Genomic DNA, 230,686 nt, shown 5'->3' on the forward strand with positions numbered 1-230,686 from the left:
CTACGTGGCGGTTGCTTCTACTGGAGTGATTGGTGAATTTTTAGAGATTGATAAGATATGCACTGGAATTGAAAATATTCATTTGACAGATCAGGAGGCGGGAGCTGAACATTTTGAAGAGGCTATTCTGACAACGGATACAAAGACCAAGAGCTGTGCTTTTCAAACTATAATCGATGGGGTTGTCGTTTCAATGGGAGGAGCGGCAAAGGGATCTGGCATGATTCATCCTAATATGGCAACGATGCTTGGGTTTATTACAACGGATGCAAATGTGGAACAGAGTTCCTTGCAAAGAGCATTAAGAACTGTGACAAATGTTTCGTTTAATCAAATTACAGTCGATGGAGATACTTCAACCAATGATATGGTTGTTGTTATGGCAAATGGAATGGCAGAAAATCAAATGCTCTCTGAAAAGCATCCGGAGTGGAATCGCTTTGTATATTTATTAAAAGAGGTTTCCGAATCGTTGGCAAAACAAATCGCGCGTGATGGTGAAGGTGCCACCAAGCTGGTTGAAGTGGTTGTAAAAGGAGCAGAAACAGACCAAGAGGCTCAAGCACTTGCAAAAACAGTCATAGGATCAAATTTAGTGAAAACAGCTGTTTATGGGGCCGATGCCAATTGGGGCAGGATTGTCGGAGCGATGGGGAGAAGCAATATCCCTTTTAATCAGGACCGGGTAAGCATTTTTTTCGGACCGGTGGAGGTTCTCCATTTTGGTGCACCCATTATTTTTGATGAGGAAAAAGCTCGTGATTATTTACTAGGCAATGAAGTCCAAATCAGAATCGAATTGACAGATGGACTCGGCACCGGAACTGCATGGGGATGCGACCTTACGTATGATTATGTAAAAATTAATGCAAGCTATCGAACTTAAGGGGAGATGTTTGGATGAAGATAATTGTTGTCAAATGCGGGGGAAGCATTATTGATCAATTAACCGATCATTTTTTCAATAGTTTAAGGGAACTGGAGGATAAAGGATATTCCTTTGTATTCGTCCATGGGGGCGGACCAGATATAAATGATATGCTCGCTAAATTTGAGATCCCTGTTCAGTTTGAAAAGGGTTTAAGAAAAACATCTGTCAAGGTCCTTGAGATAGCAGAGCTTGTCCTTGCTGGGAAGACGAATAGGCAGCTTGTGCATAAATTACAATCAAAAGGGTTTCAAACAATCGGAATAAATGGGTCGGACGGATTCATATTAGAGGCGGAGTATATTAATAAAGCAGAGCTTGGTGAGGTAGGAATGATTAAAAAGGTAAACAGCCATCTTTTAGAGAGTCTGTTATCGAATGGGGTCTATCCCGTACTCACCCCGATTTCCATGTCAAAAGAAGGACGAAAGCTTAATGTAAATGCAGATTCCGCTGCTGGTGCTGTTGCGGCAGCCCTAAGAGCTGAAATGTGCATTTTTATAACGGATGTCAATGGAATAAGGAATGGTACAAAAACCATTGAGCATATAACAGAATCAGAAATCACCCAAATGATTGATCAGGGAACGATATATGGTGGGATGATTCCAAAAGTGCAGGCTGCTTTATCTGCTAAAAAGCAAGGTGCGTCAACAATATTAATTACAAGCGGTGTATCCAGATTCTTTGCTGATGAAAAATGGCAGGGTACATTCCTTGGAGCTGAGGAGAGGGTGATGTGATGTCTGCGCTATTACCGGTCTACAAAAAATGGGATATCACACCAATAAAAGCGGATGGCTCATGGATTGAAGCAGAGGGCGGAAAGAAATATCTTGATTTTACATCCGGTATTGGTGTGGTTAATCTCGGGCATAAAAATGATGAAGTCAAAAAATCTGTCGAGGCACAAATGGAACTGTTCTGGCATACGTCCAATTTGTTTCAGCTTCCCATCCAGGAAGAAGTGGCATTAAAGCTGAACGAGCTTACCGGATTGGATGGTGTTTTCTTTTGCAATAGCGGTGCAGAAGCAAATGAAGCGGCACTAAAGCTGGCCAGAAGAGCAACTGGAAAAACGAAAATTATTACATTCCAACAATCTTTTCACGGTCGTACATTTGGAGCAATGGCTGCTACTGGACAAAGTAGTATCCATGATGGATTTGGCCCATTACTGGAAGGCTTTGTTTATGTTCCATTTAATGATATTGATGCAGTCCATAAGGCTATAGATGAAGATGTGGCGGCTATTATGGTAGAGATCATTCAAGGTGAAGGCGGGATTATTCTTATTGATGAGGGCTTTTTAAAGAGTATTAACCAACTATGCAATGAGAACAATATATTGCTGATTATTGATGAAGTTCAAACGGGAAATGGGAGAACAGGCTATCCTTATGCTTATTTAAAGTATAAGGGAATCAAACCGGATATTGTGACCACAGCTAAGGGTCTTGCTAATGGTCTGCCCATAGGTGCGATGGTAGCCAAAAAAGAGCTGAAAGAATCATTCGGCAAAGGTGTTCATGGTTCTACCTTTGGCGGAAATCCAGTATCATTGGCGGCAAGCAAAGTGGTGTTGAATCAAATAAGCAATCCTCAATTTTTAGCAGAAATCAGAGATAAAGCTGAGTGGTTTATTAGTGAACTGAAGATAGCAGCCGAGGATATCCCGGTTATAAAAGAGATCAGGGGAGAGGGCCTGATGATCGGGATTGAATTAAAGGAAGAAGTAGCTCCCTATATTAAACAAATAATTGAACATCAATTATTTGTCTTACCAGCCGGCTCGCATGTGATTCGTTTGCTTCCTCCGTTGACTGTTTCACGAGATGAGCTTTTATTAGCTTTAGCCATTTTAAAGGAAGTATGCAAAACCAATCTAACAATGACGAAGGCCTAAGTTATCTGATGCCTCGTTCGTATAGTCTATAAATTTCAAGTGAGAGGAAAGGCAGATATGAAACTACTGTATGGAACTAAACGAATAATCAGTCAAAAAGATTTTTTATCCATGGAAGCCATTACGGCGCAGCAATTGAATGAATTATTGGAGCTCGCAATGGATTTAAAAGAAAGGCTAAATAAAGGATATTTGGATACCCCATTAAAGGGGAAAATATTGGGGATGATCTTTGAAAAAAATTCAACAAGGACACGGGTTTCTTTCGAAGCAGGCATGCTTCAGCTAGGGGGTCATGCCATTTTCTTAAGTAGAAATGACACGCAGCTTGGCAGAGGTGAACCGATTTCAGACACAGCACAAGTGTTATCAGAATATGTGGATGCAATCATGATACGTACTACTGGCCATGATAGAGCGGAAACATTGGCAACAAGCTCCAGTGTGCCGGTTATTAACGGATTGACTGACCTTGAGCATCCATGCCAGGCATTGGCTGACTTGTTAACTATTAAGGAAGAGAAAGGAACTCTCCAGGGAATCAAGCTCGCTTATATCGGTGATGGGAATAATGTTGCCAATTCTTTGATGATGGCTGCTGTTAAATCGGGTATGCAAATTGCGATTGCAACGCCTCCTGGTTATGAACCAGATCCTCTTTTGGTCGAGAAAGCTATGACTGAAGCAATAATCAATGGAGGGAAAATAGAACTGTTTCACGATCCAGAGGCTGCTGTTAAGGAAGCTGATGTTATTTATTGTGATGTTTGGACCAGCATGGGCCAAGAAAAAGAAAATGAAAAAAGGCTGGAAGATTTTAAAAAATTTCAGGTAAATGAGCAATTGGCTGCTGGCGCCAAACTCGATTATTTATTTATGCACTGCTTACCAGCACATCGCGGTGAAGAGGTGACATCTTCCATTATTGACTCATCTAATTCCATTGTCATTAAACAGGCGGGAAATCGTTTACATGCTCAAAAAGCACTTTTGGTTGATTTAATGGTCAAACCTAACTAATAGTTGAACAATAATTGGGGATTCTAGAACAAAAGGAGGGATTTTTTTGGGACAGAATCGTCATTTTAAACATGGACAAAAGGCACCAAATAATGGTGAATATATCGAAATAGGGGAGACTGGCAGCAATGTCGTTAACCCAAAGAAGATTAAGCTGAAAGCAGGAGAGTATTTTCCTGAGACAACCAATGATGATCGTCATTGGACATATGTATCAAAAAAGGGCCGCTAATTAGCGGCCCTTTTTTGAAAATGAATTAATGTCCGGATTCCTGTACCGGATCATTTGGTATTACAGCTGAAACCACTAAAATTAATAGGGTAATGACCACACTAAGAATGGAAGCTGTATTGAAATCGTATTTACCGCCTTCAACCATTGAGCTTGTTACATAAATCACCATATGTGTTAATGCAAATGTCCATATAAATGTCAAAATATATTTCAATTTTCTCACCCCGTTCATCTACAATCCGTTATTATTTTATCATACCATACGTAACACTGGAAACAATTTAAATTATTTAGGTAAATATGGTTTGTACTTTATTACTTTGGGTTTTATCATAACATAGCCCAAAATGCAATTGATTATGAATACAAGTTAAAAAATAAATGGTTATTCTAAGCAATCAGAGAGATAAATAGCCCGGACAAATTGATTTATAGTGACATACATTAACATGGACTAAGGTTATTTGAGGGGAAAGCTATGATAAATCACAAAACGTTTCAACTGAATAAAGAATGGACAACCATTTTTTACCCGGAACAACCGAGTGGCTTTGCCATTATGTTACTCGGTGGAGATAAGCATTATATAAATGAAAAAGCTAATTTTTGGCTGGATCATCCAGGCAAAAAACAAATGCTTGAGTATCTGTTGAAGAGAGGGTATACGGTTTTTAGCTCTTATTTATCCGGTGCGCATTGGGGTAATGCTGAAGCTGCAGATTTAGCTATGGAAATGTATGCATTTTTTATCCGCAAGGAAATCGTAAACGAAAGAATTCATATCATAGCGGAAGGAACTGGCGCGTTGGTGTTAGATACAATTTGTCATAAATTAAAAGAAAAAGTACGATCTGTTGTATTACTAAATCCCATATTATCCGTAAAACAGAGCTATGAAAAAGAAGAAATAAATAAATTTTTCTTTAAGAAAATGAAAAAAGAATTGTACCAAGCCTACCATTTGGATGATCATACATTTAAAGAATGGATGGAGAAGAAGCCGGATACGACATTAGGAAAAGATATGCCGGTCTTAATCGTGCACGTCCTCGATAGGCTGGAAAGCAACCTGCCGGTTAAATATAGCTCATTCATTAACAATCATCCTTCATCAGAAATTAAGTATATTACACCGGAAAAAAGATATATTATTCCTTATCAAATCAATTCCTTTTTTAAAAACCATGAAAAAGATTTATAAATCTGAATAACCCTCGGGTTGGTTTAATACATTTATATAAACCGACAGGGGGTTTTTATATGCCTGAACATATTGTTCTGTCTCCGTATTCCTTTGTTGGATTTGAGATATGCAATAGGTTAATGGAAGAGGGTGTAGAGGTTATTGGGGTGGATCTACCTGTTTTGGTCGATCCAAAAGAAAAGGAAGAAAAAGAATTATTTTTAGGTAGAAATTCAAATTTCAAAGTAAAGAAACATGATCAGGTTATTAATGAAATAAAGGATGGCTATTTTTTTTATATTACTGATATGGATAATGAGTGTGAAAAATGGCTTGAATATGTAGAAAAAATCCCTAAAAAAATTGAGGATACGTTTATTTATGTAGGTATGGATAAAGAGGGATTGGTTAACAAGGATATTCCTAATCGAGTGGATACCACTATCATATTGCCAACCGTATACGGTCCATGGCAGCCGGAAAATACCGTCTTTTACAATTGTCTTAGTCAATCTCAATTTCCTTTTGAGCTATATGATTTAGAAAACAAAAGAGATGCTATCTATATAAGCGATGCCATTACAGCTATTTTTGAAATATCAAAATTTGAGCATGGAATCTACCAGGTTCAATCTGATATAAAAGAACATTGGCACCTTTTATTAAAAGAGCTTGGTTATCGGATTATCGCAGAAACTGGTGAAAAGCGAAATCCTGACCTTCAAAAGCTGAACATTAGGGAATATTTAGCGGTAACAAAAATATCCCCGCATGTGGGGATCAATTTAGTTAAGCAGCATATAAGGATTAGGAACCTCATGAGCTATTAGAATACTTTTTATATAATCGCCCCTTTCTATCATTATTAAGGGGTTTTTACAATTATTTGGAAAGGCGGTGGTTAACATGAAGAGGAAGCTTGAATATATGGCAATGGGCATGAAACACTATTCAGAAATCAAAAAGAAATTAAGTGAAGCGGGCTTAGATATAGATCGTCAACAATTACAGCCATTTATGGACATTTTCTTTACGGTTATGGATGAGGCTTATGAAAAAGGATATAAAGATGGTCGTTTAAAAAAAGGTGAGTGAAAGTCCTTCACTTGATTAAATTTGTAAATTTACTTATAAGGGATGGAATCTTTTTGAAATAAGGACTCAATTCGCTGATAGTGGACATTAGAACATCAGATTGTTCCATCAGTCTAGTGAAATCAATATTGGATGCTTGCTGTTCTTCAGGGGGAGGATCTTCCTTCGCCTGATTTTTCGTATGACGATCACCAAACATAAATCGATTAAAAGCCTCCTGATTGTCTGACCTGTTTCTATGATCATTGTTCAAGACATTCACCTCGTTTTTCACATATTCTTACTAATTAATGTATGTTGATATTGCTGGCTTGTATGGACATTCATTCATCTTTTTCGGAAAATTTGTTGCAATAAGGATTGATTTCTTTTAGAATTAGTACCAAGTCATAATATCAAATAATATAATCAGATGAATATAGCAAGAGGGGTGTAAGGATGAATGCTGGCATAATCGGAATTGGCAAATATCTTCCTGAAAACGTGGTAACAAACTTTGATTTGGAAAAAAAGATTGATACGTCAGATGAATGGATCCGAACACGCACTGGAATAGAAGAAAGAAGAATTGCCGATGATACCGTTGATTCTTCACATATGGCCTACGAGGCAGCAGTCAGGGCGATGGAGAATGCTGGAGTGACTGCTGAGGAAATTGAATTAATTCTAGTGGCAACTGTCACACCGGACCAATCCTTTCCTACAGTTTCCTGTATGATTCAAGAAAGATTGGGCGCAGTTAATGCAGCAGCTATGGATATTAGTGCAGCCTGTGCAGGATTTACCTATGGAATTGTAACTGCAAGTCAATTTATTAGGACAGGCAGCTATCGCACAATCTTGGTAGTAGGTGTGGAAAAGCTTTCAAAAATTACGGATTGGAATGACCGTAATACGGCTGTACTATTCGGAGACGGAGCAGGAGCAGCAGTATTGGGTCCTGTCAGTGATGGAAAGGGCATTCTATCTTTCGAGCTTGGAGCGGACGGTTCTGGTGGCATTCATTTAGAGAAAAAGCAAGATTATCTCACGATGAATGGCCGGGAAGTGTATAAGTTTGCAGTTAGACAAATGGGTGAATCATCCATCAATGTTTTAAATAAAGCAGGTTTGACAAAAGAGGATGTAGACTTTTTAATTCCGCATCAAGCAAATATACGAATTATGGAAGCTGCGAGACAAAGATTGGAGCTTCCAATTGAAAAGATGTCCAAAACGATTCATAAATATGGCAACACATCGTCATCTACTATTCCGATTGCGCTTGCTGAAGAAGTGGAAGCAGGAAAAATAAAAGACGGTGATTTGCTAGTATTAGTTGGTTTTGGAGCCGGTTTAACATGGGGAGCAGTTGCGATGCGATGGGGCAAATAAGAAAAGCCGAGATTAACTCAAGGAGAGATTGTAATGGAGAGTAAACGTGTAGTTGTGACAGGTATGGGGACCATATCACCTTTAGGCAATACTATCCGGGAGAACTGGGAAAACTTAGTGGCCGGAGTTTCAGGAATCGGGCCATTAACCAGAGTTAATGCGGATGAGTACCCTGCTAAGACAGCGGGGGAAGTAAAAAACTTTGAGATAACAGATATTATTGATCGGAAAGAAGCTAGAAAAATGGACCGGTTCACCCATTATGCGATTGCAGCATCAAAAATGGCAGTTGAGGATGCTAAATTGGAGATTACTCCTGAGAACGCAAATCGTGTTGGTGTATGGATTGGTTCCGGAATTGGCGGCATGGAGACATTCGAACAGCAATATGAAACATTTCAAAAAAGAGGCTATCGTAGGGTCAGTCCATTTTTTGTGCCGATGCTTATTCCGGACATGGCTGCAGGACAAGTATCCATACTTCTCGGAGCTAAAGGGGTAAATTCCTGTACGGTGACAGCATGTGCTACAGGAACGAATTCAATCGGAGATGCGTTTAAAGTTATCCAGCGCGGTGATGCGGATGTGATGATTACAGGAGGTGCGGAAGCCCCTATCACGAAAATGTCTGTAGCTGGTTTCTGTGCGAATACTGCTTTATCCTCTAACCCAGATCCTAAAACATCAAGCCGTCCATTTGATAAAAATCGAGATGGATTTGTTATTGGAGAAGGTTCAGGCATTCTCGTACTTGAGGAATTATCACATGCAATTGCGAGAAATGCGCCGATATATGCTGAAATTGTCGGATATGGATCAACAGGGGATGCCCATCATATAACCGCTCCAGCCCCTGAAGGAGAAGGTGGCGCAAGAGCGATGAAAATGGCTATTGATGATGCAGGTCTTGATCCGGAACAGATTGATTATATTAATGCTCATGGAACAAGCACAGAATACAATGATTCCTATGAAACGATGGCCATTAAAACAGTCTTTGGTGATCACGCTTATAAACTGGCAGTAAGTTCAACAAAATCGATGACCGGTCATTTATTGGGAGCAGCAGGTGGCGTTGAAGCAGTCTATACGGTTTTGGCAATCAAGAATGGTATCATTCCACCGACTATTAATCTTGAAACACCGGATCCCGTGTGTGATCTTGATTATGTCCCGGGTGAAGCAAGAAAACGCCAAGTTGACTGTGCGATGAGTAATTCACTTGGATTTGGCGGCCACAATGCCACAATCGTTTTTAAAAAATATAACGGATAGAAAACTTCAAGCGGCCTCTCTTTTTGGTTCATCTACCAAAAAGGGAGGCTATTTTGATTCCCATAAAATATATCCTTTCATATAATGCTCTATTCAAATATAAACAGGATAGGTGAATGGGATGGGAGTTATCAGAACGGATAAATGGTTGGAGGAGTCCTTTAATGATCGGTTAAAAATAGAAGAGAATATTTTAGACACAGTAAATATGCGAGAACATGTTCTAATTGAAGTTTTAAATAGAATTGGCCTATACCAGCCCAACCTAAAAACAAACAAGACATATCAAAATATGAAGGAACGGAAGGTGTGGCATAGAATCGCACTTTATCATAAAAAATATAAAAAAGCATGGGATGGTCCGGATATTCCTATTTTCCTATTTCCGATGGCAAGTGAAGTGTTCAGCTTATTTCGCTCTCCCAATAAACATAAATCAGGGATTGCTTTCATTGATAAATTGTTTTTATTTATATCGGAGAAGGTGAAGGATAAAGAACTGGAAGCTCTATTTGTCCATGAATATCATCATACAACGAGATTGGAATCCCTGGGGGGGCAGGTTAAGCATAGATTGGCAGACTCTATTATTATGGAGGGTCTTGCAGAATTTGCGGTATCAGAATATTGCGGTGAATCGTATTTGGCGCCTTGGATAACCAATTATCAAACGAAGGAAATCGAAGAACTGATTACAGAAAAATTCAAACCGAACTTTGATATGAAGCGATCTGATCCCCTTCATGATAAGTTGTTATTTGGGCATGGTACAATGCCAAAAATGGCCGGATATGCGGCAGGTTACAAACTTGTAAAGGATTATGCAGATCTTCATTCCATGAAGACTAGGGATATGATTGGTCTTTCTACTGATAAAATAATCAATGGATAATTCACTATGCAAAGAAAATCAATTTGCCACTCATACAAGGAATATTTTACAGGAAACTTGCCTATAATGATTGACAAATAGGATAGAAGTGAGGGATATTCGGGAATGTTGTATCTCCATGATGTTTGGGTAAATTGGTTTGAAGGTGAAGAAAACAGTTATAACATTTGCAGCTTTCACGAGTGGAGGAAAGAGGATACGGTTGAGTTACTTGACCAGGTTCCGCTTTTGAAGTTGGAGCCGGTTCTTTTTCACTACATTGAAAATGATTTATTGGAATTGCCTTCAAGTCTTCTACAGGATGTTTATAAGAAGGCGTATATTCGGAAGAATCATGAAAGACTTCCGATGGATTATTGTTTTGTTGCTACAGATGGGACAGGCATCATTGCTATTGATACGATAGGATACACCATACCAATCCGAAAGAGTAGATTAATTCCAAGGCAGGAGCAATTGGCTTATGATATGGTACGTAATGTGGATGCGCATCAGTATGACTATCAGTCAATGATTACAGATTATCAGAAGAAAGAGTATCATATCCTTTCCCCATCTCCTGATTTTATGCTGGGGTTAACACGCAAGGAACGTCAATTAAAGCAATTATTGTTCATGGTACTTGATCAATTAAAAAGTTCAAGCAATACAGCTGAAATTCGTTATTGGTATACAGAATGGGCGCCTGAACAATATTCAACAGTTTTAAAAATGGATTTTGATGAAATATGGCACAAGCTATACTCGGAAATGAAGATAGGCTGGTCAGAAAAACACGCCATGTTATGTGAACGTTTAATAAAAGGCCAACCATTTTTCGAAAAGCTCTGGGAAATAGAAGTAGGAGATCGACCATCCATGCTGTAATGGATGGTTTTTTTATATAAAAAGCTTATGACTCAAGCTCCTAGGAGCCGAAGCTAGATTAAGTAAAAAGCTGAGGCGACTGTTCAGCTCCGACAAGCATAAGAGGAGGCACGTAGGGAGGCGCTCTTTCCTCCCGTAGTGGCTACACTTATGACCTCGAGGAGCTAGGAGCCGAAGCTAGATTGAATAAAAACCTGAAACTAACTTAAGGAACGAAAACTAAAAGCGCCACATCGTGTGGCAACGTCTTTGTGACCAACATGCTGTTGGCCTCCGTAGTGGCTACACTTATGACCTCGAGGAGCTAGGAGCCGAAGCTAGATTGAATAAAAGCTGAAACTAACTTAAGGAACGAAGACTAAAAGCGCCACATCGTGTGGCAACGTCTTTGTGACCAACATCCTGTTGGCCTCCGCAGAGTATTTGCTTATGACTCGAGTTCCTAGGCCCTGAAGTCGAATATAATAAAAAAGTGCTGAAGCTAGATTCAATACAAATCTAGCTTCAGCACTTTAATTTAGAACAATCTTTATCTTCTTTTACGACCTAAACCAATTGCGTTTTTCATTTTTCGTAATGTTTTATTAGCAGCTTTATTTGCCTCGAGAGCTCCTTTGTCGAGGATTTCATCCAATTCAGGGGAATTCAGTAATTCCTGATGACGTTCCTGAATAGGTCGTAGTGTTTCAACCACTACATTGGCAACCTCTGCTTTAAAATCTCCATATCCCTTACCTACAAAGCGTTTTTCAATGGATTCTATGCTTTCACCGCTTAGTGCAGAGTGAATGGATAGAAGGTTTGAAATACCTGGTTTATTTTCCTTGTCGAATTTCACGATTCCTTCTGAATCCGTAACCGCACTCTTGATTTTCTTCTCAACCTGCTTTAGATCATCTAATAAAGAAATAGTTGATTTTTTATTTGGATCGGATTTGCTCATTTTTTTGATTGGCTCCTGTAAAGCCATGATTCGCGCCCCTGAAGCAGGTAGTTGGATATCAGGGATTGTAAAGACATCTCCATATTTTTTATTGAAGCGTTCAGCAATATCACGTGTCAATTCAACATGCTGTTTTTGATCATCGCCTACTGGAACAATGTTGGTTTGATATAAAAGGATATCAGCAGCCATCAATGGAGGATAAGTCAGAAGACCGGCTGAAACAGATACCTGTGATTTAGATTTATCTTTATATTGAGTCATTCGCTCAAGTTCACCAATAGAAGTATTACATTGCATAATCCATCCGGCTTCTGTATGAGCGGGAACCTCAGATTGGATAAAAATTGTCGCTTTCTCAGGATCAATCCCAACAGCCAGATAAAGGGCTGCAAGATTTCGAATGTTCTTTCTTAGTTCGAGGCGATCCTGCGGAACCGTAATCGCATGGTGATCAACTATGCAAAAGTAACAATGGGAATCATTTTGCAATTCTACGAACTGCCGTAATGCTCCTATATAATTACCAAGGGTCACCAGACCGGTTGGCTGAATGCCAGAAAAAATAATACTCATTTTCATTCTCCTTTCAATATAAAAAATCCCATTCGTCTCCACTATTAAAAGGGACGAATGGGATTCGCGGTACCACCCTAATTGTTTACGTTCTATACATAAACCACTCAGGAATATCCAAAAAGATATTCTTGCCCAGTAACGCGGGCAAACGTCCTGTCATACTGTCATTTTTCCTACAGGAGGCTTAAAAGTCCATTCAGGTATACGGGCTGTTTGTTCGCAGCAACCACAAACTCTCTGAAAACCTTGTACTACCTTACTACTCTTTGTCATAGCCTATAATAAATATTAAGTAATGATATTCTACTTAAACCTGATTAGAAAAGCAACTATCCAAAGAAAATAATTGAGCAAATAAAGGTAATGACACATGAAAAGATACCTGCATAAAGTAAAGGGCTAGTCCAGGAAAAGGTAAGTACCTCCATATTCGGGCCTTTATCTTTAGAATCGCCTTCTAGTTCAGATATATATTCTTCTTTTTTTGAATTGATTTTCCAGAATTTTTTAAACGAGTAGGAAAAGAAAGAAAAGAAACCTCCTCCTATTACATATAGGAGAGCGCCGGCACAAACATAAAAGAGGCCTATCATAAAATAGCTATCAATCAATGAAAGCAGAAAGGGACTTTTTATATTAATTGAATAGATAATTGAAATTAGAAGGCTGATACCGTTTAATAAAAGAAATTTTTTTGGTGAAGACTTCATGGGTTTCCTCCGAATATAAGTTGTTTTATAAAGTGTATTTAAATTTTATACCAATAATTTAAAAATTAAAAGTTGCAAGTTTATTTATAAAATTTTATTATATTCATAACGTTTCATTTTAATTAAATATGCTTTTCTGGTTGGAATTATCTGAAAAATATAATTTTTTTGTTTTTATAGGATATTTTACCCAGACATTGGTGTATCAAGGTTTGTTGTTAATTTTTGTATTCGAAATGACATATGTTCGTAAACAAAATGTAAAAAAATGATTGCAAAAAATTCTGAAACGTTTTATGATTGGTTACGAAATCTTCTGAAAATTAGAAGAGTAAAAAATAGGGAGGTCATTTACTAGTATGAAAGCAAAAAAAATCTCATTATTTCTTGTAATGATTCTTGCTTTGAGCACTTTCCTTGCAGCTTGTTCCGGCGGAGACGAAGAGACAGGTAGCAATGATAAAGGTGAAGGCAAGAAAGACGTTGAACAAGTACTTAACTTAGTGGAAACTTCTGAAATTCCGTCTATGGACACTGTAATGGCTACTGACTCTGTTTCTTTCAACGTTATGAACAATACGATGGAAGGTCTTTACCGTTTAGGTGAGGGAGATAAAGTTGTTGCAGGTGTTGCTGAGGGAGATCCAACAGTAAGTGAAGATGGAAAAACTTTCACTATCAAACTGCGCCAAGATGCTAAATGGTCAAATGGTGATCCTGTAACAGCTCACGATTTCATTTATGCTTGGCAAAAAGCTGTAAATCCTGATACTGCTGCTGAATATGCATACATGATGTATGTAATTGAAAATGCTGAAGAAATCAACACTGGTAAAAAGAAAGTGGAAGAGTTAGGTGCTAAAGCGCTTGATGATTACACTCTTGAAATTAAACTAACAAATGCTATCCCTTATTTCCAATCTCTACTTTCTTTCGGAACATTCATGCCACAAAATCAAAAATTTGTTGAAGAACAAGGCGAAAAATTTGGTCTTGAAGCAGATACAACACTTTATAATGGACCATTCACGATGTCTGAGTGGAAACATGAAGAAAGTTTCACACTTTCTAAAAATGATCAATACTGGGATAAAGATACTGTAAAGCTCGAAACAATCAATTTTAAAATCGTAAAAGATACTAACACAGCCGTAAACTTATATGAAACAGGTAAAATTGATCGTGTAGGATTGACTGCTGAAAACGTTGATAACTACAAAGATAGCGAAGAATTCGGTACGGAAAAAGATACTTCTGTATACTTCCTTCGTTATAACCAAAAGAACAAAGCATTAGCAAATGTTAATATCCGTAAAGCAATTGATATGGCTTATGACAAAGATGCTTTTGTAAAAACAATCTTAAATAATGGATCTGTACCTGCATACTACTTGGTACCAAGTGATTTTGTTAAAGGTCCGGACGGAAAAGATTTCCGTGAAGCTAACGGAGATATGAACGTTACAAATAAAGATGAAGCTAAAAAGCTTTGGGAACAAGGCTTGAAAGAAATCGGCGAATCCAAAGTTGAGCTCGAATTGCTGAATTATGATGGTGACTCTGCTAAGAAAACTGGTGAGTATATCAAAGAACAGCTTGAAACTACTCTTCCAGGACTTACAGTTGGCCTTAAGCAACAACCATTCAAGCAAAAACTTGAATTAGAATCTAAAGGTGATTATGACTTCTCTTATGCTGGTTGGGGTCCAGATTATCAAGATCCTATGACTTTCATCGATATGTTCGTAACTGATGGAGCTCATAACCAAATGGGATACTCAAATCCTGAGTATGACAAATTGGTCGAAGAAGCTGGATCTACATTATTAAGTGATTTGCCAGCACGTTGGGAAGCTCTTCAAAAAGCAGAAAAAATCCTAATTGAAGAAGATGCGGCCATCAGCCCACTTTATCAACGCGGACTTTCATTCCTATCGAAGGATAAAGTTAAAAATCTATACAACCACGCCTTTGGCGGAGATTACAGTTACAAGTGGGTATCAATCGAGGAATAATAGCTCGTGTGCCTGAATGGGAGAGTGCATGCCTGAAATGGCCATGTGCTCTCCTTTTCCCTAGTTATGGGAGAAAATTCAGAATAGAAAAACAATTGCCAAAAACTGAAAAAGGGGGGCTAATAATGCTGCGATATACATTACAACGGATATTCTATATGATTATTACTTTATTTGTTATTACAACTGCTACCTTTTTCTTGATGAAAATGCTGCCGGGATCTCCGCTGAAAAATCAGGAAAAGCTTACTGCTGAACAAAAAGAGATTATTTATGAAAAATATGGACTGAATGACCCAGTGCCGAAGCAGTATGTCACTTATATGACAAATTTAGTTAAAGGGGACTTAGGTACTTCTTTCCAATATGACAACAGACCGGTTACAGAATTAATTGCTACACGGATTCCAAATTCTGCCCATCTGGGTTTTCAAGCTTTGCTGTTTGGAACGATTGTTGGCCTAATGTTAGGAATAGCTGCTGCACTGCGTCATAATACATGGATAGATTATGGTGCCACTGTTATTGCTGTCCTGGGTGTTTCGATCCCATCCTTCGTTTTTGCAGGATTTTTACAGTATTTCTTAGCCGTTGAAAATCAAATCTTCCCGGTTGCTTTCTGGGATGGATTCGAATATACGATTTTGCCAACACTGGCGCTTTCCGCTGGGGTTATAGCAAGCATCGCTCGTTTTATGAGGTCTGAAATGCTAGAAGTTATGGGATCGGATTATATTACTCTTGCAAAAGCAAAGGGTTTATCTGGTGTAGCTGTAGTATTTAAGCATGGTATAAGAAATGCATTGATTCCAATTATTACGATTCTTGGACCAATGGCTGTCAATATTATGACTGGAACACTAATAATTGAACGAATCTTTGCTATTCCTGGATTAGGGGAACAATTTGTTAACTCTATTAATATGAATGATTATCCAACCATTATGGGTACTACGATTTTTTATAGTGCACTATTTATTCTTGTAATCTTCTTGGTGGACATCATGTATGGAATTGTTGATCCTCGTATCCGCCTTGCTGGGGGGAAAAAATAATGGAAAATAATCTAAAGACAGAAAACCTTTCTCCAGAATTATTTAAGGTTGTAGGGCAAGAATCTCATGAAGCAGAGAAAATCGTTCGCCCCAGCCTAACATTTTGGCAGGATGCATGGAGACATTTACTTAAAAATAAAGGTGCAATTTTTGGACTTGTCATGGTTGTGATCTTCGGTCTTTTAGCAATCTTTGCACCAATGACGTCTGGTTACACATATAAGCAACAGGACATAGCAAATTCTAAATTGCCGCCTCGTGTTCAGGGGTTGGAAAATATCAGCTGGCTTCCATTTGATGGTACAGATAAAAATGGTGTGAATGTCTATGAAAAAAATGGTATTGAAGACAGATATCACTGGTTTGGTACAGATGATTTAGGGCGTGACCAATGGACAAGGGTTTGGTACGGCGCAAGGATTTCCTTGTATATCGCTATATTGGCAGCCGTAATTGAGTTTTTCATTGGTGTAACCTATGGAGGGATATCCGGTTTCTTTGGAGGCAGAATTGACGCTGTCATGCAGCGTATTATTGAAGTGCTCGTCGGTATTCCATATCTAATTGTTGTTATTTTAATGATCCTAATTTTCGAAAAACCTGGGGTAATTTCGATTACACTCGCCATGGTTATAACCGGTTGGATAGGAATGGCTCGGATGGTTAGGGGGCAATTCCTGAAATTAAGAGATCAGGAGTATGTTTTGGCTTCGAAAACGCTAGGTGCTTCAAATAGAAGCTTAATATTCAAGCATTTACTACCAAATGTATTAGGACCCATTATTGTTACATCGATGTTTACAATTCCGGGAGCCATATTCACCGAGGCATTCCTAAGCTTTATTGGTCTGGGAATTGCTGCACCTGAAGCTTCTTTGGGTTCTTTAGTAAATGACGGTTTTAGATATATAAAATCATATCCATATTTATTGATCATTCCATCCTTAGCTATCAGTATACTAATCTTAAGCTTTAACTTATTGGCTGATGGTCTCCGTGATGCGCTTGATCCAAAAATGCGAAAATAATAGGGAAGGAGAATTATAATGGAGAAATTACTTGAAGTAAAAAATTTGCATGTCTCCTTCGATACCTATGGTGGTGAGGTTAAAGCTGTACGTGGAGTTAGTTTTGACTTGTTCAAAGGAGAAACATTGGCAATTGTTGGAGAATCCGGTTCCGGAAAATCCGTTACAACAAAGGCATTAATGAGATTAATTCCGAATCCTCCAGGACGTATAAAAGAGGGACAAATACTTTTTGGAGAAAATCGTGACCTTGTTAAAATGACTGAAAGAGAAATGCAACGAATTCGCGGTAAAGAAATGTCAATGATATTCCAGGATCCGATGACTTCTTTAAACCCAACCATGAAAGTCGGTAAGCAAATTATGGAAGGGTTAATCAAGCATCAAAATTTAAGCAAAGCAGCTGCCCGTGAGCGAGCTATCGAGCTTTTAAGATTAGTAGGGATTGCCCAGCCTGAAATTCGTATGAACCAATATCCTCACCAATTCTCAGGCGGAATGAGACAGCGTGTAGTTGTAGCGATTGCTCTTTCATGCAATCCAAAAGTGCTGATTGCAGACGAACCAACAACAGCCTTGGATGTTACCATTCAGGCCCAAATACTAGAATTAATGAAGGATTTACAAAATAAAATTGATACATCCATTATCTTTATTACACATGATTTAGGAGTTGTTGCGAACGTAGCTGATCGTGTAGCGGTTATGTACGGAGGACAAATTGTTGAGACTGGAACGGTAGATGAAATTTTCTATGATCCGCGCCATCCGTATACATGGGGGCTATTATCCTCAATGCCTAGCCTAGATAATAGTGGGGATGTTGAGCTTACAGCGATTCCTGGTACTCCTCCGGATTTGATTCATCCACCGAAGGGGTGTCCATTTGCACCAAGGAATCCCTATGCTTTAGCAATTGATTATGAAAAGGAACCGCCTATGTTCCAGATTTCAGATACTCATTTTGCAAAAACTTGGCTCCTACATCCTGATGCACCAAAAGTAAATCCACCGGAGCTAGTCCAACAGCGTATTCGCCATATGGCCTCCAATTTTGAAAAACCTGTACAAGTAGGAGGGGTTAACTAATATGGCTACAAAAGAAAAAATTATCGAAGTCAAAGGACTTAAACAATATTTTAATGTTGGTAAACCGAATATGGTTAAAGCGGTGGACGATGTATCTTTTGAAATCTATAAAGGTGAAACATTCGGTCTGGTGGGAGAATCTGGATGTGGCAAATCTACAACAGGGCGATCCATTATCCGTTTATATGATTTGAGTGGCGGAGAAGTCATTTTTAAAGGGAAAGAAGTCCATGGCAGAAAATCAGGTAAGGATCTAAAGCAATTTAACCGAGGTATGCAAATGATCTTTCAGGATCCTTATGCTTCATTAAATCCTCGTATGACTGTGGGCGATATTATTGCTGAAGGCATTGATATACACGGATTAGCGAAAAATAAGGAAGAACGTATGAAACGCGTATACGATCTTCTTGAAACGGTTGGACTTAACCGTGAGCATGCGAGTCGTTATCCGCATGAATTCTCTGGTGGTCAGCGTCAAAGGATTGGGATTGCCCGTGCACTCGCAGTGGATCCTGAATTTATTATTGCCGATGAGCCAATCTCAGCGCTTGATGTTTCCATTCAGGCACAGGTTGTTAACCTTCTGAAAAAGCTTCAAAAAGAAAAAGGGTTAACATATTTGTTCATCGCGCATGACTTGTCAATGGTGAAATACATCAGTGACCGTATTGGTGTTATGTATTATGGTAAATTGGTAGAAGTTGCAGACAGTGAAGATCTATATAAAAACCCAATGCATCCATATACACAATCTCTACTTTCTGCGATTCCTCTGCCGGATCCGGAAAGTGAACGCACGCGTAGAAGAAAACCGTATAATCCGGACGTTCATGGTTATGATGAAAATGAACAACTAGAAATGCGTGAGATTGCACCAGGACATCATGTATTGTGTTCATTAAATGAATTTGAGCAATATAAAAAAACATATATCAAAAAAAATTAGTATGAACCGTTTGTGGTTCACGAGTCTTATTTGGAATATGTAGCAAAAAGGTTATCCTTCTGTGGATAGCCTTTTTGATGTATTTTTGGAAAAAGAGGGAAGTGAGATGTTTTTTCATATTTATAGGAGGTATAATAATAGTGACATGAAGGAGTGATGTGGGGGATGAAATTGGTTAAAAATATGGCAGTGTTAATGTCAATCCTAATGATAGGGACACTGTTTACAGAGGTATCATATGCTGCTACGGAGGCTGAAAAAGAGTTTTTACTACATAGTGGACAGAGTATTGTTCTAGAAAACAAGGAACTTCCTGAGGGGATGCAACGATTTATAAAAGAATCGAAATATTCATTTACATATCCTGATGCAGTAAGAGGCATTTATGTGACAGGAAATTCTGCAGGGGGCAGTAAATATAAAGAACTGGCAAAATTAGTGGATACAACAGATTTGAATGCGATGGTGATTGATATAAAAGATGACTTCGGTAAATTAACCTATAAACCAGATGCATCTAAGCCATATGCTGAAGCTGGAACAAATCTAATTAAAGATCCAGATAAATTATTAAAGGATATGGAAAAAAGAGAAATCTATCCGATTGCCAGAGTGACGGTTTTTAAGGATAGTTATTTGGCAAATAAAAAACCTGAATGGTCATTTTTAGATGGAAAAGAAGTATGGAAAAATGGCAGAGGAGAATCATTTGTTAACCCATTTGTAAAAGATGTATGGGAATATAACGTTGAGATTGCAAAAGAAGCAGCTGAAATGGGTTTTCAGGAAATTCAATTTGATTATGTTCGCTTTCCCGAAGGATTTGAGAATCGCGATAAAGAATTGAAATACTCAGTGGGTAATTACGGAGATAAAGCTGTAGATAATGTTCAGCATCGAGTAAATGCTGTTACAGACTTTGTAGAGTATGCTAAGAGTGAATTAGAGCCATATGGAGTAAAGGTATCAGTTGATATTTTTGGCTACTCTGCTACTCTTCCAGAAGCGCCTGGGATAGGACAAAACTTCTCTAAGATATCTGAGCATGTTGATGTCATTTCTTCTATGATCTATCCGAGTCATTGGACATCCTATTTTGGAATTGCCAAGCCAGATTTAGAACCATATAAACTTGTAAAAGAATACGCAAAACTAGAGAATAAAAAATTGAGCAGTTTAGAGAGTCCGCCAATCTCCAGGCCTTGGATTCAGGATTTTACGGCACCATGGCTAGGTAAAGGAAATTATAAGCAATACGGAAAAAAAGAAGTAGAAGATCAAATTAGAGCGTTAAAAGAAGAAGGAATCAATGAGTATTTATTATGGAACTCAGGAAACCGTTATACCTCCGGAGTAGACTATAAACAATAATAAAATCATATAAGCTGAAACAAAGGATTGGCTAAAAAAAGCCAATCCTTTTCTTTAGCTTATTTCATACTCCAATCGGGTGAGAATTTTTATTAGTAATGTATAATTTGGGGAATTTTATCAACAGGTTCTTAAGAAGTAGAATACTGGCTGCATCCGCCATTTATAATAATGTTTAAAGCCAGTGATGATTATGCAGTTTATTTCGCTACGCGAATACAGCTCTGTTAGGAAGGTTAAGAAATTGAAATGGTTATTTGTTTTTCTTGCCGCCAACCTTATTAAATCCGGTTGTTGATCTGTTCGTTTGTATCACAAACTCAGAACGCTTGTGCCTGCCGAAAATCAGATTTCCAATACCATTTGTTAATGGACCCATAAAAGCAGTTAGACCAATAATTAAAAAGGATACCAATATAAAATCAAGGATATATTCGCTCATTCGTTCCTCCTTTTATATTTCGACTGTGTAAATTTCTTTACATTTTTATTGTAATAGATTAAGAAGTGGGAGAAAAGGGAAAAGGTAACTTGGTTGCTAAATTTTATACATTTAATAAAATATATCACCTTAGAAGATAGAAAAAATCATGCGAATAGGCAGGATGCTTGTTCTAAACTATTAATCCATGAGATAGGTAACACCTATCATTTAACAACCTATAAGAATATGTATGAATGTAAAATCAAAATTACTAGATACGAACTAGATAAACAAAGGAGCAGATACATCAGATGAGTTGGTATAAAAGATTGCGTGAATATTTTCCGGAAGAGGAAATGAAATCAGAAGAACATATAAACATGCTGTTAAATCATGGCCAAAAGGACTACTTCCTTGATAATGGGAAAAATCATATTTTATTATATGCAGAGAAAGAGAACTTTATCTTTGTTGATTACTTATATGTGATGGGTAATGCAAGAGGAAATGGTACAGGAAAAAAGGTTTTGGACAAACTGAAATTGAAGGGAAAACCAATCTTTTTAGAAGTAGAGCCGATAAATGAGTCGGAAGAGGATTCAGAGAAAAGATTACGATTTTATAAACGAGAGGGTTTTAAGCATGCGAATACCGTCTCCTATGTTAAAAATTCACTCGCTACAAATAAAGATGTAGAATTGGAGATTCTTTATTGGAGTCCGGAAGCAGATAAGCATATGGATCAAGAGGTATTAGATGGAATGAAAGAAATCTATCGTGATTTGCATACTTATAAGGATGAAGAATTATATGGAGGGAAATACCGGCCAACTGAGAAAGCCTTGAAAATAAAAGAAAATAAATCTGATATTTTAGATGAAATAACAAGCTGAAGATTTAACTTCAGCTTGTTTTCTTTTTACCTCAAATGTTTAACGGCTTCGCTCTAGGGTATATAAATAATAGAAATTATTTAAAAAAAGAGACACAGGCCAAATGAAATAGGGCAAAGGAATGGAGTAATATAACAATTATTTCAATAATATGATAGTAAGGTTAATGTTTAGTAAACCCGGAAACATTTTCTAAAAAATCTCTACACATTCCATTATTAATCATGTATAATAATTTTATATGTTCCTTAATTATAATTATTTTAATTTAGATAGTATCATAAGCATTGTGAAATGTTAAATATATAGCTCTAACGGGATAAGGGAACTTAAAGAATAGGGAGAGTGACAGGGAATGGTTACACTTTACACATCACCTAGCTGTACGTCATGTAGAAAAGCAAAAGCTTGGTTAGAAGAACATGATATTCCATATAAAGAACGTAATATTTTTTCTGAATCATTAAGTCTTGATGAAATAAAAGAGATTTTACGTATGACTGAAGATGGTACCGATGAAATCATTTCAACACGCTCGAAAACTTTTCAAAAGTTAAATGTAAATCTTGATAATTTACCTTTACAGGAATTGTTTAATATCATCCAACAGAATCCCGGATTATTAAGAAGACCAATTATCATTGATGAAAAACGTCTGCAAGTTGGTTACAACGAAGATGAAATCAGACGATTTTTACCTCGTAAAGTAAGAACATTTCAACTTCGAGAAGCACAGCGCTTAGTTAATTAATTTTTATATTGTTCATAAACCCCCTTCCTGGACAGCGAAGGGGGTTTTGGTGTATCTTAAATTATTAGACATAATTATTTTATGAAATATAGGCTTTTTGTTTCCCACTATTTACTATTTATCATAAAATATAACTACCACCTGCTTTATAAAAAGAACATCCATGATTAACATTTTTAAAAACAGGGAAAAGATATAACAACCTAGTTTGGGGGTATATCCCTTCAATTACCTCAAACCAGAAGGGAGAGAGTGAATCATGGAAATCGAACGTATTAATGAGAATACTGTAAAATTCTACATTTCATATGGGGATATTGAAAAGCGAGGCTTCGATCGAGAAGAGATCTGGTATAATCGTGATCGAAGTGAGGAACTTTTCTGGGAAATGATGGATGAAGTGCATGAAGAAGAGGATTTTACTGTTGAAGGCCCACTTTGGATTCAAATCCAAGCACTTGAAAAAGGGTTGGAGATTTTAGTTACTCGAGCGCATCTATCCAAGGATGGCCATAAATTCGATTTGCCAATTGATGATCCCGCCAATTCCGTTGATGTGAAGATAGAGTCTATGCTTGAAGAGCATTTTCAAACTAACCAAGCAATAGATGAGCAAATAACAGAGGATGATACATTGGAATTTGTCCTTTCATTTAAAGACTTTGAAGATGTCATTGCATTAAGTAAAACGAACGGAATTCAAGGAGTTGTGACCAAGTTATACTCCTTTGAAAATATATATTATTTGTATGTAGAATTTCCAGATGGAGAGTTTGTGGAAGAAGAGATTGATAATAAGCTATCAATTATACTTGAATATGCTGATGAATCTCCTGTTACAATCCATCGTCTTGAAGAATATGGAAAAGTCATTATACCTAAAGATGTATTCTCGACTGTAAGCCAATACTTTTCTTAATACTCATTAATTGAAAGCTGATTTCCACTTGGAAGTCGGCTTTTTAGTTCTTAAATTGGTCTGGAATCACCACATTGAGGACCCCCTATTTAGAAAGTGTGATTGAAAAACTAATCGAGGGTTTGCGTCATTCAGACCATATTGGGGTATAGATAATGAAAGTTTTCAATGAAAAATGGATAAGGTGAGGATTATGAAGAATTTTATTAATGTTCTTTTATTTATCTCAATTTTAGGGATTGTGGGATTTATATATCAGAAAAATTTCGATGGGGATTATATTCAATATGGAAGTATATTATTTACAATAACTGTTGTTTTTATTGGATTTATTATATTCCTGGAAAATCGTCATCCTGCACAGACACTAGCATGGTTAATCGTTTTGGGTGCTTTTCCGGTAGTTGGATTCTTGTTTTATTTGTTATTTGGAAGGAATTTTAGAAAAGAAAAGATATTTAAGAAAAAATATTTTTTAGATAAGCAAAAGTATATGGATATTACAGGGGAAAGTGAGAAAAGATTATTAAGATTAGATAATGAGAATCATGATTATAGCCAATTGTTTAATCTAGCTGATCAGATTGCCAACACCCCTATCTCTTTATCTACGGAGACTAAAGTTCTTACAAATGGAAAAGAAACATTTAATTCTATTAAAGAAGCTTTATTGCAAGCAAAACATCACATACATATGGAATATTATATTGTTCGCCATGATACCTTGGGGAATGAAATTAAAGACATACTTATTAATAAAGCGAAAAACGGGGTGAAAGTTAGATTTCTTTATGATGCAGTCGGATCATGGACTCTTTCAGGGGAATATATTAAGGAAATGAGAAAATGGGGGATTGAGGTAGTGGCGTTTGGCCCTGTTAAGCTCCCCTTTTTAAATAATAAATTTAACTTTAGAAACCATCGAAAAATTGTTGTAGTGGACGGAGATATTGGCTTTGTTGGTGGTTTAAATATCGGTAATGAATATTTGGGTAAAGATGAGAACTTTGGATTTTGGCGTGATACCCATTTGAGGTTAAATGGAGAAGGAGTCCGCAGTTTACAATTAATCTTTTTGCAGGATTGGTATTACATGACCAATCACAGTTTCTTAACAGATGAGTATCTTGCTCCTGTAACAACAGATCATGAAAAAGGGCATCATGGGGGAGTACAAATAATTGCAGGTGGGCCTGATAATGAATACAGTACCATTAAAAATATATTCTTTTCTATGATTGTTTCTGCAAAAAAATCAGTTTGGATTGCCTCCCCTTATTTTATCCCAGATGAAGACATATTTTCTGCCTTGAAAATTGCTGCTCTAAGTGGTATTGATGTTCGCTTATTAGTACCTAGTAATCCGGATAAGAGAATTGTCTTCCATGCTTCGAGGTCCTATTATCCTGATTTATTGGAGACAGGAGTTAAAGTCTATGAATATCGTGAGGGTTTCTTGCATTCAAAAATCATCATTGTAGATGGAGAACTTGCATCTATAGGTACCTCAAATATGGATATGAGAAGCTTTCACTTGAACTTTGAAGTCAATGCGTTTCTCTATAAGACCGATAGTGTACAGACATTAGTAAATGATTATCTACATGACTTATTAGTTTCGAATGAGCTGCATATTGAGGTATTTAAAGGTAGACATTTCGGTATGAGAATGATGGAATCATTATTTAGACTACTATCACCGATGCTATGATGAAAAAGCTCCGCCTAGTTGAAAAGTTCAACAGATGGACATATAGAGTTCATTTAGAATGAAGGTTTATTAAATAGATAACGAGAATTTGATAGGTATCCTATAGGAAAAGGAGCCTGTACATGCTGGTTGCAATTAATAAAGAAGATAAACAAATTCATGCCAACCAAATTATAAAGAGACACGAGGAAGAGTATCGCTGTCCTGCTTGCCGGAAACGTGTGATATACCGTTCCGGCCCGCGGACGATTCCCCATTTTGCTCATCAAACAAAGGGGAATTGCCAAGCAGCAACTGAATCTGAAACAGCAGATCATCTATCAGGGAAAAATAATTTATACCGTTGGTTAAGAAGCTGTCAGTTGGATGTTGAACTGGAGAAATATATAGCTATCATAAAGCAAAGACCTGACATTTATGTAAAGAGGAAAAATCAATATTATGCAATCGAATATCAATGTTCATCTATTCATGAAGAGTTATTTTTGAAAAGAACAAAAGGATACTTGGATGCAGATGTTGTGCCTATCTGGATTTTTCACAGCCACTTCATTAAAAGAAACGGAGTTTATCTGTGGAGGCTAAATTCACTCCTTAAATCTGCTCTTAGAAAATCTTCATCACCTTTTCTCCTCTTTCACAACCCCAAGCAAGCAAATTCCATACTGGCATTTGTGAATATTATACCTGTCTCAATAGAACAATGCTTCGGTCAGATGGTATTGTTATCTGAGGGAATGGATCTGGAAAGTATCTTATCTCCACCCAAGCAAGAAATCCCTTATTTAAACGATTGGTTTAAAAAACGTACTCTGCAACTTATGAATGAAATCCGTTTTAAAGGCTTGCAAAGTAAGCTGATTAAAGAATTATATCAGGTTGGGATATCTCCGTTTAAAATCCCTGAATTTGTTGGTGTTCCATTGTTAAGCGGCTGTATGTATGGAATGCCGGCGACTGTCTGGCAAGGATTAATCTATATCGATTTACTGAATTGCTTTAACCTGCATGGAAGAATCAGTGAAGCATGGATTCGGTCAAGATTTTTGGAAAGAATAAAGAAGAAGGATATAATTTTAAATCAATGCCCTTTAATGAGCCAGGATATATTTACCGCATTGAAAGAATATCTGAGATTCCTTGAAAAAATTGATTATTTGGAAAAAATAGATGTAAATCATTATATAATAAGAGAAGACTTCATTTTAGACGATCATTTTGAAGAGATAATCAAATTGAGGTTATTCGATTTTTATGAAGGGAATTAAAGGTATTATGAAGAACTTTATGAAAGAAGCAAATGATTGGAGGGAACTGCATGGCTGCAGATATTAAACAATTACCTGAAAGAAAAGATATACCTGTAGAAGATACTTGGAGACTGGAGGATATCTTCCCAAGCGATGAAGCATGGGAGAAGGAGTTCAAGGGCATTTTGGCTGAATTGCCAAAAGGCGATCAATATAGAGGGAAATTAGATGAGAGTGCTGATACCTTATGGCAGGCTTTGCAATTTCAGGATATGATTACTGAAAGACTTGGACGTTTATATACATATTCTCACATGAGATATGACCAGGATACCGGTAATACATTTTATCAGGGAATGGACGACCGCGCCCGGAATTTATATTCTCAGGCTGCCAGTGCTTTTTCGTATATTTTACCTGAAATCCTTGCAATTAAAGAAGAAACAATTAATCGGTTCATGCAAGAGAAAAAGGAGCTTTCCTTATATGAACAAACTTTAAAAGAGATCAATCTGCAAAGACCCCACGTTCTATCAGCAGAGGCAGAGGCTTTATTGGCTCAGGCATCAGAAGTGATGGGAACTGCATCCAATACTTTTGGCATGTTAAATAATGCCGACCTTCGTTTTCCTACAATTAAAGATGAGAACGGGGAAGAGGTTGAACTGACTCATGGAAGGTACAGCAGATTTTTGGAGAGCAGTGATCGTAGAGTTCGTGAGGAAGCCTTTAAAGCGATGTATAAGACATATGGACAGTACCGAAATACGTTCGCAAGTACATTATCCGGGACAGTGAAGAAAGATAATTTCTATGCAAAGGTACGTCATTATGATTCTGCAAGACATGCAGCTTTAAGCAATAATAATATTCCGGAAACCGTATACGAAAATCTAATCAATTCCATTCACAACAATCTGCATTTACTACACCGTTATGTGAAGCTTCGTAAAAAACTTTTAGGTGTGGATGAATTGCATATGTATGATTTATATACACCTTTAGTGAAAGACGTGAAGATGGATATTTCCTATGATGAGGCTAAAGAATATATTCTAAAAGGGCTTGAGCCTTTAGGTGAGGAATACATCAATGTATTAAAAGAAGGGTTCGAAAACCGTTGGGTAGATGTTCACGAAAATCGCGGTAAACGAAGCGGCGCATACTCCTCAGGTTCATATGGAACTAATCCATATATTCTAATGAACTGGCAGGATAATGTGAATAATCTTTTCACATTAGCTCATGAATTCGGCCATTCTGTACACAGTTTTTACACACGCAAAAATCAGCCATATCCATATGGTAATTATTCGATTTTCGTAGCTGAAGTAGCATCTACTACAAACGAAGCCCTGTTGAATGATTATTTGCTTAAAACAATAGATGATGAGAGCAAGAAAATTTATTTATTAAATCATTATCTTGAAGGTTTTAGAGGAACAGTATTCCGTCAGACGATGTTTGCGGAGTATGAACACATTATTCATAAGATGGCACAGGATGGAGAAGCTCTGACTGCTGAAAGCCTAACACAAAAATATTATGAGCTTAATAAAAAATACTTTGGTGATGATATTGTTATTGATGAGGAGATTGGTTTGGAATGGTCAAGAATCCCTCATTTCTACTACAATTATTATGTATACCAATATGCAACTGGATTCAGTGCAGCAGCAGCGTTAAGTAAACAGATTTTAGAGGAAGGGCAGCCGGCTGTTACGCGCTATATTGAATTCCTAAAAGCAGGCTCAAGTGATTTCCCAATTGAGGTTCTTAAAAAAGCAGGTGTAGACATGACTTCACCGAATCCGGTTGAAGAAGCTTGTAAAGTTTTTGAGGATAAATTAAATGAGCTGGAAGCTCTTTTAGATAAATAAAAATAATTCGAGGATTTTTTAAACCACCCCTTAGAAGTTAGACACCAATTTAACTTTTAAGGGGCGGTTTTTTTAAAATGGAATTAAATGCTGAAATTAAACTTAATGATTCCAGTACTAGTAACTCTAGAGGAGGGAAATAACCCTTGGAGGAAAAAGTTTTACACAATTCAAAAATTGAGGATCTTAGTGAAACTAAATTAGTAGGTTTTCGAGTTTTATGCGATAGCGAACAATATCTAAATGAAATTCCAAAAGCAGCACAACTTCTTAATGAACGTATGAATGAAATTCAACAGGTTACCAATTCATCTGTACAATATGGGGCATTTGTTGTTGATAACTATTCAGAAACTGAAGATGGTTATTGGATATGTGTTCAAGTTAACGAGTACGAGGATATACCGGATGATATGGTTTACTTAACGATTCCGCCTCAAAGATATGCTGTAGGCAAACATAATGGAGCTAATTATAGTATTAGAGATACATATGCAAGATTACACGCTTGGATTGAAAAAAACGGATATGAAAGACAATTAGATAAATGGCATTTAGAGAGGTATCATAGTTGGAATAATAAAGATAATCTAATTATTGAGTTATTGGATACTATTACAGAATCTTAAACTCTAAAAGTAAGTGCAGGCCAATCAAGAGAACTCGCCAATTTTCTGCGAGCTCTCACTTTAATTTATAACTATAACCGGTAGTTTTAGGCCAACTTAAGGCTTTTAGAATCCCTTGAATTTTTTTTGATAACCAAGACTATAGATAAAGATGAAAAAAGAGAGAAACAAAATAGGTGACGATACATAGAGAGGAATGATCCGCATAATCCCAAACAGCTGCAGGGGAATAGAAAATAAAACTAATAGGATTAAACTGCAAATATAAATTTTTTTCATAGAAATCATCCTTTATTACATAAGATAATTTGTACTGATTTCTAAAGAATATGGCAGAGGATAACCAAGTATGCAGTAAAAATGTCAGAAATGTGAATTAATGAACAAAGTGCTTGCATATGTGAAGAGAATTTGTTATATTACTATTGTGAAGTTGATCACTAGCAAACATTTACCCCTTTGTTTGACCGTGAAAAATTTCTCCCATCCCCTTTGTTCGTATGAAGAATAAGACTCTGTCCGATTACAGAGTCTTATTCTTATTTATACGGAAAAATATTCTAGGATAATAATTATAATGACGGTTTTTAATCGTTTTCTGCATATCTCCAATACGTTATGTTGGATGATGGTATCCTCTCAACCGTACGCTTCAAGAGTAATTTTTTCATTTCCCTTTCAACTTCTTGCTTATCCATTCGGTAAATAAATGTAATCTCATGAGTATTAATAATTTGAAAATCCTTAATACAGTCCTCTAAAGAGGGGAGTGATTGTGCTTTAGGCGGAAATCCTAACATCTCCTCAAGTATTTGAACATAAACTTCATAAGGGTAAGCCCCTGTTACCTTTATACCTTCATCTTCCATCTTTTGATTAAAGAAGACCAGGCTAGGCAGGTCAGTGACATCCATTTCTGATGAGATTTTTAAATCACATTGAAAAGCTTTTATGGCACTTTCTGAATTGATATCACGTGAAAACTCATCACAATCTATCTTGGCTTTATGAGCGCAGGCTAACAATGTATGCCAATTCGATACACTTTTTTGATCAAGAAATAAAGCCTCCTGAATTTTCTTAAAAAAACGATATCCAGCCTTCTTTCCTTGCATTTCTGCAGCTTTAATCGCGATAGGGGTGATATATAACGAGCTTTCAGGATTGTTGATCCAGATATTATCATCACAGGAAATACCCGACCTGTTTGCAGCTGAAAGGAATGATGGAAATGGGTGCTTAGCATTTGTATGCTTTCTTTCCACTTTTTTGCTAAACACATACTTTAAAGCAAAGTAATGTCCATATTCTAATTTCAGTCGTTTTATAATTCGTTCCAGCTCAAAGCAAATTGAACAAGTAGGATCTATAAATAAATAGATTTCTAATGGTTTTTCCAACGGTTTAAAATATTGATGGACAGACAGCCAATCCTGCCATTTTGGAATTGAAGAGTCATGCTTATTCATAACTATCACCTTTTTGCTGGATATCGTTTGTATTTATCATATGCTCAGCTGTTAAGGTAAGTCTGCCCAGCAGATACTCTCTTAAAGGAGAATCTAACTGAATACTATCCATAGCCTTCTCCATACAGCTCAGCCAGGCTTTTGCACGCATAGGTGTAATTTCAAAAGCAAGATGTCTTGCTCTCAGCATGGGATGACCATGTTCCTTAGTATACAAAGAAGGTCCACCAAGAAACTGAGTAAGAAATTGTTTCTGTTTACGAGCTGTCTCTGTAAGATCATCTGGAAAAATAGGAGCTAGCAGCGGATGCGAACCCACATGATCATAAAATGCATCTATTAATTCAGATAACCGCTCTTTCCCTAATGCATCATATGGAGTTGGATTTTCTGCCATACATTATTCTCCCTCCATGAGTTGATAAGAATAATTTTAACAAGCAAGACTTGAATTATCCAATATACTGCTTTTTTTCCTGATTTTATAAGATTTTGAAGGGTAGATGCTAGCAGAGAAGCTTAGTAGAAGGTTATTGATAGTTCTTCAATTTGCATATATAAGGGGAAATAAAAAACTGTTCATTTTATGAACAGTTTTGCAGGTTTGGTTATTTTATGCGTAATAGGAAGTCATGACTTTATTTACATAGTTTTGCGTTTCTTTAAAAGGCGGTACACCACCGTATTTATCAACATTTCCTGGACCTGCATTATAAGAAGCTAAGGTCAATTCGATATTTCCATTATATTTAGTCATCATGGATTTAAGATACTTGGTTCCACCCATAATATTATCATAGGGGTCCATGATATTGTTTACGCCAAGAGATGAAGCCGTTTTGGGCATTAGCTGCATTAAGCCTGATGCCCCGGCTGAGCTAATGGCATTTGAATTATAGCCGCTTTCCTGCTGTATGACGGATCTGATTAATTTTTCAGGGACGTGATATTTATTGGAAGCTTCTTTTATAATGTCATCGTATTCTGTATTCTGATTCATAATTGCTGTACCAGTAGTTGATTGATTAGTAATTGGGACTGGATTGTACGCAATGGACGGAGAAGACGGAATGCTGCTGTTGATTATAGTAGCCAATGTACCTAATCCCGGATTGGCAGCAAGTGCATTATTCGTAGGATGGCTGACGGATGAAAGAACTTCATTCAGCAGAGCCTGAAATAAATTGGCAGAAGAAGGTGCCTGAGTTACAGAATTACTATCTGTTGGCCTCAGGGATCCGAGAGCTTGAAGCTGAATAATCGTATTGATGTCTCCTACGTTCATTATGTTCACTCCTTAGTAAGGTATAGTATCATTTGATTATAAAAACGTTGAACTTTATTTTCAGTTGGACGAAACGGAATGCCAGATTCTGATAAAAGCAGGTCAAATTCTTTCTTTCCTTGATCAAAGTTGTCCACTTCAAATTCTACCTCATAATCCTCTATTTGGAAATAGGAGCTATTATCTAAAACGAGCAGGCCGCTCTTATAAGGAAGCTCAACCCGTTTCGTTGTCAAGGTACCAAAATAACGAATTTCTTGTGGGTTGATTTTTAGATTTTTAATTCTTTCAGAGATTTTGCTATCAGGGATACCACCATCTTTTATGATTTTATTAGCTGTATCAGAGTCTATATCCCAGTTAGTTTCCAATAAGCCTTTTTGATTTTCAAGAGGCTGTTTAAGGGTCATCTCATAGGATGAATTTTTTTCACGTATACGTAAAGCTGAGGTATATTTTTTTAAGTCAAATGTAACTGTGTCAAAGTAATGATTTTTTTGTACTGTAAAATGTTCTGGCTTTATTTTAAAACGTTGCATGAGGTGGTTAAATTCCTCAAATGTCAGCAAATTTTTGAATTCAATTTCGATTTGTTCGCTCATATGTACATTCCTCCATGATAAACTTATGTATAACTATTATGACTTTTTGAATAGATAACATCAATCTTAGATATCCGTATAATCTTTGTGTTAAAATGGGTTTGAGCAATTTAGGGTAATAATTAGTACTAAATGTATTCATTAGCATGGTTGAATAAAGACGATTAATTCATAAAATACATACTAATACATGATAATGTCTTCGATTCTGAGTTTTCCCTTGCTCTCAATAACAAGAATATTGAAAAGTATTTCAGGTGGTGGAATCCATGAGTAGAAAATGGGATGAATTTTTAGCCCCCTATAAACAGGCGGTTGATGAGTTAAAGATCAAATTAAGGGGTATAAGAACCCAATGTGACTTAGAAAAAGAACATTCACCAATAGAGTTTGTTACAGGTCGCGTTAAACCGATCGCGAGTATCCTGGATAAGGCTTACCAAAAGCAAATTCCTGAGGAAAGACTTGAAATGGAATTACAGGATATAGCCGGTCTTCGAATTATGTGCCAATTTGTGGATGATATAAAACAGGTAGTTATGCTGTTACGACAAAGAACTGACTTTGTAATTATTGAAGAAAGAGACTATATTACAAATAAAAAAGCAAGTGGATACCGTTCGTATCATGTAGTTATTGAATATCCGGTTCAAACGATTCACGGAGAGAAAAAAATATTAGCGGAAATACAAATTCGTACCCTTGCCATGAATTTCTGGGCTACGATAGAGCATTCACTTAATTATAAGTATAACGGACAGTTCCCGGAAACATTACGCAATCGCTTAGAGAGATTAGCTGAAGCAGCTTTCCATATGGATGAAGAAATGACACAGATCAAAATGGAAATCCAGGAAGCGCAGCAATATGTCTTTAAGAAGAGGGGGAAATAACACTTTACAGGTGGGGATTATGATGAAATATGCAGTTACGTCTAAAGGAGATACCAAATCCAATCATTTTATGGAGCAAGTGAAGGATCAATTGGATAGTCTGGGTGTTATTTATGATGAGGATCAACCTGATGTTGTTATATCTGTCGGCGGTGATGGAACATTGTTATATGCCTTTCATCGTTATAGCTCACGTCTTGATAAAACAGCATTTATAGGTGTACATACGGGTCATTTAGGTTTTTACGCTGACTGGAGACCTGAAGAGATTACAAAGCTAGCTAATGCTATAGCTAAGACGCCTTACCAAACTGTTGAGTACCCACTGCTGGAGGTTACTGTTCGATACAGTCACGGTGGCAGAGAGTCAAAATATTTAGCCTTGAATGAATCAACTGTTAAAAGTGTGGGGAGCACATTGGTGATGGACGTAGAAATTAGAGGGCAATCCTTTGAGAGGTTTAGAGGAGATGGTTTGTGCGTATCTACTCCTTCAGGCAGTACTGCTTATAATAAAGCCCTTGGTGGTGCTATTATTCATCCTTCCATCCCTGCTGTGCAATTGACGGAAATGGCTTCAATCAATAATAGAGTGTTCCGTACAATTGGATCTCCTCTAATACTGCCAGGTCATCATACCTGTATGATGAAACCAGTAACAAATGATGATTTTCAAATTACAATTGACCATTTAAGTCTTTTGCATAAAGAGGTAAAATCGATTCAATTCAGAGTGGCAGATGAACGAATTCGTTTTGCTCGTTTTAGACCTTTCCCATTTTGGAAAAGAGTTCGTGATTCTTTTGTTACAGAATAAAAAGAAAGTTATAGTAGGTGACCTAAAAGAATGCAATTGTCTTTTGGTCACCTTTTTTACTGAATAAATAATCCTTTAGCTTAAAAAGCTATAAATATGAATAATGAAAAGGAAGGTCTCCATGGTGAAGCCATTTACATTAGAGTGGACAGTAGAAAATCAGGAAAGCAATAAAGTTTTGAGAGAATATTTGGCGGATAAAAAAATATCAAAATCAGCGTTGGCAGATATTAAATTTAAGGGTGGTTATATTTTTGTTAATCAGCAAGAAGTGACGGTGCGATACATATTAAAAACTGGTGATCAGGTTACCGTAATCTTCCCGAAAGAGGTGGGAAGTGAGCAGCTGATAGGTGAGAAGATACCTCTTTCTATTATCTATGAGGATAACTATGTAATGGTCGTCGAAAAACCGGCCGGCATGTCTACAATTCCATCTAGAGAGCATCCAGCCGGTAGCTTAGCCAATGCAATCATTGGCCATTATGAACAAATTGGCCATTCAGCGACCGTTCATATTGTCACAAGATTGGACCGGGATACGTCTGGCTTGGTCTTAATAGCCAAGCATCGCCATATACACCATTTATTAAGTTTGTCTAAATCTATAAAAACGGTGGAGAGAAAATATAAAGCAATCGTCACCGGTGTGATTACACCCTTGGCTGGAACAGTGGAAGAACCTATTGGCCGTATGGATACCAGCATTATTAAACGTGAGGTACGGGAAGATGGCCAATATGCATGCACGGAATATAAAACGCTGCAATTATTTGAACGGTATTCACTTGTGGAATTAAAGCTGCAAACCGGAAGAACGCATCAAATACGAGTACATATGGCACATTTGGGGCATCCGCTAATAGGTGATGATTTATATGGGGAAAGCAGACAACTGATTAAGCGGCAGGCATTACATTGTTATTCGTTGAAATTTCTTCATCCAATAACGGGGAAAGAACTTTCGTTTGAGAGTGAATTACCAGAAGATATGATGCAATTAATATAGGGCTTATGAGTATTTGAGCAGATATATCTATTTTTAAAATAAATAAACTGAGGATAAATAAAGTTTTGCAAATAAGTATTTTAAAAGGAGTGAAAATAATGGTAAATAACATCAAAACAATAGATGAATGGATTGCTGATAATCATTTGAATCCAACCGAAGTTGGTTTTATTGAAACAATCCTTACCTTTGCTTCTACAGTAAGGCATCTCCAACATAAAAAGACAGCTATGAATGAGGCGATCAGGACCATGTTTCCTGATAAAAGAGCTGAAATAACTCCAAAAATAACATACCAAAAACTTGAGAAAATCCTGATAGACAATGACATATCAATTGATTTGGAGACCATGCTCAATCAATACCTTTCACAAGGAGTATGTGTTGACCTATGTAATGAGTTACTTCTGGATCGAGGATAATTCGATTTTTTTAACCAAAAGTTTTCTTGGAAAATAAAAAGGTGCTGAATGTCGCATAATAGGACAATCAGACACCTTTAATTACTAGAATTAATTGTCATAAGTATGAAATTTTTCTGGAACAAGCTGTTGAGAGGAGGTTACTGAGAAAAGGGCCATATCTGGGTAACGCAAAGCAGTTAATTTTCCTCCAAATACAGCTCCTGTATCGATATTGTACGTATTATTTTTAATTCTTGGTTCGCGGACAGGCGTATGCCCATAGACAATAATCGGATCACCTGGATGTCGAAGTGCCCAGTCCCTTCGTTCTGGTCTTCCATCCGGCAGTGTTTTTCCGGTTATATCCCCATATAAAACAAATGTTTTAACACCCTTATGTGTTGCTCCTATAAATTCTTTTTTGATACCGGCATGTGCAAGGACAAGCTTACCTTGATCTAAGACAAGATAAAGAGGAGCTGACTCGTATAATTGCATAAAATGGTCGCGCACCTTCTTTCTTACTGGTTTAGATAAAGCCTCAAGTTCAGCAATCGTTGTCTCTAAGCCATGTACAGCCTTTACTTTATTGCCTAGGAAATAACGATATAGTTTATTGCAATGATTACCCGGTATATATAAGGCAGTTTTCCGTTGTATGGTTAATGACCATACAAGGTTAATCATCTCTATAGAATTAGGTCCTCGATCAGTAATATCGCCTATAAAGACAGGGGTATTTCCGTTTGGATGGACAGGAATATTATCCTCATTAAATTGATAACCCAGTTTGTGGAATAATTCGATACATTCCCCATAACAACCATGTACATCGCCTATACAATCATAGATCATTTGCATCACTTCCTTCTATTACCTCTATATTACCCTTTTTTAAAGGGTTTCAATTATATCTATTTAGGAAATTGTAAAGGGTATGATAGATACGCCTTAAACGACATAAAAAAAGGTATGGTGACCTCTAAAATGGAAATTCAGGAAAGCAAGCAAAGAGATTTACTGCGTTTATTAAAAGAAGAGAACCTCCAACAGTTTCGGATTATATTTTTAGATATTCACCCCTATGATCAGGCAAAGTTTTATGCGAATTTAGAAGAAAAAGAACGGGCAACTGTTCATCACTTTCTCTCACCGGATGAAATGGCAGAGCTAATAGGGAATCTTGCTTATGAATATGAAGAAGAGATTGTAGAGAGAATTTTAGCAGAAATGGATCCTCGATATGCCGCCTCTATTTTAGCTGAAATGCATCCGGATGATGCTGTTGATTTGCTCAGTAATTTGGATAAGGAACAAATAATCAGTTATTTGTCTTTAATGGATGAAGAACAATCGCAAAATATCATGCATTTGCTTCACTATGAGGAATCAACTGCAGGAAGTATCATGACGACTGAATTTATAAGCATTGCAGAGAATCAAACAGTAGGATCTGCCATGAAACTAGTGAGGAAGGAAGCACAGGATGCTGAATTAATTTATTATATTTATGTTATGGATGAAAAGCAAAAATTAACAGGGGTACTATCCCTGCGTGATTTGATTGTGGCAGATGATGATACAATGGTCTTTGAATTAATGAACAAACAGGTCTATTCGGTGAAAGTAAGCGATGATCAGGAAGAAATAGCTCGAAAAATGAGAGACTATGATTTCGTTGCGATGCCGGTTGTTGATTTTCAGCATCATCTGGTCGGCATTATAACATTTGACGATATGATTGATGTTATGTATGAAATAGCTTCCGATGATTATTCCAAATTAGCAGGGGTATCCGATATGGAATACATAGATAAAAGTCCTTTTTCATCTGCCCGTAAAAGACTCCCGTGGTTGATTATATTATTATTTCTAGGCATGATTACCGCTAATTTAATCGGTCAATTTGAAGAAACTTTATCGAAAAAGGCAATTCTGGCGGTGTTCATCCCCTTAATTGCAGGGATGGCTGGGAATACAGGTACACAAAGCTTGGCTGTTATAGTGAGAGGAATTGCTACAGGGCAAATTGAGGATGAAAACAAGCTAAAGCTCCTTTGGCGTGAAGCGGGAACAGGACTTATAACCGGAATATCATGTGGAATCGTGGTTACCATTATCGTTTATGTTTGGAAAGGTGAACTAATTCTTGCTGCCCTCGTTGGTATTTCCATACTGGTAACATTAATTGTCGCCACATTAGCGGGTAGCCTTGTGCCTTTATTGATGCATAAGATGAATATTGATCCTGCTGTAGCCTCAGGACCATTTATTACGACCATTAATGACTTAATAAGTATTCTTATTTACTTTGGAATGGCTACTCTCTTTATGGGTTATCTCACATGATATATTTAGCTGAAAAAACAGAAAATGGTTGCGATTCTTCTTTACTTAGTTTAAATTAGTAGTAGGTACTAATAACTTGTGTTAATTATTTAAGGAGGAATCCTTCCTATGAACTTAAGTATGGATGGGAAAACCATTGTTGTAATGGGTGTGGCAAATAAAAGAAGTATAGCTTGGGGTATAGCTAATTCACTTTACCAGGCTGGTGCTAGATTAATTTTTACATATGCAGGGGAACGAATGGAAAAGAGTGTTTATGACCTTGTAAACAGCTTAGAGGGTGGAGAAGAGACCTTCGTCCTGCCATGTGATGTTACAAAAGATGATGAAATCGAAGGATGTTTTGCTACGATTAGAGAAAAATATGGAAAGATAGACGGGATTGCGCACTGTATTGCTTTTGCCAATAAGGAAGAGCTTAAAGGTGAGTATATGAACACGACGAGGGACGGGTTCCTATTGGCCCAAAATATTAGCTCTTATTCATTAACAGCTGTTGCAAAAGCAGCAAAAGAAATCCTGAATGAAGGGGCTAGTATCGTTACTCTTACTTATCTTGGCGGTGAACGAGTAGTCCAAAACTATAATGTCATGGGTGTGGCCAAGGCCTCACTTGAAGCAAGTGTGAAATATTTGGCTAATGATCTTGGGCCTAACGGCGTAAGAGTAAATTCTATTTCAGCAGGAGCAATCAGAACCTTGTCGGCCAAAGGAGTCGGCGATTTTAATGAAATTCGAAAAGTATTTGAAGAGCGTGCACCTTTGCGCAGACAAGTAACCCAGGAGGAAGTGGGAGATACAGCCCTATTCCTGTTCAGTCCATTGTCCCGGGGAATTACGGGGGAAAATATCCATGTGGATTCAGGGTATCACATCTTAAGCTTATAAATAAAATGACTCTCTATTGCAAGGTGGCTTTGATAACCGCTTTTGAAATAGAGAGTTTTTTTTATGAAAAGTGTTACTGTGTAAATCAGTCAATCAATCACCTAAATAAAGTGGAACTGTTCCCCCTTCATTATTGTGTTAAGATCCAATATTATTCTCCTATACAATAAAAATGTTATAAATTTCTAATAAAATGATAGTCAATTGGGAAAAGCTGTGACATAATAAATCATAATATTTTAAATATTTTAATAAATTACATAATAATATTACGCAGGAGGGAATGGCTTGGATGACACTGTGGTTTTAGATGTAAACCATTTAACCGTTTCTTTTATGGATGATGGAAAATTGGTTCCTGCAGTTGAGAATATCGATTTCCAACTTCATAAAGGAGAAATTCTTGGTATTGTTGGTGAATCAGGAAGTGGGAAGAGTTTGACCTCTTTATCCATTATGGGACTGCTTCCACAACCGCCGGCTATTGTTGATCCCCAGGCAGTCATTAATTTTGAGGGAGACAATTTATTAAAAAAATCCGAATCAAAAATGAGGAAAATTCGCGGGGATCGGATATCTATGATCTTTCAGGAACCGATGACTTCTCTTAATCCTTTGTTTACAATCGGCCAACAAATGATTGAAGCATACAGGCTGCATAGAAACAGTAATAAAGTTAAGGCGCGTACTGAATGTATGGAAATGTTAAAGCAGGTAGGGCTGCCTCGGGCTGCTGATTTAATGAAAAATTATCCACATGAGTTATCAGGCGGTATGAGACAGAGGGTTATGATAGCGATGGCCATGGTTTGCAAACCAAACATATTGATTGCAGATGAACCGACTACGGCACTTGATGTTACCATTCAAGCCCAAATTCTTAAGCTGATGAAAGATTTAAATAATCAAACTGAAACATCAATCATTCTCATTACTCATGATCTTGGAGTGGTGGCTGAAATATGCGATCGCGTTCTTGTTATGTACGCAGGAAAAATTGTTGAGAAAGGAACGGTCAGGGATATATTTAAAAATCCTAAACATCCATACACAAAAGGATTACTGAAATCTGTACCCGACATCCGGCAGAAAGATAGTAAATTATATTCCATTCCAGGTAATGTTCCGAAACCAGGAATGATTCAAAATGGCTGTGTATTTGCTCCGCGTTGTGAATATGCCATGCCTGCCTGTGCCACAATGACTCCGGAATTACAAAAGGTGTCTCCCCAATATCAATGGGTAAGGTGCCTATTATATCAGGGACAGGAAGGAGGCATCCATCATGACGGAGCTATTAAAAGTTGAAGGCCTGAAGAAATTTTTCCCTATTAATGGAGGAGTTTTGAGCAGGAAGATTGGTGAAGTAAAAGCCGTCAATGATATATCCTTTCATGTGAAAAAAGGGGAAACTCTTGGGATTGTTGGGGAAAGTGGCTGTGGAAAGTCAACAACCGGCAGATTATTAATGAGATTGATTGACCCAACAGAAGGAAGTATTGTCTTCGAAGATAACGAAATCATGTCTATGTCAAAAAAGCAGCTTAGACAAGTGCGACGTGATATTCAAATGGTTTTTCAGGATCCTTATGCGTCATTAAATCCGAGGCATTCCGTCCAGCAAATATTAGAAGAACCTTTAATTGTTCATGGCATTGGCAATAAGAAGGAGCGGGCAAATAGGGTAGCAGAAATGATAGATGTTGTGGGACTCAGTTCCTATCATTTAAAACGTTATCCCCATCAATTCAGTGGCGGTCAGCGTCAGCGGATCGGTATTGCCCGAGCCCTAATGACAAAACCTAAATTAATTATTGCAGATGAGCCTGTTTCTGCGCTTGATGTATCCATACAGGCCCAGGTACTAAACCTGTTAAAGGATATCCAAAAAGAATTTGGACTTACTTATATTTTTATAGCACATGATCTGGGGGTTGTCAGGCATATTAGTGATCGCGTTGGAGTCATGTATTTGGGGAGAATGGTAGAATTGTCGGGCAGCGAAGAGTTATACGAATACCCTCTTCACCCGTACACACAAGCTTTATTATCTTCAGTACCAATACCAGACCCTGATATTAAACGTGAATCCATCATCTTAACTGGAGACATCCCAAGCGCATCCAATCCACCGAGTGGTTGTGCATTCCATACTAGATGTCAGCATGCAATGGAAGTTTGTAAGACTATTAATCCAGTATACCAAGAAATAAAAGGGGATCATTATGCTGCATGTCATCTCCATGGTGAACATGACAGCAATGATAATAAACAAATATAAGAGGGGGTTTCATATGAAAAAGCTTTTATTGGCTATGGTCAGTATTCTAATGCTAAGCGTTGTACTGGCAGCATGTAATTCTGGCGACAAGGAGACTGAAGGTGGAGGCAGTGAAGAGAAAGGAAATACAAAGGATACACTTGTTTTTGGGCGTGGCGGTGATTCCACTTCGTTAGATCCAATCACGACAACCGAAGGAGAGTCATTTAAAGTCACGATTAATATTTTTGATACACTGCTAACTTACGGTAAACAGGATACGACGCTGCAACCTGGATTGGCTGAAAAATGGGAGGCTTCTGATGATGGTCTTTCATATACATTTACATTGAAAAAAGGCGTTAAGTTTCATGATGGTACTGATTTTAACGCAGAAGCAGTAGTATTCAACTTTAACAGATGGATGAATGGCGATGCTGATCAGTTTCCATATTACAGCATGTTTGGCGGCTATAAAAAAGATGAAGGGCATGTCATTAAGGAAGTAAAAGCGGTTGATGAATCGACTGTTCAATTTACCTTGAAAAGACCTCAGGCGACCTTCCTTAAAAATATTGCAATGAGCTGTTTTGGAATAGCCAGCCCTACTGCAGTTGAAAAAGATGGTGATAAGTTCCGGGAAAATCCAGTTGGTACCGGTCCGTATAAATTTAAAGAAAAAGCAAATGACAAAATCGTTATTGAAAAGAATGAAGATTATTATGTAGACGGAGAGCCAAAATTAAAAACAATTATTTTCCGTACGATTCCTGATAACTCGGCACGTTTGAATTCATTAAAGATCGGTGAGATTGATGTGATGGACGGTGTAAACCCATCAGACCTTGAAACAATTAAAGGAGATGCAAATTTACAGGCTATTGAACGTCCTTCCATGAACGTTGGGTATCTTGGCTTTAATGTAACGAAAAAACCATTTGATAATCCAAAAGTCCGTCAGGCTTTAAGCCATGCCGTTGATAAGCAAGCTATCATTGATGCTTTCTATTTAGGAATGGCAAAACCAGCGAAAAATCCTCTGCCGGATTCAGTGGAAGGCTATAACGATGAAATTCAGGATTATGAATTTGATTTAGATAAAGCAAAAGAATTATTAAAAGAAGCTGGTTATCCGGATGGATTTAAAATGGATCTTTGGGCTATGCCAGTTCCGCGTCCATATATACCAGAAGGAAAGAAAATTGCAGAAGCGATTCAGGCAAATTTTGAAAAAATTGGAGTTAAGGCAGAAATTCAAACTGTAGAATGGGCTACATACCTTGAAAAGGCAGCAGCTGGCGAGTTCCCGGCCTATATGCTGGGCTGGACAGGTGATAATGGAGACCCTGATAACTTTATCTATACATTGCTTGATAAAGATTCAATCGGATCTAACAACTATTCCTATTACGCGAATGATAAGCTCCACGACATTTTAATTGAAGCGCAAACAATTGTTGATCAAGACAAACGGAATGAGCTATATAAACAGGCTCAAGAAATTATCCATGAAGATGCACCGTGGATTCCGCTCGTTCACTCAACGCCTTTGTTGGCAGCATCAGCTGATTTAACAGGACTTGTACCGCATCCGACCGGATCAGATATTTTAAAGAATGTAGAATTCAAGTAAAACTGTGTTAAGTAAGGGCGCCTTTACATGGATGATTCATATAGGGGCGCCTGTTTATTATGGAGGTGCATACAGATGTTTTCTTATACAATGAAAAGGATTCTGTCTGTTATACCGGTTCTGTTTGGAATGACGCTGATTGTATTTGCCATTGTCAGAGCCATTCCTGGAGATCCGGCACAGGTTATTTTAGGGCAAAGGGCAACAAAAGAGTCCATTGCAGTTTTAACTCAAGAGCTTGGATTGGACAAAGCCTGGTATGTTCAATACATAGATTATATTAAGAATTTGTTTACCGGTGATTTGGGTACATCCATTAGAACGAATGCAGAGATTACTAGTGAGATATGGCCATATATTGCTGCTACGCTAGAATTAACGCTAGTTGCGATGATTATTGCCATCGTTATTGGTGTAAATGCCGGCATCATCAGTGCGTGGTTTTCAAATTCCTGGTTTGATTATTTAGCTATGATCTTAGCCTTAATTGGAGTATCCATGCCTATTTTTTGGCTGGGGTTAATGGAGCAATGGGCTTTTTCCCTTCAGCTGGGTTGGTTACCGACAACGGGACGTGAAGATATCAGAGATCCAATCAATGCGATAACTAATTTGTATTTGGTGGATACGTTGCTGCAAGGTGATTTCGATCAATTTTTTGTGGCGGTTAAGCATTTGATTATGCCAAGTATCGCTTTAGCAACTATTCCAATGGCCATTATTGCTAGGATGACAAGATCGACTATGCTTGAAGTTATGAAATCAGATTTTATTCGTACAGCACGTGCAAAAGGTGTCAGTATGTTTTGGGTGGTGTACAAGCACTCTTTGAAAAATGCATTTATTCCGGTTTTAACTGTCATAGGGCTGCAAACAGGATTACTTCTTGGAGGGGCTATTCTGACAGAAACTATTTTTGCTTGGCCGGGCATAGGGCGTTATTTATATGAAGCAATCGGCTATCGTGACTATCCGGTTATTCAATCTGGTATTTTACTGATTGCGGCTGCTTTTGTATTCATTAACTTAGTTGTCGACCTCCTTTATGCATTGGTCGATCCACGAATTAAATACTCCAAATAAAGGGTGGTGTAGACATTGGGGGAATTAGTACGAAATACAGAAGAGACACCATTGGTAATGGATGAAAAAGTGGTTTCTCCATGGGGGGAATCATGGGCTGCCTTTAAACGTAATCGTTTGGCAATGGTGGGCCTTGGTATCGTCTTATTCTTTATATTATTGGCATTATTAGCTCCGATTATTGCTCCTTATGGATATAAGGAGGTTAGTTTGACAGACCGTTTAAAACCGCCATCTGCTGAACATTGGTTTGGAACAGATGACTTTGGGAGGGATATTCTTTCACGAATATTATATGGTGCGCGTATATCCTTATCCGTTGGATTTTTCTCTGTACTGGGTTCTGTTATAGTAGGTTCAATAATGGGGCTTGTAGCTGGATATTATGGCGGATGGATTGATACAATTATTTCACGTTTTTTTGACATCCTTCTTGCCTTTCCAAGTATCTTATTGGCAATCGCGATTATTTCTATTTTAGGGCCATCTCTGCAAAATGCCCTGATTGCAATCGCCATTATAAATATTCCGAATTTTGGCCGCCTCATAAGGTCTAGAGTACTGAGTGTTAAACAAGAGGAATATATTATGGCAGCCAACGCAATTGGTATGAAGGATTCAAGAATTCTCTTTCGTCATATCCTTCCAAACAGTATGACACCAATTATTGTTCAGGCAACATTGGCAATTGCAACAGCAATTATAGAAGCAGCGGCGCTTGGATTCCTCGGTTTGGGAGCACAGGCACCGACACCTGAATGGGGAAAAATGCTGGCGGATTCGAAGGGTTTTTTAGTACAGGCTCCCGGAACGCTCTTTTTCCCAGGATTGGCTATCATGTTAACTGTCCTAGGATTTAATTTATTGGGTGATGGACTGAGAGATGCCCTTGATCCAAAAATGAAACAGCGTTAAATAAGAAAATAAAAATAGTATGAACCGCTCCTCTGCGATTGTTAGAGAGTGGTTTTTTTGTGAAAAATTGGCTATGGGCAGGCAATGTCATGATAAACCATAATTAACGCTTTCAGCAAAGAGGGGAGCTCAGATATATCTACAGTCTTTTGCACATATATATAGCAGATAGAAGCTAAGGAGGTAACTATATGAGCCATAATGAGATTAATAGTGCACTGCCAGCAAATGCTTGGCTTGATAAGGAGCAAATAATGAGACGATTGCGTGAAGAAGAAATAGTGGAAATAGATGACTTTTTTACAAATGCTGCGACTAAAGAATTGATGCATAAAATTAATCAGCAACAGGAATGGGAACAACATATTGCTGATAAAGATAATTCGCGTGAAGGACTTGAAGAGGGAAATAGTGATGATAGTTTGCAGCAGCAGCCCCCATTATTAAGCTTTGAGATAGAAAAGAAACAATATACTGATTTGCTGAAAGAACGGGAGCCTGATTTATTGGATGTAAGTGAAGCGAATGGAAAAACAAAGCGTAAACGTATAGAGGATATGACGAAGGAGGAATTAGTCACCTATCTCTCCAAAATGCCGTCGCTCATGTCGAGCCCGGTCTGCGATTTTATAGTGGAAGATGGGAAGCGGCTGAGGGGAACGATTGAAAAAGTAAAGGGGGATTATGTCTATATTAAAGTTGCGTTTGGGAAGAAATGGATTAAATATACATTGCAGCAAATAAAAGAAATAAAAATAGTTCGTTTTTAAAATACTTCTGTATCGGATCTGGTTATCTGTATTAGACAAACCAAACCTTCCTACATACTTATACTGTATGAGTCCTAATCAGGGAAGGAGGACCCCTTTTATGAAGATACCAAAACAAAAAGCAAGCCAAATCAAGAGAACGCCTTCCAAGCAAAAGAAAAAAAACTGTGGATGTACAAAAAATAATAAAAAAGGTCGTTTACAACCATAACCTGCTGTTTAGTCAGCAGTTTTTTTTATTTTAGGTTGTTATGCAGCAATTAAGCTACATCTAATGTTATTCCAAATAAATTGGATAAAATGCCGTGTTTAACAAACAATACAGGATAATAATTTCAATTTGTAATGAGGGGGTGATGGTGCTATGAATAAAAGGATTTCTGTATTTTTAATTATAGCTATGTTTTTCACAATAGTAAGCGGATGTTCCGGTGACTCAAGCAGTAAAGAAGCCAAGATGTCACTTATTCAATCCGTGGATCAAGATCCCGTTTATCTTGGTGATCATTCAAAGGCACCATTAGAGAAAATAAAAGAGAAAGTAGCTTCCCATAAAGAAATCTACGATGTGGCTGTTGTCCAAAAGGATAAAGATATTTTGGTTGCGTACAAGGTTAAGCATATGCAACGCTTTCGAATGAAAAGTATCGAAAGTAAATTAGATAAGGAGTTAAAGAAAAACTTTAAATCCTTTGATTTTACTGTATCAAGTGATATGAAAATATTTCTTGAAACAGTCGAGTTAATCGTGAATGTGAAGGATAAAGGTTACTCCAAGAAAAAAGCTGGAAAATGGTTTGATAAAATAATGAAACTACAGAAGGATATGGCATAGGCAGGTGTACATATGGCAAATAAAAAGAATGAAAAACTAACCCCTGAACAACAAAAATATAAAGAGCTGGAACAAAAATATGAAGCAAAACGACCTGTTGTAAAGAATTGTATTAAGGCATTTTTTGTAGGTGGGCTATTTTGTCTACTAGGACAAGTTATTACGTATATGTATATATTTTATTTTAATTTTACTGAGCAAACAGCCAGTAACCCAACTGTAGCAACGATGATATTTTTAGCTATGTTATTAACAGGCTTTGGGGTTTACGATCGAATTGGCCAATTTGCTGGAGCGGGAAGTGCTGTTCCAGTTACGGGATTTGGTAATTCCGTCATTTCAGCAGCGATTGAGCATAGAACAGAAGGATTTGTGCTTGGGGTAGGAGGAAATATATTTAAATTGGCTGGAACTGTAATCCTATATGGTGTTTTTTCAGCATTTGTCGTTGCATTAGTAAAGCAAATCTATCTAATGGTTATAGGAGGTTAATATGCTAACTGGTAAACAAACCTGGGTGCTGCATAATCATCCTGTCATTTCCTCTACAGGCGTAGCTGTCGGTCCTTTTGAAGGCAATGGCCGTTTGGCTGATGATTTTGATATTATTCATGATGATCTTTGGCTAAATCAGAAAACATATGAGAAAGCGAACCGTGTATTAATTGAGGAAGCGGTTCAAAAAGCTTTGGATAAAAAGAAATTGCAAACTCGTGATATTCAATTTTTCTTTGCGGGAGATTTAATTAACCAAATCACACCTACTAGCTTTGCAGCCCGGACATTGGCCATCCCATATTTTGGGCTGTTTGGTGCATGCTCAACATCTATGGAAGGCCTTGCACTGGCATCCTTTATTATTAATTATGACGGTGCCAACAAGATATTGACTGGTGCCTCAAGCCATAATACAACCGTAGAAAAGCAATTCAGGTATCCAACAGAATATGGCGGTCAAAAACCGCCAACTGCCCAATGGACCGTAACGGGGGCGGGAGTTGCCTTGGTGGAGAAGAATGATAACTCATCTGAAAGTAAGCTCGTTGTAACCAGTGCAACCATCGGTAAAGTTGTTGATATGGGATTGAAGGATCCATTTAATATGGGAGGTGCGATGGCACCTGCTGCAGCAGATACGATTTATCATCACTTCAGGGATTTAAACCTTGACGAGGACTATTATGACCTTGTTGTTACAGGTGACCTTGGGAAAATTGGTCATGACACTGCGATTGACTTACTGGAGCAGAAGGGCTTAAAGCTAAATAAAGAAAAATTTAGGGATTGCGGTTTAATGATTTATAAAGACGATCAACCAGTAAGATCAGGTGGAAGCGGTGCAGGATGCTCCGCGACTGTTCTATATGGCCATTTACTTAATGAAATGAGAAAGGGTACATATAAACGCATCTTACTGGCAGCAACCGGAGCGCTTCTTTCTCCGCTGACCTTCCAGCAAGGGGAGTCCATTCCATGTATAGCACACGCAGTTGCTATTGAAAGACTATAGCGTTGAAAGGTGAGGAGCATATATGCTGGCAATGTTTTTTTGGGCCTTTGTTGTAGGAGGCATTATTTGTGTGATTGGACAGCTTCTATTTGATGTAGCAAAATTAACGCCTGCCCATACTCTTTCGACATTTGTTGTCATTGGCGCTATATTGGGTGGTTTTGGATGGTATGAACCATTATTGGATTTTGCAGGTGCTGGGGCATCTATTCCGATAGTAAGCTTTGGGAATTCGCTTGTAAACGGTGCTTTAGAGGAAGCAGAGAAGCATGGCATCGTTGGCGTGTTAACCGGAATGTTTAAAATTACATCATCAGGCATAACGGCAGCGATAGTCTTTGGATTTATCGCAGCCTTGATTTTTAAACCAAAAGGTTAATGAAAGAGAACCCATTAATTGTATTCTAAAATTTAAATGGATGGATGCAAAAGCGGTTGTAAGAGGGCTGGAGAGGGCTAGTAACAGCATGTGGAATGTATGATTGGTAATTTGTGTAACTTGGAAGAAAAATTCCATTTTCATGGTATTATAAAATTGAAAAAGCCGATAATTGATACCTGTTTAGAAGATCTAACACTCCAATTCCGTTGAATATATTCTGTATTAAAACAATAAGTTATGGGGAGGGCGCATGCTCTTCCTTTTTGAGGTGTAGAATTTTTTATCTGGAAAGAAGGTAAAACGGTGAAAGAAAAACTAATTCATATGAGAGATAAATTGAATGATATTAGTCGTCGTAATCGCTCTATTCGATTATTGAAAATCTACAATAAATGGAGTTTTGATTTAACTGAACTAGATAAGTTATCAAACAGTAATGAAAAAATCAGTGAAGCTATTGTAAAGAAAATCGTCATGCAGTCTAAAGGTGAAATTACGTTACTTAAGCCGACAATAGAGAATGAAGATTCGATGGTCATTTCGAAAAAACTCACAGATTTATTGCGAAATATAAAAGGAATTGAAGAAGAAACAGGTATTCACGACTTTTATTTAGGCTACCCCTTTATATCAGGAAGCCTCTCTGATGGGACTTTTTTTCAGGCTCCCCTATTCTTATATCCAATCCGTTTAGAAAAAAGTAAGGTAAATACACAGAGATGGATCATTCGTGTGGAAGAAGGTGGTCCGCAAATCAATCGCACTTTATTTTTGGCGTTTAAGAAATTAAATAGTGTCCAGTTTACCGAAGAATTTTTCGAAGAGGCTGCAGAAATCGCTAAGTCTTATGAGAGGGAAAAATGGGATACTTTCTTCCAAGCACATGATATTAATCTTTCATTTTCTAATGAAGGACTCACAAAGTTAAAAGAATATAAAAGGGATGAAATTCCTGAATCCACTGGAATCGTACTATTGGAAAATGCGATTATCGGAAACTTTCCACAAGGCGGTTCTTCACTAGTTAAAGACTTTGATGCCTTGATAGACCTTTCAGAGGACGCTAATCTATCATCGTTAGTCAGTGAATTGATAGAACCACAAGAGTTTGAGTCAGCAGTAGATTTAAACAATGACAATGAAGATAATCAGACTAAAGAACCGGATATAATGAATTTGCTTGTTACGGATGGGTCACAGGAGGAAATATTAAAAGAAGCGAGATATAAGAAAGGGATTGTTGTTCACGGACCGCCTGGAACAGGGAAATCTCAGGTTATAGTTAATTTAATTACAGACGCACTTAGTCAGGGAAAGAAAATATTAGTAGTTTGTCAGAAAAGGGCTGCTCTAGATGTAGTATACCAACGCTTAGACGGGCTGAGATTATCCAATCATATAGCTTTGGTGCATGATGAAAAAACAGATCGAAAGCCGCTTTATAATAAAATTAGTGCGGTTCTTGAGACTAATAAAGTATTATTTGATCGGTCACTTGAAGATTTGAAATCCACATCAAATAGCTTGTTTACTCATGAAAAGCTGTTAAATGATATTGCTAAAGGGCTTTATGAGTACCAGGATTTTGGGTATCGTTTATATGATTTATACGGAAAAGCAACACCATTAGATCATATGGACAAAATGCTAAATTTAAAACCTGTGTTAAGTGAGTTAAATAAAGATGTACTAGATGAGATTGGCGGAAAAATCTACAGTTATGCTGAATGGTACGAGCGATTCGGCAGCGAGTCTTACGAATTGAAAAAGCGTAAATCATTCGCTCAATTTTCCATTAAAGATAAGCTTAACCTAGTAGAACTTCTAAATGATTTAATTGTGAAAGCGAAGAACGCCTCTGATTATTTGGATTCCTTGGATTACAAAAAAATTACACCTGCGTATACATGGCTAGTAGGTGGCAAGTTAGATAGTATCTATCCTGATTTAGAGGGTACTGGTAAAAAGACACTACAAGGCTTGAGAATATGGTGGTGGACCTCTTTTTCAGGTAAAGCAATTATCGAGGAGTTATTAGAGGGCGGAAAATTTAAAGGAACAAGTTCTGCGGACTGGGTCAAAATTAAGCAAGCCCTTATAATCATGAATCAATTAGGTAAAGAAACAAAGAAAATGTCTAATGAAATCAACCAGCTAAAAAAATATTTCGATGAGAAAATGATCGAAAATTATCAAAGCAGAATTGCGGATGGAGATATTCCATTACAGGAATTAGATCAATTATTAGAGTATATTCATCAAGATTTTGAGGACTTACAGCAAATGGATTCATATTGGGAAGAGTGTTCAGAGGTCACGAAGAAAATCATTCAAGAACTCAGCGTGAAAAGTCCTGCTTCTGAACAAGCTCTACCGGAGTACTGGGTCCATTTATTTAAAAACTCGGCATATATTCATTGGATTGATGAAACGGAAAATAAATATCCCGAGGTTAAGAAGATTTCAACAAACGAATTTTCAAGGATACGGGAAAAGTTTAGTCAACTGGTTGACCGAAAAAGAGAGGTTGCTAACCAATATTTAATTCATCAATTGACACAATCAGTCGAGGAGCTTAAGAAAGCTTACCCGAGGGAAATAAGAGATCTTAAACACCAGGCAGGGAAAAAGAGAATGATTTGGCCACTGCGCAAATTGGTGAATGAATTTGCTGAGAAGGGTCTTGTGGATTTAATGCCGGTTTGGTTGGCATCACCCGAAATAGTTTCTTCGATTTTCCCGTTAAATGATGATTTATTTGATTTGGTGATTTTCGATGAAGCTTCTCAATGTACAGTGGAGAGCGGTCTACCAGCAGTTTTTAGAGCAAAACAATTAATTGTCGCTGGAGACGAAAAGCAATTGCCGCCATTTAATATGTTCCAGTCATCTTTTGTAAATGAAGATGATGAAGAAGAATATGATGTTGATGAATCGCAAAGTTTATTAAATCTAGCGAAAAGAAGGTTCCCAGAAAAAATTCTTCAGTGGCACTATCGTTCGAAATTTGAGGAACTCATTAACTTTTCTAATCATGCTTTTTATAATGGACATGTTCAGATTGCTCCCAATGTCGAGCCTTTAAAAGATCCTCCAGCTATCCAATGGAAAAAAGTGAATGGCAGATGGATCAATCAATCAAACGAAGTAGAAGCACTTGAGGTCTATAGACTATTAAAAGAAACATTGATTAAGCAGCCCGATAAAACTGTTGGTATTATAACTTTTAATGCCAAACAGCAAACAAAAATACTGGATATCATTGAAAAATCAGCTGCAAGCGATCAAGAATTCAATGTTGCTTATAATCAAGTGATGGCAAAAGAACTGGATGAAAGAGTATTTGTAAAAAATATTGAAAATGTTCAGGGTGATGAACGAGATATCATTATTTTCTCCATAGGATATGCTAAAAATGAAGAAGGAAAGGTCTATAATCGCTTCGGAATGCTTAACCAATATGGTGGAGAAAATAGATTGAATGTAGCCGTATCAAGAGCCAAGGAACGTATTATTGTAGTATCTAGTATCGAGCCGGAAGAACTGAATGTTGCGGGCACAGCACAAATTGGACCAAAGCTTCTTAAATCATATTTAAAATATGTAAGAGCTGTTTCACGTACTAACAGGGAGGAAATACAGTCGGTTGTCCAGGAAATTAATGATAATGTAAATACACATGTACAAGAACTGGCACTGCATTTTGATTCCCCCTTTGAAGAACAGGTCTATACTCAATTAAGAAATTTAGGGTATGAAGTCCACACACAAGTAGGAATGTCCGGGTACAGAATCGATATGGCCATCGTCCATCCTAATGATTCTTCCAAATATATTTTAGGGATTGAATGTGATGGAGCGATGTACCATAGCTCGGCCAATGCAAAAGAACGGGATATCTATCGTCAAAGATTCCTTGAAAGCCGAGGATGGACAATCGAAAGAATCTGGAGTAGAAACTGGTGGAAAACCCCTGCTCAAGAAATCGAAAGAATGGATCAAAAGGTGAAAGAACTATTAAGAAACGAAGAATTAAAAAAGAAAGTTAATGCAATCTGATTAATCCAGGTTGCTTATTTTGCTGCGAATCATTGATAACAGATGAAAAGGCTGGCATTAATGAGTTAAATATTGAATAGCAATACCCCGGCGATAGCCGGGGTATTTGTGTATGCGCCAAAGGTGCTCCAAAGGTGTGCGATAGGTGTGTGAAGTCCAGGAGAAAGCAGCTATGCCCCACCACCTATGAGGCACCTATGCCCGGGCTATACCGGGGGATAGGTGGGTGAAAGGTAGGTGAAGTCCTGGGAAAAGCAGCTATACCCCACCTATGAGGCACCTATGCCCGGGCTATACCGGGGGATAGGCGGGTGAAAGGTAGGTGAAGTCCTGGGAAAAGCAGCTATACCCCACCTATGAGGCACCTATGCCCGGGACATACCGGGGTAAAGGTGGGTGAAGTCCAGTGGAAAGTTCTACTATCAAACACCTACCGACCACCTTTCAGGGACCTGTGCCCCCAAAGAAACTTTTTTTTGGTTTCCGCTATTGGATGGTTTCCGAAATATTCCTCTGAGACGTTATGCATTCATCAAGTACAGCTAAGGAAATTTTATTCATTTTATGATATTTTTCATGATAGATTGCTGTAACAACTTGATCATAATTAATATCTTCTCCGCGAGTGAACTTTTTAAATGCGAGATATAAAGGCACCGGAGTTTGTCCAGTATATAGTGGTGGTTGGACATACTGGTATCCTTTTATAGGTGAAAAGCCAAGATGGTTAAAGAATTGAAGGCGATTTATGGTTTCTTTGTATTCTTCTTCGTTTTGCGCATCAATTTCTCTTTCAGTTTCGAGGAAGATTCCCTTTAAGGATGGGTACCCAGCATGTACGGCATCTTCTTTAAGTAGTTTCTCCATTTTTAAAAGTGTTTGTTTCCCTAAGCCTTTCCCGCGTTCTTTCGGATCGGCTGCTATATAAACAATATAACCGCTATTTACTTGAGCTAAATAATGGGCAGTTGAGAAACAGATTACTTTATCGTCTACGATTCCAACTAAAAAATGGAAATTATTTGGTGTGTTTTTCTCACGTTGTCTGATGGACTCGTAAAATACGCATTCATCTTCACGCACGTATTCAGGAAAACAATCATGATATAAAGATAATGCTTTCCTTAATAGTTCATCCTCTAATTCTGTTACTTCTTTCCACTCTATAGCCATGTGTATGACTCCTTACTGTTTTCTTTTAGTGTAAAAGATATATTTACAGTAATTCAAGGTATTATTGCCGATTTTAATATTTGGGTATTCTTATATGGAGATTAGCCCAAACCGAGGAAACACTTTTAACATATGTTATGAGTGTACTAAGCGAAAGCGAGGTGACTTACATGTTTGGTTGTTATGGATACGGCGGCGGCGGAAGCAGCTGCGGTGGCGGCTATGGATACGGCGGTGGTGGTAGCTACGGCGGTGGCTACGGTTCTACTTTCGTACTAATCGTTGTACTATTTATCTTGTTAATTATTGTTGGCGCTAGCTTCTGCTAATAATAATTGAAATGCATAGAAGAGACCTAAAACCTCTTCTATGCCCTACTGTTAATTAAGTATTTACAATTAGTAAATGAAAGAAAGGGATTTCAGTCTATACTGAATCCCTTTTTTGCATGGAGAAATGAGTCTCACCTTTCCTATTTTCTTTCATATGATAGCAGTAACGATAAGGAGGCTGAATTATGGATAATGGATTCTTTAAAAATATGGAAAAGAAAACAGGCGTAAATATGAAAGATGTAATGGAGCTGGCTAATTCCTTACAAAATGCAAATTTTAAAGATGAAAAAACAGTCCGGAACGTCATTAAGAGGGTTTCGCAAATTGCAAACAAGCCTGTACCGAAGGATGTAGAGGACCAGTTGGTACAATCAATCATTAAGGATGGGAAATCATTAGATTTTAATACAATTGCCAATATGATGAATAATAAAAAATGAGTAAAGGAGCCACCTTTACATATGAAGAACATTTGATTTGACTCAAACTGCCGATCTGTATTACTCGGTTATTTGGTAATCAGTTCTTCTTTGTAAGAGGGCTCCCCTTTTAAAATCGTTAAGAAACGGGAAGATCTTGCCCGTTTTGAACGTCTATTTTCCGGTATGGAAATATATAATCCCGAGCATGCGCGTGTTACCGCTACATATAATAACCGTCTTTCTTCCTCCATAGGTTTCCTGTCACCGTCACGCCAAGATTCCAGAGCATAATCATGAGGCATGTTTCCGTCTACGCAGCCAAGAATATAAACATATTTATATTCAAGTCCTTTTGAACGATGGATGGTGCTCAGCTGAATAGCATTTATTGTTTTTTTAGACATTGATTTAATCTCTTTTGACATGGCTGTCATATGATCCGCATGAAGAATAAATTCCAGCACTGTATCAAAGCGTCTTGCAGCAATTTTCACATCCTTGATATCGTCCGACCCTTTGTCCATTTTATTGCCTTCATTCCCCCGCTTTTTGAGGTAGGCCCCAAAACCGAGTTCTTTTTCTATCATCTCGATAGCAGTTGATGGAGACAAATCCTTAAGTGAATGGATGACGGAGACAGCTTTATCTATTGCTCGCATTTGGAACGGTTTTAAATTATTGAGGAATCGAAGTGCCTCGAGCAAAGTGCAATCATTCAGGATGGATAGAGCTTTAGCATCCTGGACTGCCGACTTTTTCAAATATAGCGGCGGTAATAAATCCTGTAGCATTCCCGGATCATCTGGATTTATACTTGCTTTCATAAAGGCCAAAATACTGCGCACAGTCTTTCTTGTATAAAAGGAATCATAGTCAGAATCCACCCGAAATGGAAGACTTGAAGATGCAAGCTTTTCAAAAATAGCACGGCTCATTGTATTGGTACGATAAAGAATCGCAAAATCCTCTGGGTTTGCTCCATGCCTTATTTTTTCGGTTATGTCGGTCATAATCATGATTGCCTCAGATTCTTCATCAAATGGATAAAATAAAACCGGAGAAGGTGATTGATCATGTGTAGCCACCATTTTTTTTGGTGTTCTTGTTTTATTTTGAGAAACAATCTTGTTGGCTGTTTGAATGATTTTATGCCCAGAACGGTAATTAGCTGACAAGATTATGGTTTCGAGATAATCGTAGTCAAGCTTCAGGTTTTGTAAAAAGGCAGAATCACTGCCACGGAATGAATAAATGGCCTGATCATCGTCGCCTACAAAACATGCAGATTCTGCATTTGAAGCAAGCAGTCTAACAATCTCATATTGTACCTTATTAATATCTTGAAACTCATCGATTAGAAAGTGTTTGAACCGGTTTCGATAAAAATTAAGAATCTGTTCATTCTCTTTTAAAAGTTGATAACAGCCTGTTTGCATATCATCAAAATCGAATTTATTATTTATTTCTTTATATGATTCGTATTTTTTATAAAGCTCCTGGCAATTGACTTCCCAATCGTCAGCAGGATGAATATCCTGAGGAGATAATAAATCGTTTTTCCATCTGCTGATTTGCTGTAAGGCTTGATCAAATGCAAATTCCCGTTCATCGATTCCTAATTCTGAAGCTGCTATTTTTAGGACATATTCTTTCTCCCCATCAAATTTTATCAATTTACTTGAATGCCATTTTTGAGGTTCATGTTGTAAAAGAATTCGATAAAAAATGGAATGGAAGGTACCGGTAAATACATGCTGCAGCATAAAGGGAGTTACACCGGGCATTTGCTGTAGCCTGCTTTTCATCTCAGCAGCTGCTTTAGATGTAAACGTAACGAGCATCACCGATTTAGGATCCGTTTGTTTTTCTAATAGTAAAAAGGCTGTCCGAGCAGTCAAAACACGGGTTTTTCCACTGCCTGCTCCTGCAAGAACGAGTAAATGTCTTGCATCAGTTACGACAGCATTTGCTTGTTGATCGTCCAATAACCAGCCGTGGGCACTCAGAATGTCGATGAATGGATGATTGCTATTCACCCCAGGCAGATGTTTTTCATTATAGGATGGCAGACTTGTAATGGACTTTGGTCCTTGCCAGATAGTTTCATCAGAGCAATTGGTAATGGACCTGGATTGCGGTAAGCGAAATCCTCCGTATTCCACTGAAGCTTCATTCACTGCCGGATTCGTTTTCTCAGTTTTGTCCACACAAGGAGGACGTGAAGAATCACGATGAATAAAATATGGTTCTTCATGGATTCCAAGATACATATAAACAGGTTGACCACAATGATTACATTGAAGTTCACCATTTTTTCCAGCTTCATGAATACGAGCAAATGCCTCCTTGGGCCATGTGAGTAAAGAGATAGATTCGTTTTTCCAATTAGCTGTTTTCATCATATTCCTCATTTATATAAAAAATTTTAAAAACGACAGACAAATATCATCTTATCAAATCGAATCATATATTACAAAAGAGGATAGTAGTTTTATTCCCTTAAAAAGCGGGTAATAAAAGTAAAAAAAGGATAAAAAAGTGAGGTGGAAAAGGAATGGGGTACATAAGTCCAATCACGCAATACGAATACATACAGTACACGAACAGAACGATTGCAGCGGAGAAGCTGACTAAAAATATGATCTCGTGCTTTCAGCCTGTACAGCCAATCAGATTCCATCGCAAGAATGAAGAACGGGATTCATTTGACAGGGAAATCAATTCAGACGATTTTAGAGGTTCATCTAATCGCATTTACAAAAATTATGTGCCGACAGAAATAGTCAAAAAAACCGCTACTGAAATGACTGGGGTCGGTCAATTTATTAATGAAAGTATTTAAACCATACATTTAAAATCACTCTATACATATGGAAAGCAGCGTATTTTAATACGCTGCTTTCCTTTAATGTTTATGAGTATAAACACTTAAGACTGCAGTCGGCTGCAGTCTTAAATATGTTTCTTCATAGTGTGATGAGGGATGCCGGCATCTAAAAATTCATCGGATATAACTGAGTAACCGAGTTTTTCATAAAAAGGGATCGCCTGGTTTTGAGCGTTTAATTTAAGGATCTCAATTTGTTTAGATAGGGCATATTGTTCTATGGCATTCATTAAATCTTTGCCCACCCCTTTTGAGCGGAAATCTGGTAAGATACAAATCCTTTCGACTTTTCCATAGCTATCAACCACCCTGAAGCGTCCGGCACCTATTGGATTACTTTCCTCATCTATTACGAGAAAATGTGTAGATTCCTCTTCTAAATGATCAATTTCTTCTTCTTCAGGTACATTTTGTTCATCTACAAAAACTTTAGTACGTACCGAAAATACCTGATCCAATTCTTCTTTTTCTGATACAATCTTGATGTTCATCGTGATCAGTTGTCCTTTCTTAATTGGTATGTTTCATATACTTTCCATGCCCCATTTTCAGTTTGATAGAGTAAATGGAAGTGATCAACTACTTCTTCGTGTTCGAATTTCATGAGACGCAGTTGTCCGAGAATATCGTTATGTTCCTTGTCAGATAAATCTTGACCAATAGTAATATGCGGAACAAATTTGTATTTTTTATCTTTGCCCAGAATATCATTATGGAAATCTTCGTGAAGTGCACTTAATTCGGCAGTAGGGTCAATTTTTAAATAAATCACATTATTGACTGGTTGGAAGGTGCTAACTTTTAAGACCTTTAATGTAAAAGGCTGGTGTTGGTTTGCAATCTCCTCGAGTTTAGCTGAAATTTCCTTGATTTGCTCATCTGTGGCTGTGAATTCAGATTTTAATGTGACATGAGGAGATATACGAGAGTAATGTGAGTCATAACGCTTTCTATATGAGTTTACAATGTCTTGCAAATTTTTTGAAGGGAAAATAGCAATTCCAAAATTCATGTAAGAACCCCCTGACTTATTTTGTAAAATTAGATATTACTTCATTATAGCAAATATTCAAAAAAATTTCCTTGCTAATTATGTCCTGTGAAAGAGCCAGGTAAGTGTCCTCTTCATATCTGACTGCCATGCCCTCCAGGTATGGTCTCCATCAATCTCTTCGTAAAAGACCGGAAAGCCTTTGCTTTCAATAATCGAGTTAAGTTCCTGATTAGGTTGTACAAAATCTATGATCCCATCTTTAGATGTTTGTACTGTTGTTTCATTCTTTCCAATCGTATGGTAGATTTGCGTTAAATGCGGGAACTGAAAAGACTCCACTGCTGATAGTACGGACTCGTTTACAAGTGGGGAATGCAATGCAATCTTGCCGAATGTATTGGGATAATCCATAGCTGCCATTAATGAAACAGTAGCTGCCAGGGAGTCTCCGATTAGGGCGCGGCTCAGCCCCATTTGGTAGGTCGGATATTCGGCATCAATATATGGAACAAGTTCATGTGCAAGAAACCTTTTATAGGCAGTATGCTTCAGGCCGTCAGGATGATATTTATTCCAGCGATCTTCAACATTTTTATAAGGGACACCTATAATGATTATATTTTCTATTTCTTGTCTTTCTAAAAGCTCATCTGCAGCTCGTCCAATTTTGCCTAATTGGAAATAATCTTTACCATCCTGTGCAATCAGGACGGAATACTTATACAGATGGGAAAAGGCTGAAGGTAAATATACAAGGAGTTCGATTTCCTCATTTAATTCCTTGCTGTTAAAAGATATACCCTTAATTGTTCCGGCTTTTAATGCCAATGAGCTCACCCCCTGTTATTCTTTTCAGGTATATTTTAGCATACTCTAACTTGTATATAATAATCAGGAGATTTGTGATATTATGAAGATTCTGATGGTATAATGGATGAAAGTGTAAAAAGGAGTAATAGAGATATGATTAAAAAACGTGTACATAGTAAAACAGTGACAAATGCTGCTAAACTTGCCTTGCAAAGTCGAGGTGTTACACTTGAAGCAATCGCTGAAATTGTTTATGAAATGCAATTTCCTTATAATGATAATTTAACTCTGGATGAATGCATATATAGTATAGAACGTGTCCTGATGAAACGTGAAATTCAGCATGCCCTTCTTGTAGGTATTGAATTAGATCGATTAGCTGAAAAGGGCATGCTGTCAGAGCCATTGCAGTCTATTGTTGAGTCTGATGAGTCCTTATTTGGTGTGGATGAAACCATTGCCTTAGGAGCTGTGCTCGGTTATGGAAGTATTGGTGTGACAACATTTGGTCACCTGGATAAGAATAAAGTGGGGATTATCCGATATTTAGATACGAAGAAAGAGGGAAGAGGCGTAAATACATTCCTTGATGATTTGGTCGCTGCAATTGCAGCAAGTGCTGCTTCCAGATTAGCTCATCGTCTGCGTGATAAAGAGGAATCCCTGTCCGAGGATGAAATTGAAGATATAGATCATGAAGAAATGATTGGCTAAGGGAAGGGGGGGAACCTCTTCTTTTTCTTTTTATGATGACCGCTGGGATTGATAAACGAGTTGGGTAGATAAGATTTGTTCCTTCTTAAATGTTCGATAGAGTTTGCGGTTAAAACAATAGGCACGAATCAGTTGCTCACCCATTGATTTAACCAGAATACGGCGTTTTGTAAAAATATTTTTATTCGAGACATAGATGATATCGATGGGAATTTGTTCTCTCATGCTCCTAAGTAAATCATTCATTTATCTTCACCTCCTATTTTCATTATATACGAACATACGTTTCTTATTCAACAAAAAAGAAACGTATGTTCGATGTTTGTTTTTGTTGAAGTTGTTAATCATCATTAAATAATCATCCGTTTAATGAACCTTGATAGTAGAAGATATTTACCAAGATAAAAAGAAGGAAAGAGACAAGCCTAGCAATCATATACTCTTTGTGAAGGAATGAAGGAGGGGAAGTTGTTTGGCTAATACACTTGCATATCATGAAACACTGGAATTGCATGAATTAGTAGCATTTGCATCAAATGCATTAGTAGGCTTGAAAATGAAGGTCAGAGATGTACCAAATCAGGAGTTGAAAAATCTATATTTGACTACAATTAAAGTTTTGGAAAGATATATTAAAGAGTTGCTGCAATACTTTCCAAGAGCACCGCAAAGGGAAGAGGATGAAAGAGAACAACCGGACGCCAGCTTTTTTGCAGGGAATTTATTGGGATTAACAAAAACATTAATCCGGAATTATTCGATAGCCATCACTGAAACGGCTACTCCTGTTTTGAAAAAGACATTAACAAACCAACTAAACGGAATGATTGATTTGCATAGCCAGGTATTTAACTATATGTATAAGAATAATATGTATCCCGCATATGATTTAAGTGCTTTGATTAAAAACGATGTAAACAACGCTAATAGAGCAATTGCAAAAAAATATTGAAGGCTCTGGCACCTAGATGGGTGCCTTTTTGGTTCCTGAAATAAAACTGTTATAATGGCCATGAGGTGATACATATGTGTGGTAGATTTACGTTATTTTCAACGTTTGAAACGATTATTGAACGATTTCATATAGAGGCAGCCTTTGATGAGGCAGATTATCAAGTTAGTTATAATATTGCACCGTCTCAGAGAATTGTTGCCGTTATTAATGATGGATCCAAAAATCGCTTAGGTTATTTGAGGTGGGGATTGATTCCATCGTGGGCAAAGGATGAAAAAATCGGATATAAGCTGATCAATGCTCGATCAGAAACGCTTGCGGAAAAACCAAGTTTTCGGAAGGCATACCAAAATAAACGCTGTTTAATTGTGGCTGATTCCTATTATGAATGGAAGCAAACGCCTGAAAGAAAAATACCGATGCGGATTAAATTGAAAAGCGGAGAACCATTTGGATTGGCAGGTTTATGGGAATCATGGAATTCACCAGAAGGACAGGCCGTATGCACGTGTACCATTATTACAACGTCCTCCAATGAATTGATGTCTTCCATACATGACCGGATGCCAGTTATTCTTAACCCGGAAGATGAACAAAAGTGGCTGAATCCAAAGATTCATGATTCGCATTTACTAAAACAATATTTACGTCCGTTTAATCCTGAATTAATGGAAGCTTTTGAAGTAAGTGCTGATGTGAATTCACCCAAAAATAATTCGGAACACGTAATTCAAAGAATATGTTGATTATTATTTTTCTCGGCATTTATTAACGGAAATTTTCGTTTTCTGTGGAAATCCTTCAGATTATCTAAAACTCTGACGATTAGGTATTCGCCGTATAATCCCGTATTAAACCTTACTTTTAAAAAGGAGTTATTCGTTTCTTGTTAATAGGTGCTATTTTCATACTTCGATTTTTCAATTAACAACATTAGTAAAAATAAAAAAAGAATAATGACTACTATCATGTTTCCCTGACCTCCTTCAAATAGGTTGATTAACTTTTTCATTCAATATAGTAAACTACAGTACAATCATACTACTGTATGGTAAAAATTAGAATATGAGAAGTAGGAAAGGCAACATATTGATTACAAAATGGTAGTAAGAGAGATACTATGAAATGCTAGTATGATTTCAACGACTGAAACTATTATTTCGAATTTAAACATTAAGTTCGAATAACAAGAGAATAACAAAAAGGTTAAATGCGTGTAATTATGTTTTTATCTTTTAAAAGAGGATAAATATAGTAGTGTAAGCAACAAAATAATTTCTTAAAAAGGAGCGATTATTTATGGCAGACAAAATGTCTAGAGAAGAAGCAGGACGCAAAGGCGGAGAAGCTACAGCTAAAAATCATGATAAGGACTTCTACCAAGAAATTGGCGAAAAGGGTGGAGAAGCCACCAAGAAAAATCATGATAAAGACTTCTATAAAGAGATTGGTGAAAAAGGCGGTAAAGCCCGCGCAAACAACGATTAAACCTTCTTCAGAAATTAAAAAAAATACTATAAGCAATCAAGGAAAAACCATGCTGACTTAGCATGGTTTTTCCTTTTTCTGATTACCTTTACCAGATGATAATAGAGTATTCCTCATTGGACAAGTTCCTTTAATTGGATTGCAATCATCCGTAATTAAATACTGTTTCCATTCTCTCTTGGATAAATCCTCATAGCCGCCTAAATCTGGATGATACGGCATGTTTTCAATCTTCTCAACTTTTTTTCTAATAACCTCAATTGCTTTTCTGCCATGTGGAGTAGTATAAGACGTATCAGCAAAAATTCTTCTTGGCTGAAAAATCATGATTAGGCAATCACCTAGATTTCGGGTAATACGATTTTGGTAAAAAGGAGCATTGCCAGATACAAAGATAGGTTCCCCGTTGAAAACAAATTCCCAATGGGGATCATCTGGATCAAGGGGAATATCATTGGACCATTCTTTATCATCCTGTTCGTGCAAATAGGATAAAATACTCCAAAAATTGGCATTATAATAATCATAATCAAGGTGCTGATAATTAAGTTCAGGCTCTACGAAAAGAACCAATGCATACCGAATAGATGGATTCTTCCTTGAAAGTTTGAGAAATTCGCTAAGTGTATGTGGAAGCGCAGAAAAATTATGATTCTCACAATACGTATAGCGGAGGAGGCCATCTCGCTCTGCTTTCATGCCAAAGTGACATGGGAATTGATTGTCACTGACAGTAGAACTCCAATAGTTATAGGCCTCATTCAGCCACCTCGGAAGAAGATTCCCCTTTTTAAAGTCAGATTTAATCAGTAAATGGTTCATAAATTAAACTCCTTGACGTATTTTTACGTACGGGACAATTAGGGATAATTTCATCATATGAAAATGATTGGAATGGTTGCTTTGTTCGATTAGATTAATGATGAAATTCTTCAGCTCTCACTGGTTTGATATAATAAAACAAACGAATAAATAGTAAGGAGCATCCTCAATATGGAAAGAAAGTATGGATGGTTAATCTATAATGGGAGTTTGCTGTCTCCAAAATTTATGGAAATCCATGATTGGTATAAAGAGTCAGCTTCAAAAAAAGGAATCATTCTCGACTTAGTTAAAAATACAGAATTATTCTCTGTTATTGAAGGAAATCAAACCATTATTAAAAGTGAAAGACAGCATGCACGGCCGGATTTTATTTTGTTCTTGGATAAGGATATTCGTCTGGCAAATCAGTTGGAACAGATGGGTTATCGACTGTTTAACAAGGCTTCCGTGATTGAAGTGTGTGATAGCAAAATCATGACATTCCAGGCACTGGCTGATCATTCAATTAAATTACCGAAAACTATATTTTCCCCGTTGACTTTTACAAATACATTGGAAAAGGATCATTCATTTATTGAGTTTATTGAAAGGGAATTATCCTATCCGATTGTTATTAAAGAGGCCTACGGATCTTTTGGTGAGCAGGTGTATCTGGTACAAACCCGTGAAGAATTGGAGAAAAAGAGAAAAGAACTACTTCAAATCCCACATCTTTATCAGGAATTCATTAAAAACAGTAAAGGCAGAGACGTAAGAGTTCATGTGGTAGGTGACAAAGTGGTGGCGTCTATGCTGCGAACTTCCGAAACAGATTTTAGAGCAAACGTGACAAATGGTGGGGTCATGCATGAATATGTTCTTCCGAAAGAATTTGAAGAACTGGCAATTAAGGCAAGTAAGATTATCGGAGCTGATTTTAGTGGAGTGGATCTTTTGTTTGGCGAAGAGGAAGAACCGATTCTTTGTGAAGTAAATTCAAATGCTCATATAAAAAATATCTATGATTGTACAGGTATTGATGTAACTGAGCATATCTTCGATTATATTTTGCGGATGGTGTGACATGTTTAAAGGCTTACTGATCTATAAGCGCGAGGATTATGACAAAAATAAATGGTTTGCCAATCAGTTTATTAATAAAATAGTAATCAGCACAATCTAAATATCCAGCTTGTATTTGCCGAGGAATTGAGTTTAATAATTGATAATGGAAAATTGTCCGTTTATATGGAGGAGGGGAATTCACTTCAACCGGATTTCGTCATTAACCGCACCCGAGACAGTCAAATAAGTCTTCATTTTGAATTAATGGGGTGCAGAGTTTTTAACAATTCTCAAGTGACGGATATTTGTAATCATAAAGCTAAAACACATCAAATGATTAACAGCCATGGAATAAAATCTGTGAAGACGGCAATCTCATTCACTGAGGGACAGTCGCTATTAAATTATCCACTTATCTTGAAGACCAACAGCGGCCATGGTGGGACGGATGTTTTTAAAGTAGATTGCAAAACAGAATTAACTAAGCAGATGGGGGAGCTTAATAAGGGGGATGTTATCCTACAGGAAATGTGTGATAATCCCGGTGTTGATGTGCGAGTCTTCGTACTGGGCAGAGAGATTATTGGAGCGGTTAAACGTTATTCCAGCAACAGCTTTAAGTCCAATTTTTCACTTGGCGGAAAGGCAGAGCGTTATACTTTATCTGAGAACCAAGAGAATTTAGTAAATAAAATAAGTATGATATTTGATTTTGACTTTGTAGGTATCGATTTTCTCATCGGCCAGGACGGAGAATTCCTGTTCAACGAAATAGAAGATGCAGTAGGTACCCGTACACTTTACCAACAATATGACTTTGATGTTGTACATATGTATCTGAAATATATTAATAAACAAATGGTTGATATGTGCGCAAAATAATCCTTTCATTTAAAAAAAATGTAAAATATTTGATAAAATAATAGTGATATACTTCACAAATATGAGAGGTAAAGGGATGAGTGGATGAGAAAGAAGGTCGTGATTACTGGGGGGACAGGTTTTATTGGTCAGTATTTTGAGAAGCAGTTTCATTCAATGGGATATGATGTGCTTATCATTTCCAGAAGTAACGAACATATTAACTGGGATAATAATGGTGAAATAAGGAAAGCGCTTGAAGGGGCCGAGTTATTGGTTAATTTGGCTGGAAAATCGGTAAATTGCCGCTATAATACCAGTAATAAGCAGGAAATTGTCATGTCTAGAACTGAAACAACAGCTATATTGGGTAGTGCTCTCCTTGAGTGCACGACTCCACCGCCTCTGTGGATTAATTCAAGTACTGCCACAATATACAGACATGCGGAAGATCGACCTATGACAGAGAAAAAGGGTGAGATCGGAAGCGGCTTTTCAGTTGATGTTGCTAAAGCGTGGGAAGAAACATTTTTTAACTTTGAATTACCGCATACAAGAAAAGTTGCCTTAAGAATTGCAATTGTATTAGGGGAAAGCGGCGGAGTAATGACTCCGTATAAAAATCTCGTTACGTTTGGCCTTGGAGGTTATCAGGGATCTGGACGACAAATGTTTAGCTGGATACATATTGAAGATTTATTTCAAATTGTTCTCTTTCTTAAGAACAGAGAAGACTTGGAGGGGGTATTTAATTGCTCCTCACCCCATCCACTCACCAATCGTGAATTAATGACTCACCTTCGTAACAGTATGAACAGAAAAATTGGCCTCCCCACACCAGCGTGGATGCTTAAGGCAGGTGCAATTCTAATCAGAACTGAGCCGGAGCTTGTTTTAAAAAGTCGCTGGGTACTCCCTGAAAGGCTTGAACAAGCGGGATATACGTTTAAATATAAAAATTTGAAAGATGCTTTAAAAGATATATTTAAATGAGATAGTTTGATTAACCCTCTGTATTTTGTGTTGGTCCTCTTGATAAACTTCCGTTTTAATGGAAATTATATATTTATTATGGAAGTCATCTCCATTGCATTTAAATGATTAGAGGAGTATTATATTTAATACGAGCTACATTGTACGTGATGCATAATTTAAGTTTTAACCTTTAAGCTGTAATAGGGAGTTTTATTATAAAGGCTGGAATGACAAGCCTCTGTCTATATGACCTGGAGGACAAGCAGGAAAGCTTTTGCGAACACCCACTTGGAGAAGTGGTGGTTTAAAACTTTCTTATATGTAACGGCAAAAGTGGCTTATAAACCAATTCCATTTCGGAATTGGTTTTTTATATTTACCCATAAAAAATGACAGACAGTAATAAATACAAAGGCTAAAATGAAATCAGTTGTTGATTGTTTATTTTGTATTTATTAAAATATTAATATAACTTATCTTAATATTTGAAATTGAAATTACTATTAGTTTTTTTATTTTATAAAAATAAAACAGATGGAACGGGAAATATTATTTAGAGTATTTGGGTGATTTTAATGAATTCCAGGTTATTTATATTAGCAATCATATTTTCTTTAGTTATTTCTTTGATACCAGAATTAAAAAAACAGACAATCGCTGTTGCTTCTGCTAATTTAGGGATGACTAGTGAAATGGATAAGGTGCAGTTTGCACATAATTCACTTTCTAAAACCTCAAATAATATTGATTCAACAATACAAGTATTCGACCCTATTACTTCCGAAGATATTATTGGTCGTATAGTACCAAGTAAGTGTTTAACAGGGAAGGGTATGGTTGTTGAAGAAATTTCTCAGACTAGCGAACATGTTATTAGTAGCTTATATCCTTTTGGGATTTTTATTATATTTACAGGATTTATATATATGGCTTTACGTTTAAAGAGATAACCGTGATAGAATGCAGTTCTGTTGTAATTTAAATTACCTAGGCTGAACTTGTTTAACACCAATGACTATAAAAGAGAAAAATAAAGACTTCTATCTGTTTAAGAGATAGAAGTCTTTATTTTGTATACATCCTTTTAAAATCCTTAATATACGGATAGATGGGAGTGTGCAGCATGGTGAAAATAAACTCCTAATTTTTCAATTAGGAGTTTATCTTATAATTGTATATTCTATTTACTTTGTAATAAAGAGAGCACTGCCAATTTTTCTGGGGCTTTCGCCTAATTTATTAATTAAATTACCATTGATATATAGGGTGCTGGATCCTCCGCCATCTAAATTTACAGCTTCAACTGCCCCTAATTTCATCATAACATCAGCGCTTTGGCTTGCTGTTAAACCACTACTCCCATTAATTCGGCCATCTGTAACTGCCATGATAAACCGTCCATCTTTAGTCTGACCAAACAATGTTCGAGGGTTCCTGCTTTTACTGTGTGAGAAATACTCACTATGCGCTAAATTTATTTTGCCGTTCTGTACTAAAGAATATGAAGTACCAACAGCAAAATAATTATTTTCCTTCATATCTTCTAATTCTTGAAGATTTATTAATGGTGTTGCGATACTACGAATATCTATTTTCCCTGTCTTTTTATATTCCATAATTACGTATTTAGGATTATGGTTACTGGTTACTTGTCCATTTACCATAAATAAACCACCATGTTCCATTTTTGAGTTAAAAAAGCCTAAGTTTATCTTTGCTAGTTCATTTGGTAGCTTAATAGATGACAATGGTTCAAGAACATTAGGTTTTCCTTTGGAAACTGTTAAATTAGCATTAGGATTACTTGTATAGATATGAATATTCGTATTATAATATCTTACATTTTTATAATTAGGTACTGTCTCTTTGATGACAGACTTCTTCATGTATGTCGAGTTGACAAAGCCTGTCTTATTAGCATATTTAACTTTAAACCAACTTCCGGATTTGGAGAGATAGGTCACATTTTTCCCTTTCGGAATGGTTAGGATTACTTTATGTTTATTAGAAGCACCAGTCCTTAAATTGACATTAGCCGTTGTTTGATATGTAACGGTAGCCTGTGAATTAGTCTGGGAATTAGCTGTTGGTTTCTTTAAATAAGAAGAGCTCACAAAGCCTGTCTTATTAGCATATTTAACCTTAAACCAACTTCCAGATTTGGAGAGATAAGTCACATTTTTTCCTTTCGGAATGGTTAGGATTACTTTATGCTTATTAGAAGCACCAGTCCTTAAATTGACATTAGCCGTTGTTTGATATGTAACGGTAGCCTGGGTACTAGCCTGTGAATTAGCAGTTGGTTTCTTTAAATAAGAAGAGCTCACAAAGCCTGTCTTATTAGCATATTTAACCTTAAACCAACTTCCGGATTTGGAGAGATAGGTCACATTTTTCCCTTTCGGAATGGTTAGGATTACTTTATGCTTATTAGAAGCACCAGTCCTTAAATTGATATTAGCCGTTGTTTGATATGTAACGGTAGCTTGGGTACTAGTCTGAGAATTAGCTGTTAGCTTCTTTAAATAAGAAGAGCTCACAAAGCCTGTCTTATTAGCGTATTTAACCTTAAACCAACTTCCGGATTTGGAGAGATAGGTCACATTTTTCCCTTTCGGAATGGTTAGGATTACTTTATGCTTATTGGACGAACCGGCTCTTAAATTGACATTAGCTGTCGTTTGATAGAGTGTGGAAGAAGAAACGGTTGCTGCGTCTACTTTTGTGTATAAATCAGTTGTTCCAAATAAAACCAAACCAAATGTAATAAAAATTAATACGATTTTTTGTGTCAATGAGTTTCTCATGCAAGACTTTCTCCTAATATTTGTGATAAATAATTTGTTGTGGTAGTTATAATAATATAAAAATATTAATATATTTACTTATAGAAATAAACAAAAAATTAGCTATTTTATTATTTTTATATAATTAATAAGGAATAAATAAAGGATTCTTAATAAGGACAGAAGTAAATTATAAATGAGGATGTATTTGTGTTTTTTTAGATAAGGTGAGTTGTTTATTAAAATCATTGAACTAAAGTGAAAAAAGTATGAGGTTTGCAGATATTTTTCTGTGAAAATAACAAGATATGGACTGACACATAGGTCCTTGTTGAACTGGTTATATTTAATCAAAAAAGGGAGACATGTTGAGTTAACAACATGTCTCCCTTTTTGATTTATTGTTTTTTGACTGAAATCTCTATACGGACACCATTTTTGTATATCTATCTTATTTTTGTATTTAAATTAAATTTTCTATTTGTTTATTTTGAATTATTTCTTTGCTGGTTTTAGGAACAAATCGCTCCGTAAGTGCTGAGATAGCGCCATCGCCTGTTACATTGCATGCTGTTCCGAAGCTATCCTGAGCTAGGTATAATGCGATCATGAGGGAAAGCATGTTATCAGAGAAACCGAGCATGGATTCTAATAAACCAAGTGCAGCCATAACAGCTCCTCCTGGAACTCCTGGCGCGGCGATCATTGTGACACCAAGCATTAAAATAAATGGTAGCATTTGTGTGATGCTAGCATCCGTACCCTGTAACAGCATAACTGCCATCGTACAGCTGACGAGGGTAATTGTACTTCCAGATAAATGGATAGTTGCTAATAGTGGAACAGTGAAGTTTGCTATCTTTTCTTTCACACCCATTTTTTTAGTCCGATCCACAGTAACAGGAATCGTTGATGCGGAAGACTGAGTGCCTAAAGCTGTAAAATACGCTGGTAACATAGTCTTAAGCATTTTAAATGGATTTTTCTTAGAAGCTGCACCCGCAACTGTATACTGTATGACTAACATAAACAAATGTAAAGCAATGATCATCACAAATACTTTAGCAAATACGCTTAAGATAGACGCAATTTGACCGCCCTGAGTCATGTTTGCGAATATACCAAAGATGTGAAATGGTAAAAGAGGGATAATAATCGTATTAATTACCTTCACGACAATCTCTTTGAATTCTTCCATTACATTAAGAAGTGCTTCTCCTTTGATAGACGCCATCCCTACACCAATTGTGAAGGCTACAAGCAAAGCCGTCATAACACCCATTACAGCAGGCATCTCAATTGTAAAATATGGAGAGAGTAAAGCTTCCTCAGGATTTGCAAAGCTTTGAGCAGTCTGGTTTTTTAATATAATTGGATACAATGCTTTGGCAACGAAAAAAGCAATTAAGCCAGCCATTATTGTAGAAGCATACGCTAAGCCAGTTGTGATACCGAGCATTTTACCGGCACCTTTGCCCATCATTCCAATTCCTGAAGCAATAAAACCAATGATAATAAAGGGAATGATAAATTCTAAAAAGCTGCTAAAAAGCCCGTTGAAAGTAGTGAAAATACGAAGCATCCAGGCTGGAGCAATCATTCCTATACCAATACCGAGAATAATAGCGAATATAATTTTGGGTAATATACCGAATTGTTTCATGGTGTCCTCCTTATAAATACAGTTGTACTCTATATGTGGATTATACAGAAAAATGAATTAAAAAGTAACCTTTCTGCTTAAAAAGAATAAAATAATATTTTTGGTTGGTGGTTGAAGTTAAATCTCTTAAATTTGGGATATACATATTGGTTAAATCATATAAATGAAAAAGCTATAGGGGAGCAGAGAAAACGTTTTAAATTCAATATATTTCCATATAATGATATAATTGATTGGAGATATATAATCATTCTCTATTTATTCTTCTGTTTACTGACTTTAAATAATGAGTGATTGTGTGTATGAATGGAGGAGATATATGCTAGGAATTCTGGAGTTTCAGTTAAGCAAGATTATAGTTAATATCTTCATTATTATTGGGATTTTTTGTTTTGTGGTCCTTTTTACAAAGCAAGCCGAGTATGTTGAAAGCCTAAAAGGAAATGCGATTACCTCTGAAGATATGAAAATTTCTCTTATTAAGAGAATGGCTTATGGCGCAGTTTTAGCTATCATTACTATTTTAATTGAGTATATCTTGGTTTATTATCTGTCGGGTTATTTTAAAGTAGAGATTAACGAATTTAGTTTTATATTCAGTATCTTTGTTTTGTGTTTTTTCTTAATGATAGGAGTGGGCCCAAAGGAATATACTGAACCAACCACTAATAATTATTGGGTTAGACAAGAGTTATACTGGACACTCGACAATAAAGAATTTGATATATTGGGAAAACCATATTTAATAGGGGCTGTAACTTTTTTTCTCATCAATTTAGTTTACTTCATCGTCTAGATCCTCAACAGTTTGATCTAATCATGATATTCCATCCCTCACGATCTCCTCTTATTAAATGATAAATGGTCGTTTTTTGTGTAAAATCATTCCAATGACCCATAGAGAATCATGAATATTTTTGATAAAAATAAATAATTATACATAGATAGAATGGTTTATTTAGGTTTTAAAGGTATAAAAAGTAAATGTATCTATTGCTAATTTTTCCATAAACTGATAATATTAGGACGTTGTTATTTTGGAAAGCAAATATTCAAATAGTTAGAGTCTTTCCAAGCAGATAAAAATTGACCACTTGCCCACGGGAAGTTAAGGCCATACGGACAGCCGGGTCAAATGCCGACAGGCAACATTAGTTGCCCTATTGATTGAGTTAGAAGCTCAAATTTTATAAGTTGGTTACTTTATAACCAGTACGACATAAATCGTGCAAAACTTGTGAAACGGTCAATAAGAGTGGTAAAAGTATTTATTTGCTATATAGACTCTGATCTCCTTTTTAGGTATGTTGAATATTAAGAAGCTTTTCAGACATAAAATTCATTTGATTTTATGCGTGGCAATATGTCTGTATTTGTATATGCTTTTTAATAGGATAATAATATCTACAAGCAAGTGATGTGCAATGAAATGCGCGTACACTTGCTTTTTTGTTGTCTTTTAACTTTATCAATTAATAAAAATCACCCCATAAATTCTTACGATTTAAACCAGATGGAAAGGGAAGTGGGAGAATTTTCAGCGAGAGGAAGTTTTGTGATGATTGAACAAGAAAGATTATTTCGTCTTTCGCAGGGGCGGGCTCCTATTTATGAAGCTTTGGAAGAGTTCAAGAAAAAACGAATTGTTCCTTTTGATGTACCCGGCCATAAACGCGGGAGAGGTAATCCTGAATTGACAGCTTTTTTGGGTGAGCAAGCGGTTAGTGTGGATGTTAACTCGATGAAGCCGCTAGATAATCTCTGTCATCCGGTATCCGTCATTAAAGAAGCAGAAGAATTAGCAGCTGAGGCATTTGGTGCTGCACATGCATTTTTTATGGTGAATGGAACGACATCTGCCGTACAGGGGATGGTCCTGACAGCTTGTAAAGCGGGAGATAAAATTATTCTTCCCCGAAATGTTCATCGCAGTGTCATTAACGCACTTGTTCTATGTGGTGCCGTGCCGGTATATGTAAATCCGGAAATGGATAAAAATCTAGGAATTGCGCTTGGTATGTCTCTCAACCAGGTGGAAAAAGCGATTAAAGAAAACCCAGAGGCTAAAGCCATTTTGGTCAATAATCCAACCTATTACGGAATCTGCTCAGATTTACGAGGGATTGTGAAACTTGCCCATCAGCATAATATGCTTGTTCTTGCAGATGAAGCACACGGAGCACATTTATACTTTGGAAAAAACCTTCCCGTGACTGCCATGGCTGCTGGTGCAGATATGGCTTCAGTCAGCATGCATAAATCCGGGGGGAGTTTAACGCAAAGCTCATTTATGTTAATGGGACCTTCTGTGAATGTCGGTTATGCAAGGCAAATTGTTAATCTGACACAAACGACAAGCGGATCGTATTTGCTGCTTTCAAGCTTAGATCTTTCTCGAAGAAATCTAGCGTTAAATGGAGAGCGGATTTTCGATGATGTTATTAATCTTGCAGAATATGTTCGGAACGAAATCAATCAAATTGGTAACTATTATGCCTTTTCAAGAGAATTGGTGAATGGAGATAGCATATTTGATTTTGATGTAACTAAGCTCTCGGTACATACATTAGATATTGGACTAGCGGGAATTGAGGTATATGACTTATTGCGAGATGAGTATGATATCCAAATTGAATTTGGAGATATAGGCAATATTTTGGCCTATGTATCTGTTGGTGATCGGAAAAGAGATGTCGAACGTCTGATCAGTGCCCTATCAGAAATACGTCGTCGTTATTCGACTGATAAATCAGGTCTGATTACACAAGAATATATTGACCCGGAGGTTGTGATTACACCGCAGGAGGCATTCTATGCAGATAAAGAATCATTGAGTCTGCGAGATACAGAGGGTCGAGTGTGCAGTGAGTTTGTGATGTGCTATCCTCCTGGAATTCCAATCCTCGCACCAGGTGAAAGAATCACGAAAGAAATCATTGAGTATATTGACTATGCAAAAGCAAAAGGCTGTTCCATGACAGGACCGGAAGACCTTGCTATTGAACGTCTGAATGTACTAAAGGGAGTGTGACAGCATGGAGTTGTGGTTTCATGAACGTAGCACGGCAGAAGTAAAGCTTTCCATCAAGGTGGACAAGCATTTATACAGTGAACAGAGCGAATTTCAGAGGATTGATATCTTTGAATCGAACGAGTTTGGGAGATTTTTGACCCTGGATGGCTATATGATGATGACTGAAAAAGATGAGTTTATTTATCATGAGATGATTACCCATGTACCTATGGCTGTTCATCCAAATCCACGGAAGGTTTTGGTTATTGGTGCAGGGGATGGCGGTGTTGTACGTGAGCTAACCCGTTATCAACAGATTGAACATATTGACATGGTGGAAATTGACGAAAAGGTAGTTGAAGCCTGTAAGAATTATTTGCCGTTAACAGCTTCCAAGCTTGATGACGAACGGGTTCATATTCATTATGAGGATGGGCTGAAATTTGTTCGCTCCTGTGAAAATCAATATGATTTGATCATCGTGGATTCAACCGACCCATTCGGACCGGGTGAAGGCTTGTTTACGAAAGAATTTTACGGTAATTGCTACAAGGCCTTACATGAAGATGGAATTATGGTAAATCAGCATGAGAGTCCGTTTTATGCAGAAGACAGGGCAGCGATGCAGAGGGCGCACCAACGGATTATCGACTGTTTCCCAATTAGCAGGGTATATCAGGCACATATTCCATCCTACCCGTCCGGCCACTGGTTGTTTGGATTTGCATCCAAAAAATATCAACCTCTTGCAGATTTAAATCAAGAGGCTTGGAAACAGTTAGGTATTAAAACACGCTATTACAATCCTAATTTACACCGTGGTTCCTTTGCTTTGCCAACGTATGTGGAGGAGCTGCTGAGGGACGTGGAAGATATTCCATGAAAATCTTCTAGTGTTTAAAACAAGCAGAAAGAAGTTTGTTAGATAAATAAATAATGGATTGGAGATATGAAAAATGGGAAAAGCACTGATTATTGGTTGTGGCGGAGTAGCCTCTGTGGCAATAAACAAATGTGTACAAAACAGTGAGGTATTTGAAGAGATTTGTATTGCAAGTCGTACTAAGTCCAAATGTGATGATTTAAAAGCTAAGCTTGACGGCGGTAAGACAAAAATTACAACGGCTCAGGTGGATGCAAACAATGTGGATGAGCTAATTGCTTTAATAGAAGAAGTGAAACCAGATATAGTCATGAACCTTGCCTTACCATATCAGGATTTAACGATTATGGATGCCTGTCTTGCAACTAAAATTCATTATATGGATACAGCTAATTATGAGCCTGAAGATACAGCGAAGTTTGAATATAAATGGCAATGGGATTACCGTGAGCGCTTTGAAGAAGTGGGTATTACTGCATTATTAGGAAGCGGATTTGATCCTGGCGTTACAGGAGTATTCTCAGCCCATGCCTTAAAACATCATTTTGATGAAATTGAATACATTGATATTTTAGACTGTAATGCAGGTGACCATGGTTATCCTTTTGCAACAAACTTTAATCCTGAAATAAATATCCGTGAAGTAACAGCAAATGGCTCCTATTGGGAAAATGGCCAATGGGTAGAAACAGAGCCAATGGAAATTAAACGTACGTACAATTTCCCTGAGATCGGTGACAAAGATATGTATCTATTACATCATGAAGAAATTGAATCACTTGCTTTGAATATTCCTGGCATTAAGCGGATTCGTTTCTTTATGACATTTGGGCAAAGTTATCTCACTCATTTAAAATGTCTAGAAAATGTTGGGATGACATCTATTGAGCCAATCGAATTTGAAGGGAAAGAAATCATACCTCTTCAATTTTTAAAAGCAGTACTTCCAGACCCTTCTTCACTTGGTCCGCGTACAAAAGGAAAAACGAATATTGGCTGTATTTTCCGCGGTAAAAAAGATGGAAAAGATAAAACTTATTATGTATACAATGTTTGTGATCATGAAGCGTGTTACAAAGAAGTGGGATCACAGGCGGTTGCTTATACAACAGGGGTTCCTGCAATGATTGGTGCGATGATGGTTATGAACGGAAATTGGAACAAGCCTGGTGTTTACAATATTGAGGAATTTGATCCAGATCCGTTCATGGAAGCATTGAATAAATGGGGACTTCCTTGGAAAGAAAGCTTTGATCCGGAGTTAGTAGACTAAGATGCGCTTTGATCAATTACCAACACCATCTTATGTGGTAGATGAAGGTCTACTCGAGAAAAACCTAAAAATTTTAAAGGGTGTAATGGGTCGAACCGGATGTAAAATTATCCTGGCACAAAAAGCATTTTCTATGCATGCAATGTATCCGTTAATCGGTCAGTATTTGAGTGGGACTGCTGCGAGCGGATTGTATGAAGCTAAGCTTGGCTATGAGGAGATGGGAAAGGAAAATCATGTGTTTTCCCCAGCCTACCGCGAAGATGAGATAGATGAAATTATCTCTATTTGTGATCATATTATCTTCAATTCTTTTTCACAGCTTGAGAGATTTGGGGATAAAGTACTCCAGGCAGGTAAAAGCATAGGCCTCCGTATTAATCCAGAATGTTCGACTCAAGAGGGCCATGAAATCTATGATCCATGCACTAGAGGATCCAGATTTGGTATAACGGCTGATGAATTTCGTCCAGATTTGCTGGAAGGTGTATCGGGATTACATTTCCATACGCTTTGTGAACAGGATTCGGATGCCTTGGCACAAACCCTCAATGCTGTCGAAGAGAAATTTGGAAAATGGCTGCCGCAAATGAAATGGATTAATTTTGGCGGTGGCCACCATATTACAAGAGATGGGTATAATATAGGCCTGCTGGAGGACTGTATTACCCGTATTCAGAAGACATATGATTTGGAGGTTTATCTTGAGCCGGGTGAAGCAATTGCTCTTAATGCCGGATTTCTTGTGACAACGGTTCTTGATACATTAAAGAATGATTTGGAAATTGCTATCCTCGATACTTCGGCTTCCTGTCATATGCCGGATGTGTTGGAAATGCCATATCGCCCTCCGCTTCTTGGTAGTGGTGAACCCGGTGAAAAGGCCCATACGTACAGATTAGGCGGTCCAACCTGCTTAACAGGGGATATTATTGGAGATTATTCATTCGATCAGCCGTTAAAAAGTAATGACCGATTGGTTTTTGGGGATATGGCGATTTATTCGATGGTTAAAAACAATACATTTAACGGAATGGCCCTGCCGACAATTGCTGTACAGGACAAGAATGGTGAATGCCGCATTTTGCATAAATTTAATTATATGGATTTTAAAAATAGACTATCTTAATGAAAAAGCCAGATTCCAATGTGAATCTGGCTTTCTTCTATAGATAGGTATTATATATAGAAGAAACTCGTATATTAAGTTTTCTACGATTTGATTAAAGACGGATATCTCTGATTGTTAAAGGTGTTTTTAATACTTTTGTAGAATTACTTTGAATGAATAAAAACTGAAAACTAGTAAGGGGTGAGACGAAATGGAAAAAAATGAGGTTATCATGATTGAGGAACGAAGTAATAGTAAAATGAATTTTCCATTTATATTAAAGATTGTTGGGATTATTGCACTATTATTTACCGTTATTACTTTAGGTGCAGGGTTGTATAAATTATATGTGTATGAAAGTCCCTATAGTAAAGAGGAAATGATAGACCAAGGATATGAAGAAATATTCAATGAGAAGAAGGCAGTTAATGCATATAATTTATTTGATGTGCAGAATTTATCGGTGAATGCCGGAATGGCTACAGCTTATTTTACGTTAGCAATTTTGTTTAGCATCCTTGGAATAGGAGCTTTTGTAATGGCTGAAATACTGAAACGGAATGAGCAAAGGAGCATGTTGAGTATAGATAATCTAAAAGAATGAAAAGCTCAAACCCAGTCAGGAGTTTGAGCAAGGTTGAATAAGTTATATAGTCTCTATTGTCCGACCGCTTAACTTCGCAAAAATGTTACTAATAGATAAGAAAACGGTAAAGAATGCATTCAGCACTATATTAATCAAGCCACTGAATATACTAAGAATGAAGTAGACGATTGCTGATATTAAAATACCTTCCATTAACATTTCAATAGAAAATGAACGTTCATAAATTGCACCAATAATAGTAATGAGCCATATTAATACAATATATATCATGGGGAAATAGGCAATGAATTGACAGATCCATGAAAGGATACGTGTAATTCCTGCAGCAATCCAATAAAACGGGGAAAAAAGAATAAGTCGAAAGATCAGGAAGTAATGTTGTATGGTATTCATGCTAGCTCAACTCCTCCGTATTAGTCTAAGGTGCTTCATTATTTAAATTCCCGTAATAATTTCCTTTAAAAATGAAAAAATTGTGAATGATATAGGGGATGTGACAACCATTATAGTTGGTTAACGTTTTATATAAAAATTCAATTAAGATACGAGAAAAAATAGAGGGTTAATTTGTTTATTTTTAAACAGTCTTCTAAATGTATGAGCAGATTTATGAATCTATTAGTCATTTAAACCATAAAAATTAGCAGATAATATGATAGAAGAGGTAAAGGTAAATATAAAAATATGGTAGACCATACAACAAAAGGGTAATGCAATAAAGAACACAATTGCTGTTTATCATAAAAGGAGGACAAGATATGTTAAAAAGACTTTCTCTCTTATCTCTGCTAACGGTATGTATTCTTGTGCTGGGTGCTTGCTCTCAAACAACTGAGGAAGACCAAACTGAGGATACTAATAATAAAGAATTGCAACATGATACACAATCTCATGATATGAAGGGAATGAATCATTCAGGTTCTGGTGAGGTTCCGGAAGATTTAAAAGTGGCTGAAAATCCTACTTTTAAAGTTGGAAGCCATGCAATCCTTAAAGATGGACATATGGAAGGTATGAAAAGTGCTGAAGCCACCATCATTGGAGCTTATGACACAACCGCATACCGCATTTCTTACAATCCAGCTACAGGTGGGGAAAGGGTGAAAAATCATAAGTGGATTATTCATGAAGAGATAAAAGATAGTGGAGAGGAATCTTTGCAGCCTGGTGCAGAAGCCATTACGACTGCCTCTCATATGGATGGAATGAAGGGTACCACTGTAAAAATTGAATCAGCACAAGAAACGACTGTTTATATGATTGATTACAAACCAACAACAGGTGGGGAAGAAGTAACTAATCACAAATGGGTGACAGATGACGAATTGATGCTTGTTGAATAATTACTCGCATTGCCGTGCCATTCGTTTTGTTTGTTAAACCTTAAAAGGCACCTATCATACTGGGAGGTGCCTAGAATAATATCCTCTAATTAAGCTCTTTAATAGCCTATAGGTAAACGAAACTTAAAGGTACTTCCTTTATCTAATTCACTTGATACATCAATGGTGCCGCCGTGCAGACTGACAATCCATTTTACGATCGACAAGCCAAGACCTGTATTGCCGTTAGCAGTTGAGGTGCGAGAAGGATCGACGCGATAAAAACGATCCCATATTTTATTTATATGTTCTGCACTAATGCCAATTCCATTATCCGAAATCTCACCTATCACATGATTACCCTGCTGATATGATTTAATCTTTACATATCCGCCAGGCCTTCCATAGGCAACCGCATTCGTAATCAGGTTCATAAGTAATCTCATGATTAACGTTTGATCTGCTTTTATAAAAAGATTATCCTCTAGGTCTGTAATTATCTCAATATCAGCTTTATCAGCCATATAGGTTAATTCTTCTGCTATCATTTCTGTTAACTCACTAATATTAAGCCTTTCAAATAGAAAATGGTCCATATTCTGCTGATCAACTCTGGCCAGTAAAAGTAATTGCGAAATGAGAGAGGACATTTTTTGGGATTGTTTTAGAATGACCTCAAGGGATTTCTTTACTTCTTTTGAATCATCAATTTGAGATAAGGCGTATTCAGATTGAGAGATGATGACAGAAGTAGGTGTCCTTAATTCATGAGAGGCATCAGAAGTAAATTGTTTTTCATTCTCAAATGAAGATTGTAATCTATCGAACATTCGATCAAAGGTCTGTGCCAAAGCATGAATTTCATCATTTGATCCTTTAAGGTTGATACGTTTTGATAAATCTTGTCCGTCGTTAATTTCGCTGACTGTATCAATCATTTTTTGTACGGGACGAAACGCTCTTTTTGTAATAGAATATCCGCCGGTAGCTGCTACAATAATAAGGAATGGAAAAGCAATTAGCGTCACAAGTAAAATGGTGTTCATGGCTGACGATAATTGATTTAATTGATAAACGCCTCGAATCCATATCTCATCATTAAATTTTTTATATGGGTGATCATATAATAGCCATTCCTGTCCATTCTGTTCAATGGTTTGAAGTCCATCCTTATTCATTGGTGTGTCCCCGTTAAATCCAGATGGAACATTGCCTTCCAGTAAAGCACCATTTTTATCGTAAATTAAAAGAGTGACCCCATCATCATAATACTCAAAATCATTATCTACCTCTAAATGTCCGTTTTCATAATCTATATCTCTAAAACCTTCTTTTACTGATTCCTCGAGTTGGTCCTGGATATTTAACAGAAGAATTTTATCGGAAGAGGCCAAAATAATACTTAATACCATAGCCATAATAATCACAATCAGGCCCGTATACCAGAGAGTGATCTTCATTTTAATAGATAATTTTTTCATGACTCTATCCTCAATACGTAGCCAGATCCTCTTATGGTATGGATAAGCTTGATTTCAAAATCATTGTCTATCTTCTTTCTTAGATAACGAATATAAACATCAACGATATTTGAGCCGCCTTCATAATCATAATTCCAAACATGCTGTTCAATATTATCTCGAGACAATACAATATCTTTATTGCGAATCATATATTCCAAAATTGCAAACTCCTTGCTGGAAAGGTCAATATTTTTACCCTGTCGCGTTACCTTATGGGTATTACAGTCCACTACTAAATCGCCTATTTCATAAACGTTGGATGTGTTACCTGATTGCCGGCGCATTAACACCCGTATCCTGGCCAGTAGTTCATCGAAGGCAAATGGTTTGATTAAATAATCATCTGCGCCTAAATCCAGTCCTTTGACCCGATCTTCAATCGTATCTTTTGCGGTTAACAATAAAACAGGAGTACGATTCCCTTCTTCTCTTATATGCTGCAAAACTTCCAGTCCATTTACTTCTGGAATCATTATATCTAACACAATCAAATCATAAGAAGCCATGGAAATATAATCGAGTGCATCAGACCCATTTCCACATGCGTCCACACTGTAATTTTCCACTTTTAAACGGTTTGCAAGAACGTTTTGTAAATCTTTTTCATCTTCGACTATGAGAATCCGCATGTTTAGTCTCCTTTTCTTCTTATTTAATATATTTTACTATAATTCACGTTTATTAAAAAAAGATGAGAAAATCATTTTTATTCATTAATGTTCCTTTAATGTTTACCCATTATGATGAAGTCAAGATCAAGGAAAAGAATAAAAGACAGGAGGAGAGGCGTCAAAATTAATGGAATGATAATTGGTTCCTGTTCTGGTCAAATGGTCTTATGTTCTTCGTAAATTAAAAATTCTAATCAATTTTATTGACCAATTAGACCAGTTTGAAGATTAACTAGAAAAGGAAATTGTATATAAACGATAAAAAGGAGAGATAGCTATGTTAACAAAATACAAAAACATGGTAGTAGAAAATAAAAAGAAAATAATCGGTGGCTTTATTGCCATAATTGTTCTTGGAATCGCCATTGTAGGCGGTTATGTTGGAATGGGTTATTACTATGCAAATAAGAATGACAACTATACAGAAGCACAAATTAAAGAAATAGCTTTGAAGCAAATTGATGGAGAAGTTATCAGTGTTCAAAAAGAATTCAATTTGGAGGATGACCGTATTTCCCGTTCTGAATACGAATACGATGTTGAAATTAAAACTTCAGAAAATCTTTTGAAAACAATCACTGTAAAAGGTAGAACAGGTACTATAGAAATAGATGATGATTTTGACGATGATCATATTTCCCGTTCCGAATTTGATGATAAAAATTAAATTCATGAAAATTTCATAAGTACAACCAACATAAGAGGAAGAACATGTCTAATTGAATTAAATGGATTTAATAATCAGGAGACTCCGCCAAAAGATTTATCTCTTTTTGGGAGTCTCTTTTTTATGGATATGGATAAGTTAAATTCTGGTATTATGATATAAAAGATATCTGGATACAAGGAGGAGACGATATGTACCAATATTTTAACGGCTTAGTCATCCGGGAAGGGACAGAAGGAGTTCCAGCTGAAAGTGTAGAAACTCTTTTTACAGATGCAGGATGGGCGAGAAACACACCAGATTGGCAGAAAGAAAAGTTTTCATTAATATTTGAAAACTCCACCTGGGCTTATACTGTATGGGATTCTAGCCGAATGATTGGAATGGTTCGGGTTATTTCAGACAAAATAATGGCCGCTACTATAATGGATTTAGTCGTTTTAACCGAATATCGAGGAAAGGGGATCGGTAAAAAATTAGTTGAACTATGTGTACAAAAGCTTCCTCATGGAGATTGGTTCGCGCATACGTCCGCTGATAATTTCAGTTTCTATGAAAAGTGCGGATTTGAAGTCAAAGACTTGTCCCAAAATGGAACGTGCGTCTATTATGGATATATACAAGCCCGTAAAGAGGGGCATAGATAAATAAAAACAAAGCTAACACCAACTAGAATCGCAGAGGATTTAGGGTGTTAGCTTTATTTATTTCACTCTATTTGGTTTCGTTTTCTCTCAATCTTCCCAGTTTACTGTGTTTTTTTCAAGAAGAATGAAAGAACGACATTTATGATAGCTAAAATTAAACTGATCTTAAATACAAATGCTGAACCAGTAGCTGCAGCTGCAGTTAAATCATTGGCTGCACCGGATAAGTAATCAGCTTGTTTCATAGAGAATAGAGATACCATTACCGCAATACCTATAGCTCCGGCTACTTGCTGAGACGTTTGTGTAATTGCAATACCATCTGGATAATATTGTCTAGGTAATGCATTCAGTGTATTTGTTTGTACGGATGCTAAGACCATACCAACACCTAACATCATCACGATATGTGTCAATACCATAATCCAAAGAGCGGTATCTGTTCCGTATGATGCATAAAGTCCATATCCAATGACAACAAGAATTGTACCTGGAGTAATCACGGCACGTGGTCCATATTTGTCAAATAATTTACCAATTATCGGCGCAAGTACACAGTTGATTAAACTCCCCGGAAGCATCATTAATCCTGTTACAAATGCTGAAACGATAAGGGCCATTTGCATATACATTGGTAAAACAACAAGCATGGAAAGCATGTTGAGGAAGGTAATAATATTCATAGCAAGACCTAAAACGAACATTGGGTATCTAAATGCTTTTAAGTTTAACATTGGGTGTTCCATCTTATTTTGACGGATACAGAAGAATAGTAATGCGATTAAGCCGATAATAATTGTTCCTAATACTGTTGCATTTGTCCAGCCAAGCTCTCCACCGACACTTACACCGTATACAACACCACCAAAACCAATTGTAGATAATACTACAGATAAAATATCAATTGAGACATTACGGATTTCATTAACATTCGGTATATAGATATAGCCAATGATTAGTGAAATTAATAAGAATGGAATGGTGAACCAGAAAATCCAATGCCAAGATAAGGTGTCTAAAATCATGCCTGCTAAGGTTGGTCCAAAAGCTGGTCCAGCTAAAATAACTAATCCCATTGTTCCCATTGCAGCTCCACGTTTATTTGGCGGGAAAATCGTGAAAATAACACTTTGTGTTAAAGGTAAAATGATAGCCAACCCAGCGGCTTGAATAATACGTGCTGTTAAAAGTACGCTAAATGTGGGTGCTAAAGCAGCTAAAACTGTCCCTATAAGAGAGAAAAATAAAGCTGCCATGAACATTTGGCGTGTCGTGAATTTTTGCATTAAAATACCTGTAACTGGTACTAAAATACCAAGTGTTAAAAAGTAGCCTGTTGCCAACCACTGAATGGTTGTTGCATCCACACTAAAAATTTGGCTTAATTGTCCTAATGCTATATTTAAAGCTGTTTCACTAAAAAGCCCGACAAATCCTGCTACCAAGAGGGCAGCCATTATCGGTCCCGTTTTGATTTGTATTTGTTTATTCACTTGTTATAACTCCTCTAAAAATAAATTATTTGTAAATTCGAGATTGCTCTCAGGGAGAAACGCATTTGTAGAGCAAAAATCCATCTTCATTGGAAGCCTAATCACTAAAGAAATAGAAGAATACAGAATCTTCCGAAAAAAGATTCGATAAAACCTTTGATTATAAAATTTTCTCAATTAAAACCAGACTCTTATAAACATACATACTAAAACTATATTAGGGAGAATTTTCACTCACCTATATTTGCTAACTGTAAAGCAAGTCATTGTCTCTATGTTTTTTTAGTCATTGATTCGTTTTTAATCATTCCACTTGGGCATTAATTATTGATAATTTGAGATAAATCCAGTATTCGCAAGTAGAATCATACTTCTTTCAAATGGTGAGAGAACGAAACTTTGCTATTTTTATGCTTGTTTCGTAGGATCCAACACCTGTATATCCTTTTGGCGGGATAGTCCATTGCATTCGTAAATAATCAGCAATTTTGTATCCCTCCTGTTAGTACACCTCCACCATACTAACCAGTCAGTCTGTTTTTCACTATAACAAAATATTTCTTCTTGTGTAAGTAATTTGTTTTTTTTGTGACAATATTTTTATAATTGATCTTTTTATGTATTAGGAGTTTTATGCATGGGGGTAAAAATGAAACCTTGCTATATCAAGGATGAATCAGTATATAAATCTATTAAAAATGTATCCCCTTACATTTATAGCAGGGTAAACATGCACTAAATTGGGAAGTGGATTGTATTTTTTAAGTAATTCATATACCGAATTTTATTATTTCAAAATAATATAAAGCGGTGGTTAGATTAACTGGTTATTAGTGATGGTTTCATACAGCGGGGTAGTTTATTCTATCTAAATTCAACTATTGATAAATATTCATTGATAGGCAGTTCCCGATTTATTATCCTCTGAATACCTATTTCACTACTGGCCACCAAGAAAATAGTAAATAAAATCATCCTGTGATACATAATTATTTAAGATGTGAAATATTTGAAAATGAAAAGGTTCTGCTTTCTGATTAAATAAAGTTTTACATCTTTAAGAACTGTATAGAATAAAAAAGGATTAACGGCATTAGGAGTCGAAAAGCTATAGTAATAGGTTGTTACTAGGATATAAGGAGTATGGAATCATGCTGAAAATTTTACGCTATGTTTTTTCAACGGTAGTTTTAATATTTGTATTATACGGATTTATTACTAGAAGCTTTGCGTACCAACCATTTATGATTTTTTTCTTAGGGTTAATGATGTTAATCATTGGATTAGAAGAATATCAAAAAGGACGAAAACTGATTAGTTGGGTGAGTCTAGGTGGATTTTTGTTTGCCATGTATGTAGCAATTGAAGGTTTTATACTGAATTAACAATCTGCAGTAGGATCTTTTTGGCGCTTTCAGATTTATGATCAATATGTGATCACATCTTACATTTCAGATTACATTGTGAGTAATCATATTGTTTAGAGATCTGGCATAAACTGATCCATATCCACATTGGTAAAAAATCCTGAATAAATTGACAAGAAAATGTACTCGTGTTAAATTTATCCTTAATTAAAGAATTTTGAATTCGAGATATATTGCATTTTACATAAAGTCTCGAATTCGAAATAAAAGTATTGGAGGAATAAAAAATGGCGAAATGGATAGTTGACCAGTCTCATTCAACAATTGGCTTTGCAGTGAAACATATGATGGTATCAAAGGTAAAAGGAAAATTTGATTCGTATACAGCAGATATTGAAGCTGCGGATTTAACAGATTTGACAACAGCTCAAATTGCATTTCAATTTGATCCAGCAAGTATTAACACTTTTTCAGAAGATCGTGATACACACTTGAAATCTGCTGAATTTTTTGATGTGGAAGAATATCCTACAATCGAATTTAAATCTACAAGCATTACAAGATCTGGGGATGACTATAAAGTAACTGGTGATCTGACTATTAAGGATATAACAAAGTCAGTTACATTCGATGTCGAATTTGGCGGAAAAGGCAAAAATCCTTGGGGAGTTGAAGTATACGGTTTTGAAGGGGACGCGAAGATTAACCGAGAAGATTTTGGTCTTACTTATAATGCAGCACTTGAAACGGGCGGCGTTTTAATTGGTAAAGATATTAAAATAGAAATAGAATTAGAGATTAACCCGGCAGCATAAGTTTAATCGTTCTTCTAAGGGGAAATAAAGAAGGATAATGTCTTCTAAAGAGGGTAATTTATGAGTGATTCCGCTCTTTTTTTATCCATTATCTCGAATTCGAGATAAATAGTTAACGGAGGTATAGATATGATATTGAATGAATTAAAAGGATTGCACCATGTGACTGCGATTACGAGCAGTGCAGAAAAAATTTATGAATTCTTTACAGGGGTTCTTGGTATACGCTTAGTGAAGAAAACCGTCAACCAGGATGATATTAAAACGTATCATTTATTTTTTTCAGATGATGTCGGCTCCCCGGGTACAGATATGACTTTCTTTGATTTCCCTAGTATTTCAAAGGGAATTCACGGGAACAATGAAATTTCGAAAACATCTTTCCGAGTTCCAAGTGACGCAGCTCTAGACTATTGGATTAAACGGTTTGATAAATACGAAGTTAAACATACAGGAATTCAAGAATGGTTCGGCAAAAAAACAGTGTCCTTTACTGATTTTGATGATCAGTCATATCAACTAATTTCTGATCAGAGTAATGAGGGAGTAGCTTCCGGAACGCCTTGGCAAAAGGGGCCTGTCCCATTGGAATATGCTATTACAGGATTGGGTCCAATATTTATTCGTACCTCTAATTTCGATTATTTAAAAAAACTTATGGAAGAGGTTTTGTTGTTTAGAGTGTTAGACAGCCATGAATCTTATCATTTGTTTGAAATGGGCGAAGGAGGCAATGGAGCACAGGTTATTGTAGAACACAATACAACTCTTCCACAGGCACAGCAAGGCTTTGGTACAGTTCACCATGTGGCATTTCGCGTGAATGACCGCTCAGAGCTGAAGGATTGGCAAAAACGTTTGCAGGCATTTAATATACCCAATTCAGGTTATGTAGAACGTTATTATTTTGGTTCACTCTATGCAAGATTGGCACCGCATATTTTATTTGAATTTGCAACGGACGGTCCTGGATTTATGGAGGATGAACCATATGAAACTCTTGGAGAAAAATTATCCTTGCCGCCATTTTTAGAAGAAAAACGAGAACAAATTGAAAGTATAGTTCGATCCATTAATACGGTTCGCAGTACCTTAACGTTTGAAAAAGAATACTTGTAAAGAGTAAGAACAACATAATCGGCAATTCATTATAAGCAACTAAGATGAGATTGAAAACTAAGATACTATTTCAGGGCTAATCGTAAATTTCGATTAGCCCTTTTATCTTTAATAGTGAATCTAGTTTTCTATATAAGGAAGATAGATTATTTGAAAATTGTTACAATATTTTTGTAACTATTACAATTTTATTTAAATTATACCAAATTCATGTTATGATATCTGAGTTAACAAATAAAGCCATTTTTGATTAAATTTTATTTATTTTAGAATGATTTGAAACCGTTTGCGTTTAGGGAGTGAGAGTATGGCGATAGATCCGAATGCACCGATTTTTAATATGGCGATACGCACAGCAGATATGATTGTTAAAATGTTTGGGCCGCGCTGTGAAGTGGCGGTACATGATTTTGCAGATTTAAAAAAATCTCTTGTCTATTTAGCCGGCAATGTTACAGGAAGAGAAATAGGTAGTCCATGTACGGATTTAGTATTAAACGAATTGACTAAACCTGTATCTGACATAGAGGATATTCCAAACTATAAAACCAGATTGATAAATGGAATCACAATGAAATCATCGACCATTTTTCTGCGGGATGTGGAAAATCATGTTATTGGGGCTATTTGCATTAATTATGATATTTCAATGATGATTCAATACGAGGCAGAAATTCAGGATTTCATTTCTTTTACTGAAACAGAAGAGAAGTCTGAAAACTTTTATTCGACCGTACAGGAAGTCATTCAAGATATGGTTGATCAAGTTTTATCCGGTTTTAAGAAACCGCCATCCATGTTGAGTCTAGAAGAGAAAATAGAATGTGTAAGATTATTACAGGAAAAAGGTGCTTTCCTAATTAAAGGTTCAACAGACTATTTAGCATCCGTTTTAGGAGTATCGAAGTTTACAATCTATAATTATTTGCAAAAAATACGCACACAAATAGATTACCAATTAGAATATCAGGTGAAATAAAGGAATCTATTACTTGTCGATTAAGGATTTTTGCACTATTTAGCTAAGCTTCTAATAGAATGAAAGCGATGGGGCTTTGGCTGGAAGTATCTGAAGAAAAGTAAGCTATCTAAAAAGCAGATTGAAAAAAGGAGAAAAACATAATGAAGTATCGATCAGCATTTGATATAATTGGTCCGGTTATGATTGGCCCATCCAGTTCACATACAGCAGGAGCTGCCAAAATAGGAAGAGCAGCCAGAACTATATTTAGCAAACAACCAAAGCGAGCAATCATTTCGTTATACGGTTCTTTTGCAAAAACCTATAAAGGTCATGGAACAGACTTAGCCTTAATTGCTGGTTTACTGGATTTTGATACCTTTGATGAGCGTATTCCAGATGCATATAAATTCGCTGAACAGGCAGGAATGGAAGTTCAATTTCTGGTTGAAGAGGCTGTAGTTGAACATCCTAATACGGTTAAAATAAATTTGTTTGATGATGGAGATAAAAAGTTAGAATTAGTCGGCATTTCCATTGGTGGTGGAACGATTGAGATAACTGAAATAAATTCGTTTAAATTAAAGCTGTCAGGTGGGCAGCCAGCTATATTGGTTATTCACAGAGATCAATTTGGGCTGATATCATCCGTTACAAGTGTATTAGCTAAAAATGAGATTAATATCAGCCATATGGAGGTTTCGCGTAAAGAACGGGGAGACATCGCAATTATGGTAATTGAAATGGATCAAAAGCTCGGAGAAGAAATCATAGAAGAGCTTAGTTCATTGCCAAACGTAAACCATGTAATCCGTATGTAAAATTAAATACTGACAGCAAGAGGAGGAAAGAATATGTTTCGAAATGTGGCCGAGCTTGTAGAGCTGGCACAATCCAATAATGTTAAAATTTCCGAAATTATGATTAGGCAGGAAATGGAAGTGTCCGAGCGATCAAGAGAAGATATTATTGCTCAAATGGATGAGAACCTCGCAGTTATGGAACGGGCGGTAGAGAGAGGTCTTAATGGTGTTAAATCTCATTCGGGATTAACCGGAGGAGATGCGGTGTTATTACAAAACTATATTAATTCAGGTAAATCTCTATCTGGTAAACTTTTATTAGATGCTGTCAGCAAAGCAGTGGCAACCAATGAAGTAAATGCAGCAATGGGAGTTATTTGTGCCACACCAACAGCAGGTTCAGCCGGTGTTGTTCCTGGTACATTATTTGCCGTTAAAGAACAGTTGAATCCGACTAGAATGGAAATGATTGAATTCTTATTTACGACAGCAGCGTTCGGTTTTGTAGTAGCAAATAATGCATCCATCTCTGGTGCAGCTGGGGGTTGCCAGGCAGAAGTTGGATCAGCTAGTGCCATGGCGGCAGCTGCCATAGTGGAGATGGCTGGTGGAACACCGCAGCAATCCGCAGAAGCTTTTGCAATTACTATGAAAAATATGCTTGGGCTTGTATGTGACCCAGTCGCCGGGCTTGTGGAAGTTCCGTGTGTTAAACGAAATGCGATGGGAGCTTCAAATGCAATAACAGCAGCTGACATGGCGTTGGCAGGTGTAACAAGCCGTATCCCATGTGATGAAGTAATCAGTGCGATGTATGAAATCGGAAAGTCCATGCCATCTGCATTACGGGAAACAGCAGAAGGCGGACTTGCAGCCACTCCAACAGGCCGCAGATTGGAAGAAGAAATCTTCGGAAAACCAAAAGCTAAATTAGTAGATTACTTGTTGGCAAAATAATAAGAAGCGTCTGTCCGCATCAAGTTAAGATGCAGGCAGGCGCTTTTTAAATGGTTGTGAGTGTGGTCCTGAAATTTAATGGGAAGGAATCCATTAATCTTCTTTATGTGGATCTATAATCATGTAAGGCCTCATCATGTCATAATCTTCATGTTCCAGAACGTGACAATGCCAAACATACGAGCCGCTATATGGAGAGAAGCGCATGATCAAGCGGGTAATCTCTCCAGGAGGGACAGCAACTGTGTCTTTCCAACCGTATTCATTTGGCTTTGGAGGCTGTGCAGGTCCAGTAAAGATAATGGTTCGATCCTCGTTATAACGATCCAAATCAAATGGCCGGCGATCGAGTATTTGGAATTGGATTAAATGGATATGAATTGGATGAGTAACGTTTGTAAGATTCATTAAGCTCCAAATCTCAGTCGTATCTAATCGTGGTTTTTCTGTCACTGGATCCATCCACATTTTATTATCGAGTAAAAGCAGAGTACGGCTGTATTGGTCGGTTGTACTTACTAATTTGAGGTTGCGAATGGCCGATATATTGTTGTGTTTTAAAGAGGGTACATAGGATAATCTGTTGGGAATATGGCTATTGTCCTGGCTGGAAAGTGGCTGATTTACCCTGAATTGAAGGATATCACCTGTTTGATCAGCTGGGTCTGTATTAGTTCCAAGATTATTTTTTAGCGTGATGGTTTTGCCTTCATATTGGCTAAAATCGACGATGACATCCATTCTTTCTGCAGGTTCAATTAGAATGCTGTCCATCATTACTGTTTTTGGCAATAAACCGCCATCAGATCCAATTTGATAAAAAGATTGTCCGGAATCAAGTTCCATTTGGTAACCGCGTGTATTCGAACCATTCAAAATACGAAAACGATATTTGCGTGGCTCCACTTCTAAAAACGGCCATACCTTCCCATTTACAAGAATAGTATCTCCAAGAAAGAACGGTCTGATGGAAGGGTTTGGTAAACCTTCTGCGGGATTATCCGGCTGGCTTGGATAAAATAAAGAGCCGTCATCGTTGAATGTCCGGTCCTGTATCAATAGGGGAATTTCAAAAGAACCGCTTGGCAGTTTCAGCGATTTTTCCTGTTCATCCCGAATAATATACATTCCGGCAAGACCGGCATATACATTCAGTCTGGTAATGCCCATGGCGTGATCATGATACCAGAGGGTAGCTCCACGCTGATTGTTTGGATATTCATATACTTTTCTTGTGAAAGCTTCGCCAACTTCCTTGAAATTATTTGTAAACCAGGCATCCGGGTATCCATCACTATCGGGACGGGTTTCGCTGCCATGTAAATGTGTAACTGTTCGAACCTCCGGCATATGTTCTAGATGATGGAATGTTTTATCGACAGGGAGAAAATGCTTGTCAGGAAGATTATTCTTCCATTTAACCTTTACAACCTCCCCCTGCTTGGCTTCTATAGTAGGCCCGGGATATTGGCTGTTATAACCCCATAAGCGAGTTGGCGGTAAATCTCGGTGTAGCTTTTGTTGAAACTCCTGCATTCTTACTTCATAATATGTTCCGCCTCGACCATTCTCCTTGGGATTCAGGGTTTTCATAATTTGGAGTGGATCCACGAACTTTTCCAGTTTTGGACTCATGTTGTCGGTCTCCTTTTTCACAATATACATTAGACTATGATGAACAGGATGGTTTGAAGTGGTCATTTGGACTAGTAAAGAGAGATAAATTAGTAAGAATAGCGGAGCGGCGATCGTTTAAAGAAAATGCATTAAAATTTTTAGCAATAAAAAAGGGAACAACAGACTGGCTGAAGTTCCCTGAATCTATTTATTTGAGTACCTTCCACAAATCAGTTCCAGTTGAGAATGATGAAGCAATAAATGAAACCGAAAATGAGAAGACTGCTGAAATGCCTGCTTAATTTTGCTAAAATAAAGATAATTATGCTGAAGGAGCTTAGAAATGGCTATCCAAATCTTTATATTAAGCAAACTAATGGAGGATAATAATTATCCTTATAAATTAAAAAAGCAGCTTTCAGAGCCAATTCCATTGGATCAATTAGGTGGATTAACAGAAAGCAAACTGTACTATCACTTTGAATCGTTGGCTAAACAGGGATTGGTTGAACAAGTTGAAGTTATAAAAGAGGAACATCGTCCAGATAAACAAGTTTTTGCGATTACGGATAAGGGACGTGAAGAGCTTCCTAAGAAAATATACAAACTGTTGGAAAATGCCGAGGATATCAGTGATATGGTAGTAGGTATTGCTAATATCAGGTATGTCGATCGTGATCGGGTTCTAACTATTCTTAACAAGAAATCAGAGCATATCCGTGCTCAATGGATGCATATTAAAGATTTTGAAAAAAAGGTTGAAGTAGACGAGGAAAACAAGAACCTTGTAGAGTTTATAGGGGAGTATGTGACTGCTAGAGTAGATCATACTATTTACTGGTTGGAAGAGTTAATCAAACAGATCAAACAGAGGAAAATATAAATTAACAGGAACTATATTTTTTTGAAAAATTACAAAAGATTTGGAGATTTTAAGGCACCACAAATGTTAGAGTCTACTAACAATTGTGGTGCCTTTTATATGCTGCCTAATAAAGTGTTGGCGATACCTATCTAGAAGGAGAGGTGTTCTATAAAAATGAAATATAGATTGGTCAGCTTCTCACCAATAAACTCCTATATTTTATTTCTACTAGAATTGGACACAAAGATTTTCTCATTTATAAAGGTACATATATTTATGGTTCTTTTATCTACTTCACAGAATTATCATTCACCATACAACATTAGATAACTGCTGTTATTTAAAATTCTGGTAGAAATATAGGATAAATTTCATGTATTTTTTTTGAAAAAAGAGGTTTAAAACTTAGAAATACCATATCATTTGCAATCTTTTTAACCTGTAATTTATAGTAATAATAGAAGTTGTTTATAATTATTATAGATTGAAATTAATTCCAAAGATGGTACTCCTTAATACTGTATATTCATCATACAGGGGTTATAAGGAGAGCTATTAAAAGAGGAGGTTTTCAGTATGGCAGAGAACAAAGATCATAATGGTTCAAAGAAAGAAGAAATGAAACGCGAGACTTTGACAACTCGTCAGGGCCATCCAGTAACGGATAACCAAAATATCCGCACAGTTGGAAATCGTGGACCGGCAACACTTGAGAACTATCACTTTATTGAAAAGATTTCCCACTTTGACCGTGAGGAAGTACCTGAGCGTGTCGTTCATGCTCGTGGTGCAGGAGCATTTGGATATTTCGAAACATATGGAAAAGTTGGCGATGAGCCAGTAGAAAAATATACTCGTGCAAAAGTATTTTCCGGTGCTGGAAAACGTACCCCATTAATGGTTCGTTTCTCTACAGTGGCAGGTGCAAAAGATTCATCTGAAACAGCACGTGATCCACGTGGATTTGCTGTTAAAATGTATACAGAAGACGGTAACTGGGATTTGGTTGGGAACAACCTTAAAATTTTCTTTATCCGTGATGCAATGAAATTCCCTGATATGATTCATGCATTTAAAGTGGATCCAGCTTCAAACGTGGCAGATCCTAGAAGGATGTTTGATTTTGTTTCCCGCACACCTGAAGCAACACATATGATTACATTCCTATTCTCTCCATGGGGTATTCCAGCAACATACCGCCACATGCAGGGATCTGGTGTAAATACGTATAAATGGGTAAATGATAAAGGCGAAGCAGTGTTGGTTAAATATCACTGGGAGCCAAAACAAGGAATTCGTAACTTGACACAAGAAGATGCAGATTCTATCCAGGCTAAAACAACTGCCCATGCAACACAGGATTTATATGAAGCGATTGAACGTGGAGAATACCCTGAATGGGAGTTATATGTACAAATTATGGAGGATGATTATCATCCTGAACTTGATTTTGATCCTCTTGATGATACTAAACTATGGCCAGAGGACAAATTCCCATGGTTGCCAGTTGGTAAAATGGTATTAGATCGTAATCCGGTCGATTATCATGCTGAAATTGAACAAGCTGCCTTCGGTACTGGAGTTCTTGTTGATGGTATGGATTTCTCAGACGATAAAATGCTGCAAGGACGTACATTCTCCTACTCTGATACACAACGTTATCGTGTAGGACCGAACTATCTTAAATTGCCAGTGAATGCACCAAAAGTGCCAGTTCGCACTAATCAGCATCGCGGCCAAATGGATGTTCGCGATCCAAAAGAATCCGGAGATAATCCGCATATTAACTATGAGCCATCTATGGTTGGCGGATTCCAGGAAGCAAGTAAAGAAGAACGTCCGCAACACCGTCCAACATACAATGCTGCAGTCATGAGTGAACCAATTGACCGTCCTAACAACTTTGGTCAAGCAGGTGAAACATATCGCAGCTTTGAGGATTGGGAACGTGATGAGTTAATTAACAACCTATCCAATGCTCTTGCAATTTGTGATAAACGTATTCAAGATGCCATGGTGGAATACTTCACTCAAGCAGATGAAGAATATGGACGCCGTGTAAGAGAAGGCATCGAAATGAAAATGAAAGAATTAGCAGAAATGAAGGAAGAATCTGCAGTACCAGGCCGTGAAGCAGGTAAATCCAGATTCGGTCAAGGTACGGCAGCAGCAATGGAAGCAACAAAAGATGCTGTGAAGAAAAGCCATGAGGCTGATCCATATTAATAGATGGACTAAAAGAAACTGCCAGTCAATTTGACTGGCAGTTTTTTAATGACGATTTGTTATTGAAGCAATAGAAGTAGTTAGAGATAAATGATAGAAAGAGAGGATTCCCTTTATTAAATCGCCTTCCCAATATGATAATTAGGAACTTTGGTTTTCAGAATCTTCATACATGATTTCGTTCATATCTTCAATCAATTGCTTCAAGTCTTCCTGATGTCTCAATGCAGCAAAACGCAAAGAAGATACAAATAGAGGATAAATATAAGTGAGGCTGATAAATTCTAGATAATCATTGAGATTACTGGCCTCTTCGGGATCTATAGCCACCCCTGTTGAAATCATATAATCATAATCTTCTTCTGCAGCATAAGCGATTTCAAACATTTGGTGACCAGCATCATTATTAGCTTGTTCTGCCACTTTTTCCATTTCCTCCATTAAATAATCAATATTGACGCTTAAATAGAGGGCAGCTTGCGGAAGGAAATTATAATCAGCATAGAGTACTAAACAACCGTCTCCTTCACCTTCTTCCCAGATTGGATACAGGGTAGGTGATAATCCTGGAAAGGGAAAATCGGGTACTTCCTCAAAATGAAAATATGTTTGCTTAGCTCTTTTCCCATAGCTTACTAGATCTTCATAACTGATCTCTTCAGCCAGTTTTCCACTAACAGAATTTCCTTGCCCAGTTTTAATCATCGCTCTTTTCATTAGCCTTCCACTCCTTTGTAATTTGTTCGTTTATCCCTTTTTCCAGCGTGCTAATCATAGAAAATATTGAACATGTGTTTGGCAACAAATTAAAACTACTGAGGTGTTTATCTCTAGCTCATCTTTAAAAAGCTAAAAACTAACCTAAATAAACGTCATTTCATGGGATAGGAAGGAATGACTTTTTTAGTGATGTAGTATGTATTTTAAATTGATTGGCAAACTTATGTAAGATCCTCAAGGAGTACAGTCTAGCAGAGCAAGATTGCTAAGATTTGTATTCTTATTTGTTAATATATGTAATATTTTGACATCTGAGAAATCAAAGATAAAGAGAATCTACGAAAATCAATCAATATTTTGGAAAATATTTAACTAAAATAGATAGCATTATAAAATTGTAAAAGAATTGTTGGTATACGCTGGCTTGCAAAACCTTGTGAGGGCTCTTTCATTTTTTAAATGACTATAAATGTTAACAATTACAGAAATATAAATCTATTAGTATGTTAAAATATTCCTGTATAGAATTAGTGTACAGGAGTTGAAAAGATGAAAAAAGCTTTATTTATCATGATCAGTTTATGGTCCATTTTTTTGTTGATGGGATGTAATTCGGAAGAGGAAAGTAAAGAAGAAGGACAGGATATAAGGGAAATGGTTCAAGATTATAGTACGGGGAGTTTTGATAATGTCTCTGCGTCCATTACATCACATAAGTTAATTGTGAAGGATGATAAGGAGAAGTCTTATGATCTTCCTGCGGAAGAGTTTTTTGTTTCCATTGCACCCTATGTTAAAGAGACTCATCCATGTGAAATCCACAGTTTAACAGGCTGCCAGGGGGAACTGGTTAATAAGGATTTCAATGTATATATTCAAGATGAAGATGGCAAGGTCATTGTTGATGAAACCATGACTTCCTTGGAAAATGGGTTTATAGATATATGGTTACCACGGGAGAAAACATATCAGGTAAGAATTAACTATGGAGAAAAAACATCTGAAACGACGATTTCTACCTATAAGGACGACAATACCTGCATTACTACAATGCAATTAATATAGGTGTCTATTCAGAAATATGTTTGAGATTAACTATCCGCTGATTTTTTTATCTATACAAATATAAAAGTAGAGAGTGAACTAAAGGAAATAAATTGGGAATTACAACAAAAATTCAAAAAAAATCTACAAAGATTCCACCCCATAAGCAAAAGTAAAATCCGCCAATTTAAACGATGGCGGATTTTTTATATCAATGATTTATCTATTTGGTTACTGTGCTTACAAATCATTTAACGAGATAATATCCCCGCTCGAGGCGCGTACTCCATAATGACAATCTAATAGTCCGCATAATATATATTTATTTTGCTGAGAATCAAAGACATAACGAGGTGTCAGCTCAAAATGATCTTTAATTTTTTGATAAGCTTCGTTTTTATTGACCAAAACTTCTTCTGAGCAAGAAAAATGACCAAATTGATCAATAAAAGGCTGATTATCCATGTAATTAATAGCTTGCAAACTCTTCGCATCAAAAATAATCATAAGCTTTCTATGAAAAACACATTTAGTGTCTTCTTGATTTAATCGTAATATTGCGTGGATGTATCCTTGATCACGGTGTAGAGTTTTCAGTGTCCAATTTCCTGTTTCATTTGAGTATACCTGGCGCAAAAATTCAGTGACCCCTACTATACATTTTTCTTCCTCAGCTTTACTAATTGGGAATGAATCCGGGCTCTGCTCATTGGATATTGCTTGCTCGATTGTTACATCCCAACTCAATTTAAGTTCCTGTCTTTCAAATGGTTTAAGGTTGGGTTCATCCCAATATATAGGTTTATTTATTTCTAAGGGTCTCATATCTTTGTTGAAATCTAATGGGATTACAGATTTCTGTTCATTTGTAACATAAATTTCCTCCACGCCATAAACGGGGATGAGTTGTTCCGATTCAAAGGATGGAAAATTGAGTAACTTTAATTGTTTCCATGCAAGGTGTTCTATTGATTCAAGAGATAGTGTGTATACTTCTTTCTTTATCATTTCATTGGGTGGAAATAGACCATGTTTAGAGTAGAGGGTGAGGTTACCATTATGATCTACAATCACTTTAATATGACCCGAGGGAGAAAAATATATATCTTCAAAGCATGCTTCAAAGTTAAATTCCCCATTTTCTTCTTTATGCAATTTAAAGTGCTTCCCATATGACAAACCAGTTTCTTGTTCAATCCAGTTTACAACGGTGTCTCTATTAACTTCAGTAAATCTAAAGCCGTTTGCATAAGAAATGTCGCCTACAAAAATTACTCTCTCATATCTTAGGCTATTAATATCTAATTCAATAACTGCTGTGCCCTCAGGGTTAAGTTCTTCTTCCTCTTGTTCCTCCACATGATTAGGAAACCACTCCATTTCAAGAAAATATACCGTCTCATTTAAGATATTTAACTTGCGAGATAATGAATGTCGTTTCAAATAATAATTATCCAAACCAAATTTAGCTCTGGTAGAATCAATTAATTCGTTTATTTTTATATTCATATTTTGCACCTACCCCTTTATAATCAGAACGCATATTACCTTAATTATACAGAAGAGTGAGCTTTAGGTTATAAATTATTAATTCTTCGATTATTAGTAATAACAATAATCCATACAAAACATAGCTAATTAGTTGGAATTAACTATTGACGTAATGTTTGGATAAATTGTAAGATTATTCTTAATCATTAATTTGATAGCTCGGATTTAAAAAAATTAAGCAGTATTTGAGGTGTTCAAATGACAGAACGATTTTATGACCAATTAAGTAAAGATTTTGAGGAAATGGTTTCCTGGAGGAGATATTTACATCAAAATCCGGAATTGTCATTTCAAGAGTCAAACACTGCTAAATTCATTGCAGATAAGCTGCGAAGCTTTGGAATCAACGTGAAGGAGCAGGTTGGAGGAAATGGAGTGATCGGTGTTATTGAGGGCAATCATCCGGGAAAAACCATTGCTTTCCGAGCTGATTTTGATGCTTTACCAATCCATGATGAAAAGAACGTTAAGTATAAATCAAGTGTTGACGGAGTCATGCACGCTTGCGGTCACGATGGACATACATCGGCTTTACTTGCGGTAGCGAAAGTATTAAACAATCATCGCAATCAATTAAAGGGGAAAGTAGTTTTATTATTTCAACATGCGGAGGAGAAGCCACCAGGCGGTGCAAAATTTATGATAGAAGAGGGTGCTTTGGACGGTGTGGATTTCATCTTTGGTGGGCATCTTGCGACTGATTTGCCTGTGGGGAAGATTGCAACAAGACCGGGTCCTGTCATGGCATCTGTTGACGCATTTAAAATCACCTTGCAGGGGATAGGAGGACATGGTGCAAGACCGCATCAAACCATTGATACTGTAGCAATTGGGAGCAGGTTGGTTACTCATCTGCAGGAGATAGTCAGCCGCCGTGTTGATCCAGTTGAACCGGCTGTTGTAACGGTTGGAAGCTTCCATGCCGGAAACGCCTTTAATATTATTGCAGATTCGGCCATTTTGGAAGGAACTGTTCGCGCTATGAACTCGAATGTTCGCCAACAAATCGAGTCCGAAATTCGTGCTATTCTGGATGGGATGAAGGTTGCTGATAGAATTGAGTATTCATTAGAGTATATCCACGGATATCCAGTCCTGGTCAATCATAAAGAGGAAGCCTTATTAATTGAAAAATTAGTAAAAGAAACGATTTCTTTGGATGCCTTTGTTGAAAAAGACATCGTCCTTGGAGCTGAGGATTTTGCTTATTATCTGGAAGAGAGACCAGGGGCATACTTCCATGTTGGAGCACATAATGAACAGGCAGAAACACAGTTCCCTCACCATCATCCGCGATTTGATTTTGATGAAAAGGCATTGCTGCAGTTAAGCCGTATTTTTCTACAATTAGCTAATCATTATTTAGTAACAGACTAGGGGGAAGATTTATGTTTCAATTTGACCATCTTGTTCACTTTGTTAATAGCCCAGTAGAGGCAATAGAGCAGTTTCGCGATGTTGGCTTACACGCTGTTGAAGGCGGTAAGCATGAGAGTTTAGGTACATATAATTCTCTTAGTTATTTTGATTTAAGTTACATAGAATTGATCGGTGTTTATGACAAAGAGGCAGTAGTATCTTCCTCTGGTATGAAATATAGCTTAAGGGAAACATTGAAGAACGATCAATTCGTAGAAGGATTATCAAGGATCGCGCTGCGTTCCAATGATTTAGAAAGTGTTGCGGAGAGGTTTCGTCAACATGGATTGGATGTATATGGGCCGCACCCGATGAGTCGAAAAAGACCCGATGGAAGTGTGGTCAGCTGGAAGCTATTATACGCAGGGAAACAGGGAGCAAAACTAGATTTACCATTCTTTATTGAATGGGATCAAAAAGACGAAGAACGCAAACAGGATTTAAAAGATCGATCTGTCATCGCAAAGCATGAAAAAGGTGACATTCATTTATCATACGTAGGATTTGCTGTTCAAAAGCATGATGAAACAGCGAAAAAATGGGCTGAATATTTAGATTTGCAGGAAGGAGAAACCTTTATCGATTCTTCATTGAATGCTACTGGAAAAAGGCTGCATGTAATGGGTGGAGATATTGTTTTATTTAGCCCGAATGGAGAAGGCCGTGTATCCGACATTTTAAATAAAAGAGGAGAAAAGCCATTTTTAGTCCAATTTAGCGGTGCCGGACAGGATGAAGAGGTCCAAATTTCAAAAGCAATCTATAGATTTTCAAAATAAATGAAGATAAGGGTGGGGACCTATGAAAAAGCGTACATCAAACTACTTAATCGGAATTCTATTACTGGTTGGTGTATTATTCATCACTGGATGCGGAAAAGAAAGTTCAAGTAACGCTTCAAAAAATGGAGATAAAGAGATTACGATTGGCTATCAAAAAGGGAATACACTACATATTTTAAAAGAATCTGGCTATCTGGAAGATACCTTGAAAGAAAAAGGGTACAAAGTGAAATGGGAAATGTTTACACATGGCGGAACATTGTTAGAAGGATTATATGCCGGTGCCATTGACTATGGACACGCTGCTGACGGATCCGGAATCTTTGCTCAAGCCTCCGGTAAACCACTTGTATATGTAGGGGCAGATGCACCAAATCCTGAAGGTGTTGGATTGATGGTTTTAAAGGAATCAGGGATTACTTCGATTGAACAGTTAAAAGGAAAAAAGATAGGGGTTTTAAAAGGTGGTAATCATCATTATTTAGCGGTACTGGCAATTGAAAAGGCCGGTCTGTCGGTTGATGATGTGGAGTGGGTATATCCGGAGGATGCTGCGCAGGGAAGATCCATTTTTGAAACGAAAAAAGTGGATGCTTTGGCATCCTATGACCCATTCTTTGCTGCTGCTGAAGTTGAATTAGATACGATCACATTTACAGAAAACGTGGATTATCAATATCCCAATCGTACGTTCTACTATGCAACGCCAGACTTTGCGAAAGAGCATTCAGATTTAGTTGATCTTATTTTAGAAACTACGGATAAATCAGACCAATGGGCAAATGAAAATAAAGATGAAGTAGTCAAGATTATGTCCAAGGCATTGGGGATTGACGAAAAGATCGTGAAAAAGCAGTTGGATCGTCGAACATTCGGAGCAACGAAATTAACTCAGGAGATTGTGGATACACAGCAAAAACAAGCTGATAAATATTTTGAAATTGGTTTGATACCGAAAGAACTCGATGTTTCTAAAGATATGCCAATCAACTAAAAAGGAATGAAGACAATGAATCATAAAATAGTTAGGAATATTGAGCCCTGGATTATTCCAGTTATCATCCTGATTGTCTGGGAAGTCGTCGCCAGATTAGAAATTGTTAATGCTTCCCTTTTTCCTGCCCCTATCAGTGTATTAATTAGTGGTTGGGAGTTACTCGCGAGCGGTGAATTGGTCACTCATATTGGGGCAAGCTTAGGGCGCGCTGTTGTTGGGATGGTGATTGGCGGACTAATCGGTTTTGCACTTGGTATATTTAATGGCCTTTCAGATCGCTCCTATCGTTTAACAGATACGAGCATTCAAATGCTACGCAATATACCGCACTTAGCATTATTGCCGCTCGTCATTGTTTGGTTGGGAATTGACGAAGGTGCAAAAATATTTCTGGTTGTATTAGGTGTGTTGTTCCCTGTCTATGTTAATACATTCCACGGCATTCGTAATGTGGATCCAGGACTAGTTGAAATGGGGAAAATGTATAAATTAAAGGGATGGAGATTATTTAAGGAAATTCTTCTGCCTGGTGCACTTCCTTCCATCTTCGTTGGTTTACGATATGCTCTCGGTGTAATGTGGTTAACCTTAATCGTTGCTGAAACAATTCCAACACAAGTAGGAATTGGCTATTTAGCAACGAATGCAAGGGAATTTATGCAAACGGATATCATTATATTAAGTATTGTAATCTATGCGTTACTGGGTAAACTGGCAGATATCATTGCCCAATTAGGTGAGAAAAAAGCGCTGAAGTGGAACGTAAGCTACAACAAATGAAGGAGGAGGTGGTAAGAGTGAGTAAGCTGGCAGCTGTAAAGTGGGAGAGTCAGAAAGAAATAGTTAATGATCAGGCGATTCAGATTGAAATCAATGATGTTAGCAAGCAATTCGGTGACAAAGAGGTATTAAAAAATATACAGCTAACCATTGAAAAAGGAGAGTTTGTAGCCATCATTGGGAAAAGTGGAAGTGGGAAAAGTACGCTTTTAAGACTTGTCGCAGGACTAGAGACTTTAACAAGCGGAGAACTGCTATTTAATGGAGTAGCATCCAATCAATCAACTGCCAATGTGACGATGATGTACCAGGATTCAAGATTGTTGCCATGGAAAAACGTTGTTGATAATGTAGGGCTCGGTCTTGATGGGAATTGGCAAGCAAAAGCAGAGGAAGTGTTGGACGCAGTTGGCTTATTATCGTTCAAGGATCAATGGCCGTCTACATTATCAGGAGGACAAAAACAACGTGTCGCTTTAGCGCGTGCGCTCATTCATGAACCATCTTTGCTCATGCTGGATGAACCATTAAGCGCTCTTGATGCATTTACAAGGATGGAAATGCAAAATTTAATCGAAACCCTCTGGCAACGAACTGGATTTAATGCTTTACTCGTCACTCATGACGTAAGAGAAGCAATTCGTCTGGCAGACCGGATAATCCTTATACAGGATGGTTATGTATCAATGAATGTAAAAGTCGATGCACCTAGACCGCGACAATTTACAGACAATAAGTTAACGTTATTGGAGGATAAGGTCCTGCAGCGAATTATGCAGGGGGAGTAGAAATAAAGCACGTCATTATTTTGGGGAATAAACTTGAAGAGATAAACGGTATAATCAAACAACTAAAATGTAGAACAATAAAGAATTTATAAAAATGAAATTATATTGCTATTTGATGGATCTCCCCAAAAGTTAAAGTTGGATTCTAACTTTTGGGGGTCATTTTTTTGGAGAGGTCTTCTTCTACTATCTTGTATCATCATGTAAGATCTGTGAAGTAACTTAAACCAGAAGTTATATGTTGCGGTTACTCACGGTAATTCAGTATAAAACGTGGAATATCAGAAAAACAGGTTCTTAACTGGTGTGTATATTCGGTATATCTTCAAGCACTGTATACCAATTACTATGCAGTAATCTGTTGCTATGTCCTAAAGAGTTAAAGGGCTTTATCCTGACTCTTTACATCCTCATTAAGTGCATCGTATTTGATGACTCCGTTCTCTGCCATTAGAATATAATTATCTGGATTTGCAGGGTTGAGCAGGAACACAAGGTATTCTGGTCCCAGTTCACCACTAAGTTTAGCTATTGAGTCAGCCAGATAGTTCCAGTCGTCCTTCGACATTTTACCGGTTAAAATCATTTCCATTTCCACAATAAAGTTCGGATCGGTCGGCAGAATCAGGAAGGCTTTTAATTCTGCGTTGTACTCCACCTTGGCAATTCCTTGGTATGCGTCTTGAAGGATTGACAGAGCGACTTGAGGGTCAATGGACCCCTTTTGTACTGGGGGAGGGGCTTCCTCTTTAGGCTCCACGGCTGGGGGAGCTTCTTCTTTAGGTTCCTCAATTGCAGGTGCCTCTTCTTTAGGCTCTTCTACTGAGGGAGCTTCCTCTTTAGGTTCCACTGCTGCAGGAACTTCTTCTTTAGGCTCTCCCTTCGGCTTAACTACCTCTTCTTCACCACAAGCAACCAACAGACCAACAAGACCAGCAAAAAGAATCAGTTTTTTCAAGCTATATTCCTCCTTCTGAAAATACGTTATTCAGTTAGGGGATGTTTTGCTCATCACTTTCGACTATTTCTGAACTGCTTGTTTCAACATTTAATTAAACATTTCAAGCTAGTTGTTATTACACTTTATGGCATAGTGTTATGGAGTGTATATAACCTACTAACGGCCTTCTTTTAATAAAAGTAGTATAATATTGTTTGGTGGGTGATGAAATGGATAAAAAATTGGAGAGACGCAAGAGGATGGTTAAAGCTGCTAAAGAATTATTTGCAGAGCATGGTTTTGAAAAAACAACCATGCAGAAAATTGCAGATGAATCTGGTGTAGGTGTGGCAACTCTATTTCGTTATTTTCCGAAAAAAGAGCATTTAATTATTGAAGTTATAAAAGAAGTCATAGAACAACAGGTACCAATTTTTGAGAAAATTATAGAATCTAACAAAACGGGTATAGAAAAAATGGATGACGTGCTAACTGCTTATATTATGTATATAAACGAAGAAAATAGCATATCATCAAAACTTTTGGAAGCTTTCGAAGTTTATATTGCATTTATCCAAATTGAAGTTGGATTGCTAGAAGAAATACATAAGGCCTACGGGAAAATTAGCGGCATCATTTTAAAAATTATTAATGAAGGTAAGAAGGATGGAAGCATACAGCTTTCACAAACCAATGAAGTGATTATAAGTACGATCATGAATATGTTCGGAACTGCTGTAAAGAAATATTCATTATATTCTTTAATACCAGAGGATGTTTTTATCTCTGCTCCTAAAAAGGAAAATTTAATTATAGTAAAGGATATAATTCTATCATACTTACAAAAAGGGAAGTAATAAGGGTTCCGTTATTTGAGATGTATGATTTATTAGTTTTTCTTATAAGGCTCTGTTAAAGGTAAATGTTGATATTTGAAACCTTACCGAAAAGTTTGTATAATTACCATAAGAACAAACGTTCGGGAGGCGGCAAGGTTGAGCAAAGCGTTCAGTAATCTATTAAAACATATCGGCAATTTGTCACATACAGAAAAAGAACGAGTGTTTCAATGGGTAAAACGCTACGTTGAACCTTCTTCCTCTGTTGATGGTCGCCTAATCAATGAAATGCGAGAAACTCGTTTTAAAGAAGGATTTCAATGCCCTCATTGTGCATCTGAACATATTGTTCGATTTGGAAAACACAATGGTCGTCAACGCTATCGTTGCAAGTGTTGTAGTAAAACATTTACTGATACAACAAACACTGTTCTATATCGTACTCGTAAAGGTGATGAATGGATTACGTTTGTTGACTGTATGTTTAAAGGCTATTCCCTGCGAAAATCTGCCGAAATTGTAGGGGTTACTTGGGTTACACTTTTTTATTGGAGACACAAATTGTTAAGTGCATTAAAACAATTGGATTTTGAGCAATTCGAAGGTATTGTCGAAGTTGACGAGACCTATTTCCTATACTCTCAAAAAGGTCAACGTGGCATTACAGAACGAAAACCTCGTAAGCGAGGTGGCAAATCTAAGCATAGAGGAATAAGCCACGAACAAGTTTGTGTTCTTGTCGCAAGAGACCGCACCAAAGCAACTGTATCAAAAGTAGCTTGTATGGGGCGTGTTGTTAAAACCAAGGTAGAAAGTATGATAGGTTCTAAACTGACACCGAATAATGTACTTGTTACAGACGCTTGGAGAGCCTACAAAACCTATGCTAAAGAGAAAGGAATTGAACATTACAGAATTAAATCAAACGATGGTAAGCACGTTATCAAGGGCTTGTATCACATTCAAAATGTAAATGGTCTCCATTCTCGTATGAAACAATGGATAGACCGATTTAAAGGTGTGGCTACAAAGTATTTAGATAACTACCTTGCGTGGTTCTTGTTTGTAGATAGCAGGAGTAACGAAAGCACAAAACACAACATTAAAGAGTTCTTACTCACATCATTTGTATTTGAAATGACTGATACTTATGATAGTTTACGTTTATCAAAATTCAGAGCTTAGTTTCTTCTCTATTTTGAAAAAACTGTTTATTTAGCACAGCTATCTGAAAGGGAGAATTAACTTATGAAAAGAGAAGAAAGAAAAAAGCGTTTGGAAGAAATACTGAGAGAAAGAAAAAAGAATGAGGAAAAATTAGAAACCGAACGACGAATTACGGAGATGTTAGAACTATTCCCTGATAAAGATAAAGTGGAAATATTAGATGAAAAAGAAAGTGATAAGGTTGAAACTGAAATGACAGAATGCTTTCCGATTGCGTGGTACGGAAGACTTGATTGGGATAGGTTGAGTAACAAAATAGTTATCCCGAACGAAGATATTTCAAATATACCGTTTTTCCTATCACAACAAAGTTTGGAAAATACGTTACCAGTCTATATAATTGTCGGATTATACAAATACCCTGTGGTCAAGACTTCATTAACGACAGCTTTGGACAATATTGAAGAGATTATGAGTATGGGACCAGACCAGTGGATTTACTGCCCTTTATCAAAATATGTGATTGAGTTTTTCCACGATGACATAATATCTGTGGGTTGGTTGTAAAATCGTTCGTGATAAACAGATGGTGGGAAACCTTATTGATAAGACTTCCCTTTAATCTCACCTAATATCAACATTGAAATTTAACACAGCCTCTTATAAAATACTGCACAATAAATATTGTCATCATGGTTTCAAACTATGAAAGAAGAAAAAAAGACGCGTAATTTACACGTCTTTTTTTCTATCTTTTTATGATAAACAATCCTAAATAGAACTTTATATATGGGTAGATCGCTTCTATTATTTTTTTACTGTATTAATTTCAAGTAATTTATCTACAATTGCATCTGTTAGTTCCTGTGCTGTCTGTGGAACAAATTTGGTTAGTATTTGATTGACCATTGCACCCATCATACCGCCAGCAGTGATATCAAGATGTCCTGACATTTTAGTTGTCTTTTCGTCAATGACTTCGGCACGGAAATAGCCTCCGCCATTAAAGTTATCAGACAAACCTTTTAGATCAAAAATTACTTCGGATGGTTCATTCCATTCTTTAATATCGATTTGGAGCTTAACTGTCTTTTTCATAAACCCTAAGTCACCCTTGAATGCCCAAGTAGATTGGCGTTCACTTAAAATTTCATGGTCGATATATCCTGGAACAAGTGGAGCCCATTTGTTCATGTCATGAACAAATTCCCAAATTGTTTGAATATCTAATGGTACTTCAACTGTATGTGTTCCTTGTGGCATGATCTGCACCTTCCCGTTTCTGTATGGTTGTTTTATATGGTTATTGACGCAAATGAGTCATTATCTAAGAAAGTCTTTGTTTTTTTATTATGAATTGGCTGCGTGCTGTCCAGCTAAGAAGCCAAATACCATAGCAGGCCCGATTGTTCCGCCGGCACTTGGATAAATTGGGCCAAGTGGATTTCCTGAAGCATTTCCGGCAGCGTATAAACCTTTAATTGGTTCACCATTAAAGTTAACAACTTGTCCATTTTCATTGATTTTTGGTCCGCCATTCGTACCGAGTGCACCTAAATAGATAGGTAATGCGTAAAATGGACCTTTTTCAATTTTGCCTAGGTTTTTCTCAGGACTTCCGCCGCCATTTGTTAAGGCTTCAAACTGTATCGTACCGCGGTGGAAATCAGGGTCTTCACCTTGCTCACAATATTCGTTCCATTTTTGAATCTCCATTTCCAAACCGTCTGGATCAACACCAATTTTTTCAGCTAGCTCGCGAATAGTATCAGCTTGATCTACCCATTCAGGTGCAGGATCACCAGGTGCCATAGTAATAATGAGTTCGCTATCTTTTAGCTGTTGGTCAAAAATCATCCAGTTTGGTCCTTTGTTTGGAAACTCTACTTTTACTGGATCATAATTAAAGAAGGCTCTTGGCATATCGTTATAGGTTGTTCCTTCATGGACGAATCGGCGTCCGTATTTATTCACGATGATAGAGTTTGGACCATTACGGCCACCACCTAGCTGCGCCATTACATTATCTTCATATTCAAATGTTGGATCCACCATTGCTGGATACCACCATGCTTCACTCATATTTTCAAGTGCAGCGCCAGCCTTCATAGCCATTAAGAGTGCGTCTCCTTCATTACCAGGAGGGGTAACTGGATGAGTGAACTCAGCTTTTAAGAAGGCTTTGACTAATTGTTTATTCCATTCAAATCCGCCTGATGCTAGAATTACTCCTTTGCGTGCAGCGAAACGTAAAATTTCTCCATCTTTTGTTTCAGCGACAATTCCGACTACTTGTCCATCCTCGTCCATAATTAGCTCTTTACCAGGCTGTTTCGATTAAGGTTTCGACGCCGCGATCCAAGCATGCTTTAAATAAAGAAGCGACTAATGAGCGACCCATAGTAACAATATTATTTTGCATACGCTCAGCCACTAACTGGAAGTCAATTCCTCCAACGGCTCCGCCTTCTTCTAATGTCAGAGGAGGGAAAATTGGGTTTTGACGGACTAATGAACCCCATTCTCCAATTTCATTTAAATCAAATGGAGCAGGGTCTAATGAACGTGTCCCATGTTTTAATGCCTCATCCATACGTGCATAATATTCTGGATAAGATTTTGGAGAAACAAATTTGACAGGAGTATGATCATCTAAAAACTTAATGATTTCATGTCCTTTATCTACAAAAGTTTCAATCATAGAATCTTCTGCTCGGCCAAGTGCTAAGCGTTTTATGAAATTAATAGCATCTTCACGATTATCTTCATACCCTTTTTCTTTCATATAATGATTAAGTGGAATCCAAGGAACTCCACCTGAAAAAGCAGTTGTTCCACCGATTTGATGGGTCTTTTCTAACACAAGAACCTTGGAACCGCTTTCAGAAGCGGCCACAGCAGCTGTCAAAGCGGCGCCACCAGTCCCTAAAACGATTACATCTACTTCTTTGTCCCAATTAGTAGGTATTTTACTAGACAAAAAATCATCCCCTTTGCCATTTTTGATAGTGACACTATCAATAAATTGATTATCACCGATAATTCTAATTATTTCAAGTTATTTGTCTAATTTGTGAAAAAAATAATTTATTATGTTTCTAGAATGCAAAACTCCAACCTTATCAATAGTGGGATAAGAACAATAGAACCATCGGAATATGTCTTTTGGACTATGTGGTAGAGAGAATATTAAAAGGGTAAGTGGTATAAACATGAACTAAGTTGTTTAAATGGTGAATAGGGGAGTTTTAAATTGAAGGAGAGGGGTAGCTTTTTTATCACATTATTACATATTTTGATATGCTTAATGGTGGTAGGACTCTTAAATTTTACTGTTTCAACCGGATAGAGTGATGTTGGATTGCCAGGAGAAGGATTATTAAAAACTTATATCTCTATAACATTTTGTGCACAGCTGATGATTCAAGTTCTTTTCTATCTTATCTCTCGTTCAGTTAAAAGGAGAGGACATTCAACTTTTATAAATATTTGTTCTATATTCTTAATTACAATTAGTTTTTTATTTTATATTTACTATATTATAGCGAGTTTTATTTACTATTAATAAATAAAAACTCATTGAACAACGGTAATTATTACTCAATTAGCTGATCATATCTTCGACCAAGCCAGTGCCGATTAGAAGTTTTTTCAGGACAATCTATGAATAGTAGAGTGATTTTTCCAATATATATATATGAATTAGTAGTTGATCAATGCTTGTCATTTGATTCATATTCAACTATAATTCCTCTGTTAAAAAATAAGTTTTGCGGAGGACAACATGAATTTAAAAGGCAAGAAGATTTATTTAGCAAGTGGTTGGTTTAACGATAATCAGGCACAGCGACTTTCCAAAGCAGAAGAAGTTCTGCGAAATATGGGCTTTGACGTATTTAGTCCAAGAGAGCATCAATTTAAGGAATATGTGTATAATACACAGCCTTGGCGAGATGTAGTTTTTAAGAATGATGTAGACCATGTAAAAGATGCAGATCTCATTTTCGCGATATATGATGAAACAGATTCTGGGACAATGTTTGAGATTGGGTTAGCTTATTCAATTGGTAAACCCATCTTTGTCTTCCACGAGAAAGAAGAATATTGCAACTTAATGATCACAGAATCATTGCAAGCTTATTTTAAAACGTGGGAAGAAGTGCAGAACTATGATTGGACTACTTGCCGATTGATTCGTTTTGAAGGAGAAGTAGAATAAGCATTTTTGCTAAGTAGTAAACTATTAATAATATGAATATCATTAAATTAAAAGCCGGTCTAAGACTGGCTTTTTTTATTTATGAAGCAAAAATATCATTCTCTATTTTTCCAAGACATTTGAAAGAAAAAGATGAAACTTATGTCTGCATTATCGTTAATTTTCAGGTAGTAGATGATTATATGGAGTATTAACATGATGTCCTAAAAATAAATTTCAAAAAGATAGAGGGAATAAATCTACAAGTAGATTTATATGAATGAATTATAAATGAAGGAAAGTTTAGAGAGAGGGTGGGTCTTGTTAGATCAGATTTTAAATACACAGCTAATCCAGTTCAAGGATCAATTGAATACATGGGAAGAAGCTATTCAATTAGCGGCTGCTCCCTTGATAGAAAATGATTCTATTGAACAGACTTATGTAGATAAAATAATCAGTAATACGAAGGAACTAGGTCCTTATTATGTACTTGGCCCAAACATTGCTTTGCCTCATGCAAGACCGGAATTTGGTGTAAAACAGATGGGATTAAGCTTTCTAGTTATGAAAGAACCTGTATGGTTTTCGGATAAGGACCACCATAAGGTTCAGCTGATTATTGTACTGGCAGCGGTGGATAATCAATCACATCTAGAAGCACTATCTGAATTGGCAGCTGTCTTAGGTGAAGAATTGAATGTGAAACAACTAATCCATTCCAAATCCAAAGATGATTTTTTAGAGCAATTATTTTCATTTATACAATAGGAGGCAGCAAGATGAAAATATTAGTTGTATGTGGGAACGGTTTAGGAAGTAGTTTTATTGCAGAAATGAATGTAAAGAAAGCTTTGCGTGAAATGAATCGGGAGGCAGAAGTAGGGCATACCGATTTAACATCCGCCAAAGCGGAGACAGTAGATTACTATATTGGTTCACCTGAAATCATGGAGCAGTTAGAGGGAGATGGAAGGAAAGTCATTCCGCTCATTAATTTATTCAATGTCGAAGAAATCAAAACTGTTTTAGAAAAACATCTGGAGGATATATAACATGGATTTGATAGTAGACATATTAAGTACTCCGGCGATTTTGGTTGGTTTATTCGCTCTGATTGGTTTATTGCTGCAGAAAAGAGCAGCTACTGAGGTTGTATCTGGAACATTAAAGACAATTATGGGCTTCCTGATTATTGGTGCTGGTGCAACTGTCATTACGGGTTCACTCTATTTCTTTGGAAAAATGTTAGAGAAGGGCTTCGATATAGATGGTGTTATCCCGAACAACGAAGCGATCGTTGCGATGGCTCAAAATGCTTTTGGTACTGAAACAGCTTTAATCATGTTGTTAGGTATGATTATTAATATCCTCTTAGCTCGCTTCACTCCATTTAAATATATATTCTTAACAGGACACCATATTATGTTTATGGCTTGTTTGTTAGCAGTCGTATTATCGACAGGCGGACTAGATGGAGCAGCTTTAATTATAATTGGGTCTATTATTCTAGGATTATTAATGGTTTTAAGTCCAGCCCTGCTACAGCCCTTTGTTAGAAGGATTACAGGTAATGATGACATTGCGATCGGTCACTTTGGTTCATTCGGATATTGGGTTGCTGGATTAGTAGGTAAAGGAGCAGGGAATAGAGCTAAGTCAACAGAAGATATTCGAGTGCCAAGAAGTTTAGGATTCCTTAGAGATACATCCGTAGCAATCTCCTTAACTATGTTAGTTATGTTCTTTATCGTTTCGATTGCTGCTGGTCCAGCTTACATTGAAAATGAGTTGAGCGGCGGTCAAAACTTTATTGTATTTTGCCTTATCCAAGCAATCACGTTCGCTGCAGGTGTTTATATCGTTTTAGCGGGTGTTCGATTATTATTAGCAGAAATCATTCCTGCCTTCAAAGGGGTAGCGGACAAAGTTGTTCCTCATGCTAAACCGGCATTGGATGTACCAGTGGTGTTCCCTTTCGCCCCAAATGCAGTCATTATTGGTTTTATTTTTAGCTTTCTCGGAGGTATTATAAGTATGTTTTTACTTCCGTTATTTGGCTTGAAAGTAATTGTTCCTGGTCTAGTACCACACTTCTTTTGCGGAGCAACAGCTGGTGTATTCGGAAACGCTACAGGCGGCAGAAGAGGAGCTATGTTAGGTGCATTTGTTAACGGTATTCTGATCAGCTTCTTGCCAGCATTATTACTACCGGTCTTAGGAGACTTAGGTTTTGAAGGTACAACATTTGGCGATACCGATTTCGCGATCGTGGGTATTTTCTTAGGATATTTAATGAAACTATTTATGTAGATGCTAGAAAAGCATCGAACAACAGAAGAAGTGATAAATATTTTAGTTTTAAATGAGTTTTAACGCAAAAAAAGCAACTACATCATAATTTGTAGTTGCTTTCTTTAATGTTTTGAATAAAATTTTCTGCGTAGACCCAGGTATTCTGTTGCCGTGATCATCATTTGAGCTTTCTTTGCTTGTTGATGTGCCATTACAATGTTTGAGCATTTCATATAAGCTTGATCTAGTACATTCTTGACCTCTTGCCGTTTATCTTCTGCGATTTCATCTGGGAACCAATCATTTGCGAACCCTGTAATCATATATAATGAAATTACTTTTTCGGGGAATGATGTTGTATCACGATTGTCCAGTTCTTCTATTATCCTTGCTAAATTAGTGTTTGATTTGAGCAGGTTATAATAGCTTGCTGTTGCCTCGTATAAAGCGTCCAGCTCTTGTTTGTGATGTAATGCTTGGAGTGTTGTCACCGCTTCTTCAATCGTATCAAACCAATCATTTATTCCGGAGATTAAAAGGCTGGTTTGCGGGTCTGCTAACCCATATCCATTCATCACTTCGCAATCTGGGTAATGCTTTAACAATTCATTTTTTGTCGTGAAGATATCCCCGTGATAGGTCTCTCCTAAAGTATCATATACTTTATTGGCATAGAGACGAATCAGGTTTCCCTCTTTCATTTCCACTATCACTTCAAGCTTCTCCATCTTGCATTCCTTCTTTCATGTAGGTTTTGGATAGGATAGCAGCTATATTGTAAATTTGTTTTATAAGTATGTATCAAAAAAGAAAGGTTATATATTTACTTTACCTTCTGCTTAATCGTTTTGTATAGAGACAAAATATTACTAATAAACTGATTCTTTGAGAGAATCACCAGTGTATAACAACTAGTTAAGAATCATAGAGAAGTAGTGAAATTTAATGTAAATATGTGGTTAAATAAATGGAAGAAGGGGTTAGGTATATTCTTCTTTTCAAAAAATAGTGAGGGGTAATATCTATGTTCAAAATTACAAAGAATCCGTCTGGAAATACATACCGTGAGCTTATTGAATTGGCATTTAGTTCTTAGAAAGGATATGGGAGACTTAACTAAGTTTGCCCCCATTCAACGAAAGTTTGATCCATCATTTAAGCTTATGAAAGAGCAATCTGAATGGGCAAGTAACATTTTAGGAGATAATCAAACTGCAAAAGTATATTATTTTTCCACAGATGAATATGCAAAAAAAACAGTCTTGGAACTATCCAATTCTTTATTTGGTTGGGTTTTCCCTGACTTACCTGAAGATTTATCATTTTTTAAAGAAGGTGAGGACTGGCTGGCAACTAATTCTCATGAATCAGAGTGCTATATAATGACATCAGATAAAAATGAAATAGCCAAAATTAATGCAATTAAAGGTTTAACTTATGAATGGGAAAGAGGAAAAGTAAGGGCTGTTAAGAAAGCTAGTAAAAACAAGCGTATGTCTAAGCATTCCAGACCATGGGAAAATGTAAATTAAATTATTTTTTGTATAAAGAGGTGGATGTACTTGTTTTTAAATGATATTCAGTTATTAGATGAGAGTGATAAAACAAATATATATACAGATGCAATATGTATAACTGAAATGTTTTTATGGTATCTAGGTAAGAAATTTAAAACAGAAGATTGTAAAGCCATTTTCTTTCACTGTGGTGATTATGAAAATGTCCGGGTCATTAAAGAAGAACAAGAAGGCTACGATGTTCTGGTCCCTAAAAATAGTTATGATGTTCAATTACCTTTAGACTTATCAAAGTATAATAAAGCAACTGACTTTGGTAAAAAGAAGATATTAACGTTAGCTTTGCAGAGGGGGATGACTTATTTAGCTGAATCTAAGGATTGGGATATAAAGAAGGTTGATCAATCAATAGAAAGAATGTATGAAAAAAAATTAACACATACTTTTCAAGCGTGGAAAGGAAAGCTATCACCTGATAAAAGGAAATTAGCTTATCCATTAGTTCACTTAGATTTAAATGAATTTAAAGTATCACTTATTGTAGAAGATAGAAGAAAGCAAATAATAGCGACTAAAGAGATTGCCGTAACAAAGCCTGATTTGGATGAATTAGGTTATTATATGAAAAAATTAGAATGGCTAAGTGATTCCGAAGTAATTCTTTATACCAGAGCTCATAAAAAGACATATAATAGTATACTTTTATAAAAATAGGTTTGTATTTAACATACCATCAATAATAGCACAGACCAAGGCAAAGAACGTCTAATCAAACTAGCGAAGGTTCCTTATATGCCATTCCACAATTTCAGACATACTCATGCAACGATATGAATGAGGATGGGTGAGAATCCGAAAGTGGTTAGTGAGCGTCTGGGACATGCCAGAGTTGGGATAACACTCGATATCTATTCCCATACAATGAGGAAATGCAGAAGCGGACAGCGGATCGGTTTGGTGAACATTTTGGATTTAACGGAAATAATGGAGACAGCTGAACCCATGGAAAGACGGGGATCGTGCAGTGTCGTGTGCAGCTTTTGTGCAGTCTTTGGGCAATGTATAAATATACAGGAAAAATCGGACATTTAACGAAAAACAGAAAAAAGGCTCAAACCCTTGATACTCTTAGGTTTAAGCCTTCTTGAAAAGTATGATCCCGACTGGGTTCGAACCAGCGACCCCCACCCTGTCAAGGTGGTGCTCTCCCAGCTGAGCTACGGAATCAGAATACTATGTAATTAACAATATTTAATATAAAGGGTAAGTCAGTTAAAGTCAAGATGAATTTTTGTTGTAGGATCTTTCTTCTATATAAATACACAAAGCGATCCTTTAAATTAGAGAAGGAACATAGCCTTTTTAGTCCTCATGAATCTGTCTGACATTCTTCAGAGTAAAGTCTGTAATAATCATCACCAAGATCTGTCTAATAATTGGCGATTTTGAAAGCAAATTTATCATTCAGTTGATCTTTTTGCGCATACTAAAAATTATAAAATCTTTAGTAAATTTGTTTGACATAATTTACTAAAAATGATATTTTTAGTATACATCAGTTCTTTATAGAGAACTAGTGACTATTGATCTATGAATTATATCTATAAGTTTGAGAGAACTGATTGTAGTTTAGGATTATATCTATAAAAGATAGATAAACTCAATACAATAATAGGATGAAAAGGGCCTGCTTTGCTCCGTGTGTTCTAAATAAAGAACGATACATCAGGGGTGAAGGAGAAAAAAGTATGTCAAAAACGAATCTTGAGTTGAGGTTCTTCATGTGAAAATAACTTTTGATGGTGGGCAAGTTAACGGTGGTCACAGAGGAAGTTGATTGTGTAGAGAAGGAAAAAGCCCTTATACAAATTTATCGTATAGGGCTTTTTTTAAAATTGGAGTGATGAAGTTGATTCAGGTATTGAAGCAGATGGTGTACCAGGCGTTTGGATTTGCAATCAAAAGTGAAGTTGCCAGAGTTAATTTAGCTTGAAGGATAGAAATCTTAATATATCAACTTTTATTATGTCCAAAAGGAATGTAGTCAGTGATATGGATGGGGAGAAAGTGATGTTAAGCGTCCATAATGTTAAATATTATAATCTCGGTGAAGTCGGAGGCTTAACCTGGGAACTAATGAATGAACCTAAGTATCGATGAGCTTGTGGATCGATTAACAGAAGAGTATGACGGAAGCCCTGAAGAATGTGAAAGTCAGGTTCGTTCATTTCCTGGATATGTTGAAAAAAGAAGAATTAATTGACTAAACCATTACTTCCTAAGGAGTTATGTTTATGAACCTCATTCAGAAAGCTCGAACCTTGCTGTCCATAGATAGTAAAACCTTCATGATGTATGCAGAAGCTTATTGTTCCTTGGGAGTGGCCCGGATACAAAAGAGTCTGCCCTTTTCTAAAATTGCGCCTAAATTGGGCAGAAAGATGGAAGAGACCTCATTAACTTATGTGCCAGCCCATACTGAAATCCTGGAGTTAGTGTCCAAAAGTTTGGAGACGATGAGTAGATATACGTTTTGGGAAAGTAAATGTCTTGTTATGGCGATTGCAGGAATGAGAATGCTCGAGCGGCGTGGCATTGAAAGTACTCTTTATATGGCAACAGCAAGAGATAAGGAAGGAAAGATGAAGGCTCATGCCTGGCTGCGGAGTGGATTATATTTTGTAACTGGAGCCAATGGGAAGGAAGGATACACAGTGGTGGGAACCTTTGCTAAAAGAATGGGGGATCAGAAGGAGAAAAAATGATGGATAGACAACCTTTGCACGTGACCGGTTTTTCCAAAGAGCTGAACCTAATGTTCGCCTTGAGCAAGGTACCAACATGGCAGAAGAGGATATGGAAAAAGTAATTAACTGTTTGCAGATGGTCTTAAGAAGTAAATAATCTGAGCTAAAGAGGAGAGAAAATGATAGGAAGAAATATACAGGAAATACGTAAACGTAAAGGAATGACACTGACCCAGCTAGCTGCAAATGCCGGAATATCTAAATCCTATTTAAGCAATATTGAAAGGGGAGTGAATCAAAATCCTTCAATTGAAGTATTGAAAAGGCTAGCGTTTGTTTTAAATGCAGATTTAAAAACTTTATTGCGCGTACAAGAAGGTGTTGAAACCAATCAAAATATGAATCAGGAATTAATCAACCTAATCGAGGAATTAAAGACAACCGTAATTGATAAAGAACAAATGGATGAGTATCGGGCATTAATTGAGTATATTATGTGGAAAAGCAAAGTAAAATAATTGCCCAACCCTACCAAAATATCGAAATCATCCTAGCCAATGATGGATCAGAATTTATGGTTATACGCAGGATGGAATGCATAGTATAGATCAGTTAAAAATCGGTGATAATCAGTGGCCGGTCGCTGTTGATGGCCATAGGCTTGAGACTCGACCTTATTTGCTGTGGAAATTGGATTACATGCATTATAAATACGGGAGTTGGCTCTGGAAGAGTGCTTTTACGTTTGTCGTCATCTAACTCATTCTGTGGGAGGTTTAGGATTGAAAAAGCCAAATTTCCAGGTCGTATTTTGGTTGCTATATCAGTAATGAATGATGGAATTCAAAAAGCCTCCCGGTTATGACGGGAGGGAGCCTTGCGATAGCCTAAGTCTGGGTGAGTAATCTGGATAAATCTTTCCTAATGATATCAAGCCGATCTTCCATAAGTACCTGTGGAATTTTATAGCCGACAAACAAGGGAGATACAACAAAGCGTGGGATGGCCTTGCAAATAATCAAGTCATGAAAATGGTAAAAGAAAAGGTTATAGCTGGTGCATCCCTTATGGAAACCATCCAAAATATAACGGACCAGGATTTGAAGTTTATCAGCAAAATCATCAATCTCATCTAATGTGTTCAATATTAAATTGAATTCAGTAAAACCGATAACTGGATACTTTGATACATTTAACTCAATACCGGATTTCTTGTATACCTCTGTGCCTTCAAAATCAATCATTGCCATATTCTTATGGTAATCTACATGTTTCATTCCAATCACTTGCATATGGGCATGCTGAATGCTGCCGCCTGAAAAGGGACCATGATTCTTAAATAAGATAACGGACTCATACTCACCAGTCTTCTCCACTTCAAGCCATTTAGCAATACTGAAGCGAATTAATTCACGCATATGCTTCTGTTCATATCCCCTTATATCTTCGTGACATTGATTGGTTTCAATAATGACCGTTTGATAGGTATCCAGAAGAGTGGGATATTTATTCATCAACCAAATAATATCTCCCTTTGTCTCAAGAATATCGGTAAGCTCATCTCTTTGGCAAAAGGGGCAGGCTGCTGTTTTATTACGGATAGTTTCAGGCTTTTGACTGCCAATTGTACTTGAAAAATATAATTGTTGCTGATCCATACTTGCACCTACCTTGTTAACTGTTAAAACTCGATATGTTTATTATAAATTAAAGATATGTACGATTGTATATTTTTAGCCATATTATAGAAATAAAAAAAGTGTAAAAATACATAATAAAATGTCGATAGTAACAATGACATATATCTTTAATTGATTGATTATAAAAACATGGACGGTGAGTAGTGAAATGGATTTCGAGTATAGGGATCAATATGTACAGGGAGAAATAGGTGATGTGATTTATTTTAAAAGAGGAAATATATTTATCTTTGGAGAAATTATAATACTGAGGGAAGCTTCGTGTATTGTGGAAATTTCTAAAGAATATGCAGACGAATTGAAACTCAACACAACGAGAACAGTTGTAAGACATGGTAATTATAAAATTATTGAGACCTCAAAAGTTCGCGCAAGAGTAAGTGAGCAACAAATCGATCCATTCAGTACACAAGTTTATCATTAAATTTACAATTCGTAGGGAGTGATTGTAAAAGTACCAATCGTGCAATGAAATCACCATTGAATATGCCTTTAAAGTTTTTTAAACCAAATTTGGAAGGAGAGAAGAAATGAAAATTAAATTATACGTCTTTTTAACATCTACCAAGGATAAAGAAAATAGTAGAAGCGAAATGATGATGAAAACAGTTGAGTCATCTTTCCGTCCGGTAATAGGAGACATTATTGAAGATCCTGGATTTGATCAGGGATTTCACAACGGATATGAGGTTGTGAAGGTGACGGTTAATTATGAGAAGAATGAATGCTATGTATCTCTTAGTCCGATGGCAATTGAATTAGAGGAAATTAGATTCGATGATTATATAGGTAAGCTTACAGCCAATGGATGGGAAATCGTTTCAAAAGAGGATATATCAATGGCTAAATCTCAATCTCAACTATGATCTTTATACATATTATGACATCTTGAATCAAAGGACCGCGATTGGTCCTTTAATCATTTATAATCTAATTTTTATCTCAGGGCCTGTTGGTTTTCTTTTGAAAGGAGTTTGATGGTCTGTAAAATTAAACGTCAGTTCAGGAAGAGAATCCGGTAATGGGGGAGAAACTATTATTCATTTAAGGGGGCAATCACATCATGAAAAGAGAATGTGATTGCCCCCTCTCTGTTATTAGATTAGATTAAGCACCAACCTTCACATGGTCGGTGTCAGGCTGATTGGTTAAATCTTTCTTCTGAAGCAGCCACATGAGTCCTGCTGAAATGAATCCGAGGGATCCAATTACCATCCAGGCAGATGTAATCGAGTATGCTGCAATAAAGCTTCCCATAATCATTGGGCTTGTTGCATATCCGGCGCCAATTATCAGTGGGAGAATACTGCTGACTCTGCCTCTGTGCGAAGCTGGTGTTTGATTAGCTATAAAGGTCGAAGCATTGATCGCAATCATGATTTCTCCAATGGTCATGATGAAAATAGATACATAGAAGAAGGGAAGAATCGTGGTGAAGGCGAGCATACCAAAGGCAAAAGCATAGCATAAGGCTCCGGTAGCTATCACTTTTATAGGTCTTATCTTATTTGTCAGTTTCGTAATAATCGGCGTAAACGAGATAACCAATATACCGTTAAATGCGGCAAGTGTTCCGTAATAAGCTGCGCCAGAATCATTAAATAACTCTTCTAAGTGCAGAGGTATGGTAAATGCCCATTGTGCGTATTCAAATTCAATACATAATAGAATAAAAGCGAACATAATTAATATTGGTCTTGCCCTCAGTACTTTAAAAACAGATCCTTCTACATGCTCCTCAAGCTTTCTTTCCGTTTTCTCTGTTACCGAAATATGTTTGGTTTTTGTCTCTTTTATAAAAATAAAAATTAATGTTGTAGCTAAGAGCGTAGCGATCCCATCAATGATGAAAACAAGATCTAAATGATTTTTATATAGTAGACCGGCCATGATTGGACCAACCGCAAAACCTAAATTAAAACCCATATAGGTTAATGAATAAGCACCTTTCCGATTCTCGGGGGTAGTTAAATCCGCCAATAGTGCATCGTAGGCAGGTGAGCACAAAGCAAAGAAGAGTGATGATAGCATGAGCAAATAGGCCATGGTCATCGAAGGCTCTATTAAACCTATGGATATAACGGTTATGCCTCCTAGACCTTGCGAAACAACAATAATAAATTTTCTTCCCAAGGTATCAGCCAGCTTTCCGCCTAAAATCATACTTGGTGCAGAAATAACACTGACTAAAGTTACATATAGTCCTGCTTGGGCACTATCCATGCCAATCTTCTGAGTGAGGATTAAAACAAGCAGCGGATGTACAAACCCTCCCAGACTATTAATAATTCGAGCAAAAAATATAATATAAATTTCTTTGGGTAAGCCTCGATATGGACTAAACAAATTTTTAAAAGACTGCATAATGCCTCCTGATTCCTTTAATTAAGTTCCAATAATTTCTATTTTAATAGATAAATAGGTAAAAGAGAATATTGTTTAAAAAATTTAAAATATTTTGAAGTTTTAAAGGAAGGAATTGGTATAATGGTGTGTGAAAGATGATAGTTTCAACCAGAGAGAAGGTAAGCAGATGGAGTTTTTTAATGTATTGATTCCGGTATTTGTTATATTTGCTTTAGGATATATAGGCGAGAAGAAGATAGGATTTGATCCAAAAACGATCTCAACGATGTCCCTTTATTTAATGACACCATTACTGGTGTTTCAAACGTTTTATACTAATGAACTGACCTTAGATTATCTTTATATTGTTATTTACGCGTTTGGGCTTTGTTTAGCACTTATGATCTTTGTATGTTTTATCGCTTTTATAAATAAATACAACATAAAGGAAACCTGTGGGCTCATTCTTGGTTCGGTTTTTATGAACAATGGTAATTATGGAACACCTGTTGCGTTATTATTGTTTGGCGCTGCCGGATTTGATTACGCCATCATCTTAATGGTCACCCAAAGTATCGTGATGGCTACAATTGGGGTATATGTAGCGGCGCGAGGAAGTGATATAGGCGGAGGGATTAGAGATACACTTGCAATTGTATTACGTATGCCTGTTGCATATGGAGCGATTTTTGGACTGTTATTTCAGTACACGGGTATTACCATCAGCCATTCCTTAATGACTACCATTGATTTAGTTGGAAGCGCGGCTATTCCGACAATCATGCTTGTTTTAGGTATGCAATTAGCCAAAATCAGTCTTAAGAATATTGAATATAAAAAGGTTACGTATGCACTAATCATTAAATTGGCAGTGGCGCCCCTTGTAGCGTGGGGAATTTCAGCCCTTTTGCCAATCGATACCTTGCTTAAACAATTAATGATTATCATGGCCGGAATGCCTGCTGCTGCAAATACGACGATGTATGCCATTCAGTTTAATACAAAGCCGGAATTTGTTTCGGTTTGTACATTTATAAGTACAGTACTTAGCTTAATCACTTTACCAATCATTTTTTATTTTGTTTTATAGTGAGAAGGATTTATTAGAAAGTGAAGTACATAAAATGGGATTAAACGAATCAATTTATATGAAATATTAGTTGTTCCGCAGAAAGGATGGTATTGGGAATGAAAAGAAACAAAGTATGGATTCCAGCGCTTTTAATGGGGGTAAGCTTGGTGGTATGTATAATGGCCCTTATCCAATCGATCAACTCAACTCCTCAAAAATATCCATTATTAGGCTTGATCCCCTGTGTTATAGGTGCAGCTTCTTTTCTATATATCAATAAAACCGCCCAAAAAAAGACTTTGTTTCTATGGTTCACTCAGATATTAAATATACTATTTATGATATTTCCATTGATAACACTTCTATACTTTATGTCCTCTAATTAGATTCTTAATTATTGACCTCTTGATTTTGAGGTCTTTTATTTATGCTATAAATCTTAAAACTATAAAATTATGGTATTTTTTATAATATATTGAAACTTTTTTCTAGGATAAACAGTCTAATAAGTAGAGAGAAAACAGGGGGGAGCCGCATGCATGAAGATGCTTCTTTAGTACAAAGGGCTATAAAAGGGGATGATACAGCATTTTTAACTTTATTAGATCTTCATAAGGAACAGCTGTATCGAACGGCCATTGTCTATTTAAAAAATGAAGGAGAAGCTCTGGAAGCTATCCAGGAAACGACTTTTCGAGCATACCGTTCAATTAAAAAGCTGCGAGAGCCATCCTATTTCTCTACATGGCTTGTAAGAATTTTATTAAACGTTTGTTCAAATGAATTGAAGGCCAAAAAAATACACCATCATTTCATTGGACAGGAAATGGTCCATACGGATGATTATGGTCAGCTTGAAATAGAAGAGGCGCTCATGTTCCTGGATGAACCATCACGTGAAATCATCGTATTAAAGTATTTACGGGACCTATCCATAAGTGAGATTGCGGATATATGTGAATGCCCACAAAGTACGGTTAAAACAAGACTTTACAAAGGCCTTCGGAAGCTCAAGGAACTAATGAAGGAATCGGGAGGTACCCGCCATGTATGAAAAAGAGAGACAAGAATTATTGGATTTAAAAAAACAAATGGAATATGTGCCTGTACCAAACGAAAAAGTTTCCGCAGCCATTCAGTCAGGCTTTAGTAAAGCCAAACACAAGAAGAGAAAAAGACTTATAAAATATACAGGATTAGCAGCGGCTGCTATTGTACTCCTGTTTTGCATTAGCCTGGTACGAGTGTCACCGTCCTTTGCAAATGCCCTTTCTTCTATACCGGGCGCAGAAAAAATTATCAATCTAATCCGAAACGATAAAGGCTATATGTCTGCAGTGGAGAATGATTTTTTACAGTCAGTTGGACAGACGCAAGAGAAGGATGGGTATAAGGTAACGATTGAATCCTTAATTGTTGATAGGCATAGGATGGTTGTTTTTTATCATATAGAGGGAGCAGGGGATGATATACAAATAGAATTTCCCGATCTATTGATTGACGGAGACGGTGTCGAGCAATCCATATCCTATTCAGTTCATGAAAATGGGTTCGGCTCCTTAGATTTTAATCTAGTGCATCAGCTTGAAGATAGAGAAGAAATAGAACTAAAAGTCCATCTGAAAAATGACACTAGCTTAATAGGTCCATTTAAGTTCCCTTTGAAAATAGATCATTCCTTGTATAAAGGTCAGCATAAACAGATGGCCATTGATGAAACAGTGACCATAGACAATCAGCGGATTACGTTTGGAAAAGTAGAAATTGATCCACTAAGTGTCAGGGTTGACGTAAAATATGATCCGAATAATACAAAAAAAATATTTCATTTGAATCATGTTAGGCTAATGGATGATAAAGGTGAGATATGGGGATCTACTGGCAGTCATTTTAATGAGGAAGAAAGTGAAATCTATATAGAAAGTAATTATTTTCGGAAACCCGAGAAGCTGTACCTACTATTCGATGGTATTCATGCTCTAGATAAGGATGAGTTAATCATTGAAGTTGATGAAAAAACAGGCAGGCTATTGAAATATCCATCGGATGGATTAGTGAAATCTTCTAAGATAGAAGAAAATAAGGTGTATATTTTCATGAAAATCCCCAAGAGTAAAGATACTGTTTCTGGCGGTGGAATGATAAATGATGGAACAGGTAAAGAAATTTCAACAGGGGAAGCGGAGTACTGGGAAATAGACGGTTTAGACGCTATAAGCTTCTACTATAAACCAGAAGAAATCATTAAGGGTCCTCTTAATATTGAATTAGACACCTACCCACTTACCCACAAAAAGCAAGTCAAGCTCCAAATAAAATAATGGAACAAAATTGTTCTCAATGATTGTTGGCCGGTTTTATCATAAAAGTCACCTGAGGAGCTTATACATAATAATAGGAACGGAAAGGGGGAAATCGATTGAAAAGGAGTGCCATTATAAAAGGAAATTATCGATATTCCCTAAAGAGGGAATGGGATGATTACAATTTAAGAAAAGCTGTCTTTGTTCTTTTACACCCAAGCGAGGCTGATGACAGAGTGGATGACCGGACGACCATGCGTTGTGTTTCGTTTGCTAAGAAATTAGATTGCGGTTCTGTGGAATTGGTGAATGTATTTGCCTATCGGAGCAGGGAATGGAGAGATCTCAGGAATCTGTCCTTGGAGGAGGCTACAGGTCCTGAAAACCGCTTCTATTTAGAAAATGCCTTACACAGCGGTTCTGAAATTATCGTTGGCTGGGGAGAAAACTGTACCATCCATCACAAAGATTATCAGTTATTATCGGACTGGTTTAAGGGATATGATCCTAACTGCCTGGGTACAACAAGAGAGGGGCATCCCCTGCATCCGTTGTTTGTAAGAAGTGATACGACCGTTCAACCCTATCTCTTTCCAAATGTAAGTTCGTTTAAACCGTCATGACAAAGGAGCTGTCGATTCATTTCGACAGCTCCTTTTTAGATAGATAAGTAGTTTATGAAGCAGGTGGCGGAGTTGGTATTTCAGTTTCGTCTGTGCCATCGTCCACAGGAGGATCAGGTTCTTCTACACCATCATCCGGATTTTCACTGTCTTCTTCCTCTTCTGGTTCAGTTGGTACATAGGATCTGGGGCAGGTTCGATAGCCGGTGTCTCAGCTTCCGGTGTTTCAGGTTCAGCTGCAGGCTGATCGCCCGAAGGTTTGTCCGATTCTTCCTCTTTATTGGTTTCTTCTTTATCTTGCTCCTCTGACTTGTTTGTTTCTTCTTAGTCCCCTCTTGTAAACTCTTAATAATATCCTTTAATTCCTCTTCACTGCTATCTTCCATCTGACCACCTACACCTGAGCAATAGGAGTATACGCCCACCATATAGATAATCAGGAACAAATCATAAACATTCCTGCACTGACACATTATTTGAATAAATTAAAACCAGCAGGAAATGAGCTGCGTAATTTTCAGCCTATTTTTATAGAGGATGCCACATACGGTTTTCCTGAAAAATTTATTAAGCAATTTAATCTCGTATCCATGTTAATTGTCCCTATTTATGTTCCGGAAGAAGGTAAGATGATTGGCGGCATTTTACTAGATAAAGGGCCAGGGCGGAAATTTGAGCGAGATAGGAGCTTGTATCCCGCATTAATGAAATTTGGGCAAAGTGCAGGAGAGCTGTTGCTTAGGTTTACGAACCCTGAAAATTCTGTAACACAGAATGATTTAAATCGTAAACTATCATTTTCTCCTTGTGAGGTTGATATTATTAAGTTATTGGCTGCAGGAGCGTCTACAACAGAGGCAGCTGTTCAGCTTTATTTAAGTGAGTATACAGTCAGAGACTATATTTCAATCATTATGAGAAGGCTGGATGCCAAAAATCGAACAGAAGTAGCTGTAAAGGTTATTAGAATGGGAATTATAGATTAGAAATCTGGAAATAAGAGGATTAATAGAAAATACTTAGATAGTTTAGATGTTTTATTAAAATAATAAGTTAGATTTGATTCGCCAATAATCACGGGATTTTTAAGTGGATTTTAGCTTAATTTTCTTCTTCTGTTAAAAGTAATTTACATTTATTTTACTAAATAAATTACTTTTTGTAAGTTTTTTTATAGAATCGAAGTTATTTATACCCTATTATTACAAAATAAAAACTTGTAACATGTTTTTGAAACATAATTGTAATATTACTATAACTTATTTGTTAAATTAGCATGATATACTTATCCATGTTAGATAAATAGATAAATAGAAATGGTATGAAAGACCCGATAAATTAAAAAAACTAGGAAGCAGGTAATATCTTAATGATGAATAAAAGAATTATTGCGCTAAGTACGGCTTTATTGCTTGGGTTCAGCAGTTACATAGGCATTCCATCAGCAAGTGCTGCAAAAGACCCGGCCAGGCAAGCTGAGGTTGATAAAGCTCAAGCTGCTTTAAATGAGGTACAAGCTGAAATTTCTACTCTGAATACTCGTATTGATCAAATCAACCAGGCTGTTAAAGATAATCAGAACATGATTAATAAAACAGAAGATGATATTGTCAAAACGGAAAAACAAGTAGAGACTTTAGATAATGAAATTACCGAACTGGAAGAAAAAAATGAAAAGCGCCAAGAAATTTTAAAGAAGCGTGCTGTTACATACCAACAAACAAATGGTAACGTCAGCTATTTAGAAGTCATTTTTGGATCTACTAGTTTTGGAGATTTTATTGAACGAATCGGAGCCGTTTCAACAATTGTTAAAGCGGACCGTCAATTGATCGATGAAATTCAAGAGGATCAGACTAAACTTGAGGATAAACAAGCAACAGTAGAAGAAAAGCTTACTGGTTTAAAGGATATGAAAACTGAGCTTGTTGGTATGCAGCAGGATATTAAGCAACAACAAGATCAAACAAACTCTTTGAAGAAAGAGCTTAAAGTTAAGGAAGAAGAAAGTCAACGTCAATTAGCAGATGCTAAAGCAAGAAATATCGATATTGTGGTAGAGCCAGTTGTTGTAAAAGAAACTTCCAATGTAAAAGAGAAAGTTGAAAAGATCGCTGATACTCAAAAAGAAGAAACAAACTCTTCAACTAAGAATGAAACAACAAATAAAGTGAATTCCAGCTCTAAAGAAGAAGCTGTAAACACTTCGAAGAACGAACAAACTAGCTCTAAACCAGCTAATTCAAACTCTTCTAATAAGAAGCCAAGTTCTACTAATAGTTCTACCCAAAATAAAAATATTCAAACCGTTATAACTGCAGGCAATAAATATATTGGGAACTCCGTATATGTATTCGGCGGCGGAAGAACTCAAGCTGATATTGCAGCAGGACGCTTTGATTGCTCCGGTTTTGTTAGCTGGGCATTTAAACAAGGTGGATACTCTGTACCAGCGAGCACAGATGCTCTGAAACATGCTGGAAGACAGATTCCAACAAGCCAAATGCAACCTGGAGATATGGTTTTCTTCGATACGTATAAAAAAGATGGCCATGTTGGCATTTATGTTGGCGGTGGAAAATTCATCGGTTCCCAAAGCTCTACTGGTGTAGCAATTGCCAGCCTTAAAAGCGGATACTGGGGTAAAAAATTCAACGGACGTGTAGTACGCGTTCATTAATCGATAAAAAGCTTGATAGGAAAGAGACGTCATGATTAAAGTGACGTCTCTTTTTCCTTTATAATCAATTAATTTGCGATTATGGGCTTAAGAGTAGGAAACAATAGAAATAAATACTCTAGCTTTAATAGCCGATGAAAGGACTAAATTATTCAACAGAAAAAAGAGAGGCGCCAGTAAGCCAATTAATTGCTTACGAGGCAGCCTCATTTTTTGCTTTATAACTTAATTCTTATAGGAGTATGGTTATTATCCAATTATCATACCTGCAATAGCGGCGCTTAAACAAGATGCCAATGCACCTGCAATAATCGCCTTTATGCCTAAACGGGCAATGTCTGGTCTGCGATTTGGTGCTAGTTTGCCAAGTCCACCGAGTAAGATTCCAAGAGAAGAAAGATTAGCAAACCCGCATAATGCAAAGCTGATAATGACAACGGCTTTATCTGACATTGTATCAATCATTGGTGCAAAATTACTGTAGGCAACAAATTCATTAATTACGAGTTTTTGACCAATGAAGTTTCCAGCCTGCAGAGCTTCATTCCACGGAACGCCAATTACAAAAGCTAATGGTGCGAATATGTAGCTTAAAATTAGCTCGATAGATAATTGATCAAAACCAAACCAACCGCCAATATATCCCAATATACCATTTAACAATGCGATCAATGCGATAAAAGCAAGCAGCATAGCTCCAACATTCAAAGCTAATTGAAGACCTGTTGAGGCTCCGCTTGCAGCTGCATCGATTACGTTTGTTGACTCATCATCTTTTGTCATCTCAAAGCCTTCCGCATCTTCCTGGCTTTCTTCCGTTTCCGGAATCATGATTTTAGAAAGTAATAGTCCCGCAGGTGCTGACATAATACTGGCAGCAAGTAAATAATCCAATGGAACACCTAGTAAAGAATATCCTACTAATACACTTCCAGAGACAGAGGCTAACCCACATACCATGACAGAAAACAATTCTGATTTCGTCAATTTCTCAATGAACGGTTTTATTACGAGAGGGGCTTCCGTACAACCTACGAATATATTGGCGGTTGCATTAAATGTTTCTGCATTTTTAGTACCCAATAGTTTTGAAAGAGCACCACCAACATATTTGATTACGAATTGCATAATTCCTAAGTAATATAAAACAGAGATTAAAGCAGAGAAGAATATGATGATTCCTAAAACATTAAATAAGAAAACATGTGTAATTCCGGATTCTGGTGTATAAAGCCCACCAACCAGGAAGCTGATTCCTTCATTAGCATAACCAATCGTATTGTTCACAACATCGGTTACTTTTTGAAAGGCTGCCCGTCCAAGTGGCCATTTTAAAACAATGAATGCAAAAGAAATTTGGATAATTAGTGCCACGACAACTGTACGGATGTTAATATTTCGTTTGTTAGTGGAGAGAAGAAAGGCAATGCCTAAAATACAGATAATTCCTAACAAACCCCAAAGATAATTCATTATGTCACCCCATGATTGTATTTTTTACATAAAAAAAGAAAATTGTTACTATTATACAAATTGTTAATATAACAATCTAATGTTTATATTGCAAGCAGAGTATACTGAAATAGTAGTATTTCGGAATCAATAACAGAAAACTATATGGAGTGTCTCTGTTTTATGTCAGGCGGTGTATGGAATTTTTGTGAGGAGAGAAAAAAATATCACCTCCTAAATAAGGTGCCCTGAACTTTAATAGTACATTCAGATACACTTGAAGGGAACGAGAAACCAAGTTCGGAGTTCCCTTCTTAATAGAAGAGGGGGATTAGTCTCTGAATAGTAAATCTGAAGATACAGGCTTTATATCTAATTCTCTTGACCAAACAGATAGTTGTCCAACATGGTGGATTTCATGAGTGATGATGTGGCGGAGGATTTTCCCGTACGTAAAGGAAAATGTATGCCCATTCCTATTCGTTATATTCAGTATCTTATTGTCCAATTGTGGATCCCAGGGGCTTATAAATTCTGTAGTAAGTTTTTTAATTTCATTAGAAAAGTCTATGACATCTGTCAAGTTAGTAATAGTGAAGAGATCTCTAACCATAACTTCTGATCCTTTCATTTGATTAATCCATATTTGTTCACAATCAATGACATGATATAAATTATGTAATATACTGCCCATTCCACCGATATGTTTTTTCATCAATTCCTCACTAGAAACGTTTTGACACCATTTAAACCAGTCTTCTCTAACTTGCCAATTGTATAAGAACATTTGAAGCATACTATCAGTCCTCCTCATCCGAAAACGTTTTTCTGTTATAAGTCTAATATTCAACACATAACTCCAAAGTGAGAATACTAAAGTTACTCTTGTACAGTAATTATCTATCTCTGTAAAGAAGAAGTGTCCTGGATTTCCTGCCAGGACACCTTTTTGGGTAATTATTTTTTCACTTTGATTGTTTTTGCTTTGCTTGTGTTTCCTGCTTTATCCTTAGCCGTTACAGATAGGGAAGTGCCGGCTTTTTGTTTTTTGATTTTGACCGTGTAGTTCCCTTTGCTGTTGGCTGTCGCAGTACCAAGAGTTTTTGATCCTACTTTCACAGTTACTTTCGCACTTGATTCTGTTTTACCGGTAACCTTTGTAGAACTTGACTTTACCGTATTAACAGAAGGAGCAGAAGGAGCTGTTTTATCTGCGACTTTAACGTTTTTAGCTTTGCTTGTATTGCCAGCCTTATCTGTCGCAGTTACGGATAGGGAAGTACCAGCTTTTTGTTTTTTGATTTTAACGGTGTAGTTTCCTTTGCTGTTGGCAGTAGCTGTGCCAAGAGTTTTGGAACCAGATTTCACCGTCACCTTCGCACCTGCTTCTGTCTTCCCTGCTACGGTTGTTGACTTGTCAGATACCGTATTGACAGAAGGAGCAGAAGGAGCTGTTTTATCTGCCACTTTAACCGTTTTCGCCTTGCTTGCATTGCCAGCCTTATCTGTCGCACTTACGGATAGGGAAGTACCAGCTTTTTGTTTTTTGATTTTAACGGCATAGTTTCCTTTGCTATTGGCAGTAGCTGTACCAAGAGTTTTGGAACCGGCTTTCACCGTAACTTTCGCTCCTGTTTCTGTTTTACCTGTTACAGATGTTGATTTATCTGAAACAGCATTGACAGAAGGGGTAGAAGGAGCGGTCTTGTCTGTTACTGTGATTGCTGTTGCTTCGCTCACTAATCCAGTTTTCGGATCTGTAACAGTGGCGTATAATTTAGTACCAGCTTTTAGTTTAGTTTTTAAATCTACTGAGAACTTACCATTTTTAGCTGTTGTAGAAAGTGTTAGGTTCTTTTTGTCTGTAATGGTTACTTTTGAATCAGTTGGTGCAGTACCTGTGATTTTAGTGCTGGCATCTGATACTTGATTAATAGATGGTTTAACAGGTATAGGAACCTTATTAATCTCAATTCGTTTCGTTACCTGATGTCCAGCGAGGTCCTCGAGGACAAATTCATATTCATTTATACCATCCACTAATTGTAGTTCTAGATCTTGAGATATTGAGTAAGGTGCATATACAGGTAAATCTCCTAAATCATTAAATGTGTTTATTTCTTCATTGCCATTAACGACTAAGCGTAATGCATTATAGTTGTCGCCAACCTTGACTTTAACCTTTTGGCTATCACCTGCTGAGAAAACTTTATAATCAACATCAATGGTTGGTTTTTTCGTATCTATAAATATTTCTCTGTTAAAATCGATTTTGTTACCAGCGACATCAGCTCCGTAGAAACGGATATCTTTCTTACCTTCTTTAGAGAAATCGAGAACATCCCAGAAGTAATATTGTTTAGTTTCTTCATCCCATTCAAGCTCAAGATTTTGACGTTTACCTTCATACTCTACTAAAACATAATCCATGTTGGAATCGTCCGTTACATAGCCTTCGACCTCAATATCTAAATAGTCATAGACTCCAAGTGGTGCTGGTGATTCAGAGACAATGTAAGGGACCTTCTTATCCAATAATGATTTAGCTCCGCGATTACCGGCATAATCATGTGCAATAACATTGATATTATCTCCGTTTTTCACTTCGACAGGAGTATCATCACTATACTTTTGATCTGTTAAATTAACACTGTAAGTATTGTTGGTATTTGGTGCAACATAATTCTTGAGTGTTTTGCCATTGATGGATAACTCAATGTATTTAAGACCAGCACCTGTTTTTGTATCCTCTGCCTTAAATGTGACAGTTTTGGTTGCATCGTCATATTTAAGATCAGATACAGCTGGCTCTGTGTTATCAACCAAGATAGGCATCTTAAATACTTGTGCTTCTTTATTTTCATAATCAATTGTTGCTTTAATTTCGTAATAGTATAATCCTTCTTGAACCTGCTTGTTATTTACTTTGCCATCCCATTCCGTAGTATATGGATCAAATGTGACGTCAGAGTCTGCTGCATAATTCTTTCTTTGATACTTATCCGTCGTTATTTTACGTATCGTGTTACCATCTGTGTCAGTAATACTGTATTCTACCGTCTTACTATTTCGTAAAAATGATAGAGCTGGTGCTATTGAATCATTATGACTATCTTCATTTGGTGAAAAGGCTATTTTACCTGGATCGACAATTTGATTTTTATCAAATGGACTGATTCCGTAGAATTCCCCGGTATATGGATCGACAAGTCCTGTCATTCCATAGAAGGAGTTCGCATCATTATTCATTGGGTCGATAATGTTTGGTTTATTCCAATCACCTTTAAAACCAACAAATGGCACGGATAAGGTAGGTAGTGAATCTTCTACATTTTTGGCTTTTAAGAAAACAAATCCTTCGATAAAGTATCCGTTTTTCATTGCTTTTTCTAGATCAGCTTTGGCATTTTTCAAATCGATTGTGATTGTGAAATCTTTTGATTTTCCAGCTCCAACGGTAATTTCACTGTCGGATGTAACAATCGCTTTTTTAATTTCTTGAGGAGTCAAATTATTAAAAGTATGTCCATTTGACTCATAGAGTGCATCGGACAGCACAGTGGTATCTATTGTATAAGTTGCATCTTTCTTACTGAAGTTGGTAGCTGTCAATGCAAAAGAGAACTTATCCTTAGAAATTTCTTTTAATGTGACTTTTCCTTCATTAGTTCCTTTAGCTACAACATAAACGGATGAAGTGACTGCTGAATTTAAATTCATTACTCCTGCGCCCTGACGGCGTGGTGAGTAATATGTTGTACCAAGTGGGTCTTTAATAGTTTCAGATGTATTCATCAATAATGTTTTGGCACGTTCGACTTTATCCTTGCCTGTTAGACTTGGGAAAGTCTTTTCAACGTATTCCAATACAAGGGCGGACCCGCCGGATACATGAGGTGCAGCCATAGATGTACCACTCATAACCCCATACTTATTATCATTTAAAGTTGAATAGATTTTTCCACCTGGTGCAGTGATTTCAGGTTTAAAATCTAAGTTTGGCGTAACCCCCCATGAAGTGAAGGTCGACAATTGACCGGCCGTACCATTTTCAAGTTGGATCATGTCTCCTGTGAATTTAACTTTTCCTACTTCCCCAGCAGCTTTGAGTTTCTCTTCAAACATCGTTCCATCACTTATTCTCAATGATACAAGAGGAATGGTAGGATTGTTCAAGGCCATGCTCACAAAATCCCCATGTGCTGGAGTTCCTCTAACAATAACACCGATTGCACCTGCAGTTTCTGCTTGCTTTTGGATTTCTCCATAGTTTGGAGCAGCGCCAGTTCTGACAGCAAAGACAATTTTACCCTTTACATCCTTGTCCTTATATCGATCTGGGTGTCCATCTCCTACATAAACGACATCCTGTTCATTTGTGCCAAAAACATCTAGTGGCAGAGGAGAGGACTGTGTTTTATATCCAGCCGGATAAGTCGTTCCGCCTATTGTTAATTCGAATTTGTCTACAAATACATGCGTGTTTTCTAGAGATGCGACAGAAATTGAATCTTTGGAAACGCTTGGTGAACCGACAAGTCCGATATCAGGATTGATTGCAAGAGGATCTGCATATCCATCAGAGATTTGTGCAGAATTCCCTGCTGAGATTGACATCAGCACACCATTATTTACTGCTCTTTCCACAGCTTTTTGTTCTGGATCTTCCGGACTTTGGAATCCTGCGGTTGATCCAAGACTCATATTAAGCACATCTGCACCAAGCAGGATGGCATCATCAATTGCTTTAATATAAATATCGCCCCAAGTAGAAGGCATAGCAGCATCATTACCAAAAACTTTTAAAGCCAATAACTGAGTTTCAGGAGCAATTCCTTTTATACCACCAGCATCTTTAGAGCCATTGGACCCAACTGTCCCGCCTACGTGCATTCCATGCATGGATGCATCAGGCCCTAAATCTAAAATTTCCTGGTTTTTATCGTAATAGTTATATCCATATGGAACTTTTGTAGTGTGATACTTTCCTGGGAGATTATTCTTAGATACAACTGAGTCTACATCAGACTTTTTTAATTTAGCTTTACTTTCATCGGTCAAAATCATATCTTTATGGCTAGGATCAATTCCAGTATCGATAATACCAACAACTGTACCCGTACCATTGTATCCTCTGACCCATGTTTCTTCGGCCTTAACAATATCCCCACTGGATACCATTTCAGGTTTTACTTCCGGTCGCTTATATTCATTAGCGATATATACAGATGAAACAGTAGAGATACTTTCAATTTTTGAAATGTCTGAAGCCTTTACTTCACCACTGACCCCATTTGCGACTACTGTAAAGGAGTTTTCAACGTCGAATTTTACACGTTTTTTATTAATAGATGATAGGAAATCGGATTGTTGGTCTTTAACGTTTGCTTGTAATTCCGATTGTTTTGATTTGGAGAGTTCTTTAAACATAACACCTTGTTTAGTGGCGTAATCAATTGCAGGGGTACCTTCTAGTTCTACAATAACACGTACCTTTTCATCTGGGTCATATTTACTTACATCCAGTTTCTTTTTTACTGAGTTACTAAAGGGCTTTAGTTTAGTGTTTTCATATGTATTAGCGCTCGCTGTACCTATACCGATTAATAAGTTAGATAAGAGTAATACCAGTGATAGTAAAACAAAAACTGCATTCTTAGTATTTTTGAAATGCAAAGCTCCAACCTCCCCTTCATTTGTCAAAAACGATAAATCTACAAAATCCCTCCCCTTTGTTATCAATAATGGAATATAAGGTAAATAACCTACTATCTACCACACTATTAATTTACCACCATGATTATAAATAGTCTTTTGAATTTTTAGATTTTTCTAAAAATAGTTAAAATGTCTTAGCTTATTATAGGGTATATACACGAAAAAAAGAGAAGAGTGGGTAGATACACACAGGAGGAAGATAGGTAGAAAAGTACTGTTTTTTTAAGTGTACAAGGCCAGTTTAACTGCTGAAAGGCAAATTAGAGAATATATCGACATATATTTAAAAAAACTGAATGGCAACTAAAAAACTCAGAGTTTTATGGGCTCTGAGTAAGTATCCTTTAAAACTATATTATTTTTCGATACATCCCGACAGAATGGGGAGCAGTATATTCAAAACCAAATTTCTGATAAAGCTTGTCGGCTGGAATATCCGCTATTAAACTGATGTATGCTCCAGCGGGCACATGATTATTTAGATAGTCTGTCAGATTTTCCATTATTACTTTACCTAATCCCCTTCCTTGCCTATCGGGGCTGACTGCTACATCGACAACCTGGTAGAAACACCCTCCATCTCCTATAATTCTGCCCATCCCAATTAGCCTTCCGCTTTCTCTAAGAGATACGGCGAAGATTGAATTCTTCAGTGCGATATCAGCGGCCTGTTTTTCTTTCGGACTTAATCCCGCAGCTATTCGCAAATCTATATATTCCTGAGGGCTGGGTGGGTTATGTATAATTTCAATTCCGGTCTCCATAATATCCTCCTTTGTTTGCATACTACTAATAGCTTATTATACTTCTTTGCCAGATAATCAGATACATTTTGACTGGCTTATGCTGGGGTCTTTTAACGGTTCTTACGTGTGTGATCCGGCTTCATTTTTCCAGTACCTCGAGGTCATAGTCAAAGCCACTAAGGGGAAGAGAAATCGTCTTCCTATCGCCTCTCTTTATGCTTGTCGGAGGCCTACAGGATGTAGGTCACAAAGATGTTGCCACATGAAGTGCGTTCTTAGCCGTTGTTCCTTGAAAAAGTCACCTCAGCACTAGCTGGATAGGATTTTCTTCTCCTAGTGCAATACTCGATTCTCTAATTATTTTTTGCGCTATTTTTTTGGAAGCAGTACTGCAGAGCTTTTTAATAGTCTTAGTTTAGCTACGCCTCAAGACCTAGGTGGAAATCAAGCTCAGGGTCGTTATAAAGAATATTCTTCCAAGTTAAACTAAAGACATAAGGAGGGAATATCAATGAAAAATCTCGGATTGATCTTGATTGTGCTGGTGGCTGGTCTAATCGTTATCGGTAATATTGGTTCCATTATTACATTGGCCATTACATTAGCTATTTTGTATTTTGCCGTGAAAGGATTCATGAAGTCGGATATAAATTTGTCGAAAGTGGTTTGGGGAGCAATTGCGGTTATTACATTATTGGCTTCAGTTGGTAATATACCTGCGTTAATTGGCTTGGTGGCTATGTATGTTCTTTATTATCTATATAAGGAGCATAAGAAGGAAAAGGACTATGTGAGTCATGATGATCCATTTACAAACTTTGAAAAAGAATGGGAACAATTAAATAAAAATTTTAAATGAGGAGTGTGCAGGAAACATGGCAAATTTATTTACTCGTATGAAAAATTCGGTAGAAGCAGATCTTCATGATTTAATCGATAAGCAGGAGGAGAGGAATCCAATTTCAAAATTGAATCAATATTTGAGACAATCCGAAAGAGAAGTTGAACAGGTTCAACAATTAATACAACGTCAATATCGATTGAAAGAGGAAATAAAGCGTGAATTAGCGGTTGCTAAGGAAATGGCCGATAAACGTAAACATCAGGCTTATATTGCTAAAGAAGCAGGCGATGTGAGTGAATTATACGAATTTGCCATTAAGGAACAGGCGGTTTATGAGGACCGTTCAGCCAAAATTGAACATCTGCTTGTGCAAATTGGTCTTGATTTAAAACAGCTTGAAGAGAAGTTTACTTTAATGAAGCAAAAGCTGAAAGATATGCATATAAAGAGACTTGAGCTGATGGGGCGGGAAAATATTGCAAAGGTTCATCATAAAATGGATAAGTTAATGGAGTCCGGTAAAGACGCTGTAGAGGGTGAAGGGCAACAATCCTTAGAAATTGACGATTATATGATGCAAATAGAAAATCGAGTGAAAGCTAATTATTATGAAGCAACGATTGATACCCGCATTGCAGAAATTGAAAAAGATTTAAAAAGGAAGGAAACAGTGAATTAAAAAAATGGTATTCTAGTATGTAGGACGCAGTATTTTGCTGCGTCTGTTTTAGATTAGTAATCAGCAGGTGATCATCTATGATGAATTACGGATAGGGGGGTAGGAATATGCAGAGATATAAAGAAGGGCATTGGGCAGAAAAAATATTAATTGCTATTTTAATTGTTGCTTTAATTGAAATTATCTTTTTTCGCTTTCATGAAATTCTTTATACCGTATTGTTTTCGGGAATTTGTATTTATTACGGCTATTCCCGTTATTCTAAACTATTTGGGAAAATGATATTTTGGATTGGTATAATATCAGGTCTTATAGGCTTAATTAATCTATTCATTGTCAGGCTCCTACTCTTTATTATTCTTCTCTATTATATTTCACAACATCTTCAAAAGAGACGTGAACCTATTCAAATCAAACCTAAAGAATCGTTTGAACAGCAGGAAAAACAGAATGGGAATGGTGAAATATCCAAGCCTGTAATTACGAATAGAATTTTTGGAAGTCAGCAAACTCCTGAGTATGTATACGAATGGAATGATCTGAATGTGATAAGCGTATACGGAGATACTCATATCAATTTGAGCAATACAGTCTTACCGAAGGAAATATCAGTCATTTCGATTCGGAATGGTATTGGGGACATTGAAATATTTGTTCCGTACGATGTGGGTGTACAAATATCCCATACCTGTTTATATGGAAAAGTACGTTTATTTGAAGAAAAGGAAAATGAGCTTAGGAATCAGCAAATTATGTATAGATCAGAAGGATATAACGAGGCTAGCTATAAAATAAAGGTCGTTACTTCGATCGGTGCCGGCAATTTGGTGGTGAAGTGGATATGAGTATACTAAAACGCCAATTACTGATCTGTATATCAATCTCTCTACTGCTATTTCTAACTATATTTTTATGTTATTATGTAATCTTTTTCTCCTCTGATTGGACTCCTTTATATGAGAAGAAAATCTTTAATGTGCCATTTCTGTTATTTGCGCTAAGTATTGCCTTGTTGTTTGGTGTCTTTTTCGGAATTGCAAGCGGGTTATTTTATAAATCTGAAATAAATCAGTTAAATGACACATTACGAAGTGTAAACCTCGGGGAAAACCTTTCGGAAAAAGAGATTAAGACAAAGGAGTTATCTGAGTCTCTCGAGAAAATAAAACAAATCCAGACAGTCCTTCTTGATCAGGCAAAACGTTCTCAGGCTCTGGCTACTGAAAATTCTGTGGAACAGGAAAAACGAGTTCAGGAGATGGTTAAGGAGGAGAGAAATAGATTGGCCCGAGAACTCCATGATTCTGTCAGTCAACAGCTTTTTGCTGCTTCCATGCTTATGTCAGCCATCAATGAATCAGGTGGGAATGAAGAGACAACTGAGAAAAAACAGCTTAGGATGGTTGAAAGTATGATTCAACAGTCCCAATTAGAAATGCGAGCCTTACTTTTGCATCTCCGTCCTGTGCATTTAAAGGATAAAAGCTTGAAGGAAGGCGTAGATAATCTTTTAAGTGAACTCAAACAAAAAATCCCTTTTACAGTAAAATGGAAGGTGGAAGATTTGGAATTGGAGAAAGGGATTGAGGATCATTTATTTAGAATCCTCCAGGAATCCGTTTCGAATACATTACGGCACGCTAAAGCACAATTATTGGAAGTGTATATTATTCAGCATGAACGTTCTTTAATTATGAGAGTGATTGATGATGGTGTTGGATTTACCGCAGATGAAGCGAAGGCTGGCTCTTACGGGTTACAAAATATGAAAGAGCGGGCGATAGAAATTGGCGGCATTCTAAAGGTGGTTTCGGTACCAAAGCAAGGCACGCGAATCGAAGTAAGAGTACCATTAGTGAATGTAGGTGAGAAAGTATGATAAGAGTATTGTTTGTAGATGACCATGAAATGGTTCGTATAGGTGTTTCTGCTTATTTATCTTCTTTATCCGACATTGAAGTGGTAGGGGAAGCGGAAAATGGACTTAAGGGTGTCGAAATGGCATTGAGCCTAAAGCCTGATGTAATATTGATGGATTTGGTAATGCCTGAAATGGATGGGATTGAGGCAACCAAGCAGATTCTAGCGGAGTGGCCGGAGGCAAAAATAATCATTGTGACGAGTTTTGTTGATGATGAAAAAGTGTACCCGGCTCTTGAAGCAGGTGCAATCAGCTATATGTTAAAAACCTCGAAAGCAAGTGAAATAGCAGATTCGATACGCGAAACCTATAAAGGGCAATCCGTTCTGGTACCGGAAGTGACAGATAAACTCATGTCTAAATTTAGGAACGCAAATAAAAGAGATTTGCACGAAGATTTAACATCACGAGAAATGGAAATTTTATTATTAATGGCGGAAGGAAAGACGAACCAAGAGATAGCAGATCAATTATTTATTGCACTTAAAACGGTTAAAACACATGTGAGCAATATTTTAGGTAAACTTCAAGTTCAGGATCGTACCCAAGCAGTAATTTATGCTTTCCATCATAAATTAACAAAATAGATTACCGATTGAATGAGTATGGTAATCACTTTTGTTAAGATAATTATCATTATAATTTTAATAATAAAGTGAAGCTCAACTCCGACTGTTCTAATTCAAATGGATTTGAGCTCTTTTATTTATGGATATGTTAAACTTAAGTGTTGATTATATCCAATTAATTTAGAAAATCCTATTTATGAAGGATTTTCCCCTTACTACCTTTTATTGAACGTATTCTACTCCGTTTTCTACATACGATTCTAAAATTACTTCATTTTTATTTTTGTAATAATAGTAGGTTTTATTATCATCTTTTAGTCGAATACTAACCATCCAATTCTTATCTCCTCGTAAATTTGCAATAAATGGTTCACTGGAAATAATGTCATTCTTTGAAATGTTCTCTTCAGTTGTCAGATACTCAATTACACGTTGTTCAACAGTTGACTTTTTATATTGAATATAGCCTAATCCAATTCCGATAAAAGTTAACAAAATTAATACAGTCGCTCCTATTTTTCTCATTTACAACCTCCTAATAAAAATTTATTAATAAATTTAATAGAATAAAGACTACACACTGGACTTTTACAAGCATGAGCTATCATAAGTATCTGTCATTTCAAATAAAAATGATATTATAAAAATTGTTTGATAGTATGCTGGTAGATTCAGATGTGGAACCTTTCAACATTATAGGAAGTTAATTTATAAATACATTTTAAGCAAGTAGTCTTTAATACAGAAAGGTGTAGGATACTATCAAATGGGAATAACAATATATTACTCCCTTGCCTACAAAAGAAGGGATTTTTTGTGTATTTTTTAAATTTCCATAGAAAGATAGTTTCGTATTCGGGTAATATAAATAATGTAAAGGAGCAGAAAGAAGGTATAAAATGATTGATCAAGCACAACAAGGAGTTAAACAAAAAATAAAGAAGGAAAAAATATGGACAAGAGATTTTGTCTTCATTTGTATTACAAACTTCCTGATCTTTTTAGGTTTTCAAATGACCTTGCCGACAATTTCGTTGTACGTTAAACATCTCGGTGGAAGTGACCAGCTAATAGGAGCAGTTGTGGGGATATTTACATTTTCAGCTTTGCTGATTAGGCCCTTTGCCGGCAAGGCATTGGAAACGAAGGGAAGACGAATTGTCTATTTCGGAGGTTTAATTGTTGTTATCCTTACCCTCGGGTCATTTGGTTTTATGGCAAGTATTGCTTTGCTGTTCATGATGCGGATTATTCAAGGATTGGGTTGGGGAGCATTAACTACAGCTACTGGTACGGTTGCTTCAGACTTGGTTCCGGCATCAAGACGGGGTGAAGGAATGGGTTACTTTGGGCTGTCCGGAAATATTGCGATGGCTATTGGGCCATCTCTTGGTCTTGCTTTGGTTGTTATGATACCATTTAATCAGTTTTTCTTAATTTGTGCTATTCTAGGAATTATTGCTCTTCTGGTAGCAACGCAGATTAAGTTCAAGAAAGCTGAGAAAGTGACTGTGCAGCCAACTGGTAAGAAGATACTGGATCTATATGAAAAAAGCTCGTTAAAACCATCCATACTGGCATTTTTCATCACATTTACTTTTGGTGGAATAGCTACTTTTCTTCCTTTATATACAGCACAAAAGGGAATCGATGGAATCCAGTGGTATTTTGTTATCTATGCATTATCTGTTATGTTGACAAGAACGTTTGCCGGACAATTATATGACCGTAAAGGGCACAAGGCTGTATTTATACCGGGGACATTATTAATTTTTATTGCTATGCTATTACTATCCTGGTTGCCTAGTACGAGCATGATGTTGTTTGCGGCTTTCCTTTATGGATTTGGCTTTGGTAGTGTTCAGCCAGCCTTACAGGCATGGGCAATTGATCAGGCACCCCAAAATAGAAAAGGAATGGCTAATGCTACATTTTACTCGTTCTTTGACTTAGGTATAGGGATAGGAGCCATGATCTTCGGACAGATTGGACATTCATTTGGCTACAGCAGCATTTATATGACAGCGGCTGTGTCCGTATTCATGTCGATGATTATTTACGTACTTATAACCCGTGAGAAAGCAGTTCGCTAATTGCTTAATTACGTATAAAAAACCAGGTGAGTCATGACTCACCTGGTTTTTTATATAGATTTTCTATTCACTTTTTTTACCGGATGAATTGAATGGAAGAGTACATAAATCCCCAATAAAATAACAGCGAATCCAAATCAATTAAAAACCATTTCGTATCGCAAAAAGAGCAGCCTGAGTACGGTCCTGCAGCTCTAGCTTAGACAGGATATTGGATACATGAGTTTTTACCGTTTTTTCGGTTATGTAAAGTGCTGAAGCAATCTCTTTATTGCTTTTGCCGTGGGTGATTTCCTTGAGAACTTCCTTTTCTCTTTGAGTCAATGATTCTAACGAATTCTGCTTGGATTTATTCGTTTGCAGAACTGTCATTAATTCTGCGGTAATTTTGGAATGAATATAGATTTCTCCGTTTACTGCCTTTTTAATAGCTAGGATTAGTTCCTCTGGGTCGCTTTCCTTTAATAGATAGCCACTGGCTCCCGCATCCAAGGCAGGAATGGCATGGTCTTGATCTGACATGCTGGTGAGGATTAAAACTTTCATATTCGGTATGGTTTCCACAATGTGTTTTGTTGCATCGATTCCGTCCATTACAGGCATTAGTAAGTCCATTATCATAATCTCGGGAGTCAGTTTTTTGGCCAGTTCAATTGCTTCCTTACCGTTTGTTCCTTCTCCAATTACGCTCATATCAGGATGGCTATTTAATAATAATGCCAGTCCTTTCCTAACGACATGGTGATCATCCACTAAAACAATTTTTATCGTCATTAAAATTCTCCTTTAGTATGGCAATTCAACCGTTAAACTTGTGCCGGAGTTCTTTTTGCTAATTATGCTTAATTTCCCTTGCAGGGCTGTTACGCGTTCTTCTATACTCTTAAGCCCAAGACTCGGCAATCCCTTTACTGATGAAATATCGAATCCTACTCCACCATCTTCAACCGACATGATAATATGATTTTGTTTGTATTCAAGAGAAAGTAAGACTTCTTTTTGACCGGAATATTTAATGGCATTATTGAAGGCTTCCTGCCCAATCCTCCATAAATTTCCTTCGATTTTTGAAGGGAGAGATCCTGTCCCTTTCACCTGAACAATAACTTGTAAACCGAGTATTTCAGCATATGATTTGAGGGCACAAACGAGTCCGTTCTTTAGTCCATCTGGCCGTAATTGCCAGATCAATGCCTTCATTTCAGCCTGTGCATACTGTGACATCCTCCCAATATCAGCAAAAATCTGTTTGATTGAATCCTCTTTTGATAGATTGATTCCGGCCTTTGATGTCACATTAATAGAGTAAAGTAATTGATTTACAGAATCATGCAGGTCCCGTGCCAAGCGATTTCGTTCCTCTGCAACTTTCAGTTCCTGCTCCCGTTTTGTTAAATGGATTCGTCTCAGGGCATTGCCGATTTGATAGGCAACGGATTCTAAGAGACCCAACTCTTCTGCTTCGAATCTTTCTTTATTCGTTACGGCTACGTTTAATACGCCGAATTTTTCATCCCCAGCTGATAAGGGAACAGTAGCATGGTAAACAAGGCCATACGTATCGCCCCATTGATTCAATCTTGCATTTTCCAACCGCTTGCATTCCATAATGTTCGAAGCTTTATGTAGATTATCTTTTAAAAATTTATTCACACACCAACAGTCACCTGTACACATGGGTTCATAGTCTGAAATTTTTAAAGCGGGCGGCAGTCCCTCAGAAGCGGCTAATTTGTAATTGCCCCGTTCGTCAATAAGGAAGATCCAGCCGGTTTCCAAAGAGGTTATTTTTAAAAGCTTCTTTAATACCTGAGCCAAAACTTCTGTTAAATCAGTGCCTTCGTTTAATGTTTCAGCGATTTCTTTCAATATATGAATCTCTGAGAGAAAAATTTTACGGACCACCTTTAGTCTCCTTAATAGATGTTTTGTTATTATTATACATTTTTTATGGTGGAGTACTACTAAAGATGTAGCTGAAACTCCATCCATCCTCCGAGGGCATGGCTGTTTTTTTGCAATACGCTATAAGTATAAGTTTCTATAGGAGGTATAAATCATGAAAACAGTTGTGATTACAGGAGCATCTAAAGGATTAGGGAAAGCATTAGCCCTTGCTTTTGCAAAACAAGGATACAATCTCGCAATTTGTGCGCGGGGAGAAGAGCGGTTACAGGAAGTGAAAAGAATGACTGAGGAATTGGGTAGTACAGTTCTGGCAGTAAAAGCGGATGTTACAAATCAGCGTGATGTGGAAGCCTTTATTTCCATGACAGAAAGCAGATTTGGTCAAATTGATGTTTTAATTAATAATGCTGCTGTATTGGGGCCTAGCCCGATGCCACTCTTACTGGATTATTCAGAGGTTGATTTCATGAATGTTATAAAGGCAAACAGCCTAAGTCCATTTATGGTCACAAAACGTGTTCTGCCTGGAATGCTTCAGCGTAATGAAGGCTCTATTATCAATGTGACATCAGAAGCAGGGCAAAAAGGATATGCGGGATGGGGAGCCTATGGAATTTCGAAGTTTGCACTGGAAGGACTGACCGAAACATGGGCAGATGAGCTCTCGGAAACGAATATACGAATCAATATGATTGACCCCGGCAGTATGGATACGGACATGTATGCATTGGCAGACCCTAATCATAATGAGGAGCTGGCTAAACCGGAGGAGGTACTGGGTGCCTTTGTTTATTTAGCCTCGAATCATTCACGGCATATTAACGGTAAACGGTTTAAAGCACAGAAGTTCGAGCTTGAACAGGAGGGATTATAATGGCATTGCCTCTCAGGAAAAAATTTTTTCTGCCTCAAGAATTAAATGCGTCCGAACCTCCTGAGTTCAGAGGTATGAGAAGGGACCAAGTCAAGCTAATGGTGACAGATAAAGGGATTGGAACAATGGAACACACTCAATTTTCCCATCTAGATCGGTATCTGAAGAAAGGTGATATTCTGGTTTTAAATAATAGCAGGACAATTCCTGCCTCAGCAAGGGCAACAATTACTAGAAAAGGGATCGTTAAAGCCGAAGCTGTAGAAATAAGGTTTGCAAAAAAGATTGAGAATAACGCCTGGGAAGTGCTGGCCCTGCATGAAGATATAGAAGTTGGAGATGTGCTCATTTTTTCTGAAGGACAATTGAAAGGAGAGATAAGTGGCAGGGTAGAAGCTGCCCCTTTGTGGAGTGTTTGTTTTTCTCAATCAGAGGATCGTATTTTACATTATTTATATCAGAAAGTAGAACCCATTCGGTATGAATATGCGAAACAGGCACTTGATTTAAACGTCTATCAAACGGTCTATGCTTCAGTCCCTGGCTCCGTTGAAATGCCATCTGCTGGCCGAGCCTTTACCTGGGAAATGCTTTTCAATCTTCAAAGAAAGGGAGTTAAACTTCAGTTTATTCAGCTTCACACAGGCTTGAGCTATTTACTAGATGACTACTGGCCAGTAAAACCGGAAACCAATCCTGAAATCTATGAAATCCCCAGTGAGACAATGGATATGATTCGGCATGCGAAAAAAGAGGGGAGAAGAGTGATTGCTGTCGGAACCACGGTTGTTCGTGCTTTGGAGACGGCTCTGCTAACTGAAGAGCTCAAGGGTAGCACCAATTTGTATATCGGACCTGATTACCATATGAAAGCAGTAGATGGTATCCTCACTGGTTTCCATGAACCTGAGGCGAGCCATTTGGATATGCTCACTGCTTTTATTGATTCGGATTTCCTTTTTAAAACGTATGAGGAAGCCGTACTAAAGGGGTATTTATGGCATGAGTTTGGAGATGTGAACTTAATTATATGAAAACGTTGAATATTCATCACGTCGGTTTTGAGGTGAAAAGCCTGGAGCTTACAAGGTTCATTTATGAAAAATATCTGGGATTTCGTACTGAACAATACATGGAGTTGGAAGGAGAAAAGATTGTATTCTTAGTGAATGACCGATTAAGGATTGAATTGATTGAAAATGGAAGAATTGATGAAAAAGGTTTATACGAGGCACATATATGTTTTGAAACAGATTGTTTACAAATTTTAAATGAAAAGGATGTATCTATTTTAGAGGGGCCAATAAGGATGGGAAATGGCTGGACAATTGTTTTTATTGAGGGGAATAATGGTGAAAGAATTGAGTTATTAAAGAGGATTTAGACTTTTCTGCAAGCGAACATCTTACGTATAAATAAAGTACAGATGTGGATTTCAATATAACGCTGAACGGAATATAAGGTATGGTCTTTTAAATCAAGACGGTTGATGTATCCAAGCAGATTATTAACCCGCCATTGGCTAATACGCTAGAACGATTGGTCAGGTATCCAAAATCACTTCAATAGAAATTGGTAATTATTTCCGTTATAATAAAGGTGGAATTCATAACAGGCTGGGGAGGTTTGAGGAAATGTATGATGTTATAGTTATTGGAGCAGGTCCAAGTGGTGCGAGTGCTGCATTATTCACTGCAAAAGCAGGTAAAAAAACGTTGGTTTTGGATAATGATAAAAGTGTCACTAAACGTGCCTGGATTGAAAATCATTATGGTGTAGAAGAAATCAGCGGACCTGACCTTATTGCAATCGGTAAAAAACAGGCGGAGAAATTTGGCGCTGAATTCAAGGTTGCAACCGCTGAAAAAATCGAAGTGGAAAATGATGGAGTGATGATTCAAACAGAAGAATCCAACTATATGGCAAGTGAAGTGATCTTGGCTTCCGGTATGTTAGTTGACCTCGCTGAAGCTTCAGGCATCAAAACAAAGGACGGTACTGAACCACGTATTAAAAAAGTAATTGATGTCGATGATTCCGGTAAAACCTATCTTGATCATGTCTGGGCAGCCGGCACAGTTGCTGGTGTGAGCATGCATACAATTATAACAGCAGGGGACGGAGCAAGAGTCGCGATAAATGTAATCAGTTCTCTGAATGGGGAACGTTATGTTGACCATGATATTCTAAAATCTTAAATTAAATGAATAATAGTTGAATGATATCGTTACGGCTCATGAGTGGGTCGTTTTTTTGTTTGACTCTGTTTGTAGATTATGTTCGTTTTTGAATTCCCGTTCTTATTCAACTAAGGCGAATAAGAGAAGCGATGCTTTTATGTCGTATTTGACCAAAATTATGCAGTAAGAGGAGCTAGATTAACAGAGTCATTTATGAATAACAACCCTAGTACCAATTGGTACTCTAGATGATAATTCTAGAACATCATGATTAAACATCCTAATACAACCATGTGAGACATTCTTACCGATTGAAGCTGGGGTATTTGTTCCATGTATACCGTAATGAGGCTTTGACAAACCCATCCAAAGAACTCCGAATTGTCTTCCAGGATTACGTTGTTTATTGATTATCTTGTATGTCCCAGTAGGTGTTGGTGATAATATTTTCCCAACTGCAATTGGGTAAGCTTTTATCAGCCTATTTCCATCAAAAAGTTTTAATTGATGTTTCGATGTTGATATGTCAATCCATCTCGCCACAAATAACAACTCCATTTTTTAATATATTGTATGAAGTAACATAGGGATTTGTTAATTAATAGACATTATCAGCAATATATACGAACAGAGCCTTTTGTTTAGTTGCAATTTGTACAGCTTTCAGGTACTGAGATGGAAGATAACTGCATATAAAAAAGCCAATCTCCTTCTCAAAGATTGGCCTGAATCTATTAATAATTTTCAATTAACTCGGCATCTATTTCAGCTAAAAGTTCGCCGGCTTTACGGTCATTAATCACGAGGTCTGCATAAAAATCAAAATTAGTAGGCTCTAAATTAATAATAACCAGTTTCGCACCATTTTGCTTAGCAATTAAAGGGAACTGATTAGCAGGTGTCACTGATAACGATGATCCGAGAACAATAAACAGGTCTGCTTTTTCACTTTCAGCCTCAGCCATCATGAATGGTTTTTCAGGCAACATTTCACCAAATAAAATGACGGATGGACGAAGCTTGCCGCCACACTCACATTGATAGGATTCATTTAAATACATTTCACTGCCATATTCCTTACCGCATGTTTGGCAATGTACCTTTTGTAAGGTTCCGTGCAACTCTGCTACCCGACTGCTGCCGGCTTCCTGGTGGAAACCATCTACATTTTGTGTAATAATACTTTGAATAATACCTTCACGTTCCCATTTAGCGAGAATAGAATGGCCTTTATGTGGGCCGTGTTCCTTCACTCCTACCACACGCTGGCGATAAAATTCAAAAAACTCTTTGACATTTTGATTAAGTGCATCTGTACTGGCAATAGTGCCTGGATCTTGCTTCTTCCACAATCCGTTATTAGTTGAGCGGAAATCAGGTAACCCGCTTTCAGTCGAAAAACCTGCACCAGTGAAGATAACGGTGTAGTTAGATTCTTTTAATAAAGTTACTAGTTTGGACAAAATACCTGCCTCCTGTTTTAGGGTCCTCTGTACATAATTATTCATCATTATATCACGAGCCGATTAGCTATTCTAAATCATTGGTTTCGCGAAAATCGATGTATTATATGAGAAAATAGAAGAAACTATTCGAATAATCGAGAATCAGCTTCGAACATGGAGCTTCTATTCTCTTTTCATTTTTATGTTATAAAGGAGGATCCCAAAAAATGAGTTTAATTAAAGCGAGCAGGTTTATGAGTTTGATTCTTCGTCACAAACCGGAATCCATTGGAATTACCCTGGATGAGCATGGATGGGCGAATGTCGAGGAATTGATTAAGGGTATTTCTAAAAAATATCCTTTTGATATGAACATCCTAGAGGAAATTGTGCGAACCGATGATAAGCAGAGATACTCTTTTAATGAGGACAAGTCACTTATTCGAGCTAATCAAGGACATTCCATTTCGGTTGATGTAGAACTGGAAATCGTGGATCCACCAGAGTTTTTATGGCATGGTACGGGAGAAAAGTATACAGAATCCATTGAACGTATTGGACTAATTCCAAAGAGTCGTTTATATGTTCATCTATCATCTGATGAAGAAACAGCAATCAATGTAGGGAAACGGCATGGGAGACCGGTTGTGTATCGTGTACGAAGTGGTGAAATGATGAAACAAGGATATGTATTTTATCGTTCAAAAAATCATGTTTGGTTAACAAAAACAGTACCCGTTAAGTTTTTGGAGGCGCAACCGTAAAAATAAAAGAGGGATGTAATTTAGTAAACATGTTAGCTAGAACTCTTAACAAAATCTCATCAAAATATTTCTTGCCTTTTTGTTCTGCGTGACTCTAAATCTGGGTCTAATAGTACTTTTCTAAAAAGGGGTTTTATTCGATATTGTCGAATGTAGGGAACAAGGAATGCGACTGATTGTAAATTACAAGAAACAATGAGGTGGGAATAAATGAATAAAAATCCACGTGAACTTCTGGATAATGCTATTGCGCTGCGTGAAGATGGTCGTGAGAAACAGGATCCGGTTATTTTAAATCATGCACTTAATCTTCTGTTAAATCTATCAGAAAATGATCCGGAAAATGCAGAAATAAATTATCAGATTGGGATTGCCTATGATAATTCTGGGTTATGTAACAAAGCAATTCCTTACTATGTTAAAGCAATTGAACAAGGTCTATCCGGTTCTGATCTACAAAGATGTTTCCTTGGTTTAGGAAGCAGTTACCGCATTTTGGGGCATTATAAAGAGTCTGTTGACGTCCTTCGCCGCGGTGTGACTGAATTTCCTGAACATCGAGCCCTACAAGTCTTTTATTCTATGGCTTTATATAATACAGGGGAATATAAAAGGGCTATGGAAATTGTCTTAATGAATTTAATGGAAACTACAAATGATGAAATACTTCAGTACTTTAAGCGTGGTATTTCTTATTATGCCCAGCACCTTGATGAAACTTTAGATTTAGACAATCCTTAAATCGTAATTACCTCATCCTATAGGTTGAATAAGCTAACTGTATATAACCTTTTTACTTAGAAGAAACATTCTATATGAAAGCATTGAAAAAAGGAGGATTCACTCAAAATGTGTATCTTACTTTTTTGGTGTTTCTTTTTCTCTGATATAACTGTACGCCTTCAGTAAATCTTACCTCTTTCATAATATTATTTTAGTATAATAAAATAAAGAGCCATCTAATTTACATGTAGTACTATGAGAGAAATAGAGGTTCAGTCGAGAGCGTAGTTTCTTTTCATTTTATATTTAAAGGATAAAAAGAAGGGAGAAGAAAAGTGTTAAACTCCTACCAAAAACCCCTTAAAGGGAAAAAAGTTGGTATTGTATTTGGATCATTCGCTCCGCTTCATCGAGGGCATTTGGATTTAATTATGCAAGCAAAAAAAGAAAACGACGGCGGTTGCATTGTCATTGTATGTGGATATGACGGGGATAAAGGTGAACCACTTATGCCTCATAAAATGCGATATCATTACGTGAGAGAGTTTTTTTCGGATGATGATTTGGTTGCTGTATATGCAATCAATGAAAATGAAATTGGTATTGAAAACTATCCCAATGGTTGGAATGGTTGGCTTAAAGAGTTTGAAACTATTTATCGCAAGGCGGTAGAAACACCTACAGATACCGATAGAATTTGGTATGTCGGGGATAGGAATTATCATGAGGACTTAAACGGAAAGTTTAATGAAACCGCAATCTTGGTTGACCGACTTGCATTAACTCCAATATCAGCAACGATGATAAGGGAAAACCCCATAAAGCATTGGGATAAAATAACGTATCCATTCCGTAGAGTTTTTAGTACAAACATTCTTATATGCGGTACTGCTTCGGAAGGAAAATCAGTATTAACCGCCGACCTGGGCAAATATTTCAATGCGCCATACAGTTATGAGTTCGCAAGAGGCTACATGCAAGAAAGTAATATAGCCGAATGGGAATTAAACGGGACGGACTATATGGCTTTTCTTGAAGGGCAGTATAATCTCAATAAAAAATTAATTAACTCACCCTCCAATCAAGGAATCTTTTTTGCGGACTCCGACTCGATGGTAACAAGAATGTACGCAGAGGGGTATTCCAGAGACAGCCAATGTGACTTAACAGAGGAAGAATTTGAAAAAGTTGCTATAGTGGCCGATGAAATCACAAAAAAATGTCGGTGGGATAAAATTTATTTACTATGTCCTTGTGGCGAGTTTGTGGATGACCACGAGCGATTTATGGCTCATTCTGGAATGGAGGAACGCAATGAGTTATTCAACATACTTTGCAACAATATTAAAAGTTCAGGAAATTGGGACAAGGTAACGGTTCTAAATGGGGGCTATTGGAACAACTTCAAAACTATTGTAAGTGATGTGAAAAGAATCATTGAAAATGGAAGGAATTAAAAATTATCTTAAAAACGAATTTTGGAACGGTTATAATCTCTTTGAAAAAATATTTATGATAAGTATGGTACTGCTTCAAATCATCGTATATTACTTTGTTCCTGATTCTCCTATCGGTATGATTTGCGGAGTATCAGGTGTAATCTGTGTTGTTTTGACAGCGAAAGGCAAACTGTCGTCTTATATCTTCAACTTTATACAGATTGTAACCTATATGTATATCGTATGGGGGTTGGGGCTGTATCTTGAGTTCTTCGAAAATATTTTCTACTTCGTAACTTGTATTCTCGGTGTATTTATTTGGAAGAAGAATATGACCGAGGAAACAATGCAAGTAAAAGCAAAAAGTCTTAAGTCAGTGCAGATGATCATTACAGCTTTCTTAATTGTTATATGTACTATCGCACTGGGTTATATCGGACAAAATTATCTCGGTAATACTCTGCCTTACTATGATGCATTTACTAATGTAATGGCAATAGTAGCTCAAATCCTCATGGTATTACGATATAGAGAACAATGGCTCGTATGGATTGTAATTGACCTTGTTTGTTTGGTTATGTTCATTATGCTTGGACAGTGGTCTATGGTTGCCATGTATGTTTCGTGGACAATCAATGCGATTTACGGTTGGTACAATTGGAGTAAATTAAATAAAGAAGAAGTAAAATAATAGTTCCTAATCAAGAATTTAAAGAAGGGTCAGTCATAGTGACGGTCCTTCTATTGCTTTTGGTACAAGATATAAAGAATCAAAGACTGTATCAAAATTATGGATTTAAATGATTGATGCTATTATTCTTCTTGATTTCATCACGAATATCCTTTAGATATTCATTTTTTTGTTTCATTAACTTTAAGATAGTAAGTGCTACATAAATAATAAAAACGATAATACCTAAGTATACCAATATAGAAATTAATCCTAATAAAGATGCTGCCATCATAAGTTAACCCTCCAAACTATATTTTATAATTATTTTACTATATTTTTCCTTCTGATCTCTTGTTTTTTTAATATACTTTCGACTTGTGCCTAAAAATGACAAGTTTAAAATGTACCATTAATTCATTTCCGTGGTATCAAAAATTGATCGAACTAGAATATTTACTCCTTCATGAGGCATCCTGCCATTCTAATTCTTTGATGATGAGACTCTTTCAAAGAATGGAAGTCCTGATGGATATTATTTGAAATTTTTTATATTTTCTCTTGAAACTTTAGCGCTGAGAAGTGATAATAGTTAATATTATCTGAAAAATTAAAACATAGGGGATATGCAGAATGAAAGTAGTGAAATTTGGGGGAACTTCTCTTGCATCCGGTGAGCAGTTGAGTAAAGTTTTTGAGATTGTCGTATCAGATCCACAGCGTAAAATTGTGGTAGTATCGGCACCAGGTAAACGATTTTCATCCGATACTAAAGTGACAGATTTACTCATTGCCTGTGGAGAAAGCTGGTTAAATGGGGCTTGTGATCAATATTTATTTGATATGGTTATTGATCGATACCGATTAATAGCAGAGGATTTATCCGTTTCAGGCTCTGTCGTCGAAAGAATTAGAGCTGATTTAATGGAAATTCTGAATGGAGACCTGAGCGATAAGGGTCAGTTTATGGATGCCGTTAAAGCCAGTGGAGAAGACAATAATGCCAAATTGGTAGCTGCTTTTTTCCAAGCCAAAGGTGTTGAGGCTGAATACATAAATCCTCGTGAGGCAGGACTAATAGTCAGTGATGAGCCGGGCAATGCTCAGGTTTTAGCAGAATCGTATGCCAATCTATATCATTTAAGAAATAAAAAAGGAATTGTCATATTTCCAGGATTCTTTGGTTATACAACGGATGGAAAGGTGATGACATTTCCGAGGAGCGGATCGGATATTACCGGTTCGATTCTGGCTAATGCAGTTAAAGCTGATTTATACGAAAATTATACAGATGTTGATGCCGTATTTTCTGTTAATCCAACGATTATTAATAAACCAAAGGAAATCAGTGTATTAACGTATCGAGAAATGCGTGAACTTTCCTATGCAGGCTTTAGTGTTTTGCATGATGAAGCATTAATTCCCGCCTTTAAAGCAGGGATTCCAGTAAATATTAAAAATACGAATAATCCGTTATCACCTGGTACCATGATCGTGAATAAAAAAGAGTTAACCAATGGTCCGGTTGTCGGTATTGCAAGTGATAATGATTTTTGCAGCATTTATGTTAGCAAATATTTAATGAACAGAGAAATAGGCTTTGGACGTAAACTTCTTCAAATCCTTGAAGATTTAAAGTTGTCCTATGAACATGTTCCTTCGGGAATTGATGATTTGACTGTCATTTTAAGACAGAATCAAATGGACTCTGATCTTGAAGGGATTATTAGGAACCGGATTATAGATGAATTAGAGGCTGACGAGGTGAAAATTGAACACAATTTATCCTTGATTATGATTGTGGGAGAGGGAATGCGTTCGAATGTTGGTACAGTTGCCAGGGCATCCAAGGCTTTGGCAAATGCCGGCATTAATATCGAAATGATCAATCAAGGGTCTTCTGAAGTCAGTATGATGTTTGGTGTGAAAGAACTTCAGGAAAATCGAGCAGTGGCTGCTCTTTACAATGAATTTTTTACCAGTGTAAGCGTGTAAGGAAAAGTGGTAAATCCAATTATAGAAATGTTTCATGATGTCATTTACGAAAGAACTAAACATTTCTATATTAAATAGGATACTAACCGGAGCTGTTGATGCTGGGACGGAGGAATCGATATGGTAAAGGCAATCATGTTTGACCTCGATGATACATTGTTATGGGATCAAAAAAGTGTTCAGGAAGCCTTCAGAGTAACCTGCCGGGTGGCTATGAACAAATATCAGATTGATCCAGTGGAGCTAGAAGAATCAGTTAGAAAGGAAGCCACTAAGCTATACAGCTCCTATGAAACATTCGCTTTTACAAAAATGATTGGGATAAATCCATTTGAGGGGTTATGGGGCGATTTTCAGGACAACCATGAGCAATTTCAAAAGATGGCTCAAATCATGCCGCTCTATCGCAAGGATGCGTGGACGAATGGGTTGAAAGCATTGGGAATAGAGGATGCAGATTTAGGACACGAATTAGCAGAAAAGTTTCCTGAAGAAAGAAGAAAACATCCCTTTATTTATGAGGATACCTTTGAAGTGCTGGACCAATTAAAGGGATGTGTTAAACTTCTTTTACTGACAAATGGCTCCCCGCAATTGCAAACAACAAAGCTGGAAATAACACCTGAAATAGCTCCTTATTTCGATCATATTGTCATTTCTGGGGATTTTGGACAAGGTAAGCCGGCTCCTGAACTCTTTGAACATGCTGTAGAGTTATTAGAGGTTGAAAAAAAAGAAGTCCTGATGGTTGGAGATAATCTGATGACGGATATTCTCGGTGCCAATCGTGCAGGAATAAAATCTGTTTGGGTAAACCGCCATCATAAAGTAACGGATCAAGTGAAGCCTACCTATGAGATTAAGAAACTGGCAGATTTACTACCATTGCTGAAGGAAATATAACTATGAACATCTTGTGAGAGAATTTCACGAAGTGTCGCGGAGACCAATTCATCCTTAAGGGGTTAAAAACCCCAGGTTGAATTGGTTTTTTATTTTTGGCTGTTTTCGTAATGATGATTTGCCTTTACTTACAACAATGAGCCTATATTTGAAAACTACCTAGTTTACATTACATAAAAAAAGATTGAGAGTGAAGATTTATAATATCCATATTGACCCAATAGCTCCTTGACATGGGATATATAAATAGCTACCATGAGTACATTGTAATTTTACAATTATTGGTGGGTTGATTTAAATATATCTTGAAAAGTCGGTGTATAGCAGTGGGGGAATTAAGAAATAAATGGACTGAGGATACTAAGTTATTGATAGCTGCGCTGGTGTTGTTAATCATTTATTTGGCTCCGATGTTTATACTTGGTGAAGATTCTCATATACGGGTGCATGATAACTTAGATTCCAATATCGCTTGGTATAAGGTTCTCAAGGATAATCAAATGCTGTTTGGACCGATAAATGAGACTATTCCACAAATCATTAATGGTTTGCCGAGGAATTCAATTGGAACTGAATTCAGCGGAATTGAATGGCTCCATTATTTATTACCATCCATGACGGCATATTCAATCAGTCAGGCGATTACTAGAATCTTTGCGTTTATAGGAATGTATCTCTTACTTAAAAAGCATTTTGTTAGAAAAGAGGAACATGACTTTATACGTGTATTCGTTGCATTGGCCTTTGCTTTGACTCCTTTTTGGCCATCCGGAATGCTTGCCACATTGGGGCATCCATTAGCCTTGTATGCATTTTTAAATATTAGAGGCAGAGATAGTAAATGGACGGATTGGCTCATTCTAATCCTTTTGCCTTTTTATTCAAGCTTTGTACTAGGGTTCTTTTTCTTCCTGGTGGCTATGGGATTGCTTTGGCTTTATGACTGGATCAAGAAAAAAGACCCTAATTGGAAATTCTTCGGAAGTATTGCTTTAATGACTTTTATTTACCTGTTGATCGAATATCGCTTGGTTTATTCTTTGGTATTTCCTGAAGAGCCAAACAGCCGGGATGAATATTTCAGCTCTGCATTAGGATTTGCGCGATCTGTCCGTCTGATATTTAAAAATTACATAATTGGACATAATCATGTATTAACGCTTCATCAATATATTATTTTGCCTGTGTCATTTATAGCTTTATGGTTTATTTATCGGAATAAGCTTTGGAAAAGTGAGAAACGCTATGTTCAGCTGTTTATCTTGAATTTTATTTTGTCTGCATGGTATGCGTTTTGGTTTTATGAGGGATGGGCATCCTTGAAAGAACAAATTTCACTTTTAAATAATTTTAACTTTGCCCGTTTTCATTTCCTGAGACCATTAGTTTTGTACTTATTGTTTGCCCTGTCCTGCCGTATTCTTTGGAAAAATGGAGGGGGATGGAGGCTATTTTCAAAAGGAGTCATTATCGCTCAGCTGCTTGTCTTATTTATGTACAATCCGGAAGTGTATTATGGAAGGCTAGATGCACCGACTTTTAAGGAGTTTTATGCTGTTGACCAATTTACTGAGATTAAAGATTATATTGGAAAACCTCAGGATACGTACAGAGTGGTAAGTATAGGATTACATCCTGCTATTGCTCAATATAATGGCTTTTATACTTTGGATACGTATAACAATTACTATCCATTGGCGTACAAGCATCAGTTTCGAGAAATTATTGAGAAGGAGCTGGATAAGAACGCTCAGCTTAAAAAATATTTTGATAAATGGGGCGGGCGTTGTTATATTTTCGTGGATGAGCTTGGTAAGAAATATGATTACGAAAAAAATTCATCCAAAACAATAAAAAATTTAGAGTTGAATACGAAGGTACTGAAAGAAATGGGTGGTCAATATATAATCTCAGCTGTACCTATTGTGAATGCAGATGAGAATAACCTTGAATTGATGGATGTTTTTGATCATGAAGATTCAGCGTGGAAGATCTATCTATATCATGTCATGTAAAGGAGTTACTCATAATGAATCTGCCTGTATTAACAATCGTTGTGCCTTGTTACAATGAACAGGAAGTATTATCTAAAACATCTGAAGAGCTTTCATCCATTCTAAAAGAGTTATTGGACTCCGGTGTAATCTCAGAAAGAAGTGCTATTTTATTTGTGGATGATGGCAGTGTTGATGATACTTGGGATTTAATACAAATGGAGAGTGTACAGAATAGGTTAGTCAAGGGTCTGAAATTAGCGGGCAATGTGGGTCATCAAAATGCATTGCTCGCTGGTCTGGCAACGGCCCAAAAGCATTCCGATTGTGTTATCTCCATCGATGCTGATTTACAGGATGACATTCAGGTCATAAAAGAGATGGTTGAAAAATACAATCAGGGATACGATATTGTCTATGGAGTTCGAGATCAGCGAAAGAAGGATACTATATTCAAGCGGACTACAGCGCTTAGCTTTTATCGTATGATGGGTAGATTGGGAATCAAGTTAATTCCTAATCATGCAGATTTTAGATTAATGAGCAAGCGTGCATTGGGAGAACTCTTAAAATATAAGGAACGGAATTTATTCTTAAGAGGTATGATTCCAATGATTGGCTTTTCCTCCGCTGAAGTCTTTTATGATCGGAAGGAAAGAGAAGCGGGAGAGTCTAAATATCCGTTAAAGAAAATGATTTCTTTTGCGCTTGATGGGATTACCTCCTTTAGTGTTGCGCCGATACGCTGTGTTACCTACATTGGCTTTTTGACGCTATTTATCAGTGTGGTCGCAGGCAGCTATGCTCTGATTCAAAAAACACTGGGGAATACACAATCTGGCTGGACTTCCATCATGATTTCTCTGTGGATCATTGGTGGCTTGCAGTTGATTGGTATTGGAATAGTGGGTGAATACATTGGCAAGATTTTTAAAGAGGTTAAACAAAGGCCGATTTATGCCATTGATGTGGACAACTATACTGAAGATCAAAAAGACCAGGCGAACCAGAAAAATCAATATAAATCTCGCTAACAGGAATATATGTATCATTGGTTTGAAAACAGGAAGGAAACTACATGACGCTTGATGCTATTACATATTATATACAGCTGTATGGATACTGGGTGATTATCTTAGTTTTATTTTGCGGGATTATAGGAATTCCTGCACCTGAAGAAACATTTGTTATTTTTATCGGTGCTGTCATTGCTGAACAAAACCTTAATTTTCTATGGGCCATCTGCGCTGCACTATTGGGTGCTAATATGGGTATGTTTTTTACCTATATGATTGGAAGGAAGCTTGGGACATCCATCATCCAGAAGTATGGAAATCTAGTGAAAATCACACCGAAACGCTGGCAGAGTATGCATACTAGGTTTGATCAATTTGAAAATAAAATGGTTGTTATAGGATATTTTTTACCGGGACTTAGACAGCTAACTCCCTATATGTCAGGAACACGTGAATTACCATATGCAAAATTTTTCTCACTCGCATTTTTAGCAAGCTTACTATGGACAACCCTTTATATGACGATTGGATTTTATTTCGGAAATATGATTGGTCTCAAGTATTTAAGCTTCATTGCGGTCATTTTTTTCTTGATTTTCATCGTAGTACTTGCATGGAAAAATTGGTTCTCTCCTGCGAGAAGTAAAGTTAGCTCTTAAAAAATATTTTACATATTGTTCATTATAATGTAGAGAAACAGAAGCCGCTGTTAGGATGAACTGACAGCGGCTTCTGTTTTAACATATCTTATATCTTTTTTGTTTTGAAAATCGTAACCGCAACAGCTAGGCATATTCCGACCATGCCGACAGATATTGCAATCGGCGTGACATACTCTCCCGGTGCTTTGAGCCCTGTCAGGAGACTCATGGCTTCGGTTAGCTTCATCGGTGTGAGAGATTCTAGCTTTGGGAAAAGTCCGATGAGATAAACTGCCAGTACAGTACCCCCAGTTCCGAGTAAAACAGTGGTATTACTAGAGGATAGTGTAGAAAACAGAACCATAAATGATAACACCCAAAGCCCGAAAAGCCAGTAACACATTGCTGCAAAGCTAGTGTACATGGCGATGCTATTATCCCAATAAAAAGCATTATAAGCATAAGTAATACCAAAGCAAATCCAATAGCAAGCTGTCCACGATATAAATATCATCATGCTCTTTGCGATAACGAATTTCCAGCGCGAGAGACCCTTTGTCAGAACAGGGATGAGTGTTCCTTTTTGATATTCTGAAGTAAAGGATCCACTGCACATCAGTATAAAAATAATCAGTGCTATTGGAATGTTTTTATAAAATTGTGTCCAGGAGGTCAAGGCATCTACAGTAACCTCTGTAACGACAAGGCCTGTTCCCTCCAAAGAGTCTGCCATCATCTCCATCATCCATGGAGTTATCTTTGCTATAGCTGGATTCATAATCCCGAAAAGTACAAATACTAGCAGTAGAATGAGCACTCGTCCTGTTCGACTCCATTCCATCCACTCTTTTTTGAAAAAAGCTAGAAAAGATTTCATTTACTGACGACCTCCATAAACAGAGATTCCAGCGATAGCTCCTGCTTTTCGAAACGGCGGAAAGGAATATGATGCTCCAAGATAAAACGTAAGACAGCTTCTGTCTGTACCTGATCAGCTCGCTCCAGCAATAGATGATTTTCATTGCTTTTTTTGATGCTTGGAAAAGCTAAAAGCAGTTTTGCCGTATCTTCTGGATACTCCAACTCAATTTCATACCCGATGCTTGCATGTTCTCTTTTTAACTTCTCCATTGATTCCTGCAATACGATTTGTCCTTCGTGAAGGAATGCGACCTCATCACATATACGCTCAACATCGGAAAGAATATGCGTGGAAAAGAGAATAGTTGTATGTTCCTTTGCTGCGGTAAGAATATCTAGAATTTCCCTTCTTCCAACAGGATCGAGAGAGGAGGTCGGTTCATCGCAAATCAACAGTCTAGGTCGGTTGAAAAGCGCTTGTGCAATTCCGAGCCGTTGCTTCATGCCGCGTGAAAAACCTTTGATTCGCCGTTTCTCATTGGAGAGTCCCACAAGCTCCAGAAGCTCCGTTGTACGAGCCTTGATACTCGAAGATGACATCCCTGTGAGCTCACCGCAAAAATGCAAATATTCTTTAGGAGTCATAAAAGAATAAAACTCAGGTACATCAGGTAAATATCCAATAAGCCGATTTGTGGGAGTATCGCCGTAGCGAACCTTTTCTCCGCCAACAGTAATCTCCCCGCTGTTTGCCTCCAGCAAGCCAAGAATAATTTTCATAGTCGTAGTTTTCCCAGCGCCATTCTGACCCACAAAACCAAAAACAGTATGCTCCGGTACAGAAAAAGTGACATCCTCTAATACTGTTTTATCTCCAAACCGCTTTTTTACATGAGATAAAGTTAACATATTCATCATTCATCCTCTTTTCCAAGCAGGAAATACAGAATAGGTCCTATGAATTGCATGCCGATTATCACGATAACTAGCCACATGGTACGACTGCCGCGCTTATAGGTATTATGTGTCAAAATATGATGGATGGTATAACCCAGCAATGTAAATTCTGCAATAACCAAAGGAATAATAAAGGGTAAGAATTCTTTAACTTCATTCATAATATTTCACTCCTTCCGTAAGTTCTCTTTGTATTCTCTTAAATTCTAGATTGTCCTGAAGTGCTGTCAATAATGGATGCTTAAAAGACTCCAGTACACTTTTTGCCACAAGGCGCATATTTCGTGGCGGTGATGCTCCTAGGTCAAGTTTGCTAATCCATTCATCCAGCCTGTCAAAATAAGCATCGCCGTGGAGCAACGCGTGCTCATGGGTAAAAAGCACTCGAACTACCTGAACATATTGATTTAGCATTCCCAGCGCCTTTTCTTTTTCTCCATGTGTGATATAGACAAGTGCTGCCTGATAGAAAAATTGTGCTGCGCTATTGGGATGCAGGTTGTTTAAATCATATAGCCGAATCAATCCCTCTGTTTTTTTAATCGTTTTTTCACATACTGCAGGGTCATCCATATGAATGGCTAGGTATTGGACCGCAGTTGTAATCAGCGATATCACATGTAGATACATATTGATTTGTGTATAGCTTTTGGCTTTGTCTAAATCCCCGACGGTCAGATAGGCCTGTGCCAAAATTGAATCACTTTGGTGATAGATGCGAGTTGGATCTGCTATCATCTCCAATGCTTCAATGACTTCTTCAGCTTTACCGAGTTGGAGGTTGAATACAGCTTTCACAGTGATAGCATCATTACAAATATCTATTACTTTACAATTTTCCTCTATATGCTCACAAAGTGTTACAGCTTCGTGCAAAATTCTTTGTTGCTCATCATGGTCCTTTGCAAGAGGAAAATGGTTCAGCCAAAGGATGCAGATCTGGAGTAAAAAGGAATAACAGGAATAATAGCGGCGAACCAGTTCTCGTGATTTATTCATCACTTCATTAAAGGGCAGTCTTGTATAGTCAGAAGCAAGCTCCACATATAGCTTTTGGATTTGTTCCCGACTCAACTGTGCTTCATAGCCCAGCAATTCATCTATACTTACATCTAGAAAAGATGCGAGCTGGGGTAATAGTAAGATGTCCGGCAAGCTCTGTTTATTTTCCCATTTAGATACGGATGCCTTCGTAACACCGATAAAATCCGCTAATTCCTTTTGGGTGAGTTTCTTTTTACGGCGCAGTTTAGCAAGGTTATGTGAAAAATTTAATGAGTACATACAACTACCTCCTATAACTATTGTAACCATAGATGCTGTAAAGCTAAATGGAGCAATACGATATTTTTCGATACAAAATCAACTAACGAGAAACTTTACGTTAAACAGTCAATAATAAATAAGCCTCAGGATCTTGTTATGGTGATCCAATGAATGTCAGTTCACGGCAACTCCAATCATAAATCCAATCTCCAAGTGGCTTACCTATGATATTTTTTTGCCTGTTGATATTAAAAAATCGTTCCTCTAAATCGTTGTTTACTTATGTAAATTAAGGGGGTTATTGTTATTATGAATAAGGGATAGTAAAAGTACTTTTTGTATTCTTTTGAAGAAATGGGTTTTCTAAGATTTCTTATAGCATTAATTGATTGATAATTTAGAAAATAGGTAAGGGCATGTGGATATGTTTTTAGTTATAGAACTGAATAGGACTGATTTATTTTACATACATTTATTTTAGTTGGCTCTTTATTAAGTAGGAATCGCAAAGAAGTTATTAATATTAAAGATTCCTATAAAGAAATGAACCTATAGTTCTCAGCTAATTTATGGATGTTCAATAGAGAATCCTTTATTACATAATCAGGGAGTGAGAAGATGTTAGAACAACTTAAACCAAAACGGATCAAAAAGGGAGATACAGTGGGCGTCATTGCTCCTGCCAGTCCTCCAAAGAAGGAGGCCCTTCAAAAAGCACTGTCTTTTCTGGAACAGGATTTAGGTCTTACCGTAAAAATGGGCAGTCATATCTATAAGGAATATGGCTATCTTGCAGGCGAAGACGCAGAACGGGTGGAAGATCTTGAAGCGATGTTTAAGGACGAAGACGTAAAAGCCATTATCTGTGCTTGTGGGGGATATGGGACGGCGCGAATTGCGGATGCCATTAATTATGAAGTCATTAGGAATAACCCAAAGATTTTCTGGGGATATTCAGATATTACATTTATACATACGGCAATTCGACAAAAGACTGGCTTGGTTACCTTTCACGGTCCTATGCTTGCATCTGATTTAGGAAATGATGATATACATCCTCGCTCTAAGGAATCATTTAAACAGCTTTTTCAATCAGAAGAAGTGAATTATAAAGAGGATATCTCCCCTTTACACCCATTTATTGAGGGAGAAGCGGAGGGTGAATTAGTAGGAGGAAATCTAAGCTTGATCACAACGACCTTGGGGACTCCTTTCGAAATAGATACGAAAGGAAAGCTCCTTTTAATAGAAGATATTTATGAAGAGCCTAGGAATATTGATATCTTCTTAAATCATTTATGGTTGGCTGGAAAGTTAAGTGATATTGCCGGTCTTGTCATCGGTGATTTTGCCAATTGCGATCCCAAAAGCAGACGGACACTCACCCTCGATGAGGTATTGACTCACTATACAAAACTGATTAATAAGCCAGCTATGAGTGGATTTAAAATTGGTCATTGCAACCCACATGTTGGAATACCACTCGGCGTGAAAGCCAAAATCAGCACTGCAGAGAAGACACTTACTATTGAAAGCGGAATTGCAGATGAAAATTAGTAATATCGAAACCTATCGAATACAAGTTCCTTTAATTAAACCATTTAAAACAGCATTAAGGATTGTAAATACAGCTGACTCTGTTTATGTCAAAATTCAATGTGACAATGGTTTGGTTGGATGGGGAGAAGCAACCGCAACTGCTGTTATTACTGGTGATACATTACAATCAATAGAAACAGCTATTCACGACTTTTTTAAACCCAGTTTAATAGGAAAAGATATTTTGTGTTTCGAAGAGATTTTTCATGACCTATCCGCTATTATGACAAGAAATTCAAGCGGAAGAGCGGCAATTGATATGGCTATTTATGATTGTCTGGCCCAAAATAGTAAGCTGCCCCTTTATCAGTATTTAGGTGGCAGAAGCTCTCGGCTTGAAACAGACTTTACGGTAAGTGTGGATATCCCTCACATAATGGGGGAGGAGGCATTGGAATATGTAAAGAGCGGTTTTACAACCTTAAAGGTTAAAGTAGGTCTCGGTAATATAAATGAGGATATTGCGAGAGTGAAAGAAATTAGAAAGTGTGTGGGGAATGAGATTACGATACGTCTGGATGCTAACCAAGGATGGACTGCGAAGGAAGCGATTCAGGCAATCCGCCGTATGGAGGAAATGGGTTTACAAATTGAATTGGTGGAACAACCGGTCAAGGCAGATGATTTGGAAGGGCTCAGACAAGTAACTAATCAGGTAAATACATTTATTATGGCAGATGAAAGTGTATTTACCCCAAGGCAAGCCTTAGAGGTCATTCGTACACGGAGTGCAGACATGATTAATATTAAATTGATGAAAACTGGAGGGATTTTTTACGCCCAGTACATTAACCAATTAGCTGAGGCGGCAGGGATGGAATGCATGATGGGCAGTATGATTGAAACACATTTAGGTTTAACAGCTGCTGCTCACTTTGCTGCAAGTAAACGTAATATTACCCGCTATGATTTTGATGCCCCTCTCATGTTATCCCGCTCCCTGATTGAAGGCGGCATACAATATAAGGGTAGTAAATTTACTTTACCCGAAATAGAAGGCTTAGGTATAAGGAATATTCAGCTCAAGTGAGAGGAGGATCAAAAAGTGGGATTTACTCACAAAATCATGACCGTTAATGTAACTGTAGCGACCGTTTGGACTACAAATCAGTCTTATAGAGAGCTTGATCGTCCAGCGATTAGCCATCCGGTCCGATTGGAGGAATGGCTTCTATTTATGAATGAGGCTGAGCGGCTTGATTTATGCGAATCCAATAGAATCCAGACCCAATTATTATTTGGTGAACAGGTCCTGCTGCTCGAATATAAACATGGATGGGCCCATATCATTGCCATCGAGCAGTCTTCAAAGAAAGATTCCAGAGGATATCCAGGCTGGGTACCTCTATGCCAGCTGGAGAATTATGAACCTGCATCCAATGACACTTTTGCCTTGATTACAAGTCGGAAGGCTTTGCTTACACTGGAAAAAACACAAGATACCCTAGTGCTAAGCTATCAAACGAAGTTATCATACCTTGGTGAAAAAGATGGACGGATACTTGTAGACACCCCCTTAGGTATTGGAAATTTACACAGAGATGATATAGCTTTATTTAACTGTAAAGAGAGAGGGAAGCCAGGGAGTGATATAGACATTGTCACTTCTGGAGAGCAATTCCTCGGCTTACCCTATTTGTGGGGTGGACTGAGCAGTTATGGGTATGATTGCTCAGGATTTACCTATACAATTTATAAGGCAAATGGCTATAGTATTCCACGTGATGCAAGTGAGCAGGCGCAATATGGTACGCCGATTGCGCTGAATGGGGTACAAAGGGGGGACTTGCTTTTCTTTGCATATGATAATGGAAAAGGAGCCATTCATCATGTCGGGATTTATTATGGACAAGGTAAACTTCTTCATTCACCGCATACGGGTAAATCAATTGAAATTATCCCGATTGAAGGCACTATATATGAAAAAGAGTTATGCATGGCAATGAGATGTTTGGAAAAGTAGAATTCAAAGCATGTATGTATTTAATATTGTCCCTATTTTATCGAAAGACTCCAAACATATAGTTTAACTGCTTAATAAGATAGTTTAAATGATTCGTACCAAAAAAGACAAAACCATGATGGAAAGAAAGGTTAGAAGAAACAATGTGGAACCATATTATCGGTATCAATGATTAGTCCTGATCAGAGCTTTTCCATACTAATCGGGACCTTTTTGTATTGAGTGGTTATCTGAATAATGTTAATGGTCATTCCCTATAATGACCCTTTATGCTAATCGATTATTTTAATAGAGGTAATACTCTTGCTACTCAATTTTGTAATAAATAAAGTTGTATAATATACTAGTTTCAAGATAAATTTAAAGTGATCTTAATAGAATTGAAATCCTGTGAGGTAAGAATCTCAAGAATTCGAGGGATAAATTGGAACGTTTCAAGCGATCAATTGGGGGAATATGCATGAGAGACTATTTTATAAAGGGAACAAATATGAAACTTCCAACACTTTTTATGCTGCATGGTACAGGTGGAACAGAGCATGATTTAGTGCCGATTGCTAAATTAATTTCACCTGAGTCCTCCATTTTAAGTGTACGAGGCAACGTTTCGGAAAATGGAATGCCAAGGTTCTTTAAAAGATTAGCTGAAGGTATTTTTGATGTTGAAGATTTAAAGTTTCGTACAAAGGAACTAAACGATTATTTAAACGAAGCCTCAGTCAAGTATGGGTTTGACCGAAACAATGTGTTGGCAATCGGTTATTCAAATGGAGCTAATATAGCTGCCAGTATGCTTTTTCACTACCAACATGTATTAAAAGGAGCTATTTTGCATCATCCTATGGTTCCTTTAAGAGGAATAAAGCTGCCAGAAATGGAACGTCTGCCAATCTTTATAGGTGCCGGCAAAAACGATCCAATTTGTTCACCGGAAGAAACAAAAGAACTGAGTGAAATACTGAAGGCTGCCGGAGCCAAAGTAGAGGTTTATTGGGAACAAAATGGACACCAGCTGACACAATCAGAGGTAGAGGCTGCAGGATTATGGTTTTCTCAGCAATTTAAATAAATTGGAGATGATTAGATGATATCGCTAAATCCAACTGAAATGAGTGAGCGAGAGAATTATACCTTTTTAACAGGGGCAGTCGTTCCTAGACCGATTGCCATTATCTCAACCATTTCTAACGAAGGAATTATGAATATTGCACCTTTTAGTTATTTTACGATCGTTAGTTCAAATCCCCCGCTGATTGCTGTATCAATCCAGCGACGGAATGGCGAAAGAAAGGATACAGCAAGAAATGCAATCGATTCGGGAGAATTTGTCCTCCATATTACAGATGAAGAAAACGTGGAGGGAGCGAATTGGACAGCAGCTGAATTGCCTCCGGACCAAAGTGAACTAGAAGGATCTCCCTTTCAAACAGTAGATAGTGTTCATGTACGAGTCCCAGGGCTTAGCCCTGCGAAGATTCGGATGGAATGTACCGTACATAAAGTAATACCGCTTGGAGGCCATACCGCAGAAGATGCAGGTTGTGATCTACTAATCGGTAATATTGTTTTTTATCATATAGATGAAGCCATCTACAAGGATGGTACAATCAGTACAGAATTACTCAAGCCTGTTTCCCGGCTTGCTGGCCAAAATTTTATGAAGATTGGTGAACAATTTATTCTGGAAAGACCAAAATAATAGAGTACAAAACTTCCCACTTCAAGTAGGGAGGTTTTTTATGGGTTCTTTTGGTAATAGAAAAGGTCTAAAAGACTATAAAAGATAAGTTTTTCTTTAATTAAGTCATAAGATTTTCTTATTAAAAATTAAAAAAAGGTACAAAATATCTAATTAATTTACAAATTTGTTAAATTACTAGAAGGACTTTCACTAAATATTCAGAATATATAATCAGTATACGAGTGGTTGCGCTTTCATAACCACCTTAATATAGATAAATCAGACAAGTGGGGGTAATGAATGAACGCTTTAGGTAATGGGAATCGGATGTCAGAACTCGGTCGCAGGAGAGGTTTTTGGATCTCATTAATTGCTGTATTATTGGTACCGTTAGTTTATGGATTGATTATGCTAACGCCAAGTTGGGGACCATATGATAATCTTTCAAACTTGCCGGTCGCAGTTGTGAATAATGATTCAGGTACTGTAACAGACGGTAAGGAAGTTAATGTTGGTAGAGATTTGGTAGCGAAACTGAAAGACGGGAATGACCTGGGATGGAGATTTGTCAGTAAGGAACAAGCAAATCGCGGACTTAATGATAATGAATATTATATGGTAATTGAGATTCCTGAAGACTTTTCCCAAAAGGTAGCAACCGTAATGGATGAAAATCCGGAAAAACCGGAACTAAAGTATACGCAGAATGAAGGGTTGCATTTTATAGCTGCAACAGCAACGAAAACAGCTATAGGAACAATTAAAGAGCAGCTTGCTGATACAATCACCGCTACCTATACCAGTACAGTTTTTGCCCAGCTTGGTGATGTAGCAGAAGGATTTAAATCCGGTGCGGATGGTTCAACAAAGCTCCATGAAGGCTCTGTTAAACTGAAGGATGGTACTGGAACTCTTCTGGATTCTTTAACGACAAAATCAGGAGATATTCAAAAACTGGCAGACGGTTCAAAGGAACTTGAACAGGGACTCGGTCAATTGAATGGAACAATGGCTGGAAAATCAGCTGATATCGCAAGATTGGCAAATGGAGCAGCTCAGGTCAGTGATGGGTCGAGCCTTATGCATTCAACAGTAAGTGGTAAGACCGGCGATATCAATACACTTGCAAGTGGGTCGAAGCAGGTTGAGGATGGGTTAGGCCAGTTGAATGGCACAATGGCAGGAAGTTCAGCTAGTATTGCCATGCTGGCTGATGGGGCAGCTGATCTCAGAAACGGCTCAGGTTTAATTTATTCAACCGTTGGCGGTAAGGCCGCTGAAATTCAACAACTAGCAGATGGATCAAAGTCAATTGAAGACGGTTTAGGGACCTTGTCAGGAACATTTAGTGCGAAGGAGAAGGATATTGAGGCTCTTGCAAAAGGATCCAAAGAACTTAAAGATGGATCAGATTATCTTTATTCCCAGCTTGATGGCAATAAAGGTAAGATTGAGGAGTTGGCTAATGGTGGAGCAGCTATTTATGATGGGACTGAAAAGTTGAAAAAAGGTACTTCTGATATGTTGCTTGGTTTACAATCAGCTCAAACAGGAGTCAAACAATTAAATGGTAGTATGCCTGAACTGGAAAATGGAAGCGCTAAAATTTCTGGAGGTTTAAATCAATTAGCAGCGAAAACACCTGACTTAGCAGATGGAGCTGCCAGAGTTGCGGCAGGTATAGAAAAATTAGCTGAGAAAATTCCTGGGATAGAACTTAACCCAGATTATCAAGAGTTATTAAAAGGTGCAAAAGCTGTAGCTGAAGGAACTGCTCTGGTAAATGGAGGTATAAAGGGAGAAAATGGTCTCAATGCAGGTGCAGCTTTATTGGCTTCAGGTATTTCTGAAAAGCTTAAACCAGGTATAGAACAATTAAATGGTGCATTTGAAAATCAAATAATACCGGGTCAAAAGGATATTGTTCAAGGAGCATCAGAATTAACAGTGGGTGCTGAACAAATAAAATCTGGTACGGATTCAGTAAAAACAAATTGGGGAGTAATCACTAATGGTGTTGGTGAAATTAATGGCGGTCTTACCACAGTAGCTGCCGGAAATCAATCAGTTAACGAAGGTTGGAAAACTGCAGTAGACGGATCCAAACGTCTTTATGACGGATCCAAACAAGTAGCAGCAGGCACAGGGTCAGTTAATACTGCATGGGGTACGTTAACAACATCTTTAGACACGCTAAATAAAGGTGCTGCGCAAGTGGCAGACGGTAATGCTACGGTAAACGATGGCTGGAAAACCGCAGTAGCAGGTTCTAAACAGCTTTATGATGGTTCCAAGCAAGTGGCCGATGGAACAGCAACAGTGAATAGCGCATGGGGTACATTATCAACATCTTTGAATACGTTGAAAAATGGTGCTGCTGAAGTGGCTGGTGGTAATGCCACAGTGAATGCAGGCTGGAAAACAGCTGTTGATGGATCTAAGCAGCTATTTGATGGATCTAAGCAAGTAGCCGATGGTAACGCAACGGTTAATACTGGCTGGGGTACGATGAAGGAAGGGGTAACTGAAATTGATAAAGGTGTCGGTCAAATCAAAGATGGTACACTTGAATTATCCAACGGCTTAGGTGACGGAGCTGAAAAAACGGCCGGTATAAATGCTACTGATGAAACGATTAGCATGTTCTCCTCGCCGGTTGAGCTGATCGATTCGAAAATTAATAGTTATCCGTATTATCGTTACGCAAACGCACCATATGTACTATCGTTAGCATTATTTGTGGGTGTTTTATTAATGATGTTAGTTGTTGGGGTTAGAAAACCAATGGATGAAGCTAGTTCAGGCTTCGCATGGTATTCAAAAAGATTTGGTTTGCTTGCTTTATTGGTAGCTGGTCAGGCCATCCTTCTTTCTGGCTTTACCATATTCTTTGTTAATTCAGGATTTGCGAATAGCCTGTTGCTTATCTTGTTTGCTGTATTGGCGAGTATCTCATTTATGTCCATTGTGTTCTTCCTGACTATGCTTGCCGGCAACATTGGTTTGTTTATAGGCGTGGCACTTCTGATTATGCAGCTATCTACTACCGGATCTGCATTGCCAATTGATATGCTGCCTGAATATTTACGTACTCTAAGCAATTTCTTGCCGATGACTTATTCGATTGCAGGCTTCCGAGCATTAGTATCATTGGATGACATCGGTATGATGTTTGCGAATGCAACGATACTAGTTGTGTTCCTGCTCCTGTTTGCTGGACTGTCCGTTGGATTATCCTTTTTCAAAAAAAATGAATCAGGAGGAGATGCAGAAATAGTAAGGTAAATATAATTATATAAATCCCTTTTAGTAGAAGAATGCATAGATTAATTGTATTCTATATTGAAAGGGATTTTTACTTATGAATAAGGGGTCCGAATGGGAGAGATTAGATTGAATCAGAAAATATTACCGGCAGCTTCAACTATGAAGGACTTTGAAAAGTTTTTACAATCAGGATTTAAAACAGGTGTTATTTTAGAGACTCATCTTGGGCAAATCAAACATATTACTCAAATGGCCAAAATGGCAGATAAACAACTGTTTTTTCACGTGGATTTAATCAATGGATTAAAAAATGATGAATATGGTACTCAATATTTATGTCAGGAGTTTAAACCATTTGGTGTCATATCCACAAAATCAGCGGTTATTCAAGAAGCAAAAAAACATCAGGCAATAGCTGTGCAGCGAATCTTTATGATTGATAGCCATGCGCTCGAACGCAGCTATAAGATGGTCAAAAAATCACAGCCTGATTATATTGAAGTACTACCGGGCGCACTTCCTAATATGATTAAAGAAGTTGCAGGGGAAATTCAGCTGCCGATCTTTGCGGGTGGTTTAATCCGAACAGTTGAGGAAGCGAAAGAAGCACTTGAAGCTGGTGCTGTCTCGATAACCTCGTCTAAACGAGAACTTTGGCAGTATTTTGCAGGGGAATGAGTCGAATTCCCTATTTATTTCTTTTTATTTGACAGCGTTTACAAAAAGTTTTACACTGTGTTTAAGTTAATAAGTATGTGGAAAGACATGGAGACACAGGTGGCAGTATTCCTTAATAAGTAGGAATACTTTAGTGCTTGTTTCTTCATTTTTTTTTGAAATTATATGATAGGGAGATGGAAGGAATGACACCATTTTGGGGTGAATTAGTAGGCACGATGATCTTGATTGTTTTTGGAGCAGGAGTGTGTGCTGGAGCCAACTTAACTAAATCTTATGCAAAGGATGCTGGATGGATTGTTATCACTATAGCTTGGGGGCTTGGTGTTACATTAGGCGTATTTGCAGTCGGCGGCATTAGCGGTGCTCATTTAAATCCTGCTGTTACATTTGGTCTTGCGTTTAGCGGAGATTTTGCTTGGGCAGATGTACCTGGATATATTTTGGCGCAAATGATTGGAGCAATGATTGGGGCAACTCTTATTTATTTACAATACTTACCACATTGGAAGGCGACTGAAGATCCAGGGACAAAATTAGGGGTTTTCGCAACTGGTCCGGCTATTCCTCATACATTTTCAAATTTACTTAGTGAAATTATAGGAACATTTATTTTATTGCTTGGTCTGCAATTTATTGGAGCAAATGATTTTACGGAAGGCCTAAATCCATTCGCAGTCGGTCTTTTAATCGTAGGAATCGGTATGGCTCTTGGGGGAACAACTGGTTACGCCATCAATCCGGCACGTGACTTAGGTCCGCGTATTGCACATGCGATTCTTCCGATAGCGGGGAAAGGCCCATCTAATTGGGGATATGCTTGGATTCCGGTTGTAGGTCCTATTCTCGGCGGATCCTTGGGGGCTTTGTTCCATAAAGCGGTCTTCAATAATACGTTGACAGGCGCTTTCTGGGCAGTATTAGCTGGCACTGTAGTTATCTTGGTAATCGCTTATTTTATGACTAATAAAGATTCAGAACAAGCACTACGACAAGCTAATGATCCAGCAAAAGCAAGGTTATAAGTTACTAACTTTAGAGAAATCGATTATAATATAAAAATTAGTAGATGGGAGATGAAAAAAATGGAGAAATATATTTTATCAATTGATCAGGGGACCACTAGTTCCAGAGCTATTTTATTCAATAAAAAAGGGGAAATTGTACATAGTGCTCAAAAGGAATTTACACAGTACTTTCCAAAGCCGGGCTGGGTGGAGCATAATGCCAACGAAATTTGGGGTTCAGTGCTTGCTGTTATTGCGGGCTGTCTTTCAGAATCAGGTATAGAGGCAACAGATATTGAAGGAATCGGAATTACAAATCAGCGTGAAACAGCGGTGGTTTGGAATAAAGAAACAGGTCAACCTATTTATAATGCGATAGTTTGGCAATCCCGCCAGACAAGAGATATATGCGAGGAATTGAAAAATGCTGGCCACAATGATCTTTTTCATTCCAAAACTGGTTTATTAATAGATGCCTATTTTTCTGGGACAAAAGTTAAGTGGATCCTCGATAATGTAGAAGGTGCGCGTGATTTAGCCAATGAAGGAAAATTGTTATTCGGGACAATTGATACATGGCTAATCTGGAAGCTATCCGGCGGTAAAGCTCACGTAACTGATTATTCCAATGCTTCAAGAACAATGATGTACAATATTTATGACCTGCAATGGGATGATGAATTGCTGGAGATATTAGATGTTCCGAAATCCATGCTTCCAGAAGTGCGTCCTTCATCTGAAGTATATGCACAAACCATTGATTATCACTTCTTTGGTAAGAGTATCCCAATTGCCGGTATTGCTGGTGACCAACAGGCAGCATTGTTTGGCCAGGCATGCTTTGAAAAAGGAATGGCTAAAAACACATATGGAACAGGCTGTTTTATGCTCATGAATACTGGTGAAAAACCGGTTAAATCGGAAAAAGGATTATTGACGACTTTAGCCTGGGGATTAAATGGTAAAGTTGAATATGCATTGGAAGGTAGTATCTTTGTAGCGGGTTCTGCTGTTCAATGGCTCCGAGATGGATTAAGGATGCTTAAGGATGCTGCTGATAGCGAGACATATTGCCGGGCAGTTGACTCTACAGATGGAGTATATGTCGTTCCAGCCTTCGTAGGTCTTGGTACTCCATATTGGGATAGTGATGCAAGAGGAGCGGTCTTCGGTCTGACAAGAGGGACTACAAAAGATCACTTTATCAGAGCAACAGTTGAATCTTTAGCTTACCAAACAAAAGCTGTTATTGATGCAATGGAAGAGGAATCCGGAATTGAATTGAAAACATTGCGTGCCGATGGCGGGGCCGTTAAGAATTCATTCTTAATGGAATTCCAGAGTGATATCTTAAACGTGCCGGTTGAAATACCAAAAATTAATGAAACGACTGCCCTTGGAGCTGCTTATTTAGCTGGGCTGGCTGTTGGATTCTGGGAAAGCCAGGATGAAATTGCTGCCCAATGGATCATTGATAAATCATATGAACCAACTATGGAACAAGAGAAACGTAATGAATTAGTTGATGGTTGGGAAAGAGCTGTGGCAAGTACCAGAACCTTTAAATGATAATTCAATTTTGTATGAGTTTTACTCAAAAAATGATATAATGAAAATAAGTTAATATAAGGTTAGAGATTTTAAGAGACCGCGAGTACATTCCTTTAAATAAGGGTAATGTATTTTGTGGTCTCTTTTTATTATCTCAATAGCACTTATCAACAGAGGAGGAACAAGAGGATGGGTTTAAATAGTTTAAATAGACATGAATATAAAAATAAATTACAAAACACACATTTCGATGTGCTTGTCATTGGTGGAGGAATTACCGGAGCAGGGATTGCTTTAGATGCAGCTACAAGAGGGATGAAGGTGGGCCTAGTTGAAATGCAGGATTTTGCAGCCGGTACATCAAGCCGTTCAACCAAGCTGGTTCACGGTGGATTGCGCTATCTAAAGCAATTGCAAGTAGGAGTAGTTGCAGAGGTTGGGAAAGAAAGGGCTATTGTTTACGAAAATGGTCCTCATGTTACAACACCTGAATGGATGTTATTACCCTTCCATGAAGGCGGTACATTTGGTAAATTTACTACTTCCATTGGCTTACAGATGTATGATTTTCTTGCTGGAGTGAAAAAGGAAGAACGCCGCACTATGCTTACAGTAGATGAAACAATTGAAAAAGCTCCATTGGTTAGAAAAGATGGCTTAAAGGGTGGGGGCTACTATGTTGAATACAGAACCGATGATGCCCGCCTGACGATGGAAGTCATGAAAGAAGCGTTTGAACAAGGAGCAAGCTTACTGAATTATGCCAAGGTCGAGGATTTAATCTATGAAAATGGAAAAATAGTAGGTGTAAATGTTAAGGATATATTGGATGAGGATTCCTTCCAAATTAAAGCTAGGAAGATTATAAATGCAACGGGTCCATGGGTAGACTTTATACGTGAAAAAGACAATTCTAAAAAAGGTAAAGTGCTTCAGCTTACTAAAGGTGCACACATAGTGATTGACCAATCCCGTTTCCCTTTGAAACAAGCGGTTTATTTTGATACCCCTGATGGAAGAATGGTATTCGCGATTCCGCGTGAAGGGAAAGCCTATGTTGGGACAACAGATACATTCTATGGTCAAGATCCAATCAATCCAAAAATGACTGATCAAGACAGAGATTATATATTGGATGCTATTAACTATATGTTCCCTTCAGTAAACGTTACTAAAGAGGATGTGGAATCCAGTTGGGCTGGAGTGCGCCCATTAATCAGCCAGGAGGGGAAAGGTGCTTCTGAGATATCCAGGAAAGATGAAACATGGGTATCTGATTCTGGGTTAATTACGATTGCAGGCGGAAAATTGACAGGATATCGTAAAATGGCTGAAACCGTTTTGGATTTAGTAGCTAAACAATTCAGAGATGAAGGATATAAACATTTCGGTAGCTGCTATACTGAAAAAATGCCGATATCCGGCGGCCGTGTTGGAGGCTCAACGAAATTTAGTTCATATATAAGCAAAACTAAAGAAAAAGCAATCGGAACCGGGTTATCAGATACAGAAGCAAGAGAGATTATTTCAACATATGGATCCAATGCTCCGCTTCTGTTTGAAATAGCCCGAAAAAACAAAGAAAAAGCGAGCGAAATAGGGCTGCCATTACCAGTATTGGCTAAATTGGGCTATGCAATTGAATATGAATTGGCTTATACGCCGCTTGATTTCTTTAATCGCAGAACTGGCATGGTCCTATTTGATATTAAGCATGTTCATGAATACAAAGATCAAGTGATTTCGTATATGAAAAAAGTACTGCATTGGACTGAACAGCAAACAGAAATGTATACTAAAGAGCTTGAAACTGAATTGCATGATGCTGCGTATCCACAATCCGAGCTGGTTACGAATTAATATAAATACGGATAAATGACCCCACTTCCTTGAAATATAGGTTGTGGGTTTTTTTTTTAAGATTCAATATCTTTAAAAAGGGGAATAGAAATGAAACAGAAACTATTAGTTTATTTAACACGGGATGGGGGCAGTCAAGATGAATGAAATTCAAGGAAATAAGAAAAATGAATGGATGATTTATACCGGATCTTATGCAGAAGAAACAAGTACGGGTATTCATCTATTCAAATTGAACGTGAAAGAAAAAAAACTTGACTTAGTTGAGAAATATACGGGTATTGAAAATCCTTCCTTTCTTGTTATAAATAAAGCTCAGACCCATTTATACGCGGTAAGTGAAGTTGAGTATGGGATGGTTGTCTCTTATGCAATCAATCGGCAATCCGAACAGATTAGAGAGTTAAATCGCAAATCTACGAATGGGATGGCACCTTGCTATGTCAGTCTTAGTGAAAATGAATCTTGTTTATACATTAGTAATTATGGTGGCACGGTAACTAGGATAGAACTACAAGAGGACGGAACACTTGGAGAACATACGACAACAAATGAACATGTTGGATCAGGGGTTTGGGCAGACAGACAGGATGCACCGCATGCTCACTCAATCGTACCGGTACCGAATTCCTCCGTTGTAGTTGCAGCAGATTTAGGTACTGATAAAATTTATGTATACGATGATAAGGATTTTGCCAATTTGGCTAAAATGTCTACTATTCCTGGATCGGGTCCAAGACATTTTGCCTTTCACCCTACATTGCCAATCATGTATGTCATCCAGGAATTAAGCAATACAATCGCAGTATTTGAATTAAATGACCAACATATACCGGATTCTCTTCTAGGGGTGGTTACTACATTGCCGGATGATTACAAAGAGGAAAATACAGCAGCCGATTTGCATATTTCAGAGGATGGCCAATTCTTATATGCCTCAAATAGAGGGCATGACAGTATTGCAACGTACAAAGTGGCAGAATCAGGTATACCGGAAATTATCGCATTTACACATACGGAAGGAAAGGGACCGAGAAATTTCGAGTTAATAGACGAAGAAAAAGTACTTATTGCAGCAAATGAGCAAAGTGATTCATTAGTTTTATTTGAAATTAATAAAGAGGGTATTCCAACCTATACAGGGAATACGATTTCTCTTTCGAAACCCGTTTGTGTTCAAGCGATAGTAAGAAATCAAGAATGATACAAAAAAGCTGGTTTGGATTTTTCCAAACCAGCTGTTATTTAATTAGATTGTTCTTTTAAAGATTGTGTATAAGCCGTAAAGATACCTAAAACAATAATAGCCATTCCACCGTTTAATAGGGAGTATTGCAAGTCCCAATGGCCAGTATATAAATTTTTAATAGACAACACGCTGATCAACATAAGCATCAATGTAATTAAAATATTGTATGCTTTCATTCGTGAAACAACACCCCTTGATTCGTAATTGATCTTTTTCATATATTTTATTTTACTATGGTTTAGGTATAAAATTAAGTATAATTTTGTCTTTTTTTGTTATATTTTTCCGGAGATGTTTTGGACGCTAATCTATTGAGTCCATCAGATTTTTTATCGTTTCTTTTTGCAAGGGTCCGATTATTCGCTTTTGTATGATACCGTTGGAGTCAATGAAATAACTGGTTGGGATTGTTATAATTTTATATAATCCTGCAATAGTTCCTGTTTGGTCCAGTAATACAGGATACTTGATATTATACATATCTTGGAAGGTTTGAACGGCTTGCTTGTTTTTTTCTGAATAGGTCATATTCACGCTTAATACAGTGATCTTCCCCATACTATGTTCACTATAAAATTCATTGAGATCTGGTATCTCTAATTTGCAGGGAGGGCACCAGCTTGCCCAAAAGTTTAATAAAACTTTTTGACCGCGATAATCAGATAATTTTATGGTTTTTCCGTCCGGAGTTTTTAATTCGAAATCAGGTGCAGATTGACCTTCCTTAATTCCTGTTTGAGTCAAAACAGGTATAGATTCCTCTGTAATAGGCTCTTTTTGTGTCTGCGTGTAAATAAATAAAAATATAAATAAAAAGAATGGAGCAAGAATGGCAATTGTTTTATTCTTCAATTTGGATGAGGCCTCCTGATGTCGTTTTTATTTAGTAGAAAGTATTTGCCAGTCGTGAAAAAATTAATCAATGGGCATCAAATTGTGTTAAGTTGTTTATAAAAATATGAATAAAGGTAAGAATCTAGTATTGAGCTTTTAGGGAAGTGAGGGAAGATAGATGTTTTATATAGGAGTTGATATAGGAACCACGAGTACAAAGGCTGTATTATTTTCGGGAGACGCATCTGTGCTCAGCACCTATCATGTAGAGTACCCATTATATAGCCCGACTCCACTTACAGCAGAGCAGAATCCTGATGAGATCTTTCATGCTGTACTTAATGCAATAAGAGGAGTAATGGTCCAAAGCCAAATAAATCCTGATGAACTGTCGTTAGTATCCTTTAGCTCGGCTATGCACAGCGTAATTGCGGTTGAGGAAAATGGAAATCCATTAACTCAATGCATTACATGGGCTGACAGCCGTTCAAAGAAGTGGTCCGACTATATTAAAAATGAGAGGAATGGACAAGAAATTTATCGGAGAACTGGAACGCCAATCCATCCAATGTCTCCTCTTACAAAAATCACCTGGTTGATGAATGATTATCCCGAATTAGCGGGTAGGACATATAAATTCATTTCCATTAAAGAATATGTTTTTTATAAATTATTTGGGCAATATGTGATTGATTATTCGGTTGCTTCAGCAACAGGAATGTTTCATCTTAAAAATTTAGAATGGGATTCTGAGGCATTGGCAATCGCGGGTATTACAGAGACCCATTTGTCTAAACCAGTACCAACTACATATTATTTATCTGGCATGGACTCCGCCTATGCTGCGGATATGGGGCTGTTGCCGGATACTCCATTTGTAATAGGAGCCAGTGATGGCGTTCTCTCCAATCTGGGTGTCAATGCGATTGATCCAGGGATTGTAGCAGTCACGATTGGAACGAGCGGAGCCATTCGTACGGTAACAGATAGGCCGATTACGGATGAAAAGGGCCGAATTTTTTGTTATGCATTGACGGATAAGCATTGGGTGATTGGCGGACCAGTTAATAATGGAGGTATGACTTTTAGATGGCTAAGAGATGAGCTGGCTTCAGCGGAAGTAGAAACAGCTAAACGCCTCGGAATTGACTCATATGAAGTACTCACCAAGATAGCATCAAAAGTAGCGCCGGGGGCAGATGGACTACTATTCCACCCATATTTAGCTGGAGAGAGAGCGCCCATTTGGAACCCTGATGCCAGAGGATCGTTCTTTGGCTTGGGACTTCATCATAAAAAGGAACATATGGTCAGAGCGGTGCTTGAAGGAGTCATTTTTAATCTCTATACAGTCTTATTAGCTTTGCAGGAATTGATAGGTGTGCCAAGTAAAATCAGGGCAACGGGGGGATTTGCGCGCTCAGAGTTATGGAGGCAAATGCTTGCGGATATTTTTAATCAGGAAGTAGATGTGCCAGAAAGCTTTGAAAGCTCTTGTTTAGGAGCAGTTGTACTCGGCAGATATGCACTCGGTGAAATTGAAGACCTATCCGTTGTATCAAATTATGTGGGAACTACACATGTCCATACGCCGGTTAAAGCAAATGTAGAAAGATACGAGGAATTACTGCCAATTTACATCAATATATACAGAAAATTGGAGACTGAATATAGCAGTATAGCAGCTTTCCAAAACAAATGGATTAATCATAAATAAGTTGATTTGAAAATAACATTGTCGAATAATATTGACAGCATTCGCGTTTTCACTGTATCCTTTATACAGGAATAATTTAATTTAATACAAATCCTCATCGGACTAAAAGATGAGGTAGAGGTCGCAGATTTTATTAGTAAACTAAAAAGAGAGCCGGAAAGCTTGCTGACTTTAGTTGAAAGGAAAATCTGCCGAAGCGCTCTTTTTTTCCGAAGAGAGCAGCTGGGACTGTATCCGAATAGGTGCAGGACTGTCATGGTCTATATACATCGCGATATGTATATAGACCATGGAGAACTATCCATTTATTGTCTGGTGTGGCTAATCATAAAATGTTGCACACCTTAACAATAAGGTGTGTTTTTTATTTAGTTTATTTACACAGAAATGGATAATTCAAAAATAGAGAGTAACATGACAGCTTTGGAAGGGGAATTATCGTGCACAATAAGAAGCAACTGGGTTTTTGGATTTTAACGGCATTTGTAGTCGGCAATATGGTTGGGTCTGGTATTTTTATGTTGCCGCGTACGCTGGCAGAAGTAGCTAGTCCTGCCGGAGTAATTATGGCATGGGGATTAACAGGATTGGGTGTACTAACTATTGCGCTGGTTTTTGGGAATCTGGCTGTTCGTAAGCCACATTTAACAGGTGGCCCTCAGATTTATGCTAAGGAATTGTTCAAGGAAAATTCTTTAGCCTCAAGATTATCCGGGTTTATGTCTACATGGGGATACTGGATTGGTAATTTTGCAGGTAATATTGCCATCATCACTACGTTTGCAGGGTATTTATCTACCTTCTTCCCAAGTTTGACTAGTACGGCTGAATTGTTCAGTATAGGGAATTTTAGTCTAAAAGTTGGCAATGCTTTAACATTCCTTGTCTGCACAATCATGCTCTGGGGCGTTCATTTCTTTATTATGCGAGGCATAGAGAATGCTGGTAAATTAAACTTTGTGGCGACTGCGGCAAAAGTACTTGGATTTGGATTATTCATTGTAATTGGGCTATTTGCCTTTGAACAATCTAATATTGTACCGTTTGCGGAAACTCGTATAATTGATGGTGAGAGTCGGGGATTACTCAGCCAGGTAAATTTTGCTGCCGTCTCAACCTTATGGGCTTTTGTAGGGGTTGAATCTGCTGTTGTATTCGCATCAAGGGCGAAGAGAAAGGCAGATGTAAAGAGAGCGACCATTTTAGGGCTATTGATTGCCCTGGCTATCTATATGGGAATCAGTACACTTGTTATGGGATTATTAACACAGGATGCACTTATCCATTCAGAAAAACCATTAATCGATGCAATTGAAACGGTGCTGGGACCTGTTGGTGGGAAAGCATTGGCGGTCATTGGATTGATCAGTTTATTTGGTTCAACAATTGGCTGGATCTTGTTAAGCGCTGAAATCCCGTATCAGGCAGCAAAACAAGGTTTATTTATCCCTAAGTTTTTACAGGTCAATAAGCGTGGGATTCCTAATTTCTCTATGATTGTTTCAAATGGTTTAGGTCAATTATTTATTTTCTCAACTATTTCAAATTCAATTGCTCATGCATTTGACTTTATTATTTATATCGCGACACTTTCTTATTTAGTGCCATATTTAATTTCCTCCTCATTCCAACTGAAATTAGTTTGGACTGGCGAGACATATAAATCTGATGAAATGCGTTCACGAATTATTGATGGTACCATAGCCATATTGGCGACGGCATATTCCATTTGGGTGATCATCAAAGGAACGGCTGATTTAAAAACATTTATTTTCGGTGTTATCCTTCTGGCAAGCGGAATCCTATTCTATCGTTTACTGCCTAAAAATATGGAGGAAGTTAAACAACACGAGAACTATTATTTGAAAAAATCTTTTTAACTGTAATAAGAAGCAAACCCATTGTTAAAAGTGGGTTTGCTTTTTTTTGGTATTATTTAAAAGTAAAACGGTGTTATGAAAACTGTTATCGGGAGCAATGATAGAGTGTAATCATGTGAGTTTGATAAATTGACATACCCAATAGGGTATATTACGATTAGACTAATCGATGAACTAATGGAGGTCTATTAAAATGAAGATTTTAATTGTTGGCGGTGTGGCAGGCGGAGCATCTGCTGCGGCAAGACTGCGCCGTCTAAGCGAAAAAGATGAAATCATCATGTTTGAAAAAGGTGAATATATTTCATTTGCGAATTGTGGTCTTCCATATTATATAGGAGAAGTTATCCAAAACCGTAATAAACTGCTTGTTCAAACAGTTGAAGGAATGGGGCAACGCTATAATTTAGATATACGTAATTGGACAGAAATTATCAAAATCAATCGGGAGCAGAAGACTGTCATAGCCAGAAAAGCAATGACAGGCGAGGAATATGAGGAATCCTACGATGTGCTAATCCTATCTCCGGGTTCAAAACCGGTTAGGCCAGCCATTCCGGGAATCGATGAGGCTAAATCTGTTTATACGCTTCGGAATGTTCCTGATACGGACCGTATCAAAGAAAAGGTAGATCAGGATAAACCTGAGAAGGCTGTTATCATTGGCGGCGGGTTTATTGGGATTGAAATGGCTGAAAATTTACGGGAGCGCGGTATAGATGTAACAGTTATTGAGATGGGAAATCAGGTGATGGCGCCAATTGATTTGGAGATGGCTCAAATGGTCCACACACATTTGCGGGACAATGGAGTTCATTTAATACTTGAGGATGGTGTATCATCTTTTGAAAAGAATGGTCGTATCATTCGCTTGAAAAGCGGCAAAGAAGTAGAAACGGATATGATACTTTTAGCGATTGGTGTTCAACCTGAAAGTACCATTGCGAAAGATGCCGGCCTCGAGCTTGGGGTTCGGAATGCGATAAAAGTCAATGAGCATCTGCAAACATCAGACCCATCTATTTATGCGGTCGGTGATGTCATTGAAGTAAAGGATTATATTAACGGAACGGATACTTATGTGCCGCTCGCTTGGCCTGCCAATCGTCAAGGGCGTTTAGTAGCGGATCATATTCACGGGAAAGAAAGTGTTTATAACGGTACATTGGGCACTTCCATAGCCAAGGTGTTTGAATTGACCGTTGCTTCAACAGGAAGCAATGAAAAGATGCTGAAGCGTTTAGGTATACCATATGAGGTTGTTCATGTTGCACCAAGCAGCCATGCTGGCTATTATCCAGGTGCTTCCCAATTGCATTTGAAACTGATCTTCGATAAGGAAACGGGGAAAATATACGGAGCGCAGGCAGTTGGAAAGGATGGGGTAGATAAACGTATTGATGTTATCGCGACAGCTATCAAAGGTGGCTTAACTGTATTGGATCTTCCGGATATCGAGATTGCCTATGCTCCTCCATATTCCTCAGCTAAAGATCCTGTAAATATGGCTGGTTACGCAGCAACCAATATTATTGAGGGAATGGTCAGCACAGTGCAATGGCATGAAATTGATGAGATTGTGGAAAACGGAGGTTATTTAATTGATGTCCGCTCACCTGCTGAGGTTGCTAAAGGAGCAATTGCCGGCTCGGTCAATATTCCTGTTGATGAACTGAGAGAGCGATTATCAGAGATACCGACTGATAAAGATTTATATCTTACATGCCAGGTAGGTATGAGGGGTTACTTAGCTACCAGAATACTTGAAGGAAACGGCATTAAAGTTAAGAACCTTGATGGCGGATATAATTTGTATTCTAAGGCATTTCCTAAAGAAAAATAATAGTAAATGAGAGTTGGAGCTCCCTTTATGCGATAGTTTAGATTATCGCATAAAGGGGCTTTTTTGAATTGCTGAGACGGTTTGTGTCATGCTTGATTTAGAGCTTGGCTGGATTCAAGGGGCGATCGGCCGGATTCAAGCTCAGATTGGCTGGATTCGAAGAGGAATCGGCTGTATTAAAGCAGTGAATCGGCCGGAATCTAGCCCGATTCGGCTCGAATCGAAGTCGATACAGACAGTAACCAGCTAGAAATTCAATCAGAATCAATTCATTATAGAGGAATCTGCAAGATACGCCTATAATCGAGTAAAAACAATTAGGGGAGTATAAAAATGCCCGGCTGGATATAACCCAAGCCGGGCGATACTTCTTTATCATTAACTTGCCAATTCAGATTCCTTTGGTTCTTTTACTTTTGACATGGCAAGAAAGCTAATTAAGAGCAGTGAAAATCCAGTGATGAGAGGTATATAAAAAGCTGGTATGTAGTCAAGCAAGACACCGAAAAGAATCATCCCAAGCGGTGAGATTGCAGATGCAATCGTTTCAACTAATCCGAAAATACGACCAAGATAGTGGCTCGGGGTTGTACGCTGTATTAATACATGAATAGGAATATTTACAACCATGACGATGGAACCTATCATTCCAAGGACGATGATGTAGTAACTGACATTGGCAATCACAGAAGTCATTTGGAGCATAGGAGGCAAGCCAATCATAATGACAAGTATTGCTAAACCAATTAAGCCCAATCTAATTTTCTTTAATTTATCTTTCATTTCAGGACGTTGTGAAATGATCAATGATGTGATAAGTGCTCCAACAGATACCATCGAAGCAGCAATTCCGTATGATTGAGAAGAAAAATTCAGTGATGTGTTCAGGATGTAGGGGATTGCAACATTTATACCCGCAAAGAAGAAGTTAATCCAAAGTGATACTTTGAGCAGGGAGAATAAAAAATCGTTTTCTTTTAAATAGGAGAAGCCTTCAGCCAAACTTTTCATGAATTGCGTCTTTTCCTGTTGTGCCGCTTTCTCAGTGTACAGGTTGAAAATAATAAATAATTCAATTATACCGGCAAGTATAAAGGTGATTCCAGTTAGCAGAATGATTTCCTCAATTGCTAAGAACCCGTATAAAATACCAGCTATGATTGGACCGAGTATACCGGCAAGCGATGATGCGGATTGATTTAAAGAGCCAGCCTTTTGTATAGATTTATCCCCAGCCATTGAGGGAATGGTTGAAGATGCAGTCACAGAAAAGAAAGTAGAAAAAATCCCTAGCAGTACTTCTGATGTATATAACAATGCAAGTGAGAGCCCCGAAAAGTGAGAATAGGCAATCATAAAAAACATGAGTATTCCGCTAAGAATTTCCGTCAATATAATGATTGTTTTGCGGTTAAAGCGATCTGCAAGGGTTCCGGCAATTGGTCCAAAAATAATTCTGGGAACAGAGGCAAACACAAGAGCAAGTGCAAAACTTGTACCCGAACCGGTAATTTTTAAAATGTATAATCCGATGGCGAATGAATAGATGCTTGCACCAAATAATGAAATAAATTTTCCAATAAAAAACAATAAAATATTCCTTGCGCTTAATCTCTCTTGTTCTGCTTCGGTATAACGTACACTCATGGGCTTTTCTCCTTTAGTTTAAAAGTTTAATGTCATTAAACTTATTATATAAATACTAATTTTTGGAAGTCAACAAAAAGTTTAAAATAATTAAACTTTAATTTGTGGATCAGAATTATTTACCGTATACTTTCCATAAGGAGGGGATAACCATGCTGGGCAATAAAATTAAAACGTTACGGAAAGCTTTAGGGATGACCCAATCCGAGTTGGCTGGAAATCGATTGACAAAAGGAATGCTGAGCCAAATTGAAAACAGTAAAGCAACCCCATCGATGAGCACACTTGAATATCTTGCTCAACAGCTTGGTTGTGAACCTAGTGATCTTCTGAATGAGAAAGAGGATTATCTACCTTTATTAAATGAGATAAAGAATGATAAAAAACAAGAGAATTATTCAGCTATTTACGATAAATTATCCCATGTGGTTTCTGAAAATATGCCTCAGGGAGTAATGGAGGCGAAGTTATACAGCCTTTATGCGGAAGCAGGCCTTTATTTAGATAAACCAAACATGAAGAAATATATCGAATTGGCAGCCTCCTATTTTAAGATGAATTCTTTATTCTTAGACAGTGCTGAAACATTATGGATTTATCATCAGTATCGTTTGTCTCATGGAAATTGGGATGAATCTTTATCCATTTTGAATGAAATTAGAAAATTCTACTCTGGTAATGGACTTGAAGAAAATACGGTATTTCAATTAAAGCTTTTATTGGATGAAGGAATCGTCTTATTAGCGTTGGAAGAATATAAAACATCCCATACAAGAATGCAGGAAGCCATCGCATTGTCCAAAGAGACGAATGTCTATTATCGTATGGATGATATATACAGGATTGCTTCCAATTATCCGCTTGTGATGAAGGATGATAAGGAGTTTCTTAGATTAATCAGTAAATCTCGTCAATATGCGATTTTTTCGGAAAATAAGATTGCATTGATGATGTTTCCACTTTTATATGCGGTTTATCATAATGAAATAACAAAAGACTACAAAAAAGCTATTCACTACCTAGAAGAATTTGCGATAAATCCGGAAAAGATAGACGAACTTTATTATCTGGAATATGGGAAAGCACTATATGGTCTGGGAGAAATTGATCGAGCTTGGAAAATCTGCTTAAATGTCATCTATCCGGTGCGTTGGTGCATCCAATCGATGTAGGAATGGTACAGTCTGCAGGAATCTATATTGCTCTTTGTTTAAATCAACAGGGCCACAAGGATGAAGCCCTGGAGCAAATTAACAAAACATGTGATTTAATAAAGAATATGCCGAAATCTATTTATTATAAAAGGGCTGTTGAGGTTAAAGAAACATTGCTAAATGATAATGGAACTGTACATTGAAATTATGTGTGGCTGTTCATTCAGTTCCTTTATCCATTTGTTTCAAAGATTTAGGTTAACGTTTGTAAACGCTTCACCTAAATATACAATGTCGTTAGGACACAGTGGTGATAATAATGTTGACAGATGGTAGTGGGCTTTTATTTTATGTTCCAATCCATTCATATCTGGCATTCAAATGTCTATTAAGATTTTCGGTTAGTTTACTTACCCTATTCGGTCATTGCTTCGCAAGAACTCTTCCTATCCCTCTAATATCTCCCTGGTTACTTCCCCTGCACAAGAATAATCTTCTGCAATAATAGTTGCCTGTAAATTTAACCTATTAAACTTCTATGCTGAAACATATAAAATTCTCCATAAAATAGCTCCTAATACAATATGATGATGGGCTTGATACCTTTATGCTGGAAAATATAATTATTTTTCAAGTAAAATAATTATATAAATTATAATGAATATGATCATACCATCAACTGCTTAAAGTGGAGCAAACGATTGATAGAAAAAGGTGGGTTAATGATGAAAAGGTTACGCATCTTTTTAGTGTTTGTAGCGTTATTGATTATATATGAACCGAGTAGTTTCGCAGAATCAACTCTGCAGCAGCAAATTGACCAAACGCCCATTGGAGGAACATTGATTGTTAAAAGCGGTACCTATGAAGATCCGGTTTCCATTAATAAGCCAATGACCATTAAAGGAACAGAAAATACAGTGCTGAGTTATACAGGAGAGGGATCCTTTATAAACATTTCTGGTGAGGGTGTACAAATATCAAATATTGAAATAGAGGCAACACGCCTACCAATTGAGGAATCTGCAATTGTGCTGGCTGGAAATTATCATAAACTTAACAATCTCACAATCAAGTCAGCTGGGACTGGTATTAAACTGGATAAGGCGAATCATGTAAGTGTGCTAGAAAGTTCATTTACAGGGACATCTGAAGGCCATGCTATTAATCTGTGGGAGTCAAATTACAACACGTTCGGTAAAAATTCAATACGGAATGTTCAGGATGGATTTTATGTAGAATACAGCCACCATAATACATTTAAAAATAATAAAATTTGGGATGCCCATTATGGGGTGCATTTAATGTATTCCAATTCCTGTTTGATTGAAGAAAATGAATCATTCAATAACTTTACCGGCGCCATGATTATGGGGGCTGAAGATGCAATGGTACGTAAGAATACATTCACCGAAAATAATGAAAATGTGAATTCTCAGGGTTTGTTACTATATGACTCTAGGAATGTTACGGTTGAAACAAATGAGATTCACAATAACCGGATTGGCATATTTATTGAAAAGGCCAATGTGAATACCGTTAAGGATAACAGGCTGCAATCAAATTTTGTAGGTATTCAGTTTAAAGAATCAGAGAATAATCGAATCTATCAAAATGATTTTCTGGGTAATGTAAATGACGCTCAGGCTATTGAAAGTGAAGGGAATCAATTGGATGGGAACTACTGGGACGCATCAGCGAAAATAGATTCAGACGGAGATGGTATAAGTAATTTAATCTACCGAGCCGATCCTTATTTTCTGGCTTTGACAGAGGAAGTTCCTGAGTATCAACTCTTTTTTCAGGCACCGGGCATGACAATTCTGCAAAAAATGCTGAAAAGTACCGATGAAGAGCTATTAACGGACTCAGGTCCCTTAATGGACCCTATCCAATCAAACAATCAAAACAATCAAGCTGATCTGCCAGTATGGATAGTCAGCGGATTATTGTATATAGGCAGTTTATTTCTATTCATAAAAGGGAGGAAACAACGATGAAACAATCATTATGGAAAATTGCGTTAATCGGAATTGCAGTTATGCTTATGTCTGCTTGCGGTAATGAATCGACTGAGCCAGTGGAAATTGATTCGAAGACTGACACATGCGCAAACTGTAATATGTCGGTTGCGGATAATCAGCATGCAACAGAAATTATCTTAACTGATGGTAAAACATTTGTTTTTGATGATATCGGTTGCATGTTTAATTGGACAGATGAAAACGAGAATAAGGAAATTGAGAAGACCTTTGTACGTGATTATCATTCTAAAGAATGGATAGAATTTGAAAAATCCTATTTCGTATATGGAGAAGAAATCAAGACGCCAATGTCATACAATGTAATTTCTTTTGAAGACCAATCAAGTGCTGAAGAATTTGCTGAAGAATCAGGGGGAAGTTTATTATCCTATGAAGATTTACAAAAACATGATTGGAAACAGCATAAAGAGATGAATCATAAGGAAACGGACAGTCATAGCCATAGTTAACAGGTGAAAAAAACAAGGCAGCCGGCATGGTTGCCTTTTATTTAGATGTCGTCACGGGAGGTAAGAAGAATGTGGAACATATGGAGCTCTGAATGGAGAATGACATCACGGGGCCGTTCGTATTATTCAATCGCCATTCTATGGATTGTTGTCATTTCTCTTTTATTGGCATTGGAGCGGACAAATGGAGCAATCTCAGGATATACAAATATTACGGGAACAGTCGTTAATATTATGTTATATATATTGCCATTATTTATGTTGATTTTTGGCTCTTTTTCAATAGCTAATGAAATGGAAAATGGCCAATGGAGATTATTATGTACGTATCCATTAGATATCGTCTCCTACTTCTTTGGTAAACTTGGAGGCCAGTTTACTGCCCAGGCAGTGTGTTTTTCACTGGCGTATTGGTTGAGTATGGTAATTGGGTTGCTGACTGGGATTGATATTTCGTTAACTTGGATGCTTGTGCTTTTTCTATTTAGTATGCTGTTAATCTTGTTTTTCCTGACACTTGGCCTTTTTATAGGATCATTTGTAAGCACGAAATGGCAGGCACTTACTCTATCTGTTGCAGTCTGGTTTCTTCTTATTATGATATGGCCGACTGCGTTAATTGCTATTTTAGGTGCTTTACCTTATTCAATGATAGGAGTGCTTATGAAAATTGCGATGATCATAAATCCAGCAGAATTCTTACGCTTTTTCTTGGTGATTAGATTGGACGGCGGTTCTATCTTCGGCCAAGCCTATGATGGATTGGTTCCGCTATTTAATGAAGGAATTGTATGGGGTGTACTATTCTTATATGCGTTTGTATTTATTGCTGCGTTAGGCTTTATTGCAATTTGGTATTTAAAAAGGAGAAGAGCACAATGACAGGGTTAGAAGTGACTGATATCTCAAAACACTATAAAACCAATACAGCGTTGCAGCCATTTTCGTTGGCAGTGAAGGAAGGGCAATGTGTTTCTTTATGCGGAGGGAATGGTGCTGGAAAAAGTACTATCCTGAATATTTTGGCCAGTATCTCTTCCCCCTCAGCCGGAACCGTTCTGTTGGATGGGGTCAATATGACTGCACAAAATAAAGAATATGTATCATTGATTGGTTATATGCCTGATGAATTTTATGCTCAGGGCGACATGAATGTGGGAGAGTTTATGTCTTTTTATGCAGCTATCCGAGAGATTTCCAATGAAAGAGTGAGAGAGGTGATTGATCGTTTGGGATTAACCGACAAGCGGAAAGAGCTCGTAAAAAATCTTTCTAAAGGAATGAGACAAAGGTTGTTATTCGGCCAATCGATTTTAGCTGAACCAAGACTTTTAATTATGGACGAGCCGACCAATGGGCTCGATCCTTACTGGATTAATGAATTTATAGAAATGATTAAAAAGCTTAAAGAAGCAGGCACGATTACGATTTTCTCTACTCATATGATGGATGTTGCCGCAGAACTTGCCGACCGGGTGTTATTCATTGAAAAGGGGCAGCTGGCTCAATCACTTGAAAATGATTTTTCTGATATTGATGGTTTTACGAAAGAGCTATCAACCTTGTACAGACAACGAATATAAAAGGGTGGACTGCAGCCGTGCTCTGTAAGACGTACGGTTGAATTATATTTAAGAATAACAATAGGCATGAGTTCGAAAGATTCCGAAACTCATGCCTATTTTACGATCCATTATATATTCTTAGGTTCAGTCACTTCAGCATCTGGAACATCAAGCATATTTAATAAGAAGATAAAAATAGGAATACCTAAAATCAAGCCCCATATTCCAAGGAAATGTTCACCGAACACCAATACCAGGAATGTGAAAAACGTAGGTAAATGAGTTTTGGCCGACATGAATTTAGGATTTAGTACATAACTTTCCAAAGCATGTATGGCTGCTATTAGAATAACTACATACAGTACATGCATTCCTCCACCTATACTATAGGCAATTGTACAAAGAGGAATTAAGGAAATAATAACGCCCGCAACAGGAATAAGTCCCAATAGGAAAATCATAAATGCGAGCCCTAATAGCTGTGGAAATCCTAAGAAATATAGAATAATAGTCGATAATATAGCATTAACAAATGCAATTAAAAATTGAACTTCAATAACTTTACCAAATGAATTTACAAAGATATTACCTAAATACTCTAATTCAGTGAATAAAACGCCCAGTTTGCTTTTCTTGAATGAACCGGTAAATCGTTTGATTTTTTCCTTTTCCAAAAGAAAGAATAAACTTAGCAGCAGAGCTAAAAATAACTGCAGGCTTAATTTACCGATATTCGCAGCATAACTGTACAGTGCCACTGCATTTTCCTCAATTTCAGAAGGTGATACAAATTTCTGCATTGCACTGATCACAACATCGATTGCTGTGTTATCAGGCGGGTGCTTGTAAAAATCTATAATTACTTTTACAAGGTCGGTTATTTGCATGGTAATGACAGGTATGTATTTATAAATAATCATAACCAAAGAGGAAATTATGATTGTGTAGAGCAGGATAATTATTATTTGTGGCTTGACTCGTATTGGACTGATTTTGGATATGGACGATGAAATGATTCTCTCCAAACCGCCCATTAAGAAAATAAAAATAAAAGTGAATAGAACTAAATTCATCATACCTCTAAGGGCATAGAAAATCCCTATCAAAAATAAGATGGTAAGAAAACGGACGAACCCTCTGCTTTTTATAAATTGGTTGAGTGAAAACATAAACCTGTTGTTTCTCCTTTCGGCAGCACCGCATGCTTGATATGTTAATTATATCTGTTAGTAGTACGGTTTATAAGAGGGTTTGGAAATAATTTTTTAAAAATTGGTGGAATATAGGAAATGTTCTATGAATATATGTATAAACTGTTCAGGCATACGTTTCAATATTGTACTTATTGGATAAATAAGTAGATAAATAGAAATGTGCATGGGAGATGAAACGTATGGCGTTATCTGAAAAATCAAAGGGTAAAGTTGCAATCGTAACTGGTGGAGGTTCTGGGATTGGCGCAGCCACAGCTAAGAAGTTTGCGGACAATGGCATTCGTGTCTGTATTATGGACATAAATATTGATAATGCAGAGAAAATAAAGGAAGAAATCACAAATGCAGGAGGAGAAGCCTGTGTTTATGAGGTTGATATCCGTGATGAAGCTCAAATTCGTGAAGGAATTTCACAGGTCATGAATAAGTGGGAAAGGCTTGATATTCTGTTCAGTAACGCTGGTATAAACGGGACCTTGTCTTCTATTGAAGAATTTGAAATTTCGGACTGGAATGAAGTGATTGAAACGAACCTTAGAAGCACATTCTTGTTTGTTAAATATTGCATTCCTCATATGAAAGAGCAAGGTGGCAGCATCATAATCACAAGCTCAATCAATGGAAATAGACGGTTCGCTGGCTTTGGTATGGCAGCCTATAGTACTTCGAAGGCCGGTCAAATTGGATTTATGAAAATGGCGGCCTTAGAGTTGGCCAGATATAAAATCCGAGTTAATGCCATTTGTCCTGGTGCAATTGAAACAAATATAGATAGCAGCACAACTAAGTCTGAAAGTTTAAAGGAAATCGAAATACCTATCGAATATCCTGAAGGAATGCAGCCATTGGCAGATGGACCAGGATCAGCTGAACAGGTAGCAAATTTGGTTTACTTCCTTGCATCTGACGAGTCAAGTCATGTTTCCGGTACCGAAATATATGTCGATGGAACTGAATCATTACTGTAAGTGAGTTTTTTGTATCTTAGTTAACATCTAGTAAGTAAGATAGGGGCATTTGATAAAACATCCTGTAATTATAGTATTAATCATTTAATAGATAGCACTCAAAAGGTAGCCAAGGCAATGGCTATCTTTTTTGTATCTTCAGCAAGGATTTCTTTTAAACACCGTAATGGGATCATATGTTTTGTATCTTCAAATGCCTCCAAAATTTTTGAAGCCAAGTTACTTAGTTCGTTGGAGGTTTTATAATCCTCTGATGATACTACTGCCTCATAAAATAATGACAACGATTCCGGCGGAATTAGTGTTATTCCATTATAAGCTAATCCTGTTTCAGGGCGATGGATTGAATGAAAGTAAGATTTCATGATGGACAATTTTTCTGTTAAACCAATGAGTAAATCTAAAGATAACCAGATTTATTTTCTGTTTTAATTAAGCTGGAGACTTGATTAATTCTTACAATAATTCACTAATTGACATATTCTCTGTCTTTATTCCCATACTATTAATATGAAATGTCGAATACTGTTGCACTTTTAGAAGGAAGGAGAAAATATGGACCCAATAAAACCCTTTGAGCCGATTTCCGCTGAAGTTATACCAATAGGGGAGGAATGGATCTTCCAGGTTAAATGGGATGGTGTGCGGATGTTAGTTTACAAAATAGATGATGAAGTAGAGCTGGTTAATCGTAATTTAAATAATAGAACAAAGCAATATCCGGAGTTTACGGATTTAGGCAGCTATTGTTCTGCATCCTCTGTAATTTTGGATGGCGAAATTATCGCTATGCAAGATGGAAAGCCATCTTTTCATGAGGTAATGAAGCGGGACCGGATGAACCGATCAGAATTGATTCATCTTTCCATAAAGGAACGACCTGTCATCTATATGATTTTTGATATTCTTTACCTGGATGGAAAATGGGTTATTGATGACGAACTTGCAGAACGTCAAAGATTATTGTCATCTATAATTACGCCAACAGAGAATGTACAGGTTGTAGAAAGCTTTTCGAATGGAGAGGCATTATACGAGGCCATCAAGGAGCAGGGATTAGAGGGTATCGTTGCAAAGGATTTGCGTAAACCCTATAGCTTGAATGGGAAAGACGGTCGGTGGCAGAAGGTGAAATTTTATAAAGACCTCATTGCTATAGTTGGGGGATATGTGACAAAGGGGAGTGAACTGCAATCCTTAGTACTGGGATTATATGACTCCTCGGGAGGACTCAAGTATATTGGTCGTGCAGGAAAAGGACGCTATAAGCTGGATGAGTGGAAGGTGATTAAAGAATTTATGGAAAAAGCCTTACAAACTGAAAATCCTTTCACCTCAAAAGTGGGAAATACAAAGCAGTATCACTGGATACAACCCATTTATACAGTGAAGGTCTCTTATCTGGAATGGACAGAATCTATGACATTAAGGCAGCCTTTATTAGAATCATTTGTCGACCGTAATCCAAAGGAATGTTTATTGGAGCTTGAGATATGAGATATACAGGTCTATGTTTTTTAACTAAATATGATAGTGAAAATAAAGTCTGTACAGTGGCAGTTCTTCATGAAGAAAAAATCATTGAGGTTGCTGAAGTAAAAGAAGCATTTACTGATGAAGAGCGCGAGGCAATTTTAGGTATCTTACATCAAACTGGGAAAGGGCAGCAAAAACAAATTTATAAGGTCCCTCCTGGTATTTGTGTACAAGTGGCATACAAGGCAGTAACAAATTATGAATTAAATTCACCGGTCTTTGTAAGCCTGGCAGTGACTGAGAATTGGACAACCTGTACATGGACTAAATTAGTACTGTCCCAATATGAACAGGTAGCCATCACGAATCCAGGGAAAATCATCTGGACAGAGCAATCAGTGACCAAAGAAATGTATTTGGATTACCTTCTTACTGTCGCTGACTTTATGCTGCCCTTTTTAAAGGACAGGCACTTAACAGTTAAAAGATATCCAGAAGGTGTCGATTTACAGGGATTCTATCAGAAATCTACACCTGACTATGCACCTGATTTTGTAAGAACGGATTTGAACCATGATATTAACTATACTGTATGTAATAATATCGAAACTCTTTTATGGCTCGGGAATCAGGCAGCCATTGAATTTCATATTCCCTTTAATGAAATTGAAAAACAAAATCCGGCAGAAATCGTGTTTGATCTTGATCCACCTGAACTGGGCGATTTACGCTTGGCTGTAAAAGCTGCATTGGAAATGAAACAAATACTCGATCAATTTCAGTTAACGGCTTTCGTGAAGTTATCAGGCAGAAAGGGGATTCAAATTCATCTTCCATTGAAGGGAGCTACGATCAGTTATGCAGAAACACGTATATTTACCGAATTCATTGCTCTCTATCTAATTAATCGTTTTCCGGACAATTTTACAATAGAACGAATGAAAAAAAATAGAGCAAATCGTCTCTATATAGACTATATTCAACATGACAAAGACAAGACGATTATCAGTCCGTATTCACCGAGGGAGACAGCGTGCCCCTGCATTGCAGCGCCATTGTTTTGGGATGAAGTAAAGAGCGGGTTGCAGACAGAGCATTACTCAATGAAAACTGTTAAGGATAGGTTAGTAAAGGGAATGAATCCGTTTGAAAATTACTTTACAGTTGATCAATCGAACCAAATGAAAAAAATCATAGATTTTATTAAAAAAGAACATAAATAAAGAACACATTAGCATTAATAATCATTCTAAGACTAATGATTTTTTATGAATTTGGAAATGATATCAAAAAGGAAGGTGTATTTATGCATACAATTTGGAAGGGAACAATTAGTTTTGGTCTTGTCAGTATACCGATAAAGCTTCATGCGGCGACGGAGAATAAAGATATATCCCTGCGCACCTTACATAACAAATGCCATGCGCCTATCAAATATTCGAAAGTATGTTCAGTTTGCGGGGAAGAAGTGAGCCAAGAGGATATTGTCAAAGCCTATGAGTATGTGAAGGGGAAATTTGTTGTCCTGGATGATGAAGAGCTGGAAAAATTGAAGAAAGAGCAAGAGGACAAGGCAGTTGAAATTATCGATTTTGTCAAAATAGAAGAAATCGATCCTATTTATTTTGATAAGAGTTACTATATGTCACCAAATGAGGGCGGCACAAAAGCTTATTCCCTGCTGAGGAAGGCGTTGGAGGAATCAGGAAAAGTTGGGCTGGCGAAAATTACGATCCGCGCAAAGGAGTCGCTCGCTGTGGTAAGAATCCTAGAAAATACTTTACTAATGGAGACCATTCATTTTCCTGATGAGGTAAGAAAAGCTGCAGATGTACCCAATATCCCCGCTGTTGAAGAAATTGTACAGAAGGAATTGGATACAGCTATTTTATTAATCGATCAGTTGACTACCACATTTGATCCATCTAAATATCATGATGAATACCGGACAGCTTTACTTGAATTGATTGAGCAGAAAAAACAATCCGATACGGTCACACCTACAGCTGGAAAGAAAACAGCATCAAATGTTGTTGATCTTATGGCAGCACTCCAGGCATCTATTGACCAAACAAAACCAGCAACAAAGCCAGCCAGAAAAAGAGCCCCACGCAGGAAAAAAGAGACTTCCTGATTTATTTTGAATAGATAAGCTTGTTTTAGAAGCCGTTTCTGTAAAGAAACAGGCTTTTTATTATTATCCAATAATTCAGAAAATATAAACTTTTGTTTTCCTTTTGAAAGACCAGGTTTATTTCTATGGGTGAAAAGATTCATTTTTAATAGCGAATTGTAGTTTTATTAGCAAAAAGTATGTCGAAATTACTAGAAAAATGGACTTTATTAAATATATTACAAGATCGAAATTCCGCGAAATATAAATGTAATGTTTGAATGGTAGATAAAAATTGTCAGATTGATATAATAAGGCAGTACCAATCATTGGTTTGATTGGCAATTATATATATGAATTTTTAATAGTCGCTTATTTTAATAGTCACTTATATAGAGAGAAGCAAGATACAAACTAACATGTGAGACATTGAAAGGGGATCATTGCTTGAAGAAGTCATTTATTGCGTTTAACATTGCTTTAGCAGTTGGTGCAGGGTCATTATTATCAGGAGGATATGCTACGGCTGCATCCTTATCAGAATTAGAGAAAAAAGAGAATCAAATTAGAGGCGAAAAAGAGAAAGTAAATCAAGATATTAATCAAACAAACGAATCTATCGGTCATGTAGTAGATCAGCAAACTGATTTAACAGCACAACTTAAAAAGCTGGAATCAGAGATTACTGAAACAAATTCAAAAATAGATAAAATAAATACAAAAATTGGCGACACAAAAAAGGATATTGAACAATTAAGAAAAGATATCGTAGTACTTGAAGAGAAGATTGAAGCAAGAACAGAATTATTAAAAGAACGTGCTAGATCCTACCAGGTTACAGGCGGTAAAATGAATTATCTGGAAGTTGTAGTAGGAGCAAGCAGTTTTGGCGACTTTGTTGAACGGGTGAATGCCGTATCTACAATAATGGAAGCTGATAATGATCTAATCGCTGAACAAGAAAAAGATAAAAAGGATTTAGAGAAGAAAAAGCAAGAAGTAGAAACTAAGCTTCAAAGCTTGGAATCTATGAAAAAAGAATTAACAAATTTGAAGGCAAAACAAGAGAATCAGAAGCAAGAAAAAAATAAACTTATGAAAAAGCTTAAACTTGAAGAGAAACACTTGGAAGAGCATAAATTAAGCATGGAAGAAGAATCTTCTATTTTAGCTGGCCAAGAAACAGCTTTAAGCAAAGCAATTGCGCAGGAAAAAGAACGTCAGGCTGAGGTTGCAAGGCAAAAAGTGGCAGAGGCGGCTGCAGAGAAAAAACGTCAGGCTGAACTTGCAGCACAAAGAGCAGAGGAAGCTAAAAAGAGACAATCCTCCTCCAGTGCATCTGTAGAAAGTTCATCTGTTAAAAAATCTAGTGCACCAAAAAAAGCCAGTGAACCAACATACAGTGCACCTGCTCCAAGCAGCTCATCTGGTATATTCATGAAACCATCCGCAGGGTATTATACTTCTGGATATGGCCCAAGATGGGGAAAATCACATGGCGGAGTTGATATTGCAACATCTGGTACTGTTCCAATCGTGGCAGCTGCAAGCGGTGTTGTATCTAGAGCTTACAAATCTTCCAGTTATGGTAATGTAGTATTTATCACTCACTATATTAATGGACAACAATACACAACTGTGTATGCGCATATGAGAGACAATAGTATGAGAGTAAGTACTGGACAAACTGTCAGCAAGGGTCAACAAATCGGTTTGATGGGGAATACTGGACGTTCAACGGGTCAGCATTTACACTTTGAGCTTCATAAAGGACCTTGGACACAAAGTAAAGCCAATGCTATAAATCCTACGGATTATATAAATTGATTTTAAAGGAGGCCATTTTAGGTCTCTTTTTTTGTGCTCTTAAATAAAAAACGAATATCCATTTTGTGGTATTATAAAAATAATGATATTTTACTAAAGATTGAGGTAGGCTATTTCAACAAGACTATCAATGAAACTTGAATAATGAGTAATAATCCCGAAAAAGGGGGAATGTAGTTGAAAAAACAATATCTGCTTTTGATTACAGTCTTATTTGTTTTACTTACTTCATTTTTACCAGCAAAAGCAATGGCAACTAAATGGTTATATCCGTTTGTGGTTTGGGGCGGGTATGTCTATGAGGTAAGTGAAGAATCTGTGACCGAAATTGGGGATGAAATTGGACAAGTAACAAAGTATTCGGATATGGAACCGCAATCGGGTAATTTTTCTAATGCTTATCCGAAAGGTACTAAATACTTTACTATTAAAGAGGTTAGTACAGAGGAAGCGTTAGCCGTACAAGAATCCGATGGTCAATATGTGAAAGCAGATAGAAGAGAAGAATATGAATTTAAACAAGACTTAAATGAACCACAAGACATCCTTAAAGGGATTATTTTTTCATTGGTGGGGATTTTAGCTGGTATTCTCATTTATAAAATTCTAAAGAATCATCTGGATAAAAGGTAAATACTTCTTTCAACCACTGAGATAGCAAAAAGCTATCTCTTTTTTATATGCTATTAGCAACATCCTTACTTAAATAACTCTTTTTTGTAGTGTTTAGTTGACTGGAATTGCTGTATGTAAATCCTTTTTCAATAAACGGTCTCCCATATTCAAACCTCATTTTAACTTGTATAAAAATAAGCCTAAATATTGATTTACCAAAGGCTCTGAATGAAGTATACTAATAGTGTTTAGAATATTTAGAATATTTTGTAAGCGTTTCAATTAAATATTAGAAAGGGGATTAAGATGGAAGAAAAAATGTTATCCAAGGAGGAACAAAAGGGGAAAAGGGATTATTCGGCTATTGTAAAAAGTCCAGAGTTTCAACAACTTTTAAATGAAAAGAAAAAATTTATAATACCCTTAACCTTGTTTTTCCTAATCTTTTATTTTGCACTTCCCATAATGACATCCTATTCATCGGTGCTGAATAATTCTTTCTATGGACATATCACTTGGGCGTGGGTATTTGCATTTGCACAGTTTATTATGACGTGGACGTTATGTATGATCTATTCTAAAAGAGCAACCAGATTTGACCGCTTAAGTGATAAGGTGTTGAAAATAGGGGGTAAACAGTAGATGAATTATACGGCTTTTTTTATGTTTCTCGCTATTGTATTTGTTACTTTGCTCATTACTTATTGGGCTTCTAAAAGAACAAACAATGCGAGTGAGTTTTACACAGCAGGAGGTGGTCTGACCGGTTGGCAAAATGGCTTAGCAATAGCGGGTGATTATATGTCTGCAGCTTCGTTTTTGGGAATAGCCGGTGCAGTCGCTTTAACAGGTTTTGATGGCTTCTTTTATAGTATAGGTTTTTTGGTCGCTTACTTGGTTGTACTTTATTTGGTGGCTGAGCCACTTAGAAATCTGGGAAAATATACATTGGCAGACATGCTGGCAGCAAGGTTTGATGCAAAAAAAATACGTGGTGTAGCTGCTTTTAATACGATGTCTATTTCTATATTTTATATGATTGCTCAGTTGGTAGGGGCAGGAGCACTGATTAAATTATTGCTGGGCTTAGAATATGCCACCTCCGTTTTAATTGTTGGAGCTCTCATGACCATATACGTTATTTTTGGTGGCATGCATGCTACTAGCTGGGTTCAAATTGTCAAAGCTGTATTACTGATGGCAGGGACCTTTATCATTTCATTCATCGTTTTTGCCAAATTTAATTTTAATATTGCAAGTATGTTTGAACAGATGAGTACAGCTACTCCATTAAAGGAGGCGTTCCTGAATCCGGGGGTAAAATACACTGATGGCCTAGATACATTATCGCTAACAATGGGACTTGTTCTTGGAACCGCTGGTTTGCCACATATCCTTGTACGATTCTTTACGGTAAAGGATGCTAAAACAGCGCGAAGCTCAGTTGTATATGCTACCTGGATCATTGGGATTTTTTATGTCATGACCATTTTCCTTGGATTTGGAGCAGCAGCTTTTGTGGGTAATGCTGATATAGTAAACGCGAATGCAGCAGGGAATATGGCAGCACCATTACTAGCCAAGGCTATTGGTGGGGATATATTGTTTGCTTTTATCTCGGCAGTTGCATTTGCGACAATATTGGCCGTTGTTGCTGGTCTTGTATTAACTGGGGCATCTGCGTTTGCCCATGATTTTTATAATGAGATATTGAGAAAAGGAAAGGCAACTGAAAAAGAGCAGGTTAAGATGGCAAGATATGCATCTGTTGGTGTTTCCGTCTTATCGATTCTTTTGGCTTTAGTAGCACAAAATTTAAATGTCGCCTTTCTTGTATCATTAGCCTTTGCCGTGGCTGCCAGTGCAAATTTACCTGTAATTATTTATACAATCTACTGGAAGAAATTTAACACTACTGGTGCTATCAGTGCAATGGTAGTAGGTTTAATCACTTCAGTTGGACTTGTTTTAGTCAGCCCTAACGTGTTTAATCCGGAAGCTGGAGCGGCGATACTGGTTGGTGACCCTTTATTTCCTTTGTCAACACCTGGTCTGGTATCCATTCCGCTAGGGTTTCTGGCTGGATTTATAGGGACATTATTATCTCGTAAGAAGGAAGATGAAGCGAAGTTCGATGAAATTTTGGTTAAATCTAATACGGGTTTAGATACTATAAAATAGTGGTATGACCTCTTTTAGGTCAAGCATAAATTAGGGAAGGGGCTGTTCGTAGGTTATTTAATGACTTACAGCGGCCTCTTTTTACATGCAATTGAGCCAATGAAAAAGACAGGCAAAGGTACGTACACGTGACTCCTCTGCCTGCTTTATTTATCATTTCCCAAGAAATAACTAAATATTAATCAACTACTAAGATTATTTTTCCTCTCGCATGAGAGGATTCACTTAATTCGTGTGCATTTTTAACACCTTTTTCATTTAAAGGGAAGGTTTCACCAACTACTGGTTTCAATCTTCCCTCATCAAGAAGCTTAGCCAATTCTTTTAGCTGGTTACCATTTGGATTTAACCATACAAATTCTTCTGTAATGCCGTAGCGATTGGCTAATTCTTCGTTTGGCGGATCTACAATGGATACCAATCTGCCGCCTCGACGTAGGATTTTCATGCTGGCAGTTTGAACGGATGTCCCAATTGTATCTAAAACAGCATCGTATTCTGTCAATTTATCTTCTATATTTTCGGTATGGTAGTCAATGCATAGATCGGCTCCTAATTCCCTTAAAAATCCATGGTTTTTTTTGCTGGCTGTGGTGGCTACATAGGCTCCTTTAAGTTTAGCTAATTGGATTGCGTACGAACCAACACCTCCTGCACCACCATGAATAAGAATTTTCTGTCCTTCCATAATTTCCAATGCATCAAATAAACACTGATATGCCGTCATTCCAGCCAATGGGACGGATGCAGCCTCCTTAAAAGATAAATTATCAGGGATTTTCGCAATTAGTAATTCATCAACAGCTGTGTATTCAGCATAGGCTCCATAACGAGTTGTATCGGGACGTGCAAATACCCTGTCTCCATTTGTAAAATCAACGACGTGTTTACCAACCTCTTTAACAATTCCTGCAACGTCCAAGCCTAATATAATAGGGAATTCGAATGCATATTGATCAGCAAGATGGCCTTCTCTTAATTTCCAATCAATTGGATTGACGGATGCAGCTTTTACTTCGATTAAGACCTGATTATCTAATAGAGGCGGCTTTTCAACTACTTTTTCTTTTAAAGCATTCTGTCCGCCATACTCTTCTATTACTATTGCTTTCATCTTGGTATTTTGCATATAATTCCTCCTTGACTGGTAATTAAGGCTTTGGAAATCCTTATTATGTTCATTCCCTGTACAAAAGAAGGTAACCGTTTTTAACGTGTAATGAATAAAAAACAGGAAATTTATCCTAAGAGGATTAATTGAGTTTTTATCTTATAAATGGAGGATTGAGTTATCTAATTTTGAGGAAGGTATGGATTACTGCCATAAGTAAGACGGAGGAGAAGGGAGGGATGATCATCCTCTAAAGAAAATGTCTAAAACATTGCTGCTAGCAGAGGACTTTTTATTATAAAACTCCGAATAGCCACAATGATTGCATTAAACTACGAGAAATTGATTATTTTGAATATCAAACATTTTTGACAGACCGGTTCCTGTCATAGAAACTTCTTTTTGGCTGGCATCAAGGCTTCCACATTTAAACATCCTGATTGTGACAAAGCAAATCACTCCTTTATGAAGATAATTTCCGATATAATTATAACATTAAAAAACATGTCCCAGTTGCCTATATAGGCGTGGGACATGTTTTTTAGGTAGCTGCTTTTTCATCACTCTTTATAAATTTGAGAACAATAAAGAATAAAATCAATGAAATAGCACCAAAGCTATAAAAAAGATAAGATTGATTATGCTTCATAAAATAAGACATGAGTGGAGGACCTGCTGCTACACCAAAAAATCGTGCCGAGCTGTAAAAAGATGTGATTGTTCCTCTTTGTTTTTTATCGATGTTTTCAGTAATAATTGCATCCAGTGACGGTAAAATCGTCCCAAGGCCGGCACCAAAAATCGATAATACTCCGATTAATATATAGATATTATCGAAATAAGTTGTAAAGGTGATGGCAATCGCGCTAACAATGATAGAAGCCAGAATTAGGATTTTCATTAATTTAATATTATCTTTTATTTTTTTTCCGGTGATAAATGAAGCAACACACAAGAAAAATAGGGGAACAGCAAGCACAAGTCCCTTTTTAATTTGATGAATATCATACTTGGATTCAAGTATGGAAGATAAATAAAACTGGATGGCAAACAATATTAACATGACGAATGCCCCTGTCAGGAATACACTGTATAACCATGACCCATCCTTCTTAAATATTTTTTTGGTATCCTTTAAAAATTCTTTTAGTGTAGGAGGTTCTTCTGTTTTCTTTGGCAACTTTATACAAAAAAGAATCATAAAAAATGTGACTAAACTTAAAAAAGAGATAGCAAAGAAAGGAAGAAACCATAGAGAAATGGCTAATGCAGCTCCAAGTACGGGACTTAAAACTTTTCCAAAGGTATTGGATGTTTCCACAATTCCCAGAACAGAGCTTGCTTTATCATCGTCTTTAAAAAGATCGCCAACTAAGGGTAATATGATTGGAAAAGCACCAGATGATCCTATTCCTTGAATGATCCGTCCTATTATAATGACCATAAATGGATTTTCCATTTTCCAAGAGGCAAAGCCTGATACTAGCCCGCCGATAAAAGCTAAAACTAAACTAGGCAGTAAGATCATTTTCCTCCCAAAACGGTCGGATAAATATCCTGCAATCGGTATTAAAAGGATGGAGGCGATTGAATAGCTTGTAATAATCAAACTGGATTGGAAAGAGGAGATTCCAACTCTCTTTTCTAAAATAGGTAGAACAGGGATAAGCATTGAATTACCTAATGTCATTATTAGTGGCACTGCTGCTATACTGGCCAAACACCAAAAACTAATTTTATCGGTATCCGTTTGTGAACTCATTTAATTCCCTCATCTCTCTAAGCAGTTCTATGCAATTACTTTGCCACACAGGATGAGAAATTATGTACATTAAGTGTTCTTAAATGCTTATCATAAATGGATTGGAATATATATACAAAAGAACTGTGAAGGTTATTCACAGTTCTTTTTTGCCTAATCATCCGAAGATAAAATACCAATAAATCTAAGGATAAAAAGGAACAGGTTAACAAAATCAAGATATAAATTGAGTGCAGCCAATGGGATTTCATCTTCAGGTACTCCGTACTGTTTCATACGGTTCACATCATATAATACGTATCCGCTGAATACGAGTATACCTATAAATGAATAGACAAGCATGGCAGTAGAAGATAAAGGTGAAAAAATATTGAAAATCCCAATAACCAGGATGGCGAGCAATGCGGCTAACAGAAATCCGCTTAAAAATGTTAAATCCCGCTTTGTTGTCGCGGCGTAGAGAGAGAGTCCGCCAAATACAACTACTGTAGCAGCCAAGCTCATGATAATGGGCTGCGGTCCTATTGTTACTAAATAGTTTGCGATTACAGGATATAAGGTGATGCCTGATATAAAAGTAAACGCATATAAGAAACTATATGAGAGAATTTTCCTTCTTCTCACAAAAAACGCCGCAATAAGCATACCGAATTCTATAATCATCAGTGGCAAGAACAAGGATGGAGGAACAAAATTACCTACAATAAAGCCAATTAAAGAAATAGCTAATGATAAAGCGAAAGTTCTGATAACGGCTGGAATGTGATATTTATTGGTTTCCGTATATGAATTCATTTATTTACCTCTCCTTTTATTTATCATATATGTATCTACGATTAACTATATCAAAGGTTTCAAGGAATATCCTGATTTTTACATAGAAATAGTAGAGACAAATACAAATGGATTTTATATAATAAAAATAAGAACATTTGTTCTTTTTGGTAGGTGTTGTATATAGCTGTGAATATTTGGGAGTGTTAGGTTCAGGGCTCTAGTGTATACCATTTTATGCTATTCTATGATTATGAGGATGAGGAAAGGGGGAGACTTTGTGAACTTTACATTTATCCATGCTGCTGATATCCATTTAGATAGTCCATTAAAAGGTTTATCAAGATATGAAGGAGCACCAGTCGAAAAGTTGCGCAGTGCTACCAGAGATGCATTTAAAAATATGATTGATTTTGCTATTAAAGAAAAAGTGCATTTCATCATTATTGCAGGTGATTTATATGATGGGGATTGGAAGGATTACAATACAGGTCTCTTTTTTGCAAACGAAATGGCAAGGCTAAAAATGCATCAAATCCCTGTTTATATGATTAAAGGGAATCATGATGCAGCAAGTATCATTACTAAAGAAATAAAACTTCCTGATAATGTTTATATTTTTGATGATAAAAAATGCAAAAGTATGTTTATAGATGAACTTGGAGTGGCCCTACATGGTCAAGGATTTTCAACACGTGCTGTAACAGATAATCTTGCTAAAAGCTATCCGCAAAAGGAAGATGGATATTTCAATATTGGGATTTTGCATACATCGGCAGTAGGCCGGGAAGGACATGAGAATTATGCCCCCTGTTCCATAGAGGACATGAAGGGGAAAGAATATGACTATTGGGCTCTTGGGCATATTCATAAACGGGAGTTTTTATGTGAGAAAAACCCAGTCATTCTCTTTCCAGGCAATATTCAAAGCCGGCACAGCAAAGAGACAGGTCCAAAAGGATGTTCCTTGATTAAAGTTAGCGATGGTCAGATACAGGAATTAAATCATATATCACTGGATGTATTACGCTGGGAGATCATTGAGATAGATGCGACCCCCCTTGGTGATTACGATCAATTTCTCCAGAAAATCGAAGAGCAGCTGGAAAATTACCTAGATACTGCAGATGGTAGAATGCTCGCAGCCAGAGTAGTCGTCAGTGGCAATACTTCTTTATATCAGGAGCTTATGAAAAATAAAGAAAAAGTATTAAATGACATTAGATCTGCAGCTTTTGCCGTTGGACATGGGCAAATATGGATAGAGAAAATAAAGAATAAAACGGCTCCACCGTTAGAGTCCAATCATTTCTCTGATGAAAATAACCCAGTGACCTCCATTTTTAACTGGCTTGAGAAAAGTGATATGGATGAATTGCTCGAAGATGTAAGAAAAGAGTTTTCTGCGATTACTAACGTATTACCGACCGATTTAAAAAGAGGAGAGAATATGGTTATTCCTGATTCAGTTGCCATGCTGGAAGAAAAACTGGAGGAAGTTAAACAACTGGTGAGCCTTGAGTTACAAATGGAAGGAGGTAAATAAGGCATGCGTTTTGAAGAGTTAAATCTGACTGCGTTTGGTCATTTTACTGATTACCCGGTTAACTTTCAGCCAAATCAATCTTTACACGTAGTGTATGGAAATAATGAAGCTGGAAAGAGTACTATGCTGCGTTCTATTACTCAACTCTTGTATGGCATTCCGCATAATTCTAAGGATTCATTTTTACATCCCAATTCCAATTTACGTATAAAGGCCCGCCTATCCAATTCATCGGGTAATACTCTGTCCTTCATACGAAGGAAAGGAAAGTCAAAGACCATTCTTAATGAGGCGGGAGAAGCATTACCAGATAATGTTTTATTACCGTATATAAATGTGCTGTCAGAGGAAACATTCCGAAATATGTTTGCACTCAATCATGAAACTTTGCGAGAAGGCGGAGAAGCTTTGCTTGAGTCAAATGGAAGCGTCGGAGAGAGCTTATTTGCTGCAGCTTCAGGGATAAATACAGTAAAGAAAATTATGCAGGAATTTGATTCGGCAAGTAAAGAATTATATAAATCAGGTGGTTCAAAACCAAAAATAAACGAATTATTAAAGAAAGAAAAAGAGTTAACTCGCCGACTTAATGATTCGCAAATGCTCGCCAGACAATGGATGCAGCTGGAGGATGATTATCTTCATGGTAAGAAACAGCTGGATGAATTAAGAGAGCATTACCTCCAGGTAGACGCAACTCTAAAAAAATTATCGAAGTTAAACCAAGCTGCTCCTATTCTTATTGAAAGAGACAGATTAATAGAGCAACAAAAGAGCTTCACTGAAATTCCGGATTTACCCAACGATTTTAATTTACAAAGAGAAAATGTATTAAATGAATTAAAACATGCTGATGAAAATGCCAAAATATCCAATACAGAAATAATGGCGCTTGAAGAGAAGTTAGCCAAACTGGATATCGATGAAAAACTTTTAACATGTGAGTCTAGGATTCAATCTCTTTTCAGCCAAGTTGGTGCATACGAGAAAGAGAATAAAGACTTACATGTAAATGAGGCAAAGGCTGAGCAGGCACTCAATCGGATGAACGATATTCTCCTTAAGCTGGGCTATAGTAGGGTAGATAGTGTCAATATTGAGGATTTTAGAATTGCCATTTCTCGCAAAGAAAAAATCCGTATGCTTTATAAGCAATATGGGATTTTACATGAAACGATAAAAGAAATAAATAAACGACATGAAAGTCTAAAGGAAACTGTTGCTTTAAAGCGTGCGGAATGGGAAGGTTTTGGAGAAGTAAAGAATATTGCCAAGCTTAAACTTGTGCTTGACCATGCCCAGATAGAAGGAAATATTGAAAAAACCATAGATGTTTTATCAGAGGAAATGAAGGATCTTAAAGACAAATCAATGGAAGAGCTAAACTATTTACCACTATGGGATGGTTCGGTAGAGGAGTTTGATTCCTTTTACATTTCCATTTTAGAAGAAACTATTAATCAGTACATCGGGCAACTTGAAAGATTTAATGAAGATAAAACAAATTTAGAGCGCAGTATTAAGGTTGAAAAAACGATTATTTTGGAAGCGGAGAAATCGATTGCTGAATTAGAAGCCTTGTCTGTTATTCCTACAGAAGATGATTTAGAGAGAACCCGTCAGATTCGCGACCATGGTTGGAGCTTAATTAAGAATAAACTTAAAGGTGAAGACATTGATCGTGAAGCAATTAAGGAATACTGCAGTCAGCAAGAGGTAGAAGAAAAATTTGAGCATGATTTAAAAACAACGGATGAACTTTCAGATACTATGTGGAAAGAATCTGCAAAGGTGGGCATGAAGAATAAGTCGTTGCAGGATATAAAGAGATCTGAAACCAAAATTGCAGCTGCAGAGACACAGCTGCAGTTCCTTAAAGATGAGATGAATCTGTTTTTTCAACAGTGGAATGAGCTATGGCAGCCGTTCGGTATTGAGCCATTATCGCCAACTGAAATGAAAGAATGGGTAAGAAAATACACGGTTATTAAGCAGAATCAAGGCGAATATAAAAAGAAACAGAAACTTTGGGATGAGCTGACAGAAAAACGATTGGCTATCAAAAGCCGTTTATACCTTGCCCTGTCAGAAGTAATCGATGATCTAGATACTCAAGTGTCAGAATGGACACTCACAGACTTAATAAGAGAAGCAAATAGAGTAGTCCATTTAGCAACAGAGCGTTTCAATGAGAAGAATTCATTGGAAAAAGAGTGGAAGAGCAAGGCTGCTGATCTTAAACAAATCGAGCAGGAGCTGGCGAGCAAGCAAAGTGAATTAGTCAATTGGAGAGAAGCATGGGAGGATGCTACTAAACCCTTGCAAGTTGAAAGTCAGGCTCCGATTGATTACACAATGGAAAGGCTTGATAAGTACAATGAATTGACTACTACGTATGATGAATGGGCAGATATCAATAGCAAAGCAAAAGCTGGCATGTTATTTGTACAGGATTATGTAGATCATATCAGAATTGTAGCTAACACGTTACAGTTACCTGAACCAATAAATATCCAATCCTTTATCTATGATTTAACGAATCAGTTGCAGGAGCAGAAAAAGTGTAAGCAAAATCAACTCGAATGGCAAGGACAATTGGATAAACGGAAAAAAGAATATCGGTTAGCGAAGGATAAGAAAGAGATGGCGCTTAATCGTCTTGATGAATTGTTACAGACAGCAAGTGTAAAGACCATCGAGGAAATGCAAATTATTGAAGATAAATATCGACAAAAGCAAAAGCTGTCTGCAGAACTGATCAATCTGGAGAAGGTGTTACTTGAGATTGGCAATGGCTTATCGATTCAAGAAATGAAGGATGAAATAGACAAGCTTGATTTAGATTTTATGGAAAGTGAAATGGCAGAATTAAAGGCAGAGCTTGCAGATTTGGAAGAGAAAAGAACGGAACAGAACCAAATCTTTGGTGTATGCAGAAAAGAATATGAAGAAAAGATTAAGGGAAATTCATATGCAGCTGTTCAGGCCGCAGAAGAAAGAGAAAGTATCCTGGCTGAGCTCGCAGAATTGACCGATCAATATGTCCAAAAAAAATTAGCTACATTTGTATTACAGAAGGGAATAGAATATTTCCGTTCCGAAAATCAAAATCCGATTTTAACAAAAGCATCAAAACTGTTTGCAAAATTAACACTGAACTCCTTTGAAGGATTGACTGTTGATTATAATGAAAAGGATGAAGAAGTACTACTGGGTTTAAGAAATAACGAGAAAATTGGAATAGACGCGATGAGTGATGGAACAAAAGATCAATTGTATTTATCCTTAAGAGTTGCAAGCATAGAAAAATATTGTGAGGAAAATGAACCTATTCCATTTATTGTCGATGATATTCTTGTTCACTTTGATAATGAACGTTCAAAAATTACGTTATCTATCTTAAAAGAATTATCGAAAAAAACTCAAGTTATCTTTTTCACTCATCATTATCATTTATTGGATTTGTTGGAGGAAACATTGTCGCATGAGGAGTATCAATTGATTCACATTCATAAAGAGGCCGTCATGAGCTGAAATTAAAAGAAGACCAATTCAAACTTTATGAATTGGTCTTCTTTTTCTTGGTTCACTTTATTATTTTGTATTTTCTTTCTCAGTGATTTCAGAGATTTTATTCATGTTGTCCTGTAATTGAAGCTTTGTGCTTGATTTACTTAAGAACTGATATAACATTCCTACAAATATTGCTCCACCGACAATATTACCCAAAGTAACAGGAATCAAATTGTAGATGGCATTTCCGATTGTAATGGTATCAGGATGTGGTGATACTAATGCAATTGAGAATAATGATAAGTTTGCAATGCTATGTTCAAAGCCTGATGAGAAGAATAAAAATACAACTGCAATCATCATTGCCATTTTAGCTCCGTCACCTTTTACTTGGCTAGGCAAGTAACAAGCTAAACAAACAAGCCAGTTACAAAGGATTCCTTTAAAGAATAAAGCTGAAACAGATCCATGCATTTTATAAGAAACAATTTCGTGCATTAAATGCTCGTTTGGAATGTGGCTGAATATGCCTGTAAGGTAAAATAAAATGGCAAAGAAGATTGCCCCAACAGCATTGCCAAGATAACAAGCGCCCCAGTTTCGGCCTAAATCTCTGAGAGTTACCTCATTACGCATATAAGCGACAGTGAAATAAGCGGTATTACCGGTAAATAGCTCTGCCCCACCGTAAATAATGAGTATTAATGCGATACCAAAGAAAAGTGCCGGGAATAGGTATGCAAAAGGTGAGTCGGCTACCCTGAAATATTCTCCTGTTCTAAAGCAGGTAATGATTACAAACCCTACAAATATTCCTGCCATCATCGCTCTTAAGAAATAATGAAGAGGAAAATGGTCTAACAGCCTTTTCTTTTTCTTTGCAAGGGCAACTAAATACTGTAATCCTTGTTCTTCCATGATGTTAAATTCCTCCTATGCTGAAAAAACGTCTACTAAATAAACTACTATGACTTCTATAATTAATCAATAAGCTTGTGAAATTATTCACTTTTCTGATAGCCTCTTTTATTCAAATAAGGTAAACTTGCGTAAATCTTGTGATTATCTTCCACCGAATACGGGTAAGGTAAGTATAAGGATGGTGATTATCTTGAAAAGTAAAATCTTAAAAAGAGTTATTGCAGCAGCTGCACCTTTCGTGATCAGCTATATTACAAAAAAATTAACCAATAAGAAAAAAGTAGCTTAAAGGACGGGCAATAATGCTCGTTTTTTTTATGTTATCTTACCTTGCCCCAAAGAATTGCGAAATACTTAAACGGACACTAATTGACTGTAATTCACTACATATGAGAAAATATGACTGTTTGATTAAAACTTATGATTCGCCTATTCACATATTATTTTTTTACATGGTATATTTGATAAGATGGATTTTGATTTTAATAAGAATTGTTAAAGTGGTTATTTTCTTTTTACAACATCAAAGTATCATTGGAGATGTAGATCCAAGATGAATAGATTTATGAAGTTTTACTATATATAAAAGGATGGCTTACATGACAAATTTAAAAGAACAGATAGAATCAAGAAGAACCTTTGCAATTATTTCTCACCCTGACGCAGGTAAAACGACGTTAACAGAAAAGTTGCTCTTATTTGGTGGCGCAATCCGTGACGCTGGAACTGTAAAAGGACGTAAAACCGGTAAATATGCGACAAGCGACTGGATGGAAATTGAGAAGCAGCGTGGAATTTCCGTAACCTCTAGTGTTATGCAGTTTGACTATAATGGGACCCGTGTTAATATCCTCGACACACCTGGACACCAAGATTTCAGTGAAGATACGTACCGTACATTAATGGCTGTTGATAGCGCAGTTATGATTATTGATGCTGCCAAAGGGATTGAAGCACAAACATTGAAATTATTTAAGGTTTGTCGCATGAGAGGAATTCCTATTTTCACATTTATTAATAAAATGGATCGCCAAGGTAAATTGCCGCTTGAGCTATTGGCTGAGTTGGAGGAAGTGCTTGGAATAGAATCCTATCCAATGAACTGGCCAATCGGGATGGGTAAAGACTTCTTCGGTATTTATGACCGTTATTATAACCGAATTGAAATGTTTAAGGCTGAAGATGAAGAGAGATACTTAAAATTGAATGAAGAAGGCGAAGTAGAAGATGAAAATCACTCTATTGTTGAGTCTCCTTTATATGAGCAAACATTGGAAGAAGTGTTATTGTTAAATGAAGCAGGAAATGAATTTTCGCGTGAAAAAGTCAGAAATGGTGAATTAATTCCTGTATTCTTTGGAAGTGCCCTTACTAATTTTGGCGTTCAGACATTTTTGGATACGTATTTAGAGTTTGCGCCAAAGCCTCAGCCAAGACCATCATCCGTGGGGCCGGTTGAACCCGTTCAGGATACTTTTTCAGGATTTATATTTAAAATCCAAGCAAATATGAATCCGATGCACCGTGACCGAATTGCCTTTTTGCGCATTTGCTCAGGTAAGTTTGAACGTGGGATGACTGTTCAATTAAGCCGAACAGGCAAGCCTATGAAACTTAATAATTCAACACAATTTCTTGCAGAGGAAAGAAACAATATTGCTGAAGCAGTAGCAGGAGATATTATCGGATTATATGATACAGGAACCTATCAGATTGGTGATACGCTAACTTCAGGAAAAGAAGCATTTTCTTTCGAACGTCTGCCACAATTTACACCTGAAATGTTTGTACGTGTCAGCGCTAAAAATGTATTAAAACAAAAGCATTTTCACAAGGGAATTAATCAGCTTGTACAGGAAGGTGCCATTCAATTATTTAAAACAGTTGGGATTGAATCCTATATTCTTGGAGCAGTCGGACAGTTACAGTTTGAGGTATTTGAGCACCGTATGAAAAATGAGTATAATACAGAAGTTATCATGGAAAGAATGGGTGACAAGATTGCCCGTTGGACAACGAATGAAAAAATCGATGAAAAGCTTTCAAGTTCAAGAAGTCTTTTGGTACGCGATCGCTATGATCAATATGCTTTCTTATTCGAAAATGACTTTGCACTGCGTTGGTTCCAGGAAAAAAATCCTTCTATAGAACTATATAATCCAATGGATCAGCACGAACGTTAACTAAATTTAAGCAGGATTTAGCCTATATAGGGTTAAATCCTGCTTTTTTCTGTTATATAACAATTAACCGTTGACATATTTTTCTAAATATTCTTACAATAGTGGAAAGAAGATTAGGAGAGTGAAACAATGAAACATGTCTATTTTTTTACCGGGTTTCCAGGTTTTATTTCAAATCAACTAATAAGAGAGCTAAAAAAACAGGATCAGTTATTTAATAAAGTGATTGCTATTGTACTGCCGTCTGTGTGGCATAAGGCTGTCAGTGAAAGATTAAAAATTATAAACGAGTTCAATTTAGATGAAAATCAGTTTATCCTTATTGAAGGAGACATCACCAAACCCGGTTTAAACATCAGTAAAAAAGAAAGCGGTTTCAAAAAGGGAGAAATTACCCATTTTTTTCACTTAGCTGCGATTTATGATTTAGCTGTTCCAAAAAATATAGCCTATTTGGTGAATGTCGATGGAACACACAATGTAAATGATTATGTATTGACCCTTCCTAACCTATTGAGGTATACCTATTTTAGTACAGCTTATGTAGCTGGAAGACGTGAAGGAAAGCTGTATGAGCATGAATTAATTAAACCAGATAAATTTAAAAATTATTATGAAGAAACCAAATATGAAGCAGAAGTCCTTGTTCGAAAGATTATGGATCATGTTCCTGTTACAGTCATTCGGCCGGGTATCGTAAAAGGAAATACCCTAACTGGAGAAACCATTAAATTTGACGGCCCATATTTTATATTAAATTTCCTCGACAGAATCAGATACCTTCCAATTATCCCTAATATAACTAAGTCAACCTGTGTGATCAATTTGGTTCCTGTTGACTATATAATAAAAGCAACAGCTTATTTAACTTTAAGCCCTAAAGGTGCTGGAAAAACATATCATTTAACGGATCCTAATCCATATACGGTTACAGATATTTATAAGTTGTTTTTGAAAGGGTATAATGGAAAACGACCAATTGGGTATTTGCCGTTCGGGCTGACGAAAATGGCTTTATCAATCAAGCCAATAAGAAAGTTTCTGGGTGTGGAAGTTGAATCACTTGATTATTTCACCTGGAAAGGAGAATTTGATTGTGTACAGGCACAGGCTGATTTAGCTGAAGGGGGCATTTTATGTCCTGATTTTAAGGAAGGTGTAGTGCCAATGGTTGAATATTATAGAGCCAATAAGAACAATCGGGCGTTTCATATAGAGATTACATAATTAGAGGAGGAACAAAGTTGGAAGCCTTAAAAGAAATGGTAAATGTATATGCTCCTGCAACGGGAGAACTGATTATGCAGTATGAGGAGATGCCGGCTAGTCAAGCTGGTGAAATAATGAATAAATCCAAAGGGGCTTTTCTTTCGTGGTCACAATTAGATATAGACGAACGTTTACGCTATCTAAAGCAGTTGCGGCATACGATTGTGAATAGACTTGATGAAATTGCTGAGCTCATTTCAAAGGATACAGGGAAAGTCAAAACAGATGCATTAGTGGCTGATATCATGCCTGCCCTCGATGCTATTAGTCATATTGAAAAACATGCGAAAAAAACATTTAAGGCACAAAAGGTTCGTACACCTTTTTTGTTAATGGGTCATAAATCGAGTATTCATTATATGCCAAGAGGCTCTGTGCTTGTTATCTCACCATGGAATTATCCATTCCTTTTGGCTATGGTTCCTGTTGTATCCGCGCTTGCAGGCGGTAATACGGTTATTTTGAAACCATCAGAAGTTACTCCGGCAGTGGGTAAGTTAATTGAAACATTGTTTAAAGAAGCTGGATTTCCTGATCATGTTTTTCAAGTAGCCCATGGCGGTAAGGAACTTGGTGCCAGTCTTACGAAGCAAAAGCCTGATTATATCTTTTTTACAGGGTCTGTAGGTACGGGACGTATTATTCAGGAAATAGCAGCACGAGATCTTATCCCAACCACTCTTGAGCTCGGTGGAAAGGATCCAATGATTGTGTTTAGTGATGCTGATTATAAGCGTGCAGCAAAGGGGGCTGTTTGGGGAGCATTTACAAATAGCGGTCAAGTTTGTATGAGTGTAGAGAGATTGATTATCCAAAGAGAGGCGCTTGAGCCATTCTTACAGGAGTTACTTCCAATTGTTAATCAATTAAAGCAAGGAAATGGAAAAGAATCAGATATCGGTTCTATGACCTCAATACAGCAAATATCTATTGTAAGAGAGCATATTGAAGATGCCCTATTAAAAGGCGCCACTCTCCTGACTGGTGATCCGCCTTCTGAATGGAATGAAAATTCCATGTTTATTAAGCCGATTGTTTTAACAAATGTTTCAGAGGATATGCTTGTGATGCAGGAGGAAACATTTGGTCCGGTTCTGCCTATACTGACTGTTGAAACAGAAGAAGAAGCTATACGAGCCGCTAATCATTCCAAATACGGATTAAATGCAAGTGTTTGGACAACAAATAAGGAAAAAGGACGGCTGACAGCTAAGAAGCTTTTGTCAGGTGCTGTGTTAATTAATGATGTTTTAATAACAGTTGCCAATAATAATCTTCCATTTGGCGGAGTTAAAGAAAGCGGAATAGGCAGGTATCATGGGGATCAGGGTCTTCGTATATTTTGTCATGAAAAAGCAGTAATGGAAGATATGGGCCTCAAAAAATCGGAGATTCAGTGGTATCCTTATGAAGGGAAATATGAACATTTCCATGCACTGTTAACAGCCTACTTTGGCAAAAGGAAATCGATGATGAAGGTAATCAAGGAATATCTGAAATTAATAAAACTATCAAAATAAATACTATCTATGAGTTAATACTTGCGCTTGTATCCAGAAGCCAATATAATAGGTATACAAACTTCATACAAACCTTTCAAAGGGGAGTAGCGTTAGGGAAACCTAAAACAAAGTCGTCAGTACGTGGTTTTTACCATCGGCTTTGTTGGCATTTTTACAATGTCTAGCAAGACCTTTGTCAAAAAAGAATTACTTTTTTGGCATGGGTCTTTTTTGTTGGTTTGGAAAATAAAAGGAGGTTTACTTATGGATTGGGCAATAATTTTAGAGTACGCCTGGGTATTATTGGTGTTAATTGGACTTGAAGGAATTCTTGCAGCCGATAACGCAGTCGTAATGGCTGTAATGGTTAAACATCTTCCGAAGGAACAACAGAAAAAAGCTTTGTTTTATGGACTAATTGGTGCGTTCGTCTTTAGGATCGGTTCCCTGTTCCTGATTTCATTACTTGTAGATTTATGGCAAATACAAGCAATTGGAGCTGTATATTTGCTCTACATTATGATTAATTATTTAGTGAAACACTATTTCTTGAAATCTGAAGATGAAGCGGTCAAGGAAAAAAAGAAATCCGGTTTCTGGATGACTGTTCTAAAGGTCGAGGTAGCAGACTTGGCATTTGCAGTAGATTCCATGCTTGCAGCTGTTGCTTTAGCTGTAACTCTACCGGCGGTAGGGTCGTTTAATATCGGCGGTATCAATGGTGGGCAATTTATTGTTATGTTCCTTGGAGGATTTATTGGATTAGTTATTATGAGGTTTGCTGCAACACAATTTGTTGTACTATTGAACAAGCGACCATCTCTGGAAACAGCTGCTTTTCTAATTGTCGGCTGGGTGGGGGTTAAGCTGGCTGTCATGACATTGGCACATCCAGGTGTTGGAATTCTTGACCATCATTTCCCAGAGTCTACAACTTGGAAAATCATATTCTGGGGTGTCTTAGTATCGATTGTGGTTATTGGATACCTCGTATCAGGTAAAGATTTGAAAGCTAAAAATCAAATTGACCAGGAAATGTAAAATTACAAAGATATAAATTAATAGATTAAGTGAAGACCCGGGATGCATGATTATGTGCGTTCCGGTTTTTTTATTTTTGCAACCACTTGGATAAAATTTGGTTATAACCCCTATATACGGAAATTTGTGTACGTATGATATAGCATAATAAATAAACCGACCAAGCATTATTTATAACAAATGAAGAGTGAAAACATCCCACAAAGACCATACATTGCAACATATGGTATAATTTGTGCAGGGATGAGGTGAACATAATGCTTGGTATGCTTTTTCCGATTCTGAGAAAAAAGCAGGATTTAACAGAAACCGTACTCTTAATACAAGAAGGGGATCTGGAATTAAGAAATAATTTGCTTAAAAAATACAAACCCTTTATTAAAAAATCTGTTTCATCTGTATGCCGGCGTTATATCCGAGAAACAGATGATGAATTTAGTATTGGTCTAATTGCTTTTAACGATGCAATAGATAAGTTTTCACCTGATAAAGGAAATGGCTTATTGCCATTTGCAGATACGGTAATCCGAAGAAGAGTTATAGATTATATAAGGTCACAATCAAAAAAAATGAATGAACTGTCTTTTGAAATCCAACATGTTTCAGAAGATGAATACATACAAAGTCCATTAGATATAGAAAAATCAATTGAAAACCATCAGAGACAATTAAACTCCGAAAATTTAAAGGATGAGATTATTCGATATACTGAATTATTAAAAATCTTTCATATAACCTTTGACCAATTAGTCAAACATACACCAAAGCATGTGGATGCAAGGAATAATGCCATAAAAATCGCTAAAACAATAGCAGATGAGCCTTTGATGCTTCAATATGTCATAGACAAGAAAAAACTGCCTATCAAAATGATGGAAGAAAAAGTTGAGGTTTCAAGAAAGACAATTGAACGCAACCGCATTTATATAATAGCTATGGTTTTGATTTTAACGGGAGATTATTTGTTCTTAAAGGATTACTTGAAGGGGGTTCTTTCAAATTGAAGTGTGGAATCATTATGCAAATATCAGCAACGGAAATTACTGTATTGACCCCTGAAGGCGATTTCATTAAATTGAATAAAGAACGCAAAGACTATCAAATCGGTGAAGAAGTCAGGATTGATGTTACAAACTCAAAACCAATATTCAGCAAGAAGAATGGATGGAAATTAAAAATACTGGTTCCAGCATTAGCAGCAGCTGTTTTTTTAATAGTTTGTTTCTTTCCTGCGCTTTTAACTAATTCAAAGGTATCAGCTTATGTCAGTATGGATGTTAAATCAAGTATCGAACTTGGTATAACAGACGAACTAAAAGTGGTTGAAGTAAAGGGAATTAACGAAGAAGGGAAAGAAATTATAGCAAGACTTAAGGAATGGAAGGGCAGAGATATGGACGATGTTATCAGTGAAATGGTTACTTTAAATCGCAGTGCCGGGCATCTTAAAACCAATTCCAATATCTTGTTCTCCACCGTAATGATTGAAAAGGATAATCGAAATTTTGAATATTCCTTACAGAAAAAATTAACTGATACTCAGGATATCCCGCAAATTGATAATTCCGTGAACATTGAAATGAAAAAGGCCTCTGTTAATGATAGACAGGAAGCAACAGATAAAGGGATTTCTACGGGTACATACCTAGAGCAAACCAATAAGAAAACCAAGAATCAGCCTTCAACTGGAGTAAAGAAAAATGATAAAATTAAAGTAACAGAAGAAAAAAGCAATCATAAAAGCTCAAGTGTGGAAAAAGTTGAAATAAAACAGCAAACCAGTAACAGTAGTGACCGAACACAAATTCCGAATAAGTCTGCAGTCATTCAGGAAAATAAGCAAGAATCTGTTGAAGTGCCTAAAAAGGCGGGCACCGTTACAAAAGATGCTAAAGCTATACATACTACAGAAGAGAAGGCTGTAAAACAACAACATAAGGATAACAATTCAAAGCAGAGGCCACCCTCTAAAGACCAGCCTATAAACAAAGAGGTAAGAAAGGATATCATCCAGAAAGAAAGGAAAACCAATCAAAATAAAAGAGATACTGACCGAAACAAACAACAAGTAGATAAGCGAAATAAACCAAATAAGCAACCTTATAAAAGTCGGAAACAAGATCAGGTGGACAAGCGAGATGTCCGGAAACAAGATCAGGTGGACAAGCGTGATGTCCGGAAACCGCAGCATCAAAGAGGGAAGCAAGATGAACGTAATCAGAATCAGAAAAGAAAAGGAATGTATCAATAAATTCAGTCATTTACATAACTAATTAGAAAATGTCCGGTATTTTACCGGACATTTTCTTTGCCATATAAGGTTATTTAGTTTTTCCACTCATTTGCGCTTGTGCATGTTTAACGAGCTGTTTGGTTATTTCTCCTCCTACTGATCCGTTCGCTCGTGAGACCGTATCTGACCCTAACGTAACGCCGAATTCAGCGGCTATTTCATATTTATATTGATCAAGCATTTGCTGTACACCTGGTACCAATAATTTATTACTGCTGGACATTTCATTCACCTCACTACATATACTGTGGATTTTTGTATTCCTCCACACCATTAATATGGATGAAAAACATGATCTAATGCAGTTTAAAGTATGGAGGAATAGGCATGGTTTCCCTTTTGATAAAGTATGAAATATTGCATGAAATAGATTCCCGAACAAATACTAACCGCATAAAGGAGTGTGTAAAATGAAACGTAAGGCAGAAATGAATGCGGTTAATAAACTGAGTAAAACCCCTAAAAAAAATCTACAGGAAACTGAGTTTTCTGCGGAATTTACACATGGTGAGAACCCAATGAAGGGCGCTAACCGTAATTCTAAGCGTGGTAAACAGGGAGAATAAAAAAATAGAGACTCGACGTTAGTCGAGCTCTATTTCTTATGAAAATACTGCTGAAGGGACATAAAATAGCTTGGACCCACCATGCTTTGGGTGGAAGTATGCAATCAACAAGGTCGGAGCCGTTATTATTTCGCCAGTTTCTAAATAATGATTCATATCAATAGATAGTTCATCAATCAGAACATGCTTGTACAGTTCTTTTTCGTTTAAATTCAGTGCCTTAAATTTCTCACCAACCAGATGAGGATTAGCCAAAACGGCCTGATAGATTGGAGATTTCTCATTTTTTGTCATGGAATATTCCCACCATGGTTTACGTGGTTTAAAGGTAAGTTGTGATAAATAATCCACTTTTAGTAAGGCAATCAGTGTTTTAAGGCTATCGGGATTCGTTACACCGATAAATTCGACGAGGCGCTTAAATAGATCCTCAGGCTGATGTCCAATGCGTGACCATTTTTTTTCTTCCCAATAACTTCCGAATTCTTGGAAGAAATCAAAAGGGGAGCTATAAACAGTGCCTACTATATACTCCATTCCAAGATCCATTCGGTGATCATTCCAATACTTTTCCAGTACATCCTCAACCTGCTTAATTTTAATAATATCGGAAAACGGCATTACATTATTGCTGACAATTTCGTATGGGGCTTGATCCATATATTGATAATCCCATTGTTTAGCCTGAGTTCTCAAGCCTGTGCCGCGAAGCATTTTTAAGAAGCCCAATTGAAGTTCCTCTGGCCGCATTTCAAACACATCATCAAATGTTTTTCGGAAGGAGCTATAATTTTCTTCGGGAAGTCCTGCAATAAGATCAAGATGCTGATCCACTTTCCCGCCATCCTTAATCATGGTGACTGTACGCTTTAATTTATCGAAGTTCTGTTTTCTTTTGACTAGTTCATTAGTATAATCATTGGTTGATTGGACTCCTATCTCGAAGCGAAATAGGCCGGGAGGAGCTTCTTTGTTTAAGTATTCAATTACTTCAGGCTTCATAATATCTGCTGTAATCTCAAATTGAAAAACGCAACCTGGTTCATGCTCTTTAATTAAAAATTCAAATATGTCGAGAGCATAGCTACGACTGATATTAAAAGTACGGTCCATAAATTTAATTGTTTTTGCTCCATTTTTCATCAAGAAACGGATATCTTCTTTAATATCTTCTCTATTAAAGAAACGTACGCCGGTTTCGATGGATGAGAGACAGAATTGACAGTTAAAAGGACAACCGCGGCTTGTTTCAATATACGTGATTCTCTTCGACAAGTTAGGGATATCTTCTTCAAATCTAAATGGTGATGGAATAGACTTTAAATCTACCTTTGGAGCGGCAGGTGTCAGGATAGGTTTTTCACCTTCAAGATACGCAATTCCCTGAACAGTGTGAAAGTCTTTATTGCCATCTATTTCAGCTATAAGATTTTTAAATGTGGCTTCTCCTTCACCTATTACGATGAAATCAGCGCCTGGGATATCTTTGAGCCAGAAAAATGGATCGTATGTTACCTCTGGACCTCCAAGAACAATATAGATGTCCGGATTGATTTTTTTGAGTATGGTAATGACTTTTTTAATTTCTTCCATATTCCATATATAACAGCTAAAGCCGATTACATCTGGCTTTTGGTTATACAAATCTGTAACGATGTTCATAACCGGATCTTTAATGGTGTATTCAATAATTTCTACATTGTACTCGGGTGCTGCATACGCTTTTAAATAACGAAGGGCTAAATTGGTATGAATATATTTGGCATTTAAAGTAGTTCCAATAATTCTCATGTATTTGTCATACTTCCTTTCACCGTTTGCTAACAATTCATATTATCATATTTGAGTATGGGTTTACAGTATTGGCGATATTTTACATGGGTTCTAAGATGGTACGGTTTAATTTTCAGTAGTTAAAAATGAGAGATGACCAAGGGAATAATGGAGTGTATGGGTAAAAGGTTTTGGGAAATATAGCGGTACAAAAAAGTCCTTCGGAATATTCATTATTCCGAAGGACTGCGATTCATGGATTTAGATAAATCATATTTTTGTTTATAAAAATGTAATAAGCCTTTTAATTTATAGAACATCATTTTAGTATGACGGGTGTTAAACTCAATCATTGGCTGTGTAATTGACTTGACTAATGTACTCGACAGGATGATTGTAATAATCAATGAAATTGCTGCTAATAGTATATAGTGTTCTGCAGTAGTGAAATATTCATTTAAACTTGTAAATCTAAAGGTCCGGACAAAAAAGCCATGCAATAAATATACATAAAGGGTTTGAGTGCCCCATCTAGTAAAGAAATAGCTACCCCTAGGTACAAGGGCCATAAAGCTGACGATCATAAGAGAATTAACGATGAAAAATCCAAGGCGCTTAAACATAGAAAGGAACGATACTGTCTCAATTTCCGAATAAGGCTTTGAACCGAGCAGCCACTGGGAGTCTATTTCCGGGAAAAATGAAAACCATATAAAAATTACACCAAAGGATGCCAAAGCGTAAAATTTACTTTTCACTGTTGTTATTTTTTGAAAATGTTCCTTCTGACTGTGATAACCAATCAGGAAAAATGGAAAGAAGACAAATGTTCGGGATAAACTCAGATAAGTAGAGATTGTATCAATATATCCCACAAGTAAAGCAAGCGCTATTGCTAATCCAATCCCTACTAAAGGTTTGAATTTTGTAAAGACGAAAAGCATTAAATTCCAAAAGAATAGACTTAACAGAAACCATAAGGACCAATTGGGTTCCAATGCTTCGAACTTAAGTGTTGATTTATCAAATAGGTAATAATAATAAATCGTATAGATAACCTGAAAAAGTAAATAGGGAAGAATCAGTTTAGTACTTAGCTTTTTTATATAGCCTTTTTTGTTAAAGCCTTTTGCAAAAAAGCCTGATAACAGTATAAAAGCAGGCATATGGAAGGTATAGATTGTAGTGTATAAAGCATAAATCGTTTCATTTTGATCAATATATGTTCGTAAAATATGACCAAAGACAACAAAAAACATTAATATGACTTTTGCGTTGTCAAAATAACTTTCCCTCTGTCTCATAGCTGCCTCCTATTATTCCCGGAAAAATTCTTTCTATTATTCCCCTTTATAATGGTAATCAAACAATTGAGAGATGAATTAGTAAAACCATCCATTTGAACCATTATTAACAATGTGATAATCGTGTATTTCCGTACTATAATCTATGTATCTGTACTATAAGAATATAGATATCTGTTATATATAGTTTAAATGCAGAATAGCTATTGGTTTCAATATATAAATAATTCCAATTAAAAAACTGTATTCATCAGTATTTAAATAATATTTAAAGATAAACTAAACAAACTTTTTCGTTATGAAATAGGGAGGGAAAATAATGACAATTCTTCCGAAAAAGAATGAGCAAGGTTTTTATGAAATTCGCCTAGAGTCAATCGGAGGACTAGGGGCAAATCTAGCCGGAAAAATGCTGGCTGAATCAGGTGTTCTGGGGCATGGTTTAAATGGATCCAATTTTTCCTCCTATGGTTCGGAAAAAAAGGGATCTCCTGTAAAGAGCTTTGTTCGTTTCTGCGATGCCGAAACTGAAATACGTGATCATAGTCCAATTGAAGAGCCTCATGTTATTGGTGTTTTTCATGAAGCACTTTATAAAATGGTTGATGTGGTGAGTGGTTTACGTCCGGATGGTATCGTTCTTGTTAATTCAACTCGTCAGTTCGATGAAATAAAAAATGACTTAAATCTTCAGTATGGAACGCTTGCAATCGTCGATGCACTTGGTATTGCAGTAGAAGAAAAAACAAAAGTGAACACAGCTATGCTTGGAGCTTTGTTCCGTATATGTGATTTCCTCAATCCCGAGTCCATGAAAGACGTAATTAGAAAAACATTCGAAAAGAAATATCCACATTTAGTTGAGCCAAATATCCGTACGTTTGAACGTGGCTATCATGAAGTGACGTTTAAACATTTTGAGGTACCTCAAGATGCAGAGGGCAAAAGTTTTAAAAGAGCATTACCTTTATTGGGATACGAAACCCAAGTTATTGGCGGCACGATCATTGCTCAGGGTAACAGTATACTTAAAGACTTGTCCGGTTCCAGACAGGGTTTTTTACCTGAATGGGATGCTGAAAAATGTATACATTGTGCTGCCTGTGATACAGCTTGTCCGGATTTTTGTTTTGTCTGGGAAGAGGGAGAAGATAAGCGTGGACGCAAGCAAATGTTTTTAACAGGGATTGATTATCAATACTGTAAAGGCTGCTTGAAATGTATTGAAGCGTGTCCGACTAGCGCCCTTCGGGAAATGCGGGAAATCTTAGGTTTTGCTGAGGAAAATACAGTGAAACAACGTAATCCTTATGTAGCAGGAGGGATGAAATAATGGCGATATCAGAAGTAGAACTAACTGAATTGGTAAAGGATACAATGGCTGAACAAGTGACTACCTTTGAATCAGGTAATGAAATGGCCGCAATGGCTGCAGCACAAATCAATTATCACTTAATGGGGTATTTTCCAATTACCCCATCAACTGAAATAGCTCAGTATTTAGATATTATGAAATCCAGAGGAGAACATGATATTCAATTAATTGCGGCTGATGGAGAACATGGTTCGGCAGGTATTTGTTATGGTGCTGCCGTGACAGGAGCCAGGGTTTTTAATGCCACAAGCGCAAATGGACTTATGTATATGCTAGAGCAGCTACCTGTTCAATCAGGTACAAGATTTCCAATGGTTATGAATCTTGTTACTAGATCAATCAGTGGTCCGCTCGACATTCGTGGCGACCATTCTGATTTATATTTTGCCTTAAATACAGGTTGGATCATTTTGACAGCCAGAACACCTCAAGCTGTTTACGATATGAATATAATGGCGTTGAAAATCTCGGAGCATTCCGATGTACGTTTACCTGTTATAGTCGCTTATGATGGATTCTTTACATCCCATCAAAAGAGAAAAGTAAACTACTTTAAAGATAGAGAGATTGTGCAAAAATTTATTGGTGAAATGCCAACTCATTTTCCGCACGTAGATATTCACAACCCGGTAACGATTGGTGCACATATGAATGGGGATGATTTGATCAATAATCACTATCAGCAGTCTGAAGCGATGTATAAAGCCGGAGAGGTTTTTACTCAGGTAGCTTGTGAATATGCTGAACTGTCAGGTCGCCAATATGGAGTATTGGATCTATATAAGATGGAGGACGCGGAAGTTGCCTTATTCCTGTTAAATTCAGCTGCCGAGACAGCTAAAGATACGGTCGATGATTTAAGAAAACAAGGAATTAAAGCTGGCGTGATCAGTCCTAACATAATTCGTCCGTTCCCGGCAGAAGAAATCAGAAAGGCTCTGAAGAATGTTAAAGTACTGTTGGTTGGCGAGAGAGCAGATTCCTATGGTGCCAATGGTCCCAACCTTACACATGAAGTGAAATCTGCCTTACAGGAAGATCAGGATAATCATACTGCTGTGTTAAGCCGTGTGTTTGGTTTAGGAGGAAAGGATTTTTATCCGGAGGATGCAAGGGCATTTTTTGATATGGCATTGCAAACATTAAATAATGGCCAAATTGAAAAAGTATTTGATTATTACGGTGTCAATCCGGGATTGCCTGAAGCCCAACCACAGCCACTTTTAAAGCCGAATAACGAAGATTTATATAAGACAGGGCTTATTCAGGTAACTCCTGATGAGGAGAGTGGAAAATTAAAGGTACGTATACCTCCTTTACGCTCATTAATGAGCAAACCAAAACGTTTGGCTTCCGGTCATGGAGCATGTCCAGGATGCGGAATTTTTCCAGCATTGGAGCTGTTCTTTAAAGGAATCGAGGGGGATGTTGTTGTTCTGTTCCAAACAGGCTGTGCCTATGTGGTAACAACGGCATATCCATATAGCTCTCACAAACAAACGATGATTCACAACTTATTCCAAAACGGGCCGGCAACTTTATCAGGTACACTTGAAGCATTTTTGGAGAAAAAACGCCGTGGTGAAATCTCTATCAGTGATGATGCGACCTTCGTTATGATCACCGGTGATGGTGGCATGGATATAGGGATGGGTTCAGCTATTGGAACTGCACTGCGCAATCACAAACTCATTATGCTTGAGTATGATAATGAGGGATATATGAATACAGGCTCGCAAATGTCCTACTCTACTCCGCTTGGTCATATGACAAGTACAACAGGTGTAGGAAGAGCACAAAAAGGAAAAGCTTTTCATCATAAGGATACAGCTCAAATCATGGCTGCCACTGGAATACCATATGTATTTACAGGATCGGAAGCTTTCCCGCAGGATTTAATTAAGAAAGCGGTGAAGGCACAATGGTATGCGCAGAATGTAGGTACCGTTTATGGCAAAATATTAATCACCTGTCCTTTGAATTGGAAGGCAGAGGAACGTTATGGTGCTAAGATTATGGAAGCGGCAGTAAACTCATGTTTCTTCCCTCTATACGAAGTTGAGAATGGTGAAACTACCATTACTTATAATCCGGAAACGAGGAAAAAACGTATTCAACTATCTGAATGGTTAACATATATGGGGAAAACAAAGCATCTGCTGCAGGAAGAAAATGCAGGTATGCTTGAGGAATTTGAACAAGAAGTGGATAGAAGATGGAACCGATTGCTGGCTAAGCATGAAAATCCATCCCTTTAATAGTATTTTAAAAGCCTGAAGAGATTCTATAAGATATCTCTTCAGGTTTTTTTATATTTTAATCTATACCATAAGGAGGTATTTAGTCTGATTCTGATTGTTTAAAAAGGTTTTTCCATAATTTTGTAGAATAAGTATCTTATTATGTCACAGGTATTAGGAGGATCCCCTTGGCTGATATGGATTTGAATGATAAGGAAGTAAAGATTATAGAAAAAAATACGGCCTTGAAAACTGATTACGAGACATGGGAGCATTTTTTAAACTCATTTACAAAAGCAATTATTGTTACTGATTTGGAAATGGAAATCATATCTCAGAATGAACAGGCAATCAAGTTATACCATCAGTTAGGGCGAGAGGGTAAACCAGGAAATCTTCGGGACTTTTATATCTCTGTTTCAAAAGAGGTGGTTGATGATCAACTCAGAAACGTGAAACAGCATGGTTTTTCAAATTATATATATTCAGTAAGGAATTCTGATGACACCTGCTCAGTTGAGCTTGAACTTAATGGACTTTTGGATTCATATTCAAAAAAAATTATCTATGTGTTAATCCCATTAAAAACAGAGAGTACAAGGGATCATGTAAAAAAGGATAATTTATATGTAGATATTATTAATGATTTAAAGTGCTATATTGTTATCCATACTAAAGAAGGAATCATCGTGGATGGTAATAAAGCCTTTTGTGGGTTGGTCAAAATTGAGAGATCGAAAATTCTAGGCAAAAGTATTTATCAATTTATTACTGCCGCCGATAAAGATAAATTTGATACTGTTATCAAGCATCTATCATCCGGAAATTCCCGTTTTAATTTATTTCAGCTTTGTCTTGATTCAAAAGAGATTACATATCAATATACTACACAATTTAATTTTTACAGTGGTTTGTACTATACAATTATTTACGATTGTTTTGAAGAATCAGAGCAAAATCACTATTTAATAGAAGGAATTCAAAATGTCTTTTGTCAATCCGTGGATGGAATAATCATGCTGGACTCTAAAGGAATCATCGTACAGGCTAATGAGCAAGCCTGCATATTGTTTGAGAAAACGCAGGTGGAATTAATTAATACGAATATAGAGAAAATTACGGGCGAAAAGATAAATACGCTTTTTATCTTGGAAGAACAAGAGAGTTATGAGCTTATTTTCAGTTCATCGAGTGGGAAAAAGAAGATTATAGAATTAACAAAAAGTCAGATTAGCAGTAGTCCTTATACTCTTTTAATTTGTAAAGATATTAGTGAAAAGTGGGTGATGGAGCAGGAACTTCTTATCTCGGAAAATAAATTCAAGAAAATTTTTGACGGTACCTTTGATGGAATTATGATTTGGGGAGCAGACGGGGAAATATATGATATTAATGAACCTGGTGCTGCAATTATAGGGGCTTCTATTGATCATATCCAAAACAAAAACTTCCATGAAATATTCGAACTGACTGAACATCAGATGAAACATTTACAAAGGCATATTTCCTTGATCAATAAAAATAAGCATCATCATTTTGTGTGTGAGCTTACTTGCAGGGATGGGCAAAATAAACAGCTGGATTTTTCCTCCAGACTGGATGTTATACCGGGTAAGAATCTAACCATTTTTAGAGATGTAACAGATAAGATTCGAATGGAGGAACAATTAAAAAAATCAGATACGTTGAATGTTGTGGGTGAGCTGGCAGCTGGTATTGCTCATGAAATCAGGAATCCTATGACAGCTTTGAAAGGTTTTATTCAATTACTGGAAGGCAGCTTGAATGGCGAATTTTCAACCTATTTCCAGGTTATTTCTTCAGAATTACAAAGAATCGAGACAATCATTACAGATTTTTTAATTCTTGCAAAACCACAGGCAGTTTCCTATCAAATTAAACAGGTAAATAACACAATCGAAAATACGTTGGATCTGCTAAGTGCGCAGGCATCTATGCATAATATTCAATTCCACACACATTTTTCTAAAATACCACCCATCCATTGTGAGAGTAACCAACTTAAACAAGTTTTTATAAATTTAATCAAAAACGCTATAGAGGCTATGCCTACAGGAGGGTTTATTGATATCACAACAGAATTATTTTTTGATAGCCATGTATTAATATCGATACAGGATTATGGAACCGGAATCCCTGAGACTGTTCTTGATAAATTGGGAGAACCATTCTATACAACAAAAGAAAAGGGGACGGGTCTAGGTTTGATGGTTACCTACAAAATCATTGAAGAGCACGCCGGTTGGATTGAAGTTGCCAGTGAAGAAGAGAAAGGAACCCTGTTTCAAATCTATCTGCCTATTAATCATGAGTTCACTTGAGAGAAAAAATTAGAATAGGATGGTAAAATGGAAACTCTTCTGATTTATAAGGGTTTCTTATTTTTGTTTGCTGGAAGTGTTAGACAGATTCTTTAATAAGAAGATGAAATAATTATTATTTTTTGTCTTTTTTTGCGATTGTATTTACATTATTTTAAAATTCTGACATAATACCACTTAATGTTATTTTTTTAGTGAATAAGAAGGAGGAGCTTTTCTTGCAGAATCAAAAAGATTGGCTGGAAACTGCCATAAGAAATAAAAGAGAACAAATGATTAGCCATGCCAAGAACAATGGCCTTCTGGATGAAGGTACATTAAATCTGAGTCGGCAGCTTGACCAGTTAATTCTTGAACATATTAGGATGAAATACTCAATAACTAATTATTAAATAAACAAGGAATGCGTAAAGGTGAAAACTAGGATTTTATGACATAAAACGTATTTACCATTTACCATTTACTATTTACATATGGTTTGTGGATAAAAGCAAAGTAACAATTTAATACTAGGATAGGTATAATCAGTTCTGAAAAAGATATCTCTACCTGGTCGGCAAGTACATTTTAGCCCAGGTCGATTTATATACTCCTTTAGTATACGCGATTTTAGGCCATATTTATGAATGCATGAATAACCCCTTTTCTAAATGATCACAGTGGAAGGAATAGGTATACCATACACTTCCGTCACCTATCCTCAGGCGAGACCTTCTCCATATTCGTTATAAATCCTATTTTTTCAGGTTAAGTGCGCAGTACTTTTTCTGGGAATTGAAAAGCTCATACTTAAAAAATCCATCAATACAGCACGATTTGGATGACTGAATCTCATCCTACGAATAGATGAAATGATTGTTTGCATCCAGAGGATATTCCTTATATGATGTCTATTTATATAGAGCAATACCTATTAGAAGACATTAGAAGATTCATTTTGTACCTTAGGAAAAATAATCTCCTCGTTTGCATAAGGTTATACATCATCAATAAAGGATTAGTGCTCAAAATATTAGGATGTTCTGCAAAAGAATTGTAAAGTGAAAAATAAATAAAGGTTAAATACTAGGTTATTACTACTATCAGGATGATTATAAAGTTTTACTTTTTAATAGGAAAGAAGTATAATTACGCGGATGATAATAGTGAATTTTATCCGTTAATTGTGGGTGATTAAATATGGAAGAACAAAATCAATCTTTAAAAGTATTTATAGTTCTGTCGAGGGCTTTTCGAGCTATCAGTGACTATACCAACAAATATATCCAAGCCTCAGGTGTAAATCCAACCGAATTTGCTGTCCTTGAGCTACTCTACCATAAAGGTGATCAACCATTGCAGCATATAGGGGATAAAATCCTGCTTGCCAGTGGAAGTATCACGTATGTAGTAGATAAGCTGGAAAAAAAGCAATTATTAAAAAGGATTGCATGTCCCAATGATCGAAGAGTAACATATGCGCAAATTACGGAAAAGGGAAAGAAGTTCCTGGAAGGGATATTCCCGGAGCATCAGGAACGAATTGAGCATTTAATGGATGGGTTAACAGTCGAAGAGAAGGAAACGGTGATTGAGCTTCTGAAAAGAATTGGTAAATCCGTACCGTTAACTAAATAATCCATTAATACCTATATATTAATGAATAAAATGAAATAGAAGAATAAGATGGACTGGCTGTCGTTAACCGGCAGTTATTTTTTTGTCTAAAAGCTGAGGAGGAAATAAGATGTCACTCGTTCATTAATGAAACAAGGTGGTAAGAAGCAACCGGTATTCACCAGAATAATAATTTGTCATAAAGACAATCAGCCCGCATACAGTGAGTAGTAAGCGGGGAGGGACAAGGGTGAATCGTCAATATGTAAATATTTTTCAAGTTGCAGCTGTTTATGTTGGAACGGTTATTGGAGCGGGTTTTGCAACTGGAAAGGAAATATATGAATTTTTTACCCAATATGGACTTTATGGCCTATTAGGGATTCTTCTTTCGGGATTTATTTTTATTCGGATTGGCAGAAAAATAATGATTGTAGCATTACATAGAAATATTAAAAATTATATGGAATTTAATGATTGGTTATTTGGTAAACGTATATCCTTTTTTGTTAATATCATCTCTATGGGCATGTTGTTTGGGGTTACAGGTGTTATGATGTCAGGAGTTGGCGGTCTATTTGAAGAGCAATTGGGATTTTCTAAAATAGGGGGCATGCTTTTTACTACATTTCTATCAATTGTTGTCATGAGCTGGGGGACTAAAGGTTTATTATCTATTAACACCTTTGTGGTACCTGCAATGATTATGTTTAATTTAATCCTGATGTTTGCTTCATTATTCCATATGAATCCTGTTCAAAATCTGCTAACCATTCCTGATGAAGTAAGCTGGAAGATGGTCTTATCGCCCTTCTCCTATACGGCATTTAACCTTGCTTTGACACAGGCTGTTTTGGTTCCATTGGCTGCCGAAATAAAGGATGAAGATATTATTCGAAAAGGTGCAAATTTAGGAGGATTTATTTTATCCGTTGTTTTGGTAAGCTGCCATATTTCCTTATCCTCCATACCAGGAATTGAACAGATTAACATTCCTACTGCCTATGTAATGAAACAAATAGCACCTTTTTTATATGGGCTCTATTTATTCATTATTTTTGGAGAAATTTTTTCAACCTTAATTGGAAATGCCTTTGGACTCGAAAGGCAACTAAAAAAAGCAACGGAACTGCCTTCCTGGTCGCTATATGTTGGGATTTTTGCCATAAGTTTAATAATTGGCCAAATTGAATATGGTCCTTTGATCTCTATATTGTATCCGATTTTTGGATATATTAGTTTAATCTTTTTGCTGTTAATAACTGTCAAAAAGTAAGTGTCAGCTACGATTTATGCTGTTTCTAGAAAGATTTATAAAAATGACAAAAAGAAAGAGAAGGGATAGTCCCCTCTCTTTATAAGGTCAATGCCGTAGGCACATTATAATGTTAATATAATCGGCTCATTCTTTGTCACTATGATAGTATGTTCACATTGTGCAACCAAGCTTTTGTCACTCGTGATAAATGTCCATCCATCACCGGCTTCTGTAACCATGGTTGCTTTTGTAGAAATAAACGGTTCAACGGCCAATACTGTACCTTCATGAAGAAGCTCTGAATCCCATGGGTCAAAATAGTTTAAAATATGATCTGGTTTTTCATGCAGACTTCTACCTATTCCATGGCCGGTTAAATTTTTGATGACAGTGAATCCATTTTGTTTTGCTGTATTGAAGACAGCTTTACCAATTTGGTTTTTCTTGGAGCCTGCTTTAGCTTTGCTGATTCCCTGATAAAAAGCATCAACTGCGCATTGGCATAATTTTTCTTTTTCACTAGTTGTAGTGCCAACCGGGAACGAAATTCCTGTATCCCCATAATATCCATTTAATACTGCAGAGACGTCGATATTTACCATATCGCCTTCGTTAATTATACGTTTTCCTGGTATTCCATGAGCAACTTCTTCGTTTACACTGATACATGTAAACCCGGGAAAATCATACTCATTTTTAGGTGCAGAAACAGCTCCGGTTTCCTCAAATATTTTCTTTGCGATTAAATCAAGCTCCAGTGTTGTAATACCGGGAACGGTAGCTAATTTCATTGCTTCCCTGACACGTGAAACAACTGCACCTACTGCTTTTAATCCTTCTAAATCTTTTTCGTTTTTTACAATCATGATACTAAACCTGCTTTCTGTAATGCTCTTCATTAGTATAAAAAGTTTAGTGGAAAGGTTCCAGATGGAATCGATTCTCACTATTATATCTAAGTTTTTTACAAATTTAAAGTAAGGGAAATTAATGGGACAAGAAGAGAACGAGGCAAGTAGCCCCGTTCTCGAATTATTCATATATGATTTTATAATTTTTATGGTTAACGACTGTCTTTTCTTCTAATTCAAGATCATGAAAGTTCTCCATTAAAGTTAAATCAACAATCACTGAGTTTTCATTTACTTTTTCTACAATCCCACGCAATCCATCGCGGAATTCAATTATATTGCCTACATCAGCCTTTTTCATCATGTTCACACCTTTTCAGTTTATTAAAGTTATCAACAGATCTTGATTAGTAAACTAATATCCTTGCAATTTCGGGATTCGTAAGTCCGCTTATAAAGAAATTATCCCTACTATTTAGCTTATGCAGAATAATATTGTAATTATAGTATAAATTGTGATTAATTGGAATGTTAAAAGAATAAATAGTCTTTATATTTTCGCTCCTATGGAATACTTGTTTAATGTAGGGGTTTGAGAGTATCATGTTTTGTATATATAGGAGGTTTTACGAATGAATAAAGAAGAGATCCAATCCATATTTGATCAATTAAAAAATGGAGAAATAGATAAACTTGAAGTTGCAAAGCAGGATTTCATGGCGTTTCGATCTGTGCTTGTAGAAAGGGAAGATTTTAAACATTTTCGGGGAACTGCTCATATAGGCGGGGGTGTGACCTATCATTATTTAGAGGAGCCTAGAAGCTGAATAGAAATCAACAAACCCAATTATAAAGTAATTGGGTTTGTTAACATTTTAATCAGTATTGTCCTTATTTGATAAACACATCTG

Annotated in this window: 223 protein-coding genes, 1 tRNA gene, 1 other RNA gene, 3 pseudogenes, 2 riboswitches and 1 other annotated feature (2 of these 231 only partly in view); of the genes and pseudogenes, 164 read left to right on the forward strand and 64 right to left on the reverse strand. The window is 37.0% G+C overall.

Annotated elements, in window-relative coordinates; translation table 11 throughout:
* The 5 genes in view from argJ to F7984_RS04830 are tightly spaced (at most 57 nt apart) and all read left to right on the forward strand, a layout consistent with a single transcriptional unit that may run on beyond the window.
* Nucleotides 1–886, forward strand: partial view of a bifunctional ornithine acetyltransferase/N-acetylglutamate synthase gene (argJ, locus tag F7984_RS04810; protein ID WP_140461154.1) — the 3' portion only. 341 nt of this gene lie to the left of the window's left edge; only the last 886 of its 1,227 coding nucleotides appear in the window; its start codon lies beyond the left edge, outside the window; it ends in the stop codon at nt 884–886.
* 14 nt (nt 887–900) lie between these two features.
* Nucleotides 901–1,671 (forward strand): acetylglutamate kinase, encoded by a 771-nt coding sequence (gene argB / locus F7984_RS04815; protein ID WP_139891437.1) that lies wholly within the window; start codon nt 901–903, stop codon nt 1,669–1,671.
* Nucleotides 1,671–2,834: an acetylornithine transaminase gene (locus F7984_RS04820; protein WP_139891436.1), complete on the forward strand. Its 1,164-nt coding sequence runs from the start codon at nt 1,671–1,673 to the stop codon at nt 2,832–2,834. Before argB ends, F7984_RS04820 begins: the two co-directional genes overlap by 1 nt.
* Nucleotides 2,835–2,891: 57 nt before the next feature.
* A complete protein-coding gene (gene argF / locus F7984_RS04825) occupies nt 2,892–3,854 on the forward strand; it encodes an ornithine carbamoyltransferase (protein ID WP_140461155.1) in 963 nt (320 codons plus the stop codon).
* 46 nt (nt 3,855–3,900) lie between these two features.
* Nucleotides 3,901–4,086, forward strand: coding sequence for a YjzC family protein (locus F7984_RS04830; RefSeq protein WP_066101493.1), 186 nt, complete (start codon nt 3,901–3,903; stop codon nt 4,084–4,086).
* A gap of 25 nt (nt 4,087–4,111) precedes the next feature.
* Here the strand turns inward: F7984_RS04830 and F7984_RS04835 are convergent, their stop codons facing one another.
* Complete coding sequence (locus tag F7984_RS04835) at nt 4,112–4,303, reverse strand: YjzD family protein (protein ID WP_066101490.1); 192 nt, start codon at nt 4,301–4,303, stop codon at nt 4,112–4,114.
* A gap of 264 nt (nt 4,304–4,567) precedes the next feature.
* On the opposite strand from F7984_RS04835, the gene F7984_RS04840 reads away from it, so the two are divergent.
* The 3 genes from F7984_RS04840 (at nt 4,568) to F7984_RS04850 (ending at nt 6,367) form a co-directional block, all read left to right on the forward strand.
* Nucleotides 4,568–5,290: an alpha/beta fold hydrolase gene (locus tag F7984_RS04840; RefSeq protein WP_077247958.1), complete on the forward strand. Its 723-nt coding sequence runs from the start codon at nt 4,568–4,570 to the stop codon at nt 5,288–5,290.
* A gap of 59 nt (nt 5,291–5,349) precedes the next feature.
* Nucleotides 5,350–6,102 carry a Rossmann-fold NAD(P)-binding domain-containing protein gene (locus F7984_RS04845; RefSeq protein ID WP_066101488.1) on the forward strand — a complete coding sequence of 251 codons (753 nt, stop codon included), beginning with the start codon at nt 5,350–5,352 and terminating at the stop codon, nt 6,100–6,102.
* Between the two features lie 76 nt (nt 6,103–6,178).
* On the forward strand, nt 6,179–6,367 hold the full coding sequence (locus F7984_RS04850; protein WP_066101485.1) for a ComZ family protein: 189 nt from the start codon (nt 6,179–6,181) through the stop codon (nt 6,365–6,367).
* Between the two features lie 7 nt (nt 6,368–6,374).
* On the opposite strand, the gene F7984_RS04855 is transcribed toward F7984_RS04850, so the two are convergent.
* A complete protein-coding gene (locus tag F7984_RS04855; protein WP_139063793.1) occupies nt 6,375–6,620 on the reverse strand; it encodes a hypothetical protein in 246 nt (81 codons plus the stop codon).
* Nucleotides 6,621–6,805: 185 nt separating this feature from the next.
* On the opposite strand from F7984_RS04855, the gene F7984_RS04860 reads away from it, so the two are divergent.
* The 4 genes from F7984_RS04860 to F7984_RS04875 all read left to right on the forward strand — a co-directional run bounded on the left by F7984_RS04860 (nt 6,806) and on the right by F7984_RS04875 (nt 10,775).
* Nucleotides 6,806–7,741, forward strand: a complete 936-nt coding sequence (locus F7984_RS04860; RefSeq protein WP_066101479.1) for a beta-ketoacyl-ACP synthase III — start codon at nt 6,806–6,808, stop codon at nt 7,739–7,741.
* 33 nt (nt 7,742–7,774) lie between these two features.
* Nucleotides 7,775–9,016 (forward strand): beta-ketoacyl-ACP synthase II, encoded by a 1,242-nt coding sequence (gene fabF, locus F7984_RS04865; RefSeq protein WP_139891431.1) that lies wholly within the window; start codon nt 7,775–7,777, stop codon nt 9,014–9,016.
* Between the two features lie 121 nt (nt 9,017–9,137).
* Nucleotides 9,138–9,908, forward strand: a complete 771-nt coding sequence (locus F7984_RS04870) for a DUF2268 domain-containing putative Zn-dependent protease (protein WP_066101474.1) — start codon at nt 9,138–9,140, stop codon at nt 9,906–9,908.
* 105 nt (nt 9,909–10,013) lie between these two features.
* Nucleotides 10,014–10,775, forward strand: a complete 762-nt coding sequence (locus tag F7984_RS04875; protein ID WP_066101471.1) for a YjbA family protein — start codon at nt 10,014–10,016, stop codon at nt 10,773–10,775.
* A gap of 529 nt (nt 10,776–11,304) precedes the next feature.
* On the opposite strand, the gene trpS is transcribed toward F7984_RS04875, so the two are convergent.
* Entirely contained in the window at nt 11,305–12,294 is a 990-nt protein-coding gene (gene trpS / locus F7984_RS04880; RefSeq protein WP_140461156.1) for a tryptophan--tRNA ligase, read from the reverse strand.
* 46 nt (nt 12,295–12,340) lie between these two features.
* Nucleotides 12,341–12,579: a binding site (T-box leader), on the reverse strand.
* Nucleotides 12,580–12,626: 47 nt separating this feature from the next.
* A complete protein-coding gene (locus F7984_RS19680) occupies nt 12,627–13,007 on the reverse strand; it encodes a DUF3899 domain-containing protein (RefSeq protein WP_140461157.1) in 381 nt (126 codons plus the stop codon).
* 359 nt (nt 13,008–13,366) lie between these two features.
* On the opposite strand from F7984_RS19680, the gene F7984_RS04890 reads away from it, so the two are divergent.
* The 6 genes from F7984_RS04890 to F7984_RS04915 all read left to right on the forward strand — a co-directional run bounded on the left by F7984_RS04890 (nt 13,367) and on the right by F7984_RS04915 (nt 20,514).
* Nucleotides 13,367–15,022, forward strand: a complete 1,656-nt coding sequence (locus F7984_RS04890; RefSeq protein WP_066101466.1) for a peptide ABC transporter substrate-binding protein — start codon at nt 13,367–13,369, stop codon at nt 15,020–15,022.
* A gap of 125 nt (nt 15,023–15,147) precedes the next feature.
* A complete protein-coding gene (opp3b, locus tag F7984_RS04895) occupies nt 15,148–16,077 on the forward strand; it encodes an oligopeptide ABC transporter permease (RefSeq protein WP_066101463.1) in 930 nt (309 codons plus the stop codon).
* The gene (gene opp3C, locus F7984_RS04900) at nt 16,077–17,105 is read left to right on the forward strand and encodes an oligopeptide ABC transporter permease (RefSeq protein WP_066101462.1); all 1,029 of its coding nucleotides are present in this window, start codon (nt 16,077–16,079) and stop codon (nt 17,103–17,105) included. The genes opp3b and opp3C overlap by 1 nt, the downstream gene beginning before the upstream one ends.
* An 18-nt stretch (nt 17,106–17,123) precedes the next feature.
* Nucleotides 17,124–18,194: an ABC transporter ATP-binding protein gene (locus tag F7984_RS04905; protein ID WP_066101460.1), complete on the forward strand. Its 1,071-nt coding sequence runs from the start codon at nt 17,124–17,126 to the stop codon at nt 18,192–18,194.
* A 1-nt stretch (nt 18,195) separates the two neighbouring features.
* On the forward strand, nt 18,196–19,143 hold the full coding sequence (locus F7984_RS04910) for an ABC transporter ATP-binding protein (protein ID WP_066101457.1): 948 nt from the start codon (nt 18,196–18,198) through the stop codon (nt 19,141–19,143).
* Nucleotides 19,144–19,326: 183 nt separating this feature from the next.
* Complete coding sequence (locus F7984_RS04915) at nt 19,327–20,514, forward strand: putative glycoside hydrolase (RefSeq protein ID WP_375138407.1); 1,188 nt, start codon at nt 19,327–19,329, stop codon at nt 20,512–20,514.
* A gap of 253 nt (nt 20,515–20,767) precedes the next feature.
* On the opposite strand, the gene F7984_RS04920 is transcribed toward F7984_RS04915, so the two are convergent.
* Entirely contained in the window at nt 20,768–20,956 is a 189-nt protein-coding gene (locus F7984_RS04920) for a hypothetical protein (protein WP_066101454.1), read from the reverse strand.
* A gap of 293 nt (nt 20,957–21,249) precedes the next feature.
* Here F7984_RS04920 and F7984_RS04925 point away from each other — a divergent pair, with 293 nt between their 5' ends.
* From F7984_RS04925 to F7984_RS04955, 7 genes are all read left to right on the forward strand, one after another.
* Entirely contained in the window at nt 21,250–21,831 is a 582-nt protein-coding gene (locus F7984_RS04925) for a GNAT family N-acetyltransferase (protein WP_139891428.1), read from the forward strand.
* 355 nt (nt 21,832–22,186) lie between these two features.
* Nucleotides 22,187–22,582 (forward strand): transcriptional regulator SpxA, encoded by a 396-nt coding sequence (gene spxA, locus F7984_RS04930; protein ID WP_066101447.1) that lies wholly within the window; start codon nt 22,187–22,189, stop codon nt 22,580–22,582.
* Between the two features lie 259 nt (nt 22,583–22,841).
* Complete coding sequence (gene mecA / locus F7984_RS04935; RefSeq protein WP_066101444.1) at nt 22,842–23,501, forward strand: adaptor protein MecA; 660 nt, start codon at nt 22,842–22,844, stop codon at nt 23,499–23,501.
* Between the two features lie 193 nt (nt 23,502–23,694).
* The gene (gene cls, locus F7984_RS04940; protein ID WP_140461158.1) at nt 23,695–25,212 is read left to right on the forward strand and encodes a cardiolipin synthase; all 1,518 of its coding nucleotides are present in this window, start codon (nt 23,695–23,697) and stop codon (nt 25,210–25,212) included.
* A gap of 122 nt (nt 25,213–25,334) precedes the next feature.
* Complete coding sequence (locus tag F7984_RS04945; protein ID WP_066101438.1) at nt 25,335–26,480, forward strand: competence protein CoiA; 1,146 nt, start codon at nt 25,335–25,337, stop codon at nt 26,478–26,480.
* Between the two features lie 50 nt (nt 26,481–26,530).
* Nucleotides 26,531–28,342 (forward strand): oligoendopeptidase F, encoded by a 1,812-nt coding sequence (gene pepF, locus F7984_RS04950; protein WP_066101435.1) that lies wholly within the window; start codon nt 26,531–26,533, stop codon nt 28,340–28,342.
* Nucleotides 28,343–28,488: 146 nt separating this feature from the next.
* The gene (locus tag F7984_RS04955) at nt 28,489–28,971 is read left to right on the forward strand and encodes a GyrI-like domain-containing protein (protein ID WP_140461159.1); all 483 of its coding nucleotides are present in this window, start codon (nt 28,489–28,491) and stop codon (nt 28,969–28,971) included.
* 587 nt (nt 28,972–29,558) lie between these two features.
* On the opposite strand, the gene F7984_RS04960 is transcribed toward F7984_RS04955, so the two are convergent.
* The 4 genes from F7984_RS04960 to F7984_RS04975 all read right to left on the reverse strand — a co-directional run bounded on the left by F7984_RS04960 (nt 29,559) and on the right by F7984_RS04975 (nt 32,327).
* Entirely contained in the window at nt 29,559–30,440 is an 882-nt protein-coding gene (locus F7984_RS04960; RefSeq protein WP_066101430.1) for a ClpXP adapter SpxH family protein, read from the reverse strand.
* Entirely contained in the window at nt 30,433–30,837 is a 405-nt protein-coding gene (locus F7984_RS04965; protein ID WP_139891425.1) for a globin domain-containing protein, read from the reverse strand. Before F7984_RS04965 ends, F7984_RS04960 begins: the two co-directional genes overlap by 8 nt.
* A 216-nt stretch (nt 30,838–31,053) precedes the next feature.
* Nucleotides 31,054–31,725, reverse strand: a complete 672-nt coding sequence (locus tag F7984_RS04970; protein WP_066101424.1) for a lytic transglycosylase domain-containing protein — start codon at nt 31,723–31,725, stop codon at nt 31,054–31,056.
* A 5-nt stretch (nt 31,726–31,730) separates the two neighbouring features.
* Complete coding sequence (locus F7984_RS04975) at nt 31,731–32,327, reverse strand: CYTH domain-containing protein (protein WP_140461160.1); 597 nt, start codon at nt 32,325–32,327, stop codon at nt 31,731–31,733.
* Between the two features lie 269 nt (nt 32,328–32,596).
* Here F7984_RS04975 and F7984_RS04980 point away from each other — a divergent pair, with 269 nt between their 5' ends.
* The 4 genes from F7984_RS04980 (at nt 32,597) to F7984_RS04995 (ending at nt 35,468) form a co-directional block, all read left to right on the forward strand.
* Nucleotides 32,597–33,220, forward strand: a complete 624-nt coding sequence (locus tag F7984_RS04980; RefSeq protein WP_139891424.1) for a GTP diphosphokinase — start codon at nt 32,597–32,599, stop codon at nt 33,218–33,220.
* 22 nt (nt 33,221–33,242) lie between these two features.
* On the forward strand, nt 33,243–34,037 hold the full coding sequence (locus F7984_RS04985; RefSeq protein ID WP_066102367.1) for an NAD kinase: 795 nt from the start codon (nt 33,243–33,245) through the stop codon (nt 34,035–34,037).
* A gap of 121 nt (nt 34,038–34,158) precedes the next feature.
* Entirely contained in the window at nt 34,159–35,046 is an 888-nt protein-coding gene (locus F7984_RS04990; RefSeq protein WP_066101416.1) for an RluA family pseudouridine synthase, read from the forward strand.
* Nucleotides 35,047–35,144: 98 nt separating this feature from the next.
* Entirely contained in the window at nt 35,145–35,468 is a 324-nt protein-coding gene (locus tag F7984_RS04995) for a hypothetical protein (protein ID WP_139891423.1), read from the forward strand.
* Between the two features lie 90 nt (nt 35,469–35,558).
* Here F7984_RS04995 and prpE read toward each other — a convergent pair whose 3' ends face one another.
* A complete protein-coding gene (gene prpE, locus F7984_RS05000) occupies nt 35,559–36,305 on the reverse strand; it encodes a bis(5'-nucleosyl)-tetraphosphatase PrpE (protein WP_139891574.1) in 747 nt (248 codons plus the stop codon).
* A gap of 132 nt (nt 36,306–36,437) precedes the next feature.
* Between prpE and mgtE the strand changes: the two genes are divergently transcribed.
* The 13 genes from mgtE to F7984_RS05065 all read left to right on the forward strand — a co-directional run bounded on the left by mgtE (nt 36,438) and on the right by F7984_RS05065 (nt 52,134).
* A complete protein-coding gene (gene mgtE, locus F7984_RS05005) occupies nt 36,438–37,799 on the forward strand; it encodes a magnesium transporter (protein ID WP_066101407.1) in 1,362 nt (453 codons plus the stop codon).
* Between the two features lie 108 nt (nt 37,800–37,907).
* Nucleotides 37,908–38,687 carry an enoyl-ACP reductase FabI gene (fabI, locus tag F7984_RS05010; protein ID WP_066101403.1) on the forward strand — a complete coding sequence of 260 codons (780 nt, stop codon included), beginning with the start codon at nt 37,908–37,910 and terminating at the stop codon, nt 38,685–38,687.
* Nucleotides 38,688–38,975: 288 nt separating this feature from the next.
* Nucleotides 38,976–39,995, forward strand: coding sequence for an ABC transporter ATP-binding protein (locus F7984_RS05015; RefSeq protein ID WP_373925457.1), 1,020 nt, complete (start codon nt 38,976–38,978; stop codon nt 39,993–39,995).
* A complete protein-coding gene (locus F7984_RS05020) occupies nt 39,973–40,968 on the forward strand; it encodes an ABC transporter ATP-binding protein (RefSeq protein WP_140461161.1) in 996 nt (331 codons plus the stop codon). The genes F7984_RS05015 and F7984_RS05020 overlap by 23 nt, the downstream gene beginning before the upstream one ends.
* Nucleotides 40,969–40,981: 13 nt before the next feature.
* The gene (locus F7984_RS05025; protein ID WP_139891421.1) at nt 40,982–42,580 is read left to right on the forward strand and encodes an ABC transporter substrate-binding protein; all 1,599 of its coding nucleotides are present in this window, start codon (nt 40,982–40,984) and stop codon (nt 42,578–42,580) included.
* 75 nt (nt 42,581–42,655) lie between these two features.
* Nucleotides 42,656–43,663, forward strand: coding sequence for an ABC transporter permease (locus tag F7984_RS05030; protein WP_066101395.1), 1,008 nt, complete (start codon nt 42,656–42,658; stop codon nt 43,661–43,663).
* A gap of 57 nt (nt 43,664–43,720) precedes the next feature.
* Entirely contained in the window at nt 43,721–44,578 is an 858-nt protein-coding gene (gene nikC, locus F7984_RS05035; RefSeq protein WP_066102359.1) for a nickel transporter permease, read from the forward strand.
* A gap of 191 nt (nt 44,579–44,769) precedes the next feature.
* Nucleotides 44,770–45,348 carry a hypothetical protein gene (locus tag F7984_RS05040; RefSeq protein ID WP_139891420.1) on the forward strand — a complete coding sequence of 193 codons (579 nt, stop codon included), beginning with the start codon at nt 44,770–44,772 and terminating at the stop codon, nt 45,346–45,348.
* Nucleotides 45,349–45,712: 364 nt separating this feature from the next.
* Nucleotides 45,713–46,183, forward strand: coding sequence for a sporulation protein (locus tag F7984_RS05045; protein ID WP_139891419.1), 471 nt, complete (start codon nt 45,713–45,715; stop codon nt 46,181–46,183).
* Between the two features lie 12 nt (nt 46,184–46,195).
* Nucleotides 46,196–46,675, forward strand: coding sequence for a stage V sporulation protein AC (spoVAC, locus tag F7984_RS05050; protein WP_066101382.1), 480 nt, complete (start codon nt 46,196–46,198; stop codon nt 46,673–46,675).
* Between the two features lies 1 nt (nt 46,676).
* Nucleotides 46,677–47,693: a stage V sporulation protein AD gene (spoVAD, locus tag F7984_RS05055; protein WP_066101379.1), complete on the forward strand. Its 1,017-nt coding sequence runs from the start codon at nt 46,677–46,679 to the stop codon at nt 47,691–47,693.
* Nucleotides 47,694–47,715: 22 nt separating this feature from the next.
* On the forward strand, nt 47,716–48,072 hold the full coding sequence (spoVAE, locus tag F7984_RS05060; protein WP_066101378.1) for a stage V sporulation protein AE: 357 nt from the start codon (nt 47,716–47,718) through the stop codon (nt 48,070–48,072).
* Nucleotides 48,073–48,378: 306 nt separating this feature from the next.
* The gene (locus F7984_RS05065; protein ID WP_140461162.1) at nt 48,379–52,134 is read left to right on the forward strand and encodes an AAA domain-containing protein; all 3,756 of its coding nucleotides are present in this window, start codon (nt 48,379–48,381) and stop codon (nt 52,132–52,134) included.
* Between the two features lie 486 nt (nt 52,135–52,620).
* Here F7984_RS05065 and F7984_RS05070 read toward each other — a convergent pair whose 3' ends face one another.
* Entirely contained in the window at nt 52,621–53,307 is a 687-nt protein-coding gene (locus F7984_RS05070) for a GNAT family N-acetyltransferase (RefSeq protein WP_140461163.1), read from the reverse strand.
* Nucleotides 53,308–53,477: 170 nt separating this feature from the next.
* Here F7984_RS05070 and F7984_RS05075 point away from each other — a divergent pair, with 170 nt between their 5' ends.
* The gene (locus F7984_RS05075) at nt 53,478–53,636 is read left to right on the forward strand and encodes a YjcZ family sporulation protein (protein WP_066101369.1); all 159 of its coding nucleotides are present in this window, start codon (nt 53,478–53,480) and stop codon (nt 53,634–53,636) included.
* 188 nt (nt 53,637–53,824) lie between these two features.
* Nucleotides 53,825–54,082 carry a sporulation-specific transcription regulator SpoVIF gene (locus tag F7984_RS05080; RefSeq protein WP_066101365.1) on the forward strand — a complete coding sequence of 86 codons (258 nt, stop codon included), beginning with the start codon at nt 53,825–53,827 and terminating at the stop codon, nt 54,080–54,082.
* 68 nt (nt 54,083–54,150) lie between these two features.
* Here F7984_RS05080 and F7984_RS05085 read toward each other — a convergent pair whose 3' ends face one another.
* Nucleotides 54,151–56,466 carry an ATP-dependent helicase gene (locus tag F7984_RS05085; RefSeq protein WP_318839204.1) on the reverse strand — a complete coding sequence of 772 codons (2,316 nt, stop codon included), beginning with the start codon at nt 56,464–56,466 and terminating at the stop codon, nt 54,151–54,153.
* 152 nt (nt 56,467–56,618) lie between these two features.
* On the opposite strand from F7984_RS05085, the gene F7984_RS05090 reads away from it, so the two are divergent.
* Complete coding sequence (locus F7984_RS05090) at nt 56,619–56,906, forward strand: hypothetical protein (RefSeq protein ID WP_066101360.1); 288 nt, start codon at nt 56,619–56,621, stop codon at nt 56,904–56,906.
* Between the two features lie 110 nt (nt 56,907–57,016).
* Here the strand turns inward: F7984_RS05090 and F7984_RS05095 are convergent, their stop codons facing one another.
* The 3 genes from F7984_RS05095 to F7984_RS05105 all read right to left on the reverse strand — a co-directional run bounded on the left by F7984_RS05095 (nt 57,017) and on the right by F7984_RS05105 (nt 58,773).
* Complete coding sequence (locus F7984_RS05095; RefSeq protein ID WP_066101357.1) at nt 57,017–57,442, reverse strand: GNAT family N-acetyltransferase; 426 nt, start codon at nt 57,440–57,442, stop codon at nt 57,017–57,019.
* Nucleotides 57,443–57,447: 5 nt separating this feature from the next.
* A complete protein-coding gene (locus F7984_RS05100) occupies nt 57,448–57,963 on the reverse strand; it encodes a 2'-5' RNA ligase family protein (RefSeq protein ID WP_066101354.1) in 516 nt (171 codons plus the stop codon).
* 78 nt (nt 57,964–58,041) lie between these two features.
* Nucleotides 58,042–58,773 (reverse strand): alpha/beta hydrolase, encoded by a 732-nt coding sequence (locus F7984_RS05105; protein WP_139891416.1) that lies wholly within the window; start codon nt 58,771–58,773, stop codon nt 58,042–58,044.
* Nucleotides 58,774–58,908: 135 nt separating this feature from the next.
* Here F7984_RS05105 and F7984_RS05110 point away from each other — a divergent pair, with 135 nt between their 5' ends.
* Nucleotides 58,909–59,469: a phosphatidylglycerophosphatase A family protein gene (locus F7984_RS05110; RefSeq protein ID WP_139891415.1), complete on the forward strand. Its 561-nt coding sequence runs from the start codon at nt 58,909–58,911 to the stop codon at nt 59,467–59,469.
* A 30-nt stretch (nt 59,470–59,499) separates the two neighbouring features.
* Here F7984_RS05110 and F7984_RS05115 read toward each other — a convergent pair whose 3' ends face one another.
* Nucleotides 59,500–59,715, reverse strand: a complete 216-nt coding sequence (locus F7984_RS05115) for a hypothetical protein (protein WP_066101348.1) — start codon at nt 59,713–59,715, stop codon at nt 59,500–59,502.
* 226 nt (nt 59,716–59,941) lie between these two features.
* On the opposite strand from F7984_RS05115, the gene F7984_RS05120 reads away from it, so the two are divergent.
* The 3 genes and pseudogenes from F7984_RS05120 to F7984_RS05130 all read left to right on the forward strand — a co-directional run.
* A complete protein-coding gene (locus F7984_RS05120; protein WP_225983664.1) occupies nt 59,942–60,421 on the forward strand; it encodes a spore coat protein in 480 nt (159 codons plus the stop codon).
* Nucleotides 60,422–60,495: 74 nt separating this feature from the next.
* Entirely contained in the window at nt 60,496–61,170 is a 675-nt protein-coding gene (locus F7984_RS05125; RefSeq protein ID WP_066101340.1) for an SOS response-associated peptidase, read from the forward strand.
* 553 nt (nt 61,171–61,723) lie between these two features.
* A pseudogene (locus F7984_RS05130) lies at nt 61,724–61,906 on the forward strand (KGG domain-containing protein); the annotation flags it as partial.
* A gap of 63 nt (nt 61,907–61,969) precedes the next feature.
* On the opposite strand, the gene F7984_RS05135 reads toward F7984_RS05130, so the two are convergent.
* Nucleotides 61,970–62,734: a YqcI/YcgG family protein gene (locus F7984_RS05135; protein WP_139891414.1), complete on the reverse strand. Its 765-nt coding sequence runs from the start codon at nt 62,732–62,734 to the stop codon at nt 61,970–61,972.
* 171 nt (nt 62,735–62,905) lie between these two features.
* Here F7984_RS05135 and F7984_RS05140 point away from each other — a divergent pair, with 171 nt between their 5' ends.
* From F7984_RS05140 to F7984_RS05160, 5 genes are all read left to right on the forward strand, one after another.
* Nucleotides 62,906–63,799, forward strand: coding sequence for an ATP-grasp domain-containing protein (locus F7984_RS05140; protein ID WP_066101330.1), 894 nt, complete (start codon nt 62,906–62,908; stop codon nt 63,797–63,799).
* Nucleotides 63,800–63,925: 126 nt separating this feature from the next.
* Nucleotides 63,926–64,663: an ATP-grasp domain-containing protein gene (locus F7984_RS05145; RefSeq protein ID WP_151675515.1), complete on the forward strand. Its 738-nt coding sequence runs from the start codon at nt 63,926–63,928 to the stop codon at nt 64,661–64,663.
* An 84-nt stretch (nt 64,664–64,747) separates the two neighbouring features.
* Entirely contained in the window at nt 64,748–65,635 is an 888-nt protein-coding gene (locus F7984_RS05150; RefSeq protein WP_140461165.1) for a TIGR01777 family oxidoreductase, read from the forward strand.
* Nucleotides 65,636–65,764: 129 nt separating this feature from the next.
* Nucleotides 65,765–65,961, forward strand: a non-coding RNA gene (ssrS, locus tag F7984_RS05155) — 6S RNA.
* A 231-nt stretch (nt 65,962–66,192) separates the two neighbouring features.
* Entirely contained in the window at nt 66,193–66,567 is a 375-nt protein-coding gene (locus F7984_RS05160) for a hypothetical protein (protein WP_066101323.1), read from the forward strand.
* 234 nt (nt 66,568–66,801) lie between these two features.
* Here F7984_RS05160 and F7984_RS05165 read toward each other — a convergent pair whose 3' ends face one another.
* A complete protein-coding gene (locus tag F7984_RS05165) occupies nt 66,802–68,424 on the reverse strand; it encodes an SH3 domain-containing protein (protein WP_066101322.1) in 1,623 nt (540 codons plus the stop codon).
* 442 nt (nt 68,425–68,866) lie between these two features.
* The gene (locus F7984_RS05170; protein ID WP_140461166.1) at nt 68,867–70,066 is read right to left on the reverse strand and encodes a dicarboxylate/amino acid:cation symporter; all 1,200 of its coding nucleotides are present in this window, start codon (nt 70,064–70,066) and stop codon (nt 68,867–68,869) included.
* Between the two features lie 319 nt (nt 70,067–70,385).
* On the opposite strand from F7984_RS05170, the gene F7984_RS05175 reads away from it, so the two are divergent.
* The 6 genes from F7984_RS05175 to F7984_RS05200 all read left to right on the forward strand — a co-directional run bounded on the left by F7984_RS05175 (nt 70,386) and on the right by F7984_RS05200 (nt 76,950).
* Nucleotides 70,386–70,862, forward strand: a complete 477-nt coding sequence (locus F7984_RS05175; RefSeq protein ID WP_066101318.1) for a hypothetical protein — start codon at nt 70,386–70,388, stop codon at nt 70,860–70,862.
* Between the two features lie 762 nt (nt 70,863–71,624).
* Complete coding sequence (locus F7984_RS05180) at nt 71,625–73,097, forward strand: aminotransferase class I/II-fold pyridoxal phosphate-dependent enzyme (RefSeq protein WP_066101315.1); 1,473 nt, start codon at nt 71,625–71,627, stop codon at nt 73,095–73,097.
* A 4-nt stretch (nt 73,098–73,101) separates the two neighbouring features.
* The gene (speE, locus tag F7984_RS05185) at nt 73,102–73,962 is read left to right on the forward strand and encodes a polyamine aminopropyltransferase (RefSeq protein ID WP_066101312.1); all 861 of its coding nucleotides are present in this window, start codon (nt 73,102–73,104) and stop codon (nt 73,960–73,962) included.
* Nucleotides 73,963–74,035: 73 nt separating this feature from the next.
* Entirely contained in the window at nt 74,036–75,235 is a 1,200-nt protein-coding gene (locus tag F7984_RS05190; protein ID WP_140461167.1) for a saccharopine dehydrogenase family protein, read from the forward strand.
* A 1-nt stretch (nt 75,236) separates the two neighbouring features.
* Entirely contained in the window at nt 75,237–76,364 is a 1,128-nt protein-coding gene (gene nspC, locus F7984_RS05195) for a carboxynorspermidine decarboxylase (protein WP_140461168.1), read from the forward strand.
* A gap of 193 nt (nt 76,365–76,557) precedes the next feature.
* On the forward strand, nt 76,558–76,950 hold the full coding sequence (locus F7984_RS05200) for a hypothetical protein (protein ID WP_140461169.1): 393 nt from the start codon (nt 76,558–76,560) through the stop codon (nt 76,948–76,950).
* A gap of 42 nt (nt 76,951–76,992) precedes the next feature.
* Here the strand turns inward: F7984_RS05200 and F7984_RS05205 are convergent, their stop codons facing one another.
* Nucleotides 76,993–77,346, reverse strand: coding sequence for a hypothetical protein (locus F7984_RS05205; RefSeq protein WP_066101300.1), 354 nt, complete (start codon nt 77,344–77,346; stop codon nt 76,993–76,995).
* Nucleotides 77,347–77,711: 365 nt separating this feature from the next.
* Between F7984_RS05205 and F7984_RS05210 the strand changes: the two genes are divergently transcribed.
* Nucleotides 77,712–78,296, forward strand: a complete 585-nt coding sequence (locus F7984_RS05210) for a YdhK family protein (RefSeq protein WP_140461170.1) — start codon at nt 77,712–77,714, stop codon at nt 78,294–78,296.
* 98 nt (nt 78,297–78,394) lie between these two features.
* Here F7984_RS05210 and F7984_RS05215 read toward each other — a convergent pair whose 3' ends face one another.
* Both F7984_RS05215 and F7984_RS05220 read right to left on the reverse strand, forming a co-directional pair.
* Entirely contained in the window at nt 78,395–79,756 is a 1,362-nt protein-coding gene (locus F7984_RS05215; RefSeq protein ID WP_140461171.1) for a sensor histidine kinase, read from the reverse strand.
* Nucleotides 79,753–80,427: a response regulator transcription factor gene (locus F7984_RS05220; RefSeq protein ID WP_139891405.1), complete on the reverse strand. Its 675-nt coding sequence runs from the start codon at nt 80,425–80,427 to the stop codon at nt 79,753–79,755. Before F7984_RS05220 ends, F7984_RS05215 begins: the two co-directional genes overlap by 4 nt.
* 319 nt (nt 80,428–80,746) lie before the next feature.
* Here F7984_RS05220 and F7984_RS05225 point away from each other — a divergent pair, with 319 nt between their 5' ends.
* Nucleotides 80,747–81,136, forward strand: coding sequence for a PepSY domain-containing protein (locus tag F7984_RS05225; protein WP_225983665.1), 390 nt, complete (start codon nt 80,747–80,749; stop codon nt 81,134–81,136).
* Nucleotides 81,137–81,327: 191 nt separating this feature from the next.
* Nucleotides 81,328–81,783 carry a GNAT family N-acetyltransferase gene (locus tag F7984_RS05230; RefSeq protein ID WP_140461172.1) on the forward strand — a complete coding sequence of 152 codons (456 nt, stop codon included), beginning with the start codon at nt 81,328–81,330 and terminating at the stop codon, nt 81,781–81,783.
* 101 nt (nt 81,784–81,884) lie between these two features.
* Here the strand turns inward: F7984_RS05230 and F7984_RS05235 are convergent, their stop codons facing one another.
* The gene (locus F7984_RS05235; protein WP_139891403.1) at nt 81,885–83,276 is read right to left on the reverse strand and encodes a DHA2 family efflux MFS transporter permease subunit; all 1,392 of its coding nucleotides are present in this window, start codon (nt 83,274–83,276) and stop codon (nt 81,885–81,887) included.
* A 1,151-nt stretch (nt 83,277–84,427) separates the two neighbouring features.
* On the opposite strand from F7984_RS05235, the gene F7984_RS05240 reads away from it, so the two are divergent.
* The 6 genes from F7984_RS05240 to sdaAA all read left to right on the forward strand — a co-directional run bounded on the left by F7984_RS05240 (nt 84,428) and on the right by sdaAA (nt 89,298).
* Nucleotides 84,428–84,661 (forward strand): DUF3953 domain-containing protein, encoded by a 234-nt coding sequence (locus tag F7984_RS05240; RefSeq protein ID WP_139891402.1) that lies wholly within the window; start codon nt 84,428–84,430, stop codon nt 84,659–84,661.
* 269 nt (nt 84,662–84,930) lie between these two features.
* Nucleotides 84,931–85,458 (forward strand): YceI family protein, encoded by a 528-nt coding sequence (locus F7984_RS05245; RefSeq protein ID WP_139891401.1) that lies wholly within the window; start codon nt 84,931–84,933, stop codon nt 85,456–85,458.
* Nucleotides 85,459–85,593: 135 nt separating this feature from the next.
* The gene (locus F7984_RS05250; RefSeq protein ID WP_140461655.1) at nt 85,594–86,577 is read left to right on the forward strand and encodes a ring-cleaving dioxygenase; all 984 of its coding nucleotides are present in this window, start codon (nt 85,594–85,596) and stop codon (nt 86,575–86,577) included.
* A 307-nt stretch (nt 86,578–86,884) separates the two neighbouring features.
* On the forward strand, nt 86,885–87,556 hold the full coding sequence (locus F7984_RS05255; RefSeq protein WP_066101283.1) for a helix-turn-helix transcriptional regulator: 672 nt from the start codon (nt 86,885–86,887) through the stop codon (nt 87,554–87,556).
* A 143-nt stretch (nt 87,557–87,699) separates the two neighbouring features.
* On the forward strand, nt 87,700–88,359 hold the full coding sequence (gene sdaAB / locus F7984_RS05260; RefSeq protein ID WP_066101280.1) for an L-serine ammonia-lyase, iron-sulfur-dependent subunit beta: 660 nt from the start codon (nt 87,700–87,702) through the stop codon (nt 88,357–88,359).
* A gap of 33 nt (nt 88,360–88,392) precedes the next feature.
* The gene (gene sdaAA / locus F7984_RS05265; protein ID WP_066101277.1) at nt 88,393–89,298 is read left to right on the forward strand and encodes an L-serine ammonia-lyase, iron-sulfur-dependent, subunit alpha; all 906 of its coding nucleotides are present in this window, start codon (nt 88,393–88,395) and stop codon (nt 89,296–89,298) included.
* 93 nt (nt 89,299–89,391) lie between these two features.
* On the opposite strand, the gene F7984_RS05270 is transcribed toward sdaAA, so the two are convergent.
* Nucleotides 89,392–90,933 carry a multicopper oxidase family protein gene (locus tag F7984_RS05270; protein WP_140461173.1) on the reverse strand — a complete coding sequence of 514 codons (1,542 nt, stop codon included), beginning with the start codon at nt 90,931–90,933 and terminating at the stop codon, nt 89,392–89,394.
* A 53-nt stretch (nt 90,934–90,986) separates the two neighbouring features.
* Between F7984_RS05270 and F7984_RS05275 the strand changes: the two genes are divergently transcribed.
* From F7984_RS05275 to F7984_RS05285, 3 genes are all read left to right on the forward strand, one after another.
* Complete coding sequence (locus F7984_RS05275; RefSeq protein WP_140461174.1) at nt 90,987–91,217, forward strand: hypothetical protein; 231 nt, start codon at nt 90,987–90,989, stop codon at nt 91,215–91,217.
* Nucleotides 91,218–91,258: 41 nt separating this feature from the next.
* Nucleotides 91,259–91,798: a PadR family transcriptional regulator gene (locus F7984_RS05280; RefSeq protein ID WP_066101271.1), complete on the forward strand. Its 540-nt coding sequence runs from the start codon at nt 91,259–91,261 to the stop codon at nt 91,796–91,798.
* Nucleotides 91,799–92,356: 558 nt separating this feature from the next.
* Nucleotides 92,357–94,006 (forward strand): catalase, encoded by a 1,650-nt coding sequence (locus F7984_RS05285; protein WP_066101268.1) that lies wholly within the window; start codon nt 92,357–92,359, stop codon nt 94,004–94,006.
* 141 nt (nt 94,007–94,147) lie between these two features.
* Here F7984_RS05285 and F7984_RS05290 read toward each other — a convergent pair whose 3' ends face one another.
* A complete protein-coding gene (locus F7984_RS05290) occupies nt 94,148–94,723 on the reverse strand; it encodes a hypothetical protein (RefSeq protein ID WP_139891399.1) in 576 nt (191 codons plus the stop codon).
* A 552-nt stretch (nt 94,724–95,275) separates the two neighbouring features.
* On the opposite strand from F7984_RS05290, the gene F7984_RS05295 reads away from it, so the two are divergent.
* The gene (locus F7984_RS05295) at nt 95,276–95,791 is read left to right on the forward strand and encodes a CueP family metal-binding protein (RefSeq protein WP_140461175.1); all 516 of its coding nucleotides are present in this window, start codon (nt 95,276–95,278) and stop codon (nt 95,789–95,791) included.
* A gap of 219 nt (nt 95,792–96,010) precedes the next feature.
* On the opposite strand, the gene F7984_RS05300 is transcribed toward F7984_RS05295, so the two are convergent.
* Nucleotides 96,011–97,279, reverse strand: coding sequence for a hypothetical protein (locus F7984_RS05300; protein WP_066101257.1), 1,269 nt, complete (start codon nt 97,277–97,279; stop codon nt 96,011–96,013).
* A gap of 240 nt (nt 97,280–97,519) precedes the next feature.
* On the opposite strand from F7984_RS05300, the gene F7984_RS05305 reads away from it, so the two are divergent.
* From F7984_RS05305 to F7984_RS05325, 5 genes are read left to right on the forward strand one after another with little or no spacing between them, the layout of a single operon-like run.
* Complete coding sequence (locus F7984_RS05305) at nt 97,520–98,698, forward strand: M20 metallopeptidase family protein (RefSeq protein ID WP_140461176.1); 1,179 nt, start codon at nt 97,520–97,522, stop codon at nt 98,696–98,698.
* An 11-nt stretch (nt 98,699–98,709) separates the two neighbouring features.
* Nucleotides 98,710–99,519, forward strand: coding sequence for a VOC family protein (locus tag F7984_RS05310; protein ID WP_066101251.1), 810 nt, complete (start codon nt 98,710–98,712; stop codon nt 99,517–99,519).
* Between the two features lie 22 nt (nt 99,520–99,541).
* A complete protein-coding gene (locus F7984_RS05315) occupies nt 99,542–100,516 on the forward strand; it encodes an aliphatic sulfonate ABC transporter substrate-binding protein (protein WP_066101248.1) in 975 nt (324 codons plus the stop codon).
* 15 nt (nt 100,517–100,531) lie between these two features.
* On the forward strand, nt 100,532–101,299 hold the full coding sequence (locus F7984_RS05320) for an ABC transporter permease subunit (protein WP_066101245.1): 768 nt from the start codon (nt 100,532–100,534) through the stop codon (nt 101,297–101,299).
* Between the two features lie 17 nt (nt 101,300–101,316).
* The gene (locus F7984_RS05325) at nt 101,317–102,087 is read left to right on the forward strand and encodes an ATP-binding cassette domain-containing protein (protein ID WP_225983666.1); all 771 of its coding nucleotides are present in this window, start codon (nt 101,317–101,319) and stop codon (nt 102,085–102,087) included.
* Between the two features lie 379 nt (nt 102,088–102,466).
* Here the strand turns inward: F7984_RS05325 and F7984_RS05330 are convergent, their stop codons facing one another.
* The gene (locus F7984_RS05330; protein WP_139891394.1) at nt 102,467–103,045 is read right to left on the reverse strand and encodes a hypothetical protein; all 579 of its coding nucleotides are present in this window, start codon (nt 103,043–103,045) and stop codon (nt 102,467–102,469) included.
* A 212-nt stretch (nt 103,046–103,257) separates the two neighbouring features.
* Between F7984_RS05330 and F7984_RS05335 the strand changes: the two genes are divergently transcribed.
* The 3 genes from F7984_RS05335 (at nt 103,258) to F7984_RS05345 (ending at nt 105,600) form a co-directional block, all read left to right on the forward strand.
* Entirely contained in the window at nt 103,258–103,884 is a 627-nt protein-coding gene (locus tag F7984_RS05335; protein ID WP_066101237.1) for a TetR/AcrR family transcriptional regulator, read from the forward strand.
* Between the two features lie 138 nt (nt 103,885–104,022).
* Entirely contained in the window at nt 104,023–105,051 is a 1,029-nt protein-coding gene (locus F7984_RS05340) for an IS1595 family transposase (RefSeq protein ID WP_140461177.1), read from the forward strand.
* 63 nt (nt 105,052–105,114) lie between these two features.
* Entirely contained in the window at nt 105,115–105,600 is a 486-nt protein-coding gene (locus F7984_RS05345) for a CDI toxin immunity protein (protein WP_140461178.1), read from the forward strand.
* A 240-nt stretch (nt 105,601–105,840) separates the two neighbouring features.
* On the opposite strand, the gene F7984_RS05350 is transcribed toward F7984_RS05345, so the two are convergent.
* The 3 genes from F7984_RS05350 to F7984_RS19495 all read right to left on the reverse strand — a co-directional run bounded on the left by F7984_RS05350 (nt 105,841) and on the right by F7984_RS19495 (nt 108,013).
* Nucleotides 105,841–106,296: an SRPBCC family protein gene (locus F7984_RS05350; protein WP_066101234.1), complete on the reverse strand. Its 456-nt coding sequence runs from the start codon at nt 106,294–106,296 to the stop codon at nt 105,841–105,843.
* 87 nt (nt 106,297–106,383) lie between these two features.
* The gene (locus tag F7984_RS19490) at nt 106,384–107,343 is read right to left on the reverse strand and encodes an FAD-binding protein (protein WP_151675516.1); all 960 of its coding nucleotides are present in this window, start codon (nt 107,341–107,343) and stop codon (nt 106,384–106,386) included.
* Nucleotides 107,344–107,353: 10 nt separating this feature from the next.
* Nucleotides 107,354–108,013 carry an FAD-dependent oxidoreductase gene (locus F7984_RS19495; protein WP_192796832.1) on the reverse strand — a complete coding sequence of 220 codons (660 nt, stop codon included), beginning with the start codon at nt 108,011–108,013 and terminating at the stop codon, nt 107,354–107,356.
* Nucleotides 108,014–108,817: 804 nt separating this feature from the next.
* On the opposite strand from F7984_RS19495, the gene F7984_RS05365 reads away from it, so the two are divergent.
* From F7984_RS05365 to F7984_RS05380, 5 genes are all read left to right on the forward strand, one after another.
* Nucleotides 108,818–109,252, forward strand: a complete 435-nt coding sequence (locus F7984_RS05365; protein ID WP_140461179.1) for a nucleoside 2-deoxyribosyltransferase — start codon at nt 108,818–108,820, stop codon at nt 109,250–109,252.
* Nucleotides 109,253–109,284: 32 nt separating this feature from the next.
* Nucleotides 109,285–109,446 (forward strand): hypothetical protein, encoded by a 162-nt coding sequence (locus tag F7984_RS18905; RefSeq protein WP_192796833.1) that lies wholly within the window; start codon nt 109,285–109,287, stop codon nt 109,444–109,446.
* A 106-nt stretch (nt 109,447–109,552) separates the two neighbouring features.
* Nucleotides 109,553–110,002 carry a PTS sugar transporter subunit IIA gene (locus tag F7984_RS05370; protein ID WP_181161978.1) on the forward strand — a complete coding sequence of 150 codons (450 nt, stop codon included), beginning with the start codon at nt 109,553–109,555 and terminating at the stop codon, nt 110,000–110,002.
* An 11-nt stretch (nt 110,003–110,013) separates the two neighbouring features.
* On the forward strand, nt 110,014–110,286 hold the full coding sequence (locus F7984_RS05375; RefSeq protein ID WP_066101225.1) for a PTS sugar transporter subunit IIB: 273 nt from the start codon (nt 110,014–110,016) through the stop codon (nt 110,284–110,286).
* 1 nt (nt 110,287) lies between these two features.
* Entirely contained in the window at nt 110,288–111,544 is a 1,257-nt protein-coding gene (locus F7984_RS05380) for a PTS ascorbate transporter subunit IIC (RefSeq protein ID WP_066101224.1), read from the forward strand.
* A 104-nt stretch (nt 111,545–111,648) separates the two neighbouring features.
* On the opposite strand, the gene F7984_RS05385 is transcribed toward F7984_RS05380, so the two are convergent.
* A complete protein-coding gene (locus F7984_RS05385) occupies nt 111,649–112,254 on the reverse strand; it encodes a hypothetical protein (RefSeq protein WP_140461181.1) in 606 nt (201 codons plus the stop codon).
* 336 nt (nt 112,255–112,590) lie between these two features.
* On the opposite strand from F7984_RS05385, the gene F7984_RS05390 reads away from it, so the two are divergent.
* The 3 genes from F7984_RS05390 to F7984_RS19625 all read left to right on the forward strand — a co-directional run bounded on the left by F7984_RS05390 (nt 112,591) and on the right by F7984_RS19625 (nt 114,135).
* Entirely contained in the window at nt 112,591–113,058 is a 468-nt protein-coding gene (locus tag F7984_RS05390) for a stage III sporulation protein AH (protein ID WP_181161979.1), read from the forward strand.
* Nucleotides 113,059–113,088: 30 nt separating this feature from the next.
* Complete coding sequence (locus F7984_RS05395) at nt 113,089–113,751, forward strand: hypothetical protein (RefSeq protein WP_140461182.1); 663 nt, start codon at nt 113,089–113,091, stop codon at nt 113,749–113,751.
* Between the two features lie 126 nt (nt 113,752–113,877).
* Nucleotides 113,878–114,135 (forward strand): hypothetical protein, encoded by a 258-nt coding sequence (locus F7984_RS19625; protein WP_318839205.1) that lies wholly within the window; start codon nt 113,878–113,880, stop codon nt 114,133–114,135.
* A 62-nt stretch (nt 114,136–114,197) separates the two neighbouring features.
* On the opposite strand, the gene F7984_RS05405 is transcribed toward F7984_RS19625, so the two are convergent.
* Nucleotides 114,198–114,270: transfer RNA gene (locus F7984_RS05405), tRNA-Val, on the reverse strand.
* Between the two features lie 798 nt (nt 114,271–115,068).
* Between F7984_RS05405 and F7984_RS19685 the strand changes: the two are divergent.
* From F7984_RS19685 to F7984_RS05420, 3 genes and pseudogenes are all read left to right on the forward strand, one after another.
* A pseudogene (locus tag F7984_RS19685) lies at nt 115,069–115,306 on the forward strand (lasso peptide biosynthesis PqqD family chaperone).
* Nucleotides 115,307–115,337: 31 nt separating this feature from the next.
* The gene (locus F7984_RS05415) at nt 115,338–115,808 is read left to right on the forward strand and encodes a lasso peptide biosynthesis B2 protein (protein ID WP_066101218.1); all 471 of its coding nucleotides are present in this window, start codon (nt 115,338–115,340) and stop codon (nt 115,806–115,808) included.
* 161 nt (nt 115,809–115,969) lie between these two features.
* Nucleotides 115,970–116,308, forward strand: a complete 339-nt coding sequence (locus F7984_RS05420; protein WP_066101217.1) for a helix-turn-helix domain-containing protein — start codon at nt 115,970–115,972, stop codon at nt 116,306–116,308.
* Nucleotides 116,309–116,677: 369 nt separating this feature from the next.
* Here the strand turns inward: F7984_RS05420 and F7984_RS05425 are convergent, their stop codons facing one another.
* Complete coding sequence (locus F7984_RS05425; protein ID WP_066101215.1) at nt 116,678–117,448, reverse strand: DUF4931 domain-containing protein; 771 nt, start codon at nt 117,446–117,448, stop codon at nt 116,678–116,680.
* 190 nt (nt 117,449–117,638) lie between these two features.
* Between F7984_RS05425 and F7984_RS05430 the strand changes: the two genes are divergently transcribed.
* Nucleotides 117,639–117,914, forward strand: a complete 276-nt coding sequence (locus F7984_RS05430) for a DUF2187 family protein (RefSeq protein WP_140461183.1) — start codon at nt 117,639–117,641, stop codon at nt 117,912–117,914.
* Nucleotides 117,915–118,020: 106 nt separating this feature from the next.
* On the forward strand, nt 118,021–118,356 hold the full coding sequence (locus F7984_RS05435; RefSeq protein ID WP_140461184.1) for a hypothetical protein: 336 nt from the start codon (nt 118,021–118,023) through the stop codon (nt 118,354–118,356).
* 241 nt (nt 118,357–118,597) lie between these two features.
* Here F7984_RS05435 and F7984_RS05440 read toward each other — a convergent pair whose 3' ends face one another.
* Nucleotides 118,598–119,854, reverse strand: coding sequence for an MDR family MFS transporter (locus F7984_RS05440; RefSeq protein ID WP_140461185.1), 1,257 nt, complete (start codon nt 119,852–119,854; stop codon nt 118,598–118,600).
* 169 nt (nt 119,855–120,023) lie between these two features.
* Between F7984_RS05440 and F7984_RS05445 the strand changes: the two genes are divergently transcribed.
* The 6 genes from F7984_RS05445 (at nt 120,024) to F7984_RS05470 (ending at nt 126,514) form a co-directional block, all read left to right on the forward strand.
* Entirely contained in the window at nt 120,024–120,926 is a 903-nt protein-coding gene (locus F7984_RS05445) for an AEC family transporter (RefSeq protein ID WP_140461186.1), read from the forward strand.
* 517 nt (nt 120,927–121,443) lie between these two features.
* A complete protein-coding gene (locus F7984_RS05450) occupies nt 121,444–121,962 on the forward strand; it encodes a sigma-70 family RNA polymerase sigma factor (RefSeq protein ID WP_140461187.1) in 519 nt (172 codons plus the stop codon).
* A complete protein-coding gene (locus tag F7984_RS05455) occupies nt 121,955–123,229 on the forward strand; it encodes a DUF4179 domain-containing protein (RefSeq protein WP_140461188.1) in 1,275 nt (424 codons plus the stop codon). The genes F7984_RS05450 and F7984_RS05455 overlap by 8 nt, the downstream gene beginning before the upstream one ends.
* Before the next feature lie 98 nt (nt 123,230–123,327).
* A complete protein-coding gene (locus tag F7984_RS05460; RefSeq protein ID WP_066101187.1) occupies nt 123,328–123,834 on the forward strand; it encodes a DUF1643 domain-containing protein in 507 nt (168 codons plus the stop codon).
* Nucleotides 123,835–124,310: 476 nt separating this feature from the next.
* Entirely contained in the window at nt 124,311–124,820 is a 510-nt protein-coding gene (locus tag F7984_RS05465) for a response regulator transcription factor (RefSeq protein WP_140461189.1), read from the forward strand.
* Between the two features lie 383 nt (nt 124,821–125,203).
* Entirely contained in the window at nt 125,204–126,514 is a 1,311-nt protein-coding gene (locus F7984_RS05470; RefSeq protein WP_225983667.1) for a C40 family peptidase, read from the forward strand.
* Nucleotides 126,515–126,763: 249 nt separating this feature from the next.
* Here F7984_RS05470 and F7984_RS05475 read toward each other — a convergent pair whose 3' ends face one another.
* The 4 genes from F7984_RS05475 to F7984_RS05490 form a co-directional block, all read right to left on the reverse strand.
* Nucleotides 126,764–127,987, reverse strand: a complete 1,224-nt coding sequence (locus tag F7984_RS05475; protein WP_140461190.1) for a NupC/NupG family nucleoside CNT transporter — start codon at nt 127,985–127,987, stop codon at nt 126,764–126,766.
* A gap of 310 nt (nt 127,988–128,297) precedes the next feature.
* Nucleotides 128,298–128,762: a DinB family protein gene (locus tag F7984_RS05480; RefSeq protein WP_181161980.1), complete on the reverse strand. Its 465-nt coding sequence runs from the start codon at nt 128,760–128,762 to the stop codon at nt 128,298–128,300.
* Between the two features lie 161 nt (nt 128,763–128,923).
* The gene (locus F7984_RS05485; protein WP_140461192.1) at nt 128,924–133,642 is read right to left on the reverse strand and encodes an Ig-like domain-containing protein; all 4,719 of its coding nucleotides are present in this window, start codon (nt 133,640–133,642) and stop codon (nt 128,924–128,926) included.
* A 392-nt stretch (nt 133,643–134,034) separates the two neighbouring features.
* The gene (locus F7984_RS05490; RefSeq protein WP_066101168.1) at nt 134,035–134,448 is read right to left on the reverse strand and encodes a GNAT family N-acetyltransferase; all 414 of its coding nucleotides are present in this window, start codon (nt 134,446–134,448) and stop codon (nt 134,035–134,037) included.
* Between the two features lie 493 nt (nt 134,449–134,941).
* Here F7984_RS05490 and F7984_RS05495 point away from each other — a divergent pair, with 493 nt between their 5' ends.
* From F7984_RS05495 to F7984_RS05515, 5 genes are all read left to right on the forward strand, one after another.
* The gene (locus F7984_RS05495) at nt 134,942–135,289 is read left to right on the forward strand and encodes a lmo0954 family membrane protein (RefSeq protein WP_066101165.1); all 348 of its coding nucleotides are present in this window, start codon (nt 134,942–134,944) and stop codon (nt 135,287–135,289) included.
* A 16-nt stretch (nt 135,290–135,305) separates the two neighbouring features.
* Entirely contained in the window at nt 135,306–135,953 is a 648-nt protein-coding gene (locus F7984_RS05500) for a PspA/IM30 family protein (protein ID WP_066101162.1), read from the forward strand.
* Between the two features lie 107 nt (nt 135,954–136,060).
* Nucleotides 136,061–136,798, forward strand: coding sequence for a cell wall-active antibiotics response protein LiaF (liaF, locus tag F7984_RS05505; protein WP_140461193.1), 738 nt, complete (start codon nt 136,061–136,063; stop codon nt 136,796–136,798).
* Nucleotides 136,795–137,832: a sensor histidine kinase gene (locus F7984_RS05510; RefSeq protein WP_140461194.1), complete on the forward strand. Its 1,038-nt coding sequence runs from the start codon at nt 136,795–136,797 to the stop codon at nt 137,830–137,832. Before liaF ends, F7984_RS05510 begins: the two co-directional genes overlap by 4 nt.
* The gene (locus F7984_RS05515) at nt 137,829–138,461 is read left to right on the forward strand and encodes a response regulator transcription factor (protein WP_140461195.1); all 633 of its coding nucleotides are present in this window, start codon (nt 137,829–137,831) and stop codon (nt 138,459–138,461) included. Before F7984_RS05510 ends, F7984_RS05515 begins: the two co-directional genes overlap by 4 nt.
* A 204-nt stretch (nt 138,462–138,665) precedes the next feature.
* Here the strand turns inward: F7984_RS05515 and F7984_RS05520 are convergent, their stop codons facing one another.
* On the reverse strand, nt 138,666–138,968 hold the full coding sequence (locus F7984_RS05520) for a DUF3139 domain-containing protein (protein ID WP_140461196.1): 303 nt from the start codon (nt 138,966–138,968) through the stop codon (nt 138,666–138,668).
* 374 nt (nt 138,969–139,342) lie between these two features.
* Between F7984_RS05520 and F7984_RS05525 the strand changes: the two genes are divergently transcribed.
* Nucleotides 139,343–140,536, forward strand: a complete 1,194-nt coding sequence (locus F7984_RS05525) for an MFS transporter (protein WP_140461197.1) — start codon at nt 139,343–139,345, stop codon at nt 140,534–140,536.
* A 141-nt stretch (nt 140,537–140,677) separates the two neighbouring features.
* Here the strand turns inward: F7984_RS05525 and F7984_RS05530 are convergent, their stop codons facing one another.
* Nucleotides 140,678–141,310 carry a response regulator gene (locus tag F7984_RS05530; RefSeq protein ID WP_140461198.1) on the reverse strand — a complete coding sequence of 211 codons (633 nt, stop codon included), beginning with the start codon at nt 141,308–141,310 and terminating at the stop codon, nt 140,678–140,680.
* 12 nt (nt 141,311–141,322) lie between these two features.
* Nucleotides 141,323–142,441 carry a GAF domain-containing sensor histidine kinase gene (locus tag F7984_RS05535; protein ID WP_066101145.1) on the reverse strand — a complete coding sequence of 373 codons (1,119 nt, stop codon included), beginning with the start codon at nt 142,439–142,441 and terminating at the stop codon, nt 141,323–141,325.
* 154 nt (nt 142,442–142,595) lie between these two features.
* Here F7984_RS05535 and F7984_RS05540 point away from each other — a divergent pair, with 154 nt between their 5' ends.
* The 4 genes from F7984_RS05540 to F7984_RS05555 all read left to right on the forward strand — a co-directional run bounded on the left by F7984_RS05540 (nt 142,596) and on the right by F7984_RS05555 (nt 145,516).
* Nucleotides 142,596–143,318: an SDR family NAD(P)-dependent oxidoreductase gene (locus F7984_RS05540; protein WP_140461199.1), complete on the forward strand. Its 723-nt coding sequence runs from the start codon at nt 142,596–142,598 to the stop codon at nt 143,316–143,318.
* A complete protein-coding gene (locus F7984_RS05545) occupies nt 143,318–144,352 on the forward strand; it encodes an S-adenosylmethionine:tRNA ribosyltransferase-isomerase (RefSeq protein WP_140461200.1) in 1,035 nt (344 codons plus the stop codon). The genes F7984_RS05540 and F7984_RS05545 overlap by 1 nt, the downstream gene beginning before the upstream one ends.
* Complete coding sequence (locus F7984_RS05550) at nt 144,349–144,702, forward strand: VOC family protein (RefSeq protein ID WP_140461201.1); 354 nt, start codon at nt 144,349–144,351, stop codon at nt 144,700–144,702. The genes F7984_RS05545 and F7984_RS05550 overlap by 4 nt, the downstream gene beginning before the upstream one ends.
* A gap of 250 nt (nt 144,703–144,952) precedes the next feature.
* Complete coding sequence (locus F7984_RS05555; protein WP_140461202.1) at nt 144,953–145,516, forward strand: NAD(P)/FAD-dependent oxidoreductase; 564 nt, start codon at nt 144,953–144,955, stop codon at nt 145,514–145,516.
* 189 nt (nt 145,517–145,705) lie between these two features.
* Here the strand turns inward: F7984_RS05555 and F7984_RS05560 are convergent, their stop codons facing one another.
* Together F7984_RS05560 and F7984_RS05565 are read right to left on the reverse strand one after the other, a co-directional pair.
* Nucleotides 145,706–146,041 (reverse strand): L,D-transpeptidase, encoded by a 336-nt coding sequence (locus F7984_RS05560; RefSeq protein ID WP_140461203.1) that lies wholly within the window; start codon nt 146,039–146,041, stop codon nt 145,706–145,708.
* A gap of 191 nt (nt 146,042–146,232) precedes the next feature.
* Nucleotides 146,233–146,961 (reverse strand): NAD-dependent protein deacylase, encoded by a 729-nt coding sequence (locus tag F7984_RS05565; protein ID WP_066101123.1) that lies wholly within the window; start codon nt 146,959–146,961, stop codon nt 146,233–146,235.
* A 209-nt stretch (nt 146,962–147,170) separates the two neighbouring features.
* Here F7984_RS05565 and F7984_RS05570 point away from each other — a divergent pair, with 209 nt between their 5' ends.
* The 4 genes from F7984_RS05570 to pnuC all read left to right on the forward strand — a co-directional run bounded on the left by F7984_RS05570 (nt 147,171) and on the right by pnuC (nt 150,560).
* Complete coding sequence (locus F7984_RS05570) at nt 147,171–147,707, forward strand: RNA 2'-phosphotransferase (protein WP_140461204.1); 537 nt, start codon at nt 147,171–147,173, stop codon at nt 147,705–147,707.
* A 210-nt stretch (nt 147,708–147,917) separates the two neighbouring features.
* Nucleotides 147,918–148,448: a tetratricopeptide repeat protein gene (locus F7984_RS05575; protein ID WP_140461205.1), complete on the forward strand. Its 531-nt coding sequence runs from the start codon at nt 147,918–147,920 to the stop codon at nt 148,446–148,448.
* 317 nt (nt 148,449–148,765) lie between these two features.
* Entirely contained in the window at nt 148,766–149,887 is a 1,122-nt protein-coding gene (locus tag F7984_RS05580; protein ID WP_140461206.1) for an AAA family ATPase, read from the forward strand.
* A 55-nt stretch (nt 149,888–149,942) separates the two neighbouring features.
* The gene (gene pnuC / locus F7984_RS05585) at nt 149,943–150,560 is read left to right on the forward strand and encodes a nicotinamide riboside transporter PnuC (protein ID WP_192796834.1); all 618 of its coding nucleotides are present in this window, start codon (nt 149,943–149,945) and stop codon (nt 150,558–150,560) included.
* Between the two features lie 97 nt (nt 150,561–150,657).
* Here pnuC and F7984_RS18910 read toward each other — a convergent pair whose 3' ends face one another.
* The gene (locus tag F7984_RS18910) at nt 150,658–150,834 is read right to left on the reverse strand and encodes a hypothetical protein (RefSeq protein WP_181161981.1); all 177 of its coding nucleotides are present in this window, start codon (nt 150,832–150,834) and stop codon (nt 150,658–150,660) included.
* A gap of 338 nt (nt 150,835–151,172) precedes the next feature.
* On the opposite strand from F7984_RS18910, the gene F7984_RS05590 reads away from it, so the two are divergent.
* From F7984_RS05590 to F7984_RS05610, 5 genes are all read left to right on the forward strand, one after another.
* Nucleotides 151,173–152,534 (forward strand): aspartate kinase, encoded by a 1,362-nt coding sequence (locus tag F7984_RS05590; RefSeq protein ID WP_140461208.1) that lies wholly within the window; start codon nt 151,173–151,175, stop codon nt 152,532–152,534.
* A gap of 120 nt (nt 152,535–152,654) precedes the next feature.
* Nucleotides 152,655–153,437 (forward strand): HAD family hydrolase, encoded by a 783-nt coding sequence (locus tag F7984_RS05595; protein WP_140461209.1) that lies wholly within the window; start codon nt 152,655–152,657, stop codon nt 153,435–153,437.
* 326 nt (nt 153,438–153,763) lie between these two features.
* A complete protein-coding gene (locus F7984_RS05600) occupies nt 153,764–155,452 on the forward strand; it encodes a DUF6044 family protein (RefSeq protein WP_140461210.1) in 1,689 nt (562 codons plus the stop codon).
* Between the two features lie 14 nt (nt 155,453–155,466).
* A complete protein-coding gene (locus F7984_RS05605) occupies nt 155,467–156,465 on the forward strand; it encodes a glycosyltransferase family 2 protein (RefSeq protein ID WP_140461211.1) in 999 nt (332 codons plus the stop codon).
* Between the two features lie 44 nt (nt 156,466–156,509).
* Entirely contained in the window at nt 156,510–157,106 is a 597-nt protein-coding gene (locus tag F7984_RS05610; protein ID WP_140461212.1) for a DedA family protein, read from the forward strand.
* Nucleotides 157,107–157,194: 88 nt separating this feature from the next.
* Here the strand turns inward: F7984_RS05610 and F7984_RS05615 are convergent, their stop codons facing one another.
* Genes F7984_RS05615 through F7984_RS05630 form a run of 4 tightly spaced genes read right to left on the reverse strand, consistent with a single transcriptional unit; the run spans nt 157,195 to nt 160,190 of the window.
* Nucleotides 157,195–157,965 carry an ABC transporter permease gene (locus F7984_RS05615; RefSeq protein ID WP_140461213.1) on the reverse strand — a complete coding sequence of 257 codons (771 nt, stop codon included), beginning with the start codon at nt 157,963–157,965 and terminating at the stop codon, nt 157,195–157,197.
* Complete coding sequence (locus tag F7984_RS05620) at nt 157,962–158,864, reverse strand: ABC transporter ATP-binding protein (RefSeq protein WP_140461656.1); 903 nt, start codon at nt 158,862–158,864, stop codon at nt 157,962–157,964. Before F7984_RS05620 ends, F7984_RS05615 begins: the two co-directional genes overlap by 4 nt.
* The gene (locus F7984_RS05625) at nt 158,864–159,067 is read right to left on the reverse strand and encodes a PLDc N-terminal domain-containing protein (protein ID WP_066101089.1); all 204 of its coding nucleotides are present in this window, start codon (nt 159,065–159,067) and stop codon (nt 158,864–158,866) included. Before F7984_RS05625 ends, F7984_RS05620 begins: the two co-directional genes overlap by 1 nt.
* On the reverse strand, nt 159,060–160,190 hold the full coding sequence (locus tag F7984_RS05630; RefSeq protein WP_140461214.1) for a helix-turn-helix domain-containing protein: 1,131 nt from the start codon (nt 160,188–160,190) through the stop codon (nt 159,060–159,062). The genes F7984_RS05625 and F7984_RS05630 overlap by 8 nt, the downstream gene beginning before the upstream one ends.
* Before the next feature lie 600 nt (nt 160,191–160,790).
* Here F7984_RS05630 and F7984_RS05635 point away from each other — a divergent pair.
* The 11 genes from F7984_RS05635 to F7984_RS05685 all read left to right on the forward strand — a co-directional run bounded on the left by F7984_RS05635 (nt 160,791) and on the right by F7984_RS05685 (nt 174,982).
* Nucleotides 160,791–161,729, forward strand: a complete 939-nt coding sequence (locus tag F7984_RS05635) for a S66 peptidase family protein (RefSeq protein WP_066101086.1) — start codon at nt 160,791–160,793, stop codon at nt 161,727–161,729.
* The gene (locus tag F7984_RS05640) at nt 161,719–162,801 is read left to right on the forward strand and encodes a dipeptide epimerase (protein WP_066101083.1); all 1,083 of its coding nucleotides are present in this window, start codon (nt 161,719–161,721) and stop codon (nt 162,799–162,801) included. The genes F7984_RS05635 and F7984_RS05640 overlap by 11 nt, the downstream gene beginning before the upstream one ends.
* A 15-nt stretch (nt 162,802–162,816) precedes the next feature.
* Nucleotides 162,817–163,734 (forward strand): C40 family peptidase, encoded by a 918-nt coding sequence (locus F7984_RS05645; protein ID WP_308810523.1) that lies wholly within the window; start codon nt 162,817–162,819, stop codon nt 163,732–163,734.
* A 460-nt stretch (nt 163,735–164,194) separates the two neighbouring features.
* Nucleotides 164,195–164,803 carry an alpha/beta hydrolase gene (locus tag F7984_RS05650; protein WP_139891342.1) on the forward strand — a complete coding sequence of 203 codons (609 nt, stop codon included), beginning with the start codon at nt 164,195–164,197 and terminating at the stop codon, nt 164,801–164,803.
* Between the two features lie 15 nt (nt 164,804–164,818).
* Nucleotides 164,819–165,433: a flavin reductase family protein gene (locus F7984_RS05655; RefSeq protein WP_066101077.1), complete on the forward strand. Its 615-nt coding sequence runs from the start codon at nt 164,819–164,821 to the stop codon at nt 165,431–165,433.
* A 282-nt stretch (nt 165,434–165,715) separates the two neighbouring features.
* The gene (locus F7984_RS05660; RefSeq protein WP_139891341.1) at nt 165,716–168,700 is read left to right on the forward strand and encodes a YhgE/Pip domain-containing protein; all 2,985 of its coding nucleotides are present in this window, start codon (nt 165,716–165,718) and stop codon (nt 168,698–168,700) included.
* Nucleotides 168,701–168,808: 108 nt separating this feature from the next.
* Nucleotides 168,809–169,360 carry a glycerol-3-phosphate responsive antiterminator gene (locus F7984_RS05665; RefSeq protein WP_066102330.1) on the forward strand — a complete coding sequence of 184 codons (552 nt, stop codon included), beginning with the start codon at nt 168,809–168,811 and terminating at the stop codon, nt 169,358–169,360.
* Between the two features lie 185 nt (nt 169,361–169,545).
* On the forward strand, nt 169,546–170,385 hold the full coding sequence (locus F7984_RS05670; RefSeq protein WP_066101072.1) for an MIP/aquaporin family protein: 840 nt from the start codon (nt 169,546–169,548) through the stop codon (nt 170,383–170,385).
* A gap of 60 nt (nt 170,386–170,445) precedes the next feature.
* Nucleotides 170,446–171,936 (forward strand): glycerol kinase GlpK, encoded by a 1,491-nt coding sequence (gene glpK / locus F7984_RS05675; protein ID WP_139891340.1) that lies wholly within the window; start codon nt 170,446–170,448, stop codon nt 171,934–171,936.
* A 171-nt stretch (nt 171,937–172,107) separates the two neighbouring features.
* Complete coding sequence (locus F7984_RS05680) at nt 172,108–173,778, forward strand: glycerol-3-phosphate dehydrogenase/oxidase (protein ID WP_066101068.1); 1,671 nt, start codon at nt 172,108–172,110, stop codon at nt 173,776–173,778.
* Between the two features lie 139 nt (nt 173,779–173,917).
* The gene (locus F7984_RS05685; RefSeq protein WP_181161982.1) at nt 173,918–174,982 is read left to right on the forward strand and encodes a lactonase family protein; all 1,065 of its coding nucleotides are present in this window, start codon (nt 173,918–173,920) and stop codon (nt 174,980–174,982) included.
* 41 nt (nt 174,983–175,023) lie between these two features.
* On the opposite strand, the gene F7984_RS05690 is transcribed toward F7984_RS05685, so the two are convergent.
* Both F7984_RS05690 and F7984_RS05695 read right to left on the reverse strand, forming a co-directional pair.
* Nucleotides 175,024–175,245, reverse strand: coding sequence for a hypothetical protein (locus tag F7984_RS05690; RefSeq protein WP_175354220.1), 222 nt, complete (start codon nt 175,243–175,245; stop codon nt 175,024–175,026).
* An 85-nt stretch (nt 175,246–175,330) separates the two neighbouring features.
* Nucleotides 175,331–175,879 carry a TlpA family protein disulfide reductase gene (locus F7984_RS05695; protein ID WP_140461216.1) on the reverse strand — a complete coding sequence of 183 codons (549 nt, stop codon included), beginning with the start codon at nt 175,877–175,879 and terminating at the stop codon, nt 175,331–175,333.
* Between the two features lie 160 nt (nt 175,880–176,039).
* Between F7984_RS05695 and gntK the strand changes: the two genes are divergently transcribed.
* From gntK to cdr, 3 genes are all read left to right on the forward strand, one after another.
* Complete coding sequence (gene gntK, locus F7984_RS05700; RefSeq protein WP_140461217.1) at nt 176,040–177,578, forward strand: gluconokinase; 1,539 nt, start codon at nt 176,040–176,042, stop codon at nt 177,576–177,578.
* Nucleotides 177,579–177,685: 107 nt separating this feature from the next.
* Nucleotides 177,686–177,886, forward strand: a riboswitch (Lysine riboswitch).
* Between the two features lie 132 nt (nt 177,887–178,018).
* Nucleotides 178,019–179,458: an amino acid permease gene (locus tag F7984_RS05705; RefSeq protein WP_140461218.1), complete on the forward strand. Its 1,440-nt coding sequence runs from the start codon at nt 178,019–178,021 to the stop codon at nt 179,456–179,458.
* Nucleotides 179,459–179,651: 193 nt separating this feature from the next.
* On the forward strand, nt 179,652–181,301 hold the full coding sequence (cdr, locus tag F7984_RS05710; RefSeq protein WP_066101056.1) for a CoA-disulfide reductase: 1,650 nt from the start codon (nt 179,652–179,654) through the stop codon (nt 181,299–181,301).
* A gap of 378 nt (nt 181,302–181,679) precedes the next feature.
* Here the strand turns inward: cdr and F7984_RS05715 are convergent, their stop codons facing one another.
* A complete protein-coding gene (locus F7984_RS05715; protein ID WP_066101053.1) occupies nt 181,680–182,948 on the reverse strand; it encodes an MFS transporter in 1,269 nt (422 codons plus the stop codon).
* Nucleotides 182,949–183,100: 152 nt separating this feature from the next.
* On the opposite strand from F7984_RS05715, the gene F7984_RS05720 reads away from it, so the two are divergent.
* From F7984_RS05720 to F7984_RS05745, 6 genes are all read left to right on the forward strand, one after another.
* Nucleotides 183,101–184,120, forward strand: coding sequence for a helix-turn-helix domain-containing protein (locus F7984_RS05720; protein WP_151675518.1), 1,020 nt, complete (start codon nt 183,101–183,103; stop codon nt 184,118–184,120).
* On the forward strand, nt 184,063–184,305 hold the full coding sequence (locus F7984_RS05725; RefSeq protein WP_151675519.1) for a hypothetical protein: 243 nt from the start codon (nt 184,063–184,065) through the stop codon (nt 184,303–184,305). The genes F7984_RS05720 and F7984_RS05725 overlap by 58 nt, the downstream gene beginning before the upstream one ends.
* A gap of 522 nt (nt 184,306–184,827) precedes the next feature.
* Nucleotides 184,828–186,102 (forward strand): right-handed parallel beta-helix repeat-containing protein, encoded by a 1,275-nt coding sequence (locus F7984_RS05730; protein ID WP_180349915.1) that lies wholly within the window; start codon nt 184,828–184,830, stop codon nt 186,100–186,102.
* A complete protein-coding gene (locus F7984_RS05735) occupies nt 186,099–186,596 on the forward strand; it encodes a nitrous oxide reductase accessory protein NosL (protein WP_140461220.1) in 498 nt (165 codons plus the stop codon). The genes F7984_RS05730 and F7984_RS05735 overlap by 4 nt, the downstream gene beginning before the upstream one ends.
* Nucleotides 186,597–186,665: 69 nt before the next feature.
* Nucleotides 186,666–187,478 (forward strand): ABC transporter permease, encoded by an 813-nt coding sequence (locus tag F7984_RS05740; protein ID WP_066101040.1) that lies wholly within the window; start codon nt 186,666–186,668, stop codon nt 187,476–187,478.
* Nucleotides 187,475–188,179, forward strand: coding sequence for an ABC transporter ATP-binding protein (locus F7984_RS05745; RefSeq protein WP_066101037.1), 705 nt, complete (start codon nt 187,475–187,477; stop codon nt 188,177–188,179). Before F7984_RS05740 ends, F7984_RS05745 begins: the two co-directional genes overlap by 4 nt.
* Before the next feature lie 110 nt (nt 188,180–188,289).
* On the opposite strand, the gene F7984_RS05750 is transcribed toward F7984_RS05745, so the two are convergent.
* Nucleotides 188,290–189,330 (reverse strand): AI-2E family transporter, encoded by a 1,041-nt coding sequence (locus F7984_RS05750; protein WP_140461221.1) that lies wholly within the window; start codon nt 189,328–189,330, stop codon nt 188,290–188,292.
* Nucleotides 189,331–189,554: 224 nt separating this feature from the next.
* Here F7984_RS05750 and F7984_RS05755 point away from each other — a divergent pair, with 224 nt between their 5' ends.
* Entirely contained in the window at nt 189,555–190,343 is a 789-nt protein-coding gene (locus tag F7984_RS05755) for an SDR family oxidoreductase (RefSeq protein ID WP_139891330.1), read from the forward strand.
* Between the two features lie 98 nt (nt 190,344–190,441).
* Here F7984_RS05755 and F7984_RS05760 read toward each other — a convergent pair whose 3' ends face one another.
* Complete coding sequence (locus tag F7984_RS05760; protein WP_140461222.1) at nt 190,442–190,708, reverse strand: hypothetical protein; 267 nt, start codon at nt 190,706–190,708, stop codon at nt 190,442–190,444.
* A gap of 190 nt (nt 190,709–190,898) precedes the next feature.
* Between F7984_RS05760 and F7984_RS05765 the strand changes: the two genes are divergently transcribed.
* The 7 genes from F7984_RS05765 to F7984_RS05795 all read left to right on the forward strand — a co-directional run bounded on the left by F7984_RS05765 (nt 190,899) and on the right by F7984_RS05795 (nt 198,555).
* A complete protein-coding gene (locus tag F7984_RS05765; protein WP_066101018.1) occupies nt 190,899–191,840 on the forward strand; it encodes an ATP-dependent DNA ligase in 942 nt (313 codons plus the stop codon).
* Nucleotides 191,837–193,042, forward strand: coding sequence for a non-homologous end-joining DNA ligase (ligD, locus tag F7984_RS05770; RefSeq protein WP_140461223.1), 1,206 nt, complete (start codon nt 191,837–191,839; stop codon nt 193,040–193,042). Before F7984_RS05765 ends, ligD begins: the two co-directional genes overlap by 4 nt.
* An 83-nt stretch (nt 193,043–193,125) precedes the next feature.
* Entirely contained in the window at nt 193,126–193,953 is an 828-nt protein-coding gene (locus F7984_RS05775; protein WP_140461224.1) for a non-homologous end joining protein Ku, read from the forward strand.
* 426 nt (nt 193,954–194,379) lie between these two features.
* A complete protein-coding gene (locus F7984_RS19635) occupies nt 194,380–195,759 on the forward strand; it encodes a murein hydrolase activator EnvC family protein (protein WP_066101013.1) in 1,380 nt (459 codons plus the stop codon).
* 177 nt (nt 195,760–195,936) lie between these two features.
* The gene (locus F7984_RS05785; RefSeq protein WP_066101010.1) at nt 195,937–196,392 is read left to right on the forward strand and encodes a hypothetical protein; all 456 of its coding nucleotides are present in this window, start codon (nt 195,937–195,939) and stop codon (nt 196,390–196,392) included.
* 288 nt (nt 196,393–196,680) lie between these two features.
* Nucleotides 196,681–197,016, forward strand: coding sequence for a DUF485 domain-containing protein (locus F7984_RS05790; protein WP_066101009.1), 336 nt, complete (start codon nt 196,681–196,683; stop codon nt 197,014–197,016).
* On the forward strand, nt 197,017–198,555 hold the full coding sequence (locus F7984_RS05795) for a solute symporter family protein (protein ID WP_066101005.1): 1,539 nt from the start codon (nt 197,017–197,019) through the stop codon (nt 198,553–198,555).
* Nucleotides 198,556–198,733: 178 nt separating this feature from the next.
* Here F7984_RS05795 and F7984_RS05800 read toward each other — a convergent pair whose 3' ends face one another.
* The 4 genes and pseudogenes from F7984_RS05800 to F7984_RS05815 all read right to left on the reverse strand — a co-directional run bounded on the left by F7984_RS05800 (nt 198,734) and on the right by F7984_RS05815 (nt 202,223).
* Nucleotides 198,734–199,684 carry an NADP-dependent oxidoreductase gene (locus F7984_RS05800; RefSeq protein WP_066101002.1) on the reverse strand — a complete coding sequence of 317 codons (951 nt, stop codon included), beginning with the start codon at nt 199,682–199,684 and terminating at the stop codon, nt 198,734–198,736.
* Between the two features lie 225 nt (nt 199,685–199,909).
* Nucleotides 199,910–200,115: pseudogene (locus F7984_RS05805) on the reverse strand (zinc ribbon domain-containing protein).
* Between the two features lie 92 nt (nt 200,116–200,207).
* Nucleotides 200,208–201,428: an MFS transporter gene (locus tag F7984_RS05810; RefSeq protein ID WP_066100997.1), complete on the reverse strand. Its 1,221-nt coding sequence runs from the start codon at nt 201,426–201,428 to the stop codon at nt 200,208–200,210.
* A 153-nt stretch (nt 201,429–201,581) separates the two neighbouring features.
* Nucleotides 201,582–202,223 carry a Bax inhibitor-1/YccA family protein gene (locus F7984_RS05815; RefSeq protein ID WP_066100995.1) on the reverse strand — a complete coding sequence of 214 codons (642 nt, stop codon included), beginning with the start codon at nt 202,221–202,223 and terminating at the stop codon, nt 201,582–201,584.
* Between the two features lie 259 nt (nt 202,224–202,482).
* Here F7984_RS05815 and F7984_RS05820 point away from each other — a divergent pair, with 259 nt between their 5' ends.
* Together F7984_RS05820 and F7984_RS05825 are read left to right on the forward strand one after the other, a co-directional pair.
* Nucleotides 202,483–203,748 (forward strand): metallophosphoesterase family protein, encoded by a 1,266-nt coding sequence (locus tag F7984_RS05820; protein ID WP_066100993.1) that lies wholly within the window; start codon nt 202,483–202,485, stop codon nt 203,746–203,748.
* 3 nt (nt 203,749–203,751) lie between these two features.
* Nucleotides 203,752–207,282, forward strand: a complete 3,531-nt coding sequence (locus tag F7984_RS05825; RefSeq protein ID WP_066100990.1) for a YhaN family protein — start codon at nt 203,752–203,754, stop codon at nt 207,280–207,282.
* Nucleotides 207,283–207,342: 60 nt separating this feature from the next.
* On the opposite strand, the gene F7984_RS05830 is transcribed toward F7984_RS05825, so the two are convergent.
* On the reverse strand, nt 207,343–208,179 hold the full coding sequence (locus F7984_RS05830) for a formate/nitrite transporter family protein (protein WP_066100989.1): 837 nt from the start codon (nt 208,177–208,179) through the stop codon (nt 207,343–207,345).
* Nucleotides 208,180–208,306: 127 nt separating this feature from the next.
* Between F7984_RS05830 and F7984_RS18915 the strand changes: the two genes are divergently transcribed.
* The 7 genes from F7984_RS18915 (at nt 208,307) to F7984_RS05860 (ending at nt 216,428) form a co-directional block, all read left to right on the forward strand.
* Nucleotides 208,307–208,471, forward strand: a complete 165-nt coding sequence (locus F7984_RS18915; protein WP_192796835.1) for a hypothetical protein — start codon at nt 208,307–208,309, stop codon at nt 208,469–208,471.
* 310 nt (nt 208,472–208,781) lie between these two features.
* Complete coding sequence (locus F7984_RS05835) at nt 208,782–210,365, forward strand: peptide chain release factor 3 (RefSeq protein WP_066100986.1); 1,584 nt, start codon at nt 208,782–208,784, stop codon at nt 210,363–210,365.
* A 129-nt stretch (nt 210,366–210,494) separates the two neighbouring features.
* Nucleotides 210,495–211,592, forward strand: a complete 1,098-nt coding sequence (locus F7984_RS05840) for an SDR family oxidoreductase (protein WP_139891324.1) — start codon at nt 210,495–210,497, stop codon at nt 211,590–211,592.
* 17 nt (nt 211,593–211,609) lie between these two features.
* Nucleotides 211,610–213,154 (forward strand): aldehyde dehydrogenase family protein, encoded by a 1,545-nt coding sequence (locus F7984_RS05845; protein ID WP_225983668.1) that lies wholly within the window; start codon nt 211,610–211,612, stop codon nt 213,152–213,154.
* A 69-nt stretch (nt 213,155–213,223) separates the two neighbouring features.
* A riboswitch (yybP-ykoY riboswitch) is annotated at nt 213,224–213,318 on the forward strand.
* Between the two features lie 82 nt (nt 213,319–213,400).
* The gene (locus F7984_RS05850; RefSeq protein ID WP_066100981.1) at nt 213,401–214,177 is read left to right on the forward strand and encodes a TerC family protein; all 777 of its coding nucleotides are present in this window, start codon (nt 213,401–213,403) and stop codon (nt 214,175–214,177) included.
* Nucleotides 214,178–214,425: 248 nt separating this feature from the next.
* Nucleotides 214,426–215,181, forward strand: coding sequence for an RNA polymerase sigma factor SigI (gene sigI / locus F7984_RS05855; RefSeq protein WP_225983669.1), 756 nt, complete (start codon nt 214,426–214,428; stop codon nt 215,179–215,181).
* Nucleotides 215,178–216,428, forward strand: a complete 1,251-nt coding sequence (locus F7984_RS05860; protein ID WP_140461225.1) for an anti-sigma factor domain-containing protein — start codon at nt 215,178–215,180, stop codon at nt 216,426–216,428. Before sigI ends, F7984_RS05860 begins: the two co-directional genes overlap by 4 nt.
* Nucleotides 216,429–216,498: 70 nt before the next feature.
* Here the strand turns inward: F7984_RS05860 and F7984_RS05865 are convergent, their stop codons facing one another.
* Entirely contained in the window at nt 216,499–216,693 is a 195-nt protein-coding gene (locus F7984_RS05865; protein WP_066100972.1) for an alpha/beta-type small acid-soluble spore protein, read from the reverse strand.
* Nucleotides 216,694–216,880: 187 nt separating this feature from the next.
* On the opposite strand from F7984_RS05865, the gene F7984_RS18920 reads away from it, so the two are divergent.
* On the forward strand, nt 216,881–217,036 hold the full coding sequence (locus F7984_RS18920; RefSeq protein ID WP_175354219.1) for a hypothetical protein: 156 nt from the start codon (nt 216,881–216,883) through the stop codon (nt 217,034–217,036).
* 36 nt (nt 217,037–217,072) lie between these two features.
* Here the strand turns inward: F7984_RS18920 and F7984_RS05870 are convergent, their stop codons facing one another.
* Complete coding sequence (locus F7984_RS05870; protein ID WP_066100969.1) at nt 217,073–218,827, reverse strand: B12-binding domain-containing radical SAM protein; 1,755 nt, start codon at nt 218,825–218,827, stop codon at nt 217,073–217,075.
* Nucleotides 218,828–219,042: 215 nt separating this feature from the next.
* The gene (locus F7984_RS05875; protein WP_139891322.1) at nt 219,043–220,113 is read right to left on the reverse strand and encodes an acyltransferase family protein; all 1,071 of its coding nucleotides are present in this window, start codon (nt 220,111–220,113) and stop codon (nt 219,043–219,045) included.
* A 319-nt stretch (nt 220,114–220,432) separates the two neighbouring features.
* On the opposite strand from F7984_RS05875, the gene F7984_RS05880 reads away from it, so the two are divergent.
* From F7984_RS05880 to F7984_RS05905, 6 genes are all read left to right on the forward strand, one after another.
* Nucleotides 220,433–221,446, forward strand: a complete 1,014-nt coding sequence (locus F7984_RS05880; protein WP_066100961.1) for a 2-oxoacid:acceptor oxidoreductase family protein — start codon at nt 220,433–220,435, stop codon at nt 221,444–221,446.
* Nucleotides 221,446–223,746, forward strand: coding sequence for a thiamine pyrophosphate-dependent enzyme (locus tag F7984_RS05885; protein ID WP_066100958.1), 2,301 nt, complete (start codon nt 221,446–221,448; stop codon nt 223,744–223,746). Before F7984_RS05880 ends, F7984_RS05885 begins: the two co-directional genes overlap by 1 nt.
* Nucleotides 223,747–223,925: 179 nt before the next feature.
* A complete protein-coding gene (locus tag F7984_RS05890; RefSeq protein ID WP_225983712.1) occupies nt 223,926–226,070 on the forward strand; it encodes a PAS domain S-box protein in 2,145 nt (714 codons plus the stop codon).
* Nucleotides 226,071–226,288: 218 nt separating this feature from the next.
* A complete protein-coding gene (locus F7984_RS05895) occupies nt 226,289–226,462 on the forward strand; it encodes an aspartyl-phosphate phosphatase Spo0E family protein (RefSeq protein WP_077247946.1) in 174 nt (57 codons plus the stop codon).
* Between the two features lie 787 nt (nt 226,463–227,249).
* Nucleotides 227,250–227,687, forward strand: a complete 438-nt coding sequence (locus F7984_RS05900; RefSeq protein ID WP_066100952.1) for a MarR family winged helix-turn-helix transcriptional regulator — start codon at nt 227,250–227,252, stop codon at nt 227,685–227,687.
* Between the two features lie 229 nt (nt 227,688–227,916).
* On the forward strand, nt 227,917–228,942 hold the full coding sequence (locus F7984_RS05905) for a YkvI family membrane protein (RefSeq protein ID WP_066100949.1): 1,026 nt from the start codon (nt 227,917–227,919) through the stop codon (nt 228,940–228,942).
* Nucleotides 228,943–229,046: 104 nt separating this feature from the next.
* On the opposite strand, the gene map is transcribed toward F7984_RS05905, so the two are convergent.
* Nucleotides 229,047–229,790 carry a type I methionyl aminopeptidase gene (gene map / locus F7984_RS05910; protein ID WP_066100948.1) on the reverse strand — a complete coding sequence of 248 codons (744 nt, stop codon included), beginning with the start codon at nt 229,788–229,790 and terminating at the stop codon, nt 229,047–229,049.
* Between the two features lie 166 nt (nt 229,791–229,956).
* Entirely contained in the window at nt 229,957–230,136 is a 180-nt protein-coding gene (locus tag F7984_RS05915; protein ID WP_066100944.1) for a YkvS family protein, read from the reverse strand.
* A 271-nt stretch (nt 230,137–230,407) separates the two neighbouring features.
* On the opposite strand from F7984_RS05915, the gene F7984_RS05920 reads away from it, so the two are divergent.
* A complete protein-coding gene (locus F7984_RS05920; protein ID WP_066100941.1) occupies nt 230,408–230,602 on the forward strand; it encodes a hypothetical protein in 195 nt (64 codons plus the stop codon).
* Nucleotides 230,603–230,666: 64 nt separating this feature from the next.
* Here the strand turns inward: F7984_RS05920 and F7984_RS05925 are convergent, their stop codons facing one another.
* Nucleotides 230,667–230,686, reverse strand: partial view of a sigma-70 family RNA polymerase sigma factor gene (locus F7984_RS05925; protein ID WP_140461226.1) — the 3' end only. Its footprint extends 484 nt past the window's final position; only the last 20 of its 504 coding nucleotides appear in the window; its start codon lies beyond the right edge, outside the window; the stop codon is at nt 230,667–230,669.

It is taken from the genome of Pradoshia sp. D12, assembly GCF_008935075.1.
In the GTDB taxonomy this organism is placed as follows: Bacteria; Bacillota; Bacilli; order Bacillales; family Pradoshiaceae; genus Pradoshia.

Bases quoted from the DNA above. Each gene is read 5' to 3' on its own strand.
- mgtE (WP_066101407.1), top strand. From the start codon at position 36,438: ATGGAAATTCAGGAAAGCAAGCAAAGAGATTTACTGCGTTTATTAAAA.
- mecA (WP_066101444.1), top strand. From the start codon at position 22,842: ATGGAAATCGAACGTATTAATGAGAATACTGTAAAATTCTACATTTCA.
- F7984_RS05180 (WP_066101315.1), top strand. From the start codon at position 71,625: ATGATTGAACAAGAAAGATTATTTCGTCTTTCGCAGGGGCGGGCTCCT.
- F7984_RS19680 (WP_140461157.1), bottom strand. From the start codon at position 13,007: ATGAAGTCTTCACCAAAAAAATTTCTTTTATTAAACGGTATCAGCCTT.
- F7984_RS05795 (WP_066101005.1), top strand. From the start codon at position 197,017: ATGAATTATACGGCTTTTTTTATGTTTCTCGCTATTGTATTTGTTACT.
- F7984_RS18920 (WP_175354219.1), top strand. From the start codon at position 216,881: ATGAAACGTAAGGCAGAAATGAATGCGGTTAATAAACTGAGTAAAACC.
- F7984_RS04985 (WP_066102367.1), top strand. From the start codon at position 33,243: ATGAAATATGCAGTTACGTCTAAAGGAGATACCAAATCCAATCATTTT.
- F7984_RS19625 (WP_318839205.1), top strand. From the start codon at position 113,878: ATGAGGATGGGTGAGAATCCGAAAGTGGTTAGTGAGCGTCTGGGACAT.
- map (WP_066100948.1), bottom strand. From the start codon at position 229,790: ATGATTGTAAAAAACGAAAAAGATTTAGAAGGATTAAAAGCAGTAGGT.
- F7984_RS05345 (WP_140461178.1), top strand. From the start codon at position 105,115: ATGAAAAGAGAAGAAAGAAAAAAGCGTTTGGAAGAAATACTGAGAGAA.
- F7984_RS05500 (WP_066101162.1), top strand. From the start codon at position 135,306: ATGGCAAATTTATTTACTCGTATGAAAAATTCGGTAGAAGCAGATCTT.
- F7984_RS05430 (WP_140461183.1), top strand. From the start codon at position 117,639: ATGGATTTCGAGTATAGGGATCAATATGTACAGGGAGAAATAGGTGAT.
- F7984_RS05090 (WP_066101360.1), top strand. From the start codon at position 56,619: ATGGGGTACATAAGTCCAATCACGCAATACGAATACATACAGTACACG.
- F7984_RS05760 (WP_140461222.1), bottom strand. From the start codon at position 190,708: ATGAAATCTTACTTTCATTCAATCCATCGCCCTGAAACAGGATTAGCT.
- opp3C (WP_066101462.1), top strand. From the start codon at position 16,077: ATGGAAAATAATCTAAAGACAGAAAACCTTTCTCCAGAATTATTTAAG.
- F7984_RS04820 (WP_139891436.1), top strand. From the start codon at position 1,671: ATGTCTGCGCTATTACCGGTCTACAAAAAATGGGATATCACACCAATA.
- F7984_RS05680 (WP_066101068.1), top strand. From the start codon at position 172,108: ATGGGTTTAAATAGTTTAAATAGACATGAATATAAAAATAAATTACAA.
- F7984_RS05550 (WP_140461201.1), top strand. From the start codon at position 144,349: ATGAAAACGTTGAATATTCATCACGTCGGTTTTGAGGTGAAAAGCCTG.
- F7984_RS05555 (WP_140461202.1), top strand. From the start codon at position 144,953: ATGTATGATGTTATAGTTATTGGAGCAGGTCCAAGTGGTGCGAGTGCT.
- trpS (WP_140461156.1), bottom strand. From the start codon at position 12,294: ATGAGTATTATTTTTTCTGGCATTCAGCCAACCGGTCTGGTGACCCTT.
- F7984_RS05385 (WP_140461181.1), bottom strand. From the start codon at position 112,254: ATGGAGAAGCTTGAAGTGATAGTGGAAATGAAAGAGGGAAACCTGATT.
- F7984_RS04845 (WP_066101488.1), top strand. From the start codon at position 5,350: ATGCCTGAACATATTGTTCTGTCTCCGTATTCCTTTGTTGGATTTGAG.
- F7984_RS05335 (WP_066101237.1), top strand. From the start codon at position 103,258: ATGGATAAAAAATTGGAGAGACGCAAGAGGATGGTTAAAGCTGCTAAA.
- F7984_RS05295 (WP_140461175.1), top strand. From the start codon at position 95,276: ATGAAAAAAGCTTTATTTATCATGATCAGTTTATGGTCCATTTTTTTG.
- F7984_RS05040 (WP_139891420.1), top strand. From the start codon at position 44,770: ATGAGCCATAATGAGATTAATAGTGCACTGCCAGCAAATGCTTGGCTT.
- cdr (WP_066101056.1), top strand. From the start codon at position 179,652: ATGAAGATTTTAATTGTTGGCGGTGTGGCAGGCGGAGCATCTGCTGCG.
- F7984_RS05540 (WP_140461199.1), top strand. From the start codon at position 142,596: ATGAAAACAGTTGTGATTACAGGAGCATCTAAAGGATTAGGGAAAGCA.
- F7984_RS05740 (WP_066101040.1), top strand. From the start codon at position 186,666: ATGTGGAACATATGGAGCTCTGAATGGAGAATGACATCACGGGGCCGT.
- F7984_RS05490 (WP_066101168.1), bottom strand. From the start codon at position 134,448: ATGGAGACCGGAATTGAAATTATACATAACCCACCCAGCCCTCAGGAA.
- F7984_RS05750 (WP_140461221.1), bottom strand. From the start codon at position 189,330: ATGTTTTCACTCAACCAATTTATAAAAAGCAGAGGGTTCGTCCGTTTT.
- F7984_RS05200 (WP_140461169.1), top strand. From the start codon at position 76,558: ATGGAAAAAAATGAGGTTATCATGATTGAGGAACGAAGTAATAGTAAA.
- F7984_RS05415 (WP_066101218.1), top strand. From the start codon at position 115,338: ATGAACCTCATTCAGAAAGCTCGAACCTTGCTGTCCATAGATAGTAAA.
- F7984_RS05630 (WP_140461214.1), bottom strand. From the start codon at position 160,190: ATGTACTCATTAAATTTTTCACATAACCTTGCTAAACTGCGCCGTAAA.
- F7984_RS05745 (WP_066101037.1), top strand. From the start codon at position 187,475: ATGACAGGGTTAGAAGTGACTGATATCTCAAAACACTATAAAACCAAT.
- F7984_RS05075 (WP_066101369.1), top strand. From the start codon at position 53,478: ATGTTTGGTTGTTATGGATACGGCGGCGGCGGAAGCAGCTGCGGTGGC.
- spoVAC (WP_066101382.1), top strand. From the start codon at position 46,196: ATGGCAAATAAAAAGAATGAAAAACTAACCCCTGAACAACAAAAATAT.
- F7984_RS05280 (WP_066101271.1), top strand. From the start codon at position 91,259: ATGGCTATCCAAATCTTTATATTAAGCAAACTAATGGAGGATAATAAT.
- F7984_RS05115 (WP_066101348.1), bottom strand. From the start codon at position 59,715: ATGAATGATTTACTTAGGAGCATGAGAGAACAAATTCCCATCGATATC.
- F7984_RS05915 (WP_066100944.1), bottom strand. From the start codon at position 230,136: ATGAAAAAGGCTGATGTAGGCAATATAATTGAATTCCGCGATGGATTG.
- F7984_RS05125 (WP_066101340.1), top strand. From the start codon at position 60,496: ATGTGTGGTAGATTTACGTTATTTTCAACGTTTGAAACGATTATTGAA.
- F7984_RS05270 (WP_140461173.1), bottom strand. From the start codon at position 90,933: ATGAGTCCAAAACTGGAAAAGTTCGTGGATCCACTCCAAATTATGAAA.
- F7984_RS05865 (WP_066100972.1), bottom strand. From the start codon at position 216,693: ATGTCCAGCAGTAATAAATTATTGGTACCAGGTGTACAGCAAATGCTT.
- F7984_RS04920 (WP_066101454.1), bottom strand. From the start codon at position 20,956: ATGAGCGAATATATCCTTGATTTTATATTGGTATCCTTTTTAATTATT.
- F7984_RS04875 (WP_066101471.1), top strand. From the start codon at position 10,014: ATGTTGTATCTCCATGATGTTTGGGTAAATTGGTTTGAAGGTGAAGAA.
- F7984_RS05305 (WP_140461176.1), top strand. From the start codon at position 97,520: ATGACAGAACGATTTTATGACCAATTAAGTAAAGATTTTGAGGAAATG.
- F7984_RS05285 (WP_066101268.1), top strand. From the start codon at position 92,357: ATGGCAGAGAACAAAGATCATAATGGTTCAAAGAAAGAAGAAATGAAA.
- F7984_RS04860 (WP_066101479.1), top strand. From the start codon at position 6,806: ATGAATGCTGGCATAATCGGAATTGGCAAATATCTTCCTGAAAACGTG.
- F7984_RS05220 (WP_139891405.1), bottom strand. From the start codon at position 80,427: ATGCGGATTCTCATAGTCGAAGATGAAAAAGATTTACAAAACGTTCTT.
- F7984_RS05900 (WP_066100952.1), top strand. From the start codon at position 227,250: ATGGAAGAACAAAATCAATCTTTAAAAGTATTTATAGTTCTGTCGAGG.
- opp3b (WP_066101463.1), top strand. From the start codon at position 15,148: ATGCTGCGATATACATTACAACGGATATTCTATATGATTATTACTTTA.
- F7984_RS05575 (WP_140461205.1), top strand. From the start codon at position 147,918: ATGAATAAAAATCCACGTGAACTTCTGGATAATGCTATTGCGCTGCGT.
- pnuC (WP_192796834.1), top strand. From the start codon at position 149,943: ATGATAAGTATGGTACTGCTTCAAATCATCGTATATTACTTTGTTCCT.
- F7984_RS05365 (WP_140461179.1), top strand. From the start codon at position 108,818: ATGAATTTAAAAGGCAAGAAGATTTATTTAGCAAGTGGTTGGTTTAAC.
- F7984_RS05670 (WP_066101072.1), top strand. From the start codon at position 169,546: ATGACACCATTTTGGGGTGAATTAGTAGGCACGATGATCTTGATTGTT.
- F7984_RS05245 (WP_139891401.1), top strand. From the start codon at position 84,931: ATGGCGAAATGGATAGTTGACCAGTCTCATTCAACAATTGGCTTTGCA.
- F7984_RS18910 (WP_181161981.1), bottom strand. From the start codon at position 150,834: ATGATGGCAGCATCTTTATTAGGATTAATTTCTATATTGGTATACTTA.
- F7984_RS05730 (WP_180349915.1), top strand. From the start codon at position 184,828: ATGAAAAGGTTACGCATCTTTTTAGTGTTTGTAGCGTTATTGATTATA.
- F7984_RS04840 (WP_077247958.1), top strand. From the start codon at position 4,568: ATGATAAATCACAAAACGTTTCAACTGAATAAAGAATGGACAACCATT.
- F7984_RS05685 (WP_181161982.1), top strand. From the start codon at position 173,918: ATGAATGAAATTCAAGGAAATAAGAAAAATGAATGGATGATTTATACC.
- sdaAA (WP_066101277.1), top strand. From the start codon at position 88,393: ATGTTTCGAAATGTGGCCGAGCTTGTAGAGCTGGCACAATCCAATAAT.
- F7984_RS04870 (WP_066101474.1), top strand. From the start codon at position 9,138: ATGGGAGTTATCAGAACGGATAAATGGTTGGAGGAGTCCTTTAATGAT.
- F7984_RS05230 (WP_140461172.1), top strand. From the start codon at position 81,328: ATGTACCAATATTTTAACGGCTTAGTCATCCGGGAAGGGACAGAAGGA.
- spxA (WP_066101447.1), top strand. From the start codon at position 22,187: ATGGTTACACTTTACACATCACCTAGCTGTACGTCATGTAGAAAAGCA.
- F7984_RS05310 (WP_066101251.1), top strand. From the start codon at position 98,710: ATGTTTCAATTTGACCATCTTGTTCACTTTGTTAATAGCCCAGTAGAG.
- F7984_RS05210 (WP_140461170.1), top strand. From the start codon at position 77,712: ATGTTAAAAAGACTTTCTCTCTTATCTCTGCTAACGGTATGTATTCTT.
- F7984_RS05525 (WP_140461197.1), top strand. From the start codon at position 139,343: ATGATTGATCAAGCACAACAAGGAGTTAAACAAAAAATAAAGAAGGAA.
- F7984_RS05085 (WP_318839204.1), bottom strand. From the start codon at position 56,466: ATGATGAAAACAGCTAATTGGAAAAACGAATCTATCTCTTTACTCACA.
- F7984_RS05835 (WP_066100986.1), top strand. From the start codon at position 208,782: ATGACAAATTTAAAAGAACAGATAGAATCAAGAAGAACCTTTGCAATT.
- F7984_RS05445 (WP_140461186.1), top strand. From the start codon at position 120,024: ATGGAGTTTTTTAATGTATTGATTCCGGTATTTGTTATATTTGCTTTA.
- F7984_RS05205 (WP_066101300.1), bottom strand. From the start codon at position 77,346: ATGAATACCATACAACATTACTTCCTGATCTTTCGACTTATTCTTTTT.
- F7984_RS04975 (WP_140461160.1), bottom strand. From the start codon at position 32,327: ATGAGCGAACAAATCGAAATTGAATTCAAAAATTTGCTGACATTTGAG.
- F7984_RS05420 (WP_066101217.1), top strand. From the start codon at position 115,970: ATGATAGGAAGAAATATACAGGAAATACGTAAACGTAAAGGAATGACA.
- F7984_RS05350 (WP_066101234.1), bottom strand. From the start codon at position 106,296: ATGCCACAAGGAACACATACAGTTGAAGTACCATTAGATATTCAAACA.
- F7984_RS05720 (WP_151675518.1), top strand. From the start codon at position 183,101: ATGCTGGGCAATAAAATTAAAACGTTACGGAAAGCTTTAGGGATGACC.
- F7984_RS04965 (WP_139891425.1), bottom strand. From the start codon at position 30,837: ATGGCAGAAAATCCAACTCCATATGATGCATTAGGGAAAGAGCGGTTA.
- F7984_RS05520 (WP_140461196.1), bottom strand. From the start codon at position 138,968: ATGAGAAAAATAGGAGCGACTGTATTAATTTTGTTAACTTTTATCGGA.
- F7984_RS04915 (WP_375138407.1), top strand. From the start codon at position 19,327: ATGGCAGTGTTAATGTCAATCCTAATGATAGGGACACTGTTTACAGAG.
- F7984_RS05150 (WP_140461165.1), top strand. From the start codon at position 64,748: ATGAGAAAGAAGGTCGTGATTACTGGGGGGACAGGTTTTATTGGTCAG.
- F7984_RS05080 (WP_066101365.1), top strand. From the start codon at position 53,825: ATGGATAATGGATTCTTTAAAAATATGGAAAAGAAAACAGGCGTAAAT.
- nspC (WP_140461168.1), top strand. From the start codon at position 75,237: ATGCGCTTTGATCAATTACCAACACCATCTTATGTGGTAGATGAAGGT.
- F7984_RS04850 (WP_066101485.1), top strand. From the start codon at position 6,179: ATGAAGAGGAAGCTTGAATATATGGCAATGGGCATGAAACACTATTCA.
- F7984_RS05920 (WP_066100941.1), top strand. From the start codon at position 230,408: ATGAATAAAGAAGAGATCCAATCCATATTTGATCAATTAAAAAATGGA.
- fabI (WP_066101403.1), top strand. From the start codon at position 37,908: ATGAACTTAAGTATGGATGGGAAAACCATTGTTGTAATGGGTGTGGCA.
- F7984_RS05890 (WP_225983712.1), top strand. From the start codon at position 223,926: ATGGATTTGAATGATAAGGAAGTAAAGATTATAGAAAAAAATACGGCC.
- F7984_RS05020 (WP_140461161.1), top strand. From the start codon at position 39,973: ATGACGGAGCTATTAAAAGTTGAAGGCCTGAAGAAATTTTTCCCTATT.
- F7984_RS05070 (WP_140461163.1), bottom strand. From the start codon at position 53,307: ATGGCTATAGAGTGGAAAGAAGTAACAGAATTAGAGGATGAACTATTA.
- F7984_RS05480 (WP_181161980.1), bottom strand. From the start codon at position 128,762: ATGCTTCAAATGTTCTTATACAATTGGCAAGTTAGAGAAGACTGGTTT.
- F7984_RS05635 (WP_066101086.1), top strand. From the start codon at position 160,791: ATGTTAGAACAACTTAAACCAAAACGGATCAAAAAGGGAGATACAGTG.
- F7984_RS05850 (WP_066100981.1), top strand. From the start codon at position 213,401: ATGGATTGGGCAATAATTTTAGAGTACGCCTGGGTATTATTGGTGTTA.
- F7984_RS05775 (WP_140461224.1), top strand. From the start codon at position 193,126: ATGCATACAATTTGGAAGGGAACAATTAGTTTTGGTCTTGTCAGTATA.
- F7984_RS05030 (WP_066101395.1), top strand. From the start codon at position 42,656: ATGTTTTCTTATACAATGAAAAGGATTCTGTCTGTTATACCGGTTCTG.
- F7984_RS05755 (WP_139891330.1), top strand. From the start codon at position 189,555: ATGGCGTTATCTGAAAAATCAAAGGGTAAAGTTGCAATCGTAACTGGT.
- F7984_RS05470 (WP_225983667.1), top strand. From the start codon at position 125,204: ATGATGAATAAAAGAATTATTGCGCTAAGTACGGCTTTATTGCTTGGG.
- F7984_RS05100 (WP_066101354.1), bottom strand. From the start codon at position 57,963: ATGAATTTTGGAATTGCTATTTTCCCTTCAAAAAATTTGCAAGACATT.
- spoVAE (WP_066101378.1), top strand. From the start codon at position 47,716: ATGCTGGCAATGTTTTTTTGGGCCTTTGTTGTAGGAGGCATTATTTGT.
- glpK (WP_139891340.1), top strand. From the start codon at position 170,446: ATGGAGAAATATATTTTATCAATTGATCAGGGGACCACTAGTTCCAGA.
- F7984_RS05380 (WP_066101224.1), top strand. From the start codon at position 110,288: ATGGATTTGATAGTAGACATATTAAGTACTCCGGCGATTTTGGTTGGT.
- sdaAB (WP_066101280.1), top strand. From the start codon at position 87,700: ATGAAGTATCGATCAGCATTTGATATAATTGGTCCGGTTATGATTGGC.
- gntK (WP_140461217.1), top strand. From the start codon at position 176,040: ATGTTTTATATAGGAGTTGATATAGGAACCACGAGTACAAAGGCTGTA.
- F7984_RS05615 (WP_140461213.1), bottom strand. From the start codon at position 157,965: ATGAAATCTTTTCTAGCTTTTTTCAAAAAAGAGTGGATGGAATGGAGT.
- F7984_RS04980 (WP_139891424.1), top strand. From the start codon at position 32,597: ATGAGTAGAAAATGGGATGAATTTTTAGCCCCCTATAAACAGGCGGTT.
- F7984_RS05435 (WP_140461184.1), top strand. From the start codon at position 118,021: ATGAAAATTAAATTATACGTCTTTTTAACATCTACCAAGGATAAAGAA.
- F7984_RS05790 (WP_066101009.1), top strand. From the start codon at position 196,681: ATGGAAGAAAAAATGTTATCCAAGGAGGAACAAAAGGGGAAAAGGGAT.
- F7984_RS05255 (WP_066101283.1), top strand. From the start codon at position 86,885: ATGGCGATAGATCCGAATGCACCGATTTTTAATATGGCGATACGCACA.
- F7984_RS05875 (WP_139891322.1), bottom strand. From the start codon at position 220,113: ATGAGACAGAGGGAAAGTTATTTTGACAACGCAAAAGTCATATTAATG.
- argF (WP_140461155.1), top strand. From the start codon at position 2,892: ATGAAACTACTGTATGGAACTAAACGAATAATCAGTCAAAAAGATTTT.
- F7984_RS05190 (WP_140461167.1), top strand. From the start codon at position 74,036: ATGGGAAAAGCACTGATTATTGGTTGTGGCGGAGTAGCCTCTGTGGCA.
- F7984_RS04890 (WP_066101466.1), top strand. From the start codon at position 13,367: ATGAAAGCAAAAAAAATCTCATTATTTCTTGTAATGATTCTTGCTTTG.
- F7984_RS05530 (WP_140461198.1), bottom strand. From the start codon at position 141,310: ATGACGATAAAAATTGTTTTAGTGGATGATCACCATGTCGTTAGGAAA.
- F7984_RS05515 (WP_140461195.1), top strand. From the start codon at position 137,829: ATGATAAGAGTATTGTTTGTAGATGACCATGAAATGGTTCGTATAGGT.
- F7984_RS05810 (WP_066100997.1), bottom strand. From the start codon at position 201,428: ATGAGTTCACAAACGGATACCGATAAAATTAGTTTTTGGTGTTTGGCC.
- F7984_RS05440 (WP_140461185.1), bottom strand. From the start codon at position 119,854: ATGCAGTCTTTTAAAAATTTGTTTAGTCCATATCGAGGCTTACCCAAA.
- nikC (WP_066102359.1), top strand. From the start codon at position 43,721: ATGGATGAAAAAGTGGTTTCTCCATGGGGGGAATCATGGGCTGCCTTT.
- F7984_RS05640 (WP_066101083.1), top strand. From the start codon at position 161,719: ATGAAAATTAGTAATATCGAAACCTATCGAATACAAGTTCCTTTAATT.
- F7984_RS05140 (WP_066101330.1), top strand. From the start codon at position 62,906: ATGGAAAGAAAGTATGGATGGTTAATCTATAATGGGAGTTTGCTGTCT.
- F7984_RS05830 (WP_066100989.1), bottom strand. From the start codon at position 208,179: ATGGAAGAACAAGGATTACAGTATTTAGTTGCCCTTGCAAAGAAAAAG.
- speE (WP_066101312.1), top strand. From the start codon at position 73,102: ATGGAGTTGTGGTTTCATGAACGTAGCACGGCAGAAGTAAAGCTTTCC.
- F7984_RS05240 (WP_139891402.1), top strand. From the start codon at position 84,428: ATGCTGAAAATTTTACGCTATGTTTTTTCAACGGTAGTTTTAATATTT.
- F7984_RS18905 (WP_192796833.1), top strand. From the start codon at position 109,285: ATGAATATCATTAAATTAAAAGCCGGTCTAAGACTGGCTTTTTTTATT.
- F7984_RS05095 (WP_066101357.1), bottom strand. From the start codon at position 57,442: ATGAACATCAAGATTGTATCAGAAAAAGAAGAATTGGATCAGGTATTT.
- F7984_RS05300 (WP_066101257.1), bottom strand. From the start codon at position 97,279: ATGAATATAAAAATAAACGAATTAATTGATTCTACCAGAGCTAAATTT.
- F7984_RS05840 (WP_139891324.1), top strand. From the start codon at position 210,495: ATGAAACATGTCTATTTTTTTACCGGGTTTCCAGGTTTTATTTCAAAT.
- F7984_RS05510 (WP_140461194.1), top strand. From the start codon at position 136,795: ATGAGTATACTAAAACGCCAATTACTGATCTGTATATCAATCTCTCTA.
- F7984_RS05315 (WP_066101248.1), top strand. From the start codon at position 99,542: ATGAAAAAGCGTACATCAAACTACTTAATCGGAATTCTATTACTGGTT.
- F7984_RS04945 (WP_066101438.1), top strand. From the start codon at position 25,335: ATGCTGGTTGCAATTAATAAAGAAGATAAACAAATTCATGCCAACCAA.
- F7984_RS04995 (WP_139891423.1), top strand. From the start codon at position 35,145: ATGGTAAATAACATCAAAACAATAGATGAATGGATTGCTGATAATCAT.
- F7984_RS05690 (WP_175354220.1), bottom strand. From the start codon at position 175,245: ATGAAAAAGATCAATTACGAATCAAGGGGTGTTGTTTCACGAATGAAA.
- fabF (WP_139891431.1), top strand. From the start codon at position 7,775: ATGGAGAGTAAACGTGTAGTTGTGACAGGTATGGGGACCATATCACCT.
- F7984_RS05455 (WP_140461188.1), top strand. From the start codon at position 121,955: ATGTATGAAAAAGAGAGACAAGAATTATTGGATTTAAAAAAACAAATG.
- F7984_RS05870 (WP_066100969.1), bottom strand. From the start codon at position 218,827: ATGAGAATTATTGGAACTACTTTAAATGCCAAATATATTCATACCAAT.
- liaF (WP_140461193.1), top strand. From the start codon at position 136,061: ATGCAGAGATATAAAGAAGGGCATTGGGCAGAAAAAATATTAATTGCT.
- F7984_RS05825 (WP_066100990.1), top strand. From the start codon at position 203,752: ATGCGTTTTGAAGAGTTAAATCTGACTGCGTTTGGTCATTTTACTGAT.
- F7984_RS05375 (WP_066101225.1), top strand. From the start codon at position 110,014: ATGAAAATATTAGTTGTATGTGGGAACGGTTTAGGAAGTAGTTTTATT.
- F7984_RS05170 (WP_140461166.1), bottom strand. From the start codon at position 70,066: ATGAAACAATTCGGTATATTACCCAAAATTATATTCGCTATTATTCTC.
- F7984_RS05715 (WP_066101053.1), bottom strand. From the start codon at position 182,948: ATGAGTGTACGTTATACCGAAGCAGAACAAGAGAGATTAAGCGCAAGG.
- F7984_RS04910 (WP_066101457.1), top strand. From the start codon at position 18,196: ATGGCTACAAAAGAAAAAATTATCGAAGTCAAAGGACTTAAACAATAT.
- F7984_RS05650 (WP_139891342.1), top strand. From the start codon at position 164,195: ATGAGAGACTATTTTATAAAGGGAACAAATATGAAACTTCCAACACTT.
- F7984_RS05570 (WP_140461204.1), top strand. From the start codon at position 147,171: ATGAGTTTAATTAAAGCGAGCAGGTTTATGAGTTTGATTCTTCGTCAC.
- F7984_RS05425 (WP_066101215.1), bottom strand. From the start codon at position 117,448: ATGGATCAGCAACAATTATATTTTTCAAGTACAATTGGCAGTCAAAAG.
- F7984_RS05450 (WP_140461187.1), top strand. From the start codon at position 121,444: ATGCATGAAGATGCTTCTTTAGTACAAAGGGCTATAAAAGGGGATGAT.
- F7984_RS04990 (WP_066101416.1), top strand. From the start codon at position 34,159: ATGGTGAAGCCATTTACATTAGAGTGGACAGTAGAAAATCAGGAAAGC.
- prpE (WP_139891574.1), bottom strand. From the start codon at position 36,305: ATGATCTATGATTGTATAGGCGATGTACATGGTTGTTATGGGGAATGT.
- cls (WP_140461158.1), top strand. From the start codon at position 23,695: ATGAAGAATTTTATTAATGTTCTTTTATTTATCTCAATTTTAGGGATT.
- F7984_RS19490 (WP_151675516.1), bottom strand. From the start codon at position 107,343: ATGGACGAGGATGGACAAGTAGTCGGAATTGTCGCTGAAACAAAAGAT.
- F7984_RS04905 (WP_066101460.1), top strand. From the start codon at position 17,124: ATGGAGAAATTACTTGAAGTAAAAAATTTGCATGTCTCCTTCGATACC.
- pepF (WP_066101435.1), top strand. From the start codon at position 26,531: ATGGCTGCAGATATTAAACAATTACCTGAAAGAAAAGATATACCTGTA.
- F7984_RS05625 (WP_066101089.1), bottom strand. From the start codon at position 159,067: ATGAATGAAGTTAAAGAATTCTTACCCTTTATTATTCCTTTGGTTATT.
- F7984_RS05025 (WP_139891421.1), top strand. From the start codon at position 40,982: ATGAAAAAGCTTTTATTGGCTATGGTCAGTATTCTAATGCTAAGCGTT.
- F7984_RS05610 (WP_140461212.1), top strand. From the start codon at position 156,510: ATGACGCTTGATGCTATTACATATTATATACAGCTGTATGGATACTGG.
- F7984_RS05110 (WP_139891415.1), top strand. From the start codon at position 58,909: ATGATTAAAAAACGTGTACATAGTAAAACAGTGACAAATGCTGCTAAA.
- F7984_RS05495 (WP_066101165.1), top strand. From the start codon at position 134,942: ATGAAAAATCTCGGATTGATCTTGATTGTGCTGGTGGCTGGTCTAATC.
- F7984_RS05215 (WP_140461171.1), bottom strand. From the start codon at position 79,756: ATGAAAAAATTATCTATTAAAATGAAGATCACTCTCTGGTATACGGGC.
- F7984_RS04970 (WP_066101424.1), bottom strand. From the start codon at position 31,725: ATGAACGTAGGAGACATCAATACGATTATTCAGCTTCAAGCTCTCGGA.
- F7984_RS05590 (WP_140461208.1), top strand. From the start codon at position 151,173: ATGAAAGTAGTGAAATTTGGGGGAACTTCTCTTGCATCCGGTGAGCAG.
- F7984_RS04925 (WP_139891428.1), top strand. From the start codon at position 21,250: ATGAGTTGGTATAAAAGATTGCGTGAATATTTTCCGGAAGAGGAAATG.
- argB (WP_139891437.1), top strand. From the start codon at position 901: ATGAAGATAATTGTTGTCAAATGCGGGGGAAGCATTATTGATCAATTA.
- F7984_RS05880 (WP_066100961.1), top strand. From the start codon at position 220,433: ATGACAATTCTTCCGAAAAAGAATGAGCAAGGTTTTTATGAAATTCGC.
- F7984_RS05290 (WP_139891399.1), bottom strand. From the start codon at position 94,723: ATGAAAAGAGCGATGATTAAAACTGGGCAAGGAAATTCTGTTAGTGGA.
- F7984_RS05320 (WP_066101245.1), top strand. From the start codon at position 100,532: ATGAATCATAAAATAGTTAGGAATATTGAGCCCTGGATTATTCCAGTT.
- F7984_RS05815 (WP_066100995.1), bottom strand. From the start codon at position 202,223: ATGAATTCATATACGGAAACCAATAAATATCACATTCCAGCCGTTATC.
- F7984_RS05735 (WP_140461220.1), top strand. From the start codon at position 186,099: ATGAAACAATCATTATGGAAAATTGCGTTAATCGGAATTGCAGTTATG.
- F7984_RS05885 (WP_066100958.1), top strand. From the start codon at position 221,446: ATGGCGATATCAGAAGTAGAACTAACTGAATTGGTAAAGGATACAATG.
- F7984_RS05765 (WP_066101018.1), top strand. From the start codon at position 190,899: ATGGACCCAATAAAACCCTTTGAGCCGATTTCCGCTGAAGTTATACCA.
- F7984_RS05655 (WP_066101077.1), top strand. From the start codon at position 164,819: ATGATATCGCTAAATCCAACTGAAATGAGTGAGCGAGAGAATTATACC.
- F7984_RS05135 (WP_139891414.1), bottom strand. From the start codon at position 62,734: ATGAACCATTTACTGATTAAATCTGACTTTAAAAAGGGGAATCTTCTT.
- F7984_RS05800 (WP_066101002.1), bottom strand. From the start codon at position 199,684: ATGCAAAATACCAAGATGAAAGCAATAGTAATAGAAGAGTATGGCGGA.
- F7984_RS05165 (WP_066101322.1), bottom strand. From the start codon at position 68,424: ATGAGAAACTCATTGACACAAAAAATCGTATTAATTTTTATTACATTT.
- F7984_RS05545 (WP_140461200.1), top strand. From the start codon at position 143,318: ATGGCATTGCCTCTCAGGAAAAAATTTTTTCTGCCTCAAGAATTAAAT.
- spoVAD (WP_066101379.1), top strand. From the start codon at position 46,677: ATGCTAACTGGTAAACAAACCTGGGTGCTGCATAATCATCCTGTCATT.
- F7984_RS05595 (WP_140461209.1), top strand. From the start codon at position 152,655: ATGGTAAAGGCAATCATGTTTGACCTCGATGATACATTGTTATGGGAT.
- F7984_RS05475 (WP_140461190.1), bottom strand. From the start codon at position 127,987: ATGAATTATCTTTGGGGTTTGTTAGGAATTATCTGTATTTTAGGCATT.
- F7984_RS04960 (WP_066101430.1), bottom strand. From the start codon at position 30,440: ATGAATAAGCATGACTCTTCAATTCCAAAATGGCAGGATTGGCTGTCT.
- F7984_RS05160 (WP_066101323.1), top strand. From the start codon at position 66,193: ATGAATTCCAGGTTATTTATATTAGCAATCATATTTTCTTTAGTTATT.
- F7984_RS05225 (WP_225983665.1), top strand. From the start codon at position 80,747: ATGTTAACAAAATACAAAAACATGGTAGTAGAAAATAAAAAGAAAATA.
- F7984_RS05605 (WP_140461211.1), top strand. From the start codon at position 155,467: ATGAATCTGCCTGTATTAACAATCGTTGTGCCTTGTTACAATGAACAG.
- F7984_RS05660 (WP_139891341.1), top strand. From the start codon at position 165,716: ATGAACGCTTTAGGTAATGGGAATCGGATGTCAGAACTCGGTCGCAGG.
- F7984_RS05045 (WP_139891419.1), top strand. From the start codon at position 45,713: ATGAATAAAAGGATTTCTGTATTTTTAATTATAGCTATGTTTTTCACA.
- F7984_RS05620 (WP_140461656.1), bottom strand. From the start codon at position 158,864: ATGAATATGTTAACTTTATCTCATGTAAAAAAGCGGTTTGGAGATAAA.
- ligD (WP_140461223.1), top strand. From the start codon at position 191,837: ATGAGATATACAGGTCTATGTTTTTTAACTAAATATGATAGTGAAAAT.
- F7984_RS05175 (WP_066101318.1), top strand. From the start codon at position 70,386: ATGCTAGGAATTCTGGAGTTTCAGTTAAGCAAGATTATAGTTAATATC.